This window comes from Spirosoma horti, from assembly GCF_054776595.1.
In genome coordinates this window covers 1-230,686 of sequence record NZ_BAAHBQ010000009.1, presented here as the reverse complement: position 1 = coordinate 230,686, position 230,686 = coordinate 1, and the positions used below count along the sequence as shown (strand labels likewise).

Below are 230,686 nucleotides of genomic sequence, written 5' to 3'. Positions count from 1 at the left end.
GGGCAAAACGTCGCTTATTCGAATCATCAATCAAATTACAGCACCCGATTCGGGTGAGGTAATCCTGGCTGGTGAGCGATTGAATCCCAGCCATATCAAGCGAATTGGCTACCTGCCAGAGGAACGGGGCCTTTACAAGAAAATGAAGGTTGGCGAACAACTCCTCTACCTGGCCCAGCTGAAAGGTCTGACGGAAAAGCAGGCCATGGAAAAGTTGAAAATCTGGTTTGTGAAGTTCGATATCAAAACCTGGTGGTCCAAAAATGTCGAGGATCTTTCCAAAGGGATGCAGCAAAAGGTGCAATTTGTGGCAACCGTCATGCACGAGCCCGACCTGATTATTCTGGATGAGCCCTTCTCGGGTTTTGACCCAATCAATGCGAACCTGATTAAAGACGAAATTCTGGAATTGCGCGATAAAGGTAAAACGATCATTTTTTCGACGCACCGTATGGAATCCGTTGAGGAATTGTGTGATAATATCGCCCTGATCAACCGGTCCCATAAGGTGCTCGACGGACCGAAGCGGGCGATCAAAGAGCAATTTAAAACCCATACCTATCACGTTGAATACCAGGGTGAACTGGAGACTTTACCCACTGCCTTTGATGTGCTTAAGACGCAGGCAACCGATGATGGATTTATGCGGGCCGACATCCGGATTCCACCCGATGCTGCCGTTAATGACCTTATTCGTTACCTCCTCGATCGGGTGGCCGTTCGGGCGTTCGGCGAGAATATACCCAGCATGAACGATATTTTTATTCAGGCCGTAGGCGAAGTGCCAACGACCTAGTAGTGGTACCTGAATTTTGTCTTAATCAAGCTACATCTTTGCGCCGACCCAATTGGCCGGTCTACCAGAATGAATACAATTTTCCTCATTATCAAGCGCGAGTACATGGTTCGGGTGCGCAAAAAGTCGTTCATTATTATGACGATTTTGGGCCCATTGCTGATTTTTGGCTTCTATGCCCTTATTGGCTGGGCAGCGGTCAGTTCGATCAACCAGAAAAAAATTGCGGTCGTCGATGAAAGCGGCCGTTTTATCAATCAATTCAAAAATGACGACGAAACCGTCTACGCCTATCCAAAGCAATCGCTGGCAGAGGCTAAGAAAACGTTTGTCAAGCAAGGGTATAATGCCTTGGTGTTTATCCCCAAAAATGTAATTGAGCAACCCAAAACGGTACAGATTTTCTCGGAAAAAAGTGTAAGCCTGTCGTTGCAAAGCAATATTGAGCGAGCCATTTCCAAGGAAATTGAAACCATCAAATTAGAGCAGGCGGGCATTACCCAGAAGGTAATTCAGGACGCAAAAGTGAACGTTGACGCACAAACCATCAGCCTGAATGACGGGGGCGAAAAGAGTAACAATGGCATTGCAACGACCATTATCAGTGGATTTTGTGCGTTGTTGATCTACATCTCCGTCTTGATTTACGGAACCCAGGTCATGCGCGGGGTGATGGAAGAAAAAACCAACCGCATTGTGGAGGTCATTATCTCGTCCGTAAAACCTTTTCAGTTGATGCTGGGCAAAATTATCGGTGTTGCCCTGGTTGGCTTGACTCAGTTTATGCTCTGGATTGTACTGACTGTTGGCCTGATGACGCTTGGTTCCCAACTGATCGGTCAAAAAGAAACAGCGCAATCGGCGGTAACGACCCGTATGAATGGGATGCCGGGCGGACAGGAAGTACAAAGTAAAATGGCAACGGCCAAAAATCCGGTTGCAGATGTGATGGCGGCCATTGGAACTCTTAATATTCCCCTGATTGTCGGCTGTTTTCTATTCTATTTTCTGGGCGGCTATTTGCTGTATAGTGCTCTGTTTGGTGCGGTTGGCGCGGCCGTCGATAACGAGACCGAAACCCAGCAATTTATGTTTCCCATCATGATGCCTATCATTGCTGCTATTGCCTTCGCCCAGATTGCCGTACGGGATCCCGATGGACCGCTGGCCTTCTGGACGTCCATGATTCCGTTTACATCGCCCGTGGTGATGATGGTCCGTATACCGTTTGGTGTACCCGTTTGGGAACTGGCCTTATCCATGGTGTTACTAGTGCTGGGCTTCGTTGGTACCACCTGGTTAGCGGCCCGGATCTACCGCGTCGGTATTCTGATGTATGGTAAAAAAGTATCGTTCCGCGAACTCTCGAAATGGGTGTTTTATAAAGGTTAGGTCTGTTTACGGTTTGTGGTTGGCTGACGCGCCAGTTGCTTTCGCGCCCGCCAACCACAAACCATAAACGTATACCACAAACCGGATACTAAAACCCGATATCTAGCACTAACGGCTGCACCAACCATTGGCCAGTCGTTACGTTATAAATTGTCCGGAAACCAGCCTCGAGCGGGGTGCGTACCCGCAGGGCATTGAACACAAAGGACACGTCGAGGCCGGTTGTCTGGAACGTATGCCGCTGCGTTTCGTATCCGCGTAACCGGCCATTCGTATCCCGCAGTTCGACAAGCGATTGCCCATTGGTAGCGTCATAAAATCCACCGGCTTTGATGCGTTGCACATACAGCCACCGGCCAAATGACCAATGCGTATCAGCTATAGGAAGTCGGTATTCGATACTACCCGCCCTGATTTTATCATCACTGACGTATAACTGCCCGCGGGGAAAAAACACAATTGAACTAAACTGATAGTTGCCCCGTACCTGCTCCTGATACCCCGCCCGGAACCGCAGAGAATGGTGTTTGGCCAATCCCGGGAAAAATGCAGTGGCTTGGACGCCCCACTGTTCAGCGGTTAGTTGGCCACCAAACGGAGTAGTTCGGTAAGTGGCCGAAAGCGTTTGGCCCCAGCGGGGCGCAACATCGCGTTTACTCTGGCGAAGCAGGCGCGAATAGCTAAACCCATAGGTAAGCGCATTCAGCGATCCCGCTGCTCCAACCTCCGTGATGTACCGATAAGGCAGATCATAACCCGTTACGTGCAGATAATTGTAGTAAGCCGACAGGCTAAGGTTCTGGCTGTATTTGGAGTTGGTTAGCTGGAAAGGTAATCGAACGCCCGCCGTCAACTGGTTATACTGCCAGCGGTCGGTACGAAAGCTATCGGCGGGCGCTACCCGGTCAATGTACAGGGATGTACTGCGCGAACCGCGCTGGAAACTAACGTCGATGATCGGATAAAGCCCCTGATAACTCAGTAAGGCAAAGGCGTTACCGGCCCGTTCCGACTGGTTGTAATTGTAACCAACGCTAATTTGCGTTGTACTCAGTAAATCCTGCGAACTCAACCCTACTGCCAGCGCCTGCCCCGTACTACTGAACACGGGCCCCCAGCTGTAAATATTGACGGAGTTGGCCACACGCCTAAATCGTGTAGGTTTGTAGTTGGCCTTGCCCGATAGGGAGTCTGTAAGTGCCAGACGACCCTGTGCCGCACCCGGCTCCAGTTTACTGAGTGGCCCAAAATAGCGGACAGCCTGCTCCCGCACTGGTTCCATAACGGGTTTCCAACGGGCAGGTTCCAGTGGCATGTCATCAATGCGGTAGCCCGTTGCCGAAAAATCTTCGAAAGTAAGGCGCGACCCCGATGGCGACACAGCCGCGTGGTAGGCGGCCAGTGGGCGCGAGGTAACCTGGAACACCTGGCCGGATCGGGTATCTAACGCATAAATATTGTCGATACCTGATCGGGGCGAGTTATAGAACACATACTTGCCCCAGGGCTGCGGGTGGCTGATGTTTTCGTTGGCTCGTGGCAGCAAATCCGTTCGAACGCCAGATTCGCTGTCAATACGTTGAATCGTTTTCTGGCCATTTTTCAGGGCTACTGCCACAATGGTTTTGTTATCCTGCCAGCGCGGGTGCTGATAAAACTCGTTGTCGGGGTTGGGGATGGCTTTTTGAATCTTGCCCGTTTTTGCATCCAGAACAAGCAACCTGATTTTGTAGCGGTCCGTATTTTCGACCACTACTAGCCGGCTGTTATCGGGGGAGAGCGCGGCCACCGTGTAGCGGGCGCGGTGCGTCAGGCGGGTAAGTTTCCCCGATTTTAAGTCTAGTATGCGAATGTTCGAATAAATACGCTGTCCCCAGCGGGGATCATAGCCAAACTCAATCCAGCAGGCTTTGGTGGCCGAGGCAGAAAGCATGTCCGGATCATTGGGAAATCCCTGCACAAAAACCGTTTTTTCGCGTCCCTGTTTATCCAGAATAACTAATCGGGGCGTATCGCCAAGGCCACTCTTCACCGCCAATACGGTCGAATCCGTTAAAAATTGAGGGTGTTGATAATTGGTAAAAACGGGTCGTTTGGAGTCCTGCTTTTCGGCCTTAACGGGAAACGTAGTGGCTGGTGTAATGGTCAGAGCGGCCTGTTGTTTCTGCCAGGTTTCGGTAAGATCATCCATCGTTTTTTGGTAAAGATCCTCCGTTCGTAACTTGGTTTCATCCTTAATGCTAGCCGAGAACGCAAACGGCCAGGGGAACCGACGGTAGTTTCGATTCAGGATGCGGCTCCAGACATCAGGGCCATACGTCCGTTTGAGGTACGTTGTCAGGAAATAGCCCAGCACGTAATGATTGGGCACGTTGTCGCGGTAGGAGCCCCCCACGGCTTTCTGGTAATCGAAGCGTTTTTTAGTTGATTCCAGTAAGTTTGCTCGCATGCCCAGGTCGAAATTGGGTATTCGGCCACGGCCGCTGTTGCTCAGCAGCGTTTCATTACTGACGGCATCGCCTTCGGCAAACCAGTCGGGAACGGTTAGCAGGGGGAGCCCCAGTCCCGTATTACCCAGAAAGGTATAAAGCACGCGGCCGTATCCCTGAAGGGCTTTGTCATTTTGGACGACGTGCCGGTATTCATGAACGGCCAGTAGATCAAGCCAGTCAAGCGTACCCATCAAGCCGGGATCCTGGGGAGCCACGGCAAAAAACTCCGACCGGCGTGGATACAGCGTAACGAAGCCATTGCTGTTTGTTGTCTGATTCTGAAGGAGTACGGAAATTCGGCGGGGCTGTTTCTGTAGGGATGCGCTGGCTGGCTCATACAAACTTTCCAGCCGTTTGGCCGTCCGCTGCGCCGTAGAATCGAAACCCGTTGGGTAAAGCACCCGGAAATGCGGAGTCGACAGGCGATACCAGCGCAAACTGGCCGGGTTCTGACTAAGAATAGGAAGTGTTTGGGCGGTAGCCAGATGACCAGCTAGCAGAAGCAGCGTGCGAAAGAAGTGTCGTTGTAACATGCGAATTCAAGGTACAAGGTTTTAACGAAAAAACGCCCCACATCGTCAATGCAGGGCGTAATCGTGCGATCCGCGTTACCTTATAGATACTTCACTACAAAATGGATCAGTTTCTTTACCTTCTCCGTATAAGGCGGATAAATGAATTTCATGGTGCCGAACTCGCGCTGCATGACACCCCGCTGGTTGGAAAACTCCTGAAAGCTGAAAAATCCGTTCGATTTACCCAGGCCGCTGTTGTTGACCCCACCAAAAGGTAATTCGACATTGCCGAACTGGAGCAGCGTGTCGTTGACGACGGTGTCACCCGCCGAACTCCGATCCAGAATATACTGAATGGATTTTTGCTTGCGGCTATGGATGTACAGGGCCAGTGGTTTTTCGCGCTGGTTAACGATGCGGAGCGCGTCGTCCAGCTCGGTAAAGGTGAGCACCGGGAGAACGGGGCCGAAAATCTCGTCCTGCATGATCTGCATCTCATCGGTCACGTCTTCCAGTATGGTTGGCTCAATGAAATTTTCATGGGCGTTCATCTGCCCGCCGTAGGTTATGGTGGCTCCTTTGCCGACGGCATCGTTCACCAGCTCCCGAATCCGGTCAAAATGGTGATTGTTAACAATTCGGGCGTAACTATCTGAGGCTTCAACCGGCTTGCCATCAGGGCTGTACATGCTCGCTAAGGTATGGCGCAGTGCCTGAATGAAGGCCTGACGGATCGAGTGATGAACCAGTACATAATCGGGGGCAATGCAGGTTTGCCCGTTGTTCAGACATTTTCCCCACGCGATCTGTCCGGCAGCCTGGTTTATGTCGGCCGACTCGTCGACAATGGCGGGCGACTTGCCGCCTAACTCCAGCGTGACGGATGCCAGGTGTTTGGCGGCTGCCGTCATCACGACCCGCCCAACGGCCGGACTGCCCGTGAAGAATACATGGTTGAACGGGAGTTCGAGTAAGGCTTTCGAAACATCGGCATCTCCTTCAAACACAGCGGCTTCCTGAATAGGAAATAGCTCGGCAATCATCTTCCTGATCAGCCCGGCCGTATGGGGCGTCAGTTCCGACGGTTTCAGGACAGCCACATTGCCTGCGGCAATTGCCGACACCAATGGACGGATACTCAGCACGAACGGGTAATTCCAGGGAGCAATTATAAGCACATTACCTTTGGGCTCGTGGATCAGATGACTTTTGGTGCCAATCAGCGCGAGCGGAGTTGGCAACCGCTGTGGTTTCATCCAGCTGTTCAGGTGTCGTATGGTGTGTTTAATCTCGGCATGGAGCGCCATCAGTTCGCCCAGGACAACTTCGGCGGATGGCTTTCGAAAGTCATCGTACAGGGCTTGTTCAATACTGCTCTGGTGGACGTTGATCCAGGTCTGAATCCGTCGGATGCGTTCAATACGTTGCCCAGCCGTGGTCAACGCCATGTGGCGAGCATGCTGGCGTTGAGTAGCAAACACCGATTGTAGCTCATTGTGCAGGCTGGTTTCGGAAAGGAGGGGAGTCATACACTTGTTGATACGTGATTCTGTAAGTTTTGATTTGCTCAACGACTAACCCGAACGATAAGTAGCCTGGCTGCCTGGTAGGTTACCTTTGAGGTAGTTTCATCCCAGAGATTGCACTAAAAATACAAAAAAGCAGTCGAATCAATGGGTATTGGCATTTAAAACACGAAACGTTATCTTAGCTGAAACTTTAGCAAACCCTTATTCTGGATGACGCTCGTCAGTGACAACATCCGCTATCTGCGCAAACTGAATGGTCTGACGCAAGAGCAGTTTTCTCGTAAAATAAATATAAAGCGTTCGTTATTAGGTGCCTATGAAGAAGGCCGTGCCAATCCGAACGGGCAAAATATTCAGGCTATTGCCAAAGCGTTTAACACGACGGTTGAACTGCTGACGCGGCAGGATCTGCGCAAACTTCGCGAAACGCCGAATCTAAGCATTCCGCTCGGCCAGCCTGCCAAAGCGGCAGACTCCCGGTTGAACACAATCCGGACGGATGGGAAGGTTGATCCCGACGAGGATGACCCCTTTCAGCACCCCGATTTTCCGGATATTTTTGCCCAGCCCAGCCCTCCGGTTCCTGAGCCGCAACCTCTTTCATCCGTACTGAACAAGTATTACCGCACACAGGATGAAAATCGACCGGCCCCTGTTCCCCCGGTTATTTTGCCCCCCGTCCGACCAAACCAGGGACAAACAGAGCGGTCACAGCCGGTAGCGTTTAAGTCAGAACAACCTGTACAGGAGCGAAATCAGGCATCCCTGGATGAATTGTTCAAACCGCAGCCGGAACCACGAGCTACACCTCCAGCGCCTAAGCCGTCGGTAAGTTACCCGGCTGACTCGATGGCGTTTAACAATGTATATGAGGGCCCTGCCAGCTCAACCCGGCCACATGCCTCGGCTCAACCCATTGCCCCAACGATTCCGGTCGTGATGCAGCGCCAGTTTGCTGACTATTGTCAGCGCTATCAGCAGGCCGACTTTCTGCACCACCTACCGGCCATGCACCTGCCCACATTGCCCGAAGGCCATTACCGGGCGTTTGAAGCGGGTGATGACTTTGTTTTTCCGAAGGCATTGTTGGTGGGCAAGTTTATTCGAAACTGGTTCGACATTGCCGACGGCAAGCTCTATGTTCTGCTTATTCAACCCCAGCGTTCCGACGGATCAGGAGCTGGTATCGTTTGCCGACGGGTTTATAATCAGGTGAAAGTAAAAGGAACCCTGCTGTTAACTGCCGACCGTGCCGATATTCAAAATCGGGAAGTTGTGTTGAAAGATGTGCAGGAGGTGTGGGAGATCGCTGCATTCGTTAGTCAGCAACTGCCTCCTCCTGCGCCAAATACAGACCGCCTGAAGCAATTAGTTGATGAACTACGCTTTGAGGTCGAACGAATTTGACATGTCTTGCTCAGGTCCGTTCCCTCACTAGTTTGCCCATTTGCTTAAATGGATAATCTAAGTCATTGACAACTGGTTAGGAAAGGGTAAATTAGATTATTGTTTTGAGTACAGGAAAGCGCTGGTCAATGAATCCGCGTTTGAGTCGTTCAAAATAGGTTTGATTTATGAGATTTTTCCTTCCTCTTTTAACTTGGGGGCTCTGGGGGCAGGTATTTTCCTGAAACCACAGCCCCCTACCGTTTTTAGCATGTCGATATAGGCTACTTTTGCCCCAATTATGCGTTATTTTCTTCAATTGGCATACAAAGGCACTGCTTACCACGGCTGGCAACGGCAACCAAATGGCTTGAGTGTTCAGGAAGTACTCGAAACAGCACTTAGCACTATATTACGGCAACCTATTGCCATTGTGGGTAGTGGGCGAACCGATGCGGGCGTGCACGCGGGTGAACAATTTGCTCATTTCGAATTTGACAACAGTCTGCCCACCAACCTGTTGAGGTCAATAAATAGCCTGATTCCACCGGATATTGCGGTGTATGACTGCTTCCCCGTTCGTTTTGATGATCATGCCCGGTTTACCGCCATATCCCGGTATTATCAGTATACAATCTGCCGCCGAAAAGACCCGTTTCGCGACGAGCTTGTCTATGTGTTTACCCTCCCCCTGGCCGTTGAGCGCATGAACGAAGCGGCTAATCGACTGTTGTATCATCTGGATTTTGAAAGCTTTAGTAAAGTCAAAACAGATGTCCTGACATTTAACTGCCAGATAGAACGAGCCGAATGGGAGCAGCACACCACCGGTGATTTGATCTTTCATATTAAAGCCAATCGGTTTCTGCACGGTATGGTTCGGGCAATCGTTGGCACCTTGCTGGCCGTTGGACAGGGGCGCTTGAGCGTAGACGATTTCGATCAGATTATTCTGGCGCGTGATCGACGGAAGGCCGGGCGAGCCGCCCCGGCTCAGGGGCTTTCCCTGGTCGAGGTCGGTTATCCCGTCGAGGTGTTTGCCGAACGAATAAGCGAAAGAGCGAATGAGTGAAAGAGCGCCTGTGCATCATTTTTACTTTTTCGCTTGGCTTCGTGTGGCTTTCACTCTTTCACTCTTTATTTCGTACCTTCAAGTAAAAAAGGAATTTTGTTAAGAATCGGAACGATCATATTAGCCGCTGGCGACTCGTCACGAATGGGGGGCGAACCCAAGCAGTTAATCAGCTATAAAGGCCAGTCGCTTTTACGACGGGTAACAGAAAGTGCACTGGCGCTACAACGTGGGCCCGTGGTTGTTGTTTTAGGGGCTAACCGGGCTCAGATCGTACCTGAACTCAGCGGGTTACCCATCACGCTGGTCGACAATGCAAGCTGGCCAACCGGTCAGGCATCGTCGCTGAAGACAGGGCTGGCCGCCCTGTACATCATCAATAAGGACATTGACGCCGTTCTCGTGCTGCATACCGATCAACCGCTGGTATCGCTCGGCTTGTTGCAGCACATGGTTGACGTGCAAAACGAAGAAGGTAAAGGCATCGTGGCCTGTCGCTATGATACGCAGATTAGTGTACCGGCGCTGTTTCACCGTAATTACATCAACGAGCTCCTCCAACTGGAAGGCGATAAGGGCGTTAAATGGGTGATTGTCCGGCATCGGAGCGACTGTTCGGAAGTGCCGTTCGAAGCCGGAGCCATTGACCTGGATTCCAGACGGGATCTGGACCTGTTTCAACAGGTAATCACACATACCCTGTAGAAGCCGATGATCCGAATCTGTTAATAAGTCCATGCAAAAACTAGCCACTGCCAGCGAGCTTCAAACACGCCTTCGAACCGTTCTTGATCTCGTTGAACGGGAGTTCGCTACGCTAACCGAGGAGCAGCTTCGATGGAAACCCGCGCCCGACCGATGGAGTATCGTTGAGTGTTTGCAACACCTCAATCTGGCCGAGCGGTTCTATATTCATAATATTCAGCACAAGGTGGATGCGCTGGGGCTGATACAGACAACTCCCGTCGACCAGCTTCTGGTGAGTGATCTGGTGGGCAAAGCCATGTTGGTGGCGGTTGATCCACAAGCCAGGTTAAAGCTGCCAGCACCGGGTGTAATTTATCCGAGAAAAGCGGCTGATCTACTACCTGATGATGTAGTTCGGCAATTTGTGGACCTGCAAACCTTATTGAGCACCCAGTTGACTAAAGCGGTTTATCTGGACTGGAATCGGGAGAAAGTGATGTCGCTTTTTGGGAACTGGCTCAAACTCCGGCTGGGTGATGCGTTCAGGATGCTGGTTGCTCATACCGAGCGGCATATAAAGCAGGCCATGCGGGTAAAAGCAGAAATGGATACTTTTGTGGCTTAGTATAACTCTAAACTCATAGATTTTCGCTTCTGAACCCTATTATTGCAATGGTTCGGAACCGAAAAGCTAAATGACTGGTGTTGATGAAAAATTATATTGTTCAGGATTCCTGGAATATTGTTGAAGAAGGGTTTCACCGTGACTTTAATGAAATTACCGAAAGTGTCATGTCACTGGGTAATGGCCGACTTGGTCAGCGCGGGAATTTTGAAGAGAAATTTACGGGAAAAACCTTACAGGGTAACTACGTTGCCGGTGTCTATTACCCCGATAAAACCAGGGTAGGGTGGTGGAAAAACGGCTATCCTGAATACTTCGCCAAAGTGCTGAATGCGGCCAACTGGATTGGTATCGACATTGATATTGAATATGAATCGCTCGATTTGAACCACTGCGAGGTACGGGATTTCAAACGGGTGCTGAATATGCAGGAAGGTTATCTGGAACGTTCATTTGTTGCCATTCTGAAGAGTGGCCGCGAAATCCAGGTAAATGCCAAACGGTTTTGCTCCATCGTTGACGACGAAGCCGGAGCCATTCGCTATGCCATCAAACCGCTGAATTTTGAGGCTAAAATAACCATCACCCCGTACATCAACGGCGATATCCGCAACCGCGACGCCAATTATGATGAAACGTTCTGGGATGAAGTGCGGAAAGAAACCGGTTATGGCGAAGCATATATCGAGCTTCGAACGCGCAAAACGGGCTTTCACGTCGCCAGCGGTATGTGCGTCGAGATTGAGCAGGATGGTGTAAAAGTCGATTACCAGTCGCAGCCCATCAAGTACGAGAAATATGTGGCCAACCGCATCACGCTCGATTGCCGGAAAGGCCAGGAAACGGTCGTGTATAAATATGCCGTGAACCTCTCATCGTTGAATTACGATTCGGACACGATCATTAAGGATGCCCATCAGTACATTCAGCGAATTACCCGAAAAGGGTACGAAAAAATGCTGTTTGAGCAGAAACAGGCTTGGGCCGATAAATGGAAAACGAACGACATAATCATCGAAGGGGATATTGCCGCTCAGCAGGGCATCCGGTTCAATATTTTTCAGCTCAATCAGACCTATACCGGTGAAGATGAGCGATTGAATATCGGGCCGAAAGGCTTTACAGGGGAGAAATACGGCGGATCGACCTATTGGGATACCGAAGCCTACTGCTTGCCCTTCTACCTCGCCACGGCCGACCAGAAAGTGGCGAAAAATCTGCTTGTTTACCGGTACAAACAACTCGGGAAAGCCATTGAAAATGCGCAGAAACTCGGTTTCCGGGCTGGTGCCGCACTCTATCCGATGGTGACCATGACGGGCGAAGAGTGCCATAACGAATGGGAAATCACGTTTGAGGAAATCCACCGGAACGGCGCCATTGCCTACGCCATTTATGACTACGTCCGCTATACTGGCGACGAACGGTATCTGGTCGACTACGGGCTGGAAGTACTCATTGCCATTAGCCGCTTCTGGAGCCAGCGGGTCAACTACTCAAAAGCCAAAGATCAATACGTGATGCTGGGCGTGACGGGCCCGAATGAGTACGAAAACAACGTCAACAACAACTGGTACACCAACTACATTGCGGCCTGGACACTCCGGTACACCACCGAAGCCGTTGCGAAAGTGAAGGCGATCGACCCGTCGGCCTACGCGGAGCTGATTGACCGGATTCACTTCCGCGAAGAGAAAGAATTAGCCACCGCCCGGCAGATCGTGGAGAAAATGTACTTGCCGAAGGATGACGCCTTAGGCGTTTTTCTGCAACAGGAAGGCTTCCTGGATAAAGATCTGATGCCCGTTTCGGATATCCCCAAAGGGCAACGGCCGATCAACCAGAACTGGTCGTGGGATCGGATTCTGCGGTCGTGTTTCATCAAGCAGGCCGACGTATTGCAGGGGCTATACTTCTTTGAGGATGAGTTCGATACCGAGACGCTGAAGCGAAATTTTGACTTTTATGAGCCGATGACCGTTCATGAATCATCGCTCTCGCCCTGTGTGCACTCCATTCAGGCATCGAAACTGGGCCTGAAAGAAAAAGCTTATGAAATGTACCTGCGTACGGCCCGGCTGGACCTGGATGATTACAACAACGACACTGAAGACGGTTGCCATATCACGAGCATGGCAGGAACGTGGCTGGCAGTTGTGAAAGGGTTTGGCGGCTTTCGGATCGAAAGCGGGAAAGGCACCGAGTCCCGGGTTATTCTCAATCCGTATTGCCCGGACAACTGGCAATCCCTGTCCTTTAAGATTCGTTTCCGGAGTGTGTTGTTACAGGTAACGACCACTCAGCAGGACGTAACGGTGCATAATTTCTCGGGAGAACCCCTTACCATTCAACTGCTCGGCAAAGAGGTGACGGTGAAGGCTGAGAGCCACAAAACCGTGAGCACGAAGGTTTTGGCCTAATTCATTCGTTGATTTATAACGCTATTTCGTAGAATGAGTGGTAAACGCGTCCGGTTTGAGGCCGACCAAATACAAGCGAAGTGCTTTTGTGTTTGGTCGGCCTTCTGGTTGCTGTCGGGTTGCTTTTTTTTGCTGGCCTGTCAATCGACTGAACAGCAGAAAGCCACAGCACCAGGGGTAATAACGCCTGCGTTTTACCACTGGAAATCGACCTTTTCGCCCACGCGCCCGGAACTGGAAACACTGAAAGCGCTAAACGTTCAGAAACTGTATATCCATTTTTTCGACGTCGATTGGGATGCCCGAACGCATCGGCCGGTACCGAAAGCGTTTGTGCGCTTCCGGCAAAAGCCCGTTGGCAACGTGGTGCCGGTGATCTTTATTACGAATCGGACGCTGCTGAACCTGTCGCCGACCGGGATCGCTGAACTGGCCACTCATATTAAACAGGCTGTTACACAAATCAGCCAGCAGAACAGGATTCGCTTTGGTGAAGTACAGGTCGACTGCGACTGGAGTCCCCGAACCCGCGACCGGTATTTTCGGTTGCTCTCGCTGCTGACTAAACAGTTTTCCTGCCCACTCTCGGCAACCATCCGCCTGCATCAAATCAAATACACTGACCAAACGGGTATTCCGCCCGTATCGCGCGGGATGCTGATGCTCTATAACGTGGCGGACTGGAAACGGGCCGACACGCGTAACTCCATTTATGATGCTGACGTAGCGAATCAATACCTGTCTTTTTTGCCTACCTATCCACTGCCGCTGGATGTTGTGTTGCCGCTATTTCGCTGGACGGTTGTGTACCGGCACAATCGTTTTCTGACCTTTCTGAATAACGTTGATCGTAAAGCGCTGGTCAACAGTTCATTTCTGGCTCCACAAGCCGATAGCATGCGGTTTATGGCCACGCGGGACACCGTCGCGCTGGGATTATCCGTGCAACGGGGTGACCTGTTTCGGGCAGAGGCTGTTCCGGCTGAAACACTGGTGAATGAAAAAAAACGATTACTGCGTCAGATTCAGAACCAACGGATTACATTTGCTTTGTACCACCTCGATTCAACGGCACTAGCTGCTTATTCTCTTGAAACGCTTCAAACACTTCTTGGCAATGGGTCGCTTCCGTAGGCCTGCCTTCATGCTTTTTGTGCTAATTGGCTTTGCCTGTGGCCCCTCGTTCGATCCAAACGAGTTTATGAGTTTTTTCATGCCCGAAGCGGGCAATGCTCAGCCGGAAGACAGTCGCTATATCTTTACCCCGCAGTTTTATAATAATGCAGAAATCGCTGAGCAGTACGGGGAAAATCCGGTGCCCGTCGTTGATGAAAATATAGAAGCCTGGGTAAATTATACCGGTAATAAGGTGCCGGATACGTTGGTGAGCCGGGCACTATATGACGAAGAAAGCTCCGCCGTTCGGGTACTAACCTCAAGTTTAGATCGAAACAACCCTGAAGCCGTTGCTTATTTGAGTTTTGCCTGGGCGGCCGATAATGGGCAGGGCAGCCCCTGGAACCCAAACGCTTCCCAGGCCGATAGCGCACAGCTACCACAAGAACTTGATGAGGCCAAAAAGCGCTATCAGATAACAAAAGACCCTTTCCTGAAAGAACGGTATGCCTTTCAGGCAGTGAAGCTTGCCAGCGAAATGGGTAAGCCTAACCAGGCGCAGCAACTCTATGATCAATTGGTTAGTCCATTGCCAAAAAAGACCTTTATCAGCGATTGGGCTCTGTGTCGTCGGGCGGGGGCCAGCCTGGCCGTGGGCGATACGGCAAAGGCTATTTATGAATTTGCGCAGGTATTCGACCGGTGCCCGTCGCGCCGTAAAGCTGCCGAAACGAGCCTCCGGAAATATGGTATCCAGTTTCGGGAAAAGGCCCTGGACTATGCCAGAACGGATGAAGAACGGGCGGCTGTGTATGCGCTCTGTGCCATTCAGCCGGGCATTCCGCTCGGCGGAACCGATGCGCTGACCATGCTGAAAGAAGTTGTTCGGCTGACACCCAAAAATCCCCTGATCGAGCTGATTATGGCGCGGGAAATCAATCGGAATGAGTACTATTTTTTCATGACCGACGAGGAGTATACACGCAACAACATGAGTCAAACACCCGATTCGCTGGGGTTTGCCAACCGGAAAAGCCAGGCGCCCTCGTATTTTGATCAACTGCGTTCGTTTGCACTCGAATCGGCCAACAATAAAGCACTGGCGGACCCGGCATTCTGGTACACGGCGGCCGCGTATCTAGACTATCTCGGGAAAGATTACGTGGCGGCTCAAACGCATCTTGACCAGGCGGCTCTGTTGCCCCCAACCAATAAAGCGTTGACAACGCAGATTGCCGTACAGCGGATGCTCCTCTTATCGGCTCAAACCGAAACTATTACGCCCGAAACCGAAAAGCAGCTGATTGGCTATCTGGAAGCGTTCGACAGCACTGGAAATTTCCGAATTAATAACGCCTACATTACGGTCTGTAAGCAGTTTGCCGCCAAGTACACGTATCAGGAAGCGCCTAAAAGTGGCTGGTTGTCGAGTTGTAGCCGTTCCAAAACGCAGCCGGTGAATGGCAACGACCAGGCTAAATCCTATCTGTTTACCATTCTGACAACCCAACCTGGCACTGGTACCTATTTTGCGAGCACAACTGAGCCTCACGCCATCGAGGATACGGTTTCATCGGCCACTATTCGGGAAACAATTCGGTTTATCAGTCAGCCAAATCAAACTGACTTTGACAAACGATTGATCATGTTATCGGCTTTGACCCCTGACCAACTGACCTTGTTGCTGGGCCGTCGGCTGATGATGGAGCACCACTATGCTGAAGCGGCCGATGCGTTCGGCAAGGTAAATTCCAAGCTGTGGCAGACTGAACCCTTCACGCTCTACTTTAACACCAACCCATTCGCTGTTAAAATGCCACGAGTCGTGGCAGCCGATCAAGCAGGGGCGGCCAAAACCACATCGACGTCGACCGAAGTGAACTTCCCGGCAGAGCAGCAGGCAAATACGTACACACCCGTTCAGTTTGCCCGGCATATGGCTGATTTAGAGACGCAAGCCAAATCCGCTACGGGTGATCAGGCGGCTGAACTTTATTATCAACTGGGGTGCGGGGCCTGGAATCTGAGCTGGTATGGTAATGCCTGGCTGCTCGTAAAGTCGTACTGGAGTGCGGGAGAACCGCCCGTATATGATGTGCCGACCGACCCGGTTGCCAAACAAAAACGCTTCGATGAGCTGATGAACACGGATTATTATACGACATCGCACGCCAGAGGGTATTTTGAACAGTCGGCAAAAGCGGCCAAAACCATTGCCCTTGCCGACCGATCTGCGTACATGGCCGCCCGTTGTGAAGACCATGCGTTTGCTGTGCAGCGCTCGATCGAGCAGATCAGGAACGGGTATGTATATGAGGAAGATTCTACGTTTGTAAAAAATATGCTGGCATTGCGTAAAACGAAGTATGCCAGCGCCTATACCAAATTTTTCAAAAATCACCGACGAAGCTTATTCGATAAAGAAATGATTCGTGAATGCGCCATGTACAAAGATTTTTTGACGTTTGGTGAGGAGAACGAGAAGTGACGAAACCGTGTAGATTCTCTCCTTAGATAAAAACAATCTAATTCAGCTCTGTTTTCCTGTACATAAACAGGCTAGTTTACAACCTTATACCTGACCTACACATGGCCACTAAACCAAACGCCGGAGGGAATTTTAACTGGGTAGCTCCCGTCTATGACACCCTGGCGTTCCTGGTTTTTGGCCATAAATTACAGCGGGCGCAGGTGGTTTTTCTGGATCGAATACCCGTTGGAGCTTCGGTCCTGCTGGTAGGTGGGGGGACGGGCTGGTTATTGGAACAACTTCTGAAGCGTAGCCGTACCCAACGCATTGTGTACCTCGAAACATCAAGCGCCATGGTGGCCCGCGCCAGTCGGCGGATGATCCGGAAATCATTAGTAGGGTCCGTCGATTTTCGGGTCGGCGACCATACCGCCCTATTGCCTGATGAGTCGTTCGACGTACTTATCACGCCCTTTGTTCTGGACCTATTCACCGAAACGACCCTGAAAAGCCAGATTATCCCGCCCTTGCTGAATGCACTCAACCCCGCCGGGTTGTGGCTGGTAACTGATTTCGTTCATCCTTCTGTCTGGTGGCAGCAAGCACTTTTGTGGGTGATGATCCGCTTTTTTCGGCTAACGGCTGGTATTGAAGCTAGTCGACTGGTGAACTGGCAGCAATGTCTGCTTGCTATGAATTTGTCACTACAGGGGCGAAAACGTCAGGTTGGCGGCATGGTGTCGGCAGAAGTATGGGAGCGCTTAAGCCCACAAAGCCAGCGTTAGAGATCCCGAAAGAGCTTTCCCAATGCCCGGTAATTACTGATCTCATACCATTCTTCAGTACCCAGATTTAGCCATTGACCGTCGCGCTTGGGGCGTTTTAACTGCGCATCATCCGGATCATAATCGTATTTGTAGACCTGGCTCATCACGTGCTGTAAGGTTGGCCAGGCGAGTGTTTTTGTTTGTTCACGGCGGTTTTCAACCGTTGTTAGTTTGACGGTACGTTCGGCGAAAGAAGCGGTCAGCCGGAGTTCCATATCTTCTTTTGGGTCGCTGAGATTCAGATAGGTTAGCTCAAAAGGTCGCTCGCGTCCCATCGCTTCATACGTTGCCTGAATCAACTCCTGCATTAGGTATTGCCAGTCGTCGGGGTTTTCGGGCTTTCCGTGGTTTTTTTTGCTGCCATCCGTTTCGATGGTAATGCTCCAGAAGTCATCATCTTCATCCAGCTCATCCTCATCCAATGGCTGTAAGCGGGTTTTACGCACCAAAGCCGCCAGCGATTCCCACCAGGCTCGGGGTAGCCGCCCGGCCCACGCATAGTCGTCATCACGCGTGTAACCTTCCGCGATCAACTCGTCATCGTCGATATCTTCGCGGCCTGGGTAGGTGATGGCAAGGTCGACCTGAATGGCGTTGGCGGCTACGGTTGTAATGGATAGCGTATAAAAATACGAATACGGTGCAGGCAGCGACCGGGCCGTCTGGTAACGAATCTGAAGACTTTTGAATGACATAACGTGTCGGTTAACAAGTGCGCAAAGTTAACCTATTTGCGCTATCGTCGCGTTCTGATCCACTTTACCCGTGGGTGTTTCGGCAAATTGGGTAACGGTAATGTGTTCTTTCGGTACAGCATACGGTCCAAGTGATTCCCGAATGGCATGCTGTAGGCGTTGCCATTGTTCATCGGTAATTGGATCACGCTCGCTGATTACCACAACTCGTTGGCCCAATCGCTCATCGGGCAGGCCCGCCACAAACAGGCGGGGAGTCGGCTTGTCGAGGGCAGTCTTATCCGTAGCCAGCACCGATTGAATCAGCAACTCGACTTGTTCGGGCTGCACCTTCACGCCCCCACTATTGATCACCCGGTCGGCCCGGCCAAGCAACCTGAATTGAGTGCTTTTGCCGTTGGAATCAACTAGCAGATCCACTACATCGTTGGTCTGAATACGCTCAAAATTTGTAGCGGCTGACGTGATATGAAGGCACCCGCGCGTATCGGTGCCCAACTCGACACCCATCAGGGCCGTAAATACGTCGCCCGCATCGGGTCCGTTAAGTCGCCGGAGGGCAATGTGCGAAACGGTTTCGGTCATGCCATAGGTGGCATAAATGGGCGCGTTAATTTCTTGCAATGCCTGCTCTAAAGTCAGGCTTGTAGCGGCTCCACCTACCAGAATAGCCTTCAACCGGTTAAGGATAGCCACTTGTTGAGCCCGACTTTCAGGTTCGGGATTGGCTAGTATTGTCTGTAACTGAAGCGGGACCAGGGCTGTAAAGGCAAACGTGGCCGTCGCTGGATCGATGTCGGTCAGGGGATTGCTGGCCGGTTCAATGATCGTCATGGGTAACCCTAATTCCAGGCCCCGAACGAGCATCATAATGCCAGCTACGTAGCGGACATTGAGGCAGACGAGAGCCTGATCGCCAGCCCGTAAACCAAGGGTTTGACCCGTCAGATGGGCACTAGCTTTCATCTGCGCCCGCGTGAGCTGAATGGGTTTCGGGGTTCCGGTCGAGCCGGAGGTGAAGAGTGTAAACTGCTGTTGGTTCGCCAGCCAGGCCCGACAAAAAGCCAGCGCTTCTTCCTCATAAGGCGTTTGCGGACTCGGCCAGGTGTCAGGATAATCAGGATTAACGAGCATTGGTTAATGATGTACTAAGCCAATGAATGACCTTTTTTATAGCTCATTCATCAATTAATTGTGCACCCGTATCGTACCCGCAGCAAGGTTTGGTTCAACCGTGTACTGGGTGAGGGGCAAGGTTGCCGGACCAACGATCACTTTACCCGTAGTGTCAAAGCGGGACAAATGCAGGGGGCAGTAAAATTGATTTTCAACAGATTTGTAAGTCAACTCTGTGCCCTGGTGGGTGCAGTTGGCCGATACGGCAACATACTGGCCATCTTTCGTTTGGGCGACAATGACACCATTGCTTGTCACATACCCACCTTTAACCAGGAGGTTGGCATTTAATTTATCGTCCAGATGAAGTGTAAAATCAACTTTCTTATTGGGATCAGGCGTAGGATCGGGATCTCCCATGCCAGCGCAGCCCGCCATACAGCGCGACAACAGAATCGCGCCAATGCTGGTGCCGACAAGGCGAAAAAATTCGTGGCGTGGCATTAACGCATGATCCATTGGGTGAAGGGTGGTTTCCATACCGGTTTTAGCGTACTTTTGTGGCGTTTCGCCTTTTTGACGGTGTAAATATGCGTTATTTTTTGTCATTCAACGACAGCAAACAAATACGTTTGCAGGGCTGTTACCCAATCAACAATTATGGAAGAAGCAAAAGTATTCGTCAATCCCATTTCGCCGGATAAAGTTGCCGAAGCGCCGGGTTTGCTGGCGTATGCCCACACGGCCGGTGGCGCGGTCATTCGACCCGAAGACAAGGGGAAAATTACAGGTCGGGCCGTGGCCGCCATGCGCGAGCAAACGGATATGCAACTGAGCCAGTTATATAAACAGATGCAGTTGCTGGCCGAACAGGCGACGGCGATTCGGCACCGGGTCGAGGTGTCAGAACGGATCTATTCCGCTCAGATGAGTTTTGAACCCGTTGTGGGACATACCTATTATTTCTATCAACGCAAAAACGGCACCGATCTGTTATCCATGATCGGCCCCACAGAATGGGGACGCAAGTTCCCCTTCGAACGGTGTCTGGCTACGGTTCGAATGATGGCCGATCATACATGGGATGTGCAGTACCACGAAGTTTCCTTTAATGAGTAAAAGAGCGGAAGAATGAATGAAAAAGTCGCTCATTCACCGCTACGGCGGACCGTTCTTTCGCTCTTTCGCACTTTCACTCTTTATTTATGCAAAGCAACTATCCCTGGGAAACGATAAAAGAATACCAGGAAATCCTGTTCAGCTACTACGAGGGTATAGCTAAAATCAGTATCAACCGGCCGCACAAGCGCAATGCCTTTACGCCCCTCACAGTCACCGAAATGTCGGAAGCGATGGAACTGGCCCGGCAGGACGAACGGGTGGGTGTCATCATCCTGACCGGCGAAGGTGGAGAAGCCTTTTGCTCAGGGGGCGACCAGTCCGTTCGTGGGCACGGTGGCTACGTTGGCCAGGACAAAGTGCCCCGTTTGAATGTGCTGGATCTGCAAATGCAGATTCGACGTATACCAAAGCCGGTAGTCGCGATGGTGGCTGGTTATGCTATCGGAGGTGGCCACGTACTGCACGTGGTTTGTGACCTGAGTATAGCCGCTGAAAACGCCCGTTTCGGGCAGACGGGCCCAAAAGTGGGTTCGTTCGATGGCGGGTTTGGTGCGTCGTACCTGGCGCGGGTTGTCGGTCAGAAAAAAGCCCGCGAAATCTGGTTCCTCTGCGACCAGTACGACGCCAAGGAAGCCCTGGATATGGGTTTAGTAAATAAAGTCGTACCCCTCGACGAACTGGAAGAAGTGACGATTTCGTGGTGCCGAAAGATGCTCGAAAAAAGTCCGCTGGCCCTGCGGATGCTCAAAGCGTCTTTCAACGCGGAGCTGGACGGACAGGCGGGTATTCAGCAACTTGCGGGCGATGCGACCCTGCTCTATTATCTTTCCGAAGAAGCGAAGGAAGGCAAAGACGCCTTCCTGGAAAAACGGAAACCGGACTTCAGTAAATTTCCGAAGTTTCCGTAAGGGAATTGCCCCTAACCCCTGAAGAGGATTGGGGAAAAGCAGACGTAGACGTATAACAAAAAATGTCCGGTATCCCAGCCGGACATTTTTTGTTATAAGAGATTGGTCGGCTCCATGTATCAACCCGTGAATTAGTCGGTTATTCGTACTGGGTATTTATGGAATAGGGTGTATTTTGCCTGGATAAGGAGAAACGTAGAAAAATCAGTAGTTTTACCCTAGCTCGTTCATCCTCAACTCCATACAACCTATGCCAACATCTCGCCGAACCTTTTTTCGCCAATCCGGAGCCGCCCTGGCCGGGGCGCTTACTTTGCCTGCCTTCCTGCCCGACACCCACGCCCGTCCGCTCGAAACTGCCGATATGGGGTTGAAATCTGCTGCCGAATGGGCGCAGGAAGAAGACTTCTGGGCCTGGGTGAAGTCGGAGTATACGGTATCGCCAACCCTACTGAACCTCAACAACGGCGGGGTATGCCCACAACCAAAAGTGGTGCAGGATGCGCACATTCGGTTCTACCAATACGCCAATGAAGCCCCGTCCTATTACATGTGGCGGATTTTGGATCAAGGGCGCGAAACCCTGCGCGAGAAACTTGCCGATCTGGCCGGTTGCTCGGCCGAAGAAATCGCCATCAACCGAAATGCCACCGAAGGCCTGAATACGGTAATTTTCGGCTTAACGATGAAAGCGGGCGACGAGGTGGTATTGACGAAGCAGGATTATCCGAACATGCTCAACGCCTGGAAACAGCGGGAGAAACGGGATGGCGTGAAACTGGTTTACCTGAATCTGGATTTACCCAGTGAAAACGAGGATGCCCTTGTGGAGCAGTTTGTAAAAGCCTTTACACCCCGAACCAAGGTGGTACATATCACGCACATCGTCAACTGGGTAGGGCAGGTGCTTCCCGTTCGGAAAATTGCCGACGAAGCGCACAAACGCGGCATCGAGGTGATTGCCGATGGGGCACACTCCTTCGCGTTATTCGACTTTAAAATTCCTGACCTGGGTGCCGATTATTACGCCACCAGCCTCCATAAGTGGCTTTGTGCGCCCTTTGGCAGTGGGATGTTATACATTCGCCAGAACAAGATCCGCAATGTCTGGGCGTTGCTTTCGAATACCGAACCCGATGGCCCCGACATTCGCAAGTTCGAGAGCCTTGGAACGCGTTCCTTTGCTTCGGAGATGGCTATCGGCACTGCCATTGACTTTCACAACAGCATCGGCACGGCTCGAAAATTTGCCCGTGCGCATTACCTCAAAAATTACTGGATGGAGCGGGTTCGGGAGTTGCCGGGGGTGAAAATCCATACATCGCTGAAACCCGAATATGCCGGAGCCGTCGCCCTGTTCTCCATTGACGGGATGAAATCCGGGGAGGTAGAGAGCCAGTTGCTGGGCAAGTATAAAATTCACACCTCACCCATCGACTGGGAAAACATTCACGGCGTTCGGGTAACGCCCCATGTGTATCATACACCCAAAGACCTCGACCGACTCGTGACGGCGATCACCGCCATTGCCGAAAAGCAGGTTGTGGCCGGGAAACAGAAAAAAAGCTGAGGCTTTCTTGAGTTTACACCCATGTCTTCCATGCTTATGAGAGTGATTTTCAAGTGATCCTTATTCGTGGTGTCAGTTTTAAGAAACTGACACGATAGGTTTCTGGATCGCCAGCCCGGTCAAAACCTATCGGATAGCCGGTCAGCTGAACGAGGTTTTTAAGAATCGCACCGCATCCGCGGACGGTCGGCGACCCGGCTGACAACACAAACAACCGAGACAAAAAACGCTGGCCCCAGTAGAGCCAGCGTTTTGAAAACACTATCCACACCAATATATGCCGAACTTGCCTAGGCATACATGAATAAAGATCAGTACGTGAAAGTCCGGATGATTGTGGCAGAACGGCCAGACTGTAAATTAATCCACCAAACAGGTCAGCAATCTGGGTGAGTTTGCAAGAAGGTGAATAGTATTTGGCCCGAAACTACTTTAAAGGTTGTGTACATCTTCAGGAGGAATCAGCAAGTATGGATCAGGTAAAATGGGGTATCATCGGTTGTGGCGACGTAACCGAATTGAAAAGTGGGCAGGCCTTCAATAAAGTGCCAAATTCATCGCTGGTGGCCGTCATGCGGAGAGATGGCGACAAGGCCGCCGATTATGCCAGACGACACCACGTGTCAACCTGGTACGACGATGCGGAAGCGCTCATCCATGACCCTGAAGTGAATGCAATTTACGTGGCTACTCCCCCGGATAGTCACGCTGATTATGCCATTCGGGCGATGCGGGCCGGAAAGCCCGTGTATGTCGAGAAGCCTATGGCGCTGAATTCGGCTGAGTGCGAAGCGATGAATCAGGTAAGTCGCGAAACGGGCGTACCCCTTTTTGTTGCTTTTTACCGACGGGCACTTCCTTATTTCCTGAAGGTTAAGGAACTGATCGACCAGAAGGTTATCGGCGATATTCGGTATGTTCATGTGCAGTTGAACTGGCAGCCGAAAGACGGTGAGCTGAGCGAACAGCCTCAACTCGGCTGGCGTGTATCTCCCGAAATATCGGGCGGTGGCCATTTCCACGACCTGGCTTCGCACCAATTCGATTTTCTCGAATTTGCCCTTGGCCCGATCAAAACCGCTAGTGGCATCGCCCGGAATCAGGCTGGACTATATGCGGCCGATGATATTGTTGTCGCCAATTTTGAATTCGAGTCAGGTGTATTGGGAATGGGCAGCTGGTGTTTTACGGTCAATAAGGAACAGCGTCTTGAACAGACCCAACTCATTGGGGCAAAAGGGACGATTACGTTTTCTTTTTTTGAGAATTTCGTCATTACCGTAAAGACGGAAACGGGCTCCGAGACTTACACAGTTTCGTTTCCGGAACATGTCCAGCAACCACTCATTGGCCTCATTGTCAACGAACTAATGGGGGAAGGCAAAAGCCCGAGCACGGGAGAAACCGGCGCAAATTCCAGTCGGTTACTGGATTGGATAACCGCCCGATAAATCTACAGAATCATCCGCCGACCAAACGCCCAATACCAGTAGCCGAGTGCACCTAACCACGTCATTACCAGCCAGATTACGACGGATAAACCAAACATGATGGCTAGTAAACCGACGATGAAGCTGGCCAACACACCCGACAACCAGCGTTCGGGCAGAACGGCATACCCATACGCCAGACTGTGCAGAAGAAGAAGGCCACCCCAGCCCGTTAGCCAGAGCCAGATAATATAATCGAACGGAACAGCAGCGGGGTAATTTCGGGCTAGAATCAGTAATTCGGGTAGCCAAAGTAACCCATACATGAGTGTATACCGAACGAAACGCTGCCACCAGGCTAGTGGAAGGTTCTGGAGGAAAAGCAGATACTGCCGCTCAAACGCGCTCACCTGGCCACCCACCTGCGAGTGCCCCAATACGGCCAGTAAAAGACCGATAAGCAGTAGCCGCTGGTCGTAATCATCGGTCGGGTACAGGCGGCAAATGCCAGCGAGCAATAGCCCGGAAAACGCTTTCGTCAGCAGCAACGAGAGTGGCTCGTGTCGGAGCCAGTACGTTGGGAAAAAAAGCTCATAAGGCAGCTTTATCGTCAAATATGGTAAGTGGAGGGCATTTGGGTTTGGGTGGCGCAGTCGATAATCGGCCATGGCGGCCCCCGTTCCGATCAGGGCTACGTTGACCAGTAAAATAGCCGCAAACGAATCCCATTGCTTATACTGAATAGCCAGCTGGAGCATCCAACTGGCATACCCAAGAACTGGCGCCAGCAACGCCGTTTGGACAACAAGCCACAGGAACCAGCGCGTTAAGGCAGGAAGGAGCCAGAAGGTTTGCAGAAAAAGGTGTTCCGGATCCGTTAATGTCTGCCTGACAAAGGCAACGGTTTTTAGAAGATATAAGCCCCAGACGCCGAAGATAATCGCCAGAAAAAACGGCGAGCCAAGCGCGGCCATAATGAGGGCCTTGTGCTCGACAGCGCTCAAAAAACCGAAGGCCAGTAGAATCAACACCAAAAACGTGCCTGCGTTTCTGAGGTAGAACATACGAACAAAAATCTTGTTTAGAACGGCCAGCATTGTGGATTAAATTGCCTGTGAAATGATCCCGTTGCCAACTTGCCAGGTGCCCGTTAAAGATAGTCCTGTGAGACTAATGTCCTGGTGGGAGGTGAGTAGAAACGAAACGTTCTGTTCGGAGCGAAGTTGCCGGATGTAGGCAAACAGTTTTTCGGCTGTGGCAACATCCAGCGTCGTCAGGGGTTCGTCGAGGAGCACCAGGCAAGGTGTTCCCAGAAACGCCAGCAACAGCGATAATTTCTTGAGCATACCGCTCGAAAACTGACCCGTTGGCTGCGTCCAGAAAGCATCGACCCCCAGCGTTTTCGCCAGCCGGTCGATCTGTCCGGCGGGTGCTTTTTTGGATTTCCCAACGAAACCAACCAGATCCCGTGCCGTCAGAAAAGAAGGAAAGAGCGGATCCGCTTCGGCATAGTTCACCCGCAATCGATAAGCTACCGGATCGCGGTTGATCTCGAACTGATCTTTCAGTAAAATTTTCCCGGAAAAGGGTAAAAGACCCGCTACGGTCCGGAAAAAGGTCGTTTTCCCGGATCCGTTTCCACCACGAAAATAATGGATGCCAGGCGGCAAATGAAGTTCGGGTACGGTCAGGACCGTATGACCGTTGTAGGCTTTGGTGAGACTGGAGACGGTGAGCAAGGTTTGAATGATGAGTTATAAATGATGAGTTATAATTCATCATTCAAAATGGAATTACCATTTTACGCTGAGTCGAACGCCCCCAATGCCGTTTCGGGCTGGTGCTGCGTTGTAGTAGCGATTGCCCACGGCGTTCAGGTCGTAGCCTAACGAGTAGGTTCTATTCAGCAGATTGTCGCCACTGGCGTACACATCAAGTACCCAGCTTTTGCCCAGTGCATGCCGAAAACCCAGCGTAGCCTGTAGCAATTGTGTCGGGTCAGACTGGACGGTGTTGGCATCGTTCAGGGGAAATTGGTTCAGAAACTGATAGGTCACATGCCCGTAAAAGCCAGCTTTGGTCTCCGCGTCAATGCCCGTTACATTGGTGGTTGGCGCAACGCCCGGCACTTTGTTGTTCGAGAGGTCGGCGCTGCCCTGCTGATAATCCCGGAAGCGATAGTTGGTAAGCGTCAGGCTATTCCACAGACGAAGCAACCGAAACAGACCCGATGGAGAAGAAAAAGAAGCGGGTGACAGGAAATCATAACTCAACTGCGCTTCCAGGCCACGCTGGTCGGTACGACCCGCATTGACAAAGAATTCGGCCCCTGCAGCATCAGACCGGCGAACAATGGTTTCGCGCAGTTGAAATTGATAAACCGCCACATCAAATCGAAGCCGACTGCTGAAGGCCGACCCCCGCAAACCTACTTCATAACTCGTGCCCCGTTCGGGGTTGAGCGTTGTGTTGAAGCCCCCCGCCGATGGGCGAACCTCCTGGCTGGAAGGAGCCGAATAGCCCGTACTGATGCTCACAAAGGCAGAAACATTCTGGCCGAAGGTTCGAAGCAAGGCTACCCGGGGCAGCCAGACGGGGGAGAAATCCCGGGCAAGCAGCGTGGCTGGCAAGGCACCCACCGCTCGGGTTGGAAACCGGGTGAAGCCATACCGAACATCATTGCGACTCAGGCCCGCCGTTAGTCGAAAGTGCGCAGGTAACTCACTTTCCGTTTGCAGAAAGACCGTTGACTGTCGGGCTGTGAGCTCCTCGTCGGTCTGAATGGTGTCCGCGATGCCGCGTCTGTTCCCAAAGTTGCGGTCTACCGTAAAGTTCCGCAGGTATTCAGCGCCCACCGTAACCACCGTCGGAATGGAACTACTGGCTAGTCGAATCTGGGTAACCGTCCGGCCACCGAGGCCCTGATCGGCCCGTTTCTCATAATTGGTGATGAATGGATTCGCGAAGTCGGTCGTAGAACCATAAATAACGGTTGTATTCTGAATCCGGTCGTTCCAGCGGTATTCATGCGAAAAGCCCAGGTAGCCCACTTTCTGGTAGATGCCTGCTTGCTGATCGGCGCTGCCGGGTAAGGTGGCCGTGGCCGGACGGGAGGCTCGTGGGTTGGCCCGGAACTGGGCTTCGTTGAGGCCACCGGGGGTTTGATAGTGGAGATCCGAATACAGAGCCAGCACTGAAATTGTCCGTTTGGGACTGACGGCAAATGAACCGATCAAACTCAGATTATCCCGCACAACAGCACTCTGATCCCGATAGCCATCAGATTGTAAATGATTATAGGTGAGGGATATGGCTGAGTTATTTTTGCCGGTCTGTACTGAAATACCATTGCCATACAGGCCATAACTACCGCCCAGGGCCGATACTTCGACACTACTCTTGTTGGCCGGAACGCCTAGTCCGCTAAACAGAATCGTACCGCCGGTGCCGGCCCCATACAAGCTGCCCGATGGGCCTTTTATGACTTCAATGCGCCCCAATGCCCGCACGTCCAAGGCATTGAGTGGGGTATTGCCACCGGCATCAGTCAGAGGAAGTTCATTCCAGTAGGTTTTGATGTTTCGCACGCCAAACGGGGAGCGAATCGCGCTGCCCCGAATGGCCAGCCGATAGCTACCCGGCGAGCGCTCATCCGCCCGGACCCCCGGCAACGTATTCAGGGCGGGCACCAACGTAGGTGTACCAAAGCGTTGATTCAAATCCCGGCGGGTAAGGAGCCCCACCGATGCGGGCGTTTCCAGCAATCGCCGGTTGGTCGCGTATCCGCGCACCACAACTTCATTGAGCTGGAGCGTATCCTCAAGGGAAGACGCGGGCGTTTGGGCAAAAAGAGGTGCCTGGGAAAAAACGTAAAAAAGGAAAACGGTCAGTAGTAAACGATTGAGCATAATACCAAGAAAGAGTCGTACAAAAGTACAACCTAACTCGTATGAAATAAGCGAATTTCCAGGCATCCGTCTAGTTTAATACCTCCCGTTCAAGACGAAATTTTTTCTGGCGCGTGTCTTTCCTTACTATGTATTTATGCGTAATGTGTTACCTAAAGTACTTCTTTCGTCCAAGAACTTAAGTTAAGATCGAACTTGACTTGCTACTTGTAACTACATGAAAAAGTATTTGGCTGAACTAATCGGCACCTTTTCTCTCGTATTCCTGGGCTGCGGAGCCGCTGTTGTTTCTGGTATTTCGTCGACAGGACCGGCAGGCATTGGTCTGGCAGGAATTTCCTTCGCGTTTGGCCTATCCGTTGTTGTGATGGCTTATTCCATTGGTCCTATTTCAGGTTGTCATATCAATCCGGCAATAACTGTTTCCATGCTGGTCGCTGGCAAGATAAAAGCGGATGATGCCGTTGGCTATATCATTGCCCAGTTCTTGGGTGCTACGCTGGCTTCCGCTGTATTGTATCTCGTCCAAAGTGGGGCTCCTGCTTTTGTCATGGGCGACTGGGCATTAGGGGCCAATGGCTGGGGACAAGGCTATCTGGGCAACTACAACATGATATCCGCTTTCATAACGGAAACCGTCATGACGTTCCTTTTCTTACTCGTTATTTTCCACACAACGTCTAAATGGGGAAACGGTACAATGGCTGGTCTGGCCATTGGCCTGACGCTGGTACTCATTCACCTGGTGGCTATTCCAATAACGGGGACATCGGTTAATCCGGCCCGTAGTTTTGGCCCTGCTATCTTCGCTGGTGGCAAAGCATTACAACAATTGTGGTTATTTATGGTAGCGCCCATGGTGGGCGGAATTCTGGCTGCCTTAACCTGGAAAGGTGTATTTGAAGATGCCGTTCGGGTTAGTAAATAGGGTAAACTATTGTCTTTATGGGCTTGATCTGACTTTCTTGGCCTTAAATGCAGGATTAAAATCCCCGGACCCGTTTTCTTGTCGGCAAAACTTAAGCCAATAGAAAAACGGGTCCGGGGGCTTTTTACAACTCATCTATACAAGTCATGATGTAGGTTCCCACTGGCTTACTTTGGTAATTTTACCCGATACAGCCGAAATGGATAGGCGACCTTATCGTCCCCGTTATTATACCGTTTCGTGCGTTGGATTTGAGCGGCCGTCACATACAGATATCCATCGGCGCTGATGCCAAAGCTATCGGGCCAGAGCAGGCGATCATCCTGTACTAAGGTTTTTAGCTCTTTGTCTGGCGTAAAGTACCGGATGGCTTTGTGGGGTGAGTCCGTTAAATAAACGTTGCCTGCTTTATCGGCAATCATGCCGTGTGAAACCCCCGTTTCGCCCATCACCTCCACGTGAGATGCGCATTGAGCGGGTGTTAAAGCCGGGTCAACCAGGTAGTTTGTCGCGATGCGGAAAAGCTTCGTTTGGGTGATTGGCCGAAAATACAGGAAATTGAAATCGTGCGTGAGGGCGATGCCGTTCACGTTGCTTCGAAACGGATTCCCGTTCAGATCACGCACCTCTTTTCCTTCTATGGTCAAGACAAAAGCCGGGTCTGCCCGGGTTGACTTATCGTTTTCGAGAACCGTTCGACTTTTCCCCGTTTTTAGATCAAGCACCACGATAGCTGCCCGGCCAGGATCGGATAAATACGCCATTTGCCGACGGGTATCAATCTGAACATCGTTCAGCCCGGTGCGCTCACGGGGCAAGTCCTCGAAGCGGTAAATTTTCTCAACCTGATTGGTTGATAGATTGATCTTAAGCAGCTTAATGCCTTCGGGGAGGGCGCGCTTACCGGCGGGGCTAGCGGGGTCGAGTACCCACAGTGCATTGGTGTTATCGACGAATAACGCTTGCACATTAATGAATCGGTTTTGCGGATTTAACGAATCCCATTTATTCCATTCCGCGTTTGGATAAGGGCGTCGCTGGTCATTAGCTGTGGTCTGGAGACTGATTTCGGCCAGACCATAATCGTAATTTTCCGGGTTTTTGGGGAACGTTACAAAAAGACGAGTCGGGCTGCCGGGCGTTGGTTGAGAAACACCCAGGCCGATGGGCTGGTGTTTACCAAACTCAACGACCGTTTCCAACCGGGAAGACTGATTCGATTGCGCCTTACTCACGAACTGGTTTACGAGAAAAACGGAAAGCAAAAAGGTGTATTTCATGCCAGAGCATTGGTTTGGTCGTGTATGAAAATGTAACGGTCATTCTGAGTGAAGGTTTCAACTCAGGACTGTTGGCAACGGACTGCTGTATGCTCCGGTGCATTGATTGATTTAATTATAGGCTGGACGTTTCAGGGAAATAGACCTCCGTACGAACCAGCGGACACCATTAACGTGTTCCTAACAGACAAGGAGGATTGGACGCACTAGGGTGTTTTTTTTGCTCCTTTTTCGTTATATTTGTTTCAAATCAAGCGGTTTGCTGGCCCGGATGTTAAGGTCAGCGGTTTTTCACCTTCACTAGCTGTTACCTTGACATTTCAGGAATTTAATCTTCACGACGACCTGCTGGCCGGAGTGGATGCCATGAATTACTTAAAGGCCACCCCCATTCAGGAGATGGCTATTCCAAAAATTCTGGAAGGGCGCGACCTGATTGCCAGCGCGCAAACGGGCACCGGTAAAACGGCGGCTTACCTTATTCCACTTCTCGACCGAATTTCCCATACCGAACACGACCATACCAGCACACTCATTCTGGTACCTACCCGCGAACTGGCCAAACAGATCGACGAGCAGGTAGAAGGGTTCGGCTATTTTGTGCAGGCCAATAGTATTGCCATTTATGGTGGCGGGAAAGGCGACGATTGGGACAAGCAGCGCAAAGCGCTCGAAACGGGAGCCGATATAATCATCGCTACCCCCGGCCGACTAATTGCCCATATGCAGCTTGGCTATGTCAAGTTCGACAAAATTGATTATTTGGTGCTGGATGAAGCCGATAAAATGCTCGACATGGGTTTTTCTGACGATATTATGAACATCGTTGAGAAAATTCCGGCCAAGCGGCAGACGCTTCTTTTCTCGGCCACTATGCCTAATAAAATTCGGGAGTTCTCGAAGAAAATCCTGACAGATCCTGAAGAAATCAGACTGGCCGTATCCAAACCGGCCGCTGGTATCGACCAGCAGTTTTACCTGGCATTTGATAATCAGAAATTACCATTACTGGCTCACCTGATCAAGAATAGTACAAAGCCGGTGCAGAGCATGGTATTGTTTACTTCCCGCAAGTCGGAGGTGAACAGTATCGTTCGGGCATTGAGTAAGCTCGGCTACGATTCCAGAGGCATCAGTTCGGATCTGGAACAGGATGACCGGGAAGTTGTTCTGCGGGATTTCAAAAATAAAGTGTTCCCCATTCTGGTCGCTACCGATGTACTGTCGCGGGGTATCGATATTGATAACCTGACGCACGTGGTTAATTATGACATTCCACGCGACGCCGAAGATTATGTCCACCGGATTGGCCGTACGGCACGGGCTGCCACGACTGGAACGGCCATTACCTTCATTAGTGACCAGGACCAGAACCGCATTGTCAACATCGAAAAACTCATTGAGCGGGAAGTTGATAAACTGTCAATCACCGAAGAACTAGGGATGGGCAAATCGCCCGCGTTCGATCCCAAACGATTCAGCGGACTTCGTGGAAAGGGGGGCGCAGGCCGGGGCGGACGTGATACTAAAAAACGCGGAAATGGCCGCCCAGGAGAGGGCCGCCCAGGGGAGGGCCGCTCAGGAGAGGGCCGCCGTGAAGACAATCGGAATGGCGCTGCCAGAAACGAAGGCCAACCCCGACCGGAAAAAGTCGTCGATTCATCCGCAAGACCCGTTAAAGAGTCAGCGGATGCAGTCTCCCAGCCGCTCAATGCGGATGGACAGCTTGCCGATAAGCCCAAGCGCCGTAAAAAACGTCGGCGCGGGCCGAAAGAAGAAGGCCGGGCTACCGGTGATGGTACTGGTCAGCCGAGGCAAAAAGCTGCTCCTTTACCAATGAGTGAGGACAAATAAAGACCGATAACGTAGCAGGGAGATTTACTTCCTGCTATTTTTTGTTCATGTAACTAGGATTGCATTGGAACGGGGGCGTACCCGACATCATTCCATCCGAAGCCAATTTCCCAGATGGACGCGTTTGTTGGGGCCGTTCAATCAAAAACTAAACCCGTAGCATCGGGCGAAGAAGGCTGGAAAGACATGAAACTGATAGGAGCCATCCTGCAAGCAGCCGAAACGGGGCGAAAAATCCCGCTCAGTTGGGGTAATTAGGGGTTTTATGCCCAATACTCCTTTCTCTTGGCACCCCAGTGCGCTCGAAAAGGCTATATGCACGATCAAGTATGTAAAAGTGACATGAGGAACATATTGGTATAAGGGTAGTTAGTATATTAAAACCATCTAATTGAACCTTTTAACAAGTTAAAATCATGGGCAATCTTCTGTATACCATTGCGGTCGTTTTGATTATCATCTGGCTACTTGGCTTTTTAGGTTTCAACAGTTTTGGCCTGGGCGGCATTATCCACGTTCTTCTGGTAATCGCGGTCATAATGATCATACTCCGGTTGATTCAGGGTAGAAGCGTATAAGGCATCTTAGTCAATAGCATACAAAAAAACCAGCTCCTTATGAGCTGGTTTTTTGTTTTTAGGCCTTCACCTAACGATATGGCGGTTGTAGGCTTAATAATTCGGATTTCTGGTAGCAACCCCGGACGTAGATGGGTTCAACACGGCTTCATCGGCCGGTACATCCCAGTAATCCATAAAGTTATAGTTGATCGTAACGTTCTTGTTGACTACACCAGCCGCTGTTACAACGGTATTGCCATAGCTTCCACCACCAGCGGCTATATCATACGTCCAGCCCCACCGCCGACTGTCATAGTACGCTAAACCTCTGCCGAACAGGGAAACCCGTCTTTCTTTGGTCAATTCGGTCAGTGCTTTTGGCAAGGTCAGGCCTGTACCGGCAACAGCTGGCACGCCAGCTCCCTGGTACGCTCTTACTGCATCGACGAGGGTCAGCCCGGCTTCGATATTATTTAGACGCATATTCGCTTCGGCCAGTATTAGGGCGTTCTCTTCATAGCTGCTTGCAATATAGAGTTCGTAGGCGCCAACCGTTTTTGTTCCATACACATATACACCAGATGCCCCATTGCCACCATCGATTATATTATACCGTGTCGTATAGATATAATTATTCTTATACGTGTTTGCCGTATTGAAATTGTTGGTGAACCGTTTGTCGCCCGCATTGAAATTCTGGATAAACCGTTCGCTGATTTTAAAGGTAGTACCGCTATTCACACCCGTCGTTAAGGCAGCAACCGTTCCGCCAGTGGCTGTGAAGAACGGATTAGAGGGTGGAGTCCTGCCCGTAAATACATAATCCGTTTGCTTCACTCCGTTTGTCGCGAGTGTTAAGACACTGTTCCAGTCTGCGGCAGTCATCGCCGTTGTTGACGACTTGCTTATGGTAGCGTTAGGGTTACCATTCACAAAGGGAGCCAGTTTATTGGCCAGAATATTACGGGCCAGCATGGTGTTGATGTTCCGCTTCCACATATCTATCGTCAGGGCATCCGTTGCCGTTCCGCCACGTCCTACCCGGTTAAACGCTGGGATCAACTGCGTTATAACAGCCTGATAATCGGTGGCGCTGGTGATGGCGCCCAACGTAGTGGCCGCCATATTGAAGTAGACGTTAGACTGGTCAATAATTTTGTCATGCAGGACATAGGCACTGTTTGTACTGCCTGCCTTGTCATTGATAAGACCCGAATAATACATAGACCCAATGGACGCGTAGGCATAGCCTTTCCACCAGTAGCACCAGGCTTTTAGCGTATTCGCTCTGGAGGCAGCATCTCCCGATAATTTAATGCCATCAATGAGGCTTAGTGCCGTGTTGCAGCCATTATTGAGTGCATACATGTTTAACCATTGATAATACAAGGGGTTATTGCCGGCTCCGGTTGCAGCCCGACTGTTATAGGCTCGGATTATGCTGACCTGAGGAGACGTATTGACTTCCTTCGTGCCATCGTCGAGGATAATGTAATCCGGCTGACCAATGGTGGTAACCTGATTGTTCGATGCGTCGGCGCCCACCATGTCGCCCATAAGTTCGCTGTAGCCCCAGGGCAACGAAAAATAGCTATCACCCAACCAGCTATCGCCGTTTGCAAAGCCATTTACGTAGACAGCCCCCTGGGCAAAGTTGATCAGGCCGGCTTCCGTATTGACGTTGGCTGTTACGGTGGGCGCGTTGGGGTTACCAACGTCCAGTTGTTCCTTGCAGGAAACCGCTCCCAGTAAGATAACCGTTAAACCAAGGGTAGAAAGAAATGTATAGTTAGGTAGAAATCTCATGTTCTGTGACAGTTAAAAATTAAAATCCGATGTTCAATCCAACCTGATACGACTTTGTATTCGGCAATGTGCTGTGGTCCACTCCCCGGTCGAAGGAAGAGTTAGACGAACCGGAACTGATTTCAGGATCATAGCCGGTATACTTCGTGAAAGTCAGAAGATTTCGTCCGGTAAACACTAACTGGCATTTGTTGACATACGGTATTTTAACAACTTTGGCTACATCGAAAGCGAGCGAAATATTGCGTAACCGTACAAACGAAGCGTCTTCCAGGAAGAAATCTTTGGTTGCGTTGTTGCCAGCTCCGCGCAAGCTGCCCCACAGGTTGTAATACGCACTGGACCAATAAGCGGGGAATGCGCCCGTTTTGCCGTCAATAGTCACCTGCTTGCTAAAATCACCACTGATTCCATCCCGATACATCCACTCTTTCGTCTGGTTATACAGGTGGCTACCATATACCCAGTCGAACTGGAAGTTGAAGGTTAGGAAGTCTTTAAACGTGAAGCCGTTAATGAATGACGCGTTGAACTTCGGATTCGGGTTGGCTAACGGATAGGTTTCATCCGTAAACTGCATCTGGTAAGTTGATTTATCCACAACACGCCCATCGACGATGGTGTAGTTCCCACGGTTGGCTTCCGTGATGTAGGGCGTTTTACCATCCTGACGCAAAAAGTCCAGACTCGTGAGGGCCTTGTAGCCGTAGAGTTGTCCAATTGGCTGCCCGGGGGTTAACACCAGCGCTGTGCTACCCGCATTTGACAATAAAATAATATCGGCGCCCCCGGCAATGGCATCAATCTTAGAAAGCTGATGGCCGAAGTTCGTCGTGAAATCCCATTTCAAATTTTTGGTGCTGTAAACCGGTAACGTTAACGAGAACTGAACCCCGTTCGACGACATATTGATGGCGTTGGTCAACTGACCCGTTGAGCCAAGCGAAGGCGGTACACTAACCGTGTAAATGACATTTTCACTCTTGCGTTTCCAGTAGGTGAACGATCCCGAAATTGAGTTCAGCCAGGTGCGATTCGAATTGCCACCGATGGTGAAGTCCGTTCCAACCTCGAATTCTTTGGAAACCTCCACCTGTAGGTTTGGATTGTTGCTGGTGGCGGGTATTGAATAGGATAAGCCCGAACCCAGATTCTGCTGGTTCAAAACAGGATACCGGTCGAACGCACCTGGCTGGATACCTGCTTCACCGTAGGCAGCCCGGAGTTTGAAGTACGATAAGGTATTGGCCAGTGGGCTATTTTTGAAGAAAGACAGTGGCGCAATATGACCATCAAAGTGCGGGAACGTGAAGGGTGTAGAGCCCGATCCGAAGGCTGAAGACCAGTCTGTCCGGAATCCTGCTGTAACCCCGCCATAATCACCGAAATCAACTTTCTGGTTAATCAAATACCCATACGTGACGAAGGGGCGAACGTAATCGAGGGCTACCGCCTGCGACGAACTAGACGAGATATTGAACGGTGGCGCTGTGCCTAGACCTAAGCCATACGTATCATATTCGGTGTATTTGTTCTTCCGATAATCGAACGAAATTTGTGTACTGGTCTGTACCGGAAACTTGATATGAAAGTCATCCTGAAAATCAGTCCGTATATAGGCCGTTGCCAGAAAATTCTGAAAGGTGGTATTATACTGCCAGTTGTCTATCTCACCATTGTTATTTGGTGCGAAGTTGTTCCCCGTATAGGGATTGAACGTGGTAGAAAACGTCTCGTAGAAGTTCGAATTAGCGTTCTGTGACTGATTATAGTACGTCCATCGGGCATTCTCGTTTCGGTAGTTGATGCCGTATTTGGCATCCAGTTCCACAAATTTATTGACCTTATAATTCGCATTGAAATTCTGAATAACGTCGACCTTGTTATCCAGACCGTCTGTGTATTGCAGATTATAATAGGGGTTACTGGCGTTAACGCTCAAAAAATCAGCGTACTGAATACGGGGATACGTACCATCGGGCAGCTTTGCTGTCAGGTCGAAGAAGGGAGACGTGTTTAGAAAACCATAGACCGAGCCAATATTTCCTAACGAATTGCCTTGTCCATAATAGAATCCACCCGCAGCTCCCAATCCTGGCTTTAGTGTGTTTTTCGTGTAAACGAGTTGGGTCGTGGACCGAATCGTAAAACCTTTAAACAGTTCGGTGCCAAAATTGGCCGATAGGTTGCTCCGATCGATATAACCGTTTTTTAAAATTGGCGTCACGTTATGGTTATTGGCAACCGAAATGTTAAAATCGCTTTTTTCAGAAGCTCCGGAGATGTTAATGGTATTATTGACCGTCGTACCCGTTTGGAATACCTGCTTGAAATGGTCGTAATATTTCAGGTTACCACTATACGGTTTGTTGGCATCGTTGCGGATGTCCTGAATGGCGTAGCGCGTTGCACCACCATATTGATACGATATACCCGAAATTGACCCAACATCATCAATAGCGAGTATATTTCCTTTGCTGTCGACAATGTTGTTGTTGGCATCGGTCAGATAAGGATGCAGCTCTGCTTTGTGAACATTTCCGGTATTCAGAAACTGATTGGACGAATAACTCGTAGAGAGATTAACGGCGATACTGCCTTTCTTCCCTTTTTTGGTAAATACCTGAATAACGCCATTAGCTCCCTGGGCACCGTAGATAGAAGCAGAAGCGGCTCCCTGTACAACTTCAATTCTGTCTACATTGCTGAGATCCAGTGAGTTTATATCCGTTGCAGCCACCTGAACACCGTCTACCATGATGAGTGGTTTAGTACCGCCCTGTACGGTGTTGATGCCTCGAAGCAATATGTTTACCGGGTCGCCGGGATTACCACTGACGGACGAAATCTGAGCCCCGGGTATTTTACCGATCAAGGCCTGATCGATAGAAGCCGTGGGGGTTTGCGGCAGGTTTTTACCTGACACGCTCTCAACCGAGATCCCTAGTTTAGCTTTACTGGTCGCTACTCCGCTCCCCGTTACGACGACCTCAGTCAATAAACGAGAATCGGAAACCATGCTGATATTGATCTCCGACTGGTTACCGATGGCAATTTCCTGGGTCGCAACGCCCACGAAACTGAATACTAAAGCAGTTCCTTTTGTGGACGGAACGGAAATGTCGAAAATACCACCGGCATCGGTACTGGTGCCTTTAGTTGTGCCTTTTATAACAACCGAAACACCCGGCAGGGGCGACCCATCTTCAGCAGAGGTGACTTTTCCGATTATCCGCCGATCCTGCGCAAAGGCAGTCATGCTGAGTGCGCATAGGAACAGCATGCTCAGGCATATAAATTTTCTCATAAGACTGTTTTTGTTAGGTTAGAAGAAATACGAATTTTATAAAACTACGCAATGATAAAATAATAAAAAATTAGTTGGACATGCTCATAATATCAAATGCTTATTCTGTAATTCTTTGTAATAACAATATAATATTTCGAAATAGAAAAATTATATTTTATTCTTATGTATATAATTAATCTATTTTTAATAATTATTTAAAAACAATTGACAAGTGAGTATTTATCGGTTAAATAAGTTAAAATATGAGTAAATACAAATAAGTATAAATACTCTTTCAAATTCTGTTAGTAGTATATGTTAATCCATGTATGTACTTGGGGAGCCGAACAATAAATTTTTTGCTATTTTTTTATAAAATCAAAATTAATAGTAGTAAAGTCGGTTGAATCGCCGAATATTCACTAAATACATGGTAGGGCTGAACGGCCGATTAGGGAATGCATCAGCGCATATGGTAGCTGGGGAATACACCGAAAACTCGCCTTAACGAGAAGAGAACTCAAGCCTTTTCGTAGGCATTGAGGGTATACTTTACCCTAAGGAACAGGGTAAGGCCGAATTCCGGCGAGGACTCATCCCGACATCAGGTTAAAAAACTTCGCCGAGGTTAAAAAATAAGCCTTTGGATCCGTCGAAGCCGAATCCATAATCAATGGATAGGTTCGTGCGGGACACCTTGTTCATTTTGATGCGCAGGCCAGTACCGATGGCCGGAACCACTTTTTCAAACTTCCCATTGGGCTGTTCGGTAACAGTCTGGGCATTGGCAAAAACAACCCCGCCCAGCAAGCGGTCGGCAGTAAGGTGAAAGCGGTATTCGGTTTCAGCATACAGCAGATTTTTACCTCGAAAACGTCCCTGAATAAACCCTCGTCCCACATTGCCGGTATTATCCCAGCCCGTACTGGGCAAATCTAAAAAGGGTGGATCTCCGCTCAAGGTGAGCGCATTGTAGGACCAGAAGGCGAGAATATTATCGGATCTGCCCGGTAGATGGACGTACTTACGGGCTTCGATCAATGCAGACTGATAGGTATTGTCGCTCCCCAGGGCGCTCATGTTGGCCCGAAAAGCAGCACTTACCAACAAACCTCCTGAAGGGTTAATCGCGTTTTTTCGGTTGTCATACACGACTTGTACGATGGGGCCTGAGGAGACCGATCGACCGTCAATACCATTCGAATACCGCGAAATGCGCGTTACTTCCCGCCGACTGTTGTAACTATCTATGTTCCAGTGGAGGTCCAGGTGGTATCCCAGGCCACCATAGAAATTAGACGCTAACCGACGGAGCAAACTCTGGTAAAACCGGAAGTAAGCGTAATCCATATTGATGACCCGGTCGGTGGACGTGTACATGCCAAGCCCATACGTGGCTTGTGGGTAATGCATCAATCGCCAGTCGTTTGTCCACAGATAGCGGTTATTCTGACTCCAGATCGACGAGGTTGTGGTCAGAATAATCTGGTGATTCTGGGTGTAGGAGAGCTGACCGGTTATCGATGACACGTTGGCATTGGCCATCCGAAAGGGAGTATTTATCAGAACAGCCGCCAGGGCGCGGGTTTGCAGGGTATAGCCAATCTGAGGAATCACCAAAACGAACCGTTTGCCCTCCCGCAGCGACGAGGAGTCATGCGGGGTAATGGGCAATCTCGGAAACCAGCGGCTTGCGAGATCCGCAATGTCTTGCTGGTGAGGAGTTTGCCTGCCGACAGGCTTGTCTGTCAGAATTGCTGACGTATCGGCCAACTGCAGGTGGGCCGCCAGACCATTTATGGCCAATACACTTACGAGCAGGAAACCCACAAACAAGCGGGGAAGGAGTTTCATACGGAAAGTCGTAAATAGAGCATAAATGGGAATACAAACAGTATGTCGACCAGCTAAAAAGGAGCTTGCAGTTTACTTAATAAACAAACGGAAAAGATGACACGACCTTGTACGAATAAACCGGTAGTCATCAAGCTTGTTCACTTATAATTTGTCATAATACGAGAATACGGCTAACAGGCCCGCTCTGGATTTCAGGTCTGGCTTTTCGGCCTTCAGAAAGCGCTCAATTTGCTCTTTTTTGTCGGCCATTAGCTCAAAAATGGCTTTTTTGCCTGGCGAAAACCGGATAGCCTGTTTACCACGGGCGACAAACCAATCCTGTTTTTTCATCAGTTCATCATCCTTAGTGCCCGTATTTAGAGCAACATTATAATTAGCCCGGCGAATGTAGACTGATGGGTGCAGTAGCAAATCAAGTTTACCCGTCGCCAACTGCTCGAAAAAACCGGTAAGGGCCTGGGCATCGCCCTGATATTCATGGACATTTATGTATCGGCTAACTGTCCCGAACGGATTATTCATGTCGACATACCGAACGGCTGTTGCCTTTACAGCCTTAATATTTTTCTCCCCCGCCCGAACTTCAACTTCATTGGCTGATAAATCCAGACGCACGGGCACACCCGCCAGCGAGTCGGCGGTTAACGAGACGCCCAGTTTATTGTAGAACTTTACATTGCCTGCCTGCCAGGTCGTATCGAGGTATGGACTGCCAAGGAGCTGACCGGCCGGGCCTTTGATGGAAAACAGGGTAGCGTTGTTTGTAGCACTAAGGTTGGTGAAGTTGATGCGATCACGCGTGGTTTGCGTCATGTATTCGGTTTGGGCCTGCGGGAAGGCAACGCTCGGCAGGAGACTACAGACGAGAAAGAAGAAAAAACGCATAAATGAATCGTATAGAGCTCCGTTAACGGTATTAGCTAATTTTTTGGCTAAAATAACCTATTTACCTGATTTGGTAGGTCAAAATCTTCTTTGGGAAAAAGACAGAATGGCCCATTACTTTCCGTATTTTTGAGGCTTAGTCCCAATCATCAACCAATCAATCAAGTTCATGACAAAACATTTCCTGACAGCGCTGTTGGCGGCTGGTCTGGCTTATTCCTCTGTGGCTCAGACTACGTTTCCGCGAAATGGTGTTTATGATGAGCGTCCGGGGCTCTATGCCTTCACCAATGCCACCATCATTGTCGACCCACAAACGACACTTCAAAACGCAACATTGCTCATTCGGGATGGACGCATCGAAGCTGTCGGGACATCCGTTAGCGTACCTGCCGGAACCGTCGTAACCGACTTAAAAGGAAAACGGATTTACCCCGGCCTGGTCGATATTGATTCAGATTACGGCATGCCTGAGCTAACGCGCGGGGCTGGCGGTGGCCGGGGCGGGGTGCCTCAGTATGAGTCGAACAAAAAAGGAGCCTACTACTGGAATCAGGCCATACAACCCGAAAACGATGCCAGCATCCTGTTTAAAGCCGATACCAAAAAGGCCGATGAACTGCGAAAGTTAGGCTTCGGGGCGGTGCTGACCCACCCACACGATGGCATTGCGCGCGGCACGGGGGCACTCGTGATTCTGGCCGATGATCGTGAAAATACGCTGGTGCTCAAACCGAATGCCACAGCGCACTATTCCTTCAGCAAAGGTACGTCGAGTCAGCAGTACCCAAACTCGATGATGGGCATTGTGGCATTGCTGCGTCAGGCTATGTATGATGCCGACTGGTATAAACGGGCAGGCCATAAAGAGCAGGCGAACATGTCGCTCGACGCATTGAGCCGGAACCAGGGCTTACCCGCCATTTTTGAGGCTAATGATAAACTGGGTATTCTGCGGGCCGATAAAATCGGGGATGAGTTTGGCGTTCAGTACATTATCCGTAGTTCGGGGGATGAATACCAGCGGCTCGATGACGTAAAAGCAACCGGTGCTTCGCTGATTGTTCCCTTAAATTACCCACAGCCGTACGATGTTGAAGATGCCTGGGACGCCGATAACGTAGCCCTGGCCGAACTGAAGCATTGGGAAATGGCCCCCCTGAATGCGGGCCGGGTGGCCGGAGCCAATATTCCGTTTGCCTTAACTACGGCAGGACTGAAAAACAAAGCCGATTTTTGGGCTAACCTTCGGAAAGCGATCGAAAACGGGCTTACCGAACAAAAAGCACTCGAAGCGCTAACGACGGTTCCGGCCCGGCTGATTCGCGCCGACGACCAGATCGGTAGCCTGAAAAAAGGCCATATCGCCAACTTCATTATCACGTCGGGCAACCTGTTCAGTGCCGATAATGTCATCTATGAAAACTGGATGCGGGGCAAACAATACATCGTCAACAACAAAGATGCGGCTGACCTGCGCGGCATCTGGAACCTGACGGTTACTACACCGGATGGTGCCGCACAAAGGAACCTGAAACTGAACATTACGGGGAAAGCGGACAAGCCCGAGTATCAGATTACCGCTGATACACTGAAACTAAATCCCAAAGTAGCCGTATCGGGTGACCTGATCTCGATTCAGGTTCAACAGGATAAGAAAAAGCCGGGTACGACTCGTCTAACGGGGTATCGTACATCGCCAACCACGTTAACTGGAGATGGGCAAACACCGGATGGTAAAGCGATAACCTGGTCGGCAGTTCGTTCGGGCAGTGCGCCGGTGTCCACGTCGGCCGTGTCCACGTCGGCCGTATCTGCGTCGGCAACGAATACGGCGGTGACTTCGGCAACGGCGGTTGGCACGGTGATTTATCCATTTGTCGGCATGGGCAACGCGCAGAAACCGAAAGCCGAAACCATGCTCATTCGCAATGCAACCGTCTGGACCAACGAGAAAGATGGCGTTCTGGCGAATACCGATGTGTTGGTGACGGGGGGTAAAATCAGTAAGGTTGGAAAAAACCTGCCTGTTCCGGCCGATATCAGAGTGATCGACGGTACGGGCAAGCACCTCACCAACGGCATCATCGATGAACACTCGCACATTGCCTTGCTGTCGATCAACGAAGGTGGTCAGTCGAGTTCGGCGGAGGTTCGGATGGCGGACGTCATCAACCCGGACGATATAAATATCTATCGTCAACTGGCCGGGGGCGTTACCTCCTCGCAGTTGTTGCATGGATCGGCCAATGCCATTGGCGGACAGTCGGCCATTGTCAAATTAAAATGGGGCGAATCGGCCGATGGGATGCTCATTAAAGGGGCCGACGGATTTATCAAGTTCGCGCTGGGCGAAAACGTAAAACAGTCCAACTATCCGAACCCGAACGTATTGACCCGTTTTCCACAATCGCGGATGGGCGTGGAGCAGGTTTATGTCGACCACTTCACCCGGGCGAAGGAATACGCTAAAGGCTGGGCAGCCTACACTAAGCTGAGTGCAAAGGAAAAAGCTGCGGCTACTGCGCCACGTCGGGATATCGAACTCGATGCACTGGCTGAAATCCTGGCCAACAAGCGCTTCATTACCTGTCACTCCTACGTGCAGTCGGAAATCAACATGTTGCTGAAGGTCGCCGACTCGCTAGGTTTTAAAGTCAACACCTTTACGCACATTCTGGAAGGTTACAAACTGGCCGATAAAATGGCAAAACATGGCGCGGGTGGTTCCTCTTTCGCCGACTGGTGGGCGTATAAAATGGAAGTACACGATGCTATTCCCTACAATGCAGCGCTGATGCACCGGCAGGGTGTAACGGTATCCATCAACTCCGACGACGCCGAGATGGCCCGTCGCCTGAACCAGGAAGCCGCCAAAACGATCGAGTACGGCGGGATGACTGAAGAGGACGCCTGGAAAATGGTGACCCTGAATCCGGCTAAACTTCTTCACCTGGATAGTAAACTGGGAAGTGTTCGGGCTGGAAAAGATGCTGACCTGGTGTTGTGGAATGCGAATCCGCTGGCAATTTACGCCCGCCCTGAATACACGATCATCGACGGGGCCATTTACTTCAGTCTGAAAGACGAAGACCAAAAGCGTGATCTTATGCAGGCCGAACGCGCCCGGCTGATTCAAAAGATGCTGACAGCTAAGGCGAGTGGGGCATCAACGACGCGCCCTCAGCCAAAACGCGCCCGTATGTGGCATTGCGAAGATATTGAAGGCGTTATGGCCGAGGGACAAGAAGGGAAATAGGTTTGAAGTTTGTGGTTTACGGTTTGTGGTTGGCTGACGCGCCCTTGACTTATGCGTCAGCCCACCGGATACTACAAACCACAAATCACAAACTACAAACCAAAAACTAACTAAACATGAAAAAACTGCTAATATCCATATGTACACTGGCCTCGCTGATGAGCTATGGCCAGAATCCCGCGCCCGCAAAGCCACAAACGAAGACCATTGCCCTGATGGGCGGTACGGTTCATGTGGGCACCGGGCAAGTCATTCCGAATGGCATCGTTCTGTTTACCAATGGCATCATTACGAATGTTGTCGACGGAACACTGGTGAAACTGAACCTGACCGATGTGGAGGTAATCGATGTGTCGGGGAAGCACGTTTATCCGGGTATCATCTCCCCCGCAGCAACGGTCGGTTTGCAGGAAACAGGGTCCGTCCGGGCTACCGTCGACAAGCAGGAAATAGGCATTCTGAATCCAAACATCCGGTCGCTGATTGCCTATAACACCGACTCCGAAATTATCCCCACGATTCGGAACAACGGTGTTCTGCTCACCCAGGCGATGCCCCAGGGCGGCACCATATCGGGCAGTTCGAGTGTGATGATGGCCGATGGCTGGAACTGGGAGGATGCGGCCCTGAAAAAGGATGACGGGCTCTGGCTCAACTGGCCCACCTATTTCTCAAATGAGTTCAATTTCGAGGATTTCACTACTATCGTTAAGAAAAACGAAAAGCGTGGACCGGCTATTGATGCCCTGCAGGCGACCTTTGCCGATGCAAAAGCCTACGCGGCTGCGCCGACACCTGCAACAATGAACCTGAAGTTAGAGGCCATGCGTGGGTTGTTTTCGGGTAAGCAAAATTTATACATCCGCGCCGATTACGGAAAAGACATCATCGAAGCCGTCACGTTCGCCAAAGCGATGGGCGTGCCGAAGGTTGTGATTGTCGGGGGCGAAGAGTCGAATCGGGTGCTTACGTTCCTAAAAGAAAATAACGTGCCCGTGATTTTGAGTGCCTTGCACCGCCTGCCCAACCGGGAAGATGAAGACGTGGACTTACCGTATCGGATGCCCGGTATTTTGCACAAGGCAGGTATTCTGGTTAGTTTGAGCTATGCCGATGAGTGGTGGCGTACGCGTAACCTGCCCTTCCTGGCCGGAACAGCCGCGGGTTTTGGTGTTACGGATCGCGAAGAAGCCCTGAAGATGGTTACCTCGAACACCGCAAAAATCCTGGGCATCGATAACCTCGTTGGCACCCTTGAAAAAGGAAAACAAGCAACCCTGTTCGTATCGGCAGGTGATGCACTGGATATGCGAACCAACGTAATCGAGCAGGTATTTATGCAGGGCCGAAAGGTAAATCTGGATGACCGCCACAAGCGCCTGTACAAAACGTATAAGGATAAATACGAGCAGAAATAAGGTAGGATACTTCACCTGATTCAGGTAAGGGGACTGGTAGCGTTACAGAGCAGAGGCCCGCTTATAAGCGGGCCTCTTTTGGTATCAGGTAGCTGATAAAGTGGTGAGGAGTAGCTTTCTCTTCGCTCGCTGATTCAACTGGTTCAAGCTGGCTATTTGCGAAATTAATCTGGGGTGATTCAGGTTATGGTCAGCCTGGCTACCAGTACTTAACTGCTCAAGTTCCTGAAGCAGTGTATCCATGGCAGTCTGCATAGCGCTGACCAGGGTCGCCATCTGCTCTCGCGAACACTGACCGATATAGCTGCTTCGGGAAGATTCAGATCCATTGGAAATCGCATTTTGCTTCAGGCAGTTTCTTACTTTTTTGAAATTTATAAATAAATCGAATGCTGCTTCTGTCCAGGCAGCCAAAGCATCTGTATAAGTGGTCTTATCTGCGGAATGTCGATTACCTTCCAGGGATGAACCATCCATGCGTATTGATATCTAGTGTTTTATGGGAAAATTACTTACAATTTTTCTAAATAGGTTACTCGCGGGTAGACTTATTGAAAATATTTTTAAAGTAATAGATACCCTATTGTAACTGGAAGACAAAGGAAAAGCCTACTTCGCAACGCCGGTTATCTGCTCCAGTTCGGTTAAGGCCAGCCGATAGGCCATCTGCGCCGAATACAAATCAACTTCTGCTTTCGTCAACGCGGCCTGCGTTTCCAATACGTCTCGCTTCAGAACCAGGCCCGCTGCCAGCCGGTCATTTTTAAGTTTTAGCTCATCCCGGCGGTACTGGGCCGCCTGGCCGGCAATGGGTACCAGCGACTGGGCCTGCCGGGCTTTTCTGTAGGCTTTCTCTACTTCGATCCGTACGTGTTCGCCAGTGTATTGCCGGTTCTCATCGGCTTGCTTCTGCTGCGAAAGTCGCTGGTTCAACGTTGACCGGCGCCGACCAAAATCGACGATATTGTAGCTGAGCTGTAGCCCCAGAAAGTAATTGCTTTGGGGTAAGTCGGAAATGACATTCTGGAACAGATACCCGCCCAAAGCCCCCACATTGGGAATGTAATCTTTGCGGGCTGCCTGAACGCCAAGGGCCGCTTTCTGGCTGGTCTGGTCGGCCTGACGCACATCGAAATTGCCGGATTTAGCTCCCTCCAGATAAACGTCCAGCGAACGAAGCGCCGGTAATGAATCATTCACCGGACTGATGGTCAGGCCTGTACCCGAGGGTAGTCCAAGTAACTCATTCAGATCGGCCGTGTAGTCTTCAATCTGGTTACTGGCCTGAAGAAACTGTTGTTGCTGATTTGCCAGGTCTGCCTGCAACCCAACTTTGTTGACCGGGTCTGTTTTACCCGCCAGCAAGGCGCTTTCCACATCATATAGTTTGGCTTGCGTCAGATCGATCGTTGTCTGAATCTGTTGTTGTTGCTTCTGGGCAATCAACAAGCCGTAATACAGCTTCTCGACTCCCTGCCGAACCAGCAACTCGGCCTGACTGACCTGCGTTTGGGCCAGTTCAACATCGGTTTGGGCTACTTTAACGCCGTCCTTAATCTTGCTTAGCTGACTGATCGGCTGATAGGCCAGCACATTACCCAGAAAGAGGTTGTGCTTGGCTCTGAACAAGGTAAGATCCTGTTGCGGCAGGGGAATGGGCGTCGTACCTGGTAACACACCAATTGACCCACGCGGCAGGGTCAAATCCCGTGTGACGCCATTGTAGGCGTACATCCCGTTGGCCACAATCAACGGATACAGCCGACTGCGGGCTTCGGTGATTTTATACCTGGACTCGTCTACTTTATAGCGCGCTATTTTGAGTCGTCGGTTTTGTTCGATGGCCTGTCGCTGCGCCAGCGCCAGGGTTAACGGCTGGCTGGTCTGGGCCGCCAGGGATTGACTAATCAACCCCAGCAGAAGGGTCATTTTTAGGTAGTTAGGCATTGTTGAGCTAGCTAGGAAGCCTGGTAGGCAATGGCTTCTTCTTTGGGTTTGACGGATAGAACAAACAGGACGGGTATGACCAGCAGGGCCATCAGCATGGAAAAGATAACGCCCACCGCCAGTACGCTCGCCAGCGGACTCCACATCGGTGAGCCGGACAGAATCATGGGGACTACGCCAATGGCCGCGGCCATGGTGGTCAGGAAAATAGGCCGCAGTCGACGTTTACCCGCTTCGATGGCCGCCGTTCGAATGTCCATGCCTTTCCGGATCAGTTCGTTGGCATAATCCACAAGAATGATGGCGTTGCGTACCACAATTCCCGACAGGCTGATGAGGCCCATAAAGGCGGTGAACCCAAACGGATTTCCCGTGAGAATCAGGCCTAGCAAAGCCCCGAACAAACTCAGCGGAATGGATGCCATCACTACCAGCGACTCTTTCAGATTGCGAAACTGAAACAGCAGGATCAGGAAAATAAGGACCAGGCTGATGCCCAGCGCGCCTACCATCTGACTAAAGGTAGCTTTTCGGTTTTCGTCTTCCCCGCCATATTGAATGCTGTAACCTACGGGTAGTTGAATGTTGGCAATCTGCGGCTGAATGGCTTTCAGCACTTCAGAAGGCAGGGTGTTTCGGTCCGTTTCACTCTGCACGGTCAGGGTTCGAACGCCGTTCCGGTGCATGATCCGGCCGGTTTGCCATTCGGGGCGCAGGGTAGCAATTTGCCGGAGCGGGACACTATTTCCCGTAACCGGAGAGTTGATATAGGTATTTCCCAGATCGGTGAAATTCCGGCGGTTTTCTTCATCCAGTTGCAGGACCAGATTAACGGGTTGGTCGCCTTCGTACAGTACCGAAATGGGCGCTCCTGAAAATCCAGTGTAAATGCTGGTCGCTACGCCGGAGGTGGTAAAGCCCAGTCGGTTCGCTTCATCTTTCAGATCGATGCCCACGCCATAATAGTCTTCTTTAAAATCCGTACGTACGAGGGTACTGCCTGGCGCTTTTCGAACGATAGCCTGAATTTGGCTGCCAATGCGTTTGAGCTCACGAAGATCATTGCCAATAATACGCACTTCAACCGGCGCAATAGTCAATGCGCCCTGTTGCATCAGCCGAACGCGGGGTGTACCATCCGGAATCAGAGCCGCGACTTTATTGGTTAGTTCTTCGGCCAGGGCTTCGGTTTGTTCGTCGGTATGCGTATTGATCAGCAACTGGCCGTAATTGGTCACGGGCGGTTCGGGCGAGAAGTTGTAATAGAAACGAGGGGCGCTGGTACCAATAAAGGAGGCATAGTTTTCGACCCGATTGTCTTTTTTGATCAGGTTTTCCAGTTTGGCAACGGCTTCCTTCGTCCTGTCCAGTCTGGTGCCAGTGGGCATCCAGACTTCGACCACAAACTGGTTGCGCTCGGCCGCCGGGAAGAATTTCTGCCGAATTCCTTTAAACAATAACCCCGATGCGGCAATGGAGACCACGGCCAACATGAGCGTGGCCGCTCGGTGGTCGATGCACCAGCCAATGGCGCTGTCGTAGCCATCCTGCATGTAGTCCAGGAGCGATTTCTTTTTCGGTTTTGCCCGTTGGTTGCCGGTGTCGATAAGCTGGTGTAAACCTTTCTTAATGAAGGTGTAGCACAAAAACGGGGTCAGGAGCATCGCCACGATAAACGAAGACGCCAGCGCAATGGAAACTGTAATGGGCAACGAGAAGATGAACTCCCCAACAGAACCCGTCAGAATAATCATCGGCAGAAAAGATGCGATGATCGTCGCCGTCGCGGTCAGCACCGGCACCACTAAATCAGAGGCACTTCGCCAGGCGGCTGTCCAGCGTTCGACGCCCTCGTCCAGTAGTTCGACGTAGTTGTCGGCAATGACAATTGCATCATCGACGACCATGCCCAGAACCACGATCAACGCGGCCAGCGAAACCTGGTGCAACTCGATGCCGAACGTATGCAGTAGAGCAAACGTAACGGCTACAGTTACCGGAATGGCCATGGCCGCCACGGCCGCGATGCGGAAGGGCAGCAGGATAATGGTCACGATAACAACCGAAACAATAGCCAGAAAAAACTCCCGGATAAAGTCGCTGACGCTGTGCTGAACGACCTGCGGCTGATTGACAACGGTGGTCAACTTAATGGAGCTGGGCAGATTGCGCTGGATTTCGGCCAGCTTGGCCGCCACCTGGTCGCCAAACTGAACGATGTTGTTCCCTTCCTGCATCTCCACTGACAGCATCAACGCCCGTTGGCCATTCACGCTGATCGTTGAGGTTGGTTCGGCGTATTCACGTTTGATAGCCGCCACATCACCCAGTCGAATGACCGATCCGGTTGGCGTGGTCCCAATGACCTGGTTGGCTACTTCCTGTTCCGTATTGTAGTATCCCTGGGCATATAACGGCACCTGCGATTGCTCGGTCTTAACATTGCCCGTTGCCTTGATGGCGTTCTGGGCCTGCAACACCTGAACGACCTGCGTCCATTTGATCCCATATTGTGCTAGCTGCTGTGAGCTGGCCGTAATGGTAATCTGTTCTTTCTGTTCGCCATAGCGCCGGATTTTGGAAACCGCTTTATTGGTCCGTAAACCGTCTTCAATCCGTTTGAGGTAATCGCTCAGTTCGGTGTACGAAAGCTGATCTGATTCGACGCCAATGAGCAGGGCCACCGTATCGCCAAAATCGGTATTGAGAATGGGCCCCTGTACACCCTGGGGTAAATCCAGCACTTTGGCCTGGTTAAGATCATGCCGGAGTTTCGACCAGAAAATGTCTGGATTTTTAACGTTCTCCTCCAGTTCAACATTAATCACTACGGCCCCGTCGCGGGTCGTCGAATAGGTTTTTTCCTTACGGACTTCGGCGTAGCCAAACAGGTATTGTTCGATCTTGCGGGTCACCTGATCTTCCACCTGCGCGGAATTGGCACCGGGAAAGAAAGCCACGACCAGGCCAGTCCGGATCGTGATTTTAGGATCTTCCCGGCGGGGCATGGTCAGCAGGGAATAGATACCCACCGCCACTGCCAGAAAGACCACACTAAGGGTGACCTGCGGGTAGCGTAACGAGCTTTTAATAGGGTTCATTGGGCGGGTTGGTTAAATTGGATCGATGCACCATCCTGTACTTTTTGCTGCCCGCCGGTAATGACCAGATCCGTCGCGTTCAGGCCGGACGTGATCTCGACATCGCTGGCGAAGACTTGTCCAACGGTTACCTTTCGTTTGAAGGCTTGTTTCTTCTGGTCGTCTGCCACATACACATACGTTGAGCCGTCGTCGTCCCGCAGCACGACATTACCCGGCAGAACCAGCGCTTTTTTCGTTTGTGTAGCTACCATCCGGGCATCGGCAATCATGCCCGGCCGAATCTGCAAAGTTGGATTGGGTACGTCGATCTTGACCGAATAGGCTCTGGATGCGGGGTCGGCAACGGCACCAATGAGCGAAATTTTGCCGGTATAAGATTGACTAAGCGCAGGAATAGTTACTTGGGCGGCTTGTCCCAGCCGTAATTGGCCCACTTCTGATTCAGGAACGGACACCCGAATTTTAATGGGCTGGATATCGGCAATCTGAAACAGCGGTTGGCCCTGCGGAATAATCTCGCCGGGGTTGGCTCCTTTGCGGGCCACAATGCCGGAAATGGGGGAGTAAAGCTTCGTTTCCCGCAAGTTTTTTGCCGCCAGTTGCTGGCGGGCTTTTACCTCCTCAAGGCCAGTCACCACTTTTTCGTAATCGCTGGGCGTAAGGCTCCCCCGATCTTTAAGAATGGTAAGCCGGTTGTATTCATCCTGAACACGAGCCACATTGGCGTTGGCAATGGTTACGCCCAACTGGTAATCGGTGGGTTCGATGGACGCGATCAACTGCCCGGCCCGGATCGTTTGTCCTTCCTGAATAGTAACCCGGTCCAATTTTCCCGCAACCATAAAGCCCAGATTGACCGTCGTTTCGGCTTCGGTCGAGCCGCTTAGCACCAGTTGACCACCTTCCCGTGCGTTCTGAACCCGACTAACCACAACGGGAATAGCGGTAGGGGTTTCGACCGGACCGGAGTCAGGATTTTGTTTTTTGTCGGAGTTTGGCTGGCAGGCTATCGAGCTGGTAACCAACACACAGGCAACGAAAAATTGAGTATAATCACTATTCATAAGACTAACTGGTTGGTAAGTGCGAATTACTACTTAAAAGTCATGTTGTTAGGTACTTTGTTTAGTTTCGCCTGATTATTTAATCTAAGAGCAATCAGAAATTGCAAATATTACACTTTTTTTGTATTTTCAGTTTCCTTTGTCAAAAATATGGAAACGATTAAGAATAGAACGCGCCAGCGAATTTTAGAAGCGGCCCAGTCGCTGTTTATGCGATACGGGTATAGTCGCGTAGTTGTCGATGATATCGTTCGGGAGCTGGCCGTCAGCAAAAAGACGATTTACAACCACTTCAGTGGGAAGTCGGCTATTCTGATGGCTTGCATCGAGTACTTCGCCGAGTCCTATCAGAGGAAAGCAGCGGCCATTTTGCAGAATACTGATTTGCCCATACGGGAAAAACTGACAGCTTATCTGGAATTTATTGGACTGAGTTTCTCCAGTTTTAGTCAGGACTTCTGGATTGACATAAAGCGGGCTGAGCCCGAAGCCTGGGTGTACATAAATACCTTTAAGCGAGAAATCTCATTAAAGGACTTCGGGCAATTGATGGACGAGGGCGTTCAGGCCGGGTATCTGCACAATGATTCATCTCGCCATATGGGTATTCTGATGCTGATTGCTACGATGCAGCAATTAACAGACCCCGATTATCTAAGCCAATTTCCGGCGGAGATTATGGCGGCCGTTCCTCAGGATACCACCAAACGAGTCGAGCAGATTGTGACTATTTTACTCAGAGGATTACTAACTGTGAAGGAATCGTAAGGTGGGCAAACGGGTCGCGATAAATTCGTTTTAACGAAACATTAATCGGGGGTTTATACCTAATCAGGGCTCTTATTTGTTGTTTGTATAGTTGATAGTAAGGTCCGATAACTACCAAAAGCCAACGCTTTTTGCAGCTGTCGAACCCCACCACTGACTACCCGTTTAGTGTCAATACGAACAAATAAAATCTCGGTTAAAGAGAGTTCATTATGAAAACGTTCATCCAAAGTATCCTGGCCAAAGCTCTGTTGCTTTCCATTGGCCTATCGGTCGCAGGATGGCAACCCACTATTGCCCAAAGCACCAATTTCGGGCAGCAGCCCGTACAGAATACCGATCAGTCTCTGGCTTCTACCATCGCTCCCTATCGCGACAATGTTCGCCAGTCGGTCTTACTGGCCAGCGGACAGCCGCAGGTTTTAAGCAGTCTCGCTCAACAGCGGGCATCCAGTCAACAGGCGTTTAGTCAGTTGATTCAATCCTACAGACAGACCAAGCAAGGCTGGTTTTATGACGTGTCTCGTTATCCCGACATACTGCATACACTGGCTACCCTGCCCGCTGGCTCTAGCGAAGCGCAGGTGAAAGAACTGGCAAAAAGCCTGCCCGCCGATACGCAGGAGTCAGCCTGGAAACTCTATCGTCACCACCACGACGATTTAGTGCAGGTCGACAACCTGAACGAGCAGGCCCAGCAAGCCTTCGAAAAGATAATCAGTCCGTTGGACGGCCCCACTCAACAGGCATTTCGTCAGTTGATCGATATGCCTGACGTATTGACCCAACTGACCGATCAACCCGACAAGACGACTGAATTAGCCAGTGCCTACCAGGCAAATCCGGACGAAGTAACGCAGAACCTGACGGCTATGCACGATAGCCTCACCGCTCAGAATCAGCGGGAAGTGGCCGACTATCAGGCTCAGTTGAATCAGGATCCACAGGCGCGGCAGGAGTTGCAGCAGGCTGGTCAGGCCTATGCACAGGCAAATGGGTATAAAACGGGTATCAACCCGAATCCCGCCTGGCCGAACAACACCAACTACTATATGAATCCGTATCCTTACTGGTTTGGCTATCCATACTGGTACACAACGGCCATGTGGTATCCATCGGCCTGGTGGATGGGCACCGGATTCTACTACGGACTGGGCGGCAATATGATGGTTTTTGGGTTACCCTCTTTTGGCTTCTCAAACTGGTTCTTTGGGGGCGGCTATTACGCCTATCCGCATCTTTACGGCCGTTTTAATCGATATTATAGTAATTATGCCGGTTTCAATCGCCGGTTTACCCCGGCCAGTGCGGGCTTCATGACGGCTGCTCACCGAGCCTTTGGCCCGAGAACCGGATTCTCGTCACCCCGTGGCAACTGGGTCACCAATGCTCGTCCATTCAGCCAGTCGAATGGCCGCTTTGGCGGTGCTCGAATTTCGGCCCCATCAACTAATTTCGGCGGTTCACGCATTCAAAGCTGGGGTGGGGGTGGTATGCGCTCATTCGGTGGCGGTGGGTTTAGCGGTGGCGGATTTCATGGTGATGGTTTCCACGGTGGCGGTCGCCGATAAATAGATCAATTAATAATAAAAAGGCTGCCAATGTGATTTGGCAGCCTTTTTTTATCGTTCCAGTTTGAAGCCCTGGTCGACTCGGACCCGGTCGGGGCGGTTAGCCACATCCCAGCCGGTCAGGTAGATCCATTTCGCAATGCGGGTCACTTTTTCTGTATTGATGCGGTCCGGTTCATCTTTCGGCGTGTGGTAATCGGGATGCAGCAAGGTGGTGAAGGCAATGGCCGGTACGTTGGCACGGGCGTAGGGGAGGTGGTCCGAGCGGAAATACCAGCCTTCCGGATGCTCAGGTTTATCCCATAGTGTATCGAGTTTGAAATGGGCGTCGGACTGGTTGACAGCCAGCGCGGCATTGACCAGGTCTGTCGAGTTCTTGTGCGGAGACTGCTGCCCCAGAATGGCCGCGCTGTCGGGCGCATTCCGGCCAATCATTTCGGCGTTCAGCACCGCAACAATGGACCCTTTGGGTACGGTTGGGTGATCGACAAAATAGCGCGAGCCCAGCAGGCCACGCTCTTCGGCCCCGTGAAAAACAATCAGCGCTGACCGTTTGCCGGGTTTCTGAGCGAAGGCCCGTCCGATGGCCATCGTGGCCACGCAGCCACTGGCATTATCATCCGCTCCGTTCCAGATCGAGTCACCCGCGACGGCCCGCCGAACCCCATCGTGATCCTGGTGGGTACTAAACAATACGTACTCATTTTTTAGTTTTGGGTCCGTCCCCGGCACCTTCGCCACAATGTTTACGGATGGGTAGTTGAAGCTTTCCACGTTTACAACGTTCGTAAACTGCTGGCCTGGCTGTTTGATCCACTCCAGCGCGCTGGCGGGCAACCAGACCGTTGGTGCCTGCGAAAAAACACGGGTATTGGCTCCACCGGGCAGATCATAGCGACCGCGTTCCAGCCCCGTCGTCCAGCGCTCAAAATAAGACTGAGCAGGCGTGTCGGATACCCAAACAACGGCCAGGGCACCGGCTTTTACCAGTTCAGCCGCCCGGCGGGTCATGGTGCCGAATAGAAAACGTCGGTAGCTCAGTTCGGGCGGGCCCGTTCCCGAAAATTCGAGGGCAACGGCTTTGCCTTTTATATCCACGTTCGCCATATCCTCGGGCGTACCTTTGCCCACAAAAACGAGGGGGGCGTCGACCGAAGCAATGGCCGGTGCCAGAATGAACGCATCCTGACCGTGGACGAGTTGATGACTACCGATGTTCAGGCGGCTGGTTTCGGTGATTCGAGTGCGCTGTATGTGGAAAAACTGGAAGAACGTTCCGTCATCGCCAGCAGGTTGCAGGCCCATGGCCCGGAGCTGGTCCGCAATCCAGACAGATGCTTTGAGCTCGTCGAGCGAGCCGCCTTCGCGTCCACGGAAATGGTCGCCCGCCAGCGCAAATAAATCTCGTTTAATGTCACTTTCCTTGATCGCCGATACCGCATTGGGTGTTTTAGCCGCACTGCTCTTCGACTGGGCCTGGCTGGTCGTTAAGCCCCAAAAAAGAGTGAATGCCGTAATCAGGAATCGAATGTTTCTGAAGTTTAAATAGATCATTGTTTCGTTATATACTGATAATTGGGTTTTAACAAATCTACGGACAGTCACCCTAATTTTACGTCTCCTGACCAATTGGTTTTTGTAAATTGCTGACACATTATTCGTCCTTCCTGCGAAATAAACCGTCGATATGAAACAGCCTTACCTTATTTTATGCCTACTCTTGGCATGTTTTGCCAAACAACCTCTTTCGGCTCAATCCAAAAAGATCACGACAGACCCCGTCGCCCAATACGATGCCTATGTACAACAGGCCGTGCGGGACTGGAAAGTGCCGGGTTTGACGGTCACTGTCGTTAAAGACGGTAAAGTCCTTTTAAAGAAGGGGTATGGTATTCGGGTGTTGCCGGGAACGGGTTCGGGCAAGTCCGAAGCCGTTGACACCCAAACGCTCTTTGCGATGGCCTCAACGACCAAAGCCATGACGGCGGCCTGCCTGGGCATGATGGTCGATGAAGGAAAGCTTCACTGGGATGATCCCGTTACTAATTACCTGCCCGATTTTCAGCTATATGACCCTGCTGTGACCCGCGAGTTGCGCGTTCGGGATTTATTGATCCATAATACCGGCGTGGGAAACGCTGATGTACTCTGGGCGGCCATGACCATACCCTCCGACGAAATTCTACACCGGATGCGCCTGGTTAAACCGTCCTATTCATTCCGTTCGGGCTTTATCTACCAGAATATTATGTATCTGGCTGCGGGTAAAGTGCTGGAGAAAGTGAGTGGCCTGCCGTGGCACGTGTTTATTCGCACGCGACTTTTTGAGCCTCTGGGCATGAGCCGGACAAAGGCCTTGTTTGGCGACATAACCGATGCAAACCGCGCTAAGCCGCACGTGGCCCTAAACGATACGGTTCGGGCGGTAAATAGCCTGAAAGAAGAAGGGCTGGTGGATGCTGTCGGACCGGCCGGTTCTGTTTGGACATGCCCCGATGACGTGGTGGCCTGGATGCAGTGCATGCTCGATAGTGGCCGGTACCGTAACGGCGGGTCACAGGTGAAAACGCTCCTGAAACCCGCCACCTGGGTCGAGTTATTTAAACCACAAACGCTGGTTACGGATGCCGAATTCTACCCAACGCAGGTACTGACAAAACCCGTTTGGAAGACCTACGGACTTGGCTGGTTTCAGCAGGATTACCGCGGTCATCGCATCAATTTTCATACCGGTAGCCTGACCGGAATGGTGGCCATTCATGGGCAACTGCCGGATCAGAAACTGGCCGTATACGTGCAGGGAAATCTCGATCATGCCGAACTGCGCCATGCGTTGATGCTTCGGGCGTTCGATGTGTTTGCCCTGGGGCTGTCGAATGATTGGAGTGCGGATTTGCAGAAATTATACGGTGGCATTAGGCAAAAGGCTAAGCTGGCGGAACGACGGGTGGATAGCACGCGGGTGATGAATACCAAGCCGTCACTACCCTTAACAGCGTATGTTGGCACCTACACCGACCCCCTGTATGGTAAAGCGGATGTGACATTGCGCGATGGTAAGCTGTATTTTTCCCTCAATAACGTCATGACCGGCTACCTGGACCACTGGCACTACGACACCTTTCGCCTTACGTACGATCAGTTCTGGAATGGAAAAGATCCCGTAAGTTTTATCCTGGACGCGAAGGGCAAAGTCGCCAAACTCAATGACTCGGGACTTGAACTTACTAAAGTGCCGGTTAATCCAGGGAAAGGGTTGCAGGGTGGTAAATGACCAGAAGTTCCTATTTGTACCCATACGTTGATTTAACCGCCAACTAATCAATCTATACATGTTTGTGAAAACCTTCCTCTTACTTGCCATTATCAGTACAATTTCTGCCAGTGCACAAACGACTCAGCAGCGTGTTCGCCACTATCGGCAAGCGCGGGAAACGGCGCTGATGGATGAATACCGGGCGTTCCTGGCCATTCCCAACGTGTCGTCCGATTCGGTCAATATTCGCAGAAATGCAGCGTTCATCCTGCAAATGATGAAGAATCGGGGCCTTACCGGAATGCTTCTCGACGGTCCGACGCCCGGAACTACCCCCGCCGTATTCGGTGAAGTTCGGGTGCCCGGCGCTGAAAAGACCATCGTGTTTTATGCCCATTACGATGGGCAACCGGTCAATCCGAAGCAGTGGGCTGATGGGTTGCAGCCGTTCGTTCCCGTATTCATTACGGCTCCCATCGAGCAGGGCGGTAAAGTTGTTACTACCTATAAATCAGGTGATTCAATCGACCCGAGCTGGCGGCTGGCGGGTCGGGGCAGTGCCGATGATAAGGCCGGTGTCATGACCATTCTCAACGCTTATGATGCCCTGGTGAAAAGTAACATTCCGCTTACGGCCAACCTGAAGTTTTTCTTTGAAGGGGAGGAAGAAATTGGCTCTACGCACCTGGGTGAAATTTTTGATAAACACCGCGATAAGCTGGCCAGCGATCTCTGGATCATTGCCGATGGTCCACGCCATGTATCGGGAAAACCGGTTGTGCAATTTGGCGTACGGGGCGACGTCAACATGCACCTGACGGTATACGGCCCCAAACGACCCTTACACAGCGGTAATTACGGAAACTGGGCACCCAATCCGGCCATGCGGCTGGTAAAACTGCTGGCCAGTATGAAAGACGATACGGATCGGGTCGTTATCAAGGGATTTTATGACGATGTGGTGCCGCTCACGGCCAGCGAAAAAAAGGCGATGGCCAGCGTGCCCAATATGGAAGCGGCTCTGAAAAAAGAACTGGGTATTGCCCGGCCCGATGGTAATGGCACCTCGTTCGTTGAGTTACTCATGCGCCCGACGCTGAACATAAACGGTCTGCAAAGTGCCAACGTTGGGGCGATGGCCGGAAACATCATCCCGACCAAAGCCGAAGCTGTTCTGGACTTACGGCTCGTGCGGGGCAATGAGGTGACCCGGCAGGTTGGGCGGGTAATGGATCACATTCGTGCTCAGGGATACCAGATTCTCGACCATGAACCTACCGATGCTGAACGGCAGCAGTACCCCAAACTGATCAGGATTACCCAGGGGACGGGCTACAACGCTCAGCGTACGCCCATGGATTTGCCCATTGCCCAGGAGGTTATCAAGGCTGTGCAGACCACCAGCGCTGAACCGATTGTCTTATCACCCTCGTCGGGAGGGAGTTTGCCGCTCTATCTATTCGAAAAAGTGCTCAAAGCCAATGTTGTGTCTGTGCCGGTTGTCAATTACGATAACAACCAGCATGCCGAGAATGAGAATGTAAAGGTTCAGTATTTATGGGATGGCATTGACATCATGGCGGCCGTGATGCTGATCAGGTAAATGGTGTAAGCAGGATTCTTGAGTGTGTCGGCAGATGTGAGTAACCGACGGTGCCGACACATCAGGTAGTCGTTTCAACTTTCTTTAACTTTTTTTTTCTTGATCTGAACCATTTAAGCTTAATTAAATGTATATACATCAAATACGATTACACGCAATTTAAACTATAAGCACATGCAAGCACAACCCGCAACCGCAACCACCTGGGCTATTGACCCGATGCACTCTGAAATTCAGTTCAAAGTGAAACACCTTGTTATCTCGACCGTAACGGGTTCGTTTGGCCAGTATGAAGGTCAGGTAGAATCAGTTGGTGATGATTTCTCGGATGCTAAAGTTTCGTTCTCGGCTGACATTTCCAGCATCAATACAGGACAGGAGCAACGGGATGGTCACCTGAAATCAGTTGAATTCTTTGATGCTGAGCAGTTTCCGAAACTGACGTTCGTGTCGACGGCCATGACAAAAACGGGTGACGATACCTATAACCTGACAGGCGATCTGACGATTCATGGTGTTACGAAACCAGTAACCCTGAAAGTAGAACATGGTGGCCAGATGCAGGATTTTTATGGTCAAACCAAAGCCGGTTTCGAAGCAACGGGCACGATCAAACGGAAAGAGTTTGGATTGACCTGGGACGGAGTTACCGAAGCGGGTGGTGTTGTTGTGAGCGACGACGTTAAACTGGTGCTGAATATTCAGCTGACAAAACAGGCTTAATGGATAGATTTTAATAAAAAAACCGGTACAAACTGATCTGCTCAGTTTGTACCGGTTTTTTTTATACCACCTGCTACCGTACCAGAACCAGCCTGCCCCGTATGACGGGCTTTTCAGGTACCGTATGCAACGTATAAGCGTACACACCCATGGGTAGTGAAGTCCCGTTCAGCGTACCATCGAATGGGTTTGTGTAGCCTTTACCTGATGAGTAAATGACTTCGCCCCATCGGTTGTAAATAGTCAGGACGGCGTCGGGAAAGGCTTCGACGCCGGGTAATTCCAGTACGTCATTTACACCATCGCCATTGGGCGAAAACGCATCGGGTACCCATACCATGGCAAATACGGTAATATGAATGGTGTCTTTAGCCTCACAGCCAGTACTGTTTTTTACAGCGAGCATATACGTGATGTCATCCGAAATGTTGGTGATGGTTGGATTTGCGGTACCGGGATTGTCCAGATAAGTCGATGACACCCACTGAAACTGATTCGGGTTGCCCGTGTACACGGGGTTGAGCGAAAACGTATTCCCCCGATAAGTCGTCATGGAGTCTGCCAACTGGATGGTAGGGATGGACGCTACGATTGCCAGGCGGGTAGCGACGGTGCCTGCGCATTCGGGAGAAGCTTTAACAGTGTAGGTCACGGGATGATCACCAACACCAGCCTGCTTTGGGCTGAATACATTCCCGCTTACCCCGGCTCCTGAAAATTCGCCCCCTGCCGGGCTACCCGTTAGCGTATGAACGGGCACATTGGTGCCACAAACGCCCGGAATTGAATCGAGGGTCACAACAACGGGCGCAATCTGGATAATAGTCACCGGGCTGGATGTGCCATCACAGCCGTATAAATCGGTGGCTTTCACGATATACGTACCTGCCGATTTGGCTACCAGCTTTGATTCGCTGCCCCCAACCGGGACGCCATCTTTTTGCCAACTGTATAGTAGTCCACCACTGCTGAGCAGGGGCAGGGAATCCTGTGGACAGATTCGGTCGAAGCCCGAACTTGATTTAATCTCGGCCAGTACCGCAGGCGACCGGTCAAGAACGGCCGTATCGGTGCGGGCCTGGCAACCCAGGGTGGGGTAGGTCAACACGGCCCAGTAGTTGCCCGGCTGCGTGGCCTGCAGGGAGTCGGTTGTGTTGCCCGTTAGTGCCTGATTGTCTTTATACCACTGGTATGTAACGCTGGGAAGCCGGGTTGCCTTCAGGTTGATCGTGCCCGTTGTAGCGCACAGATGCCCGCTGGCCGAAACGGTTGCCGTACTGCCAATGACATCGACCAGTAGCGTTTCTGAATTGCCTACTTTGCTGCATGAAGTTTTCAGGGAGACAATGACAGCGTATTGACCCGATGTTTTTACCGATAACGACGGGCCGGTGGCTCCGGGAATGTTAACGTCGTTTCGACGCCACTGGTAATTCCAGTTATCATTCACACTGGCCATCAGGACTGCGGAGTCCCCTTCGCAAAGAATGGTTATGGGTTGTTTGGGCCGGTTTTTAATCTGCACGGCGGGATCGGGCGTAGTGGTTGGCGGACAGTCGACAACGAGTAGCTGAAAATCACGCCTTACTTCACCAATTTTTACCCCATTGCGGTATTCTTCTATTTTTACCGCAAATACATACAGTCCTAGCTTCGTTGCCGTGACCGAAAGCTCACCTGTCTGGGGGTTTACTTTCAGGGTGGGGCTACCGGGTATCGCATTGTTGGCATCAAAGCCCGAAAGCCAGCTCACATCTGGGTAGGGCGCTGAGGACACCGCATTCGGCGTAGTATTGTTTTGCCCCGAAATAGCTTTTTGGTTGAGGGGTGTCACCATAGAATACCTCAGTTCATCCCCGTCCGGGTCAGTACCACCGAATGGAAAGGTGAATGGATCACCGATGCATACGTACTCGCCGTTTATTGAGCCAAAATGGGGTGATGAATTAGTGAATAACTGGTTATTCTGCAACAGGGCTGGAAACTCAAGGTAAAATGTATAGCCCGTTTGAATTGGATTGACGATGTTGTTTATTCCCCCGTTTCGATTCCGGGTCTGGTAGGACACATAATATCCTTTACTGTCGTTATATGTGTCGGGGGCAAGCTGGATATCGGCCTCGAAGGTGGCGACGAGGAATTTGAGGTTTCGCTGTTCTGCGCAATACCCATTGGCATAGATAATTGGCTGCCGCTGGCCGGTTTCACGGGTACTGAATCGCATCATCAATACATCATCGCGTTTTCGGAAAATACCCAGCATGCCACCACTCTGCCGATCAGCCTGGGGACTACTTTCCAGATACTGGGTAACAATGATGCGAAAATGGCCGGGAACGTCCCCAACGGCCCGCATCTCCATCTGCCCGCCAACCTGGTGGGTCGCTTTGACGCTGAGCGGTAACCCCAGAAAAAGTAACCAGGCTAGAAGCCGAAAGGTAAACATGCGCATAAACAATCCGTCTTGAATCTCCCGTTCATTCTTCTGATGCGACTATGTTGGTAGAATTGGTATACTACTGGGATTGTGAATGTTACTAAAGTTCAGCTTTAAGCCGACATGATTTAACTATTTTAACTTATAGAAAAGGAAAGTTAATCCTAAATATACGCATACTTGTGCCGATTTAAGATGAACCAATGGAGTAAGAAATGAAATTGTTTACAGACAAGCCTACGTTACCCATTGAGGAAATTGACTTACCTGTAAGTGACTGACCCAATTTATTTTAGCTTGGCCAGTAAGGTCAGGCTATTGGCCACCATCCCCGTCGTTCGGGTATAATGCCCGTACCGTACTTCAACGCTTTGCCAGTGCCCGATGCCAAATAGTCCGCCGGGTGGTGCCAGGCGAATGCCCGTACCGATAAACTGGCTGTTGAAACCCGAAATATCATAATCACTGGTGTAGTATGGGTCGGTCGAACGATGTTCGCCGTAGGGCGAAAAATACCGAACGGCTGTTTGATGGCTGAATCGGTAAAAGGGACTAACGGATACAAAGGAGGTCAGTTTAATGGGCGTTTCCAGGTTGACCGTATGCGCCTGCATGCCCCAATCGTCGATATAATAACGGTAAAACGTTCGTATCACAATTCGGTCACCCATAAAATAATGCAACCGTAGCCCAAGGGGCAGCTTCAATCGACGACCGGGGAGCCGCTCGACCGTTTCGGCACCATCCTGAAAATAAATACGATGAAAGGGCGTGCTCAGTAAGCCCTGCTGAAAGGCCGGCTCAACGGTGAACAGAACCTGGAGTCGCTTGTTGATGACCTGCGATAAAGACAGGCTAACGTTATAGGAATTACGGGGCTTGTAGTCGACCGGGTCGGTGTCGCCGTGGGCACCGGAGCCGTAGCCTTCCGGCCGGAGCTCGGCCGGGAGAATGACTTTCCAGGTGTCGAAAAAAGCGCCCGCTTTCAGGCTTACTTCCCGATTGTTATCGGCAGAGGATTTGGCAAAGCTAAGGTTAACGCCGTACGATTTGTAGTCGTACTCCGTTGAATACGACAGCGCAACACCATGGGTCGTGCGCCGATCGTTGTCATGAACGCTCCAGGATACCGACGGGTAAATATGGGTATCGCTCCGCGAAGCCGACGAAACTGTCAACGGATCAATTTTATCCGACGAAGCCGATGTGTAATGGTCGATGTTAAGGTCAAACGTCAGGCTATGCTGCCGATTTTTAGCGTCAGTGCTTTTAAGAACGAGGTCGATGGATTGAGCAACGTCCGTTAAGTATTCTGTGCCAATCCCGCCCGTCACGGCTGACCTGTCGCCATCCTGCTGATAGTAACTCGATACAAGGTTTATCTCATCCAGTTTAAGTTTACGGGGTTCATACGGTGGCTTGTCGAGCGATTGAGTATAACCGGCCCGCATTAAACTAAGCAATAACCCAACGGATAGGCAAATTTTCTTCATACGTATAAGGGCTTAGTTGCAGCCGCAGCCTCCACCGCTTTTGCCCCCGTTCGCACCGGCAGCGCCTTCCCGATAGAGGTAGAAATTCTGCTCGAATTTTTCTGATTTACGAGCCGACAATTCCATTTCGGCATCATTGATCCGGCTTTTTTGATACTCTTTTACGGTCGTACAACCGGATAGCCCAAGTAGAGCCAGGCAAACGAACGACACTATTTTTAGGCTTTGTAAGATCATGGGAGCAATGTCAATGTATGCAGTCAGGCTACCGCCTGTGTTTTGATTCGAATATTCGTTGATGTATGAAGCATGTCGGTATCGTCGATAATGATGCAGGCTATGTGCTTCATCTGATTGATAAGATCCAGCCCCACCCGGACGCCCATAACCATAACGGGCGTTGCCAGCGCATCGGCCAGCTCGGCGTTGGGCGCAATGATGGTTACACTTTTCAGCCCCGATACGGGATAGCCGGTTTTAGGATCAATCGTGTGCCCATAGCGTCGGCCGTTAATGAGGGCGTACTTCGCATAACTGCCGGAAGTCGCCACCGCCATATTGCTGATAGCCAAGTAAGAAAACGCCTGGTGATTGGCCAGGTTGGGGTCGGCAATACCAATCGTCCAGGCCTTGCCCGTAGGCTGCGTACCCCAGGTGGTCAGATCACCAGCCGCGTTTACAATACCACTCTCAACGCCACTTTCGCGAAGTACGCGTTTGGCCTGTTCAGCCGCGTAGCCTTTTCCGATGCCGCCAAAGCCAATGCGCATGCCTTTTTCTCTTAAAAAAACGGTCTGTTGGTCGGCATCCAGCACTACGTTTCGGTAATTAATGAGCTGCACCATACGCCGGGCGGTTTTAGGGTCGGGGAGGGTAGTCATCGTTGTATCGAAATTCCAGAGCCGCTTATCCAGAGAGCCATAGGTGATATCGAAAGCGCCCTGGGTCAGGGTCGATAAACGAAGGGATCGCTCAATGAGCGCAAACACTTCCTGGTCGACCTGAACGGGTCGTATGCCCGCGTTGGCGTTGATCTGGTTTGTTTGGCTATCCTGGCTATACGTTGTCAGCAGTCGCTCGATACGGTTAATCTCGGCCACCGCTGCATCGAGACGCTGGTTAGCCCAGCCGGGATCGGGACTGACAACACTTAGCTCGAAGCGGTTGCCCATGAGCCGTTGTACCCGTTTATGAATGAGCGGGGGGACTGTCATTTTGGGGATGAAATAACGGATTGGATCGCGTCAAGAAAAGAGGACACCGTTAAGGATTGTGGGTAGCCTTCCCACTCTTTCAGCACCTTGCCATTCGCGTCGAGCAATACCGTAAATGGAAATTTGCCCTGTTTATTGTAGGTTTCTGCCAATGACTCGTTATGAGCCGTTTGTTTGGCGTCAAGCTGGTTCTTCGACAGCCGGGGAAAGTCGGCCCGCAACAGAATCAGGCGTTCATCAGCGAAAGCTGAAAACTCAGCGGATTCAAAGATCGTCTTCTTGAGCTTAATACAGGGGCCGCACCAGTCGGATCCGGAAAAATTAAGGAGAATAAATTTATGAGACTGGGCCGCTTCGACTTTAGCCTGATCAAAATTAAGTTGCCAGGTTGGGGGTATACTGAATAGATACACCAGGAGCGATAGCAGGATGACTTTCATGCGATTTTCAGATTTTCTTGCCAGAGAGTGGGTTAATTAACTATAAACAACCAGTGTTTTGCCGTCGGTTGCGACCTTATAGACGGTAAGGCCCCGACTGCCAAAGCTATTTTTGCCTTTGCCGGTCAAATCGAACCGGGCGCCGTGCTGTGTGCAGTAGAACTCCGTTTTATTAAAGATAATGGCTTTTTTTGGCTCATGGCTACAGGTTTGGGTGACGGCCACATAAACCCCCGTGCTGACCTGGGCGACCACGATACCGCTCTGCGCCAGATATCCACCTACCGTTTTTAGGCTCGTTGCTGCCGAACTGCCGAGGTCAATCGTTAGCAGTCTATTTGTGATGGTGCTCAGATCCGTGCTTCCCGCCGAAGTTGTGCTTGCCGGGGTTGTTGCCGTGCCCGATGCGGGTGATGTCGACGTAGTTGTCGAGGGAGTCGTAACGGTCGTGCTCTGGGTTCCTGGAATCGTCAACGCGTTAACGACAGTGTCCTCATCCCGGACACAGGATGTAAGGGCAGCCATCAGGGCTGCACCGGTAAAACCCATCGATTTCAGAAAATCGTAGCGAGTCATAAAAAGTAGACTGAAAGTAGGCGGCTGTTCGTCATTGGCCCATACGTTGGGGGCGGCTAAAACGTGGCAACTAGCTAGGGTTTTGGTATTTTTTTTGCTTGTGTAAAATTACTTACCTCGTTTTCCTAAAAGTAAGGTCGTGAACGTTACATTATGTCCTTACTTTTGGCGGTGTTAAAGGCGAGGCTAGCTCACTAGCGCATAACTTACGGGTTGAGCCCTGTGCTTACCAATAAGTAAATAATGTTGCCAGATTACTAACAAAGATCAATTATTGCAGTACCCGCTCACTTACTCTGTTTCATGATCCTCTTTATTACTACCAAAGACAGTAAAAACCAACTTAGGAGCTTCTCCTGCTGGTTGACCAAGCTAGAAATTGCCTTTGATGTTTTAAGCCTTATCTCTTCGGGCGAGCAACTGGTCAACATTGAACTTATTGACAACGATAAACGCATTCAACTGCCAGCGCACGTTTTTAAGGGAGCCCCGTTTTCAACATCCATTCTTCAGTTGCAACGGGATTGGCAACTGATTTTAAGCGAGCCAGTTAATTAATTCACCGATTAGCGCTATAAACCGAGCGCTCGCACAGAACGAAAGGTCTTAAGGAGCAGGTATAGTACAGGCGTAGAATGCGTGCGCCATACGGCTGGCAACGGCTGATCATGCCCAATCGATTCCCTTCTTAAGAAGGCTCAGGGTTTGTTCCTCCGGGCTGCCGGCTTCCGTTCGAAAGTCATAGATCCAGTTGGCCTGTGGCGGCATACTCATCAAAATAGATTCTGTACGGCCGTTGGTCTCCAGTCCGAATTTGGTTCCTCTATCCCAGACCAGATTAAATTCGACGTACCGGCCCCGGCGTAACAATTGCCAGTTTTTTTCGCGTTCTCCAAAGGGGAGCTGCCGGTTCTGGTGCATAAAATGCGTATAAATAGGCGCAAATGCGTTGCCTACCGCTTGCACAAAAGCGAACAACCGCGCCTTATGAGAAGCATCCGAAGGTTTCAGGTAGTCGAAGAAAATGCCCCCTATGCCACGCGTTTCCTGCCGGTGAGGTATATAAAAATAATCGTCGGCCCAGGGCTTGAACTTCGCGTAATAATCAGGATCATGCTGGTCGCAAACCTGTTTCAGGGACTGATGAAACCAGCGCGCATCGTCCTGATTCAGGTAGTGAGGGGTTAAATCAATTCCGCCACCAAACCAGTTATGCCCGGTACTCATTTCAAAATAACGCACATTCATGTGAATGATCGGCATGCCGGGGTTGTGGGGGTGCAGCACAATGGAGACGCCGGTTGCGTAAAACTCAGCGGGCTCTGTCAGGTTTAACGTGCGCAGGGTAGCCTCCGTTGCCTCGCCATGTACGGCGGAAAATCCAACGCCCCCTTTTTCGATAACGCCCCCGTTTGTTAGCAAGCGCGACCGCCCACCGCCCCCACCGGGCCGATGCCAGTCATCTTCCCGAAACGTTGCTCCTCCGTCGGCCAATTCCAGGTCCTGGCAAATACGATCCTGAAGTTCTCTGAAAAATGTGGTGATTGTCTCTTTTGTAACGGTCGGTTCCTGCATCATCATGGCTGCAAAGATACAACACGATCACTCCGCTAGTTTAAGCGCATACCGAACGGGCAGCGGTTTATCGATTAAAATCAGCAGGCCACGTTCGGCCAACTGGCGAAGTAGTTTGCTGGCCCGATACGCCGATATGTTAATGAGTTTGGCAAACTTATCGGCCGTAATGTGGTCATTTTTGCGAAGGTACTGAATCAGGGTCCGCGCCATAGGTGATTTAAGTAGTTCACGATCAGCCATTTCTGGCGTAATAATGAGTTTGCTGGTTGGCATGGACTTGTCTTTTGCCCGAACATAAATTGTTCGTTTTCCCGCTTCATCGACCACATAATGGGGTTTCTCGGTACTTTCAGGGATAGTAACAATCAGGACCAGACGACCATCTGGCGCTAATGTTTCGTAACTGATAGAGAGTGCGGGTTCAATCAAACGGTCGGTGGCTTCTTCCAGTTTATCCATCTCCCGGAATTCAGAGGATACCCCCACAATTTTACCTGGGTCGCTCACCCCAATCAACAACGTGCCCCCTGATGTGTTCGCAAAGGCGGCCAACGTACGGGCTATTCGATAAGTAGACGAAAGTGAACGTTTAAATTCGAGCCGGGTGTGTTCGCCCTGGCCAATTAAATCATCAAGCTGATTTCGGGTCATATCAAAAAAACGACACGCTAAGGTCTTTATTCCGATCAAAAACGACCGTCGCTTTACTAGTACTCAGTTTGCTATCGTGGGGTTGATCTGCATCCACCAAACATACGACGGCTCCTATGAGGTAAGATAGTATTTCTGTAACAAATAGGCTACTCTAAAATAGATCAAATTGAATGTCATCTACTATAGTGTAAAATCAACCCTGAACCAAAAGCCGAATGTCATACGTATTGGATAAATGAGTTGGATGGTCTAGTACAAAACAGGGGCCGGAGTATACTCCGGCCCCTGTTTTGTATTGCCAATAGTTTATTGGACTGTAATATAGGCTTTGCTACTTATTCCGCATCAGGATTTTGTTTCTTCCGTCCACGGGGTTTACCGGTATATTCCGGTTTTGGACTTTCATTCGCCAATTTCAGTTCGAAACCGGTTATGCCTTCTTCATAATCAAAGGGTTTCACGGTAAAGCTGTATTTGGTTTCAGCAAAATCAATGCCGCCTTTCTGCAGAATAAAAGGTAATGAGATTCCGTAGCTTTTAGCTCCCTGAGTGAGTTCGAAGGTCTGGTCCTGTTCTTCGTCACTGGGAATCAAATATAACGATTTGATTTTTCGCTTTCCTTCCTGGGTGCCTACTTTAAACCGATTGTTATTTGGGTCAAATCCTAATTGAGAAATCGATTTCGCCGGGAATACTAATTTACCCGTAGACGAAATGTAGCCTGTTACAGGAGCTGCCTTAGCGACACTTTTTTCGCTTTTTTTCGTTGATTCGCTGTTCTCGTTCGGAGAAAAGAATCGTATTTGTTTAGCTTTCATTGACAGTATATGAATTGTTTCCTAAAATAGACGAGCAAATATAGCAAGTCTTACTTCTAAAAAAGAAAAACTACCTAATAACAACTAACAAAAAAAATCTATTAGGTTGAAAAATTGATATGTTATATGGCTTTTAGTTGCTTTTCGATACTGCCTAATTAACAGATCAAAAGTCGTATGAGTGGGTTGTGAGGTTAAGATATAAAGTAAACTATAGTCAATTATTTTCTTTCAAATTTGGTGCCTTAGTTAGTCAGTAGCCTGTATATTAGGTTGATAGGATTTTAAAAAAGCGCCTTTTTATAAATTAATACGAACAAATTTTTGAAAGCTAATAAGCTAACTAAATTGATTATACCTATTTATAGTTACTACTGACTATAAATCTTTTTTGAAAAATAAATTATCAGTAAACATACTTCCTTAGCGGAGCCTGCGACTTATAATCAATTAGCGAAGTTTGAGAATCTGAGCCCGGTCAAGTATGCTTTATCAGAAAACCCGGTACTGAATAGTAGTCAGGAGATGAATTTATGGGTAAGCGAAAAACAGCAATAATGACAATCCTATGCCAATAATAAAACGAGCGGTCAAGCCTAGTATCGCTTGGTTTTCGTCTGGAAAAATAGCTCAGCATGCCCTTTCTCAACCCCTATTTATCCCTTTCATACAGCTCACCTAAGCAAAATGTAAGTCAAGCGGAAGGCATCGTTCAGGGGTGCTGGTAGCCCCTGGATACGAATCGGATGGGAGCAGCGCCCGACAGGTGTGTTCTTCAGTTGCTCCGGTAAAGACATGCTTTCAAACCTTCACTTAATGGGATAGCTAAGGCTATTACCATCAGGCTTTTCGGGCTTGCCGGAGAGGGAAGCCTGCACGTGGTTAAGCAGATAATTGGCTTAAACGATTTAGTATAATCTGATGCGAAATCTGGGCCTTAATCAGCCACACCTGATTCCGGTTAATCATGGATTCATACTGGCTGATGACCCGGGATTTTATCGGGCCTGCCGAGAAGTTTTTTTGCGTGCGCCCAAGAAGATGTTCAAGGCAGCTAATCAACTTTTGATAACTCGCAATCTTCGTTTCAAATTGCCTGGCCCGCTGTTGAATCAATTGAATAAGCAGTGTTTCCTGTAAAGACGTTGACACAGCAGGCTCGTTCAACAACGCCTGCCATTCTTTTTCAAGCTCCTGCATAGCTTCAAGGAAAGGCTCACCATCAAAAATAGCAAGAGGAAGCTCCGTTCGTTTGCCTTCATCAACAATGTAAGCCTGCAATAATGTGCTGCCTTTCGCAACTATATCACTCAGAAACTCAAAAGCCACCTCCAGTTTATCAAGTTGACAGGAAAATTTTCTGGTTTGGACATTCTGATCTCTGGCGGTCAGGAAAAGTACCATAAACAAGTATGATTAGTCCCGGTTATTTAATGTTATCTTAACCAATCTCAACGGGAGTTGGCTGAAAATAGCTGGTAAATGTAATATAGTGGTGCTTATCCTCTTTGAGAGAATGGAGTAAAGTTCAGGAATACACGAGAACAAATGGGGAGGCACAGCAGGAGCGCCAGCCAAGATAGGAGTGCTGTCCTCAGGCTAGGCCCTTAGGGCAACGTCTCTAATTCATTTTCTTCAGGGGGAGTACGGTTGCGCCAGAACCAATAAAATGGCAGTCCTGTGGCGATCAAACCCAGGCCTGTCAGGGCTTCGCGGGGTTGATTAATCAGCGTCATGAGTACCAATAGGGCACAGCAGCTGAGGAAAAATAAAGGAACGAGTGGATAACCGATTACGCGGTAGGGGCGTATTAAATCGGGTTGTGTACGGCGAAGGAGCATGACGCCGAGGGCTGTTGCTCCATAAAAAATGAAGGAAGCAAACACGAGCATATCTGTGAGCTGGTCAAAGCTTCCGGACCAAACCAGTACGATAGCCCAGCTTCCTTGTAGCAGGATCGCTCTGGAAGGCGTCTTGTAGCGGGGATGAATCACGGCGGCTGCTTTAAAAAACAGGCCATCACGAGCCATCGCATAAAAAACACGAGCGGGCATCAGTATCGATGCGTTGGTTGAATTGGAGGTCGTGACGAGGATCAATAAGGAAATAAACAGGGCGCCTGCCCAACCAGCCGCCTGCCGCACAACTTCCACGGCCGCAATTTTATCGGGTGTGCTGGCTAGTTGGGCCAGCGTGTCGATGGGAAGCACATACAGGTAGACCGCATTTAATAAAACGTAGATCGTAATAACAATGCTGGTACCTATACCGAGGGCGATGGGCAGGTTGCGCTGCGGATTTTTTATTTCTTCACCAATATAACCAATTTGATTCCAGCCATCATACCCCCAGAATGCCCCCAACGAGGCAACCACCAGCGAGCCAAGCAGGTTTCCATGGGCATTAGGTACATGCACCCGGACCGATTCAGTCAAATGGCTCAAGCTGCCCATTGACGCTCGGAAACCAAGTACCGCAATGACCAGTACGGCTACAAACGTCAGGTAAATGAGGAATCGGCTGAGGCCTTCGGCAAACGACACGCCCCGGTAATTGACCAGACTCAAAAAGAGAATCAGTGACGTAGCAATACCTTTTACGACTAATTCGGCCGGGGCGCCCTGCGAACCCGTTAAGGTGATCAACGATTGACCAAAAATATGGGCCAGAGCCGCAATGGTAGCCGTCCGCATAACCGTAAACGCGCCCCACCCATACAAAAAAGCAAACAGGCGGCCGTAAATTTTCTTAAAATAAAGGTACTCTCCGCCCGATTGAGGAAACATGCCCGCCATTTCGGCATAAGTCAGGGCACCGGCTAGACTTACGACGCCTGCCATGACCCAACAGGCCAAAACCAGTAGGGGAGATCCTAGCTCAGCTGCCATAGGGGCTACCTTTTTGAAAACCCCTGAGCCGACAATGCCGCTAACAACCAATAAGATTGCCGAGCGTAGGTCAAGAGAACGGGCGAGTTTGGCCATATTGAGTGGTTGACTTATTCAGGTGAATAAACTATAAAGGTATCCAGATACGCAAGTAAAGCGGGTAAAAAGGGGGTCATGCTCTTGTAATGAAGCAGTTGGGCTGGTGTCGTACGGAATACGTTTGCCAGACGGCAGGCTGCGTCATGTCGTTCCGCTACTTCGCTGGCCAGCAGGTTCTGATAGGTATGAATGCCAAACAAAATGGCTCCTGACCTGGGTAAGCGCGTAAGCGTTTGACGTTCAATACGGATGTAAGCTTGTTGGCCGATGGTTTCGGGGGTAAGCGCAGGAAGCCGGTCCATGAGGAGGGCGTTGAGTGCGGGAGCATGGCGGCTGGTCATGTCCAACTGGTTCGTTAGTTTAACGCTCCAGTTCGCTCGCCAAACCGGACGGCCTACGGATAGTCGTTCCATAAATTTAGTGGCGGCCATCAGCATCGGCTCGACAATAGGCACAACAGGCGCGTGAATTTGCCAGAAGGGTAGGCCTATTTTTTCGTCCAGACACCAGTCATTCGCGAAGCATAACTGACCGGCTACCAGCCTGGCCTCCTTACCCGACAAGACGGTTAAATCTTCCTGTACTTGCCGCCCCACCCAATCGAGCGGAGCCAGCGGGAGTGTCGACGAATCCCCAAAGAGGAAGGATATGTCTTCATTCAACAAATGGTTCTGCCAATGCCACTCGTCGTTTCTTTTTTGGAGTGAGAATTGGCCGGGTGCGAACCGAACCAAGTTCGATAAAACAGTCTCCAGAACCTCCCACTGGGCAGACTCATACCCAGGCAAGGCCTGAAAGTAATAATCTGGCCACTCGGTTAGTAACTCCCGTTTCAGGGCAACTTCAGCTCGATAAAGCTCGTCTACCTCAATAAGCCGGTCGTTTTCGGCCAGAGGAACCGTGCCCATCTTGTCGTTAAACTGCTGGCCAAAAGGGAAGTAAGGGAGCATGCTGTTTCCGTTAACTGGATTGGGCGCGTTTTCTACCCTACACCGAATTTGACAAATTTATCTCGTTTCTGGTGAGCCCCAGCCCGGCCTGGTTGGTTGGGCGCATGAGACCATCCTCCAGAACGAAACCGCCCGACACAACGTCTTCGGCTAAGTCCAGGCTACCGTCTAGGTCCAGGTAACGGGTAGTTTGGCAGGCAAAAGCAGCATGTAGGGCAGCTGCGATGCTGACCCGACTTTCGTCATTACAGCCCCAAAATAAGGATATACCCGCTGATTGCGCAATGGTTGCTATATCGAAGGCGGCACGAATGCCCCCGCACTTCATTAATTTTATGTTGAAAATGCCAAATGGTTGTGGCTGATGCGACAGCGTCAGGGCCATTGCTGCATCTTTCAGCGATTCATCAGCGGCTAACCGACGGCGGGTTTTATTGGATAAGGCCACCAGATCGGACTCACGACCAACGGGTAAGGGTTGCTCGACAAGTTCCACTTCCGCCGAACGGGTGCCTGCCAGAAAGCGGTCCAGATCAGCGATGGTGTAGCCCTGATTAGCATCGACGCGAAGGGTCATTTTGCTGCCATAAATTTCCCGTAGAGTTACAATCCGCTCAACATCTTCATCGACATCGAGGCCTGTTTTTACTTTCAGAACCCGGAATCCCTGTTTGGCATACTCGGCGGCTTCGATCAGGGTGTCGGCCACGTTCATGATGCCGATGGTTACGGAGGTGGGCAATGACCGGTGTTTCTGACCATAAAACTGGACAAGGGGAACCCCCAAATATAAACCAAAGGCGTCGTGTAGCGCAATGTCCAGCGCAGCCAGCGTGCCGGGAGCATTCGGGAACTGCTGTCGGACTTCGTCAATCAGGGAGTTAAACAGCCGGATATCACGACCGACCAGGCCCATTATCCACTCACTTTGCAGATTCAGCAATGTCTGCTCCGGCGATTCACCCACCACGTCCGGGTCGGGATTGGCCGCCCCGAGACCAACCAGACCGTTGGCCAGTTCGATCTCCAGAAAAACATTCTCTACCTCCGACGTTGTCTGGTAGGCAATGGTATAAGGCTTGGTCAGGGCCAGGTTCCGGCGATAAGCGCGGATGGCATTAATGCGCATGAGCCGTCGTGGTAAGGGACTGAATAATGGGTAAAATAGGGAGTACGCCTTCTTCCAGTGGCAACAAAATCGGAATGCCAAGCTGCTCGGCATAGTGTTTCTGGAAAGCAAACGCTTCGTCGCGGCTACATCCTTCGGTGTTGAGCGCCAGCGAAATTACGGAGGAACCGTAACACCGGATCAACTCGATCTCGGATTCGACGGATGGGATGCGGCCCCAGGCTGGAATATGGTCATAATAGGTTCGCTTGGGGGCATGCACCAGCACCACATGCCGGGCATTTCCCGACACCAGAAACTCCGATCCGCAGGGCCCACTGGGGTTACGGAGGGCAGCCTGGCCTTCAATGAGGAGCACATCGGCACCGGTTTCCCGCCAGCACGAGACTAAGGCATGTTCCAGTTCGCCGGAAACGAAATCATTCAGGGTCGAATCGAAGATGAAACCGTGTTTGACGCCCTGTAGCCAGCCGGTTTGCCCGGTATAAATCATCTGAGCATTGAGGTTATGGCGGCTGCACGCTTCCTGTATCAGGCGGGCCGTGGTCCGTTTGCCCAGTGCACAGTCGGTGCCCATAATGGCGATAATAGGCGATGTGATCTGGTTAATCTCACCTGTCCAGAAGTGAAGTTCGTGGCGCTGTTTGGGGCGTCGGACGTCGATCAGCTGACCTCCATATTGATGCGCCAGAGCGACCAGGTCGGGCTTGTCGTTTAAGAATTCATGTAGCCCGTTCACCACCGACAGTCCCTTTTCAAGGCATTGCCTAATGTCATCGAGCATGTTGGGCGGTAGAATACCGCCGTTCGTGGCCACCGCCACAATGGCGTACGAAACCTGATCCAGCGTTGACAGGGCTTCTTGTACGGAGGAAAAAATGGGAATGCCCCTGGCGTGCCCATCGAGCACCGTACCGGCGTCTTGCCCAGCCGTCGGTGCGTCAACCACACCGCTAATGGTGTACCGGGTGGTGCTCCGAATCAGACCATGAGCGGTTTTGGCATCGTTGGTGGCCAATAAGCCATCGGTTAGCAGAATTGCATGCGCACTCATCAGATAATTATGCTTATGTTCTTGCCAAAACTATATTTTAATTCTTATAATTATGAATTATTGGGAATAAAAGAAAGTAATTTAAGCTATTGTAGAAGATTATTCTTTTTGATCGTTTATTTTCTGTATGAAAAAGAAAAACATTCGCCAAGGTTATGCTCGATGACACGGATTTTCGATTACTAGCTTTAGTACAGCGCGATGCAAAACGGACAATTAAACAACTGGCTGAAGAGCTTGGCATGACAACGACGCCCATCTTTGAGCGTATAAAGCGAATGGAGCGCGATGGCGTCATTGAGGCTTATGTAGCCATAGTGAATCAGACGAAAGTTGGGCGTCCGTTGGTTGTTTTCTGCAACGTGTCTATGCCAGATTATACGCCGGACAACATTGCTGAATTTGAAAATCATGTTCGCCAGATGCCCGATGTACTGGAAGCCTATCATCTGGCGGGCACCATCGATTACCAGTTGAAAGTTGTTATGAGCGACATTCAGGAGTACGCCCATTTTCTGCAACAAATGGCCAGGTTGCCCATGATCCGGGTCTACAGCAGCTCCATCGCTCTCTACGCCGTAAAACAGTCGACGATATTACCCGTGCCCACCAAAAATACAGCATCATCATGAAACCTGTTTTTCGTTTCTGTTTCGTTCTTTTTCTGACTGGCCCGTTAAGGGCTCAGCCAGCCAGCCAGCCGTTGGCCATCCGCCTGAAAACGCTGGATTCCGTTCTGACACGACTTCATGAGCAGGCTATGTTCAACGGTGTTGTGCTGGTAGCCGAGAAGGGGGCTGTCCGGTATAAAAAAGCATTTGGTACGGCAAACAGTGCCGCCAACGAACCGCTGACGACTGGCTCGTCATTCAATCTGGCTTCAATCTCCAAACAGTTTGTCGCCCTGATGATCATGCAATTGCAGGAGCAGGGTAAACTTCGCTACGATGAACAGGTACGGGTTTATTTGCCCGATTTTCCCTACGACACCATCACCGTCCGGCATTTACTGACGCACACATCGGGCCTGCCCGAATACTTCGATCTGGCCCAGCAGTATACGGGGCCACTGGATACGCTGACCAATGCGGGTATGTTACAGTTGTTCAGGGAGCATAAACCTCCGCTCGCGTTTCGGCCCGGCGCGCGCTGGCAGTATTGCAACACGGGTTATGTCGTGCTGGGGTCGCTCATCAGTGCCTTGTCGGGTATGCGGGTAGAACAGTTTTTTGATCAGCAGATCGCCAAGCCGCTCAAGCTGAAAAACACATACGTGTATTACCTCAATAGCCTTACCAAGCCCCGTAACCGGGTGTATGGCTTTCAGCGGGAGAATGGCAAAAATCAGCTCAATGACCTGATTCGGGTGGATGGGGTTTTTGGCGACGGCAATATTTATTCGTCCGTGGACGACTTACTGGTTTGGGAACAGGCCCTCAAAACGGGCAGGCTGGTGAAAACCAGTACGTATCAGGAGGCTATCACGCCCGTTACGTTAAATGACCAGCACACGTATCCGTATGGTTTTGGCTGGTTTATTGAGAATGGGGGCAGCATACTGGCGCATACCGGCAGTTGGGTAGGCTTTCTGAATGTGATTGTGCGCTATGCAGATAGCCAGCGGACGTTGATTGTCCTGAGTAACGGTAGTGATGGCTCGGCTCGTCGGATCGCCCGTGAGGTACTGGAAGGGAAGCCGTTCACCGTTCCCCAAACGAGCCTGGTCACCAATAGCCGACTCATCGACGGTACGGGTGTGGCGGCCCGTAAAGCGGCTGTGCGGCTACGGGACAATCGTATCTGGGAAATTGGCGAACTGACTCCTTTTCCCAACGAGCCGGTAACAGATGCCCTCGGGTTGACATTGGCACCAGGCTTTATTGATAGCCACAGCCATCATGTGTCGGGTTTGAGTGCCAATCCGGACGCGCTAGCGCTTGTCAGTCAGGGTGTTACCACCATTGTGTCCGGGCAGGATGGCGGGAGCTATTCCATGGATACACTGGCGGCTCAACTGAGCCGTCAGCTGGTGGCGGTCAATATAGCGACCTATACGGGTCAGGCAACGCTACGGCAGCAGGTGATGGGCGTTAACGGGCTATATAGAACCGCGAAACCCACCGAAATTGCCCGCATGAAAGGCCTGCTTCGGGCAGAGTTAGGGAAAGGTTCGCTGGGGTTATCGACAGGTCTGGAATATGAAAGTGCGTTCTTTTCAAGCCGCGACGAGGTAATCCAACTGGCGCAGGTGGCGGCCGATTCGGGTGGACGTTACATGAGCCATATTCGCAGTGAAGACATCGGGCTGGATGATGCCGTCGATGAGATTACTCAGATTGGACGCATCACGAAGATGCCCGTTCAGATTTCACACCTCAAAATTGCGCTCCGTGATAAATGGGGGCAGTCGGCTCGTTTGCTGGCTCAGCTAGAGCAGGCCCGCGCCGAGGGCGTGAACATTACCGCCGACTGTTACCCGTATGACTACTGGATGTCGACGTTACGGGTGCTCTTTCCAAAACGGGATTATACGAACGCAACCAGCGCTGACTTTGCCGTCAATCAGCTTTTTGATCCCCGGCAGTCGGTGTTGGTACGGTTTGCTGCCAACCCGGCCTATGCGGGCAAAACGGTTGATGAGGTGGCAGGGCTGCGCCGGGAAAAACCGGCCCAGACGCTGATGGGTCTGGTGGCCGAAGCCGCAGCGTTTTCGAATAAAAATCCGGATGCTGAAGGCGTTGAAGGCGTCATGGGAAAGTCGATGTACGAGCCCGATGTGGTTAATTTTCTGGTCTGGCCGCACACCAATATCTGTTCCGATGGCGCTACCGATGGCCATCCGCGCGGCTATGGTGCCTTTACGCGGGTATTGGGCCGCTATGTTCGCGATCAGAAGGCGATGCCGCTGGAAACAGCCATTCAGAAAATGACCAGCCTGACCGCCGAGAACCTTGGGCTCAAAAATCGAGGATTGGTGGCTCCGGGCTATTATGCTGATCTGGTCTTGTTTAACCCCGATACGGTACAGGACAAAGCCCGCATTGGCGACAATAAAGCTCTGTCAACGGGAATCGAAGCCGTTTGGGTGGCGGGTCAACTGGTTTATAAGGATCAAAAAGCAACGGGCGCACATCCTGGCGTACTGATTCGGCGAAAATGACTAGCTAAAACTCAGGTATGAATAGCTTAAAGTATACTGAATTACCTTTTTTGTCATGCTCACGAAGCCGGGCGGCCGGTGCCGAAGCATGACAAAAAACAACCTAACGTATTTTCTCAGGTCTACTTGGTTATTTTTGTAGAAAAATGGGTTTTTGGGCTGGCTTAGCTAACCACAAACTACAAACCACAAATCAGTTTTGATCCCTGCCGTAGACGCCTTGCTTAAGGACATCCGTAATAAACGGATTGCACCTGTTTACCTCATTCATGGCGATGAGCCGTATTACCTCGACCGGATTGCCGAGGAACTGGAAAAAGTGGCCGTGCCCGTTGCCGAGCGAGGTTTCAATCAATTCGTTCTCTTTGGAAAAGATACCGATGCCGGGGCTGTTCTCAACTACGCCCGACGCTATCCTTTTATGGCCGAACGCCAGCTGGTACTGGTGAAAGAAGCCCAGCAGATGAACGGCATCAACGATAAATCGACGCAGACTTTATTTGAAGATTATGCCCTGAATCCGCTTCCCAGTACCATACTCATGCTATGTTACGTCCGAGAAGATGGTAAGCCCGCCCTCGATGAGCGAAAAGCGTGGGTAAAAGCGTTTGGTGCGAAAGGAAAGCTCCTGGGTGTTAAGAAGTTATACGATAACAAAATCCCGGATTGGGTAGGGGAGTATTGCCGCGAACAGGGAACGAAAGTGAGCCCGAAAGCCTGCCAGTTGCTGGCCGACCACATCGGTAACGACCTAAAACGGCTGGCCAGTGAAATCGACAAAATCCTGATCAACCTGCATGTGGGTGAAGAGATTTCTGCGGCAACGGTCGAGCGATTGGTCGGTATCAGTAAGGAATACAACGTATTTGAACTTCAGAAAGCCCTTGTTCAGCGCGATGTTGTGAAGGCGAATCAAATTGTCGACTATTTCGGCCGGAATCCAAAAGACAACCCGCTGGTCGTTATTCTGGCGCAGTTATTCGGTTACTTTAGTAAGGTTATTTTAGTGCAGGCCTCTAAAGACCAAACCGACAAGGGACTGGCTCCGTTATTGGGCGTCAACCCGTTTTTTGTGAAAGATTACCTCACGGCTGCCCGCACGTTTCCACTGCCCAAAGTAGCCAGTATTATCAACGCCATCCGCCGGGCCGACGCCCGTAGCAAAGGCATCGATGCCCCAACCATGAACGAAAGCGATATTTTGCGGGAATTAGTGTTTGATGTCCTGCATTAGGAATTGGTTATTCGTTCTTGACAAAGCGGATCCATCTTCCCGGAGTAACTGGTTGATGGGAGCATCGTTCACAAATTTCCTATAAATCAACGTGTTGCATTTTCAGGCGGGCGGCAAACAAACAGGGATCCTTTTCTCAAAATCACTGGCATGCCGGGTAGGAGAAGGGATGGCCGACGTGGAGTCGATCTGAGCGTTCAGGCTGCCGTTGGCGAAGATACTGACGAGAAGCAGTAAGCAAATTTTCATTTTTTAAGGTACAGGAATACACCGTATACGACAAAGTTAGGGCCTGTCATACAGTATGCATAACAGGCCCTGGTATAAAAAAACGATATCGACTCGGGTTATACTTCAGACGACGGCAGTTTCCATGGAGTGGTGATTAGCCGAGCGGCTTTGTAATTCCTCATTATCTTCTGAAAGATGGAGCACGACTCGTCCGTTTATCTTGCCCGCCGTCATATCTGTGAGTACCTGATTGATATTTTCCAGCCGGTCGCTGTGATAATGAACCTTCACTTTCCCTTCAGCGGCAAAGGCCAGACTCTCGACCAGATCCTGCCGGGTGCCCACAATAGACCCTCGAACGGTTTTTCTGGTTAAGACAAGATCGAAGATGTTCAGGTCGAAATCACCCGGTGGCAATCCCACCAGGGCTATCGTGCCATGCCGACGCAGCATGCCGACGCCCTGCGCAAAAGCGGAGCGGGATACCGCCGTGACCAGTACGCCATGTGCCCCTTTTATCCGTTGCTGGATCGCGAGAACGGGATCTTCATTGGCTGCATTAATCAGTAACTCGGCCCCAACGGTTTTCGCCAGTTCTAATTTGTCATCCTGAATATCAACAGCGGCCACGCGCATTCCCATGGCTTTAGCGTATTGTACGGCCAAATGCCCTAAGCCTCCAATTCCTGAAATAACGACCCACTGGCCAGGTTTGACTTCAGTTTCTTTCAGGCCCTTATAGACGGTAACCCCTGCGCAAAGAATAGGAGCGGCTTCGGCAAACGAAAGCGAATCGGGTAAGTGGCCCACATAATTGGGGTCAGCCAGTACATAGTCGGCATAGCTTCCCTGCACGGAATAGCCCGTGTTCTGCTGGCTTTCACAGAGGGTTTCCCAACCGGTATGGCAATGCTCGCAATGTCCACAGGCGCTATACAGCCAGGGAACGCCTACCCGATCGCCGATTTTCACCTGCGTCACACCCTCGCCGATGGCCACTACGGTACCCACGCCCTCGTGTCCGGGAATTAAGGGCAGGGTTGCCTTAACCGGCCAGTCGCCATTGATGGCATGCAGGTCGGTATGGCAGACTCCACAGGCCGCCACCTTTACTAAAATCCGACCCGGTGTAACGGCCGGAACGGGCACTTCTTCAATTTGGAGGGGTTGCCCATAAGCACGGGCAACAGCTGCTCTCATTGTAGTTGGTATCATAGCTTGATTGGAAAGAAAAGTAAGATATTGGCCTACATCAGACAATCGCCAGGAGCGGAATATCCGTTAGGCGGGCAGTTCGTTCGGTTTCGCCGTCGACAAATAAGGTTCGTAGCCAGTTATGGGGTTGAGGGAACATCATGATCAAATCCGCTTTATTGGTATGGGCAAAAATTAGCAGACTTTTATAAATCTCCTTACCCGGCAGGATTGTCAGCGTATGAGGTACCTGAACCAACAAGTGCCGGATGTGCTCGGCTTTATGGTGAACTATGGGGTCGTTCGGTTTGGCATGGATGCATAAAACATTGATCACGCAATCCAGCTGGCGCGCAAACCCAATGGCGGCATCCAGTACAACCGCGTCGGGGGGCGTGTCGAGATCGATGCCCAGCACGACGTTACGGATAACGGCATAGTTGGCAGAAGGGGGAATAAGCAGCAGGGGAACATTGGTTTGGGCGACCATTTCAGTGGCCACACTTCCCATTAACTGAGCACTTTGCGGAGCTGTACCCACCGTCGACATAATCAGCAGATCCGCTTTTACATCCTGCGTAACCTCGCGAATAGACGGCATCGCATACCCTTCTTTCGTCATGCATTGAATGGGCACGTCAGTTCCATACTGTTCGTGTAATAGGTGGGCCAGGTGTTTCAGCCTCTTCTGGCTGTCCTCATACATAGCGCGGGCACTAAGCGGAAAATTGCCGCCCGTTTCAGCTGGATTCGCTGGCCAGAAATGAAACGCATTGACTAAAATCAACTGTGCTTGTTGGGCACGCGCCAACTGCATCGCGAAATGGGTGGCCCGATTTGCATTGGGTGAAAAATCAGTGGCAGCAACGATGGTTTTCATGGTTCAAAGAGGTTGATTAACATTCGTTTATAGACAATGCAAAAGGAAATAGGCGAGAAGCCGGACGCATCAAACGGTTTGCGAAAACAACCGTTCGGTACGTTGGCTACGGATGAGATGGCGATCAAAGGCCATGCAGATATTTCGTAAAAATGGATGTCCTGCGGGTCGAACCCGCAGGCTCGTTTCATCGTAATCAAGCAGACCGTCCAGGTGAAACTCGTCGAGTTTCTGGCGCAAGGCATCCCATTCAGCATCGGTCCAGTCGGCCACAGCCCAACGGGTCTTAAATCGGCACATGATGTCCAGAATCAGTCTGCGTATTCTTGTGTCTTCTTCGGTCAACGAATGGCCTCGCAGGATGGGGAGTTTGTTCAGTAAGACGCGCTGTTGATACGAATCAATGTCTTTCTCGTTCTGCATAAAGGCTGTCCCTACGTCGCTGATCGCCGACACACCCAGGCCCAATAATACGTCGGTTTGGGTGGTTGTGTACCCCATGAAGTTTCGGTGTAATCTGCCGGACTCCATGGCCTTATACAGCGGATCGTGCGGCAGGGCAAAATGGTCCATACCGATCTCGGTATAGCCACCCGCCTGCAACAAATCACGACCCAGTTCATAGAGTTCGCGTTTGGCATCGCCGGTTGGCAGGTCTTCATCCCGGAAGCCGCGCTGACCATTTCCCTTGATCCAGGGGACGTGGGCGTAAGAGTAAAACGAAATCCGGTCAGGACGTAGCGTTAGGGTTTTGGCAATGGTCTTTTGGATCGACTCGGGTCGCTGAAAAGGCAACCCAAAGACCAGATCGTGGCTAATGGACGTATACCCGATAGCCCGCGCCTGATCGGTAACGCGCTTAACGTTGGCAAATGGCTGGTGACGGTGAATGGCAAGCTGTACGGCGGGGTCATAATCCTGAACCCCGAAGCTGACCCGCCGAAAGCCGAAGTTATATAACGTTTGCAGGTGTTCTCTTGTCGTGTTATTCGGGTGTCCTTCCCAGCCAAAATCAGGCTCGTCCGTCGGGTCGGCCCACTGAAAAAGGCCGGTCAATAAGCGCCGAAGCTGCTCGGGCGAAAAAAAGCTGGGCGTTCCACCACCCAAGTGTAGTTCCGCAATGCGGGGGCGTTCCGATCCGGCGCTCCGGGAGAACCAGTCGCAATACATAGCATACTCGGCCAGCAGCGTATCGATATACGGTTTCTCGACGCCGTGATTTCGGGTGATGCGTTTGTTGCAACCACAAAACGTACAGAGACTCTCGCAGTAAGGCAGGTGAATATATAAACTGATGCCGCTCGCGTAGTTGCTTTCGGCAAACGCAGTTGTCAGGTGCTGCTGCCAGTCGTTGTTTGTAAAAGCGTCCGTATTCCAGAACGGTACGGTCGGATAGCTGGTGTAGCGGGGTCCGGCTACGTTGTATTTAGCAATCAGCGAAGTAGTCATGAGCACAACCTGACCCGCTTGACATTGGCATCAGGTTGCTCAAAGGTCACGTTCTGCATTGGGTTCGCCACCAACCAGAATCAGGCAACGGCCTGATTTATATCAGCCATTGTCCCGTTGGGTAATGCCAATTTTGAGGAAAATACTGGCGACTATGACCACCGCTCAGCCGACAAAAGCCATCTGCTATCACTGCGGCAGTAACTGCCCCACCGATGCAAAACCTATTTTTTTTGACGATAAGCCATTTTGCTGCTCGGGTTGCCAGACGGTATACCAGGTCTTGAATGAACATCAGCTTTGCCAGTATTACGACCTGAATTCATCACCGGGCACATCCATGCCGGGCACATCCATGCCGGGCACATCCATGCCGGGCACATCCATGCTGGGCACATCCGAACGGGACCGAACGGCTCAACTCGATCACCTGGCCTTTCTGGATAATCCAGACGTTGCGGGACAACTGATTGACTTTCAAAATGACACCGTAGCGCACGTCACATTTTATGTACCTGCCATTCACTGTTCATCCTGTTTGTGGCTGCTGGAACACCTCTACCGAATCGAGCCTGGCGTAGAGCAAACCCGTGTCGATTTTCTGAAAAAGCAGGTACATCTGGTGTTCAATCCAGCCCGGATCTCGTTGCGTCAGGTCGCCGAACTGCTCACCTCGCTGGGCTACGAGCCGCTCATCAGCCTCAACGACGTCGTGAAGCAGCAGCAGAAACCGACGTACCGCCCGCTGCTATACCGGCTGGCCGTAGCAGGATTCTGCGCGGGGAACATCATGCTTTTCAGCTTTCCCGAATACCTTGGTTTAGATGATCCATCGTTCAAACAGGTGTTCGGTCTGCTCAACCTGCTGCTGGCTACGCCCGTCGTGTTTTATTCAGGGTCGGGCTATTTCGAATCGGTCTGGAAAAGCCTGCGACGGGGCATTATCAACATTGATTTTCCAATTTTGCTGGGCATTCTGGTCGCCTATTTTCGGGGTACTTACGAAGTGCTGGTTTTAGGTGGGGCGGGTTATTATGACTCGGTCAGCGGCCTGATCTTCTTCTTGTTATGTGGCAAATGGTTTCAGGAGCGCACTTACGATTTCCTTTCTTTCGAGCGGGATTATAAGTCCTATTTTCCACTTGCTGTCCAGCGGCTAACGGGCGAATCCGAAACGCCGATACCGGTAGCCGATCTGCACAAAGGTGACCGTATCCGCGTTCGTCATGGCGATTTGATTCCGGCCGATGGGCTGCTGTATCGGGGCGATGGTCTACTCGATTATTCGTTCGTAACGGGCGAGTCGGAGCCGGAACGTAAGGAGCCGGGCGCGCTTCTGTACGCGGGCGGGCGGCAGATGGGCGGCAGCATCGACCTTGAAATCGTACGGGATGTATCACAAAGCTATCTGACCCAACTCTGGAATAATGATGCATTCAGGAAAGACCAGTCGAGCCAGGCGCGCACGTTTGCCGATGCCGTCGGTACTTATTTCACCCTGTCTGTTCTGACACTGGCTACGCTGATTGGCACGTACTGGTACGCATGGGCGGGTCAGCCGACTACGGCGGTAAATGCATTTACCGCCGTACTGATTGTGGCCTGCCCTTGCGTGCTGTCGCTGTCGTACCCCGTGGCGCTGGGACACGGCCTGCGGTTACTGAGCAAACGGGGTTTTTACCTCAAAAATACGAACGTCATTGAACAGCTTACCCGCTGTGATACGGTCGTTTTCGACAAAACAGGTACGTTGACAACACCAGCCTCGAAGTCGGTAACGGAATGCTTCGAGCAGCCCCTATCCATTCTTGACCGGGCCATGATCCGGACTGTAGTTAGTCAATCGTCGCACCCGCTGAGCCGCCGGCTAAGCCAGTATTTAGCCGATGGGTCTCCCATGCTCGTCGAGAATTTTACGGAACTGCCCGGTCAGGGTGTGATTGGTTTGGTCGATGACTGCGTCGTGAAAATTGGTCGGGCGAGTTTTGTTGGCGTTTCTTACGAACCGATCGACTCGTCGGTTCACGTGCGAATTGGCGGAGTTTACCGGGGGTACTTTCTAGTTGTCAGCCAGTTACGGAATGGGCTGGGTGACATGCTGACGAGCTTGCGAAAACAGGGCAAGCAACTATATCTGCTGTCGGGCGATACGAACGCCACCCGCGCCGATTTGCAACCCTGGTTCGCTACCGATGCGATGACGTTCAATTGTCAGCCGGAAGACAAGCTTGATTTTATTCGGGCGTTGCAGCAGACCGGGCGGAAGGTCCTTATGATTGGCGATGGACTGAACGATGCCGGTGCGCTGAAACAGGCTGATGTTGGCCTTGCCGTTACCGACGATACGCTCCAGTTCACGCCCGCCAGCGATGCTATTCTGGAGAGCCGCTCCCTGCGGGACTTACCCTACTTCCTGCAATACAGCCGGTTTGCCATGCGACTCATCCGGTTCAGTTTCGGGGTGTCGCTGCTGTATAACCTGGTCGGATTGTCGTTTGCTGCGACGGGGCATCTCTCTCCGATCGTAGCTGCGGTGCTCATGCCATTGAGTTCGGCTACAATGGTTTTTATTGCAACGGTTGGTATGCGTATAAAGGGTTGATCGATAGTTGATTAGGGAATTTATTTTTTAAAACGGAAATGCCGGTCATCTTCGTTGTAGCTGACGGCCGCGACCCGAGTCCACCGTCAGCTACCCTAATGACCGGAAAGTAGATGCTGGATACTTGGCCTGGTTCCAGCAGAAAATGCATCGGTAGCCGCAGAAACAACCAGGATCAGCTACCTGACGGAACTCAGCCAACGCCCTGACGAAGCTCATTCATATCCCACCAGATTCCCCGCACTTTTGGCCTATCAAACGCCAACGGCAATGTCTATACTCTTTTTTATGATCGGAATCAGCCTGGTGATGGCACTCGGATTTCTGGGCGCTTTCATCTGGTCGATGCGCACCGGACAGCAGGATGACCTTTACACACCCTCGCTCCGCATGCTGCTCGATGACCGCCCGCCCGATGAATTGCCCAACCAAGGAATACCTGCTGAATCAAGCCATCGTACCTCTCCGAAAACTTCTACTACTGCTATATGAACGTTAGCACGAACCAACCGCCTATTATCATCTCGCCCGACCGGGCGTCTATCGGGCAACCGCCACCGGGCCAGCGACCCGTTATCGATCGATTCGCTTACAACAATACCACCGTTCGTAATTTTGCGGTGGCCACCATCATTTGGGGGATCATCGGGATGCTCGTCGGGGTAATTGCGGCCACGCAGTTGTTTGCACCATCGGCCAACCTCGGTAACCAATACACGACGTTCGGGCGTATACGGCCTCTGCACACCAACGCGGTGATTTTCGCCTTCGTGGGCAATGCCATTTTTATGGGCGTCTATTATTCGCTACAACGGTTATGCAAAGCCCGGATGTTTTCGGACCTGCTCAGTAAAATTCACTTCTGGGGCTGGCAGCTAATTATCCTCTCGGCGGTGGCTACCCTGCCACTTGGGCTAACAACCTCGAAAGAATACGCCGAACTCGAATGGCCGATCGACATTGCCATTACGTTGATCTGGGTGGTGTTCGGTATCAACATGTTTGGTACGATCATCAAGCGTCGGGAGCGTCATTTATACGTAGCGATCTGGTTCTACATTGCTACGTTCGTTACCATTGCGGTGCTGCACATCATCAATTCGATGGCCATTCCCGTTACGTTCCTGAAAAGTTACTCGCTTTACGCCGGGGTTCAGGATGCGCTGGTGCAGTGGTGGTATGGCCACAATGCGGTGGCTTTTTTCCTGACAACGCCGTACCTGGGCATGATGTATTACTTCCTGCCCAAAATGGCCAATCGGCCCGTGTACTCCTATAAACTATCGATACTGCACTTCTGGGCACTGATATTCCTGTATATCTGGGCTGGTCCGCACCATCTACTGTATAGCTCGCTGCCCGACTGGGCGCAGTCGCTGGGGGTTGTGTTCTCCGTTATGCTCATTGCGCCGTCCTGGGGTGGAATGATCAACGGGTTGCTGACGCTGCGGGGCGCCTGGGATAAAGTGCGCGAAGATGCCATCCTGAAATTCATGGTTGTGGGCCTGACTGCCTATGGTATGGCGACGTTCGAAGGGCCGCTACTATCACTCAAAAACGTTAACGCCATTGCCCACTTTACTGACTGGATCGTGGCTCACGTTCACGTAGGCGCATTGGGCTGGAACGGATTTCTTACGTTCGCCATGTTATATTGGCTCATTCCTAAAATGTACCATACACCCCTGTTCTCGAAGAAGTTGCTGAATACGCACTTCTGGATGGGTACGTTAGGTATTCTGTTCTATGCCGTGCCGATGTACATTTCCGGCTTTACGCAGGGGATGATGTGGAAGGAGTTCACCCCCGAAGGTATGCTACGGTACAGTAACTTCCTGGAAACCACGCTGCAATTATTGCCCATGCACCGGATGCGGGCCATCGGTGGCGTGTTCTACCTGATCGGCGCTATTCTGATGGGATACAACCTCTTCAAAACGATGGCTGCCGGAACATTGATTGCCAACGAACCCGCCGAAGCGCCCGCCTTGTCCAAAGCCTACGTGCCGACAGGTAGTGATACGTACTGGCACCGTTGGTTCGAGCGCAAACCCATCCCGCTACTGGTCGGTTCATTGGTTGTCATTTTAATCGGTTCGCTGATCGAGCTGGTGCCGACATTCATGGTGAAGAGCAACGTACCGACCATTTCGGCGGTGCAGCCTTACACCGCCCTTGAAGTTGAAGGCCGCGATCTCTATATCCGGGAAGGGTGTGTAAACTGCCACAGCCAGATGGTGCGGCCCTTCCGCTCCGAAACGGAGCGCTATGGCGAGTACTCGAAAGCGGGCGAGTTCGTTTATGATCACCCATTTTTGTGGGGTAGCAAACGGACCGGCCCTGATCTTCACCGCGAAGGGGGCAAATACCCAAACTCCTGGCATTATCACCACATGCAGGACCCCACTTCGATGTCGCCCGGCTCAATTATGCCGGCTTATCCCTGGCTGCGGGAACAAAAACTGGACGTATCCAATACGGCCGATAAGCTGAAAGCTCTTCGAAAAGTGGGTGTTCCCTATGAGGACGTAGCCATCGAGTATGCCAATGAAGACTTGCAAAAACAGGCGGGCAGCATAAGCAGTCAATTGGCCAAAGACGGTATCAAAGTCCAGTCCGACCGCGAAATCGTAGCCCTCATCGCCTACCTGCAACGACTGGGTACGGATATTAAGAAAATGGAAACGGTACAAAATTGAATGATGAATGATGAATTATAAATGATGGCCTGGACACTATTCATCAGTTATAATTCATCATTTATAATCCATTAGTCAACATCTCTTAAAAGTCATGTTCAAGCAATTTATTTCCAAAATTCCGGGTGCAGACCTCTACATGGTGAGTTCGTTTCTAACCTTCTTCATCTTTTTTGTACTGGTTGGCCTGTATTTATGGCTGGTCGATAAAAACCACATGGGCCAGATGAGCCGCCTGCCGCTCGATGATTCCTCCACCGATTAACCTACGCCGTCTCTCATGAATCTGCTTTTTATTTTTTTATCTAGTGATCCTGCCAAATCCATCTGGGCGATTGAATCGGGTGAGGAACTAGCGTTGCTTTTACTGGTGACACTGCTGCTGGTCGGTATGATCGTGGTGGCGTTCGTGGCAGTGTACCTGATGCTCATTCTGCGAAAAATCCTTGGGCAGGAACCCGTGACTAAACCCATCGACTCCCGTTCGTTCTGGCAACGAATGGCTGGCCTGCACGCACTTAGTCAGGAGAAAGACCTGACACTGGAACACGCTTATGATGGAATCCAGGAACTCGACAACCCAACACCACCCTGGTTTATGGGCTTGTTTTATAGCACCATTGTGTTCGGAGTCATTTATCTGTTCGTGTTCCATGTGTTCAACGTAGGCGATCTGCAAACCGCCGAATACACCCAGGAAGTGGCAATGGCCGACCAGCAGCGGGAAATCTACATTAAAAAAGTAGCCGGGTCGATCAATGAAAACACAGTCGCCATCATGAAAGAGCCTAAGGCACTTGAGGCCGGAAAGGCTGTATTTCTGCAAAGCTGCGTTGCCTGCCACGGACAGCAGGGGCAGGGTAGCGTGGGGCCTAACCTGACGGATGAGTACTGGCTGCATGGGGGTACGATAAAAGCGGTTTTTCACACCATTACCGAAGGGGTTCCCGAAAAGGGTATGATGTCCTGGAAAAAACAACTTAATCCGTTGCAGGTGCAACAGGTAGCCAGTTATATTCTGTCGCTGCAAGGGTCCAAACCCGCTGATGCCAAAGCTCCGCAGGGAACCAAAGAAATACCGAACGTTCCGGCGCAAACAGAAAAGGTAGCCGTCCGATAAGGCGAAAAAATATGAATACCGAACTCAACGTAACGATACCAGATGATGACTATTTTCGGTCGCACCTGCCGAACCAGAACGAAAACGGCGGTCGGCGGTGGGTGTACCCACGCGCTACGTCGGGGCGGTTTACAAAATGGCGCACCGTGGTTGCGGTTGGGCTGCTTGTGGCGTTGTTTGCCGGACCATTCATTTGGGTAGACGGGCATCCCCTGTTTCTGTTCAACGTACTGGAACGCCGGTTTATCTTTTTCGGCGTCACCTTCTGGCCACAGGATTTTTACTTGGTCGCCATCGGGCTGATTACATTCATTGTCTTTATTACGTTGTTTACGGTGGTTTTCGGCCGGGTGTTTTGTGGCTGGGCCTGTCCGCAAACGATCTTTATGGAAATGGTTTTTCGTAAAGTCGAAAGCTGGATCGAAGGTGATTACAAGGCCCGAAAACGACTCGACGACTCGCCGTGGACAACCGAAAAAATTCTGAAAAAGACGGCGAAGCATGGCGTGTTTTTCCTGATCTCATTTGCCATCAGCAATACATTTCTGGCGTACATCATTGGGCGGGATCAGTGGCTGACCTTAATCACAGATAACCCTGCCCAACACCTGGGGGGGCTGACAGCCATACTGGTCTTCACCGGCGTTTTCTACGGCGTGTTCGCCTACCTGCGCGAAATTGTCTGCACGACGATTTGCCCCTATGGGCGATTACAAAGCGTTCTGCTGGATAAAAATTCGCTCATCGTTGCTTACGACTACATTCGGGGCGAACCGCGCGGGAAAAGGGTGAAGAAAGATGAGTTGAATGTGAAGAATAGCCCTACTCTGCCGTCTTCACTAGTGACCAGTCACTCGCCAAAGGGTGATTGTGTGGATTGCAAACTTTGCGTGCACGTTTGCCCGACGGGCATCGATATACGGAACGGAACCCAGATGGAGTGCATCAATTGTACGGCCTGCATGGATGCCTGCGATGAGGTGATGACCAAGATCGACCGGCCAGTAGGCCTGATTCGGATGGATTCGCAGCAGGGCATCGAGACCCGAAAACCCTTCCGATTTACGAAACGAATTCTGGCCTATACGGGTGTGCTGGTCGTGCTGCTGGCGGTGCTAGGCTACCTGCTCATCAGTCGTCCGGCACTCGACGTAACGATCCTGCGGGCTCCGGGGCAACTGTTTCAGCGCGAAGCCAACGGGCAGGTCGCAAACCTGTATTCGGTGGAGGTGATCAATAAAACCTACCGGGCTTTGCCTGTCCGTTTCCGACTCAACCGCCCCGATGCTACGTTGCGATTTGTGCAACCGCTCAGCCAGACCAAACCCGGCGAGCTGACCAAAACCATGTTTTTTATCACCCTGCCCGAAAAAGCCATTCAAGCCGACAAAACCAGCTTGATAATCGACGTATTGACGGGCGATACCGTCGTCGATCAGGTCGAAACGAGCTTTTTAGGGCCTGTAAACCCATAACGTAGTATGAACTGGGGAAAATCAATTGTGCTCGTGTTTATTCTGTTTGCCGGATTCATCGGCACCATGGTCTTTTTGATGACTCGCCAGCATGTCGATCTGGTGCGCGACGATTATTACCAGGACGAAATCACCTACCAGCAACACATCGACCGGCTGGCCCGCACCGCCCGTCTGCTTCAGGCACCTACGCTACAAATTGATCCTGTCCGGCAAGAACTTGACCTGCGTATGCCCGATGGGTGGCAACAAGGAACGCTGGTGTTCTACCGCCCGTCCAACCGTCAGCAGGACCAACGTATTACCCTTAAACCGGGGCAGCACAGTGTCTCAACCGCAATGTTGGCTAAAGGACTTTGGCATGCCCAGCTCAACTGGTCGGCGGGGGGGCTGACCTATTTTCGTGAGCAAACCTTTACCAAATTATGAGTCTCGTCTGGATCGTTGCCGCGCTGACAACGGGGCTTATTGGCAGTCTGCATTGTGTGGGCATGTGCGGACCGCTGGCGATGGCCTTACCCATCGGCCGATTGCCGGTCGGGAAGCGCTGGCTGGCGATCGGCTTGTATCATCTGGCTCGCCTGACCGCCTATGCCGGGTTGGGCGTAGCCATTGGTAGTGTGGGGCAGGGGTTGTTGCTGATTGGCTTGCAACGGCCCCTCTCGATTGGTGCTGGGTTATTTTTACTCATTTGGGTACTGTTGATTCGGGGTCGGTTTGGTGGCTTAACCGCAATAAATTCTGTACGTTGGGTTGTAGGGCCGATGTCCCGGTTTTTACAGCAACCTGCTGTACAATCCTTTGGTGCGCTGGGCTTTCTGAACGGCCTGTTGCCCTGTGGCTTTGTCTACGTCGCTTTGGCGGGAGCTGTCGTTACAGGAAGTGCCCTGCATAGTGGGTTATACATGCTGCTGTTCGGGATGGGTACCGTCCCGGCGTTGTTGGCCGTTCGGCTTGTTCCAACGCTGTTTCCGGTGAAGTCACGTCGGCGGTTTGTGAAACTGATGCCCCTGTTTACGGTCGTAATAGGCCTTTTGCTCGTGCTTCGCGGAGTCTATCAACCCCCGCATACGGGCCGATCGGATCAACCCATTCCCCTTTGTCACGGAACAACACGGGTGCTAAAATAAAGATCAACAAACGGCATGAATTGGATCGTGCCCGCTGGTATCTACCAGGTGAATATTGACAATAATCAGGTTGGGAGCTAAGCGGGCTCATCTGTCCAGACAGATGAGCCCGCTATTTTTGAACCCTCATGTAAAGCCAGACGATAGCCATGAAAACGGCCTTTTATTCCACAGACTGTTCAGTTGATTCTGCTCTGGCCCTGCGCCGGTGGCTGGTTATGAATGCAGACGAAGCGATTTGCCTGACGATAGTCCACCCGTACGACATTGCAGCAGGAACTCCGCTCGGCAAGGAAGCTTGTCGGGCCGCCAGACAGCAGGCGAAAGCGCGGCTGGACCTCTGGCTGGAGATGCTCACCCAATCGTGGGAGGGCGAACTTAGGCCCGAAACGCTGCTATCTTCGCCCGAACTGGCCATAACGATGCATTTGTTGCTGCGTTCGTACGACTATCTGTTGCTTGATGAACAGGTCATTTCTGAAACGATCCTCCAGCAGACGAAGGTAAAGGTATGTCGGTTGAGAGATCATGAACGCTCCCTGTCGACCATCTAGGTAATGACAATTGCCACCGGTAGGGACCAGTAAAAGCATACACCTTTCTACCCGCCGACAGGTAACGGGTCGGTGCGCACACAAGACTCCTGGGGAAGCGAATACAGCTTTTCGTAATATTCGGTGGCCATCCGCTCAGAATCGAAATAGGGCAGAATATCACCCATACTTGCTTTAAGCATACCGAGCCATTGGTCCGGCTTTTCGTAATACATCGGCAAAATGATTGTTTCCAGCAACGTGAATAGATTATCTGCATCGAAGGCGTCCTGCTCGTGAGCAGGCCAGGTTAGATCCGCTTCAGGCAGCACGAAACTGTTGATGCCATTCCGGGCGAATTCGGGGATCCAGCCGTCATTGGTCGAACAATTGATGGCTCCGTTCATGGCCGCTGTCATGCCGCTGGTGCCGGAGGCTTCGCGGGTGAGCCTTGGTGTATTTAACCATAGGTCAGCGCCCTGCTTCAGAAGTGTTGATAGATGCAACTCATACCCGACCAGTACCGAACAGTTCGTATACTGGCTGGCCAGGTGAACCAGCCGGTCGAACGTACCAATGCTGGCATAATCATACGGATAAGGCTTCCCGGCCCAGATGAGCTGTACGGGGTAACGCGGGTTAGTCAGCAGCCGATCCAATCGGGCGGGATCTGAAAGCAATAAATCAGCGCGCTTGTAGCCCGCAAATCGACGTGCCCAAACAATGGTAAATACAGTGTTCGTATAGAGGTCACCTGTCTGATTGGCTACTTCATCAAACAGGGCATCTTTATATTTTTTCTTGCTGTCTAGCAGCGTTGCATCATCATGGCTGGCCACGGCCATGTCCAGTAGGGGACTGCCCCAGAACGCTTTGTTCTGAGCGTTGGTAATAGACATGAGCGGACTGATATCCGTATAACCTTGCCAAAGTTGCTCACAAACCTGCCGATGTCGTTTTGAAACGGCATTAGCCCGGCCTGCCAGTCGCAAAGCACCTAGCGCCCAGTTGAACAGATCATCGTTGATTCCTGTAATTCTCCGAACCTCTTCCAGCGGCAGGTAATCAAAAAAGCCCATCCGGTCCAGTAACCGACTATCTGTACGTGGATTTCCGGCTTCTTCCGGCGTATGGGTAGTAAACACGAGTCGTTGCCGAACGGCCTCGACACGTTGTAACTGGTGATATAAATAAAAGGCCAGCGGCAGGGGGTGGCTTTCATTCATGTGATAGACGTCTGGCGTAAGTTGTAAGCGTTCCAGAAGTTTGGCCCCGCCAATACCTAGTAAAATACTCGACGCAATTCGGGTTTCTGGATTGGCATCGTAGAGTTTATGGCAAATCGTTTGCGCCAAATAGTCATTCTCGGGCAGGTCGGTCGATAAGAAGTAGGTTGGGGACGTACCGAAGACGGTAGGGGGTAGATAATACGCCGTTACCCATACGGGCGCATGGTTAATCTGAATCTGAAATTTTATATTCGTCGGCTCAAGAAAGCTGTATTGTTTTTCCATGAACAGAACATCCATCGTCTGGTCGGCCTTTCGAACCTGATCGTAATAGCCGTATTTCCACAGAATACCCACCGCAACGATGGGTTGTTGCAGCCTATACGCACTGCGCATATGGGAGCCTGCCAGAAAACCCAGCCCACCCGAGTACGTTTTAAGCGGCTGAACATAAGCAAACTCCATCGAGAAATAAGCAACTTTACAGGTAGGGGTTAGATACTCTGAATTATACATAAAGTCTACATTATCAGGTGTATAGAATTAAATAAACAATGCCGAAGGTCAAGTGTAATTGCCAGGTCAAAGTGAAGAAAGTTAACGGGTGGGTAAGTTGCTCGTTTAGATGGCCAAATGACCTTTTCTACTTGTCAGTCAATGGGCAGCAGGATGCGTCCTGGCCTGCGTACCTTGCGGTTGGGTTTCGGGTTTTGCTGTTGGTAGAGTTTATAAAAAGCCAGCGCAAAGAGCAGCGGGGAGGGGAACGCCGAACCAAATCCGAGGGGAGCGATGGCGACGCAGAAAACCAGTCCGCCCAGACAACCCATCCGAAACCAGTCGCCTTGCATAAACATGGAGGCCGCAATCAACAACTGACCCAGACCGATACTAAATACAATAGGCGTCGTGAAGCTGTCGAACAGACCGAGGATAAATCGGCGGTAAGTCGGGATGGCATAATCGGCATAGCTCTGATAGACCCAGGGCGTTTCGAGCGCGTTTCGGATATTAACAAACGCGGCCACACTAAAAAGAAGAAAGAACAGTACCCGGGTTGTAGCCGGCCAGCGATAGGTGCCGATCAGTTGCATAACCGCGAAAATGTTCACAACCACGTAAGCGATAGTCAGAATCGTATCCAGTGTTTCCATGATTGTTTTAACGGTTTAACGTTGTTTAAGCCTTTATACCGGTCAAAGCTACACCTGGCAAAGTCAGAACATCCGGAGCCGGGTCAGGAGTGAAGTTGATATAAATCAGGGCCCTACGCAGTAATCGTCAGGGTAAGAGTGGGCAAAAGCGAAGTTCTTTGTTCTACTCATTTAAACCTACCTGCGTATGAACACGATTGTTGTCCCAACCGATTTGAGTTCTGAAACGGATGCTGCGCTCTCGGTGGCCGTTGATCTTGCCAGAACGTATGGATCTACTATTCTTCTCCTGCATTCGGTAGTTTATCCCTTGCCTATGCCTGCTTACGCGGAAGCCACAACCGTAACGGTGAACCAAACGATAGCAGACTACCAGGAAATTGAACGAGAGGCTCAAACCAAACTGGAGCAGTTTGCCGCTGAAAGTAAGTACGAAGGCGTGACCATCATCCCAACGTTACTGACGAACGGCCAGGGGCTGATTCACAATGTAACGGATCGGTCTGCCGACCTGATTGTGATGAGTTCGGAGGGAGCGTCTGGTCTGGAAGAATGGCTAATCGGATCGAATGCCGAAAGCATTGTTCGGCATGCGCACTGCCCCGTACTCGTTATAAAGAAACCCATTGCCCATTTCTGCCCCAAAAACATTGTTTATGCAATCGACATAGATGACCGTCTGAAAGCCATTCAGCCTTATCCATTTCAAATGGGCGAACCGGATCGGCACACGTTTCTGTACGTACTGACGCCTACCGATAGCCGAGTCCCGGAGGGTATCCAGGACTGGGTCAATGAGTTTGCTGCTGGTAAAGGCATTCCTGAGTTCACCTGTACGATACGTCAGGCCAGAGATGTGCCGGATGGTATCATCAGCTATGCGGATGAAGTAGATGCGGATTTGATTGTATTATTCACCCATGGCTATAAAGGAATACGGCACTTTTTGTCAGGCAGTGTTGCAGAAGATGTGCTGAATCACACCACGAAGCCCGTTCTAGTTATGCATATGTAAGCGCTTGTCGAGTTGACCAAAGCTTAAAAGTAGCTGGCGATCCATACACGGGCAGGGTAAGGTAGCCAGCTACCCTAACAGGAGGGTGGGAGTACGCCCGGCAAAGGCTAAATAGATTCAAGGCTCTGTCGGATGAATAAAGCACGGCCTGTTGTAGTCGATATCTGTAACTTTTCATTGGTAGATATACCCGTCCCTCCATTGGCTCGGTGTACCATCTCCCTTGTATTGGCTTGTCTACCAGAGCGAATGATGGCCAGGGTGAACCTCGGGAATGGGGTGTAGGTCAGTGGGGCGCTGATAGCCACGGCCCGTTTTGCTGCTGATCCGAATCCGATACACAACGGGGTACACAACTTTATGCCCAATTGGCGCGTCAACATCCGGATAGCCAAATCGTTCGTCGGCAAAGATCGGGATTTTGCGTTGCTTAAGGAAGAAAAGAGCATCGTCCCGGTCATCACCCATCAATTCTTCGTAAACGCCCTCAATAACTACGCTTCGCCAACTATCCAGACCGATTGTCTCGTCGATTTCAAAGGCTACGGTCGGATTTTTATGCAACAGTTGCGTTTTGGTGCCCTGACGGGTCAAACCATAAATAAAATGACCATCGTAATAATACATCACCGGTTCAATCAGAATCCGATTTTCGGCAGCACAGCTAATCCTGCCGAAATATTGATTGGTCAGCATAGTCTCGATTACTTCGGAGGTTAGTTCGCTCAACATGACGTTAGGTAGCGGGCTGTTTTACGTGGAACCGCTACGTTAAAAGTAGTCACCTGGCAGGCCGTAATGAATGCGGCTGCTCAGTTAACCAGATGATTTTCGACAGGAGAAGGAACGGTTCCGTTGAGAAAAGGCAGACGTACTTATTTGTTGGCTGAATAAAGTCCATCTATTTTTTCCATTTTATGAAATCTACCCGCCGAGGGAGACGAGTAGGTTTAGGGAGACAAATTGTGTTTACTTGACTTCCCTAGCGCGTAAGGCTGTTTCAGCGCTTTTTCTCTTCCACCATTTGTACGCTTCTATCCAAAACGTACCCGTAGAAGCCGCCAGCACACACTGACCCAGTTGAACGCTGGTTAACGACGAAAAATGCATAAAGGAGCGAATACCTGGAATGAATAAAGTGGCGGCTAGGATACCTAGTGTAATGCCCTGGAGGAGCCTGAGCGCTGGATTGGGCCTTCTCATCGTACGTAAAAACGATTCTCGGCTGGATCGGCTCACCAGCGTCAACCCAATATTACTCATGACCAGACTCGAAAACGTCATCGTTCGTACCACTTCGATTGACTGCCCCTGTTGCATGCCCAGGTAATAGATTGAGAGCGTAGCGAGGGCAACGACGACCCCCTGACTAACACTCATGCCTAATTCAGTTGCGGTCAAAAAAGTGGTGTGTAGCGGGCGGGGTGGCTGGTGCATCAATCCCTTTTCGGCGGGTTCCTGCTCAAAAGCGATCGAGCAGGTCGGTCCCAAGATTAGCTCCAGCAGAATGACATGAATGGGGCTCAACAGGTTGGCATAGCGCCAGTTGATGATCAGGGGTAACGTAACAACCAGAATGACCGGTATATGGATGGAAACGATATACGCTACTGCCTTTTTAAGGTTCTGGTAAATGCGACGCCCGAGCGCAATGGCCTCGACCATACTGGCCAGATTATCCGTTGACAGAATAAGCGATGCCGCTTGTTTAGCCAGTTCAGTGCCACGTCGGCCCATGGCCACGCCAATATGCGCGGCTTTTAAGGCAGGCCCGTCATTAACACCATCGCCCGTCATGGCTACCACCTCCCCGTTGGCTTTGAGAGCCTGTACGACCCTCAGTTTGGCTTCGGGCAACATACGGGCAAAGACGTGAATCGGGCCTACTTGCTTTCGAAGATTTTCATCGGATAAGCCCATGACCTGCACGCCGGTCAACATCGGATAAGCCCATGACCTGCACGCCGGTCAACACCTGATGATCATCCGTCAGGCGGACCTGCCGGGCAATGGATAAGGCAGTTTCAGGCGAGTCGCCCGTAATGAGTTTGACGGCAATGCCCGCCTGTTTAAACTGGTCGATAACCCAGCTGGCGTTCGGTTTCGGCGGATTCTCGAAGGCAATCAGCCCTTTAAACGACCAAATAAAATCATCCTGTTCGGCTGGATACGCAGCACTGGCCCACTCGCACCCGGCTACGCCCAATACCCGGAAGCCTTGGGCCGCTAACTGGCTCGCTTGCTGGAGAATAGTGGCTGCTTCGGGCTGGGTTAATCGGCAAACCCGAATGATTCGTTCAACGGCTCCTTTGCCCGCAACCTGTACAATTCCTGTATTTGGATCATACACGTGCGTCATCATGGGTGGCGTTCCCGATAATGGATACTCGTGTACCATCGGGCGCTGGTAGGGAACGTTGGGTGAACAATGCGTTCGATAAGCCGTCAGAATCGCTTTTTCCATCGAATCATAGGGGTCGGGTTCACTGGCCCATCGGGCATAGGCCAGGACGTCCCAAGCAGCCACCGAAATGACCGACGACAGAGGCTCGGTACGTTGCTCAGAACCGATGTAGAGCTGGCTCAGCGTCATGCCTTCCTGGGTGATCGTTCCGGTTTTGTCGACACAGATAACGGAGGCCGACCCTAAACTTTCAACGGTTTGTGGTTGCTTGGTCAGCACGCCGAATTTCGCCATTCGGGCCGCCCCGAGCGCCATGAAACTACTGAATGCCACCGGAATTTCTTCAGGCAGAATCGTCATGGCCATGGTCAGGCCAAACAGCAGGGACGTAATCCAATCCCCTGAATGCGCGAAGTTAATGGCCCAAACCAGCAAAAAAGCCCCTAGTCCGATCAAGGCCATCCGATTCACAAACTGGTGAATCTGTTGTTGCAAGGGTGTTTTTTCGTACGTAATGGTCTGAAGCGAACGGCCCAGTTTACCGATTTCGGTGTTAACACCAACCGCATTGATCCGAATGAAAATACGGCCTGACGTCAGCACCGTTCCCCCGAAACAAGGCGTACTGGTCTCCGTTTTGGGCACGGGAACCGATTCACCCGTCAGCATGGCTTCATCGACTAAACAATCGTTTGCCTGAAGCAGCAACCCGTCAGCCGGTATGGTTTGACCTTCCGTTAGCAACACAATATCGCCGACAACCAACTGCTCGCTGGGTAAAGTAATCAAATGGGTATTCCGTAGCACTTGAACAGTGGGTTGGGTCAACTGCCGAAGCGCCTGCAAGGCCCGGTCGCTACGTAGCGATTCAAACACCGAAAGGCCCGCGACCAGCAACATCGCTATGCCCAAAACGATCCCCTCGTGCCACTGTCCCAGAAAGCTATAGATGGTGCAGGCTCCAGCCAGCAAGCCAAACATGGGCTCTGTAACAATGTCTTTAAAAAGACGCCAGTTGGTTGACTGATCTGGCAGGATGTTGGTGCCGTAGCGCGCCCTTGATTCGTTAACCTCGGCGGGTGTCAAACCCGTCAGGCTGGCGGGGGCTATAAGCTCAGATCGAGTCATGTGTAGAGTGAGAATTTGATGCCCATAAAGTTGCAACAATCTGATTTTAAGAATCCTGACTTCCGTCGTTATCTGCTATGATCTAACTTAGGCTGGGTATGGCGTTCTGGGCTGGGCCACTGATAAAACTCATTCGAAGGCCTAAGGCTGGTCAGTTTAGACGGACTGGCGGAATGGCAAATTTGTCATCAGCTAACGCCCGAATTAACTGGCCTACTAGATCGATTCCGATGAACCAGACAACTGAAATCTCAACGACTGTGCCGACGTATCAGCGACTCGCTAATGTGCATCGCTACTGGCAGGCTACCAATTACCTCGGAGCCGCCCAACTTTATCTGCGCGACAATGTATTGCTGGAACGCCCGCTGAAAAAAAGCGACATCAAGCCCCGCTTACTCGGTCACTGGGGCACCCAGCCGGGCCTGAATATGATCTATGCCCACCTGAATCGACTCATTCAGGATACAGATGCCAACGTACTACTGGTGGTGGGTCCTGGTCACGGGGCACCCGCTATTCTGGCGAATCTATATCTGGAAGGCACCCTGGGCGAATACGATCCGCAGTATAAACCAGGAATCGACGGCATGTCTCAACTGATCCGCCAGTTTTCGTGGCCCTATGGACTGCCGAGTCATCTGGTTCCCGGTACACCCGGCCAGATTCAGGAAGGCGGGGAGCTCGGTTACTGCCTGTCGCATGCGTTCGGGGCCGCCCTGGATAATCCGGACCTGATCGTGGCCTGTGTAGTGGGCGATGGCGAAGCTGAAACCGGACCACTGGCCGCTGCCTGGCATTCCACTAAATACCTGAATCCGGCTACGTCGGGGGCGGTATTGCCGATTCTACACGTCAACGGCTACAAACTCTCGGGCCCAACTATTTTTGGCCGCATGAGTCATGATGAGCTGACGAATCTGTTTACAGGCTATGGCTATCAGGTACGCATCGTGGGCGGCAGTGATCCCATGCAGGTTCATGCGGCTATGTGGCAGGCGATGAACTGGGCGTATGAAGAAATTCGGACCATTCAGCGGAACGCAAGCGCAGGGTTGCTGACGGGCGTGCCGGCCTGGCCAATGTTGATTCTGCAAACTCCCAAAGGCTGGACCTGCCCGCTGACCGTTGACGGTCTGGCCATTGAGAATACGTCGCATGCACACCAATTGCCTGTTGCTGATCCGGCCGGAAAACCCACGCAGCTGGCTACCCTGGAAACCTGGCTCCGCAGTTATCGCCCACAGGATTTATTTGATGGAATGGGGCGGCCATTCAGGAATGTCGTCAGCGATTGCCCAACTGACTCCCGACGCATAGGAATGAACCCCCACGCCAATGGGGGGCAGTTGCTGATACCTCTTGAACTCCCGGATTATACCCGTTATGCGGTGAATGTACCGTCGCCCGGCGAATCCACGCGGGGCACTGTGTCCGTCGAAGGAACGCATACGTTGGCGCGTTATCTACGGGATGTGTTTTGCCTCAACGAAACGACTCAAAACTTTCGCATCGTTTGCCCTGATGAGACAACGTCGAACCGGATGACGCCCCTCTTCGAGGCAACGCAGCGGGCCTGGATGGGGCCAATGGTGGAAACGGATGAATTTTTGTCTCCCGACGGCCGGGTGATGGAAATTCTAAGTGAGCACACCTGCGAAGGGTGGCTGGAAGGGTATCTACTCACGGGTCGGCACGGCTTGTTCAGTTGTTACGAAGCATTTATTCCACTGGTCGATTCGATGCTGAACCAGTATGCCAAGTGGCTGAAGGTAAGCAAAGAAACCCCCTGGCGTAAACCGCTGGCCTCACTCAACTACCTGCTCACTTCGCACGTCTGGCGGCAGGACCACAATGGCTATACGCACCAGGTACCCAGTTTTATCAATTCGGTAGTAGCCAAAAAAAGCTCGGTTGCCCGGGTGTATCTGCCCCCGGATGCCAATTGCCTGCTGTCGGTAACTGATCACTGTTTAAGAAGTCGCGACTATATTAACCTGATTGTGGCTTCCAAAGCCTGTCAGGCGCAGTGGTTGTCTATCGAAGAAGCCCGTGAACATTGCAGTCGGGGTATGTCGATCTGGGAGTGGGCGGGCAATGCCGGAAGTGAGCAGCCCGATGTCGTCCTGGCGTGCGCGGGCGACGTACCCACCAACGAGGTGGTAGCGGCTGCGGCTATTCTGAAAGAATATCTCCCGTCACTTCGGGTTCGTGTGGTAAACGTAGTGGATTTACTGACCATCATGTCGCCCGAGGATCACCCACACGGTTTTCCGGAAGCGTCATTCGTTCAGCTTTTTACGGCCGACCAACCCGTACTTTTCGCCTTTCACGGATACCCTATGCTGATTCACGAATTGCTGCACCACCGGACAAATCCGAACCGATTCCACGTTCGGGGCTATATGGAAGAAGGGCGTACCACCACGCCGTTTGACATGCTCGTGCTGAACAACATGAGTCGTTACCAACTGGTGATGGCTACGCTGAAGCATATAAATAAACGCCCTGGCGTTCAGTCGCTGACCCAATGGTGTCAAAACAAACTTGCTGAGCATCAGGTCTATATCCGGCGAGAAGGGCAGGACATGCCGGAGGTGAGAAGTTGAGCCCAGACGATCAACCAGGTAAAATCGGGTGGATTCTTACCAAAAGCCAAGATCAGTATAAGTCACGAGGTATGTCTTCAGTCGGCATGGACCATTTATCGCTCTCTTCCACAACACCCGAACAACTGTATGGTGCGCTTCACTCATCGCCAGACGGACTAACTGCCACAGACGCGACTGAACGTATTCGGGCCCAGCGCAAACAATTGCATACCGAAAGCCGCTTCCGTCGTGAGTTGGCCTTGCTGGTCCGTCAGTTTACCAGTCCGCTGGTACTGCTCCTGGTAGTGGCAGTTGTTTTGTCGGCCATACTGGGCGAAACGTCCGATATGCTTATTATTTTGGTGATCCTGCTGGCAACCGGTTTTCTGGGGTTCTGGCAGGAGCTGAATGCCGGACGAGCCATCGAAAAGCTACGGTCGATGATTGCCATGAAACATACCGTGCTTCGCGATGGGAAAGAACAGCAGCTACATACGGATGAAGTCGTTCCGGGCGACGTGGTGGTTTTCGATGCGGGCGATAGTATTCCCGCCGATTGCCGGATTTTGGAAAGCAACGAACTACACGTCGACGAAAGCTCATTGACCGGCGAGTCTTATCCGGTTGAAAAGATGGCCGGAATCATTCCTGATGCGACCCCTTTGCATCAGAAAACCAACTGCCTGTGGCAGGGGACCAACGTGATCAGCGTTTCTGCCCGGGCGATGGCGGTACATACCAGTAACCAGACGCTGTTTAGTCAACTGGCGCACAGCCTGACGCAAACTCAGGAAACAGCTTTTGAAAAAGGTATCAAACACTTTGGTTATTTTCTGTTGCGGATAACCATCTCGCTGTCGTTGATTATCCTGGCGGCAAACCTCTATTTCAAAAAGCCATTTTTCGACTCCGTTCTTTTTTCGCTGGCTCTTGCCATCGGCATGGCTCCTGAGCTATTGCCCGCCATCATGACCTTCGCAATGTCGGCGGGGGCTAACCGGATGCTGGCCAAAAAAGTAATTGTCAAAAAGCTATCCTCGATTTTCAACTTAGGCGAAGTAACGATCCTGTGTACCGATAAAACCGGAACGATTACGGAAGGCACCGCTACGGTGAATGATATGGTCAACTGGTTGGGGAAAACGGATGAACGAACCAGGCTATACGCTTACTTAAACGCTACATTTCAGCAAGGCTTTACCAATCCCGTCGACCAGGCGATTGCCTCCTTACACTTGCCGATCGATGACTACCGGAAACTGGACGAAGTTCCCTACGATTTCATTCGGAAGCGGCTCAGCATTGCCGTACAAACCGGTGATCAGCGATATTTTATCACAAAAGGCGCGCTACCTAATGTATTGGATGTGTGCAGCCAGGTCGAATCGCAGCCCGGTCAGCCAGAGCCGTTTAGTGAATCCATTAAGGAAGCAATTGAAAATCGGTTCGCTACCTACTGTCAGGCTGGATACCGGGTGCTCGGCCTCGCTTATAAACCGATGACTACTGCTAAGATTAGCCGGGTCGACGAGACCCAAATGACATTCCTGGGCTTTATTCTGCTGGAAGACCCCCTAAAAGAAAGCGCCCTAGGCTCCCTTAACCAACTCCGCCAGTTGCAGGTAGCTGTAAAAATCATTACGGGCGACAACCGATTTGCCGCTTTGCATACCGCCCAGGCCATTGTCAGGACAACCCCCGTTATGCTTACTGGCGACGACCTGGATCAATTGACCCCGGAAGCCTTAGCGGTCAAGGCATGCCAAACGGATGTATTTGCCGAAATCGAACCGCATCAGAAAGAACGTATTATCAATGCCCTGCAACACACAGGGGCGACGGTTGCCTATATCGGCGATGGTATCAACGATGTGGTCGCCATTCATGCCGCCGATGTAGGCATATCGACCAGTAATGCTGTCGACGTAGCGCAGGAAGCCGCCGATTTTGTACTGCTGGAAAAAGACCTCTCGGTACTGGCCGCTGGCATTCTGGAAGGCCGTAAGTCCTTCGCCAACTCGATGAAGTATATTTTTATTACCACGGGCGCTACGTTCGGGAATATGTTTAGTGTGGCGGGGGCTTCCCTGGTGCTGTCGTTTCTGCCGATGCTTCCCAAGCAAATTTTGCTCACCAATCTGATTACGGATCTGCCTTTTCTAACCATTGCTTCCGATGAAGTCGACGATGACCAGTTGACCAGGCCGCAGAAATGGAATATGCGTCAGATTCGTAATTTCATGATTGTGTTTGGTTTGCATAGCTCGCTGTTTGATTTTATTACGTTTTATACCCTCTTCCAGTATTTTCATCTGTCGGGTTCACCCTTTCAAACCGGCTGGTTTATCGAGTCATCGATTACCGAACTGCTCATACTGTTCATCATCCGCACCCGACATCCATTTATCAAAAGCAGGCCCGGAAAATGGTTGGTGATAACGGGTGTACTCGCTTTATTGATAACCATTTATCTGCCGATTTCTCCGCTAGCGGCTTTATTAGGGTTTTCCATCGCCCATACTCAACAAGCGGTGGCTCTTAGCCTGATTCTGCTCGCTTACGTGGTAACGGCTGATTGGCTGAAAGTTCTATTTTTTCGATTTAATAAAACATGGCCAAAAGCGCCACCTATACGATCAGAAAATACGGTTTCACCTCACAAGGTTCGTGTCGCCATGCCATGAACAGCGTATTGGGCATCTGAACTCGGGCATGGTCAAATTCGGGAGTTCACTCATCGATTGTAGTAGCGGCAAAAGGGCCTCCAAAAAATCAAAATAGGTATTGTCGATCCCTGAGCGACGGTGGCAGGTGGAAGCGACGGTTGGCTGGATTGGTTTGTCATTCGACTGGTTTTAGATACCGTTTACAAAGCCAATTTCCACAAGCCATACACATCCCGATAGACCTGAATGGCCCCGGCCTCATCCAGGTCCAATACGTTGTAGGTGACGAGTACGGGTATGGCCCTAGGCAGACTGAGTGTTTTGGGCGTGGCGTTCTTTGGGCAACTCGTCAGGTAAGTCTGGCTGAACCGGCTGTAACCCAGAAGCAGATTCGCCAGTTCGACGGGTTTCTCCACTCGGATACAGCCGTGGCTTAAGAACCGGTTTTCGCTGGTAAAGGCCAATCGCACGTTCGTATCGTGCAGATACACATCATAGGGACTAGTCACGTTGAACTTCAAGACACCCAATGCATTGCCACAGCCCGTCGATTGCCGCAGCCGGTATGGAAACGATTTGGCCGAAACGGACCAATCGACGGTTTTTGGATCGATTACCGTACCCGTTGAATTCAGAACCTGTATGTTCAGGGCTTCAAGGGTCTGCACAGGATTTTTTCGAATTTTAGGCAGTAGTTCGTTCACCGCAATGGAGCGCGGTACATTCCAGTAAGGGTACATTACCAGGCTGGGAATAAGGGCCGTAAAACGCGGAGTCGGGGTGCTGTTCTTTCCAACGACGACCCGGCTCCAGAGCAGCGTATTTCCCCGCTGGTCAATGACTCGAAGCGTTGCCGAAGGAATGTTGACGATGACCCGTTTATCACCGGCAAAGCGGTTTAGCCAGCGGTAAGTATTGAGCGTTTCCTGCACCTGCTCCATCGTTAGGGAATCGGTCATGTAATCGTCAATCAAACAGCGCAGGCAATAGTCTTTTAACTGACGATAACTCCGATCGTGCGATTCGAGCGAATCCAGGAGCGGACACCAATTCATACCGGCCATAAACTGACTCGTCAGCCGGTTGATTCGTACGGTATCCATATGTTCCGGTACGCCCTGATAGCCTGTCCGTTGGGGCACTCGTCCATAGACAATCTGAGTGAAGTAGCGCTTGAGGCAAACCGGGTCGGGGTTTTCGCAAAGGCTGTCTATGCCGATCGCAGTGGCGTAGGTGCGAAGTCGTGACCAATCATCAGGCAGTTGGGCATTTGCCAATAAGGGTGCCATGAACAGGCTGATAATCAGGTAGCGTAACATAGGAGTCGGATGGCTAGATGAAGAAGAGGGCTACCACAAAGGTGCAGGTCGACCGAGTGGGTATGGGTGATACCGTTCAGGCTTCGGTCTGAAATCTGTCAACGCTCCGGCTGATGGAGGTCATCGACAGGACGTTTTCCTTCCGTCACATTTGTCGGGTTATTAACCTTCTTTCTTTTACCAACATGACATTCGATTCCAGTGCACATCTTCTCTCTTTCGTTCTACCCATGTCGTTCAAAAAGGGAGATTTAACGTTCTTTTCTCCGAAAACGGGCGTAGACGTTCACATACCCATCAGGCCCGGCGGGCGGCCCCGCCAGGTGGTCTCCACAGATCAGTTGGACAAAGGGGTCTGGCGGGCACTGCTTCACTGGTCGGACGGCCGACAGCAGTATCAGGATGAGAAACAGATTATTGTCATTTAAGTCGCCAGACCCCTGAATAGCATGCGAAGAAGTAATGGGGTCAGCTACGATGACTTTAGCGTGACCCATCGGCTCCGGTTCCTACTCTACCTGCTTTGAATCGGTTTGCAATAAACTAAAGCTCTGTTGGGCAATCTCAAGCTCTTCGTTCGTCGGTATGACGAGGATCTTGACGGGTGATTCGACCGAATTGATTTCCCGGATGCCGGGTGAAATGGCCACGTTTTTGTCCGGGTCAAGGTGAATTCCTAAATAGTCCAGTTGCTGGCAAATCCGCGCCCGCACAACCGAATCGTTCTCGCCTACACCGGCCGTAAAAATCAGCGCATCGAGTCCATTCAATACGGCGGTATAGGCCCCGATGTACTTCTTGACCCGGTAGGCATACAACTCGGTCGCTAGTTCGGCCATTGCATCACCTTCGTCCCGTAAGTTACGCACATCCCGCATGTCACTAAACCCCGTGAAACCCGCCATCCCTGACTGTTTGTTGAGTATCGTATTGACCCGATCAGGACTGTAGCCGTGCTCGATCAAATAAAAAATGACCGCCGGATCAATATCGCCCGAACGGGTCCCCATTACCAGGCCAGCCAGTGGGCTGAACCCCATGCTGGTATCCAGTGACTTTCCATTTTGAACAGCCGTAATGCTGCACCCATTGCCTAAGTGAACGCTGATGAGCTTCGCATCTGGTTTGCCCAGCCAGGCAGCTGCTTTCTCACTGACATACTTGTGGGATGTTCCATGAAAGCCATACACCCGAATGCCTTCTTCCCGGTAGAGCGACTCCGGAATGGCATATCGAAAGGCGTATTCCGGCATGCTCTGGTGAAAGGCGGTATCGAAGACGGCAACCTGCTCGGCTTTGGGGAAGGTCTGTTCCGCGATTTCAATACATACATAGTTGATCGTATGCAGGGGGGCCAGTGGGAAATAGGATTTGATTTTCTCTTTGACCGACGGGGTAATGCGGGTAGCCCGGGTAAAGTTTTCTCCGCCATGCACCACCCGGTGGCCAACGGCCATAATCTCGTCCGGATGCTGAATAACGCCAACGTTCGCATCCGAAAGCAGGGCTACCAGCTCCGCAAAACCCTGGGCATGTGTGGCAATCGGTTCGTGCCGCTCGATGACCGGACTACTCGGTTGACTCACTACGTTGTGGCGAATAAAGGACTGATCCGTCCCAATGCGTTCAATCAGCCCCGTGCAGAGGGGCTCAATGGCGGGCATGTTGAAAAGCTGATACTTTAATGAACTACTTCCCGCATTAATAATGAGAATGTGCATAATGGCTGGTAGCGTGGCCGCTACGAATTTTGTTGACATTGAATGGCGGTGATGACGACGGTATTAAATACGTCGTCGACTGTACAGCCCCGACTCAGGTCATTGATGGGTTTATTCAGTCCCTGGAGCATGGGGCCGATGGCCAATGCCCCCGTTTCGCGCTGCACGGCCTTGTATGTATTGTTTCCCGTGTTCAGATCCGGGAAGATCAGCACGCTGGCTCGACCTGCAACCGTCGAATCGGGCAGTTTCTGGTGGCCCACCAGTGGGTCGACTGCGGCATCGTACTGGATGGGTCCCTCCACATTCAAGTCTGGCCTTTTCTGGCGAACGATCGCCGTTGCCCGCCGGACTTTGTCCACATCTTCGCCTTCGCCCGAACTGCCCGACGAATAGGACAGCATGGCGATGCGGGGCTCGATGCCGAAGCGAGCACTCGTGTCGGCCGAAGAAATGGCAATGTCGGCTAGCTGGTCGGCTGTTGGGTTGGGATTGACGGCGCAGTCGCCGAAGACAGAAACCCGGTCGGGCAGGCACATGAAAAAGACGGAGGAAACCAGCGAAACGCCCGGCTTGGTTTTAATGAACTGCAGGGCCGGCCGGATGGTATGCTGGGTCGTATGTACCGCTCCGGAAACCATACCGTCGGCATGTCCTTTGTAGACCATCATGGTGCCAAAATAGGACACGTCAAGCATCAGATCCTGCGCCATGTCGATGGTCACATTTTTGGTTTTTCGCAGTTCGTAAAGTGTTTCGACGTAAGAAGCATAGAGGGGCGACGTGGCCGGATTGATGATGGTCAGGGTAGTCATATCCACCGGAAGGCCCAACCGCTTGAGGGACGCCATGATTTCCGTTTCGTCGCCCAGCAAGGTGATCGTGACCACATTCTGAGCCAGGAGCCTAACGGCTGCGGTCAGGATGCGATCGTCGTTGCCTTCGGGAAGCACAATATGCTTTTTCTGGCTCTTGGCTGTCTTCACCAACTGATACTGAAACATGTGTGGTGTAATACCCTCGGCGTGGAACGTGACAATCCGGTCGTCGAGGGCCTTCATGTCCATATGGGCCTCGAACAGGTTCAGGGCCAGCTCGATTTTGGGCTTGTTATCGGCCGTAATGCGGGAATGGATCGCGCCGATGGCTGTAGTCGTCCCAAAGGTGCCCTGACTGACGGTCAGAATAGGGAGCACCGTCTGGAGTCCTGAAATGAGCCGGGTTACAGGCTCATCCGGTACCGTATCGGCCGTGAGTACAATGCCCGCCACTTTCGGATAGTTCGTTGACAGATTTGCCTGCAAGGCCCCGATGATGATGTCGCCCCGATCGCCCGGGGTGACGATCAGTACGTTCTCCTTGATATAATTCAGGAAATTAGGCAGCATCATCGCGCCGGTGACAAAGTTGTCTACCGGGTTGGTAAGCAGACTTTCGCCCAACAGGACTTTGGCCCCCAGGGCATCCCTGATTTCTTTCATCGTCGGGCTTTGCAACTGTTTTTCCCACGGAATAACCGTGAGCAGGCTATCGGCCGGTAGCTGCATGCGAAGTAGTTCCTGGACGTCGGCAACCTGATCAGGCTTCACCCGGTTGGCCACCAGGCCTAGCACCTGTACTTCCCGGCTGACAAATCCTTGCAGGGCACTCTGTGCGGAACTGACGATTTGGGCCGTGGATTTTTGGTCACCACTGATGACGATCAGTACCGGAGCTCCGAGGTTTTTGGCAATGGCGGCATTCGACTCAAATTCAAAGGCGATGCCTTCGCCCAGAAAATCGCTGCCGTCGATTACGGTAAAATCACAGCTGTCTTCTATGATTTTATATTTGCTGATGATGGTATTGAGCATGTCGCCCCGCCCGGCCGATTCCATGCGTTGCAAAGCCTCCTGCCGGGTGAAAGCGTAAGTGTCTTCATAGGCGATGGGCAGGGCAAAGTAGTCCAGAATGGTTTCGATATGGATTTCTTTCTGACCCGTCGGTTGTTCGGTAATAATGGGTTTGAAATACCCCACCTTTTTGGTTTTCCCCAGTAACCAATTCACCAGGCCAAGGGCTACTAAGGATTTACCGGTATAAGGCTCTACTGACGCGATGTAAATGGCTTTCGTCATACGATACGTGGCTTGTTAATGGGTCAATACGAGTCAATCAACATCCGTTGTTTAGACCCCATGAATCAACCTAGTAATGTATAGAGTAAGCTCAAAAGTTCGATTTATGTTTGTCGAGTGCTCTTTACGTAAAATCTTCCTGTTCTCGTTGTCGTACATGCCATACCGAGTAGCTGGCATGGTAGCGGACCACTGGATAAACGAACGACCAGCCGTGTGTCCCGATCATCATTTCCTGTAAGCCGCTCCTGACGGGGCCACTCGGAAGCGAGCCACTACAACCGCGGATTCGCCAACTGGAAACCGCCTGTTAAAACTTGAAAAAAGCCCACCGGGGCCATCCGGTGAGCTTTGCCTGTCCCGGCGGGAACAGCTTTTTCAGCATATGTCTATTTCGCTGTTCCGTTGATCTGATAAACGAGTGCAACGAGCACTAGGAGCAGGGCAATAAAGCTCAAGGCTATGGATAACGAAAAATGGTAGGCGATAAAGCCTAGCAAAGCTGGCCCGGCCAATAGACCCGTGTAGCCGATCGTTGTAATAGCCGGTATACTTACCGTTGGTGAAATACCGGCTAATCGACCAGCCTCGCTGAAGAATATAGGCACGATATTGGCTACCCCCAGCCCCAATAGTACAAAACCAACTAAACTACCCCATACCCAAGGACTTAGTATCGCTATCAACAAACCGACTGCCCCCACTAAACTGCCACCAACGACAACCGTTTTACTTGTCAGGCGTACCACTAGTTTATCCCCCATCAGCCGCATTGTCGCCATGGCAATCGAGAAGGCCGCGTAACCGGCTCCGGCAAGTTCTACGTTAATTCCTTTGATATCGCGCAGAAAGATAGCACTCCAGTCGAGAATGGATCCTTCTGCCAGAAAAACAGCAAAGCACATTAGCCCCAGGAAAAGTACACGGCCGTGCAACCAGTCGTAGGTTTTCCTGCCTTCTGCTGGTTGCTCAGTTGTAGTCGAAAACCTGGCCATTACCTGTCGTTCAACAGCAGCAGAAAATAAGTGTTTGTACTGGACTAGGGTAATACTTACCATTAGTAAGGAAATCGTACTAACCGCGTACATAGGGTCGAGGCCCAGCTTAATCAAAAAGCCTAAGCCCAGCGAACCGAACAGACCACCTATACTGAAGAGGCCATGTAGGGAGGACATAATTGGTTTTCCATACAGGTTCTGTACTTGCAGTCCGTGGGCGTTCATGGCTACGTCAATAGCACCAATGGCTGAACCGAATACAAACAGTGTTATGCCCATGGCTATCGTGGAGGTAAGGAGCAACAGCAGCGGCAGGGTAAGCGCCATTAGTAGGGCAGCACAGGCCATGACAAGCCGACTACCCAAACGGCTTACCAGCCAACCCGAGGTTGGCATCATAAGCATAGATCCAGCCCCTAAGAGGAGCAATAACAAACCCAGGTTGGCATCATTTAAGGTTAACCGATCTTTTGCAAAAGGAACCATGGGTGCCCAACTAGCCATACCCAAGCCGCAGACAAGAAATAGTAACTGAGTAGCCAGGCGAGCTCTTAATACGTCTTCGGTTGGCTTAACTTGGTTCGCAGTCATAGTACGGGCAGATCGTGCTTTTTCAAAAGGTTGAAGAGTCGTAAATGCGTTTACTACTCTATGACGTCGCAAGAAATGGGAATCTAAGCGAATTCTCCGCTCCTGAACCAGCTTACTGAGCCGCGGTTCTCCTGGAGACTCGTTGACTACAGGCGATTATCTTCTTGTCCACGCATTTGTCTACGCCCGGAAATAGGGCGTGGTTCGCGATAATAGTACCTGTGAGAACACTCGACTTTCGCTTACTAGTTTCTTTATTAGGTAGTATCCGCTCTTTTGTTTATTATTGCAACCTCGTTGCATAAATGAAGTTGTGCTTTCAGGCGTGTTGACGGCACTAGGGCGAATGAATAACGTAAAGAAAATAGGTATTTTGATCGGGTTGCTAGTCATAACGGCTTCGTGGAGTCTGGCTCAGTCAGACTCCTGTGTGGCAAGGCTGCAAGGGCAGATTTCGGGTCAGGATACGCAACAGCCATTGATAGGCGCAACTGTTTATGTTCGTGAGTTAAAAACAGGCACTGTCGCCGATTCGGTTGGCAATTTTAAGCTTAATCGCCTTTGTGCGGGAAGCTACACGATTGACGTCCAGTTTGTTGGCTATAAGACAAGCACGGTGTCCGTTCAGGTTGGGCGAGACTCCGTTGTAACAATAAAACCTGTACAACTTGCCTCTGATAACCAAACGTTGCAGGAAGTTTTCGTGACTGAGCACCGGTCTGAAGCCCAGCAGTTACTCCAAACGCAGGTTAGTTTATCCGGAGCAGCCCTCGATCAGACGAGGGGTCAATCGCTGGGCGAAAGCTTAAAAGCACTAGCCGGGTTGTATTCCATCCAGACAGGCCCCAGTATTTCCAAACCGGTCATTCACGGGTTATACAGCAACCGGATCATTATACTTAACAATGGCATTCGGCAGGAAGATCAGCAATGGGGAACGGAGCACGCGCCCCAGGTCGATCAGTTTCTGGCCTCCCGGCTGACCGTCATAAAGGGCGCAGCCAGTATTCGGTATGGATCCGATGCGATTGGGGGCGTTATTCTGGTGGAACCCAAAGCAATGCCCACACGGCCCGGCATCAGTGGTGAACTAAACCTGGTAGGAGCGACCAACGGGGGCATGGGCGTTGTATCCGGCATGATGGAAGGCGCGTTCGATAAGAAACAAACGGGGCTGAGCTGGCGCCTGCAGGGAACGCTCAAACGGTCGGGTTACGTTAAAACGCCCAAGTATTATCTGGAAAATACCAGCTATCACGAGAACAACTTCTCGGGCGATCTCCACTACGACCATAAGAATATCGGAGTAGAACTGTTTTATAGTCAATTCGATACGGAAATAGGGTTGTTTACGGGGGCTCAGGTGGGTAGTCTGGCTGATTTATATGCCGCCATCAGCCGTCCGGAGCCATTGTCGCAACCTGGTTTCTCGTACGCTCTCAACCGGCCTTACCAGGCTGTACAGCACGATTTATTGAAAGCGCGCGGCCATCTTCATCTCAACGGGGGGGGCACGCTGACGGCAACGTTTGCCCGTCAGCAGAATACACGTCGGGAGTATGATTTCATTTCGTTCAGTGGCATACGAACGCCCGAATTATACCTCAAACTGGTTACCCATACCTTGGATCTTGTTTGGGAGCATGCACCCATTAAAATACAAGCCCGTGGCCATCGCGATGCCGGACAGTGGTCGGGGAGTGTCGGGTTTAATGGCATCACGCAGGGCAACGTTCGGGAGTACCTGTTTCTGATCCCAAATTTCCGCAATTATGGCGCTGGCCTGTTCGCTATCGAACGCTATGCCGTGGGCAGGCTGACGCTGGAGGCTGGCCTTCGGTATGATTATCGCTGGCTCCGGGCCTATTTTCTGGATGAAGTCACGAAGCGTACCTATTTTGAAACACATACCTGGCAAAATGCCAATGGCTCGCTGGGGGCGGCCTATCAGCTTCGCCCGGATCTAACCCTCACGGCAAACGTCAGCACCGCCTGGCGTGCCCCCAACGTGGCTGATCTGTATTCGAATGGCCTGCACCAGAGCGCAGTTGCCTACGAGCAGGGTAACCCAGATCTACAGCCTGAACAGGCGTATAACAGCAACCTCGTGCTGGCCTACGCGGGCAAACGGCTGAGTGGAGAGATCGGTGTATATAACAACCGGATCGATAATTACATCTACCTGAAACCCGATTCGGTGCCCGTTATCCGGCAGCGGGGTGCGTTTCCGTCCTATACCTATGCGCAGGTTCGGGCAACGTTTCGTGGTGTCGATGCGTCGATTACCTACAAGCTGACGAATCAACTCACTGTCACGAGCAAAAACTCACTCCTGTTTGCCTACAACCAGACGGATCATGATTACCTCGTATTTATTCCCGCCAATCGGTCGGATGATGCCATCCGATATGACTGGGCGAAACGGGGGAAACTAACCAGCCTATATGTTTCGGTGAGTGGGCTGTACGTTTCCCGGCAGAATCGGGCACCCGCCGTGACGAGTCGGCAGGAAAACGGGGCCGTCATTTTTACGGGCGATTTTGCTCCTCCACCGCCAGCTTACTTTCTGCTGGGAGCCGAAGCGGGTTTTCAGACGCAACTGGGTAAACAGCCCATCAGCGTCATCCTAAGTGGGACCAATCTGGCCAATACGGCTTACCGGGATTACCTGAATCGCTTTCGCTATTTCGCCGATGAGCCTGGCCGTAACCTGATACTCAAAGTTAAACTACCACTTTTTGCCAAAAATCTGGCTCAGTAATAGAGCGTGCAAACGCCAGTGGTGAGACACGACAATAAACACAATAATAACAACCTGTACAGTTTAAACTCAATAAGCATGAATAACCCAGCAAAATCGGTTCTATCGCTCGCGTTCGTTGTCCTATTGGCCGGAGCCTGCAAAAACGACGAACAAAACGTAGCTCCGACCGACGATAATGAAGCCATCACGACGGCCACATTAACGCTTACGAACAAGGCCGTGCCCACCGATATAGTAACGGCTACCATCGAAAATCTGAACACAAGCGCTGATTTTAGTAAAGCAACCCTGAACCTGAAAGCCAACACAACCTATACGGGGGCTATTTCGCTGCTGGATAAAACAAAAACGCCCACACTCGATGCGACGGAGGAGATCAGAGAAAAGCTCAACGAACACCTGTTCGTGTACACGCCCAGTACCGGACTGGCGCTGACCATCACATTGACGGATAAAGATACGAATCCTGCCCCTGGTCCTTACCCGGTTGGGTTGACCACCGAAATGAAAACGGGCGCTGCCGGATCGGGTAAACTGAAGGTTGTTTTACGCCATCAGCCAAACGTAAAAAATGGCACTGCAACGCCTGGCTCATCTGACCTGGATACGGATTTCAATGTGGTGATTCAATAGGGTGAAAATTGATTTCTTTTCTGTAAAAAACGCCCTGACTTGATGTAAGTCAGGGCGTTTGCATTGATTTGTTAGGGATAGGAGTACTCGTACATGCCTGGTTTAACAGGAGACGGCATGCGCTTAGGGGCTTAAAACGCAAAAAACCCGCTTTAGGTGCGGGTTGGATTAACTGGTGCCAGTGAAAAAAAATGTAGCGGGGAGCAGGATCGAACTGCCGACCTTAGGGTTATGAATCCTACGCTCTAACCATCTGAGCTACCCCGCCGTTTCGTTTCACAAAAGTAGGGAAAAATAGACGCGAAGCAAAAAAAGTCGTTGACTTTCGCAAAAAAATTCGTTTACCTTTGCCAAGCCCCCCTTGATCAGGCGAAGATATTATGGAGAAATTTAAGTTTATTGCCGAATACGAACTTCGGGCATCTCCCAAAATGCTGTTCCCTTATATTAGTACAGCATCCGGCTTATCGCAGTGGTTTGCCAGTAAGGTAAATACGATGCCTGAACAACGATATGACTTTCAATGGGACAACGAAAGCCATATCGCCAGACAGGTATCCATGCGCCAGAACAAGGGGGTCCGGTTTGAATTCCTGGAAACGGCAGAAAACGGCTCCGACAATAACTATGTTGACTTTCGGGTCGATCAGAGCGAACTGACCCAATCAACCTTTCTGCGTATCACCGATTATTCGGCAACTACGGACGAAGAGGAACTGCAAGATCTCTGGGATGGCCTGATGTATAAGCTTAAAGAAATCGTAGGAAGTTAAAATTAGTTAAGGGAGCGGCATAAATGAACTATGAAAGACCCAAAATACGTACTATATATGGTGTAGTATATGTAAACCAGATCCTGCTCTGTATCTGTACATTCGGGTCCGCCTGCGCGGCATAGTAGAATGAAAAAAATAGATAAGTTAGTACTCGGCTCATTTTGGGGGCCGTTTTTTTTGACACTCGGCGTCGTCATCTTCATCTTTCTGATGAGACTGCTGATGTTTTACATCGACGAGTTCGTCTCCAAAGACCTCGATCTGGCCACCTTCGGCCGTCTGCTTTTCTACTTTGCCTTGTTGACTATTCCAACCGCGTTGCCGTTGGCCGTTCTCCTGTCATCGTTAATGACGTTTGGGAATCTGGGCGAATTTTTTGAACTGACAGCCCTCAAAAGTGCGGGAATCTCACTCACTCGGGCTATGCGGCCCTTACTTATTGTTGCTACGTTTATCAGTGCGTTCTCGTTCTGGTTCAATAATTCAGTAGCGCCCTGGGCCAACCTGAAAGGATACAGTCTGCTCTATGATATAAAAACGGCCAAAGCCACGCTAAACTTAAAGGAAGGTATTTTCTACAACGATTTGCCGGGCTACAGCATTAAGGTTGACCATAAAGTAAAAGCAGGAAAAAATAGTACTACCGGCGATCTGCTCAAAGGGCTGGTTATTTACAAACACCCCATGAGCGGTGTGGAATCGGGTAATCGCGAAATTATCCTGGCCGACTCAGGGCGGATGTACACCGATAAAGATCGGACATACCTCGTTTTTCAGCTCTTCAATGGCAATGATTACCAGGAATATTCTGATAATAGTATCAGTTATGCCAGCAATGGATCGGCAGCCCAGGGGGCGCAGTTCATGCGAAATGGGTTCAAGGACTATCGGCTGGTGATTAGTCTGGAGTCGTTTGGGATCAAGCGTACTGACGAAAATCAGTTTGAGTACCACGAGTACATGAAAGATCTCAAGCAGTTATCGGCGTTGACGGACTCCCTGCGGAGAGATTATAACAACACAAGTCTTAATGTCGCGGGTACCTCCCGCCAGTATTATACCTATCAGTTTAAGGCCGATGCTATACTGAAACAGAAAAAGGTAACCGAAGGGAAATGGGTGGACTCCCTGCTTCGGAAACAAACTGTAGTAACGCCTGACCTGGCCCAAATGGCGCTGAATCAGGCGCAGAATATTTTATCATACTCCACATCGAACGTGACGTACCTGACCGAAAAGGAAAAGAACGTATGGCGGTATGAGTTAGAAAGTCACCATAAGTTCACGCAGGCGGTATCGGTCTTTGTCATGTTTCTGATTGGTGCGTCGATGGGAGCGATCATTAAAAAGGGAGGGTTCGGCCTGCCCGTGCTGATTGCCATCGTGTTCTTTATCTTTCTCTATATATTGACCATCGCGGGTGATAAGTATGCAAAGGACGGTTTAGTTTGGGTACCCATTGGTGCCTGGATGGCAAATATTGTGCTGTTCCCACTTGGTCTGTTGCTGATGCAGCGCGCCCGGCATGACTCTCGACTATTCGATAAAGACGTCTACCTGATTGCCTGGGAGAAGTTTAAAAACCAGACGTGGCTGAAGAATAGTTTCTTAAATCGTAAGGTAGCAAGCTAATACTTGGCAAGTAGTGCACACAGGCGTACTGGTTTCACGTTAAGCAATGAGCAATTGTCAACGTATACGTATTAACTTGCCACTTTTTTTCCTATCTTTGCACCCGAATTCATTATTTTCAACTTAATTAGCTGTCTGAAGATGTATCTAACGACCGAAAAGAAACAGGAGATCTTCTCCACCTCGGGTTATGCCAAAAGCACTACTGACACCGGGTCGGCCGAATCCCAGATCGCGCTTTTTACCTATCGGATCAGTCATTTGACTGCTCACCTGAAAGTTCACAAGCACGATTACGGCACTCAACTGGGTTTGTTAAAATTAGTTGGTAAGCGTCGGCGTTTGCTGAACTATCTCCTCAAAAAGGACATCACGCGGTACCGGGCTATCCTGGTCGCCCTGGGACTCCGGAAGTAATTTGGGACAACCCACAAAAAGGGAATCTGCTCAACAGTAGATTCCCTCATTTTTGTTGTTTCTATTAGTAGCGATTGCACTTAAGTACAAGTAAAAAAGGTTAGCTGGGCAGGCTGCCGAGCGGTTTAAAGCTGTAAGAGGACGTATTCAAAATCTGTTGTATGTTTGAAATCACCACGCAATCCGTTGCGCTGCCCGACGGGCGGGAAATTACCATCGAAACCGGAAAACTGGCCCGTCAGGCCGACGGAGCGGCTGTTGTACGGTTAGGCGACACGATGCTGTTAGCCACCGTTGTATCAAGTAAAGACGCTAAAGAAGGCGTTGACTTTCTTCCCTTATCTGTTGATTATCAAGAAAAATTTGCGTCGGCTGGCCGGATTCCGGGTAGCTTCCAACGGCGTGAAGGTCGCCTGGGTGATCACGAAATTTTGATTAGTCGTTTAGTTGACCGTGCACTGCGGCCAATATTTCCTGATAATTACCATGCCGACACGCAGGTGATGATCACGCTGATTTCGGCCGATCCCGAAGTTCAGCCTGATGCCCTGGCTGCCCTGGCGGCTTCTTCAGCGCTGGCGGTATCCAATATTCCCTTTAACGGGCCGATCTCTGAAGTACGCGTGGCGAAAATCGACGGTCAGTACAAGATCAATCCGAAGACTTCTGAACTGGAACGGGCTACCATCGACTTGATCGTTGCCGCTACAGCTAAAGATATTTGTATGGTGGAAGGCGAAATGGACGAATGTTCAGAAGCCGAAGTGGTGGAAGCCCTGAAAGTGGCGCACGAAGCCATCAAAGTACAGTGCCAGGCTCAGAAAGAGCTGGAAGCGAAGGTCGGTAAAACCGAAAAGCGCGAGTACAATCACGAAACCCATGACGAAGAACTTCGTGCCGCTGTTCGTGCCGCTACCTACGACAAAATTTATGCTGTTGCCCAACAGCAGAACCCAAGCAAAAAGGGTCGCTCGGATGGTTTCAGAGCCGTTCGTGATGAGTATTTAGCGTCGTTTCCGGAAGGAGCAGAGGTTAATGTGGGCCTGATCAAAACCTATTTCCATGATTTGGAATGGGAAGCATCCCGCCGGTTAGTACTCGACGAGCGCACGCGTCTGGATGGTCGTAAACTGGACCAGATTCGTCAAATCTCCGCCGAAACCGGTTATCTGCCTGGTCCTCACGGCTCCGCTCTCTTCACACGGGGCGAAACGCAGTCACTGACGACCGTGACGCTCGGTACAAAAACGGATGAGCAGATTGTGGACCAAACCATGTATCAGGGGTACAGTAAATTCCTGTTACACTATAACTTCCCCGGTTTTTCAACGGGTGAAGTAAAACCGAACCGGGGCGCTGGCCGCCGTGAAATTGGTCATGGCAATCTGGCTCACCGGTCGTTGAAAAAGGTATTACCACCAGCCGAAGAAAATCCGTATACGATTCGTATCGTTTCCGATATTCTGGAGTCGAACGGTTCGTCGTCGATGGCTACCGTCTGTGCCGGAACAATGGCCCTGATGGATGCCGGTATCAAAATCAAAGCACCGGTAGCGGGTATCGCGATGGGCTTGATTTCGGATGGCGACAAGTATGCCGTTCTGTCTGATATTCTCGGCGACGAAGATCACCTCGGTGATATGGACTTCAAGGTTACGGGTACCGAAAAGGGTATCGTGGCTTGTCAGATGGACCTGAAGGTTGATGGCTTGTCGTATGAAGTGCTGGCGCAGGCACTGGAGCAGGCTCGTGTGGGCCGGTTGCATATCCTGGGTGAAATGAAGAAGGGCATTGCCGATGTTCGTTCGGATCTGAAACCACATGCTCCCCGCGCGATGGTCATCAAAATCGATACCAACCAAATCGGTGCCGTTATCGGACCCGGTGGCAAAGTCGTTCAGGATATCCAGAAAGATTCTGGTGCCGTCGTCAATATCGATGAACACGATAATGCAGGTTGGGTCAGCATTTTTGCCACCAGCAAAGAGAGCATGGACAAAGCCGTGTCTCGTGTGAAAGGAATCGTAGCCGTGCCGGAAGTTGGCGAAACCTACGTTGGTAAAGTAAAAACGATTCAGCCCTTTGGTGCTTTCGTCGAATTCATGCCGGGCAAAGACGGACTTTTGCACATTTCCGAGATTAAGTGGGAGCGTCTGGAGACCATGGACGGGGTCTTACAAGTAGGAGAGGAAGTAACAGTGAAGTTGATCGACGTTGATAAAAAGACAGGAAAGTACCGTTTATCGCGTAAAGTTTTGCTGCCAAAGCCAGAGAACAAAAATGCGTAAGTCATTGTTACTTTTTTGTGTAATGCAACGTCAAACGATAGCGTTATATAGTCACTCCACCGGGGACAACGGATTATGAGACAGCTAAAAATTTCAAAACAGATAACCAACCGCGAGAGCCAGTCGTTAGACAAGTACTTGCAGGAAATTGGTAAAGTGGACTTGCTTACCCCTGACGAGGAGGTAACGTTGGCCCAGAAAATACGGGAAGGTGACCAATTGTCGCTGGAGCGATTAACGAAAGCCAACCTGCGCTTCGTGGTGTCGGTTGCCAAGCAATATCAGAATCAGGGCCTTTCTTTAGGCGACCTGATCAACGAAGGAAACCTAGGTCTGATCAAAGCAGCCCAACGGTTTGATGAAACACGTGGATTTAAATTTATCTCGTACGCCGTTTGGTGGATTCGTCAGTCTATTCTTCAGGCGTTAGCTGAACAGTCCCGGATCGTGCGGCTACCCCTCAACCGAGTTGGCTCGCTGAACAAGATCTCGAAGACGTTCTCTGACCTTGAGCAGAAATTTGAACGGGAACCATCGCCGGAAGAACTGGCGGCTGTCCTCGAAATTTCGGCAGCTGAAGTTGTTGATACCCTGAAGATTTCAGGTCGTCACGTGTCGATGGATGCTCCGTTTGTGCAGGGTGAAGAAAACAGCCTGCTCGATGTACTGGAAAACGATGGCGAAGACAAACCAGACTCTGGGTTGATCAATGATTCGCTGCGTAAAGAAGTACAACGGGCGTTGTCGACATTAACGCAACGGGAAGCCGACGTGATCACGCTCTACTTTGGTCTGAATGGCGAACATGCCATGACGCTCGAAGAGATCGGTGAGAAATTTAACCTGACCCGCGAACGGGTACGGCAAATAAAAGAAAAAGCCATTCGTCGGCTGCGCCACACCTCACGGTCGAAAGCGCTGAAGACGTATTTGGGTTAAAATTCCTGTTTGTATGTGTGCAGAACGGTTCCTTCGAAAGAGGGAGCCGTTTTTGTTTAGAAGCTCTTTCGGAATTAACTACGTATACCTGAGCAACAGCCAATAAAGTTTCAACGGTTTAAGCGCACTAGCTACCTATCAGCAAAGAAGGACAGCCAATCTTGGCTGTCCTTCTTTGCTATCATAAAGATAGTTAAATCCTAATTCTTATAAAGCCAGGCGGATGAACCAGCTAGTTCGCTGACCGCAGCCATGTTGGCAACCGCTTCCTCACGGTCTGCTGAACCCGCAGCAGCAACTTTATATCTGGATACTTTCTGACCGCGATCGGGCATAATGACAAAAGCGTCGGCATAACCTGCTTTCCGCAACTGTCGTTTCAGACGAAGCGCGTTTCGCTTGCTAAGAAAAACGCCGGCAATGACTGTATAATAAGGCGTTGTACGAACCGCCTTAACCGCAACGGCTAATTCAGGCTTGGCTGCTTCTGAAGCTGGCTTAACAGCAGGCGTAGGTTCAAGTTTTACTTCACTTACGTCAGGTGTTGTTGTTGGTTCGGTTGGCACTGGACTAGAAGCTGCTGATGTTCCAGCCGGTGTAGCTACCGGTTGTTCGTCAACGGCAACGGGGGTTGGATCAGATACCGAAACAGGTTTTGGTGCATCGCTATCCGCTTTGGTGCGCTCGAAATAGGAGGCAGAGGTGCGGAAGAGATTAGCTGGGTCGAGGCTACTTTGAAAAGGTTGCCCCGGATTGATAACCGAAAAATAACTGAATACTCCGAGTGAGCCAATTAGGAGCGCGGCTGCCGCCACCCGCCAGTAAGGACGTGCCGGGCGATAGGGCGTCAGCGTGGTGTCTTCATCCCGGACCAACACAGGACCGAGGGCCGTAACGGGAACCGCATCTAGAACAGACTCAAGTTTTGGCTGACGATCAACCAGTTGGGCCGACAAGGCGCTCATACCATAGGCCTCACCAAAGAAATTATGTCGAAGGCTGGGGTCGAACTGTAAACGGCCTTCTTCATTGTGTGTAAACGTGCCAATACCGTCAATCTCGAACCGACCGTCTGCGCTGACCTGCTGGCGTAACTCGTTGACGAACTGGCTAATGTACTTCTGGGCACCCTCGCGCGTGACCGGTTCATGAAGCATAATATAATTGGCCAGGATACCATCGTCGAACCGAAGCGCTTCGTTGAACGCAACCCGTTTGCGGGGGGGTAGGTATAAGCCGCTGGTTTCTGTAAAGGCTGCCGGTTGGTAATGTGTGAGGAAAGCCCCCAATTCGGGAACAACCACACAGTCATACTGATACAGCAACTTTTTGAGATAATCTTTAACAGCAGCCATAGTGTGCGTCGGTGGAGAGTTTAGAACGAATAACTGATTCCTCCAAGAAAGTTAAGCCCTTGCGTTTGATAATACAAATAGCGCTGGTAATTCTGACCGAAGATATTATTTAACGAGACAAACGCAGAGATCTGTTTACCTAAGAAATAGTCAATTTTTATGTTGGCGTCATAGATCGGTTTAAGGGTATAGACGACGCCAGACGTGAAATTCTTGTTCTTAATCCCCTGATAAAAGTACAAATCAGCGGTGACAAATAATTTTTTATTCAGGGTGTACGAGTTACTCCAGGTTGCCGCTACCTGCGGACGTCCCCAGGCTTGCTCGAGCCGGTCGAGGCTATAGTTAAAGTAATCCGCTTTTAGTGACGAGCGGAACTTGTCTTTCTGAGCATAGGCTAACTGGCCTGAGATGGTCAGCACGTTGGCGCTGCCCCCATCGTAAAGAACGGAGAATTTCGTGGTGTCGGTAGTGCTGTTGTTGAAGGTCGAGAAATTCCGGTAACGCGCATAAGATGCTTTTCCCTCATAAGAAAACCCGCCACCAATGTTTCCTTTCGAACCGCCGTAAATATCCCACGACTTAACAGTGTTAACCAGTAAAACTTGTGAACCAAGCCACTTATTTTCACCCAGTAACGAGCGTAATGTATTACGGTTGATATCGCCATCAACACCGGCAAAAATGTGGATATTCGCGACGGGCGCCACATCGATGTCAACGACCGGAAAGGCTCTCGTGTCGTTGATACTTTGTCGCTGATCCGTTTGGTTAACGGCATTGATACCCGCCGTAATGGTGAACAGGGACGAGGTATACTTGAACGCGGGCTTTACCCGAAACAGGTTCCGGTTATCGACAATAGACCCGTCGGAGCGTTGGGTTACGTATGCATCGGCGGCTACAAGGGCGAAGACGTTGTCCGTGATTCCGATCGACGCATTCAAATTGGTGCCCCAGTCCGTTTCAGACGCATTGAAACGGTCGCTTAACGAGGTAATTCCCGTGCGGAGTGAATAATCGATTGCGTTTTCTGACTTGGCATTTTCAATGCCGAGCTTAAAGTTTACCGTATTCAGCCGCTGTTTGATCAAATCCGGATTGAAGGAGGGTTGGGCGGCATATTCGCGGCTGTAGCCGTAGAAATTGTAGGTGTTCCGATCGAACCCGAGGTCTGCCTGGAGTTTGAATGCGTCAGCTAGATACTTGCCCGTAACTCGAACGCGTGTGTCGCTCTGGGCTGAATTCTTTCCATCAACCGGGCCAATAGCCGACGATAAATGTCGAACTGATCCTTCCAGCGCCAGGTTCGACAGATTGTTGATCCCAAAGAAACCTTCGCCCAGGAAAGAGCTGTAGTTCCCGGCTCCTAGCTTTACGTAATTGTTATACGCCTGGGTTTCGTCGGGTTGAGTGGTAGAGGGGGCCAGAACGCCGGGCGTAATTTTCGGGTCGCCGATGGTTAACTTTCGGTCCTCGAATTCATACGTTAGTTTCCGCTGTTCGGCCGATTGCTTAACGGATGGAATCTTATTAAAAATTCGGTTGGCAGGCGGCAAGTCTATTTTCCGACTTTTTTCAACCGTAATTTCCTGATTATCTACTTCGCCTTCTTTTACGGGGCGCGTCGGTTTCGTCTGCTGTGCCACAAGCACCGTAGACCAGGAAAGCAGGGTAAGGGTAAGTAGGGGACGTACGATCATAGTGAATGTACGATGCATGTTGAATGCTGAATGATAAATGATTGGTAAATGGCTTCTATCTAGCTGTTACGTATCATGCCTCAGTCAGCATTCAGCGTGCATCATTAATTTTTTGACTCCAGCGCTGCCAGCTTTTCTTTGGCTTCGGCAACGATGGTCTGGTCGGATGAGTTTTCGATGATTGAGTTTAGAACCGCTTTGGCCTGGGCAGGTTCATCCAGCGCGACATTGTTATCGGAAACCAGGATAAAGGCTTTCCCTTTCCAGTATTCAAAATCGCTGAACTGCTCGTTGAATTTCAGCAACGTGGCAACCGACTCTTTGTATTTCTTCTGCCGGTACAGGATCTCGCCCAGATAGTATTGCGCTTCGGCGCCACTGACGTCTTTGGCGAGGGCAATGGTTTTCTCAAAGTCCGCCTGTGCTGTTTTGTAATCATTCTTGGCCAGTGCTACTTTACCCAGCATCAACTGAGCTCGGTTCTGTGCACCCGCCACGACGTTTCCAACGGCCACAACCTCGCGGGCAATAGCCGCTGCCGAGTCGAGTTTTGGATACACGAAGTAGGTGTCCATCAAGCCTAACTGAGCCGTAACCTGTTCCGCCTTGCTGTTGGCGCGGCTCTGGATGATCTGGTAGTTGCGAATGGCGCGGGGATAATTCTTCTGTTTTGCTTCCAGATCGGCCGCTCGGGTGGCTGCCCGAACCAGAAAGTCCGATTTATTGTCGGCAACCACTAAGTTATAATAGCGGAGGGCATTCGCGATATCATCGGTCTGGCGGTACGATTCGGCCAGGTAATACCGGGCTTCGTTGGTGCCGGGACTGGCCGGGTATTCCTGCATAAACGCCAGAAAGGACTGAATGGCCTGTTGGTATTTACCCGTCGAATAGATGTTCTTGGCGTTATCGAACTGAACCCGCTCCACATCCGTACTCCCTGGATTCCCCTTCTTGTACTGGCCCAGTACCTGCGAAAACTCTTCGGGTCGACCGGCATCATTCAGCGTATTTTGGATACCCAGCAGGGCACTTTGTGCCTGATCTGAGTCGCCGTAGTTATCCAGAATGCGTTTGTAATCGGCTACGGCCGGGTCATACTGTTGCAGGTTACCGTAGGCGATGGCCCGCTTCAACAGGGCGGCCGGAACGAGTGAACTATTGGGCTTATCCTGAATGAGCTTCGTAAATCCCTGAATGGCAACCTGATAGGAGCCTTTCTCGAAATCGACGTTGGCTTTCTGAAATAACGATTCATCGACAAACCGTGAATTTGGATATTGCCGTTGCACCTGGTCGAACTGAGCTTTCGCTTCTGCATCGCGGCCGACATAGCTCAAAATGACCGCTTTCTGATACGAGGCATAATCTTTATCCGAAGCATTCTGTGCAATGGCCTGATCATACGAGCGGAGTGCGTTCTCGTATTGTTTGGTAGCAAAATAGCTATCGGCAAGGCGAATGGTGGCATCCTGTAGCTGAGCCGACCCGTCGGACCGCGACCCGTCGGCGGTGGCGCCTTTACTCACGAAGTCGCGGAAGTAAGGCAGTGCCCGGGCGTAATCTTTCTTGTTATAATACGCGTAGCCTAGACCGTACAGACTCTTCGTCGAATAATCGCCAGCGCCCGATTTGATGCTGGCGTACAAAGGAATCGCCGTATCATACTGTTTCCCGGCTGAGTAGGCTTCCGCTTTCCAGAACTGAGCTGCCTGCTGCAACTCGGTATTGACCGGAAACTTTAACGATTTATCCAGGTTGGCAACGGCCTGTTGGTAGCGTTCGGCATTGAAATCATTGACACCCTGATTGAAGGTCAGGCGCTGGTAGGTCGCGTTGATTTTGGGCGTCCGTCGTTTCAAGCCTTCGATGTAAGCAATGGCTGCCGGGTAATTATTGGACGCGTAGTAGGCTTCGCCAACTAACTCATTGGCTTCATTCTCAAATTTGCTGTCGGGGTATTGCTTCAGAAAAGCGGTTAGCTCCTTCACCGCATCGGCGCCATTATTCTGATCCAGTTGCAGTTTGGCGTGGTTAAAGCGGGCTTCCTCCTGAATTTCCCGATTGAACGATAACCGACCCGCCTGATCGAAAGCGTTCAGCGCGTAGGTTGGATTCTGGGTTTGCAGATAACTAACGCCAAGCGTATAAGCGGCATACTGGGCAGTCGTGTCTTTGCCACCCGCCAGTGTTTTTAGTTGGGTGATGGCGTCATTATAAGCTCCCGTACGGAACAGGGACTGGCCGTACCGAAACTTAACCGCGCCCGGCGCTTTGGCCCCCGTGGCGTTGATGTACTGTTTGTAGTACGGAATTGCCCGGGCAAACTGGTTCTGCTGATAAAAGACTTCGGCTGTAAACAGGGCAACTTCGTTCATACCCGCTCCGTTGTTGCGTTTGAGCAGCGGTTCGGTGTACGTCAAAAGATCATCGAATCGACGTTGCCGATAAAGCGCCTGGGCAATCCAGTTGGGAACCTGATTTTGGTAAATAGGGTCGTTCTCGACCCGACGGAAGTCGGCTACTGCTTCGTTGTAATTGCGGTTGCGGAAATTGATAACCCCCGCATAGTAAGAAGCCGCTGGGGCATTTGGCGAACCTGGATCAAGCTTGACTTCATTGAGCAGAGGCAACGCTTTCTTCAAGTCCTGCGTGTTATAGTAGGAAAGGGCCAGTTGATATTTATAGTTGGTTTGCTGCGTCGCACTGCCACCCTGCGCCACCGCTTTTTCCAGGAAATCGATGGCTTTCGGGTAATCCTGTCGCGTGTAATAGTAGGTGCCCAAATCGCCGTAAAGTTGGCCTGCTTTGGGGTGCTGGCTATGGTTTTTGACGAAGCGGTCCACGAGCAGTTCAGCGCCTGGCTCGTCGATGTACAGACTGGTTAGGGCGATGTAATATTCGGCCTCTACTAAATTTTGATCGCCGGTGTTGAGCAGCGATTGGGAACCGTCGCCCCGGCGCGGTTCGAGGTATTGCCGAAATTCATATCGGGCAGCGGCATAGTTGGCTTTCTCAAAAAGTTCAAGGCCATTTCGGTAGTGGTAATCCGGTTCAGCATAACTCTGGGTTCGCTGGGCCAAGGCTGACAGGCTGACGAACAACCCAACGGTTAGGCAGACTAGCCACCGGCTACTGTTGATGCGGAGCGAATGGTATTGACCCGATTGGGCGGTTGAATAGGGCATAGAAAAAATGTAAGTTCAAAGTGTCAGGTGTCAGGTACTTCCGATCAGGCGTAGCGATGTCAGGTTTACTGAACCGTGACACAACAACCCGCCGAAACTTTGAACCTGAGACTACCATTTAAGACGATTGCGTCGTAGTTTCGCCGATAATTGACAAATATCACGTCTAATCTGGACAAAAAACGAAGGTATTCCTGTTTCCGTATGAAAAAAAACGCCCGGCTTCTGTATTTACTTACTGTCTGGACATTTTTTATTCCATTTTCATCAACTGCTGGTCTTAAACGCAACGACGAGGAAAATCCACCGGCGGTCTCGCCTGGAGTAACGTATGTGCTCTCAATGCCCGAGCCACAAACGCACTATTTCGAAGTGGAAATGCAATTGAAAAATGTGGCAGCCGCCACCAATGCGAAGAAAAATGGCTATCTGGATATTAAAATGCCCGTTTGGACACCGGGTTCTTACCTGATTCGCGAATATGCCAAAAATGTGGAAGCCTTCACGGCCTCAGCCGGTGGGAAGCCCGTCGTCAGTGAAAAAGTCCGAAAGAATGCCTGGCGCGTGTATACGGACGAAGACAATCTGACCATTCGTTACCGGGTATATGCCAATGAACTGACCGTTCGGACGAGTTTTTTGGACGCCGACCACGGCTATGTGACGCCCGCCGGTATGTTCATGTACCACGATGCGTTAAAAAAAATACCCCTCCAGGTGGTCGTACAGCCGTATAAAACCTGGAAAAATGTTGCTACCGGCCTTGAGCCAGTCAACGGCCAAAACTATACCTACGAAGCGGCTGATTTCGACCTGTTGGTCGATTCGCCCATCGAGATTGGTAATCACCATACCTTTACGTTTACCGCTTCCAATATTCCGCATACTGTGGCTATGTTTGGCGATGTGGACTACAACGAACAACGCTTAGCGGCTGATTATAAGCGTGTATGCGAAGCGGCTGCTACGGTTGTGGGCGAGCACCCCTGCAAACATTATACGTTCATCGTACACCACATTCCACCGGGTGGGGGTGGGCTTGAACACCTGAATTCGACAACCCTCGAAACGACCCGCAACGCCTACGCCACCGAAGCCAACTACAAACGGTTTCTGTCGCTGGTAGCCCACGAATATTTCCACCTCTGGAACGTCAAGCGTATTCGGCCGGTAGCGCTGGGGCCGTTCGATTATGAGAATGAGAACTACACGCACATGCTCTGGCTGTCAGAAGGTTGTACGTCTTTTTATCAGGAATATATTCTACGCCGGGCGGGTTTTCATACGCCAGAGGCTTACCTGAATCTGGTGGCCAGCAGCATTACCGATATTGAGAACCAGCCCGGCACGCGGGTGCAGTCGGCGGCAGAATCGAGTTGGGATGCCTGGATCAAAGGGTATCGCCCCAACGAAAACTCGGCCAACTCGACCATTTCCTATTATAGCAAAGGGAGTGTACTGGGAACGCTGTTAAATCTGGCGATTCTGTCTGGCAGCAACGGCGAACGGAACATGGACGATTTGTTACGGCTCCTGTATGCGGAATACTACAAAAAACAGAAACGCGGCTTCACGGACGAGGAGTTTCGGAAGGCGGCAGAGCAGGTGGCGGGTCGCAAACTGGACGACTTCTTTGCCGTTGGCGTGAACACCGCCGACCCCATAAATTATAACGCCTATTTTGAGCCCGTGGGCATGAAGCTGGTCAACATAGCCGCAAGACAGCAGGACGGATTTTTAGGAGCCGCTACGACAGCGGCCAATGGGAAATCGACAATTGCCAGCGTTCGGCGCGGGTCGGCAGCGTATACCGATGGCCTCAATGTCGGCGACGAAATTATTTCGATTGACGGCCTGCGGGTAGGGGACGATCTGCTGCGTCAGGTTAGCGGTCGGCGCGTAGGCGACAGGATCAACATACTGGTGAACCGGGCGGGTCTACTTCGCGAGATTCCGGTGACCCTGACCCAGAATCCGCTGGTGAGCTATCGGCTGGAGCCCGTAGACAACCAGACGGCTGCGCAAAAAGCGTTATATGCCAAGTGGCTTTATATTAAATAGACGAGGGTAAAAACGAAACAAGTCCGGTAGATTATCGGGCTTGTTTCGTTTTTGACTTATTGAGCTTTTGCCTCACCGGCTTAGAACCCGGTACAAGGCATATGTATATCAATTGCACCGGCTTAGAACCCGGTGAAGCAAATGTCCTGAACTAGATGTCTCCAGTACTCGAAAACAGAATCCCGCGATGACTCAGCCACAAATCGTACCCATTCCATCGGCTCGGCCCCTTAGTATGGTCAACCGGGTGGACTCCATTGATATACTGCGGGCCTTAACGATGATCCTGATGATATTCGTCAATGATCTTTGGTCGTTAACGAATATTCCGGCCTGGCTGGAACACGTACCCGGTGGGGTCGATGGAATTGGGCTGGCTGACGTGGTGTTTCCGGCTTTTCTGTTCATCGTTGGCATGTCGCTCCCGTTTGCCATCAACGCCCGTCGTCAGAAAGGCGATTCCGACAGCGTTCTGGTTGGGCATGTGCTCATGCGGACGGTAGCACTGCTGGTCATGGGCGTTTTTCTGGTCAACGGTGAATCCATCGACGAAACAGCTACCGCATTACCACGGCTCGTCTGGAATGTTCTGGCTTGTGGCTGTTTTATTTTACTCTGGAATGCGTATCCCAGAACCGCACATAAGTGGGCAGTTATGGGGGCTAAACTTGTCGCCATATCGCTATTGGTTACGCTAGCGATAGTGTACCGAGGGGAGAATGGCAGCCGGTTTGCTCCGCACTGGTGGGGTATTCTGGGCCTTATTGGCTGGTCATATCTGGGTGCCGCTTTGGTCACGGTTTTTGCCCGCAATCGCCTGGTGATTTTAGGGGCCGCCTGGGTTGGTTTTGCTTTATTGAGTATGCTGGATGCTGCCCATGTATTGCCCGACGCCATCACGATCATTCCCAGCGCTATCAGCGGGGGAACACTCGTGGGCCTGACCATGGGGGGCGTCGTGATCTCAACGCTGTTTCAACAGTACCGGCAACAGGGAGACAACAAGCGGATGGCGATTATTTTTATCGGGATATCCATTATACTGATCGCGCTTTCCGTTTATACGCGGACGTTCTGGGGCCTAAGCAAGCTGGCTGCTACGCCCGCCTGGTTATTTCTGTGCAGCGCGTTCACCATTCTGGCGTTTACGGCGATCTACTGGCTGGTCGACGTCAATGGCAAAGCCCGTTGGTTTAACCAAATCAAACCAGCTGGCACCGATACACTTCTGTGTTACCTGATTCCGTATTTCGCCTACGCCTTTACCACCTTACTGAATTTGCATTTGCCCGATGCCTTGCTAGCAGGTGGTGTGGGTCTTCTGAAGTCCATTTTTTTTGCCCTGGTATGCGTATGGATAACCGGTCGGTTGAATAAGGTCGGAATTCGTCTCAAACTGTAGGGCGGTGTCGAATGGCGCGTCGTAAACGCCCATAAAGGCCCGAACTGACGGCGGGTCAACGGATGGCCGTCGGGAAACGATTTGCCGATAGGTCTGGTCAAGACTACACGAAACCGGCCGATAAAGTAGCCTCTATGAAGGCCCGGTGAGCCGTTTTCTTACCAGATGATGGTTAAAGTGTAAGTAGACGTCTGCTCCCCAGCCTATTTTCGCCGGGCCTGATACGTGCGCAAGGTTTGTTCCCGAATGAACTCATGGCGGCCAATCCGTTCGCTTGTCAGTCGGCTTTGATCCAGATAGCTTTTTAACCGACCAACGGTTATATGCAATTCCTGGGCCGCTTCGGCAATCGTGTAAAACAAGGCCCCTTCGATTGATTTAGGCATAACTCATCGAGTTTATGACTTCTCCCTGCCCGATATAAGACAGTACTCTATTAAGGTCTTGTTGACGAAGATTGTTCTACGGAACGACTCCGGCTGCTATATCCCTATTCGTACGAACCAACAAAGTTCGGCTGAGCGGGTTTATAGGTGGAATACACCTGGCGAAAGATAATTTATGGCAGTAATTGGGGAATTGATTAAAAAAGCGATTGATGTATATGGCTTTGTGTCCGCAGAGTCTGATCCGGCAAAGGCACAGCGAGAAGTACTACAGAATCTGCTGACGAAGGCCAGATTAACCGCCTTCGGCAAAAAACACAACTTCAACGACTTGCTCAACAGTACGGATAGTATTGCCGCCTTCCAGCAGGAAGTCCCTATTCATGACTACGATAAACTGTACACCGACTGGTGGCACTACCTGCTGGAAGGTCATCAGAATGTGACCTGGCCGGGCGGGCAGCGTTATTTTGCCCTCAGCAGTGGCACCACCAGCACGAGTAAATCCATTCCGGTCACGGACGACATGATTGATTCGATCCGTAAATCGGGCATCCAGCAGGTAATGAGCCTAAAAAACTTCGATCTGCCGTCCGACTTCTTCGAGAAGCAGATCATGATGCTGGGCAGCAGTGTAAACCTTATTGAAAAGGATGATCACCAGGAAGGCGAAATCAGCGGCATCAGTGCGGCCAACATTCCCGCCTGGTTCAGAGGCTATTATAAACCGGGGATTGAGATTGCTTCGATGACCGACTGGGATCAGAAAGTACACCAGATTGCCAAAGAAGCTCCTTCGTGGGATATTGGTAGTTTAAGTGGAATTCCGTCCTGGATCGAAATGATGCTGAAAGAGGTCATTTCGTATAACCGGCTTCAAACCATTCATGACATCTGGCCGAACCTGCAGGTATATACCTCGGGAGGTGTCGCATTTGAACCGTACCGCAAAAGCCTCGAAGCGTTGATGGCCAGGCCACTAACCTACATTGACACCTATCTGACCTCGGAAGGATACCTGGCTACTCAGAAACGGCCCGACACATCGTCGATGGCGCTGATTCACGATAATGGTATCTTCTTCGAATTTGTCCCGTTTCTGGATGAGAACATGGACGAGGAGGGACGGGTGAAACAGGACGCCACGGTTTATTCGCTGGAGCAGGCGGAGGAAAATGTCGATTATGTGCTGCTGATTTCGACGGTGTCGGGCACCTGGCGATACATGATTGGCGACACGGTAATGATTACCGATAAGAAACGGGCCGAAATAAAAATCACCGGTCGAACCAAGCATTTCCTGAATGTGGTGGGTGAGCAACTGTCCGTTCACCAGATGAACAAGGCCATGCAGGCCATGCAGAAACGCTTCGATGTGGAGATTAAAGAATTTGTGGTATCGGCAATCCGCCGAAATGGCGAGTACATCAATAAATGGTTTATCGGCGCCAATAAACTGGTCGATAATCAGGAAATGGCTGATTCTCTGGACAACGAACTACGGGAAACGAACAAGAATTACAATGTCGCCCGGACGAAGTCATTAAAAGGGGTGGAAGCGGAAGTCGTTCCTGTCGAGCATTTTTACCGTTGGAGCGAAGAACATAAAAAACTGGGTGGTCAGGTCAAAATCCCCCGAGTAATGAAAGAGGAAGATTTCCTGGTGTTTGAGCAGTATATGAGCGGGCTGGCTTCGTGAAACGTAAGTAAATGACGTTAATAATGGCTTTTGGGGGCAGTAACCGAAGTTGGATTTTTGTCATCCCGACGTCAGGAGGGATGACAGAAATCCAACCGTGTTTCACAAAGCCTTCTTTTGCGCTTCCAGCTTTTGCTCTTCTAACGTTCTCACCTGTTCGGTGATCTCTTCGGGCGACACATAGAGCCGGGCAATCTTGTCTTTATAGGCCTGCGGGAGCTCGGCATGATCGAGAATGAACCGTTTTGTCTCAATCAGGTAACTGCCCAAGCCATGCGTCACCGCGTAGTTATCGGCAATGCGTTCCACCTTTTTTACGTACTCCGCTGAGAAAACATAGCCAAGTCCAAAGCCGACCATGTCGAGATTTGTCCGGCTTTCGTAGTCCATAATATGACCCAGCTCATGACCGATCCAGCCAATCATAATGGCATCGGGGAGCTGGTGAATCGGGATGGCCGTGTGCGTCAGCTTGAATAGCGCACTGATATTTATGCGGTAGGCCCGTGCTTTCCGGCTGGCGAGCAGGCTACTGAAAACGGGTTGGGCCTGCATGACCGATGACTTGATCGCTTGCTTAAAGACAAAGTGAATTTTGGTGTCAGCCAGCTCCGGATAAAACGACAAGGCCGTCAGCACATTCTTCTCGATAAGTGCCGGTATCGTTTTATTCGTTCGAAACCGGGAAAGTTCGGGCGTGATGTCACTCGTTTGCGAATTGATTACGGATGTCAGCATAAGCAGAGAAAGAAAATAGATCATAGCCTGTCTAGTTTCTTAACGCGCTGGCCAGCCATTGGTTTTGGCATTCAGCTAACTTTAAATTACAGTTTTTAGCGGCAGCAGGTGGGACAAACCCATGTATCGGTTTGGCGACGTTTCATTCGCAGCGAATGTGAACACAACTGATTATTTAGCTGCGCCGGACAAGGGTACGAACTGAGCCGAGAGGTTAGGCTGTTTCATGTCGGTATCGAACGGAAACATAGGCCGTTTAATGCGCTTGTAGGGTAACCGGGCCAGATCCTGGTTAACTCCGCCGGGTGTAAGCGCCATGATCCAGTCGGACTGCATGGCATACAGTTCAGGTTCCAGATAGCCAATTTTTACAACGACAATGTCCGATTTTCGCGGACTAAGGTTCAGGCGGGTAAAATCGATTTCTTTGTGATATGGCTTTCGCTTTTGGGTCACGATGACGTGTACGCTCCCAACTTTCACCACAACTTCGACCTCAGCATCTTTGTCGCCTTTAACAATTGACTCGACGGTTCCTTTCAGTTTGACCGGTGGGGCAAATCGGGCATCGACACGCCCCCCCGCTACCCCTTCGACTGATCCGCCAACGCCAGCCGCTATTGCCTTTTTAACCAACTCAGGATCTGGAATGGAGGCATAAATCAACGATGGACCATCGGCCCGCTGAAACTCCGGACGAGCCAGAATCTGCGTAAGCGTCCAGGTCACATCGCCTGCGCCACCGGCGGTTGGGTTATCGCCCGTATCGCTGATAAAAAAGGGATGCTTTTTACTGGCCAGTGCATTCGCCAGGCATTTTTCCAGTGTGCCGGTGGGGGCCACAAAGCCAAACTCGTTTCTAACAGTCCAGAAGTCGAGGGCCAGTTTTTCCGCGGCCTGCGCCACTTTTGCTTTATCATCGCCCGTCACCATCACCACGGCATGATTCCGGGGTTCATCCGCCCAGGCGTAGCCAATCCAGATGGCCGCGTCGATAATGCCATTGTCATGAACGGCAATAGGTTCTACTTTAGCATAAAGGCTTTTTCCCGGCTCGATACGCGTACTGGTTTTCTCGCCGGGTAACAAAATCGGTACGGGAATCCAGGCTTTATAGGCTGGTTTGCCTTTTCCGTTTTTAAGGCGTTCCAGCAGGTTGACGACCGCCCGTTCCTTGGTTTGCATGGCATCTTCATGCGGAGCCATGCGGTAGCAGGTGATTAAATCGGAATGCTGGGCCAACCGCCACGACACATTGCCGTGCAGATCCATGGAGGTAGAAACGAGCGTCTTATAACCAATTACCTGCCTGATTCGGGTAATGAAATCGCCTTCCGGATCGTCCAGACCGACCACGCTCATGGCGCCATGTATGTCGAAATACAGGCCATCATAAGGACCGTATTTCTTGAGCGAATCCAGCGTTTTGTTAACCAGCGACTCATACGCTGCCCGGGTTACGGCGCCCCCGGGAAGCGATTTGCCCACGATGGCCGGGAGCCAGATGGCCTGTTTCCGAAGGGGAGAGACGGGCATCATGAACGGATAGGCATTGAACACTTCGGGGCCATAGCGGGCGTGAAACGCTTCTTCCTGCGTTACGGCTGGCGAAAACGTACTGGACTCGATACCAAGCCCGGCAATGGCTATTCGGGGTAAGTTTGTTGATTTAGTCGTTGCGGTTGTTGTCGATTGCGCCAATCCATAGCTGACACTGAGCAGGCAGGCCGCCAGTCCCCAAAGAAGTTGTTTCATGCCCACAAGTTAAATCATTCGATAGAGTCGGCAAGCATTATTGCCCAAAAAGCCCATCTATTAGATTAATTCTATAAATTCGAATGAAGAAATGGAGTACCATGAGAATTCTGATTATTGAAGATGAGGTCAAAACGGTTCAAAGTATTAAACAAGGGCTTGAGGAACACCAGTGGGATGTTGATGTAGCCTATGATGGAACGATGGGGTTTCAACTGGCTACCCGGTCGCCCTACGCCCTGATCATAACGGATATAATTCTGCCCGGCATGAATGGCCTTGAGCTTTGCCAGAAGCTGCGGGAAGCCAATATATCGACACCGATTTTAATGCTCACGGCCTTGGGCACGACCGAAGATAAAGTCGTAGGGCTGGATGCGGGAGCGGACGATTACCTCATCAAACCGTTTGAATTTCGCGAACTGATGGCGCGGGTCAGGGCGCTGACCCGCCGGAATAACAGTGTCGGGCAATCCGCTAACCTGCTTAAAATAGCTGATTTAGAGCTAAATCCAGACACCAAGCAAGTGGTGCGGGCTGGAAAAGAAATTACCCTGACGGCTAAAGAGTTTCAACTGCTCGAATACTTCCTGCGCCATCAGGGACGGGTCATTTCCAAGGTTGAACTGGCCGAAAGGTTGTGGGATCTGACGTTCGACACCGGTACCAACGTGATCGAGGTGTACATAAATTTCCTGCGGAAGAAGATAGACAAAGACTTCGATCCCAAACTGTTGCATACGCAGATTGGCATGGGATATGTCGTAAAGGTATTGTCATAATGATAAACATCCGGACCCGGCTCACCTACCAATTTGTCTTTCTCGTCACCCTGGTCCTGCTGTTTTTCTCGCTTGGGGTTTATTTTTTCAGCAAACTTTATCTCGAAAAACGCTTCTATAAGCGACTTCAGGACCGGGCTATCACGACAACGACGCTCTTGTTCGATTTACGGCAGACCGACAGCACCGTATTGCGACTCATCGACGCAGCCGACAAAGAGCCGCTGCTCAATGAGAACATCTCGGTCTATAATGAAAAAACGAAACAGGTCCTGTTCTCTACGAACCCAGCTGATGCCCGGTTTCACGAACAATTTATCCCGCAACTGGATTCAACCGCCCAGACCTGGTATCAGCATAAGAATGAATACCAGATCGTAGCCATACACCTGGCTGGCGGGGGCGGGGGTAACTGGGTGATCGTGAGTGGGATCGACCAGGCGGGTAGGGAAGCGCTGGATGATCTGAAAAAGATTCTGGTTGTTATGATTCTGATTGCCATCCTGTTACTTGGTATCTCGGGCTGGCTTTTTGCCGGCCGGGCCCTGGCCCCCATGTCAGGCATTATTCAGCAGGTCAATGCCATTTTCCCGGCCAATGTGCAAAAGCGGGTAGAGCATCCCAATCGGTCAGACGAAATTGGGGGGCTGGTCACTACCTTCAATCAGTTGCTCGACCGCATCGAACAGGCCCTGAACACGCAGAAAATGTTCATTGCCAACGTGTCCCATGAGTTGAAAAACCCGCTCACCAAGATCAATTCGCAGATTGATGTGGCCCTCATTCAAAAACGCAGTCCGGAGGTGTACGAGCGAACGCTTCAATCCCTTCAGGAAGATGCCCGCACACTGACGCAGCTCACCAACGCCCTGCTGGAACTGGCCAATACATCGGTTCAGGCAGGTAGCCTGTCGGTAGAGCCGGTGCGGATGGATGAACTGCTGTGGGAAACGAAAGCACAATTGCAGAAATGGCAGGAAGAGTATCAGATACATCTCAATTTTGCCGATTTTCCCGATGATGAAGAGGACCTGATCACGCAAGGTAACCGGCCTTCTCTCCAGGTGTTACTCATGAATCTGATGGATAATGCCTGTAAATTCTCGCCGACAAAAACAGCTACTGTGACTTTCCGGTCTAAACGAGGCAGTATAACAATCGCTGTCTTTAACGAAGGGACACCCATCCGGGAAGCCGATTTGCCGCATATCTTTCAGCCGTTCTTTCGGAGTGACTCTACCGCGCAATCGAGCAAAGGGCATGGCGTTGGGCTGGCCGTTGTGGCCCAGGTTACCCAACTTCATAAAGGTCAAATTGCCGTGCGTTCTACAGCCGAAGGCACCACATTAACGCTGACACTTTCCAGTATCGCCCCATTTTAAGGTAAATTTAAGGTTAGCTTAAGGCGTGCTTAAGTTCGATGTCGTTGCTTTGTAACACATCGACTAACTGGATAATGGAAGCAGAAGCAGAGGTAGCGAATGAGAAGCAGGGTGTGCTCAACATAACCATTGGCGCTCTTCTAGGCGTTTTGGCGTTGCTGGCCTATTTGTTCCTTGGTTCTCGGAATGAAACGCTGGAAATTCAGAAGCTGCTGACGACAAAAGTGGAGCAATTTGCCTCCACACAAATTAAGCTTGATTCTATCTCAACCGTACTGGATGCTAAAATTGTCGAGGTCCGTCAGCTTGGCGGCAGCGTTACGGAACTGGAACGGATCAAACGGCAGTTAACGACCGACAAGAAGCGGCTCAAATACGACCTGAGCTTCTCCATGCAGCAGTATAGCCTGAAAATCAGGGATTATAAGAATTTTCTGGCGCGAAATGAAGCGGATATTCAGTCACTCAAGGCTGAAAACGGCTCATTGCTTAGCCAGACACGAGCGCTCGAAGAGGAAAAAGAAAGTATCCTGAGCGAGAATACGGGCTTAAAATATGAACGGGCTGCTTTAACCAAAGCGGTCGTGGACTATTCGCTCAAGAATGCCGATCTCACAAACAAAGTGACACTTGCATCAGCCCTGAAAGCCATTAACGTAGAGGTTATGGCGGTTGCCGAAAATGGGAAAGAGCGCCGGGGCGGTACCTACAAAGCATCGCGCATTGACCGGTTGAAGATCGACTTTATGATACTGGCCAATTCATTGGCGTCAACCACTAGTAAAGATGTCTATGTACGGATACTGGATCCGAACGGAGCGGTTGTCAGCGAGAGCGGCATTGGTGGCGTCATGCTTTTTGACGGCCATGAACTTGGCTACAGCACGCGTCAGACAGTGCCATTTGAGGGTGATGATCAGCGGGTAGCCATTCTTTTTCGTAGGGATACGCCTTATAAACCCGGCCTATACACGGTAGAATTGTATACGGAAGGCTTCCGGATCGGCGATGGTCGTTTCATGGTGAAGTAAATTGGGCTGCCCGGCAGCCTGTGTAAGTTATCTCAACGTTCACGCAATGCCAACGCATAAGAAAATCATAAACCATCTATCAGTTGCCTTACAGCCTTTGCTGGAGCCGCTGAACAATGAGCGAAGAGTGTTCGTCGGTAAATACCAGCGTTTCCCGCTGGCCTACACCACGCTCAGTTATCTTTTTGTGTCGATGGCGTTCTGCTACTACCCAATCGTCAATCACTGGTTGTCCGGCTTTATCATGATGAGCTTACCGCTAGCCATCCCCTGCGGGTTGGCTGCCTGCATTTACCTGTTCTATAAGCAACAGAAAATGGTGGCCACTGCGGGTATAATCTGGGTTTTGTTCTCGTTTGTGGTGGTGAAAAGGCTGGTGGGCCGCCAGGATGGGGACAGCGATCTGAGCCACGCGCAAACGCTGAATGTCTTGAGTTTCAACAGTGAAACATTTCCGGCAACGGGTAAAAACGGAATCGATCCGTCCCTGCTCAAGGCCGATATTGCCTGTTTTCAGGAGTATTCGCCAAATGCTCAACTTGAGGATCACTACACTGATAAGCTTCAAAAACTAACCTGCTTTGATAAAGACCGGGAAATAGGGCTGGCCTTATTTTCCAAGTATCCGATCGTGAACCAGTACAGCCGCATCTGGAATCGCGCTAAGGCGCCCAATATCAATGGGTTTCTGTGTGCCGATATCGCGTATGGCACTGATACCATTCGAGTTGTCAATGTACATTTGTGGTCGATGGGCGTGCGTACCGACCAGGCAATTGAGGCCCTTAAAACGGGTCATCTGGGCCGTTTTTCGCTCGAATTACTCGATACATTTCGGCGCATGAAAGAGGGATTTGCGAACCGAAACGAACAGCTTCAGGAAGTTGAATCCTATGTAGCGGGTAGTCGGTATCCGGTTATTATTTGTGGTGATTTTAACGAAACGCCCATTAGCTACTCCTACGGAAAGCTTAGCCAGAACTTTAAAAATGCTTTTGAAGAGGCTGGACAGGGGCTGGGTTTTACCCTTAACCGCCACCCGTATTGTGTGCGCATAGATCAACAGTTTTTTAGCGCCGACTGGCACATTAAAACCTGTCAGACACTGTCAGGTGTTTCCTTCTCCGACCACTTTCCGGTATTGGCGCAATACGTACTCAAAAAGTCACTGAAAGTGCCCACCGATGTTCTGGCACAGCACCAGCCGAACCGCCCTGCAGCCAATTGAACGTGATGGTGTTTCGTCGACAGTCCGTGTCTTCACGGCTCGCTCGTACATCATCAACAGCCTATCCATCAGCACGGTAAGCCGTGGGTTATTAAACATTTCGTCGACGTATTTTGCATTCTCTGTAAATATTGCTGAGCTTGAGGCTACACAAGTTGGGGCAACGTATAAGCTGTAGAAGGTATGGATGCGGACGTAATTATTGTCGGTGCCGGGTTGGCTGGCTTAGTGGCAGCTGCTGAACTGGCCGACGCCGGGAAAAAAGTGCTCATCGTTGATCAGGAACCCGAACAGAACATGGGCGGGCAGGCTTTCTGGTCATTTGGCGGGCTTTTTCTGGTTAATTCACCCGAACAACGGCGTTTGCGTATCCGTGATTCCTATGAGCTAGCCCTGGAAGACTGGATGGGCTCGGCGAATTTTGACCGACCTGAAGATTACTGGCCCCGCAAGTGGGCCGAAGCGTATGTGGATTTTGCCGCTGGCGAAAAGCGCGACTGGTTGCGTCAGCAGGGCATAAAACTATTCCCCGTTGTGGGTTGGGCCGAACGGGGTGGTTATGGCGCTGTCGGACACGGCAATTCGGTGCCCCGCTTTCACGTCACCTGGGGAACGGGTCCTGCCGTTGTTGCCCCCTTTGAACGGCGTGTCCGGCAGGCCGTTCAAAAAGGCCTGATCACCCTTCGATTCCGGTATCGGGTAAATGGCCTCATGCAGACAAATGGCACAGTCGATGGTGTGCAGGGAGAAATTCTCGAATCAAGTCAGGCAAACCGCGGTGAAAAAAGCTCGCGTGTTGTCGTTGGCGATTTCACGCTTCGGGCACAGGCTGTTATCATTACATCGGGTGGTATGGGCGGCAATCATGATCTGGTTCGGCAGAACTGGCCCGAGCGATTGGGAAAAGCCCCCCAGCACATGCTGTCCGGCGTACCCGATCATGTGGATGGCTGGATGCTGGCCATTACCCGCCAGGCCGGGGGCAACCTGATCAATTCGGACCGGATGTGGCACTATACCGAAGGAATCAAAAACTGGAACCCCATTTGGCCCCAGCATGGTATTCGTATTTTGCCGGGACCATCTTCGCTGTGGTTCGATGCCCGAGGCAAACGGTTACCCGTACCGCTATTTCCCGGATTTGACACCCTGGGTACGTTGAAACACATCCGCCAAACGGGTTATGATTACACCTGGTTTGTGTTGACCCAAAAAATTATCCGTCATGAATTCGCCTTATCGGGTTCGGAGCAGAACCCGGATCTGACCGGAAAGAGCTGGCAGCAAACACTGAAGCGTGCCTGGGGGAAAGGCGCACCCGACCCGGTAGAAGCGTTCAAGCGTGAAGGCGAAGACTTTATCGTTCGGAATAATTTAGCCGATCTGGTTACCGGCATGAATGAACTGACGGGAGACGGCCTGATCGAGCTGGCCTCCCTCGAACGCGAAATTGTAGCCCGCGACCACCAACTCAACAATCCTTTTAGTAAGGATATGCAGATCACGGCCATTCGGGCCGCCCGGCAATATCTGGGCGACAAGCTGATCCGCACGGCCAAACCACACAAACTCCTGGATCCGGCTATGGGGCCACTGATTGCCGTCCGGCTGCACATCATCACACGAAAGAGCTTGGGCGGTCTGCAAACGAACCTGTCAGGACAGGTTCTGAATGACGCAGGCCATCCAATTGCGGGCTTATATGCTGCGGGTGAGGTGGCAGGATTTGGGGGAGGAGGCATGCATGGCTACCGGGCACTGGAAGGAACCTTCCTGGGCGGATGCCTATTCTCCGGGCGAACCGCCGGCCGGGTAATCTCAGCCAACTTGTAAAAATTCGCAGCTCATGTAATCAGGTAGTAGTAAGTTTTTTTTCCTAAGAAGAGCCGATTCAAGTTAAATCTGAAACGACTTTTCTCAGGAAAAAAGGTAAAAAACGCCCTGAAACGAACGTGTATCAGGCGTTTTTTTCTTCGGCCAGCAGTTTTTCGGCCAGTTGAGTCAAGCCGATGGTGGCGGGTTCGGCAATGAAGGTGACATTGTCTTTTTTGTGCATATCGGGAATGTTGGGATCCACCACATAAACGGGAACCCCATCCCGAACTACATAGACGAGTCCGGCCGCCGGATAAACGTTTAACGAAGTACCCACAACAATAAAAATGTCTGCCTGATCAGCAATGTCCAGCGCGATGTCCATCATCGGAACTGCTTCGCCAAACCACACGATATGAGGCCTCAATGGCGACCCTTTGTCGCAAATATCCCCCTCTTTTATTTCCCAGCCCTCAATGTCGTAAATCAGCGATTCGTCAACCGATGAGCGTGATTTAAACAGCTCGCCATGCAGGTGAACAACGGTTGAGGAACCTGCTTTCTCATGCAGGTTATCGACGTTCTGCGTAATGATGGTCACGTCGAATTTGTCTTCCAGCTTGACGAGCGCCAGGTGGCCCGCATTCGGTTGAACGCTCAGGGCCTGTCTGCGTCGCTGGTTATAAAAATCCTGTACCAAAGCAGGATTACGTTTCCAGGCTTCGGGCGTGGCCACATCCTCGATACGATGATTTTCCCAAAGGCCGTCCGACGCCCGAAAAGTTGGAATGCCGCTCTCGGCACTGATCCCGGCACCGGAAAGAACGACGATTTTTTTTCGTGTATTCATGAAAGCTAAGATACGATTTACTTCCTAACGCGGTGATGCCTAGCCCCGGACGTCATCTGTAAGCGCTAGTGATTTAGAGCTCGGGCCTGGCGTAAAGGCGTATGTGTGTGGTTGTTGAGAAAGCCCCTGCGTAAGAGGGCAAAAAAGAAAAACCCGAAACGAGCTCGCTCCGGGTTTTTCTTTTTTACTTCTTCGTCGTTGCCTTTTTTGCGGATGCTGCCGGTTTCTTGGTAGCCGTTGCCGTCGTTTTTGCCGGTGCTTTGGCTTTCGCGGGTGCTTTGGTTGCCGCCGATTTTTTTGCCGGTGCCTTGGCGGCTGCCGGATCATCGCCAGCCAGTTTCAGGCAATCCTCCAGCGTCAGCGTAGCGGGATCAACATCTTTGGGAATCTTGACATTACGCTTACCAACGGCCAGATAGGGCCCATATTGGCCATTGACAACTTTGACGGCCGGGTTCTCCGGAAACTCTTTGATGTATTTGTTGGCTTCCACAACGCGCTTGGCCTGGATCAGTTCGATGGCCCGCTCGAGTGTCAGACCCGCCAATGATTCGTTACGGGGCAGCGACACGTATTTGTCTTCAAACTTGACATAAGGGCCGAAGCGGCCTTTGCCCGTGCTCACCATCTTGCCTTCAAATTCGCCGAGGGCTTCGCTAACGGCTTCGGCGCGCTTCTGCTGAATGAGTTCAATGGTCCGGTTGGCGTCAATCGTGTACGGATCGTCTTCCCGGGTCAGCGACACGTATTTGTCATCGTGCTTCACATACGGACCAAACTTGCCGATAGCGATGACCATGGGTTTATCTTCGAAGAAGCCTACCTCCCGGGGGAGCGTAAAGAGGTTCAGGGCGTCGTCGAGTGAAATGGTTTCGATCAACTGGCCGTCACGCAGGTTGGCATAACGGGGCTTTTCGTCGTCGCTTGCTTCGCCGATCTGAACATAGGCACCATATTTACCCAGCCGTGCCGAAACGGGTTTTCCACTGGCCGGATCAGCTCCCAGTACCCGTTCGCCCGTTTTGAACGAGACCCCCGACGAACCCTGGATTTCTTCAATGTTCTTGTGAAAATCGCCGTAAAATCCCTGCAACATCGTTTGCCAGTTCATGCGGCCATCCGCAATCTCATCGAAGTCTTTTTCGACCGTAGCCGTAAACTTATAATCGACAATGTCGGGGAAGTATTCGAGCAGGAAATCACTGACGACAACGCCCGTATTGGTCGGGAATAGCTTGGCTTTTTCGGAACCGTAGGTCTCTTTGCCGCTGGTTTCGCTGATCTGATCCCGCTGGAGGGTGTACTCGATGTACTTACGTTCCAGGCCGGGTTTATCCTGCTTGGTCACGTAGCCTCGGTTAATGATGGTCGAAATGGTTGGCGCATAGGTCGACGGCCGGCCGATGCCCATTTCTTCGAGTTTCTTCACCAGCGAAGCTTCGGCGTAGCGTGGCTGCGGACGCGTGAATTTTTCCGTCGCTTTCATCTGGCCCAGATTCAGCGTTTGTCCGATGGTGAGCGGAGGGAGCATGCCCTTGGCATCTTCGTCGTCCTCATCATCTTTTGATTCGAGGTACACGCGTAGAAAACCGTCGAACTTGATCACCTCACCCTGAGCAACCAGTTCATTTGGGAAACTCCGGCTTTCGGGTTTCGGGGTGTCAACGAAGGGGCTGTCGTCTACATTCGTCTGGACAGTAGCCGTTGTCCCATTGGCAAAGCGAATGCCAATCGTGACGGTCGTCCGTTCGAGTTGGGCATCAGCCATTTGTGAGGCAATGGCGCGTTTCCAGATCAGTTCGTATAACCGCTTCTGATCACGGTCGCCACCGGCATTCCGGTCATTGAAGTTTGTCGGGCGAATGGCTTCGTGGGCTTCCTGCGCCGATTCGTTCTTGGTCTTGAACTGCCGTGTTTGAATATATTTTTCGCCAAATTCCGAACCGATCTCCGCTACGGCCTTCTCGATGGCTTCCTGCGAGAGGTTGGTCGAGTCGGTACGCATGTACGAAATTTTACCGGCTTCGTACAGGTTCTGGGCAATCCGCATGGTTCGATCCACGGAATAGCTCAGCTTTCGCGACGATTCCTGCTGGAGGGTCGATGTTGTAAAGGGCGGAGCCGGGGTTTTCTTGGCGGGGCGGGTTTCCAGGTTTTTGATGGTGAAGGTAGCGCCAACGCAGGCTTCGAGAAAGCCACGGGCTTCACCGGCAGTGGCAAAGTTTTTGGCCAGCTCGGCATTCAGCACTTTATTGCCATCGACAATGAACTGGGCCGTAACCTTAAAGGATGACTTTGCGGAGTGTTTGTCGATTTCGCGTTCCCGTTCAACGACCAGTCGCAACGCAACTGATTGTACCCGACCCGCTGATAAACCGGTGCTGCCGCCTTTGATCTTACGCCAAAGTACGGGCGAGAGTTCATAGCCAACCAGGCGGTCCAGCACACGCCGGGCCTGCTGGGCATTCACCAGATCGACATCAATCGTACGGGGCGACTTGATAGCGTTCAGGATCGCGTTCTTGGTGATTTCACGGAACACAATGCGTTTTGTATTGTCGCGCAACCCAAGCGCTTCTTTCAGGTGCCAGGAAATAGCTTCTCCTTCGCGGTCATCATCCGTAGCCAGCCACACTTCATCCGCTGACTTGGCCAGTGTTTTTAATTCACTAACAAGTTTCTTTTTATCGGGCGAAATTTCATAAGACGGTTTAAAACCATTCGTTACATCAACGGCCAGCCCATCTTTGGGCAGATCGCGTACGTGACCGAAACTGGACTTTACCGTAAAGTCTTTTCCAAGATAGCCTTCAATGGTTTTCGCCTTCGCCGGCGACTCCACTATGACTAAGTTTTTCGACATAATCGATATTTAGATTGAAACTGTCTCCGCTACCTTTTACCACGAATCGAGCCAAATATAGACGCAAAAGCACAGACTTGTACAAGACAAGCTATCTACGACGAAACAAAAGTGGAGGATTGCGGGATTGCCGGAGCGGTTATGTATACGTAACAACACATACTGAGTTACAGTTCGGAGTTTGCTGGTAAAAGTCTTATATATAAGCCAATAAAGCCTGTTTTTTGGCATTTCTGGAGCTACTTCTAGGGGGCCGTAAAGACTTTACCGGGCACGGAATGACTATGGATATTTTTTTAGCTTTCCACATTATTAAGCCGATTGTCGCTTAGCTGCTGGAAGCTGTTTGGGGTTTATGGATGCTTGTAGCCCGGGGGTTTGCTTGCCTTCGGTAGCCAAAAGAAAACAGCTCTACCCGTTCAGGTAGAGCTGTCGACTCATTTACGTCAGGTAAGACGTACTGTTTAACGGACTTGAACCGTACCGCCGATTTCCCCGCTCGGGTAGGATGCCGTACGGAAATTGATCCGATACAAACCTCTTGACAGGCTATCGGCGCGGCTTTGTGTCAACGTAACCGTGCCTGATACTGGCGAAGCTGAAACTGTGCCCGTTCCGGTGCCACTTCCTGGTGAAGTACTCGTCCCGCTTCCAGGCGTAGTGCTTGTTCCACTGCCAGGTGTGGTACTTGTTCCACTTCCTGGATCGGTGGTGGTTCCACTGCCAGGCGTAGTACTTGTACCACTACCGGGTATAGTGCTTGTCCCGCTTCCGGGTGTAGTCGTCGTGCCACTGCCGGGTGTCGTGCTGGTTCCGCTTCCTGGCGTGGTGCTTGTTCCACTTCCTGGACCGGTTGTTGTTGAGGGAAACGACCCCGCCAATAAGACACTGTTGCTGTAGTTCGAAGAACCCGTTGTCGTTGAGGTCGATGTTGTTACTGGATCGAGGGTAATTGCGGTTGGCGTGATGCCCGAATACGTAACCGTGTAACTTAACACACTGGACCCCGTGCTTATACCCGTTCCGGTGCCTGTTCCAGTCCCCGTGCCAGTTCCCTGATTCAGGGTGCCTGCGAACGTGCCAGTGCCTGTTGACGTTGTAGCCGAGCCTCCAGTATTGTTGAGGGTGGCTATAAACTGAGTCGGGTTGAGTGTTGTCGTGGTTGTCGGATTGTCGTCGTCTTTACAGGCGTACCCCAACATGCCCACCACAAGGACTGTAGATGCGATTAATGCTCTTCTCATAACGTTTCTGGATTAATTAAACGGTCTGTGATTCATCAAATAAAGTATAGCTTGAATTCGCTGTCCTAACCTTACCCATGAATCTTCGTTTGCGTCCACCCTTAGGTTATGAGGAAATGGCCTCGTCGGATGAAAAACTGTCTGTCCGGTTGATCGCTGCATGACGATCGTGGAGCAGCGCAAAGGGATGATTACGTCAATTGGAACGAGTTTCAGCGACGTGGACTGCCGTTGAATAACCATTAATAAAATGATGAATTCCTACAGATTGCTAGTTGTAGCATCATTCATCATCTACACGTACGGCACTCCCGCGCTCGGCTTTATCTCTCTGAAATAAGCCCTAAATAACCTGCGCTTAACACTGTTAACCTATTGTATAAGAAGGCTATAGCCTTAATGCAGTCTTCTTAGGTATTTCGTTCGGAAATACCCGAATGAATCTAGTAGGGCGCTGATATACGGTATGCCAAAGTCACGTTAATGTATCTAGCCCACAGATAGCGCTTTCTCCTCTTTTTGGCTTCATCGCTACATTTTGAAAAAAAAATTTGGCTGGGCTTAAAGTAAAAGGCCAGGCTTTACCGTCATCCTTATCAAAGGCCCAAACAAAGAAACGAAAGTACTGAAAAAATAACACGTTCGAACGTTAACGCCAGTCCTGGCCGACTGTTTCAATAAACGGAGCTTTTACAAACCATTAAACGTAAAAACAACATGAACATCATTTGGAGAGTAGCTGGCTTAGCGCTGGTAGCCGGGTTGATCCTATTTCTAGTATCGCTCCTAGTAAAAGTATTGCTGGTTGCGCTGGGCGTAGCGTTAGTCGTTCGGGTAGTAGGCACCCGGTTGATGGGTGGCCGGGCATTCGGCCGATTTGACCGCAATGACTGGCAGTCGTCACAGATCATTTCCATCGATAATCCGACGTATCGCTCGCCCATGAGCACCGGAAGCTTTGAACGGATTATTCCAATCAATTAAGACACGTAAAATCATAATAGCACAATCAGTAAACACAAGACTAAAACAAACAGAATCATGTATAACAAAGAAGCATATCAGGCAGGGAACAATCAGGCTGGCAATAAAGGTGGTTGCGGATCAATGGGTCGCGGTCGATTTGGCGGCCCCTGGGGTCGGGGTAAATTCGGCGGTTTCTGGGGTGGGCCAGCGTTTGGCCGTCATGGGGGAGGCTTGCACCAGGCACCCGTTAACATCGAAGAGAATGAGACAAGCTATATGATCTCTCTGTTCGCAGCGGGTTTGGTCAAAGAGAACGTGAAGCTGTCTGTAAAAGACGATGTACTGACGATTTCTTATCAGGGTACTGAATCTGCCGACAATGCTGAGCATGTTACTTCGGGTAACTATACGTACCAGGAGTACCGAAACCGTTCGTTTGAACGCTCGTTCCGGCTCAATGACAAAGTCCTGACAGAAAGTATCTCGGCTAGCTACGCCGATGGTATCCTTAAGGTGACGTTGCCCAAAAATCCGGAAACAAACAAGCCCGCACAAACGATCACGGTAGCCTAAACGAGTGACTTTGGGCCCCTATAAACTAGTTAGTATGACCAGTTGATGGGGGCACACCTAGTGAAAAGACCTTCTGACAGTAGCTCAACCAGTTGAGCTACTGTCAGAAGGTCTTTTATGTATAGACGCATATTGGTTAGTTCGGCAAGGAAATGTGTGATAAACGGACTAACAGACCAGTACCTTACTTACGGTCTATTTTGGAAACGAAAACCAATACATGAGGTTGCTCTTCTATGTTTATAACGACTGAACCGACCGTAGCTATTTGTCTATGCCTGGTTACGATGTTCTTTTGGGGTTCCTGGGCCAATGCGCAAAAGTTTGTTACAAAGTCAGCTCCGCTTTACGTCTTTTACCGGGACTATGTCTATGGTATCCTGTTTAGCGCACTTATTGTGGCGTTTACGGTTGGAAGCTTTGGTAGTCAGGGACGCTCCGTGCTGGCTGATATTCAGCAAGCCGAATTACGCGCGATTCTGATCGCTCTGGCGGGTGGCATTGTATTCAACATCGGAAATATGCTGCTTACGGTCGGCATTAGTATGGCCGGTATTTCGATTGCCATGCCCGTAGGAACCGGCTTATCGCTGGCCATTGGACTGGTGGTCAACTACCTGGCCGACCCTAAGGGTAGCGTGGCCTTGCTGGCCATTGGCGGTATATGTGTGCTGGTCGCGATGGTATTCAGTGCGCTGGCCTATCAGACCAAACAAGCGCAGGCCGATGAAGAGCAGTCGTCCGGTAATAACCGAGGCATCTGGATTGCACTTGCCGGGGGGCTGGTAGCGGGTTTTTTCTTTCGACTCACGTCCGAGGCCCTGATTACAGATTTGACGAAGCCGGAAACGGGACTGCTGACGCCTTACAGTGGCGTGTTATTTTTTGCTATTGGCCTCAATATCAGCAATCCGCTTGTCGAACGTCTGGTTCGGCGATTTATTCTGACGGATGAGGACGGACAAAAAAACTATACACAAACTCCCCTTAAAGAGCATCTGGTTGGGCTGGGAGGTGGACTAATCTGGGGGCTGGGTATGGCAACCTTGCTGGTTGGTTCCAAGCAGGCCGGTGATGCGGTGTCGTATGGGCTCAGCCAGGGAGCCACCATTGTGTCGGTACTTTGGGGCTTGTTTGCCTGGCACGAGTTTAAGGACGCACCGAAGAAAGCAAATCGATACCTCTGGCTGATGGGTATTGCCTATGTAGCCGGGTTGGTCTTAATCGTTCTGGCCCGGTCCTGAGAGGCAGCTGTGCTGTCAGATACTTCCATCTGACAGCACAGCGAAACAGGCTATTGTTTTTTGACCTCGCCCCGAATCTCACCGGCCTTATACGCTGTTGTATGCAGGTTGGCGTAATATTGACCAGCTAGCAGACTGTCTACCTGTCCCTGGCGAAGGGCAGCTGTCGTGGCGCTGATTGGTGAGGTCAAGCTTGGGAAAGGAATGTCAACCGGGCCCGTGCCATCGGCTGCCGTGATCTTGTGTAAATGGCCACCCGTTGGTGTGAGTCCCTGATACGTAACAGTGTAACTTAGAACACGCGTCGTTGTGTTCAGATTACCAACGAAGGTTCCTGTCGCCGTGGATGTCGTTGAGGTAGGCTTTTCGCCGGAACCGGTTAGGGTAGCGCCGAGCCGGGTCGTTGTTGACGCAATGGTCGGGTTTTCATCGTTGCCACAGGACGAAATGGCCAGGCTAAGACCTAACAGAGCGACAATGGAGAGGAGACTGTTTTTTGTGTTCATACGGAATGGAGTCTGGGCGGCAAAACGGTTGCGCCAGTGATGGGGTTGGATAATCAATTAACGTGATTTTAATCGCCAAGATAAGTTTATTCTCTATTTCTTTCTACCCGGATACATAGAATCAGCCTTATTTAGGTTGTTTCTACCTTAGTTTATCCTTGTTTACAATCCATTCTGGGGAATATTTCCAAAACGAGTCAGAATCTTCTAATTTTGACCCCATAACCGGAATCCATTTTCTGAATTCGTTGGTTGTTTCTAAGAGAGTATACCTTTCAGTAATCTGTTTTTTTATTCCTACTTGCTATGGCTTTTGATTTAGACATGATTCAGCGCGTTTACGCTAACCTCGGCAAACGCGTCGAAGCCGCCCGGCAGGCAGTCGGCAAACCGCTGACCTTGTCGGAGAAAATTTTGTATAGTCACCTCTTCAACGGTGAAACAACCCAGGCATTCGAGCGGGGTAAAGCGTATGTCGATTTTGCGCCCGACCGTGTGGCCATGCAGGACGCTACCGCCCAAATGGCCCTGCTGCAGTTTATGCAGGCCGGTCGGCCAAAAGTGGCTGTCCCATCTACTGTTCACTGCGACCACCTGATTCAGGCCGAAGTAGGGGCCGTGAAGGATTTGGATATAGCCAAAAACAAAAACAAAGAAGTATATGACTTCCTGGCGTCCGTTTCGGATAAATACGGCATCGGTTTCTGGAAACCAGGCGGAGGGATCATTCACCAGGTCGTTCTGGAAAACTACGCTTTTCCGGGCGGTATGATGATCGGTACCGACTCCCACACGCCCATGGCGGGTGGTCTGGGCATGATCGCGATCGGTGTGGGTGGTGCCGACGCCTGCGACGTGATGGCGGGCCTGGCCTGGGAGTTGAAAATGCCGAAACTGATTGGGGTTAAACTTACCGGTAAACTGAGTGGCTGGTCGTCGGCGAAAGACGTCATCCTGCGCGTAGCGGGTATCCTGACCGTAAAAGGCGGAACAGGTTGCATCGTTGAGTATTTCGGCGAAGGTGCCGAAACCTTGTCGGCTGCCGGTAAAGGAACCATCTGTAACATGGGTGCTGAAATTGGCGCGACAACATCGATCTTCGGTTACGATGATAAAATGGGCGATTACCTCCGGGCAACCAACCGGGGTGACATTGCCGATGCTGCACAGGCCGTCAAAGCCGATCTGCGGGCCGATGAAGAAGTATACGCCGATCCTGCTTCGTATTACGATCAACTGATCGAGATCAACCTGACGGAACTGGAACCCCATATCAACGGACCCTTCACGCCCGATCTGGCGTGGCCACTGTCTAACTTCGCTAAAGCGGTAAAAGAAAATAACTGGCCGGCTAAACTGGAAGTTGGCCTGATCGGTTCCTGCACCAACTCCAGCTACGAAGACATGACCCGTTCGGCGTCGGTAGCGGCTCAGGCAACGGCTAAGCATTTGAAAACCAAAGCTGAATTCACCGTTACGCCCGGTTCTGAACTGGTGCGGTTTACGGCGGAACGCGATGGCCTGCTGGATACGTTCGAAGAGATTGGTGGCGTTGTGCTGGCCAATGCCTGTGGACCCTGCATTGGGCAGTGGGCACGTCACATGGACGACCCAACCCGCAAAAACTCGATCATTACCTCGTTCAACCGGAACTTCGCCAAGCGGAATGATGGCAACGCCAGCACACACGCGTTTGTGGCTTCGCCCGAAATCGTGACCGCTTTTGCCATTGCTGGTGACCTGACGTTCAACCCAATGACCGATACGCTGACCAATGAAAACGGCGAGCAGGTGAAACTGGATGAACCACAGGGCATCGAGCAGCCGGTGAAAGGCTATGCCGTCGATGACGCCGGGTATCAGGCGCCTGCCGAAGATGGTTCGGGTGTTCAGGTACTGGTTAGCCCGACCTCAGACCGCTTGCAACTGCTGGCTCCGTTTGCTCCCTGGGAAGGAACCGACCTGAAAGGGTTGAAACTGCTCATCAAAGCAAAAGGCAAGTGTACGACCGACCATATTTCGATGGCGGGTCCGTGGTTGAAATACCGTGGTCACCTGGACAATATCTCCAACAACATGCTGATCGGCGCGGTGAACTTCTACAACGAGAAGACCAACAGTGTTAAAAATCAGCTAACCGGCGAGTATGGTGAAGTGCCGGCCGTTCAGCGGGCCTACAAAGCTGCGGGCATCGGGTCGATCGTGGTGGGTGATGAAAACTATGGCGAAGGCTCCTCCCGCGAACATGCCGCCATGGAACCCCGTTTCCTGGGCGTTCGGGCCATTCTGGTTCGGTCGTTTGCCCGGATTCACGAAACCAACCTGAAAAAGCAAGGTATGCTGGCTTTGACATTTTCCAATCCTGCCGACTACGACAAGATTCAGGAAGACGACGTGATCGACATTGATGGCCTGACCGAGTTCGCACCGGGTCGTCCGCTCGAAATCGTACTGCATCATGCCGATGGCACAACGGATGAATTCCCTGTCAATCATACCTACAATGAAGGTCAGATCGAATGGTTCAAAGCGGGTGCCGCCCTGAACATTATCCGGATGAAGCAAAATGCGTAAGCAGAAATAAATATATTTCATCAAAAGCAGCCCGGCCTTGGTCGGGCTGCTTTTTTATGTGTCTTATGATGAATGGTGCTGAATAATGGCGCGAGGCTCCAGCCTCGTGCCTACTATGACCCGGTCTCTGGCCGGAATACATAAATATTCATCTGTTTTCTATTTAGTTGCTCCGGCCAGAGGCCGGGTCATAGCGGGCACGAGGCTGGAGCCTCGCGCCATCAATAAAACCGCTCATAGACCCGCTCTTTAATGAGCTGACTTTGCGCGCTGAATGTCGCCTGATCAGGGATAGGTGGTATTGACATCAGGTGCATGGGTATGGACGGATTTCCTGCCTGATAGGGAGGCTGGGCATAGCTGAACGCATTTAGCGAAAAGTCCTGTCGTTCATAAAACTGGATACGCCGTTGGCTAAGAGCATCTTGTGGTAATTCGACTTCAAGAATAATATATGGGCTTTCCAGTCGCCGTAGCTCGCTGATCGCCCGCTGGCCATGCTGCTTTCCCCGTTGTGCCGGGTCCACGGCAATATGTTCGACAAAGAGCATCTCAGGCCAGTGCCAGTAAACCATAAACCCAACAAGATGGTCCGCTTCGACCAATCCGCACAGGTGCATATCCGCGCAGGGGAGGAGCTGGCAAAGGGCCTCGAACTGGCGCCGTTCATCCATCGGGAATGAGGTTTCATACCAGATTTGTATCTGCGTCAGGTATGGATGACCTATTGGGACAGAGAATAAAGTCATGACGATCGATTAGCGTTAATGAGTCGGGCCACAGCCTTTAATAACGATCAGGCGAGATGTGTGCATACCCGGGTGTCTTCACAGGCATTGGAAAGTCAAACCGGTAAATAAACACTGAATGTGGCTCCCTGCCCAGGTTTGCTGGTGCCGGTTATGGCTCCGCCATGATTCACAACGACCTTCTCACAGATGGCCAGCCCAATGCCCGTACCGGCAAATTCACTTCGGCCGTGCAACCGTTGGAAAACCTGAAAAATGCGATCCAGGTATTTTTCGTCGAAGCCAATGCCATTATCCACGACCTGAATGCGATGATACGTCAGGGCCGTTCGAATGGGTCTGACACCCGCTGGCAACTGGTCCGCCCCGATCATGTCGGCCTGCACCTGAATCACGGGCGTCAAATCCGGCTGCCGAAACTTGAGGGAGTTACTCAATAGGTTACTGAATAACTGGCTTAATTGCAGCGCATCGCCAATCACCGTTGGCAAGGGCTCCACGAGCACCTTCGAACGGGTTTCTTCGATGACCAAGTCCAGGTCAGACAAGACAGTCTGTACGATCTGGTTCAAGGAGACGGGTTCACCGGTTTCGCGCTGGGTCGAAATGCGCGAAAAATTCAACAGATCACGAATCAGCACCGACATGCGGCTGGCTGCTGATTGCATCCGCTCCAGGTACACCAGTTCTTCGCCCAGGCGATCTCCGTAGCTTGTCTTTAACAGATCCCCAAATTGCTGAATTTTGCGCAGAGGCTCCTGTAAATCGTGGGAGGCTACGTAGGCAAACCGTTGCAGGTTTTCGTTGGAGCGGAGAAGCAGTTGGTTCGATTCGGTCAGTTCCTCATTCGTTGCGGTCAATTCTTCGCTGCTGGCCAGCAGTTCTTCGTTTGTGGCTTCCAGCTCTTCTGTCCGTTCCTGTACCTGCCGTTCCAGTTCTTGCCGTAGGCGCCGTTGCTCCGTAACGTCCTGGGCCGTGCCGCTTAGCTTATAGATTTCCCCCTGATCGTTGACAAAGGCACGCCCCTGAATATGAAGCACCCGATCCCGACCTGTTTCGTTGGGGTCTACGGCGTATTCAATGTCATAAAGTCCATCGGAACCCGGGGCGATGGCATGCGCAATGGCTGCCTGAACGCGTGGCCGATCTTCCTGCCGCACGGGCCGGTAAGCGCGTTCGGGAGTGATGACCTCATCGGTCCCGATGCCAAACCACCCGCGTAGGCGTTCCGAATAGTCAAGGATACGTGTTTTTAAGTCAATTTGCCAGGTGCCCAGTTCGGCCAGTTCAATGGCGTCACGCAGGGTTGTCTCGGTTTCTTCGACCTGCTGTTTCGCCAGTGCCAGGTCGGTTATATCGGCACCCGTATTCATGACGCCATACACATTGCCGCTGGCATCGTAAAGCGGAGTAAAGCTGTAATTGAAGAAATACGTCTTCAGTTTGCCATCTACGACCAAATCCACCCGTTGATTTTTGGCATGAAACGGAATGCCAGTCCTATACACGCCATCCAGTTGATCAAAAATTTCCTGATTTTCCAGTTCTGGGAGTATATCGGCATACCGCTTGCCAATGACATCATTGCCCTTGCCCCAGATGTCCAGAATCGATTGGTTGGCCAATTGAATCTGCATCTCCCGGCCCACATAGGCGGCAATAGGGAAGGGTGCACTTTCCACCAGACTACGGATTTGAGCTTCGCTTGCTTCAACCTTCTTGCGGGCATTCACCTGTTCCGTAATATCGTTGGCAACGACAATAACACCGGTGATGGTGCCATCGGCTTCGCGGAGAGCCTGGTACACAAAGTTGAAATAAACCGTTTCCAGCTTCCCGTTCCGAAGGAGGGGGGTATATAATTCATTGGCAAAGAACGGCTCTCCGGTGGCCAGTACCTGCGCCAGTATTTCTTCGAATCCCTGCCCACTTGCCTCCGGCAGGGCCGTAAACAGGGGCTTGTTCAGCACCTCGTCGGCCCGCCGGCCCCACAAGTCAAGGTGCGCGTCATTTGCCAGTTCAATAATGTGGTCGGGCCCCCTAAAGATGGCCGTGGCTATGGGAGCCACATCGATCAGATTACGAAACCGGGCTTCGCTTTCGCGTAGCGCTTGTTCGATCCGGCGCTGCTCGGTCAGGTTCGTATGAACGCCAACCCACTCCTTAACGGCATTATCGGCACCAACTAAAGGGATGGCCCGAACGGAGAAAATGCCCCAGGTACCGTCTTTGAGCCGTAACCGGTGTTCGAAGGAGAAGGGCTGCTGGTTCTGAACGGCAATCGCCCAGGCATCAAGCGTGGGTTGGACGTCGTCCGGGTGAATGGCGGCTGACCAGCCGTATCCCTGGTACGCTTCATACGGTTGTCCGGTGAGTTCAGCCCAGCCGGGCTGCTCGCCTTTCATCTCACCATCGGCATTGTTGGTCCAAACGATACCCTGGACGGCGTCAATCGCCATCTGGAAGCGCTGTTCACTTTCTTTTAAGGACTGCTCGGCTTTCTTCTGACCGGTCACGTCCTGGCAAAGCACCATAACGCCGGTAATTCGGCCATCCTGCTCGCGATACGGTTGGTAGACGAGGTTCAGAAAGCCGTCTTTCCTACTCCCATCGACGTAAACAAAGTACGGCTGGCCGTAAAGATAAAGCGGTTCTCCACTGATACGGACTCCGTCTATAATGGGTCGAAAAGCAGCTTCTGCTTCGGGAATGATGGTAAATAGGGGTTTGCCGATCAACTCATCGCAGCTACGGTCGATGAGTTGGGCGTAGGCTGCGTTCACGACATCCACCACCATGTTGTCGCCACTGAGCACAATGATTCCGACCGATGCTTCGCGAACCAGGTTCTGAAAGCGCTGTTCCGATGTCTGGAGCCTGTTCAGCGTTCGGATGCGTTCCGTTGTCTCCGTGCAGGTGACCAGCACCCCACCAACCTGCCCATCATCGCCATAGGCAGGGCTGTAGCTGAAGGTCCAGTAAACGTCTTCCAGCCGACCGTTTCGGTGAATGGGCAAGAGCTGATCCTCGAACCAGGCAGGCTCCCCCGTTGTCGTGACCTGCTCAATCAGCGGCCCGATAAAGTCCCAGATTTCGGGCCATACGGCCTGTGCGCTCTTGCCCAGGGCCGGGTGCTTGCCGTTGATACCCAGACTGGGTCGGTAAGCGTCATTGTAGAAACAGGTCAGCTCCTTTCCCCAAAACAGAAACATGGGGAAAGCCGAATGCAGCACAATGCCCACCGTTGTCCGCAGGCTTAACGGCCAGGTAGCAGGCGGCCCCAGCGGAGTCGTTTGCCAATTAAAGGTGCGCGTTAAATGCCCCATCTCGCCACCACCAGCCAGGAAAGGATATTGATCCGCGGAGTTTTTTGTTTCCAAGGTAAAAAGGTCGTAACGAGTCCAGATGACGTGAAGGATCTTGTTGGGTTGGCTAACAACGTCCGCTTTTCGGACAGGCAAAGCGGACGTCTACTTAATCCAGGTTAGTAAAGATTTGAAAGAAGGCCGATGCTGATGAGGACGGCACAGAGGTTCTTAATCAATGGATACGTCACGATTCAGGTTGTTTAAACGAAAATTAGTAGTTGTATCGATCAAATAGCTGCCCCAGCGTACGTATATTCGTTTAGTCATGTTTAGAAGCGACCGTGCGGATAGGCGCCTTGTCAGACGGTAGGGTTCATCCGATCGAAGGCTGCGCGTAGCTCATCGGGCGACGCCTTGGTCATGGCCTCGCTGAACCCAAAGGTTAATTCGGTTTTGCCTTGTTTCAACTGGTCAAAAATAGCGTCGATAAAGGCGCTCACTGGTGGCGCCTGGTCGTGCAAACCCTTGCCACCCAGATCGGTATTGAGCGCGGGCGGAATTAGTTCGATTACTTTGATGCCTCTCGGCTTCACCAACGCCCGTAACGAGAGGGTGAATGAGTGAAAGAACGCTTTGGTCGCCGAATAAACGGGCACTCTGGTCAAGGGAACGAAGGCTAATCCCGACGTGACATTAATGATTGACGTAAGGGAGGGGAGCTTGATAAACAGGGAGGCCAGATGAAGTGGAGCCTCGATATTGATCCGGATTTCTTCGTTGGCCCGCTCAAAAAAGTCGTCGTCGGCAACGGACATCCATTGCTGGATACCGGCGTTGTTCACCAGCACGGTCAGGTCGCTGTGTTCTTGCTGAATCCACTGATAAAGTGCCTGCCGTTCGTCAGCGACAGCTAAATCACACATGCGGGTAATGACGGACGGAAATTTAGCGACCACTTCGTTCAGCGCAGCTTCCCGGCGGCCACAGATGATAACGGTATTATTCTCCCGAATGAACCGTTCGGTGAGCCCCAGGCCAATGCCCGATGCGCCCCCGGTAATCAGAATTTTGTTATTCGAGCTATTCATACGTTTGAGTTTCTTCCTGATTCAGGACAGCATCCACTGAGCGCAAAAATAAAGAAATATGGATTTCTCCGGTCTTTTGGCCGATGGGCGCCTAAAAAAAGACCGTAAAATCACGTTGCCTGAATTTTTTCTGACGGTTGGATAAATCGGGTAGATCAGGCGGGGAATAAAGCCGCTTGTTCACCGCAAGGCTTCTATGGCCGTTTTCATGGCCGCAAACTGGCGTTTCTTCTGGAGAACGGTGGGTGGCGCTACCCGCTCCCGACAGTCAAAAATGCCGCAGCGTTCGCAAGCTTGGTTCACGATCCGAAAAGACACCTCACTGGCTGGATTCTGGTTGATACCTGGTGAGGCCGGGAGGAAGTTCATTTTACTTTTCAGGGCGTCATTCACTGCGAAACACATCGACACGCTGATGTTCTGGTGGCCAACGGCCTGAAACGGATGGGCTACCGAAATAATCAGGTACTGCTGGCCCGAGTCAGCATATTCGGAAATCTGAGCCCGGCAGAGCGTATCATTAAACCCTTTGTTCTGCTGCAGGAACTGCAATTCCTGCAAAATTGTCCAGGCGATCCAGCGTCGGCAGAAATGCTCGTCGACCATACCTCTGGGACCCTGCTGCCGCGATAAATGCATTTCTTTGGTCAACTGGAAGGTACTCTGGCCGGGCGTGTGATTGAACCGATAGAAAAACAGCTGATCGATGCCAAAGGCACTGGGCAACACATTACTCAATCGGTAAAAGAACTGTTCGGGGGTCGCACTAAACTCCTCGATGAGCTTCAGGAAGTCATCGTTGCTCCAGGTGGTTCGGGCAAACAGATCGGTCAATTTCGCAACCAGAGCCGCCCGCCGAATCAGGATGGCGCCGGCAAAATAAGACGCTTTGTAGTTGTTCAGAATTTGCTCGAAGGACTCCGCTTCGACCCATGAATAGCTATAAGGCCGGTTCTTGAGGGCCATAAATTGAAACCCCACTTCCCGCGACAGGATGAACGAGCGCTGTTCAGCCGTTAAGCCCGCATTGAGGTGGAGGGTATGTTGTTCGGGCCGATACACCGACCGCAGCGATACCAGTTCCGGTTGGGTCAGGGGATCAAAATACTCAATACGAATGGCGTACCGGGTTTTGAGCAGGTTGATTAGTAAGGCTTCGGTAACGGGCTGGTCGGCCGTGGGCGCGAATTCGGCCAGAAACCGATCTGCGTCGGCCTCGATATCCGGAAAATAATTGTCGTGCATTTCCTGATACGACCGCAGCATGGTCAGGTATAGCCGCTCGACGCTCATGTTGTAACTGAGGGCAATGTCCATGAACGTCCGAATCATGGCACTGACTTTGGCGGGGGCTTCGGCCAGTAATTCGAGCAGGTCGGATGGGTCGATGCCGAACAGTTCGAGCGGAATTTCGGTCAGGAATTTGGAGCGGAGCAGATCCGAAATAGGTTCCAGCTTCTTGCTCAGCTTCAGTGAAACAAGCGTATCGTAATCGACCTGCATGGCGTTGGCCAGCGCCGAAATTTTATCCGCTTTTGGGTATTTGCGGCCCTTCTCGATCTCGGTAACGTATGAAATCGACAAGCCTGACTGCTGGGCCAGTTCACTCACCGAAAGACCTTTGTCAAGTCTTAGCTGGCGAAGTTTCAAGCCAAACAACAGGCGGATATGATCAGCAGGTAAATTCAATGGGTCGGGAGGTAATTAGTGAGACGCATCAACCAGAAGCGGACTGAGATTCCAGGACCGGGTCGGGTCGTAATGTAGCTGTCCCTTGTCGACAACCAGTGGGCTATCCACATTATTGTGATACAGTTGACCCGTGCCCAGTCCTTGTGGCAGCAGGTGTTTAAACTGTGCCGTGTACTGCGCAATGGCATTCAGCCCGATATTCGATTCCAGGGCCGACGTAAGCCACCAGCCAATATTGAGCCGCCCGGCCAGCTCGATCCATTCGTCGCAGTGGCGTAACCCACCCAGCAGGGTTGGTTTTAGAATAATGTACTGGGGCTGGATTTTTTTCAGCAGGCGGAATTTATGCACATACTCCATCTGGCCGATCAATTCTTCATCCAGGGCGATGGGCAGCGGTGAATGAAGGCAGAGATCCGCCATCAGATCGGGTTGCCCGGCCCGGATCGGTTGCTCGATCGAATGCAGATCGAAAGCGGCCAGTCGTTCGAGCTTCGCCATGGCATCGGCAGGCTGAAAAGCCCCGTTGGCATCGACCCGAAGGGTAATCTGATCGGCCGGAAAGCGGCTGCGGATCATGGCCAGTAAATCACACTCCTGTTCGAAATCGATCGCGCCTATTTTAAGCTTAATCGTCGTGTAACCCGCCTGGAGTTTCTCGTCGATCTGCTGGCGCATGAACGACTGGTTCCCCATCCAGACGAGTCCATTGATGGGGAGCGAACGCTGGCCCTCACTGAAATCAGACGTCCGGATCAGGCGGTTGCCGCCCGATAAAAAATCGAGCATGGCGGTCTCAAAGCCAAAGATAATGCTTGGAAAAGCCGGGCTGATCAACTGATTGAGAATGATCGGGATGTTCCAGCTGAACAGCTGAAGGTCCATTTCCGTGAACTCGGCACAGTATTGGTCGAGCTTTTCCTCAAAGTCGGGCCGGTCATCAAAACTCAGTCCTTTGAGGGGGCCACACTCCCCGTAGCCAATGATCGCCGGGTTCTCATCATCACAAATCCGGATAATGTAAGACGTTTTTTCCGTCAGGGTGCCGCGTGACGTACCCGCTTCGAAGCGAAAATGCAACGTGTATTTCAGGTAGTCGGCTTTTAAACTCATTGTACTAAACGGTGAGGACGGGATTTCCCAGTCCTAAAAGTACTAATTTTGACTGCTCAAGCTGGCAATATTACGAAATTATTAATGAAGCGTTTAGTGGGTAAATGGCTACTCTTGCCATTTAGTGGGGTATACGGTTTGCTGATGTCTGTACGTAATTGGCTATTTAACAGCCATTTATTAGCTGCATATCGCCCATCTGTTTACACAATCAGTGTGGGGAATTTGACCGTTGGCGGTACAGGAAAAACACCCATGATCGAATTTTTGATTAAACGGTCTGTTTCGCAACAGCCCAATCGACAGGGGGCGACGGCTACCCTGAGCCGGGGGTATGGCCGCCAAACGACCGGGTTCCGACTGGCCAGTGCGACGGATACAGCCGCGACGATTGGGGATGAACCCCTCCAGCTTTACCGTAAATTTTCGCCTGCCATCCGGGTGTATGTTGGTGAGCGTAGAGCGGAGGCCATTCAATCCATTATGGCGCTTCAGCCAGCGACAGAACAGGTTTTGCTGGACGATGCCTACCAGCACCGGGCGGTGCAGCCTCACCTGAATATCCTGTTAATGGATTACAATCGACCGTTTTATAGCGATTACCCATTTCCGGCGGGGCGTCTGCGCGAAGGGCGGACCGGAGCCCGGCGGGCTGATGCGATTGTGGTGACCAAATGTCCCACCGATTTATTTTCGACGGAACAGCAGCGGATTGCGGCAAAAATACGTCCGTATGCCCGGCCTGACGTGCCGATTTTTTTTGCCGGTCTACACTACGGTCAGCCCGTTTCCTTCGCGACCAGGCAGGCGGTATCCGGTATCAACGACGTTGTGCTGGTGTCGGGCTTGGCCAATGCCAGTCCGCTGGAACAGTACGTCCGGCAAACGTACCGGCTGGTTCGCCACCTGTCTTTTTCCGACCACCACGCCTATAGCCGGTCGGAACTCGACAGCCTGCTGGCTACCTTGCCGACCCAAACGCCCTTGCTGACAACCGAGAAAGACTGGGTAAAACTCGACGCTTTGCTGACCGATCAGGAACGAGCAACGTTGCCGTTGTACTACCTGCCGGTTGCGGTGCAGTTTCTGCCCGGACACGAGGCCTGTTTTAGTCAGCTTTTAGACCAGTCTCGCCTTAAAAATCCTTAACTGAACCAGTCAAACGAGTGGGTGTCCGCCGTTTTGATGTACTTTTGACCTGATGAAGCGGAGTTTAGTTGCCCTGGTTATTAGTTTAAGTGTATCGCTCACCGCCTGGGCGCAGCAATTTCCGGGTAGTACGGGGAATACGCCCGGTGGTTTCGGGGGGCGGCAGGCCATGCCTACCTCGACAACTGGTACAAACGGGATCGATGATTCGACGAAGGTCATTTATGGGCCTAAATCTACCCGGTATGTTCTGGAAGACGACATCTTCAACAACCGCCGGAAACTGTATACCCTCGATACGACGATGGACGACGTGCATCGGTTCACGTATGTGCAGCGGAGTAAAAATATGTACCAGGATTTAGGCGAACTGGGCACGGCCATGCGGCCGGTTTTTCTGCAGGTGCCCCAGCAACTGGGTGCGCAATCGGGCTATTACGTCTTCTCCCCCTATGCCTACCAGAATCAGGACGTCAAGTATTTCGATACGAAGTCGCCTTTTACCGATATGTACATTGCGCTGGGGGGCAACAACCAGAACATCCTGCGGTTCGATATGGCCCAGAATATTTCGCCCCGCTGGAACGTAGGCTTTGATATACAGCGATTTACGGCTCAAAAGCAATTCGGAACGAGTGGTAACAACGATCCGTATAAGTTACTGGCTCAGAACTGGGGCGTACAGCTTCATACCAACTACCGCTCGAAAAACGACAAATACACGCTGCTGGCTAATTTCATCAACATGAACCACAGCGTCGATGAGCAGGGGGGCGTTTTGCCGGGGCAGACCGCGGGTGGTGAGCTCATTCCGTACAATTACACCGGTGATTCCCGCCTGCGAAGTGGCACCACCTCGACCCAGGGGCCACACGGCTGGGAACGACGCAACAATGGACACGTCTATCACCAGTATGTGCTGGCTAATGGATTTCAGCTCTACCATCGACTTGATTACCAAATTCAAACCAATTTTTACCAGGACGATACCCTGCAATTAAATCAATCGATAACGCCCCTGGGCAGCACAAAACCGCTGAAATTCTACCCCACTGTTCTGGGAGATAGCTCCCGGTTGGAGCAACATGCCCGATTCCGGCTGTTTGAAAATCAGTTCGGTATCAAAGGGATTGCGCAATATAAAGGGGCTTCCTTTAATTACCGGGCGTATCTGCGCGTTCGAAACTACAAACAAACATCGCTCTATAATACCTCGCGGACCAACTACAATGAGTACGGAACCACCCGGACCGAGACTTTCGTGGGCGGTTGGCTGGGGTACTACTTCCCGGACAGTCTGTCGCGATTGACGGCGGAAACGGAACTGGGAGCGGGCGGGAGTTACCGGATTCAGGGGCAGGTCGAAAGCAAATTTCTGACGGCGGGCGGCTCCTACCTGAACGTCGAGCCCACGCTCTTGCAGGAGCGCTTTCAAAGCAAAGTATACATCTGGCCCGATGCTGTGCGCGGGCTGGCACCGTTGTCCAAGCGCAATTATCTGTATGCCTACGGGAAGTTGAACATACGCATCAAAAACCTGCGGCTGGAACCCAGCCTGGATTATTACCTGGTTAAAAACTACGTCTATTTCGATACGGCCGGGTATGTGCAGCAGGAAAAATCGCCCATCAGTATTATTAGGCCGGGACTGGGCTACCACTTTCAGATCGGGAAGTTTCTGATATCCGGTCAGGCGTATTATACCGCCAAGGAAGGTCCGGACGTTATTCGTATGCCACCGTTCTTTATAAATACCCGCATCCAGTATGAGTTTCTGTATGCGAAAGTTCTCTACATCCAGACGGGGGTCGATCTGCATTACAAGTCCCGGTATTATGCCGATGCCTACATGCCCCTCACCCAGCAGTATCATCTTCAGGATCGACAGCAGGTAGAAGGATACGTCCTGGCCGACCTGTATGCCAACCTGCGGATCAACCGGACCCGGCTGTTTATTAAACTCACCCATGCGAACCAGGGGCTGATCACACCCGGTTATTTCGTTGCCCCCGACTACCTGCAAATGCGACGGGGCTTCGCTTTTGGGGTCGACTGGTATTTATTTGATTGATTTGCCCTGAAAACAGGTATGTAAACGCTCTTTCCTGCTTATTCCCTGTAGAGGGTAGTTTTTAAAATTTTTTGCTTATTACTCAAACGTTGGGTTATTTACCCGACTAATCAATTAATCCTTACTTATTGCATGGATCCATTTCAGATTCAAAAAGCGCCAGTTCAATATGACGTAGCCATCGTTGGCTCAGGAGCTGGGGGCGGTATGGCGGCCTACACACTGGCAAAAGCTGGTGCCAAAGTTGTTTTACTGGAAGCAGGCGGCTATTTTGATCCGGCCGATCCGAAATACATAACCCAACTGAAATGGCCCTGGGAGTCGCCACGTCGGGGCGCTGGTACCACCCGGGCTTTTGGCGATTTCGATGCGGCCTGGGGAGGCTGGGATATCGAGGGAGAGCCTTATACAAACGTGAAAGGGTCTGATTTTCAGTGGTTCCGCTCCCGGATGTTGGGCGGTCGTACCAACCACTGGGGCCGGATTTCCCTGCGGTTTGCTCCCGATGATTTCCGGCGCAAAAGCATGACCGGCGTTGGGGAAGACTGGCCGATCGGCTACGATGACATCAAACCTTTTTACGACCGGATCGACCGGATGATCGGCGTTTTCGGTTCTGTCGAGAACATGCCGTCTGAACCCGATGGCATCTTTCTGCCTGCGCCCAAACCGCGTTTGCATGAACTCATGATTCGGAAAGGCGCGCGCAGTATCGGGATTCCCGTTATTCCGTCGCGGTTGTCTATCCTGACCAAACCCGTCAACAACGAACGGGGTTCCTGTTTTTACTGTAGCCAGTGCGGCCGTGGCTGCCAGGCCTATGCCGACTTCTCGTCGTCGTCGGTTCTGGTGAAGCCCGCCATGAAAACGGGTAACGTGACCCTCATCAACGGGGCCATGGTCCGCGAAGTGCTCACCGATCCGGGAACCGGCCTGGCCACGGGCGTTAGCTACGTGGATACGCAAACCTTACAGGAGGTTACGGTCAAGGCAAAAACGGTCATACTGGCCGCCAGCGCGGGCGAAACGGCGCGGTTGCTACTCAATTCGAAATCGAGCCGTTTTTCGACGGGGCTGGCCAATTCCAGCAACGTGGTCGGTAAATACATCAATGACTCCACGGGGGCCAGCCGTTCGGCGTTCATTCCGGCATTGATGGATCGCAAACGCTACAATGAAGACGGCGTGGGCGGTATGCACGTGTTTACGCCCTGGTGGCTCGACAACAAGAAACTGGATTTCCCCCGCGGCTACCACATTGAGTACTGGGGTGGTATGGGGATGCCCGCCTACGGATTTGGCTGGGGTATCGAAGCCATGAACGGGATGATTCCCGGCCGGGATGGTAAAATGAAGCCGGGTGGCGGCTATGGCGCGAGTCTGAAAGATGATTACCGTCGGTTCTACGGCGCCTACGTCGGTATGGCTGGCCGGGGCGAACCCGTTCCGCTCGAAAGCAACTATTGCGAAATCGATCCGAACGTCGTCGATAAATACGGCATTCCGGTGTTGCGTTTCAACTACAAATGGTCGGACTACGAAGTGAAACAGGCCAAGCACATGCAGGAAACCTTCGAAGAGATCATTCATTCGATGGGTGGGATTGCGCTGGGCGATAAACCCAACGCGTCGAACAACTACGGGCTGGCAGCTCCGGGGCAGATCATCCACGAGGTGGGAACGGCCCGGATGGGGAACGACCCGAAAACATCGGTACTGAATAAATACCAGCAGGCACACGATGTGAAAAACCTGTTTGTGGTCGATGCGGCTCCGTTCCCGTCGCAGGGCGACAAAAACGTAACCTGGACCATTCTGGCCAGTTCCATGCGCACCAGTGAATACCTGATTGATCAGGTTAAGCAGAAGAATATATAAGGTTTGTGAACCACGAACTACAAACGTTTAACCAAGACGACATATGAAACGCAGAGATTCCTTAAAAGCCCTCTCGCTCGCTGGTTTTGGCATGGCTGTCAATCCGGTTGAAGCCGCAGTTCCCGCACCACCCGATGTCAAGCCCCTGAAAATACCCGGTGGCCGGCAGAAGTTCGAGGCCGAGCGCGACGCCAAACTGAATGCCGAAAAATTCTTTACGCCCCACGAACTGCAAACCGTAACGGTGCTGTCAGACATTATTCTGCCCGCCGACGAGCGGTCGGGGAGTGCCTCCCAGGCGGGTGTGCCGGCCTTCATCGAGTTTATGATGAAAGACCAGCCCAAGAATCAGACACCTATGCGTGGGGGAATTCGCTGGCTGGACAACACCTGCACCAAGCGATATGGTAAATCATTCGTTCTGTGTACGAAAGCGCAGCAGATCGACATGGTTGAACAAATCGCGTATCCCGCCAAAGCCAAACCCGATATGACGCAGGGCGCATCCTTCTTCAGCTTCATGCGGAATATGGTATCCACGGGCTTTTTTACCAGCCAAATGGGTATTAAAGACCTGGGGTATGTGGGCAACGTACCTAACCAGTGGGATGGTGTACCGGCCGATGTACTGAAACAGTATGGACTCGCCTACGAAGAGCGAGAACTGACGCAGGGAAAATAAGGAACGCATTTGTTTAGTTAAAAAGCCCCGGTTGATTCAACCGGGGCTTTTTAACTAACGGTATGATGACCAATCGATTACCGGGTACCGGTCAATTTTTCCCTTTATTTTTCGCTCATTCCGCCTTTTTTCTCGTACTTTTACATCCCGTAACGACCTAATTTGGTTTTAATCATGGCAGCTACGGGACCCAAATCCGCGAAATATATTTTTGTTACCGGCGGAGTAACTTCATCACTTGGCAAGGGCATTATCGCTTCTTCCTTAGCCAAACTACTTCAGGCTCGGGGCCTTACGGTAACGATTCAAAAATTCGATCCGTACATCAATATCGACCCCGGTACCCTCAATCCATACGAACATGGCGAGTGCTATGTAACCGACGATGGGGCCGAAACGGACCTTGACCTTGGCCATTACGAACGGTTTTTGAACCGCCCTACCTCGCAGGCCAACAACATTACCACAGGTCGCATTTATAACAACGTGATCACCCGCGAACGACGGGGCGATTTCCTGGGCAAAACCGTACAGGTCGTTCCTCACATCACGGACGAAATCAAACGCAATATCAGGCTGCTGGGCGAAACGGGTGATTATGACATTGTGATCACTGAAATCGGCGGCTGCGTGGGTGATATCGAATCGCTTCCTTTTGTCGAAGCGGTTCGGCAATTGAAGTTTGAACTGGGCGAAAAAGATACGCTGGTTATTCACCTGACGCTGGTACCGTATCTGCGGTCGGCGGGCGAACTGAAAACCAAACCGACACAGCACTCCGTCCGGATGCTGCTCGAAAATGGCGTTCAGCCCGATATCATTGCCTGCCGTACGGAGCACCCATTACCGCAGGATATTCGCCGGAAAATTGCGCAATTCTGTAACGTTCAGGTGAGTTCCGTTATCGAAGCCCTCGATGCCGAAACGATTTATGATGTACCGCTGCTCATGCAAAAAGAGCGGCTCGACCAGCGGGCGCTTTATGTACTCGATCTCTACAACGACAAAGATGCTGATCTGGATGCCTGGAAAGCCTTTTTAGGCCGGCTCAAGAATCCGGGGGATACCGTAAAAATTGGTCTGGTAGGCAAGTATGTCGAACTACACGATGCCTACAAATCCATCGCCGAGTCGTTTATCCACGCGGGAGCGGCCAACGAGTGCAAAGTACAATTGGAGTGGATTCAGTCGGAAACGCTGGTCGACGAACACCACTGTGCCGAGGTACTCAGTGAACTGGACGGTGTGCTGGTTGCGCCGGGCTTTGGCGAACGGGGTATCGAAGGTAAGATCAATGCGGTCCGTTTCGTGCGGGAGCGGGGCATCCCATTCCTGGGGATTTGCCTGGGTATGCAGATGGCCGTTATCGAATACGCCCGGAACGTAATGGGCATTCAGGATGCCCACTCGACGGAGATGGAGCCGCATACGCCCAACCCCGTCATCAGCATGATGGAAGCGCAAAAAAGTGTGACCGACAAAGGCGGTACCATGCGTTTGGGCGCGTATGCCTGTAAGCTCAAGCGCGATTCGATGGCGCATCACATTTACGGTAAAACCCAGATCAGCGAACGCCACCGCCATCGTTATGAGTTCAACAACGACTACCTCGATGCCTTCGAAAAAGCCGGCTTACGGCCAACGGGGATTAATCCGGATACCGGACTGGTCGAGATTGTTGAATTAAAAGGGCATCCCTGGTATGTGGGTGTTCAGTTTCACCCCGAGCTAAAAAGCACCGTCATGAACCCGCATCCCCTGTTTGTGCAGTTCGTGAAGGCCGCTTTGACCTTTAGCCAGCAAAAGCGCACGGCCCAATCTACATCCGATCAATCGACCTTCCATGTAGAAACCGCCGAGGTGGTTGATTAACCGGGTAGATTGGCGTAATTTTGCAGGAAATTCAGTTTGACGTTTGTGGTTCGTCGTTTGAGGTTGTCCATCCGGATAACAAACTACGAACTGCAAACTACGAACTACAAACTATAGAAATGGATCGTAATCAAATTATTGGCATTGTCCTGATTCTGGCGATGCTGGTTGGCTACCAGTTACTGGTACCAAAACCTGTGCCCGACGCGGCCCGTCAAGGGAAACAGACTGCCACACAAACACAGCCGACTAAACCAACCACCGCTTCCTCCACTACAGCCGGCATCAACAAAGGTGATTCGGCCGACCAGTCAATCGACTCAGCCGCCGTTAAAGCACAGTTTGGCGATTTTGCCGCCCTGGCTACGGGCCAGGCCCGCGATATTGTTATCGAGAATAAGGATATCAAACTCACCTTCAGCACACGGGGTGGCCGGGTAAAAGAAGTTGTTCTGAAGGATTACAAAACCTTCGATCAGAAACCGCTGGTCCTCATCGATGAAAACAGCAGCCAGACGGTTCTTAACCTGCCGACCAGCCGGGGAGCCGTCGATCTGCACAAATTGTATTACCAGACAACCACCCAAAGCGGAATGGTGAGTGGCCAGCCACAGCAGATCGTGTTTCGGGCCGAAGTGGCTCCGGGCCAGTCGGTGGAGCAGGTCTATACCATTCCCACTACAGGCTATGTGCTGGATTATGACCTGAAACTAAATGGACTGAACAATACCGTTACCAACGGGAATATTCAGTTCTTCTGGGAGGACAAAATGCGGCAGTACGAGAACGACTTGTCGAATAACCGCAAAGCCGCCACCATCAATTACCTGACGGCCGACGAAAGTTTCGAGAAACTGGCCGAGGGTGAAAGCAGTCAGGAGGTCACCGCCGAAGAGCCCGTGCAATGGTTTACCATCAAGCACAAGTATTTTCTGTCGGGCTTCGTGGCGAAGAACACCGCTTTCCCGAAGGCCAGCTTTAAAACCCTGGTTGATCCGGCCGACAGCAGTGTGGTCAAGACGGCCATTGCCGATGTAACGCTGCCTATCGCCGATGTCAAAGCTGGAAAAGGGCAGTACAAGTTTTTCTATGGCCCGAACGATTTTCAATTACTGGGCAAGGTAGCTCCGGAGTTCGATCAGAACGTTTACCTGGGGTATTCCATCCTGAAGCCGATCAACAAATACTTTTTTGTACCGGTGTTCAACTTCATGGGGCAGTTTATTACCAACTACGGGTTGCTGATCATTGCGCTGGTGGTGTTCGTGAAACTGATTCTAACACCGTTAACTTATAAGTCATACATCAGTATGGCGAAGATGCGGGTGTTACAGCCGGAGTTGAATGAGATGAAGGAGCGGGTTGGCGATGATATGGCCAAGCAGCAATCGGAGCAAATGAAGCTGTATCAGGAAGTGGGCGTCAGTCCGCTGAGCGGTTGCGTACCGGTATTGGCAACAATGCCGATTCTGTTCGCGCTGTTCATGCTCTTCCCGAACCTAATCGAGCTGCGTCAGAAATCCTTCCTGTGGGCCAGTGACTTGTCGACCTATGATGCGTTCATCAAATTTCCGGCCATCCCGTTCATTGGCAGTCACCTCAGTTTGTTTACGGTGCTGATGACGATGTCGTCGATTGCCTACGCGTATTACAATAACCAGACGACCCCAACCCAGCCGGGCCCGGTAAACATGAAAGCGATGAGTTACGTATTCCCGCTTATGTTCATGTTCGTCCTGAACTCGTATCCCGCTGGTCTGACGTTTTATTATTTTGTCTCGAACGTTGTCACCATTGCGCAGCAGTTGCTCATTCGCCGGTTTGTCGACGAAGATAAAATTAAGGCCGTACTGGACGAGAACCGACGGAAAAACGCGGCTGGTGAAGGCAAAAAGCCCGGTGGTTTCCAGGCACTTCTGCAAAAACAACTGGCCGCTGCCGAAGAAGCACGTAAACAGGCTGACGAAGCCCAACGCAGAGCAAAATCAAAAAACAAGTAAGTATACCGGCCTGCCAGGGTGATGAAGCGTAAAAACAGGTTTAGGTATGTTTCGTACGGTTGTCTTTGGCCAGTCTTTATTCGCAAAAGCAACGCGTTAGCGTTGCTTTTGTGTAGTAACCCTACTCATTATGCATGACACATTTCATTGGTTTCGACAGGTAGCACTACTCTTCGTTGGGTTGGTGAGCTGGCAGCTTGCCCCGGCACAGGTCGCTCCCGATGTACAAAGACGTTATTCATCCGCCGTAAAACTGGTACAGGCCGGTGATTATACCCGTGCTAAAGCAGAACTCAACGTGCTGATTCAGCAGCGTGGGGTTTTAGCCCCTTATGCCAGTTATTATTATGCCCTTGCGGCCTATCGGCAGAAAGAGTACAACCAGTCCCGGCTCATGCTCAAACAGCTCATGGAGCTGTTTCCAGACTGGCGAAAAATGGACGATGCCAGTTATCTTTTTGCCGCCAACTGCCTGGAAATGGGCCAGTATGAAGATGCGCTGACCACGCTCCAGACGATTACTGATCCGTCGCTGCGGCCTTACAGCGCCAAACTGGAACAAAATTTTATTCCCCGATTAACGGACCTTACCCGAATCAAGCAGTTGAACAGGTCCTTTCCGAATGACCGGGTGATAGGGTTGCATTTAATTGATCTAATTCAGCGGACGGCCAGTGATAAGGACGATCTGGAATTGTCGGATCGGTTAACCAACCGGTTTGGCGTTCCTCCTGCACAGGCCACAGCGCCTGCTGCTGGCAATGCTCCCGCATCAGGCACTCGTCCGACCACGGCAGGAACACAACCGGGCAGAAATTCGCGACCTAAGGGCTATTACAATGTGGCGGTTATGTTTCCGTTTCGGGTCGACGAGTTCAACAGTGATAAGCGACTGCGGTCGAGCCAGTATGTGTATGATCTCTACAATGGAATAAAACTGGCCAAAGCTAAACTGCAGGAGGAAGGAATTACGGTCAACCTGTTTGCCTACGACCTCGACAATGATGCCAATAAAGCGCTTGAACTGGTCAATAGCCCCGCTTTTGCCCAGACCGATCTGATCATTGGTCCCTTGTATGCGGAGCCCAATCGGATTGCTTCTGCGTATGCCAACCAGAACAATATTCTGCTTCTGAATCCAATTGCGACCAGTAGTGAACTGGTCGCCAATCAGCCTATGTCTTTCCTGGCGCAACCCTCCATCAGTCAGCAGGCCCAGAAAGTTGCCGAACAGGTTCGTAACCTCAACGGCCTTCGCCGGGCAGCGATCTATTTTGGGGCGAGCCGTAAAGATTCCTTATTGGCTAGCGCCTATCAGGCAGAACTGACGCAACAAAATATTAAAATAGTCGATTTTCGAAAACTGAGCGGTAGCGCCCAGGCGATGGCCGATGCCATGCAGCTTGCCGGGACAGCTGCTTCTACGCGTCCCGCCAGTGGGACGGCTCAACAAGCGGGTATACCGCTGGGTCATGTCTTTTTTGCCAGCAGCAACGATGATGATGGTCCCCGGATGCTTGAAGCATTAAGTCGCCGGAAGGTGAGTGGTCCTTTGATCGCCACAGCCTCGGCCTTCGACTTCTATAAAAATCCGATGTCAACCTTCACCCGTCGGGAGTTGTATTTGCTGTATCCCGATTTTATGGATCCGGCACGAGAGCCCGTCAATCTATTTCAGGAAGAATACATCGCCAAACGCAATACGATTCCCTCCGTTTTTGCGAGTGAAGGGTATGACATGATGCTCTTTTTTGGGCGTCAGCTGGCAAAAAACGGGCTTCAGTCGCGAAATCGAAGCAATTTGCGCTCCGATACGGATGACTACCTGTTATCCGGGTTTGATTATACACAAAGCAATGACAATCAAATCGTTCCCATCGTAAAGTATGAGGATGGACGGTTTATAAAAATTAATGATTGAGTCATTCAGTCAGTCTTTCAAAAGATGACAACGAGCGAACAACTATTTGAAAAAGCGAAGACCCTGATTCCCGGTGGGGTTAACTCACCCGTTCGGGCGTTTCGGGCTGTGGGCGGATCCCCCCTCTTTATCAAGTCGGCCAAAGGGCCTTATCTGTTTGATGAGGATGGTCGGCAATACATCGAACTGATCAACTCCTGGGGCCCAATGATTTTGGGTCATGCCTTTGAACCGGTTGAAAAAGCCGTTCGCGATGCCATTCAGGACTCGTTCTCCTTTGGGGCACCTACCAGGAAGGAAGTGGAAATGGCAGAGCTAATTGTTGCTATGGTTCCATCGGTTGAGAAAGTCCGGATGGTCAACTCGGGTACCGAAGCGACCATGGCCGCCATTCGGGTGGCGCGCGGGTTCACGGGTCGCGACAAGATCATCAAGTTTGAAGGCTGCTACCACGGTCATGGGGATTCGTTTCTGATTGCCGCTGGGAGTGGCGCCATGACGATGGGTATTCCCGATAGTCCCGGGGTGACCAAAGCGACCGCTGCCGATACTCTCACCGCGCCATATAACGATCTGGCTTCGGTTGAAGCCTTGCTGGACAGAAACCATAACCAGGTAGCGGCCATTATTCTGGAACCGGTGGTCGGAAACATGGGGTGTGTGCTGCCCGAACCGGGTTTTCTGCAGGGCCTTCGTGATCTCTGCGATAAACATGGTGTTGTCTTTATTTTCGATGAGGTCATGACCGGTTTCCGGCTGGCCAAAGGGGGCGCTCAGGAACGGTTCGGAATTACGCCTGACCTGACGACCATGGGAAAAATCATTGGTGGTGGCATGCCCGTTGGTGCCTATGGCGGCCGGGCTGACATCATGAACATGGTCGCTCCGGCCGGACCCGTCTACCAGGCCGGTACTTTATCGGGGAATCCGATTGCCATGTCGGCGGGATTAGCCATGTTGCATCACCTGAACGATCACCCGGAGGTATACACGCGGCTGGAGGAAATCGGACAAACCCTCACTGATGGGTTCCGGGCTGGTTTACAGAAGGCAGGATTACCCTATACGATCAATCACATCGGGTCCATGTTTACGCTGTTCATGACGGAGCGATCGGTAACTAACTTTACCGAAGCCAAATCCTGCGACATTCCGAAGTTTGGCCGCTATTTCCACGCCATGCTGGAGCGGGGCATCTACCTGGCTCCCTCGCAGTTTGAGAGTCTGTTCCTATCCGTTGCCCTGACCGATGACCTGGTCGCCCAGATCATTCAGGCTAATGAAGAAAGCCTTCTGGTCATGATGAAGGATGAATGATACAGGATGAACAGGCTATCATTCATCCTTCACCCTTCATCCTTCATCCTTCATTTACCGTGTTTTTCTCGATCATCATTCCCGTTTTCAACCGCCCCGATGAGCTCCGCGAGTTGCTGATAAGTCTGACAAAACAGACATATCAGCAATTTGAAGTACTGGTGATTGAAGACGGATCGGTTGACAAAGCGGATGGCGTGGTGAGTGACTTTTCGGATCAGCTCGATATCCGCTATTTTTTTAAGGAAAATTCAGGGCAGGGGTTCACCCGTAATTATGGGTTCGAGCGGGCCCGGGGCGATTATTTTGTCATCTTTGATTCCGATGCGCTTGTTCCCCCGCACTATTTTTCTGTCGTTTCCCAACGGCTTGCCGGGGAACCCGGGTCGGCACGGCCAACGCTTGATGCTTACGGTGGCCCTGATGCGGCTCATCCTGATTTTACGCCCATTCAGAAAGCGATCAGCTATTCTATGACATCCCCCTTTACGACCGGTGGAATTCGGGGTAGTAAAAAGAATCTGGGCGGGACCTATCATCCCCGTAGTTTTAATATGGGCTTGTCTCGAACCGTATGGGAAACCATTGGCGGGTATAAGCTGAGCCGGATGGGGGAGGATATTGAATTTGCCATTCGGATCATCGAAAACGGCTTCCGTACAGGCCTGATTCCAGACGCTTTCATTTACCACAAACGACGGACCAATTTCAGCCAGTTCTATCGCCAGACACGGTTTTTCGGTCGGGCCCGCATCAATATATCGCGGTATTACCCGGCTGAACTCAAGCTGGTTCATGCATTTCCCGCTTTATTTACGCTCTTTGTTTATTCCGTACCGATCTGGGCGTTCATTAGTCCTGTCCTGTTTGGGGCAGCGGTGGGCATTCTGATAATTATCTCGCTGCTCATTCTGATCGACGCCACCCGAAAAGAGAAAAGCCTGCAGGTTGGTCTGTTCAGTGTCATCGCTGCGTTTGTGCAGTTGATCGGTTATGGAACAGGCTTTCTGACAGAAGGTTGGAAGCGGTTCAGAGAGCCCAGCGGATTTCGGGAAACCGGAGCCTCTATTGATTATCCGGCCTAATGCCAACGGATGTTACGTAAAAAGTGAAGAATGTTAACGAAATTCGCTGCCGTAACGTTATCCACCTGAATCCCCGCGATACCTATAGCGTATGTCGAAACTTACTAAACCACCTGGTCAACGATTAGTGAAACGCATGAGTACCCGAACAAAGGGGCTGATTGTGGCTCCGCTGGGTTTGCTTTTGTGTAGTGTCGGCTTGTGTGTATTTAGTGAAGCGGCTCAGGCAAAGCACCTGGATGCCCCATTTCGGCAGTGGTTTCTCTGGGGGGTGTACAGCCTGATTCTTTTTAATGGGGGCCTGTTGCTTTTTGGTCAGGCCGTTCGGTATCGGGCCCAGCTGGATTATCGTCGGTTTGTTCGTCGTGAACTCAAGAAGCGGGATCGAGAATGGGCTCGCCTGCGCCCAAAACGAAAAGCCTCACCAGGTAAGGGTGAGGCTAAATAATCGTAGCTGGACGTCGGCGCGATTAAGCGGCTTTCTTTTCGGCAAACGACGCTTTGATGGCTTCTACATCGACATTCTTGATGGTTGGCTTACGCAGCAATTGTTTGATGGCATTGGTCTTGTTATTGGCAATAGCCCGGTTGCGACGAGCCTTCCGCTTCAGTTCTGTTACTCCCATGATTGTATCTTTTTAACGTGTCAGTTCAAAATCAGAGCGCAAAAATACGATTTTTTTGGACAGAACGGTAAATGTGCCTCGTTTTTTATCCTGTTAATGCCTTCATTTTCCTCTATATACGCTGTGAAGAACATGCTTTTGGCATGAACTGGACAAAATCAGCAACTTCCTGCTCATACTGTACGCCTGTTCTTTAATTTTGCGGTATGCAAAAACCCACTTTGCCGAAAGGCACCCGTGATTTTGGCCCGGAGCAGATGAGCAAACGGCTGTTTATATTCAATACCATTCGGGAAACCTTCAAACGCTTTGGCTTTCAGCCCCTTGAAACGCCATCTATGGAGAATCTGTCGACGCTGACGGGTAAATATGGGGATGAAGGGGACCAGCTTCTGTTCAAAATTCTTAATTCCGGCGATTTTGCCGCCCCTGTAACAGAACTTGATCTGGCTGCGGGTTCTAAAAAGTTAACCCCGAAAATTGCGGAGAAAGGCCTCCGATATGACCTGACCGTACCGTTCGCCCGCTATGTGGTCATGAATCGGAATGCGCTCACAATGCCCTTCAAACGCTACCAGATGCAACCCGTCTGGCGCGCTGACCGGCCACAAAAAGGCCGTTATCGGGAGTTTTACCAATGTGATGCCGACGTCGTTGGTACGGATTCGCTCCTGTGCGAAGCGGAGATCGTGCTGATGATCCATGAGGTGTTTCAGAACCTGAACATTCAGGATTTTACGGTAAAAATTAACAATCGCAAAATTCTGGCGGGCATTGCCGAAGTCATTGGCGTACCCGGTCAGGAGGGGACGTTGAGCGTGGCGATTGATAAGCTGGATAAAATTGGCAAAGAGAAGGTGTTGGACGAACTACGGGAGCGAGGCTTTTCCAACGAGACGGCGACTAATCTAGAGCCACTTTTTTCCTTTACTACCCTCGATTTAACGCAGGTAATGGCGCAGTTGAAAACCTGGCTGGCGACCTCGGAACTTGCTCAGAAAGGAATTACGGAGCTTGAAGAAACGCTATTGCTGGTTAGTCAATATGGCCTACCGGACGCTCATATCGAGTTTGATCCGACTCTGGCACGTGGCCTCTCGTACTATACGGGGGCAATCTTCGAAGTGAAGGCCAATGGCGTCAGTATTGGCAGCGTTAGCGGGGGAGGGCGCTATGATAACCTGACCGGTGCCTTTGGGATGCCGGGCCTGTCGGGGGTAGGCATTTCATTTGGTGTGGATCGAATTTATGACGTCATGGATGAACTGAGCCTGTTTCCGCCTGCGGCCGGTCAGGGTACCCAGGTACTCGTCATCCCGTTCGATGCCGACGCACGTTCGGTCGCCTTACCCTTGCTACGGCAACTCCGGACGGCCAATGTTGCCGCCGAGCTGTATCCCGATCTGACGAAAGTGAAGAAGATGCTCGACTATGCGAATGCCAAAGCCATTCCATTTGTGGTGCTGATCGGCTCAGAAGAGGTGCAAACCGGTCTCTTGTCGCTCAAGAATATGGTTACCGGCGAACAACGGAAAATTACGCCAGCGGAGTTGGTACAACAGGTAGGCTGAGCCGTTGCGTTTTTCCGTGGGCCGTATCCTCTCCGGCACGGTGCTGTAGGCAGCCAATGTTTGTAGAAAAATAGATCATTTTTTCTCTTTCTGATCGCGTAGCGATCCAACTAACTACCCGTTGGATCGCTACGCGACCGAAACAAGATGTATACATACGCTAGCTTTCCTTACGCCCATTCATACAGATGGGTAGGCCGTTTTAGACAAGCTCCTTCAGAACGTTTGCACGAACCGGTCCAGCGCGTCAAATCCATTGGGTCGTTTTAGTTGGTTGATCGCGGCAACCTGAGCAATGCGTAGGGCTTGCTGAAAATGCGTTTGCAGGTAGGAGCCCGTTAACAGTTGAATGGGTAGTGGAAAATGTTTGAGCAGTTCGACCGGTGCCAGTAAAGGCCTGATCGGCTCACTTTTTCTGCGCGAGTTTTGCGGGTAAAGCAGTGTAATGCTCCGGATAGGAACCGGGCTTCTGGGGAAAGTAGCCAAGGGTTGGTTAACCAGGAACTTGGTGGCACCTTCAAAGGACGGTTCGAGGGTCGATTCGTCAAAGGCGAGGCCATCGACGGTATTCTTCCAGATCTTGTACTGGCCGAAAGCCGGAACAACAAACGGGTTGTTATCGATGAGCTTGATGGCGACCAGGTCATCGGTCAATACCGTATGGCCAGCTTTTCCAAAGGCCGCTGCGGTGGTCGACTTCCCCGCGCCGGGTATGCCTAAAAATACGGCGGCTTCCTGGTTAACCCGAACAGCGCTACCATGCAGCAGAAAAAGTCCCCGTTGGTATAAAATCAGGCCGATGACTTCACTGAGCAGAAAGAGCCGTAAGGTGCCTTCATCAGCTCCTTCGTTCTGGTAGGTAATATGATTCCCGTGGGCCACCTCAAAGCGGCCAATGCCTGGCCAGTTCAAGAGAATACTCGTCGGAGTCAGGCCCAGCCTGGCGCGTACGCCCCGGCGCTGGATGCGGGTAGGGCGATTGGCTCGTTGGGGAAGGAGGCCCTCTTTTATGAAAATGTCGGTCTCGTTGGTCGATTCCTGTAAAACGCCGGTAAAATCGATACTCGTTTCGAGGGTTAAGCCAAAGGCCAGGTATTTTCTCATTCGGTAAGTAATCGCAAGAGTAACGCCCTCAAAAGTAGAAAAAATATGAGCCGTTACCGCCGATTCATAACCGTCAGCGTTGATTGACCTTTTTCTTTGGTGTTGCTCCCTGACTCGCGGCCTTCTCGTTCGGCATCTTTTTGGGTTGGCTTTTTGCCGAGCCATTTGACCCGTCCGGCGATTTCGTTCTGTTCTTAGCACCGATTGGCGGCACATACATATAGGCCCGGGAGGCTCCTTCGTCGGCGATGGTCATGCTGGACGCACTGGTTTCGGCCGCGCGCTTCCCTTCGGTTAGATATCCTGATCCGGTCGAGGCTGTTGACCCGCCACTGCGTCCGCCGGTGGTCGATTGGGCCTGGCCCGATACCGCAAGGCTCATTGCCAGAACGAGAGTCGTTGTTGTGATGATCGTTTTCATGGGTTGACCGCTGAATTGTCTGTTGACGCTGTTAATAAAAAAGCCCCGGCTATGAGGTTCAGTCATAACAGGGGCGTTTCTGGTTTGTTTACGAATTAGTCGATCTTTTTATCAATGGCATTGATACTTTCCATGTGCTTTTGCAGCGTAGGCAGGGTTTTGGCCGCAAAGCTTTTCACCGCTGGGTTCGCTTTGTCATCGTCGGCTGTCTTCTTGAACAAGTCGATATCTTCTTTGTGATCATCGACCATCATGCTTACATATTTCTTGTCGAACTCAGCACCCGATAATTTGGCCATTTCGTTCACGTGCTTTTGCTCATCTTCACCCAGGGTGGTTGGGAGAGTGATATTTTGCGTAGCAGCTATGGTTTTGAGTTCCTCGTTGGCTTTCGAGTGATCGGCAACCATCATCGCTCCGAACTCTTTTACATCTTTACTCTGGCCTTTTTCCTGCGCCAGCCGACCCAGTTCTACTTCCAGCATACCCCCATTGGCGGCTTTCACCGCAAACTCATTGGTATCTTCCGGCTGGCCCGTGCCGGCATCCTCCTTGGCCTCATTGGCATTTTCTGCGTGTTCAACGCTGTCATCGCTTTCTTTTTTCTTGTCGCTGCAAGCCTGGAAACTCAGGGTGCTGATGGCGAGGAGTAGTAGCAAACTTACTTTTTTCATAACGTGCTTTCTGTTTAGTGAACCTGTAATAAGAACCATATTTGACCCATTAGGTTTTGAACGAGTCGAGGAACCGGAATTTTTGGACAAAATTCTGTGTTTGTTAGACAAATTTCCTATGTTTGCGTCATGATTTTATCCGATCGTATATCACTCGTTTTTCTGGCACTAAAAGGCGTCCCGGCTACCCGTTTCTTCGAAATCGCCGACCTGACTGGCTATAAACGGGAGCATCTGGCCGAGGTATTCGATACGTCGCTCAAGACGTTTCAGCGGTACGAGCGTGAGCAGAAATCCCTGAATCCCCAGGACAGTGAAAAGGTGCTTAAAATAATGGCCCTCTTCCAGACAGGCGAGTCCGTGTTTGGTACGGCTGATTCGTTTCGGCGCTGGATGGATAAACCCGCTTATGGGCTGGGCAACCAGATTCCGTTCGACCTGTTGCATACGTCCGGCGGGATTGACTTAGTGATGGATGAACTTACCCGGATCGAATACGGGGACCTGGCCTAATGCTCGTTTATCGAATTACGAAAGCCGCTTATGCCGACCGGCTGGTTGCGTCGGGGGGAGCTGCCCGTTGGAACAGTCGTGGCCAGTTCGTCATCTATACCGCTGCCACGCGGGCACTCGCCTGCCTGGAGAACGTGGTGCACCGGGGGAGCGAAGGCCTGTCGAGCACGTTTCGGGTAATGGTCATCGACATACCCGATACCTTGCGCATCGAAACCGTTGACCCCCAAACGCTGCCCATGGACTGGGTTGATTATCAGCAGTACAAGAGTTGTCAGCCAATAGGAGGGGAGTGGCTGAGCAGTTATCGCTCTGCCGTCTTGCGGGTCCCGTCAGCCATTATTCCCAACGAATGGAATTACCTCTTAAATCCTGCCCATCCCGATTTCTCCGGCATTCGGTTGGTGCAGACAGAGCCCTTTATTTTTGATCCCAGGATTAAAGAATAAGTTGGTATATGGGTTTCGGTGTACGAAGAACCGGCTCCGGAATGCGCTCCGGAATAGCCTGAATGGCAACCCATAAATGTCTTGTGTTTTAGTTGAAATAGAATTGTATTTCATTTAGATGATGTTAGCGCCTGGATTTATCATTTCTTACCCGGAGGAGAGACGTTTCCTGGGCTCATTTACCCCCACTGGGCGCGATTTTAAGGGATTATTTCTCTTTTCTCCTGAAAATTTTGTATATTTGTCTATAGAGCGGTTTATGCGCAGTGTGTAAGCCGGAATAGTAATTTTCTGCGAAACTCCTTTGTCACATGGCGGACGAAACTCCCGACCTCGAAACTCCCAGTAATATCATTCCCATCAATATTGAAGACGAAATGCGGGGTGCGTACATTGATTATTCCATGTCCGTTATCATCTCGCGTGCGTTGCCCGATGTTCGTGACGGCCTGAAGCCTGTTCACCGCCGGGTCTTGTTTGGTATGGCAGAATTGGGGGTGAACTATAATAAGCCTCATAAAAAATCGGCCCGTATCGTTGGGGAGGTACTGGGTAAATATCACCCACACGGTGATTCATCGGTCTACGACACCATGGTTCGTATGGCGCAGGATTGGTCGCTGCGGTATCCACTCGTGGATGGGCAGGGCAACTTCGGCTCCATCGACGGCGATTCACCGGCGGCTATGCGGTACACCGAAGCTCGTCTGAAACGCATCGCCGATGAACTACTGACCGATATATACAAAGAGACGGTTGACTTTCAGGGAAACTTCGATGATTCCCTGCTGGAGCCTACCGTCATGCCGGCCAAGTTACCGAACTTACTGTTAAACGGTTCGTCGGGTATTGCCGTCGGGATGGCCACGAACATGGCTCCCCATAACCTGACCGAAGTCGTCGACGGAATTCTGGCGTATCTGGAAAACTACGATATTACGATCGAGGAACTGATGCAGTTCGTCAAGGCGCCGGACTTCCCGACGGGCGCGACGATCTACGGCATGGAAGGGGTTAAGTCGGCCTTTCTGACGGGTCGCGGGCGCGTGGTGATGCGGGCTCATGCGACGATCGAAGAAAATCGGGGCAAGACCCAGATCATCGTCACGGATGTGCCGTACATGGTCAACAAAGCCGTCATGCTCGAAAAAACGGCGGAGCTCATCAACGATAAGAAAATTGAGGGCATCACGGCTTTCCGGGACGAATCGGATCGGGATGGGCTACGGGTCGTCTATGATCTCCGGAAAGACGCCATTCCGAACGTCGTTCTGAACAATCTTTACAAGCATACCGCGCTGCAGTCATCGTTTAGTATCAACAACGTCGCTCTGGTCAAAGGGCGTCCGATGATGCTGAACCTGAAAGATATGATGAAGTATTATGTCGAGCACCGGTTCGAGGTAATTACCCGTCGTACGCAGTATGAGTTGCGTGAAGCTGAAAAACGGGCGCATATCCTGGAGGGGCTGTTGATTGCGCTGGATAACATCGACGCCGTAATTAATTTGATTCGTTCGTCGCGTGATCCGGAAGTAGCCCGAACCGGCCTCATGTCGCAGTTTAGTCTGAGCGATCTTCAGGCCAAAGCCATTCTGGAAATGCGTTTACAGCGTCTGACCGGACTGGAGCGGGACAAACTACAGGCTGAGTACGATGAGCTGATGAAAGAAATTGCTGACCTGAAAGAGATTCTGGCCAGTGAAGAACGCAAACGTCAGGTCATCCGGGAAGAACTCACCGATATTCGTGCCCGCTACGGCGACGAACGCCGGACCGAGATCAACGCGCTTGGGGATGGCAACATCAGTGACCTGTCGCTGATTGCCGACGAGGACATGGTGATTACCATTTCGCACGAAGGCTATATCAAGCGGACCCCCACCACCGAATACCGGTCGCAGGGGCGGGGAGGAGTAGGGGCCAAAGCGGCTGCCTCGAAAGAGGAAGACTTTACGGAGCACCTGTTCACGGCGACCATGCACAACACCCTGCTGGCCTTTACGCAGAAAGGGCGTCTATACTGGTTGCCTGTTTATGAGCTTCCCGAAGGTTCCCGCCTGTCAAAAGGTCGGCCGCTCGCTAATTTTATTAATATTGAGTCGGACGATAAAGTTCGGGCGGTCATCAACGTGACGGACCTGAAAAACGAGGACTACATCAATAATAATTACATTGTGATGTGTACCCGGAAAGGGACCATCAAGAAAACCATGCTGGAAGCTTACTCCCGTCCCCGTCAGAACGGCATCATTGCTATTACCATCGATGAGGATGATCAGTTGCTCGGCGTTTGTATGACCAATGGCGATAATGACATTGTCATCGCGTCCAGCGCGGGTAAAGCCGTTCGTTTCCACGAAAGCCGGGTTCGGCCTATGGGACGTACTGCGGCCGGTGTACGGGGTATTTCCCTGGATGAGGAAGACACCACCGATCATGTGATTGGCATGGTCTGTATCTCGTCGGCCGATGCGCAATTGCTGGTTGTATCGCAGAATGGCTATGGAAAACGCTCCGATATCGATGGGTACCGGATCACCAACCGGGGGGCCAAAGGGGTCGGTACGCTCAAAGTAACCGAGAAAGTGGGTCGGCTGGTGGCAGTGCTGGATGTAGCGGATAACGATGACCTGATGATCATCAATAAGTCGGGCATTGCCATCCGGACGCCGGTCGATGCGATCAGCGTTATTGGCCGCAACACCCAGGGCGTCCGGCTCATCAAGCTAAATGATGGGGACGAAATCTCATCGGTAACTAAAATTAAACGGGAAGAAGGAGAGGAGCTCATCGCGGCTGAACCCGAGCCCATTGTTGCCGAGTAGTACGTTCATTCTGTAAGTTGAGCCGCCCGAACTGATTAATCAATCAGTCGGGCGGCTCAAACATTTTAAGGTGGGTCATGCTTATACAGTCAGATTCCGTAATTTCGTTTCTTAATAAGAAAACACAACCCCAGTTTACACATGAAACAAGTTTTTGTAATTCTCGCTGCATGTCTCCTGACAACGGGAGTATATGCTCAGGCACAGCAAGGCAATACGGCGGCTGATCTTGCCATGGAAACCTCAAAGAAGGAAAAGGAGAAAAGCGATAAGGATATTACCGATGCCAAAGCGGCTGCCAAGGCCAGTACCTGGATGGATCGGGCCAAGATTTATGAAAATATTGCGTCCAGTGGATTTATGAAAATAGATTCTGCGGCAGCAACGGTCGCTTATGATTCCTTCAAGAAAGTCATTGAATTGGACAAGGACAAAAAAGGGGGACCGGGCAAACTGGCCAAAGAAGCCGAAGAGGCTCTGAAGGCACCCGTCATGGCAACGGCGTTCATGCAGCAGGGCGTGGCCAAGTTTCAGTCTAAAAACTACGCTGATGCGATGAAGGCAATGTCGATCGCGGGAGACATCAACCCCAAGGATACCCTGGCGCCCCTGTACACGGCTATTGCGGCTCAACAGATCAAAGATAACGCCACTGCGAAGACCCAGCTGGAGAAGTACATCGCTGGTGGGGGGAAGGATGCGGCCATCTACGGTTCGTTAGCCATGTTGTACCGCGGTGATAATGAGATTGACAAGGCGCTGGCTGCCCTGGACAAAGGCATTGCTCTGGCTCCAGCGAACAAGGATCTGGCTAATGAAAAGATCAACATCATGCTCTCGTCGAACCGGATGGATGAAGCCATTAGCGGGATGAAGGCGATGGTTGAGAAAGATCCTAACAATGTACAGAACCTGGTCAACCTGTCGATTGTCTATAACAACATTGCCCATAAAGGTGATGAGGAAATGCGGAAGCTGGAAGGAGATTCCAAGAAAGGTGGCAATACGGCTAAGCAACTGGCGGATGGCAAAAGCATCATTGATGCGTATAATAGTGAGATTGCCCGGTTGTCGGCCAGCATTAAAAAAACACCCAAGCCGGAGTTGAAGCGCCAACTGGCCGATGTTCAGAAACGGCTGGCTGAACAAAAAGTAGAAGTTGCCAAGTTAGAAGCCGATGCTAAAGCGGCTGCTGCCGGTGCGGCTGGTGCTACGGATAGCGCCAAACGGTTAGCTGAACTCAAGGAAGCACAAAAGCAAAGCCTGACCCAGGAGAAGATGTACCTGGACAAAGCCCTGGCTATTGATCCCAATAACTATGATGCCAACTTCAACACGGCCGTTTTTCTCTTCAATGAAGCGGTTGAAATGAAACGTGGTGTCGACCGGATGGACATGGCTGAGTATAACAAGAATGGCAAAGAACTGGACGGAAAGGTTTGCGGTAAATTCAAGCAGTCGCTGCCGTACTTTACCAAAGCTAAGTCGATTAAAGATGAAGCTGATGTAAATGAAAACCTGACGAACCTGCAGAATATTCTGAAGCAGTACGAAGAGAAGAAGATCGTTTGCATCGAGAGTAAATAACAAATAGGGGCAGTAGCTACGGGTGCTGTCCCTATTTAATAAAAACTTTACTTAACATAATATAAATTATATAACAAATTAATCCGGGTAATCCACAGAGTTATTCACAACGTATCCACGTGGAACACTAAAGCATTGCTTTACAAGGAGTTAGGTAATTATTCGCCTAAAATAGGGCTTAGAAGGCCCAAAAGCGGTGTTTTTAGGTAGAAAGCAGTCCTGATCAATGTGAATTTGTAAAGATTACCCGTAGATAAACTCGGCCTTAGGGACATAAAAACAGACATCAACTTTCGCTAGAAGGATTCCTGTATACCGTGATGGGAATTCTTATTGACGAGCGACCGATTAGCAACCGCTGACTCAAATGAGTATCTACCATGAAACGGATTTGACTAGATTACAAACGCATACTAATCAACTTACGCAGGTTAATGAAACGATCTATACTCCTCATACCATTAAGCTTTGTCTTGCCACGGTTGGCTAAGGCGCAAACGGGCGATGAGAAAGTAATGAAGGCTCTAGTAGCCGGTTTTCGACACGGCCTTTAAGGCACACGATACCAAAGTTTCTGCGGCTACAGTTGCTGAGGATGCCGACTTTACCAATTGGGTCGGTCAGTCGGCACATGGACGCGCCTATATTGAGCCGGTTTATGTATCAGTCCTTACGATAATCTATAAAAATGGCACTCAGAAAATAAAGGATAGCCAGGTTCGCTTTATCCGGCCCGATGTGGCATCTGTCGATATTCGGGCCGATGCAACAGGTGGTAAACCCCCCGATGGCAAAGACGTTCCCCAGCAAGTTATGTCAAATAGGAATTCGCCTAGGGTAAATCCAGACTCTCCTACTTGGACGTTACAGGGTATACAATTCAGCAAAGGCCACTCGTCCAAAGCTTCACAATCAGTGCGGACCGCTCGTTCATCAGCTAACCAAATTTGGTACATATGGCCGCGAGGCCAGTTCGTGATGGAAGAAATGAAAGCCAACCAATTACCTAGCAAACTGTGCAGATAGTGTGCTGGCTGTTCCTGCGCTAATCCTGCATCCCTTAAACAATCGTTTCCCGGGTTAGCTAATAGTTGGTCAAGACAGGTGAAGGATGTTATCCCTACCAGGTACGTGTACGTCCTACCTGGGTTTAATTCCTTACTAGGTAGAAGGCATATATTCTTTGAACGAGCCATCTGTATAAAAGATCAGAATGCGCTCTACCTTTTTATCGATGTTAGCAATGGGGTTCGTTGGTTCTACTGGGCCAGGCAGTGTATCAACGGGTATCTGTTCGGGCATGTGGACTGGGGGAATCTCATTCCGCTGACTACGGATACCAGGCGACTGGCTTGAATAAGAAGCAGAGGAAGATGGCTGTACTGAGCTAAAGCGATCTGTTCGCTCGATAACAGGTCGTGGTTGATTCCGATTACCATAGCCCGATGAAGTGGATTGATTGACCTGCTGGCTTTCTTCCTCCATAATCCATTCGTAGCCAAGCTCAGGAAATCGACGTATAATTTTTTGAATAATATCGAAGCTTGGGCGATTACGTCCGGATAAGATATGGGATATACTGGATCGTTGTACACCAATCTCATCAGCGAAATAAGACGGAGTTAAATTCTTATCCAGCAGGATCTGTTTAATTTTGTCATTTATATTTATCATACACGTTATAATAGGATTGGGTTTACTAGTACAAATATAAATGTAATGTGGTTTGTTTATGTAAATTTACAAAATAAAATAGCCACACTATTGGGTGTGGCTATGTAAACTTTACAATTGTATTTTATGATATTGATAATGGTTAATTATACAGATGTATATTCAACTGATCAGTTAAACGGAAACGCTGTTTTCTCGAAGCGCATCGTTGAGTGACGTTTTAAGATCAGTTGATTCTTTCCGCTGGCCAATAATTATAGCGCAGGGAACATGAAACTCGCCGGCGGGGAATTGTTTAGCATAACTACCGGGAATCACAACGGAGTTAGCAGGAACGAACCCTTTATACTCGACAGGTTTAGCACCCGTTACGTCAATAATTTTTGATGATCCTGTAATGGTAACCCCGGCACCTAATACAGCCCGCTTACCAATGTGGGCTCCCTCAACGACAATGCAGCGTGAACCAATAAAAGCGCCATCTTCTATTATAACGGGAGCCGCCTGGGGTGGTTCAAGAACTCCGCCTATTCCGACGCCCCCACTCAGGTGAACATCTTTACCAATCTGAGCACAGCTCCCAACGGTGGCCCAAGTGTCAACCATGGTCCGTTCGTCAACATAGGCTCCTATGTTGACATAGGAAGGCATTAAAATAACACCCGGTGCCTGATAGGAACCAAATCGCGCAACGGCTGGCGGAACGGCTCTGACTTTGGCTTCTGCAAAATTAGTCTTTAGTGGGATCTTATCATTGAAGGTAAAGATGCCTACTTCTTCAGCTTTCATTTGCTGACTGACAAAATAAAGCAGGATCGCTTTTTTTACCCATTCATTTACCGTCCAGCTATCAGATTCGCTAACGGGCGGGGTGGCTACCCGGAGCTCTCCCCTATCTAATTGATTTATTACGTCTCTAATCAGTTTGATGGATTCTGGTTGGGAAAGCAATTCCCGATTAGTCCAAATTTCGTCAATTCTCTCGTTCATTTAATTAAAGTAAAAGTTCACACATGGCTATATAACTAATTGAATATAAGCCGATTAATTTTGTCGACCAAATTTTATATTGTTATATAACGATATTATAAACAGGTGGTATTTCCTTTTTTCAAAGGTAACACCAAGACATGTATAGTTGAAATATAACGGCTCAAATAATTTAAAACTCAAAAAGATTGATCTGATAACTCCCGCCAATACTAGTATAAGAATAGCTCAACTGGTCGAGAGCATCGGGTCTGTGTATATCTGGTTTGACACCTGATCCGATTACTGTGCGCTTATATCTGATCACTTTGATGTTATTATGTAACAAACTCTGGTTAGGGTATAAAGACGAGTCTCATTTGCTAGCGTCCTTAGATAGTAACCCTGGCTTGCTCTTACCTAAAGAGAGGAAGAGCTGAAGGATCTTCTGTTGTACTAATCACTCTCTATCCGGTCACTGTCGAAAAAGTGCTTTTGATACCTGGCCCTATTCCTTTCCATTACCTAAAAAAGCTTATAATAGATTCTGCAAAAATTGGGCCGATATAAAATCCGAATAACGAAAGTCATGCATCCATCTAAATAAGCTTACTTATATTAGGTGAGCTAGTATTTCTGCTGCTATACACAAGGAACTTTCTTATGGATGCTAGCCGGCCTTTACTTGTGCCAGGCCCTGGCTGAGAAGTAATTCCACACTTGGTGTGGTATTATCTCTATACAGGGATAATTAGTGTGTTGTATCGAATTGCAGAGATTAGGATTGAATAGATACTGTCACTAGTCACTACATGCTAAAATTATAAATAAGAGTCCGTATAAAGATATATATATATAGCGCTACTGCTAATCATTCTCAAGATTAATCCCTGTTCTAAACAGCATAGGATTTACTTGTTGAATGCGGTTAATGCACTATCGTACGGAGGATTTTATAATAACCCCACTCCTATTAGCAAAAAAAAGTACTTTTTAGTAATATAGGTGAATTAGTAAGATTTTAGCATAAATAATAGCAAATACTAAATAATATTAGCATAAAATACTAAAAAAGCTAATTATATTTAGCAAAATACTAGTTTTATACTAAAATATTTGCCTTATAATACTAAATACTAAACCCCTACCCTATTTGCTAAATATAGCTACTAATTAGATATATCTGCAAAAGGCTATTTTATCTGTTATATTTGACCCCGAAAACAAACCAATTTTCTCTGTACATGGAAAAAATACGCGTTGCAATTAACGGCTTTGGCCGTATTGGGCGGTTATCGTTCAGAAGACTACTTGAAAAAGAAAACATTGAAATCGTTGCTATCAACGACCTAACCGATAATGCGACACTGGCGCATTTATTAAAGTATGATTCCGTTCACGGGAAATTCACGGGCACAGTAACATCAGACAGTGATAGTTTAACCGTAAATGGTGTACGTATCAACGCTTACGCCGAACGCGATCCCAAACAGCTTCCCTGGAGTGACTTAAAGGTAGATGTAGTTCTGGAATCAACCGGACGTTTCGTAGACGAAGCCGGTGCAGGAATGCACTTACAGGCTGGTGCTAAGAAAGTAGTTATCTCTGCTCCTGCTAAAGGCAATATTCCTACGGTAGTTCTGGGCGTAAATGATGACACGCTGACGGGTTCAGAAACGATTATTTCGAACGCGTCTTGCACAACAAACTGCCTCGCCCCAATGGCGAAAGTATTAGATGATGTTTTTGGTATCGAGAAAGGATACATGACAACCATCCACGCTTATACGGCTGATCAGAATCTGCAGGATGCTCCTCACTCGGATCTACGCCGGGCACGGGCAGCTGCGCTGTCAATTGTCCCGACCTCTACCGGTGCCGCTAAAGCAGTAGGTCTTGTTTTACCTCAGTTAAAAGGTAAACTGGACGGTAACGCGATGCGCGTACCGACACCAGATGGATCATTAACGGATCTGACGGTGGTCCTGAAGCGCGAAGCCTCTATCCAAGAGATTAATGATGCCATTAAACAAGCGTCTGAAACAACCTTGAAAGGAATTCTGGAGTACAACACCGACGAAATCGTCTCGATTGACATCGTGGGCAACCCTCACTCCTGCATTTTCGATTCAAAATTGACAGCGGCCAATGGAACATTGGTGAAAGTTGTTGGCTGGTACGATAACGAATTCGGCTACTCAAGCCGGGTTGCTGACTTAATAGCCAAGTTATTTTAATAATGTAAACTACGGTTAATGGAAATTGTAAATTAACATAGTTCAACAATAACCATTGACATAAGTTAATTACATAAGTGAATATACAAATGGGTGTGATTAAGTTAAATCACACCCATTTTACATTGTAAATAGTTAATTGTAAATCCTTTGTCGAAAAAGAGCTGTTCATATTTCGTTTTAATTCCCAAATGTATATCGTTCAATGGGGAGTTATATAGATCAGTTGTGTATTGTAAATCGGCAACCCGAGCTTGTTTGACCTGATCAAGACTATAGGCAAATAACTCAGGACTATCTGTCTTTAAATGCAGGGTGCCCCCCGCCACCAATAACCGCTGGTAGGTCGATAAAAAACGAGGATGGGTCAGCCTGTGCTTCTCCTGCTTGGGGCGTGGCTGCGGATCTGGAAATGTGATCCAGATTTCATTGACTTCCCCAGCTCTAAAAAACTCCGTCAGGAAATTAATATCCGTTCGTAGAAACGCTACATTCCGTAGCCCCAACGTTTGGGCGGCCCTGGACCCACGAGCGATCCGATCTCCTTTAATATCGACTCCGATGAAATTTACCTCCGGAAAAGCCTGGGCTAACCCAACCGTGTATTCTCCCTTCCCACAGGCCAATTCGAGCACAATAGGGTTCGTATTGTTAAAATAATCTGTTCGCCAGTTTCCGCGAATGGTTTTGTAAAGGGGTTTACCAACTTCAATAACATTTGCGCTTTCTGCATTTTGCAGAAAGCGATGCGTTTTTCTACGTGTCACGGTGGTTATAAATTAGTTAATTCGGCAATGGTATAGTTGCTACCGGTTATCAGGATTAAATCATCAGCCGCCGAATCCCGTATTGCCGCCGACAGGGCTGTATTGACATCGGAATAAACGGCCCCCATCCGACCCACCAGAGCAGCTTCTGCCTGTAGAACAGGAGCGGGTAAGGAACGGGGTGTCTGGGCCTGACAAAAGTAATAAGCAGCCGTTTTCGGAAGTACATCCAGAATATGACCCCGGTCTTTGTCGGCTACCAGACCGATAACAATGCGTAGACGGGCATACGGCAGAGACTGAATGGTCTGGAATAACGCGTCCAGACCCGGCCGATTATGTGCCGTATCGGCAATCACGCGTGGATGATCCTGTACTGTCTGGAAACGGCCTTTAAGACCGGTTAACGAGGTGACGGCCCCTAGCCCAGCCTGCTCGGCGGTCAATGAAACCGGAAACTGGGGTTGCAGTACCTCGACAGTGGCCAGTACCGCCGGAAGATTTTTCATTTGATACGCCCCTAATAAATCGAGGGTAAGGGAAAAGACCGGCCCGTTGTCTCGCGAAACCCGGAGGTGCCGTATGCCCTCCACAATCCCATCGTCCTGTATCGTATATTGTTGATCAGCGAAGGCAATGGGCGCCTGTAGGGATTCGGCTACCGACTGGAATACCGCCTTGGTTTCCGGATGCGTCTCGCCGATGAGTACCGGAACGCCCGGCTTGATGATGCCCGCTTTTTCCCCGGCGATCTGCGGGAGGGTATCGCCCAGTATATCGGTATGGTCATAACCGATGTTCGTGATGACAGAGGCTACGGGAGTAATGACATTTGTTGAATCGAGCCGACCGCCCAGACCTACTTCAATCAGCGCAATATCGACCGCTTCCCGCGCAAAGTAAGCGAAGGCCATCGCCACGGTCACTTCGAAGAAAGACGGTTCGATTCGCTCGATCGTTCCCTGTTGCTCCTCAACGAAACGGGCGACCTCCTCTTCCGGAATGGGCTGGCCATTGAGCCGGATACGCTCGGTGAACGAACGAAGGTGGGGCGATGTGTACAAGCCAACCCGATACCCGGCCGATTGGTAAATAGCGGCCAGCATATGAGACGTGCTGCCTTTCCCATTGGTACCGGCAACGTGAATACTGGTAAACTGATCCTGGGGATTCCCCAGCGCTTCACACAATAAAAGGGTATTGCCCAGACCGGGTTTAATGGCTTTAGCCCCGATCCGGTGAAAAACTGGGAGCCGACTGTACAGATAGTCGATTGCTTCCGCGTACTGCATTAATCTTTGGACTTAATGATAAAGGTAATTGTACCGGTGGCCGTGGGCGGAGTCGCCCCTCCTTTCGGACGTAGCCGCAGCCGCTGCACCGCTTTGCGGTATACTTCAGCAACGGAGGGGCTTACAGTACTTTGCAATTGCTGAATCCGGGTGATATCGCCCCCATCGTCAACGGTAATCTTAAACACGATCTTTCCCGTCTCGTCTGAGTCGTCGTTTATGCTGGGGCGACTCGCCATCGACCAGCCCGACACATCAAAAGCAACCCCGGATGATGACCCGCCCGGGGTTCCGTAGAACTCCTTGGCATTGATTTTACCATTGGGATTCCCTTTGTCGCCAACCCCACTGGCGTCATCGCCGTTGTTATTCCCGCCCGTACCCGCGGCTTTACCGACGGTGCCATTCGACCCACCCCCACCCGATGATTTCTTGAAAAGAGCGTCGTTGTTAACGGTTTCTACTTTTTTAGGCGGTGCGGGGGGAGCCGGGCGTTCAACGGGGGCCGTTGCTTTGGGGGATTCAACCCGTTTGGGCTCAGGCCGTTCGGGCGTCGTAACGGGGCTTTCGGCTTTACTGGCAATGAGTGGTTTCTCCGTTGCCGTTTTAGCCGGTTTAGCCTCCTCCACTTTGGGCGACGGGGTAACCCGGGTCTTTTCGAGCCGGGGAGTCGTGTTTACTTTGGGGTTAGGGCGCTTGTCGGCCGCTTTCACATCGACCGGATTGGGCGAATCCGACGCTTTGTTATACGTCTGAATACGGCCACTCCCCCGGGCATCGGTACCAAAGTTCACTTCGACAAATTGAATGGGGGGCGGATTCGGAACCGAATGAGAAAGGTTGACCAGGAACAGCAGGGCCACCAGGAGGACATTGATGAGGAGGGCGCCGACAAAGGACTTTACCCTGATTTCATCCTCATTTTCAAAGGTGATACGGTTCATGAGGGGATGGTTTTTCGTTAATAACGCTGGAACTGGCGGCTTCGTTTATTACTGGATCGATACAGAACGTCTGCAGGTCGGCAAAGTAACAGAAAATTCAGGAGAGAAGAGAGGTTGTTGGCCCGTTGATCGGCCGTGATAACCCGATACTGATCGACTGGTTAGCCGGTAGCCGAATGGGAAACGTGTACATTTCTGATCACGAAATGGGAGAACGTCAGGTTGAGGTGTATCTTTGATTTGCGGAGAGCGCAGAGCCGTTTTCTCCCATAATCCTTCCTTAAACACATAATCGGTACTGTATGAATGATGTATACGAGTTTTTTCAACGACTCACGGACGTAAGCGACTGGCCTCCCCGTTGGCTATGTGGTCGGTGGACAGACTTTCACGGCTGGCTTTATCTCCTGTCGGACTTAACCATCTGGTTAGCCTACATGGCTATCCCCCTCATCCTGATTCGGTTTCTGCTTGTTAAGAAGGGGGTGCCCCTTTCCGGTGTTTTTGTGCTGTTCGGGGCGTTCATTTTACTGTGTGGACTTACGCATTTGCTGGACGCCGTTATGTTCTGGTGGCCAGCTTACCGCATCAATGCCCTCATCCGTTTTTTGACGGCGGGGGTATCGATTGCCACGGTACTCGCCCTGATCCGGTATTTCGATGAAGCAATTGGGTTGCGGACCTCCGGGGAATATGACCGGGAGCTCTCCTTTCGGCAACAAGCCATGCAGGAGTTATCCAGATCGAATGAAGAATTACAGCAATTTGCCTATATAGCTTCCCACGACTTACAATCCCCCCTGAAAACGATCGTCAATTACTTGTCGTTACTGGAAATCAAGCACCAGCAACAACTCGATCCCGAAGCCCTTAAACTGATCAATGGGTCGACCGCTGCCGCCGAACGAATGCGGATCCTGATTAATGATCTGCTGGATTTTTCCCGCATAGGAACGGAAATCGACTTTGACCAGGTGGACCTCAACGAGTTATTGGCGGAGATCGTAGAAGATCAGCTAACGGAGATCCGGTCGACAGGTGCTACCGTCGACATCGGGCCGCTGCCGACCATCAGGGCCCATCGAACGGACCTCAAACAGGTCTTTCAGAATCTACTGACCAATGGGTTGAAATACAGACGTGCCGATGTGACCCCGGTCATTCGGATCAGGGCGGTCGATGAGGGCAATCAATTTCGGTTTACCATACAGGATAATGGCATTGGGATTGATGCCAAATACTACGGTCGGATCTTCCAGATTTTTCAGCGGCTACACGGACGAAATGAATACCCGGGCACGGGCATTGGCCTGGCCACCTGCAAAAAAGTGGTCGATATTTACGGCGGGCAGATTGGCCTCGATAGTACGGTTGGCGTCGGTACAACTTTTTTTGTCGTTATCCCCAAAGTTATTAAAACAAGTCAGCAGTATGCCCAGGCCCATTCACTGTATCCTGCTCATTGACGATGACCCGGATGATAACTTCTTTCATCAACTGGCCATTGAAGAGTCCAATCTGTGCGATCAGGTTCGGGTAGTGACCAGTGGAACCCAGGCGTTGACGTACTTACAGGAAACCAGCCATCCGGATTACATTAAACCGGATATCCTATTTGTCGATGTTAATATGCCCGGTATGAATGGCTTCGAGTTTTTAGCCGACTACAGCCAGCTCGATGCTCCGTTAAAGGGACGGGTGGTTGTGGTGATGCTCACCACCTCGATCAGTTCCCTGGATAAACAACGGACAAATTTATTACCCGGCATAAACTTATTCCGGCCAAAACCCCTCACCATCGCCTTACTCAATGAATTGGTTTCTACCTATTTTTCATAAAAAGGCCAGTCAACAGGTTCTTAGCAATTTGTGAACAAAAGACTGTCACGTCCCCTATGCCCGTTCTTCAACCCATTGTCAACCTGGCCGACCTTCTTTATCGAAAAGGAATTACCGATGTTGTTATTTCCCCAGGCTCGCGCTCCGCTCCGCTCACCCTGGCCGTGGCGCGTCATCCGCATCTTCGAACCCGGGTAATGGCCGATGAACGGTCCGCCTGCTTTGTCGCCCTGGGGATGGCGCTTCAAAGCCGACGAACGGTAGCCGTCATCTGTACGTCAGGAAGTGCTGTCTATAACCTGGCCCCGGCGGTGGCCGAGGCCTTCTTCGGGCAGGTGCCCCTCCTGCTGCTCACCGCCGACCGCCCCCATGAATGGCTTCACCAGCAGGATGGGCAAACCATCGACCAGGCCGGTCTGTTCGGTTCGCACGTGAAGCGCAGTTACGATCTTCCCGCCGACTATGCCCACCCGGATGCCCGCTGGTTCATCGAGCGCTCGGTCAATGAAGCCATCAACTTAAGTCAATTGTACCCGACCGGGCCGGTTCACATCAATGTACCCCTGCGGGAGCCGTTCTACCCCGGCCCCGACGAACCATTTTTGGCCCAACCCGTTCGGATCATCGACACCTGCCCGGCAACGCTTACCCTGTCGGCCGACACCTGGCGCGGGTTGATGACGGACTGGGAACAGAGTGAACGGACCCTCCTGGCGGTTGGTCAGATTCCATACGATCCCGCTCTGCTGGCTGTTCTCCGGAAATTGAGTGATGAGATGGGCATTCCGGTGGTGGGAGAGATCGTCAGTCAGGTTGCCCGGAACGATGTGTTCATCACCCGGTCCGATACCTTTCTGTCTGGGCTGGATGAACAGACCGGGCAGTCGCTCCGCCCAACGTTACTCCTCACGATTGGCAACTCATTTCTAACCCGAAACCTGAAAACGTTTCTTCGTCAGTTTCCGGCGCACAGGCACTGGCACATCCAGCCCACCACTGACCGGATCAATGATTCGCTGCAGAGCCTGACGAAACTGATCCCCGCCGAACCGCTGTCTTTCCTGGAGAAACTGTATGCCGACCTGGACTATCAGCGATTTTTACAGGGCGATGAAGACGAAGAGACCCAGGCATTCCTCCAGCGATGGCAAACCATTGATCGGCAGGCAAGCCGACTTGTTAACAAAACGTGGCTATCGGCCTCTGGCCAGCTTACCGATTGGTTGGCCGTACAGGTTACGCTGGAACACCTGCCGGCACAGTCCCTGCTTCACCTGGCCAACAGCATGCCCGTACGATATGCCAACCTCTGCGGACTGGCCGAGGAAAAACAGATACCGGTGTCGGCCAACCGGGGAGTCAGTGGGATTGACGGCTGCTTGAGTACCGCCGTCGGCGCTGCCCTGATGACCGATAAACTCGTTACCCTGCTGATTGGCGATGTCGCGTTTTTTTATGACCGCAATGCCCTCTGGTCGGCACCGGTGCCGCCTAACCTGCGTATCGTCCTATTAAACAATGACAGCGGGCACATTTTCCGGATCATCGACGGGCCGGGCCGCCAGCCCGAGCTAGAAACCTATTTTGAAACCCCGCATGGGTATACGGCCAAAAATACGGCCGATGATGCGAAACTCGTCTATACCAAATGTGACTCGCTCGAAACGCTGACCGCCCTCCTCCCCGATTTCTTCCAGCCCGGCCCCTCGGCCAGACTCCTTGAAATCACAACGGATAAACGGGCCAATCAGGAACAGTTCGCGGCCTATAAAACACAGCTACTAACGCTACACTAATAGCAACAGACAAAAACTAAACCTGTAGTTATAGTTAATCAATTCCCTGTTGAGCGTTATTTTCGGGTACGCTCAACGTAGCTGCCTATCGACAGTGTAAAGCCCGTTCGCGCTTTGCCTGTTCATCACCCGCTGATTCGCCCCGGCGCCAGGCATCACAAGCTTCGGCCGGGTGGCCGAGCGACTGTTCAGTCGTCCCGATGTAATAATAAAGCTGGTCGACCGAAGCATCTAATTTCTCAGCCTGCCGAAAGGCCGCCAGTGCCGGAGCCGCCTGCTTTTGGCGGAGGTAGTACAATCCCAGGGTCCGGTGGGCCCAGGCATTCTGGTTGTCCCGCTGCAGGGATTCCTCTACCAGGGGCAACGCTTCGGCCGGTCGGTTGAGCATGAGCAACAGATACGCTTTGTTGTTGAGGTAGTAGGGTTGACGGGGTTGCACCGCCAGCGCCCGGTCGACAAACGCCAGGGCTTCAGTGAAATTACCGACATGGGCCAGGAGCAGACTCTGGTTGTTGAGGGCCGCATCCTGTTTGGGGTTCAGCGCCAGCGCCCGCTTGATATCCTGGCTTGCCGACGCATAATCTTTCTGACTATAAGACAAAGCTCCCCGGTTGGTTAATGCCTCCACATTAGCGGGGTTCAGTTGCAGCGCTCTGTCGTAGGCCACCTGCGCCTGCGCGGGATTATTGAGCCGGACGTAGGCATCGGCCAGACGAGTCTGGTAAAAGGTCGAATCCCGGTACTGCTTCTCGATATGCTGCAAATCCGTTACACTCCCGGCGGCATCCCCCGTTTCCAGCAACACCTCGGCCCGGTTGAAGTAAGCCGTTCCAAAATCTGGATCGATCTGGATCGCGCGGGTATAATCGGCCAGGGCCCCCTCCCGATCATCGTCCCTGAATTTGGCTAACCCCCGGTTGTTGTAGGCATCGGCAAAATCCGACTTTTTTGAGATGGCTTCTGAATAAAATCGGATAGCGTCTTTATATTCGCGTTTTTGGAGCTGCACATTCCCTTTCAGGAAAAACTGAGCTGCTTCATCGGTTGCATCGTTTTTACAGGATGAATTGATCGATAAACCAACCAGACCAACGATCAGCCAGACAACCATTCGGGCACACCGATCCGTTACCGTTGTGTACCTACCCCACCAAGTCCCAAAAAAAGCATCACTTATCATTCTTACCTTATCGTTGTTATCATGCGTTTTGTTCAGGAGATTCCGCACCCTCATTTCCGCATTGGCTTGTACGCCTGGAATGGCAAATATATCGTCAAAATCGAAGCCGGTCCCTATGAGCAGACCTATAAGATCAGCGAAATGGACATTACCGATCCCGAATCCGTGCCGAACTGGCTCGACGAGCCCTTTCTGAACCGGGTAGCGAAGCGGTTTCAGGAGATGGCCCTCGACTGGCAGGAAGCCGGCGAACGACATGACATAGATGTCTGAGCCCTTGTGGATACCGCTTTCGCCCATATCCATCCCCAACTAACTGAAATCCCGCCGTCTGTCAAGGGCTACATCACCGCCGAAGGGCAGCCCGGCGCAGGCGCTACGTTCCCCATGCGCTTGCCGACGCATCGATAAATTACCTCTACCCGGTGATAGGGTCGGTTAGGGTTGCCCCCGATTGACCTGGCGAACAAAAAAGGGGCGGATAAAGATGAACGTCAGTATCCAGAAAACAAGCGCCCCCAACCCGTTTTGGTAGTCGGGCCCGTAGTCGATTGACATAAAATCATTGACCGACGGATCATAATAGGCCATCAGCGTCGCAGGGGGCTTTATGGTTTCGAAGTCCCGCTCACTGATGGGGATAACGCGTTCCTGCTGCTGGTATCGGATGGTGGCCTGGTAGTCATACCAGGGTGTACTGGAGATTAAATGACGCCTGCTGGACTGACGGCGTTGAGCAATCCGATCCGTGTCCAGCACCTGTACGCGTATGGGCTGACCGGCGGTTTTCAGGTGCTGATAATAGCGGACGTACTGCCAGCCATCATAGGTAAAAAAAACAGCCGCCAACCCCAGGGCCCCGACGAACACGACCCGGGCCAGTTCCGATAAATAGGGAATGGGAAGGATTGACTGGATGACTCCGCAGGTCAGAAAAAACGAGGCAATCGTCAACAAAATACACAGGCCCAACAGCCGATTCAGCTTACTGAACGCCCGCACCGTTGACCAGTCGATCAGGCGGGATTGACGGGTCGACTGGTCAAACTGAAGGCTACTCCCGGGCCCCGGTTGCCGAAGCGCATCATAGTCGGGATGGTACAACAACGACACCCGGTCGCCTGCGCTCACATAGGAACTATCCATGACATACCGGGTCATGTAGGCCTTCCCCCGGTACGAAAGCGTTAAATAGGCACTGCGACTCAACATATCCTGCCATGACCGCTGGTTGTGGTCGGCCTGGCTGACCCGCAGGGAGATCAACTGCCCTTCCGTGTCAAACGCCTGCTGGATGCGGGCATCCCGGTACTGCCCCCAGACCAGCCACGTACAAACGACCAGAATCAACGCAACGACCAGCGACACCAGGAAACTATAAACACGCCCTACGGTAGAAATGACTTGTTGGACCATGCGAGACAGCCTGCCCGAAAGCGGCCTTTTTTACTAAATGTACAGGATTAGGAAATCAGCGCGACCGATCCGTTCGTAAACGGTACGAACGAATCCTATAATCGCTCTACCAGCCCGTTAAGGAACCCTGTCCTATAACAACGGGTTATGGTGGATAACGATAAGTTGGGTGAATTGCGAACAAAACAGGGCTAAAAACGCTTATACTTGCACAAGAAACAGGACGCCGGGGCTTACCGGCGTTTCGTTTTACTGAATTAGTTGATTAAATCTATAGACAATATACCTTACTCATGGCTATTCAACTGACCGACAATGTTAGCCCGGCCGCCCGGCGTGATATTCTGGATCTGGAGCAGAAAATCAGTTCCTTTCGCGTGGGCGACATAGCCGATGAGGCCTTTCGTAAGTTCCGGCTTACTCGGGGCGTATACGGCCAGCGGCAACCGGGGGTTCAGATGATTCGCATCAAGCTGCCTCATGGCCGGATTACGGCGGATCAGTTGGTGCGCATTGCCGACCTGTCGGACAAATACGCAACGGGTAATCTCCACGCCACCACCCGGCAGGATATCCAGTTGCACTTCGTCAAACTGGCCGATTCTCCCCAGCTCTGGGCTGAACTTGAAGACGCGGGCATTACCCTGAAAGAAGCCTGTGGCAACACCGTTCGTAACGTGACGGGATCGGCCCGGGCGGGCATCGACCCGCTGGAACCGTTCGATATTACTCCCCACGCGTACTATATCTTCGACTATTTCCTGCGCAACCCTATTTGTCAGGATATGGGTCGCAAATTCAAGATCTCCCTCTCCTCCAGCGAAACCGATTCGGCGTATGGCTACATGCACGATGTGGGCCTGGTGGCGCGGATCCAGGATGGAAAACGGGGCTTTAAAGTAATGCTGGGCGGTGGCCTGGGCGCTCAGCCCTTTTCGGCACAGACCGCGTTCGAGTTTCTGGAAGAAGACAGGGTGATTCCTTTCATTGAAGGGGTCATTCGGGTATTCGATCGCTATGGCGAACGCCAGAAACGCCACAAGGCCCGGATGAAGTACCTGCTCAATGATATTGGGCTGGACGAACTGCTGAGCCGGGTCGAGGCCGAAACCCCCGCCTTAAAGACTAAAACGTTTTCGATAAACGGATTACCGGATTCAGTAGGTGTGCAGTACCCGGATCGACCCGATGCAGCTAACTACCAACCAAACACGGGTCAAGCGCAGACCGAAAACCCAACATTCACGACCTGGTTCAAAACCAACGTTTTCGAACAGAAGCAACCCGGCTGGTATGCCGTGCAATTGCGGGTACTACTGGGCGATATGCACTCGGATACGGCCCGGGCGCTGGCCGCTATTGTGAAGCAGTATGCTGCCGACGACATCCGGGTAACAGTCAACCAGGGATACTTGCTGCGGTTTATCCGCCCCGAAGATCTGCCCGCGGTTTATGCCGCGCTGGACGCGCTGGGGCTGGCCAATCCGGGTTTCGACACGACCGCCGACATTACGACCTGCCCCGGGACGGATACCTGTAACCTCGCCATTTCGAGCAGCTACGGCATTACCCGGGCGCTGGAAAGTATGATGCACGACGAGTTCCCCGATCTGGTTTTCAACGACGACATCAAGATCAAGATTTCAGGTTGTATGAACGGTTGCGGCCAGCACTCGGTCGCCAACATTGGTTACCACGGCTCTTCCCTGAAAAACGGAGCTTATGTGCTGCCGGCGTTACAGGTATTGCTGGGCGGTGGCTTCAACGGCAAAGGCGAAGGACTGATTGCCGACAAAGTCATTAAGATTCCGGCCAAACGTGGTCCTGATTCACTGCGGTATTTACTCCGCGATTTCGAGGCCAATGCCTTCGATGGCGAGTACTACAGCGATTATTACGCACGGCAGGGGAAAAACTATTTTTACCAGTTGCTGAAACCCCTCGCCGATCTGAAGACCCTCGTGGACAGCGATTACATCGACTGGGACCATACCGAGCAGTATGTAACGGAAGTGGGCGTGGGCGAATGCGCCAGTGTGCTGATCGATCTGGTCGCCACGACGTTAACCGAAGCCACCGAAAAACTAGGCTGGGCTCGGGAAGCGCTGGCCGAAAGCCGGTGGGCCGATGCCCTCTATCATACCTACAACGTGTTCATTACCGGTGCCCGGGCTGCGCTGATGAGTCGCGATATACCCACCAATACCCAGCACGGGATTGTGAGTGATTTCGACAAAACCTTTGCGGCACAACCGGATTTCCACCAGGCAGAAGGCGACTTCAAATCCCTGGTGTTCAGCATAAACAAGGAAGAACCATCCGCGGGGTTTGCCACCCGGTTTCTGGCGCAGGGCGAGGCTTTCCTCCAAGCCGTACAGGCTTTCCGAGAAAAGCAGATCGAGCAGGAAGGCGCCCCCGAACTGCAGGAGCTGACCCAGGCGCAGGATAGTTAAAAAGTGATTGACTGCCTGAATGATTGATTGACTACCATCCGGTGATCTCAATCAATCATTCAGGCAGTCAACAACTCAATCATTCAAAAATGAAACTCACTCTCGTAGGCGCGGGGCCAGGCGACCCGGATTTGATCACGGTAAAGGGAATCAAGGCGTTGCAGCAGGCCGATGTGGTCATGTATGACGCCCTGGTTCATCCGGACCTGCTCGACTATTGCCGTCCCGATACCCTGAAGGTGTATGTGGGAAAACGGCGGGGTGCCTATTCCTGCATGCAGGAAGACATCAACCCGCTGATTGTGCATTATGCGCAGCAGTATGGTCACGTTGTCCGGCTGAAAGGCGGTGACTCGTTTGTGTTCGGCCGGGGGTTCGAAGAGATCGAATTCGCCCGTCAGCACGGCATCGAAACCCAGGTCGTACCGGGTTTGTCGAGTAGTTATGCCGTTCCAGCCTCGGCCAATATCCCCCTAACTACCCGGGGTGTTTCGGAAAGTTTCTGGGTGGTAACGGGAACGACCAAAGCGGGGCAACTCTCCGCCGACCTCCACCTGGCCGCCCAGTCCACGGCAACCGTTGTCATTCTGATGGGAATGCATAAACTGGCGGACATCATGGCCGTTTTTGCCGCTTGCGGAAAAGCTGAAACGCCGGTTGCCATCATTCAGCATGGAACGTTGCCCAACCAGCAACAGGTCGTTGGCCGTGTTCAGGATATTCGTGATCGGGTCGCTGAAGCGGGTATTGACAACCCGGCGATCATTGTCATTGGCGAAGTTGCTGGACTTACATTGGCGGATGTTCAGTTGGTTACCCAGGCCAATGACGTTGTTAATTTAGATTGACGGTAGCGTATTGATCCTTTCTCATTAAAAGACCCTTCCTGAAAGAGCTAGATGACTGGTTCTTTCAGGAAGGGTCTTTTAATGGCATCCGGCAACGATCAGACCGACTTGCCTATTCATCCTACCCGGGCCTTATTCAACAAACCAGCTGTTTCCTACATACCCCGTACCGGATGGGGCTGGTATAGTTCTTCCAGAGAATGGATCTCCTCATCGGACAGTTTCACGGATAAAGCAGCCACGGCGTCTTCGATATGTCCCGGTTTACTGGCGCCAATGATCGGTGCCGTGATGACCGGTTTGCTCAGCATCCAGGCCAGAGCCACCTGCGCATTGGGAATACCACGCTGCCGGGCAACGTCGGATACGCGATCGGCGATGGCAAAATCAGCTTCGCTGTACAATGATTTACCAAACGTGTCGGTGCGGGCCCGTTCGGTTTCGTTCCGCTCATGGCTACGTCCGCCAGTCAGCAGACCACGCGCCAGGGGCGACCAGGGAATTACGGCAATCTTCTGGTCGGCGCAGAAGGGCAACATTTCCCGCTCCTCTTCCCGATACACCAGATTGTAGTGGGGCTGCATGGATACAAAACGGGTCCAGCCCCGGAGGTCGGCCGTGTATTGGGCCTTGGCAAACTGCCAGCTATACATGGACGAAGCCCCAATGTACCGGGCTTTCCCCGCTTTCACCACATCGTGCAGGGCTTCCATGGTTTCCTCGATGGGACTGTTGTTATCCCAGCGGTGAATCTGGTAGAGATCCACATAATCGGTACCCAGTCGCGTAAGGCTGGCGTCGATGGCACGCATAATGTGCTTGCGCGACAGGCCCTTGTCATTGGGTCCGGGGCCCATGGGGTTAAATACCTTGGTGGCCAGGACAACCTCATCGCGCCGGGCAAAGTCACGCAGCGCCCGGCCCACTACTTCTTCGCTCATCCCGCCAGAATACACATCGGCGGTATCGAAAAAGTTGATGCCCAGTTCCAGCGCTTTCTGAATAAACGGGCGGCTTTGTTCTTCATCCAGCGCCCAGGGCCAGCGCTCAGTGGGTATTCCATAGGTCATTGTCCCCAGACAAATGGGGGAAACCAGCATACCGGTATTTCCAAATCGAGTGTATTCCATAGGGTTTTACGCTTTTCTTGACGACATCGATGTATTTCTATGATCCTGTAAGGGTGCCATCCTGCTATCAAGGATATACTATCTACCCTGCTGGCAGGCCTTTTGTTATAATCCGCATTGGCAAGGTTTGATTTTTTGAGGCTGGGATTATCAGGCAGCTTAAAAGCCGAAACGGTGTAAAAAAAGCAGATTATCGGCCAATCAATACATAACAGGTTGTTTATCTGCTTCTTGTTATTTTACTTTGTAATTCAAAGTACTTTAAATAAAAGCTATCTACGATATCATCAGAATGGCCTAGGCCCATGACGAAGGTAGCAAAACGACCAACACCTATTTGTACCCTTACTTTAAACATACCATGCAGGCAGAGATCAGGAACAACCTGGGCAATCCCGGACAGCTCGAACAATTGTACCGGAATAATAGGATAGAGTTCAAAAGAGCGTTTAATCTTATATATGCAGACATTCAAGAAAATATATCTGCTCAAATCTGGCATGAACGGCTCAATTTTGAGAAAGAGGTTATTTCCTGGGGGTCAGGCAGGGAATTGATGGTTGTGATTGCGCTTTCGTTCCTGGCTGGGTTACTTGCTAAATTCCCCAATTTTTTCGGCATTAACCCGGAGTACTTCTATTCCCGAACTATCGCTTTCATCGTTTTCCCATTCCTGACGGCCTATTTTTCATGGAAGCAGAAACTTCCCCTAAAAACAGTGGCAATCAGTTCGTTCGTCATGGTAGCCTCGGCGCTCTACATGAACATTTTGCCTGACAATGACAAAAGCGATACCTTGAAGCTAGCCTGCCTTCACCTACCCTTATTCTTATGGACTATGCTGGGTTTTACGTATGCAGGAGGCAATCTGCAAAACGACCAGGGTCGATTGGATTTCCTCAGATACAATGGCGACCTGGTTGTGATGACCACGCTTATCCTGATTGCCGGGGGCGGCCTAACCGGGATTACGCTGGGGCTTTTTGGGCTTATTGATCTCAAGATAGAGAAATTCTATTTTCAGCACATTGCCATTTGGGGTCTGGCGGCTGCCCCAATTGTAGGCACCTATCTGGTTCAGTCAAATCCGCAATTGGTAAACAGGGTCTCTCCGGTAATTGCCAACGTGTTTACGCCCCTGGTTTTTGTAACCCTGGTCATTTATCTGGTAGCGGTTATTTACACCGGTAAGGATCCATACAGCAATAGAGAGTTTCTGTTGCTCTTTAATTTATTACTGATCGGGGTGATGGCCATCATCTTATTTTCCATTGCCGGAACCGCGCAGAACACCGGAAGTCGACTCAATACGCTGATGCTGTGCGGCCTGTCAATTGTGACAATCCTCCTGAATGGGATCGCCCTTTCAGCCATTTTATTCCGAATCTCCGAATGGGGCCTTACCCCAAACAAGCTTGCGATTTTAGGCGGCAACCTGCTTATTCTGACTCATCTCCTGCTTATTACGTATCGACTGATCCGAACAGTAAACGATCGCCATGAACTAGAGCGGGTAGAACGTAGCCTGCCGGCCTTTTTGCCCATTTATGGGTTGTGGGCAAGTGTGGTTACCTTTTTGTTTCCGGTTCTGTTTGGTTTCAAGTGAGTAGGCAATCCAGGTACTATAAAAAAAGCCCCTGCCGTTTCCGGCAGGGGCTTTTACACAATCATATGAATCAAAAAAATCCGGTAAATCCCGCCGGGCCGCCGAAGCGGTTTTACTTCACTTCTTCGTACGGTACATCCGAGACATTATCGCCCGTTGGCTGTCCCTGTCCGTTGGCGGCACCATTGCTGCCGTCTCCACCGAAATCGGCGCCATCGGCTGGGTTAGCCCCGGCTCCGTTAGTGGCACTGTACATTTCGGTCGATGCCGTTGCCCAGGCTGCGTTCAGCCCTTCCAGCGCACTGTCGATACCGGCTGCGTCGCGGGCACCGTGGGCCGTACGGAGCGTGGTCAGCGCTGCTTCGATGGCCGACTTGTTGCCTTCCGACAATTTGTCGCCGTATTCTTTCAGTTGCTTCTCGGTTTGGAAGATCATCGAGTCAGCTGCATTGACTTTCTCAACCGTTTCGCGTTCGGCTTTATCGGCCGCTTCGTTGGCTTTCGCTTCTTCGCGCATCCGGTTGATTTCAGCGTCGGTCAATCCGCTCGATGCTTCGATCCGGATTTTCTGCTCTTTGCCGGTGCCTTTATCTTTGGCCGTTACGTGCAGGATACCGTTGGCGTCCACGTCGAAGGTTACTTCGATCTGAGGCACACCCCGTGGTGCTGGTGGAATATCTGACAGGATAAACCGGCCTAACTGACGGTTTTGAGCTGCCATGGGGCGCTCACCCTGCAGGATGTTGATCTCAACGCTGGGCTGGTTGTCCGAGGCCGTCGAGTATACTTCCACTTTCTTGCTTGGAATCGTGGTGTTGGCATCCACCATTTTGGTAAATACACCACCCATCGTTTCGATACCGAGGGAAAGCGGGATAACGTCGAGCAGGAGAACGTCTTTCACCTCACCCGTCAACACACCGCCCTGAATAGCTGCGCCAATGGCTACGGCTTCGTCGGGATTAACGGCTTTGGATGGCTTCTTACCAAACAGTTTCTCTACTTCGTCCTGTACTTTTGGAATCCGGGTTGACCCACCTACCAGAATGACTTCGTCGATCTGACTGGCCGACAGACCAGCGTTTTTCAACGCCCGGCGGCAGGGTTCCAGACTGCGCTGAATCAGCGAATCAGCTAATTGCTCGAATTTCGCCCGGCTCAGCGTCCGGACAAGGTGTTTTGGAATACCGTTTACCGGCATGATATACGGCAGGTTGATTTCCGTTGAGTTGGAGCTCGACAGTTCAACTTTTGCCTTTTCAGCGGCTTCTTTCAGGCGTTGCAGGGCCATTGGGTCCTGCCGCAGATCGATGGCTTCATCTTTCTTGAATTCATCGGCGAGCCAGTCGATGATGACCTGGTCAAAATCGTCCCCACCCAGGTGTGTATCCCCGTCGGTCGATTTCACTTCAAATACACCATCACCCAGTTCCAGGATCGAAATATCGAATGTACCCCCACCCAGGTCGAATACGGCAATTTTCTGATCCTGATTGGTTTTATCCAACCCGTAAGCCAAAGCGGCTGCGGTTGGCTCGTTGATGATCCGTTTTACATCCAAACCAGCAATAGCGCCGGCTTCTTTGGTTGCCTGACGTTCTGCATCGTTAAAGTAAGCTGGTACCGTAATAACGGCTTCCGTCACCGTTTGTCCGAGGTAATCTTCGGCGGTCTGCTTCATTTTCTGCAAGATCAGAGCCGATAATTCCTGTGGCGTATATTGGCGGTCACCGATGCGAACGCGGGGCGTACTATTCGGGCCATTTTCAACGTCGTAAGCGACGTTTTTAATTTCATTCGTTACCTCACTATAGCGTTTACCCATAAAGCGCTTAATGGAGGAAATCGTATTTTTCGGGTTCGTGATGGCCTGACGTTTAGCGGGTGCGCCTACTTTGCGTTCGCCGTTGCCGTTATCCATAAATGCGACTACCGAGGGGGTGGTCCGTGCTCCTTCTGAGTTGGGGATCACGACCGGCTCGTTGCCTTCCATCACGGCCACGCACGAGTTCGTGGTGCCTAAGTCAATACCAATGATTTTTCCCATAATTGGATTTAGTTTCTTTTAATGCTGTGGTTGTAAACTGACAGACATAACCTTTCTATCAATACAAATGCCAGCCCGGGAAAATGTTTAAATTGCTGTCAGATTGTCATAATAATCCACTTTTATGGGCCATTATGACGTTTATTGAGCAACCCGTTTAAAATGTTGGCAGAGTTTTGCAGCCCATCAGGCCCCTAGCTAGTCAAAATGCTTATCAATCATGGCGTTCCTTAAAGCAATTCATCAACTTGTTGCCTTCTTACTGGAGATGGCGATGCTCATTTCGCTGGGTATGTGGGGGTTTCAGGGGGGCAGATCGATCGGGCTAAAGTACCTGATGGGCCTGGGTCTTCCGCTCCTGGCAGCTGGCTTGTGGGGCGTGCTGGCCGCTCCCCGATCGGCGCATCGGCTGGGACTCCCTTATCGGCTCCTGTTCAGCCTTGCCCTTTTTGGCCTGGCAGCAGCTTTACTTGACAAACTCGGCTACACCAGACTGGCCTTTGTTTTTGCTGGTGTGGCGCTCATCAGTGCGCTGCTGGAGTTGGTTTTCGACGAAGCAGCATAAGCGCAAAGCTGTTGCCGGAAGGCAACAGCAACCTGACAGGACTTGTCAAACATAAAAAAGGCAGCCCATAGGGACTGCCTTCTTCATTAAACATCGTTTCCGTTTATTTTCCTCCGAACAGGCCACCCAGCATACCGCCCAAGCCACCGCCATTACCGGCACCACCGCCTTGCTGACCGGCAACGCGCATCAGGTCGTTCATATCGAGTTTGCCATCGGCCATTGCCGACCCGGCCATGCCCATCCAGTCGATGCCCTGCTTACCGGTAGCCGCGCCCATAATTACGTTGCCATCAACGCTGGAGTCATTAGGATCGTTGGCTTTATGCATCAGTTTGCTCAACACCATGGGTACCACGGCAGTAGCTATAGACATCGCTACCTGGGGCGAAATACCCAGTTTGCTCATGAGATCCTGCTGCACATTCTGCTGAACGCCCTGTGTTACTGGATGATCATTAACGTTTCCCTGGCCCGTTAGCATGACAAGCAGGCCACCCAAACCGCCACCCTGAGCCTGTTGACCCAAGCCGCTCATGATGCTGCCAGCAACGGTCTGCATGACACTGTCGTTTTGGCTATTGGGAATAGCGGGATTGTTGATCACGGCCTGACCTGATTGCTGCTGCACCAGATTCATTAAGGTTTCTAGCATGATTTTATTTGTTTAATACTGGTTAACGAGAATAGGTGATTGGGTACGCGCCCTAAAATTAGACCGCCCTGGCCATATACTTTACCCCGAATCGGTTAATTTTAGGGTGAATCTACTTCCCCCTATGACGAACCAAAACCCGAAAAGTAGCGATGAGGTTTTAAAAAACATCTCCTTTAGCGATCAGGTCGGTCCTTTACTTCCCGATTTACTGTACCCAAGTGAATCGGATGAGCCCATTGAACCGGTAGCCTGTTACCTAAAGCAGCATGACCCGCTCACCGTTAGCCAGATCAAGGACTGGTTAATGCTACCGCCCGCTGTTTATGTTGACGAACAACCCGAAGCCGATTTTTGGGAGCCGGTTACTACAGACCAGGATTGGTATGGCGACGAGGAAAAAGCCCGGACAGCCAGGTTCCAGCAACTGAAAGAAATAGTTGAAAAAACATTGACCGTCCGTCAGGTATTCCGCGTCGGCGAATCAGAGATGGATGTTTATCTACTGGGCCGTCAGGATGATGGCGAACGAGCGGGAATCAAAACGAGAAGTATTCAGACGTAGCAAAAAGCGGGGAGACAATAACGGGCAGCCAACGTATGTCAGTCATGCCTGTTACTGCCTCCCCGCTTCGGGTAATAAGGAGCCTGTTTACTTTACTTGTCCAACAACGGCAGCAAATGCTTCCGGGTGGTTCATGGCCAGATCGGCCAATACTTTACGGTTGAGTTCGATGCCCGATTTATTAAGGGCACCCATGAAGACCGAGTATGACATACCGTGCAGCCGTGCACCCGCATTGATCCGCTGAATCCAGAGACCCCGGAAATCGCGTTTCTTGGCACGACGGTCGCGGTACGAATAGCCCAGACCTTTTTCGACGGCGTTCTTGGCAACCGTCCAAACATTTTTACGCCGACCAAAGTACCCTTTGGCAAGCTTCATTACTTTCTTCCTACGCGCCCGTGAGGCTACGTGATTGACGGAACGTGGCATTTTATGTGACTTGTTTTTTGACGATCGGCGGAAAGAATCGGGTAGAATAATAAGTGAAGCGTGTAGACTAGACGACTATTCTTCAATCATAATTCTTCATTCTTCATTCTCTTCAATGCCGGGCATCGGGTGAAACTTAAACCAGACGCAACTGCGTCTTTTTTTGGCCTAAACGTTTAGCAACGCTTTGATGCGACGCTCGTCAGGACCATCAACCAGCGTAGCATGAACTAAATTACGCTTCTGCTTGGTCGTTTTTTTCGTCAGAATATGACTGTGGAAGGCATGCTTCCGCTTGATTTTTCCAGTGCCCGTCAGCTTGAAACGCTTCTTGGCGGCTGAATTGGTTTTTACTTTTGGCATTATAGTAAACCGCTTTGTATGGAAAATTAAGTAAACAGGCCGCAAAGATACAAAAAAAAGCAATACTGACCTGCCTGACACCAAAAGACCTGCCCAAATTAATCGGAGCAGGTCTTTGTATATCAGGTTATTTGTTCAGCAGCAAGCGCTGCCGGCTGACAAATCCGTTATTTTTTAGGGACGACGACTTTAGGAGACAGAAACATACTCATCCGCTTGCCTTCAAGCTTTGGTTCAGCCTCCACCTTGCCATAATCTTCCAGACCTTTTGAAAACCGCTCCAGTAATTGAAAGCCGCGGTCTTTGAAGACGATGGCCCGACCAACGAATTGAACATAGGCCTTCACCTTTGCCCCTTCTTTGAGAAAGTTAATCGCGTGCTTCAGCTTGAACTCGAAGTCATGATCATCCGTATTTGGGCCGAAACGTATTTCTTTGATCACAACTTTCGTTGCATTCGCCTTGATCTCTTTTTGCTTTTTCTTCTGTTCGTATTTGAACTTTGAGTAGTCTACGATACGACAGACGGGCGGCACAGCATTGGGAGACACCTCAACCAGATCGAGGTTTTGCGCTTTGGCCAGAGCCTGCGCCTTGTTAATATCGTAGATGCCCTGTTCTACATTCTCGCCGACCACACGCACTTCGCGAGCCAGGATACGCTCATTAACTTTGTAGGGTTCTTCAACCACGCGACGGGGTGGTCTCCGCTGGGGTAATGCCATAAATTGTGTTTAGTGTGCTATTTTACTCGTTCTGAAAACGTACTGTATCGTAAAAAGTTCGGGAATCTATTGAAAATACTCGTCCGGTGCAAGTTTATGTTGGTTTGTGGTTTACAGTTTGTTGTTTATGGTTGGCTGATGCATGAGTTGCTTTCTCCAACCACAAACCACAAACCGTAAACCACCTTACACCTTCACTTCGGCCTGGAATGTCCGGATGAACTCCTCAACGGACATGCTGCCCAGATCGCCCTGGCCTTTTCGCCGGACGGACACTGCGCCCTCGGCGGCTTCTTTTTCGCCAACGACCAGCATGTAAGGGACTTTGTTTACTTCGGCATCCCGTATTTTGCGGCCAATTTTCTCATCGCGCAAATCCACGAAGCCCCGAATGTCATTTTCCTGCAAGGTGAAGAACAGCTCGTTGGCATAGTCTTCGTATTTTTCGGAAATGGGCAGAATCGCAATTTGCTCGGGCGATAGCCAGAGCGGGAAGTTGCCCCCCGAATTTTCGATCAGAATGGCAATGAATCGCTCCATCGACCCAAACGGAGCCCGGTGAATCATCACGGGCCGGTGTTTCTGGTTGTCGGCGCCAATGTATTCCAGTTCGAACCGGTTTGGCAGGTTATAATCTACCTGAATGGTTCCCAACTGCCATTTCCGGCCAAGGGCGTCGCGCACCATAAAGTCGAGCTTAGGCCCGTAAAAGGCCGCTTCGCCCAGCTCGGTAACCGTTGGCAGCCCTTTTTCGGCGGCCGCTTCAATAATGGCCGACTCGGCTTTTTCCCACAGATCGTCGGAGCCAATGTATTTCGTTTTATTTTCAGGATCCCGCAGGGAAATCTGGGCGCTGTAATCCGAGAAACCAAGCGTGTTAAACACGTACAGCACCAGATCAATCACCTTCATAAATTCTTCCTTCACCTGATCGGGGCGGCAGAAGATGTGGGCATCATCCTGCGTAAACCCACGCACCCGCGTCAGCCCGTGCAACTCACCCGACTGCTCATACCGGTAAACCGTTCCGAATTCGGCCAGCCGCAGGGGCAGATCCCGGTAGGAACGGGGTTTGGTTTTGTAAATTTCGCAGTGGTGCGGGCAGTTCATGGGCTTCAGCAGGAACTCCTCGTTCGGATCGGGGGTCTTGATCGGCTGAAACGAATCTTCTCCGTACTTTTCCCAGTGACCCGATGTCACATACAGTTGCTTGCTCCCGATGTGGGGCGTAACCACGGGTGAATACCCCGCCCGAACCTGGGCTTTGCGGAGGAAATTTTCCAGCCGTTCCCGTAATACGGTTCCTTTCGGCAACCACAGCGGCAGCCCCGCTCCCACTTTCTCCGAAAACGCGAATAGCTCCAGTTCTTTACCCAGTTTGCGGTGATCGCGCTTTTTGGCTTCTTCCAGCAGGAACAGGTAATCGTCGAGTTCTTTCTGTTTGGGATAGGTAACGGCGTAGATACGCGTTAACTGCTTGTTTTTTTCGTTGCCGCGCCAATAAGCACCGGCCACATTCATGAGTTTAGCGGCTTTGATAAAACCGGTGTTCGGAATGTGTGGTCCCCGGCAGAGGTCGGTAAAATCACCCTGGCTATAAAACGTAATGGTTCCATCGGCCAGCCCTTCGAGCAGATCTAGCTTGTAGGGATCGCCTTTTTCCTCAAAATAAGCAACAGCATCCGCTTTGCTCATGGGTTTACGGATATATTGCTGTTTCTGGCGAGCCAGCTCGAGCATCTTATCTTCTACCTTCTTGAAATCTTCCTGCGAAAAGGGTTGCCCGCCGAGGTCAACGTCATAGTAGAAACCCGTTTCGATGGCTGGGCCGATGCCAAATTTCACACCTGGATACAGGGCTTCGAGGGCTTCGGCCAGTAAGTGCGCCGACGAATGCCAGAAGGTTGCTTTCCCTTCGGGATCGTTCCAGGTCAGCAGCTGTACATTGGCATCTTCGTCAATGGGTCGTGTGGCGTCCTGCACCACGCCATTCACTTTGGCAGCCAGCACGTTACGCGCCAGACCTTCACTGATTTTCGTGGCAATATCCAGCCCGGTACTTCCTTTGGGATATTCCCGAACGCTCCCGTCGGGCAGCGTCACGCGGATTTGTTCGTCCTGCGCAATCATACGTTAACTAAGTTAATTAGTGGTACCCGCGACTTACCTACAACTGTAAGCCACTTACTTTAATGTATGATATACAATGGTGGCAGTTATATCATACATCAATTGATCGGTTTTACGGTTCGTTTGAGCGAATCGTCGGCATTCGTCGTTACTCTTGCTTTGGGCTGGATGGTCATGATACGAACACGGGTTGTATCGATCACCGTTCTGCTTCTCGCCTGAGCAATTGGTTTTGCCGCCGTATCCGGCAAAAATAAGGAGTTATATGAATTTTGTGCGTATTGTCTTCGTTGCGAACGCCATAAACCCGCAGCCGCCTGCTGATCGGTGGAGTTTTGCTGACTGGCTTTTGTGTAAGCCGCAATAGCTAAGTCATATTGTCCCATTTGTTCGTAGCAGTAACCAATGTACGTATCAATACGCGGAAACTGCGGCCTTAGTTGCTGTACACGCTTATAATTACCCAGTGCTTCGTAATAGTTCCGGTAGGTCTGGTTGATGAGTCCCACCTGGAAATAGGCCTGGTAATAGCCTGGCTGTATCGTCATCGTTTGTCGATAATACGTTAGTGCACTATCGAGTTGACCGACCGAATGATAGATCAATCCCCGGCCATAATAGAGCCGGGCATTGTTGGGAAAATAGCGTAGTGCCTGCTGGTTGTAGGCCAGTGCCGCATTCTGATCGCCTAGGGTTCTGTACACCGACGCTAGCTGATTATACGTTTCCAGATACCTGGGCTTCAACCGAAGCGACTGCTGATAGAGCGTGATCGCCTGGGCGGTATCCCCCTGCCGGGCGGCCATCAACCCGTTAAAAAAGTAAGCCTCTCCATCATAGGGAGCCATTTGCAGGGCTTTGGCGACGTAGAGTTTCGCTTTATCGAACTGGTTTTGCTGCTGTAGCAGATCGCCCTGTAACGTGTATAACTCGGGCGTGTCGACACCCAATATTTCCGCTCGCTGAGCGTTTTGCAACGCTTTGGCCGGTTGCTGTAAGGCCCGTAAAATCTGGGCACGCGTCAGGTAGTACGAACCGGCGTTGTCATTTCGGCTGATAGCCTCATCAATATCCGCCAGAGCTTCGTTCATCCGCCCCATGGCCAGTAAAATAGCGGCTCGCTTGGCATAGGCCGACGCAGGCGACGATTGGTTGATGGCTACCGTTAGCGCTCGTAAGGCCCCCTCCACCCGGCTGCTATCGCCCGGCTTAGGGAAATCGGGTATATGGGCCGTCTGTCGGTCGTCGCCCCCGCAAGACAGTAAAACAAGCGAAAGAGCTATACAAAGAGTGAAAGAGCGAAAGAAAGAAAGAGTTAAGGAAGAAAAAGAGCGAAAGGATAAATGAGCGAACGAGCGCATTTCGGAGGGGCCGAAACGCTCGTTCACTCGTTCACTCGTTCGCTCTATAATACTCTTCATGACGAAAATCGGTAAAACACGCCCAAAGGTAGCCGTTTTTGATGGCTGTCGGCCATATATAACTCCCCCCATTCCGGGTTGGGTACGGTACCGAAGATCTGCCCCATCAGGTTGTCCAGAATGAGCGACGAAAACCCTAATGAGTAGAGGTTGATGATAAAAAAGAAGTCCGTACGATCCAGCAGATCGGCACAGGATTTAAGCAGGTCGTTCAGGTGTTCCTCCAGCACCCACTTCTCCCCATCGGGGCCACGGCCGTAGGCCGGCGGATCAAGTATGATGCCATTGTAGCGATTGCCCCGCCGAACTTCCCGCCGAACAAACTTGACGGCATCTTCAACCACCCAGCGAATGTTATCCAGTTCGCTATAGTCCATATTTTCCCGGGCCCAACTGATCACGGGCTTTACGGCATCAACGTGGGTAACATCGGCACCCGCCTGGCGAGCCGCCAGCGAAGCCCCTCCCGTATAAGCAAACAGGTTGAGCACCTTAGGTCGGGGAACGTTGGCAGAAAGAGCCGTTACGCGGTCGTGAATGTATTGCCAGTTATTGGCCTGTTCCGGAAAAATCCCCACGTGTTTAAAGGTGGTCAGCGCCAGTTTGAATTTCAGCCGCAAGCCGCCCTGGTTGAAGGAAACATACCAGGGATCACGCATAGTGGTCGACGTCTGCCAGTCACCCCGCTCGGGTGACTGGCGGTCGCGCCGAAACGTGGCGTGGGCCAGCCGCTCCCAGTCGGTATCCGACAGTGATTTATCCCAAATGGCCTGGGGCTCAGGGCGGGACAGTACGAACTCGCCAAATCGTTCGAGTTTCTGAAAATTACCCGAATCGATCAATTCGTAGTCTGCCCAGGGTTCGGGCGTAATCAGTTGAATAGCTGTCATATTATTTTTTTAGTGACGAATTCAACGTGAAGAATAGTCTGAAAAAACTATGCTTCATTCGGCATTCATCACGCTTCATACATCCTTTAGCAGTCATCACTACGGTTCTGTCCCAGGTGCAGGATCAGTTCGAATTCGTCGACGCGGATGGGCATGACGGATAAGCGGGATTGTTTGATGAGGCTAATGTTGGCCAGCAACGGTTCGGCTTTAATTTGTGCCAGCGTAACGGGGCGGTTCAGGGCCATGACCGGTTCCAGCTCGATGGCGACCCAGCGGGCATCGTCGGGTATGGTTGGATCAGGATAATGCTCCCGCACGACAGACGCCAGGCCTACCACACTGGGCTTGGTCACGCTATGGTAAAACAAAACCTGATCACCCAGTTGCATGGCTTTCAGGTTGTTGCGGGCCTGGTAATTGCGCACGCCATCCCACACGGCGCGACCTTGTTCAAGAAAAGTAGTCCACCCGTATGTTTCGGGTTCCGATTTAACGAGCCAGTAATTCAAAGAGTGAATGAGTGAAAGAGCGTATGAATGCACGAGTGACTGAGTGCTGGCGTACTCACGTTCGCTCGTTCACTCAGTCACTCTTTATCAATAATAATCGTCGTGTTCGCTGCTGCTGCCGAAAGGGGAACCGTATTCGTCGACGTCATCGTCTTCGTAGCGGGAGCTGTTTCCTTTCTGCCCCAGGGCCTTTTGCATAATCATGATCTGACCCGTATGGTACATGTCGTGGTTGATAATCCCATGCAGCATATCATAATACGTATAGTCACGACCGGGCACAATATCTTCCAGGAACTCGTCGTCGTCGCGTTTGTCGAGTTCATTAATAAGTTCTTCCTGACTCAGGCTCAACTCCATTTCAAGGGCTTCCCACTCAAAATCATCAATTTTATCGGGCAGGGCACCAAAATTTTTGCCTGGAGTTACAATATCAAACAGTTCATCACCCTGCATCTTTTTAACGCAGAAGATCCGCCAGCTGGTCATGTGAAAAACCAGTTCGGCAATGCTGTGCGTGTTCGGAGAAATCCGGCGCCCAGCCATATCCGGGGTTACACCTCTCAATACATCAACGACCGATGGACCATGCCAGGCTTCTTCACCTTCATAGGTCGTATTTAGTAAATCAATGATGCGGATGAGTTCATCGTTAGGGATCATAAGTAATTGGGTAGTAGCCTTTACAACTCAATAAGGGCGTAACGTATACGCCCGATACAAGTCAGCAACGTAAGTCTTTTTGGGTAAACAAGCGGTCTAAAACGTTCATTTAATTTCGTCAGGCAACAAAGGTTCTCGGTACTACCGACGTCCGATTGCAAACGCTGAACGAAACAACAAAGGTAAGGTAATATCTCAGGGCTTCCGAAAACCAGGAACCACTTTTTATTTCACAACAAGCGTTAGACGCCTTCCATTCGCGTAAAACGGAAAATAGACTGGCATGTTTTATGTAATGAGCAAACTACTAAACCTCCACCAATTTATACGTGACCAACCAACAAGCACACGGTCGGAAGGATTAAAGCAAGTTTATGGTAAACCCCCACCTTGTCCGTCTACTGGTCATCTACCTGGCCGCTGTCTCCAACTGCCTGGGGCAGACGCTCAAGCCAGTTCGGTACGGTACCGAACTGGGCAGTTATTTTGCCACCTCCGGTGAAACCCCCTTCTGGTTACGAGCCAATCAATATGGCATTGTTCCCCGCGAAGCTGCACTAATGACCCTGCGCCACGCGATGCGGGTCGACTACCATGATACACCCAAAACAAAACTCGACAGTTTGCGGGCGGTCAATCGGCGGGTCGATTGGGGCTGGGGAGCGGAGGCCGTATTGAATGCAGGCTATAACGTCAAGCTGCTGATTCCGGAAGCCTATGTCAAAGTAAAGTTTGGTAAAGGGCTGGAAGTCTGGGCGGGGCGCCGTCGGGAAATTATCGGCCTGGTCGATTCAACGCTTACCTCGGGCTCCTACGCCTGGTCGGGCAACACCCTGCCTATGCTGAAAATTCAGCTCGCTATTCCGGACTATCTACCCAGAAACAGCCTGTTTGGGTTTAAAGGGTTTTATGCACACGGCTGGTTTGAAGAAGATCGGTTCATTAAAAACATACTATTACACCAGAAAGCGCTATACGGCCGATTTGGTAAACCACACTGGCGGCTCAAATTGTATGGCGGCATCAATCACCAGGTTATGTGGGGCGGCAATACGGAACGACTCCCTGGCTCGGTTATCAAAAATAATCAGTTGCCCAACCGGTTCAGTGACTACATCGACGTTATTACGGCCAGCTCGCTTGGGAATCGAACCGATCTCGACACCAATCGGATTAGCTCGTTTGACCGCGAAAACCGCATCGGGAATCATCTGGGCACGGTCGACCTGGGGTTTGAGTATACTGGGCGACGTTTTTCCGTTTTTGCGTATCGACAGAGCATTTATGAAGATGGATCGCTTTTTTACCTGATCAACATCAGCGACGGTTTAAATGGTCTGCGCATCCGTAACCGACGGCCCCTCAATCCAAATGGCGTTCAGATCCAATCGATTCTCTTCGAATACCTGAATACCGAGAGCCAGGGCGGGGCTTTATTTCTGGAAAAAGCCTCCCAACGAGGCCGTGACAACTATTTCAACCATTCACAGTACCAGGATGGCTGGTCGCGGTTTGGCCTGACGATGGGAACGCCCTTCATTACGCCCTCCACCGATAGTCAAAGCAACTTACCCAAATACGGGTTCACCAACAACAATCGGGTCTCGGTTATGCACATTGGCCTTTCGGGGCAGGCCTATGATTTTTTACGCTTCCAATTGAAAGCGTCATATAGCGAAAACCTGGGCACCTATGAAGTTCCTTTCGGCCATAGCGTACGTCAGTTTTCGTCAGCGCTCAGCCTGTCAGCTCCCCTACCCATTTTGAACGGTATAACAGCAAATGCAGCCATTGCCACCGACATTGGCGACCTTTATGCCAATAGCGTTGGCTTCTATGTCGGCATTCGTAAGGAAGGCCAAAGCCGAAAATGAGAACAATACCCAGTCAACCGAACTCGCGGTTTGTGTAGATTACGCCAATAAGTGCGGGATATACCCGGTCAATTATTGGACGTACTCGCTTTACCGGCGGGTGCCAAAATCCGTTACCCAGTAGGCTTTATAGGTGCTGGTAGCGCTGTAGCCGTAGCCCACGCCTACGTTCTTGAAGTTTGCACTCATGATGTTGGCACAATGCCCGGGCGACTTGAGCCAGCCATCGACAACCGCCCGCGTCGTGGTGTAGCCAGCTGCAATGTTTTCGCCAGCCGCCCGCCACACATACCCCTCGCGGGTCATACGGTCCCAGGGCTGTGAACCGTCGCGACCGGTATGACTGAAGTAATTGTAGGTCGCCAGATCTACCGCAAATTTATCCGACGCAGCATTGAGTTGCGCATCGAGCGTCAGCGCCGGAACAGCGGGATAAACGGTCGTTCCACATTGACACGGTTTCGATCGGGCCTGATTTATGTAGGTGAGCACCTCCTGCTGTTGGGTAGACGTTGCCAGGGCGGCCCGGGCACCTGCCAGATTTGGCGTTGTGGCGCTTGTGGCGGCTCCTGCTTCTTTGTAAACGGACGACGAAACCGGTGCGGGCGTCTGGGTAGTTTCCTGATCTGACTGACAGGAGGCCATCGCTCCCAATAAGGCGGCTAAGCCTACTAAGTACGTAAGTTTCATAAAGGGAATTCGGACTTGATTTGTTGATTAAACGGTATCCTATCCTTGCTTATTGTAAACTTTACGCCAATTTATTCCATTTTTATTAACCCTTTCGAGTAAACAGAAACAAACAACGACGACTGATCGGTCCTAACAAACGAACGTATTTTTACCTATGGCAACCAGCCATAGGGCCTACGCAGACTGTGAACCAGATTGAACCGAAAAAAGAGTCAGGAATTGCGCTTGCGTTCCCAATTTCCCTTTTCGGGCTGGGGGCGAATCAGGTACACGTCGAGCAACGCATACGGGCGGGCGAGGTATTCCCGGATCAGGGTACGAAGTGAGTAGCCATCAGGTACGTCCTGAGCAGCAAAGGCAATCGCTTCCATGCCTTCGTGATTACCAATATAGAGGGCGCGGGCGTTGTGGAAATTCTGCGAGATAATGGTGATTTTTTCCTGATTGAATACGTCTTTACACCGAACAACCGAATCGAACGTTCGATACCCGGCATAGTCGAGGGTCATGACTGAAGCCGGAACGCCTAATTTGACCAGGGCGCGTTGCATGTCTACCGGCTCATTGTAGTATTCCGAGTCGTTATTGCCACTTAGAATCAGGTACTTTACCTTGCCTTCTTTCCAAAGCCGGGCCGTCGCTTCCATTCGGTAGCGAAAAAATAAATTTTCTTTCCCCGTTCGAACAAACTTACTGGTACCAAGAACAAGGCCAACATCATTGGCCGGTAGCTCGTGTATATTAAAATAAATTTGATTGCGTGTATTGTACACCACCCACCAGTTACTCACCAACACAATCGTTGCGCCCGAAAAAATCACAACAATTGTCAGTTTAATGACCCACTTGACCACGCGAATACCGACCGCTTCACGCGGTTGGCCATTGCTATAATCGGTAGCCAGGGTCGTGTTCATTTAATCAACGATTAAAATGCGGATTCTCAATCAATCCAATCACATTACCAAATGGGTCTACTAGGCTGGCAACAAGAATATCGTCGCCTACGTTCTGGACTGGGGCATGCATCTGCGCCCCAATCGCCAGAAAATGCTGCACCGAACCGTCCAGGCTGGCAACACCCCAATACGTGAGTGTGCTGCCAGCAACGAGTTGCGTGTTCGGATCCAGGCCCAATTCGTAGCCGCCAACGCTGAAGCCTACATAATACGGCTCGTCAAAATACGGGTCAATACCCAATGCTTTTATATACCACGCTTTCGCCTGAGCCAGGTCAGGAGCAGCGTAAATCACTGTTCGAAGGCCTAAAAGTTTCGTATTTACCATATTCGTTAGCAAAATGGCACACCACTGGATTCGTTCGTCTGCAGATCAGGAAAACAAGCCTAACTGCACCGATTCTTTTTCCTCGGGTTCCGTTGGAACCAGCGCCACAGGCTCAACAACGGGCGCTGGTTTAGCGGATTCTTTCACAATCTTCGGCGGCAATAATTTAACTTCTTTTACCTTGGCAAAGGGCAGTTTATTTCCCAGTGCCTTCCAGCCACGTACATCGATAAACCCTTCCGGCTCCAGCACCATCGACTCAAACGGGCCGCGATCTTTTACCTGGTGAACAATCTCGATGCGCGGGTACCGGTCATTGGTGATAACCAGGCTCTTCGAGCCTTTTACATCGCCAATAAAGCTGAATTTCTTATCCAGCGATGTCGTTTCGACTTTAAACCGCTTCACGTACCAGGCTTTCTGGTTGGCTTCGTAGTAAACGGCCGACAGCACCGTTTCAGGGTCAAACTTCTGCAGCAGAGCCACATCGTTTGGTTCATACCGATTGGTCAGGTCAAAACTCGTCAATTCATACTGTCCATCTTTGTACACGACCAGGATGCTGTCTTTCGCATCGAAGTTACCCAGCAACCGTCCCCGTTCGTCGCGGTTAAGCCGCCCAAGGTGCTCATCGTACCAGATATCGACCCCACCGAGGGTCGACACGCCCCCCGATTTCTGGGTAATTTTCCGAACCGGGTATTTGGTCAGAATATTTCCCTGCGCCGACCGGTTCTTGATACCGACTGACGCAAAGTCATAGTCGAACTGTTTTATTTTTGCCGTACACTGGGCCGTCAGGTTAATCGTAATGACCTCGGCTTCGCCATTGTCGTTGGCGCTGAAATAGGTCATCTTCGATTTCGGATTTCCCATGGTCAGGTCATATTCCCGGTCGCGGGTAACGCCCGTAACGGGGAACCGTTTCGCCATGGATATGCCCGACTTACCGTCTAAATAAACCAGGTTATAAATCTTACGCTCGTCGTTCTTCTTAAACACCGAAACGTGTACAATATCCTTGCCGACAAATACTTTTTCTGCAATTTTCACCACCATGCACTTGCCATCACGCCGGAAAACGATGATGTCGTCAATGTCGGAACAATCGCTCACGTACTCGTCCTTTTTGAGCCCGTAGCCAATGAATCCGCCTTCCCGATCGACGTACAGTTTCTGGTTGGCAGCGGCCACTACGCTGGCGGCAATCGTATTGAACGCCCGGATCTCCGTTTTACGCTCACGACCTTTGCCGTACTTCTTCTGCAAATCCTTGTAATAGGCAATGGCAAAACGGGTAATATTGGCTAGGTTATCCTCCGTTTCGGCCAACTCCTGCTCCAGCCGGCGCATCAGCTCCTCGGCCTTGAACCCGTCATATTTCGAAATCCGCTTGATTTTTATCTCCGTCAGGCGAATGATGTCGTCTTCGGTTATCGTGCGGTAAAACAGCTTTTTATGGGGTTTGAGGGCTTTATCGATGGTGGCGATAACATCCTCAAACGTTTCGCACTCTTCAATTTTCCGGTAAATCCGGTTCTCGATAAATATCTTTTCGAGCGAACTGTACAACAATCGCTCCATCAACTCACTACGCCGGATCTCCAGTTCGCGTTGCAACAACTGAACCGTTTGGTGGGTGTTGACGCGCAGAATGTCCGTTACGCTCACGAAATGCGGCTTATCACCGATAATGACGCAGGCATTGGGCGAAATGGAGACTTCGCAGTCCGTGAAGGCATACAGGGCGTCGATAGACACATCCGGGGAAACGCCCGGCTGTAGATGCACCAGAATCTCGACGTCTTTGGCGGTATTGTCGACCACGGCCGCTGTGGTTCGGTTGGGTGCCTTGATGCGGATTTTCCCCAGCTCGGCCGCCTTCACGATGGAATCGATCAATTGTGGAGTTGTTACGCCAAACGGCACATCGCGGATGGCGAGCGTTTTCTTATCGACCTCCTCGATCTTGGCCCGAACCCGAACCTTACCGCCCCGGTGTCCGTCGTTGTAGTTGCTGACGTCGATGTGTCCACCCGTCTGAAAGTCGGGAAAGAGCGATACGGGCTTATCCTTCAAAATATTGATGGAAGCCTCGATCAGTTCATTGAAATTATGGGGCAGAATTTTGGTCGACAACCCAACGGCGATGCCCTCTACACCCTGCGCCAGCAAGAGTGGAAACTTAACGGGTAAGGTAATGGGCTCCCGTTTGCGGCCATCATACGACAACTGCCATTCGGTGGTTTTGTCGTTGTAGATAGCATCCTGTGCAAACTTGGACAGCCGCACCTCGATATAGCGGGGGGCAGCGGCTCCATCGCCCGTCCGGACGTCGCCCCAGCTCCCCTGTGTGTCGAACAGGAGTTCTTTTTGACCAATATTGACCAACGCTTCCCCAATGGAGGCATCGCCATGCGGGTGAAACTGCATGGTTTGCCCGATCACGTTGGCTACTTTGTTGAAGCGACCGTCATCCATTTCTTTCAGGGCATGCAGAATCCGGCGCTGAACGGGTTTCAGCCCATCCTCTACCGCTGGCACGGCCCGTTCGAGAATAACGTAGGAAGCGTAATCCAGAAAGTAATTTTCATACAAGCCCGCCACCACCGTCTGGTCGTGCAGGACTTCTTTAGCTGGGGTATCTGTTGGCTCGTCGTCCGGTTCGAGGGCGCTGGTCAGCTCGGCTCCATCATCAGGTAACCCTGCTTCAGGCTGCTGGCTATCGTCGTCTAGCGGCTGTTCATTTTCTTCGTTTATCATTGACGTGTTTCAAGAACTATTCCAGTGGATAAGTACACAGTGTTAACGAACTTATGTCATCTCATTCGGCTCCTTAAATATACAAAGAAAACTTGAAAAATGGGCATTCTGACCGTTAAAAGGCAATTCAAGTCTGAAAATTTCACGAAAATCTAATAGCCTCTCCCCAGTTCGACGGCATTCTCCAGCGGCTGTCCCGCCCGGAATCGGGCCAGGTTACGCAGGAACTGATCGACCTTGCCTCCATCTTCGTCGGGCTGCCCGCCCCCCGTGTGCTGGGTCAGCAGAACATTCGGCAACCCCCACAGTGGACTATCGGCAGGCAGTGGCTCCTGGGCCGTTACATCGAGTACGGCAGCCCCCAGCTGACCCGATTGTAACGCACGAATCAGGGCAGGCTCATCGGTTGTCGTACCGCGTCCGACGTTGGCATACAGGCTCCCCGGTTTCATGGCCGCAATCACCTCCGCCGACACAAAGCCCGTAGCGGTTCCAGGCAGGCAGTTGACAACAATATCCGTTTGGGGTAGTATAGCGATGAGTTCCTCAGCCGAGTGCAGATCGGCCTGCGGGTCGGTGCGGGCCAGCATCTTCGTTGTACAGCCAAACCCGCTCATCATCTGCCGAACAGCCTGCCCAATCGTACCCGTCCCGAGAATAACTACCTGTTTTTGCCAAAGCAGGTTTGTCCGGGCGCGAATGGGTGCGCCAACCCAGTGCGATTTGCTTTGCAAGAGAGTCAGTTCGGGAATAGCCCGGTACACCGCCAGAATACCAGCCAGCATGGTTTCGGCACAGGGACGGGCGAAATAATCGCCCATGTTGGCAATGGAAGCCTGAACCCGAATGGTTTTAAATCCATCGAAGCCCGCTGAATCCAGTTGCCAGAAGGCCATTTTAGGAGCCCTATCGCCAAACCACGCAACCGGCGGGTTCCCCAGCACAAAATCTGCCGATTGGAAAGCGGCCTGCTGATCGGCCTCGGGTAAATCGTGCCGAAAAACGACGGTTACATCGGCTGGAATGTTTTCCTGTAAGCTGGTTTTAAGCGCATCGCTGAGCGCAGGGTTGACGAAGAGTTGCATGAAATAAGTACGAAATTTTTACGAATTTGGTTGCCTGTATACCGTAGTGGTGTAGCCTGGCGGACCCGAGGTTGAACTGCCGCACCACCACGTTGTACAGGCAACACCTTACTTCACCCCTTTCAACTGACCAAGCAACCAGCTGGTCATTTTCTCGGTTTGTTCGGGATACGTCCAGTGACCGGTATCCTGAGTAATATCAAGCGTTTTAGAACCCGGAATCAGGTTATAAGCCGCATACATGGACGTTGGCGGGCAGGTTTCATCATTGAACCCCCAGGAATAATACCCAGGAACGTTCACCTGCCTTGCAAAGTTAACCACGTCATAATAGCCCGTTGTTTTAATGCGGTCGGGTTTAATGTTGTAGGCCAGGTCATTGCCCGTAAACAGATGGGGCCAGCCGCCCGCCCGGCCATGCAGATAACCAGTTACGTCGCACAGGGCCGGGTAATAGGCGCCAACCCATTTTATTCTGGAATCCAGACCTGCCGTAACGATACTGAGCGCTCCGCCCTGGCTTCCGCCCGTAACGGCCATATTCTGCCCATCGTACTGGGGCATGCCGGCCAGGAAATCCACCGCCCGAACACAACCCAGATACACCCGTTTGTAATAATACCGATCCCGATCGTCCAGATTAGCGGCCGGATAACCAGCGAGCGCTCCCCGGCTAAGGTTTTCATAAACCACAGGCTCCATCGTTACCGGAACCCCATGAATGCCCACTTCCAGGGTGATGAACCCCTTGTCGGCTTCCGTAATCATGCCGTAGTAGGGACGAACTCCCGCGCCGGGCACCCGCAGAATGGCGGGATATTTTCCTTCCTTTTTGGGGACGCATAAAATCCCGTAGAACCGGGAGTTGTTGATGTTCTGCAGGTTGAGCTGATAGACATTCGTCAATTCGGTGCAGCGCTCGGGCAACAATATCATGCGGGCATCCATAGGCACTTTCGCCAGATCGGCCTTCGCGTTGTCCCAGAATGCCTTAAAATCATCCGGATTGGCAACGGTCGGCTTGATGCTCTGCGGATCGAACCCGGCGGTTGTCAGGCCCCGGTATTCTTTTCCATCCACTTCAGCCGTTGCAATACACCGCAGGAACCCTGCCGTTTTCATCGTGCCAGCATCCAGCGCCAGGGTTCCATCCTTCAGCGTAACGGTTTCTTTTCGGGTGGGCGTCATCTTCTCCGGCCCGATTTCATAGCGGAGTCTGGCTCCTTTCAGCAGCACATTACTTCGGTAAACCGAGATCGTAAATTTGACCGCTTCACCAGGCTTATACAGCCAGTCGGCATGATCGGGGGTGACAATGACTTTAACGAGCCGTTCGACCGGCTGAGCCAGCGCGTTGGTGACCCAGATCAGCAGCAGGCTGGGTACTAGTAGTTTTTTCATGGATTGTAGAGCAACATTTTGTTCTATAATCCAGACAAAGCACCTTTTACCGGGTTTATAACCAAACAGATTTTACGCAACCCGCATCGGACTTTGCTGCCCCCGACGAGTGGGCTGCAAGTTGACAATGCACCGAACGAGCAAAGTCAGCGGAAACACCACATCAAAGCCCCCTGGTATTGTTGACAGAAACATGCCGAAAACAGCCAGAATGGCCGTAATGGTGAAATAGAGCGTCCGACGCCGGGCGGTGGCCGTTGACCCCGTTGCCCAGTAAATCAAGGGTAAGTGCAGCGGCATCAGGTAAAGCAGGGTCGGGTTCCAGCCCGTCACGCCATCATCGCGCATGATCCAGAGCAGGAGCAGAAACCAGCCCATAAACCCGCAAATCCCGAACAGGAGCCGGTCGAGCCAGCGATCAACTTTGCCCGCCACCAAATAACGCCGGATCGTAAAGAGAGCAATGACAACGCCCAGAATACCAAACACAACATTTGGGTCAACCAGCAAAGGCACCTGTTGGCGGAACGTCTTCTGGGCCGAAAATAGCGTCTGCTCGCCCCGAACCAGGGGTATCCACTGCCCATTTGCCTGCCGTACGGTTGCCCGGGCCAGTTGATCGTGTACCTGATCGGGCAAATACATAGCCTTCCAGCCATCGGTCTGCTCGTCGGCGGGACGGCCAATGGCCAGGTTCATGCCTAACTGGTACCAGGGTTGCTCATTCAGGTAATCGTTCATCCAATCGCGGTACGATTTCCCCGTCATGCGCGAACGCGAGGGTATCAGCAGACTATCGCCACAGGCATCGGCAATCATATCGCGGGGACGGGTCGCGCAGTTATCGTAGTAGAATTTATAGCGGTATGTCCGGTTTTCGGGTAAGTAATTCGTTTCCAGCGCCGTAAACAGCCGTTGCCGCTGCGTGGGCGACAGATTCAGGTACTGTTCCCGAATGCTCCGGTTCGTCTGCTGGTAATAGTACATGACCTGATACAGATTATGTACCGTCACAAAATAAGGCAGGGTACCCCGTAAAAATTTCAGGATAAATGAATCGGCGTTGTAATCGAATCCACCATAACTATAATCCCGATCAAGGCCCAGCACCGGGTCAACGAACCGAATTTCGGTATGCCCAAACGCCGAAGAGATGTCGTCAGTCCCCGGCCCATAAGTAATCAGGCTGACCTGTGCCGATGGCGAAAGGGTCTGGCTGAATGATGACTGATGACTGATGAAGGATGCATATAGGACCAGCAACAGGCTATAGAGCCATTTTCGGCCCCGTGTCCCGTGTCGATTCTCCCCAAAACCCTGCCCGCTAGTCCTCATCTTCGTCGGCATCGTCCGCGTCGTTATCATATACTCGTTTGGCCTTGCCGCGACTTGGTTCTTTTCCCTGTACGCAAATGACAATTTCACCTTTTATCGTTTTATGAGCAAAATAAGCAATTAGTTCGGACAAAGGACCGCGTTGATTTTCCTCAAATAGTTTGGTCAGCTCACGCGAAACGCTGGCAGGTCGTTCCGGGCCGAAGACCTCCGTAAACTGCTGAAGGGTTTTGAGCAGTCGATGGGGCGACTCATAAAACACCATGGTTCGCTCCTCCCCGGCCAGTTCGGACAGCCGGGTCTGCCGCCCTTTCTTGTGCGGAAGGAATCCTTCGAATGTAAATCGGTCATTAGGCAATCCCGAATTGACCAACGCGGGCACAAACGCCGTTGGGCCCGGCAGGCACTCGACCGGAATGTCGTTTTTGATGCACTCACGGACCAGCAGAAAGCCAGGATCGGAGATGCCGGGCGTACCCGCGTCCGACACCAGCGCCAGCGTTTTGCCTTCTTTCAGCTGATTCACCAACCGTTGCACGGTCTGATGTTCATTGAAAATATGGTAGCTGTGGAGGGGTTTGCTGATGGATAGATGCCGCAATAACACACCCGATGTCCGGGTATCTTCGGCCAGAATGGAATCGACACCTTGCAGGACTTTAATGGCCCGGAGTGTTATATCGTCAAGATTACCGATGGGAGTCGGCACGAGGTACAATTTCATGCCGCAAGATAGTTTACAGATTTCAGTTTACGGTCTGTAGCGGTCCGTCGCTACGGCTGTCGGCCTGCATCGGCGGACCGCAGAAGCCGCATTGCAGCAACTAGATCAGTACACCTCAACCGATTAGTTTATCAATGGCAGCGGCCAGCGTATGATCTTTTTGGGTTACGGTATTACCCGCATCATGGGTCGATAAGTTGATCGTCACCTGATTATACACGTTCGACCACCAGGGATGGTGATTCATTTTCTCCGCCACAAGCGCCACCCGGGTCATAAAGGCAAACGCTTCACTAAAATCGGCAAACTGAAAATCACGGGTGAGTTTATTATCCTGCTCCTGCCACATATAAGTTGGTCGTTGATGGTTCTATAGCTAGATAACGCCTACAGCATTGGCATATGTTAAGTCCAGAAATCGCTGTGCAAGGCTGATTATAGGCGCTATATAGGATTTCTGACGGTATCTACACTCTTTTAAACAAAAAACTTTTATAAATGTGCATTTTTTATGTTCAATTAAAAACCAAAATAATTCTATATACGTATATAGTAGCAGGTATAGTTTTATGGGTGATTTATACAAATGCCGGGCGAATTTGCCCGGCATTTGTATTTATAAACGAACGGGGAAGTTTACCCTTAACCGATCTATCCGACCGCATTCCAGAACATACGCGTGACAAAACAGATAAGTCCACAAATGTTTTTGTGGTCGTGGCCTCAGCTTGTTACCGTTTCCCACCTGTACACATTCCAGGCGTGCTTCTTTAACCACTTGGACACCCCTAAAAAAAGAAGTCCGCAAATAAATTTGCGGACTTCTAATGCAGAGAGATCATGACCGTGAATGGGCTTCGCTTAGTGCATGAACTGAGAGTCTTTCCCTGCCGTATGCTGGATGTGGGGCAACCCCCAAAGAAAGCCATCATCACTGCGCCAAGCTTTGGACGGTTGATCCCAGACCTGAAGACAATTACAGAGGCTTTGACCACCTATCTGGGGAAGGCCAGTGAAAAGCTTAGAAAACAGGACTCAATGTGATTACGTTACCTCATCCCACAGCTAGTATTACCGAGCTTGTTCAATACGCCGAAACGGCCCTGAAGTCTATTTTTCAGTTTGGGTATGCTTATCAGGAAGTAGGCGTCATCCTTTCGGGTTTCGTTCCAAGCGACTACAGGCAAAAGGAAATTTTCACTGATAGCCCCGATGAGCGCCTGATTATGCTTTCTTCTGTTATGGACCGGCTCAATCAGCGGCATGGGCGGGGAACGATTCAACTGGCCAATCAGAGCTTTAGCCCTGACTAGGAGCATAACCGTAAGTTTCTTTCTCCCTGCTACACGACCAAGTGGAGTGAAATTCTCAATGTTCGCTAAGGATAGTTAATTAGCAGGAATGCTTATCTCCCAGCCACGTTCGAAAATGAAGTATTTTATGATTGATCGTGCGGTAAAAATGCCTTTCACAGCCTACTTGTCAAGAAACATGACCATTTTTCGACCTAGTCTATTTGACTAGGTTACACCAAAAATTGTACATTTACCGGCTAGGTTAACATAATGCCACTTACATAACAGAAATGGAAAATCAGATTCTGTTTATTGAGAAACAATACTTTCGCCAATTTCTGGTCATTGGCTTACTAGCATTTGTCAACTTATTTTTCGCGGTTGGCTTTATTCAGCAAATTGTCTTAGGCTATCCTTTTGGGACTAAATCCGCTCCCGATACCGTTTTAATTTTATTTCTCATCGGGACTTGGCTATTGACCTATTTCATGTTAAAGGCTAATCTAACGACGACAATCAGCAGCGAGGGAGTTTCTTATCAATTTAGCCCCTTTCAGCGAAAGCCTAAATTGATTGCTTGGCATGAAATGAAAACCTGTTATATCAGAAAGTATAGTCCTCTAAAAGAATATGGGGGGTGGGGTTATCGAAACTATCCTAAAAATAGTGCTTATACAACTTCAGGCATTGAGGGTATTCAGCTGGTGCTTAAAAGTGGCGATTTCATTTTGATAGGTACAAATAAGAGTGCTCAGGCTCGAGCAGTTATCAATTCAATCTATGAGGTTACGAATTAACCTTTTTCCAAGAAATCTGTTTTTCAAAGATTAGCTTGAATTCTAACGTTACTCCCTTTACATAATCCTAGTTATACAACGGGTCTAGGATAAGTACAAACTTGCTGTGAATTGGTATATTGCACTTTATCAATATCTCAATTTTGCTTCAGCCAATTGACAGCTTGCTTAACTTTTTCATCTTGCCGAATATTGTTGAAGGAGTCATAACTTGTAACAGATATATCGGGTTTAAAAGCGTTTTTATAAATTATACCTCGTCTATCTCTTCCATATGATGTGGAGAGTAAAATTTGGGTAGCTTCATTGACTGGGAAACCTTCAATACCAGTAACAAAGCCTGCTGTTTCTGTACCTACCAAAACCGTTTTAGGTCTCCCTCTAAAAGCAATAAGAAGAAATTCGGCTGAGCTTCCTGTTGGAGGACTTATTATAAATGCTACTGGAATTGTCTGACCATTGATAGCACATTTTGGCTTTATACTCGCTAGTATAGTGGTATCAAAAGAGAAATTACTTTCGGTTAAAAACCACCGCTCACTTTTCTGGGATTGGAATGAGCCAATTTGTCCTTTCTCCAAAAGCTGCTGAACGCCTAAAATCATTGGGTACATAGCTCCCCCACCGTTCAACCGTAAATCAATGACTAATCCCTTTACGTTTCTTTGTAGTAAATTACATAGACTATCGTTTAGCTCTTGAGCTTTACGGTCAGAACCGATTTTACCTGAAAACTGCATTCCCGGAATTCGCAAATACCCTATATTATTTTCCAATAGTTCGATCTTAAGCCCTGCTCCTTTTTTCCACTCATTCATTATTGAATCCGATACAACTGGTTCATGATATCGCCACCGAAATGTGCTGTCTTTGTAATAAAAAGCACCGTGGTAATCATCGACCATTCTATAAAGATCTCGTATAACAGGTCCCAATTGATAAGGGCTTGTCACTAACTTAGCTTGATTGAGTGCTCGTTTTTTTGCCTTTTTCCAGTTAACTAATTTAGCATTAACCGAATGCTGCTTCATAATATCGATAGTAGTATTGATTATAAATTGAACTTCTTTGGATTGGCCATTAGCTACCCCGCTGAACGAAATAAATAGAACACAAGTAAGTAACTTTAGTATATTCTGCATAGCATACTAGACTGTTGTATAAATGGCATTATTTTAAGTAAGAGACATCTATTGATTAATTGAGCGAATAAATGCGTTGCTGATCGAAAAAAACTGAGTAGGGTCATTCAGCCAAGGATCATGACCTGCCTCCTCAATGGTATGCCATTCAACCACAGGAAACAACTTAGCGTAGTGATCGGCCCAATCCCAGTGAGCTGTGCGAGTTCCATTAAAGAGTAGTATGGGCACCGAGACTTGTCTTAAACAGTCGGAGGCAGGTGCGGACCGGCTGCTGGTGCGGGTTTCACTTTGAGGACTACCTCTAAAATATTCCAACTCTTTAGCAATTTGTATGGTACCCTGCTTCAAGTTGCCTTTCTCAGTTAGTTCACGAATAATGCGTGATTCATAGATGTTTCCCTTAACAGATTTAGGATGACTCAAGAGATGAAATGGCTTATAGAGTTCATCTTTCCCTTCCCAAGGATAAACGCCGGTCAAAATCAGGCCCTGTACGTCTTTAGGATAACAGTAGGCGTATAAAATAGCTAATGTACTCCCCCAAGATGAACCAGCTATAATGACTTTCTGCTGGTTAGCCAATGCTTGAATGAGTTGTTTTAAATCAGCTACATGGTCTTGCCAACGGTACGAACTGGCCGTATCGCTTTTACCAACTCCCCGTTGGTCATAATAAATGACAGTAGCTTGCTGAGTGAGACTATCAAATTCGGGTCGTAGGTACTTATGTTGAACAGCAGGTCCCCCATGTAGGACAATAACAATCGGTTTTAAATGACCAATTTTCCAATAAGCAATCTTAGGGTTCTGACTGACAAAACCATCTTGTGCCCAGCTAGAAATTGTTAAACAAGCGAGGAGTATGAAGACTGTTAATGTTTTCATTTCACAGGTTTCTCATTTGTTGTGTAATCAAACTTTATGTTAACCCCGAAGCTGTTTTTGGCGGTCCTTTACTCGTAGTAGGCGGGCTCAATCTACAGAAATTCCATTAACATAATATTGGCTATCCTTCTTCCCTTTCCAAGTTATAATCCGGCCTGTTCTCCTTGCTCATACAGGTTGATTGACCTTAGAATAATTCATTAAAATAAGATTTTTTATGCAATTACACTAAGAAAAGTGCAAAAGTAATCCTTTGTCTAGTTCTCCCTGAACGCTCCTAAAAATGACACATTGAATCGTCTTCATAAGGTCAAGTAACGGATTTTGTACGGACCGGCAAAGTGACCCTATAATCAGTACATCCGTGACTTTAGAACTGATAACCCTGGGGCCTCCTTGCAGGAGGCTATTGGCTATTGGAAGGTAAAACAGAATAAACTAGGCAATAATGTACGTCGTCAACCGAAAGTGGACAGATGCGGGTGAAAAGAGATGAGACGGTTTTAACCGCTTTGTACTCGCTGAAAAATATGACTTTTCCGTCGTTTGAGCATCGATAACTGCTTAGTTTTTTGC

Annotated in this window: 182 protein-coding genes, 1 tRNA gene and 1 pseudogene (1 of these 184 cut by a window edge); 90 read left to right on the top strand and 94 right to left on the bottom strand. The window is 50.9% G+C overall.

The window, feature by feature from the left end:
* Both ACYVAM_RS26410 and ACYVAM_RS26405 read left to right on the top strand, forming a co-directional pair.
* On the top strand, window positions 1-796 hold the 3' portion of the coding sequence (locus tag ACYVAM_RS26410; protein ID WP_461072726.1) for an ABC transporter ATP-binding protein. Its footprint begins 119 nt before the window's first position; 796 of the gene's 915 nt are visible here — the last part of the coding sequence; the start codon falls outside the window, past its left edge; the stop codon is at window positions 794-796.
* Window positions 797-865: 69 nt separating this feature from the next.
* Window positions 866-2,188, top strand: coding sequence for an ABC transporter permease (locus tag ACYVAM_RS26405; RefSeq protein ID WP_461072724.1), 1,323 nt, complete (start codon window positions 866-868; stop codon window positions 2,186-2,188).
* A gap of 88 nt (window positions 2,189-2,276) precedes the next feature.
* On the opposite strand, the gene ACYVAM_RS26400 is transcribed toward ACYVAM_RS26405, so the two are convergent.
* Together ACYVAM_RS26400 and ACYVAM_RS26395 are read right to left on the bottom strand one after the other, a co-directional pair.
* The gene (locus tag ACYVAM_RS26400; RefSeq protein WP_461072722.1) at window positions 2,277-5,213 is read right to left on the bottom strand and encodes a hypothetical protein; all 2,937 of its coding nucleotides are present in this window, start codon (window positions 5,211-5,213) and stop codon (window positions 2,277-2,279) included.
* Between the two features lie 80 nt (window positions 5,214-5,293).
* Window positions 5,294-6,724 (bottom strand): aldehyde dehydrogenase family protein, encoded by a 1,431-nt coding sequence (locus ACYVAM_RS26395; protein WP_461072720.1) that lies wholly within the window; start codon window positions 6,722-6,724, stop codon window positions 5,294-5,296.
* 210 nt (window positions 6,725-6,934) lie between these two features.
* On the opposite strand from ACYVAM_RS26395, the gene ACYVAM_RS26390 reads away from it, so the two are divergent.
* The 8 genes from ACYVAM_RS26390 (at window position 6,935) to ACYVAM_RS26355 (ending at window position 17,285) form a co-directional block, all read left to right on the top strand.
* Entirely contained in the window at window positions 6,935-8,131 is a 1,197-nt protein-coding gene (locus ACYVAM_RS26390; RefSeq protein ID WP_461072718.1) for a helix-turn-helix domain-containing protein, read from the top strand.
* 280 nt (window positions 8,132-8,411) lie between these two features.
* Complete coding sequence (gene truA / locus ACYVAM_RS26385; RefSeq protein ID WP_461072716.1) at window positions 8,412-9,182, top strand: tRNA pseudouridine(38-40) synthase TruA; 771 nt, start codon at window positions 8,412-8,414, stop codon at window positions 9,180-9,182.
* Between the two features lie 96 nt (window positions 9,183-9,278).
* Window positions 9,279-9,887, top strand: a complete 609-nt coding sequence (locus ACYVAM_RS26380; protein WP_461072714.1) for a nucleotidyltransferase family protein — start codon at window positions 9,279-9,281, stop codon at window positions 9,885-9,887.
* Between the two features lie 31 nt (window positions 9,888-9,918).
* Window positions 9,919-10,494 (top strand): DinB family protein, encoded by a 576-nt coding sequence (locus tag ACYVAM_RS26375; RefSeq protein WP_461072712.1) that lies wholly within the window; start codon window positions 9,919-9,921, stop codon window positions 10,492-10,494.
* 83 nt (window positions 10,495-10,577) lie between these two features.
* On the top strand, window positions 10,578-12,914 hold the full coding sequence (locus ACYVAM_RS26370; protein ID WP_461072710.1) for a glycoside hydrolase family 65 protein: 2,337 nt from the start codon (window positions 10,578-10,580) through the stop codon (window positions 12,912-12,914).
* Between the two features lie 33 nt (window positions 12,915-12,947).
* Window positions 12,948-14,048, top strand: a complete 1,101-nt coding sequence (locus ACYVAM_RS26365; protein WP_461072708.1) for a hypothetical protein — start codon at window positions 12,948-12,950, stop codon at window positions 14,046-14,048.
* 10 nt (window positions 14,049-14,058) lie between these two features.
* Window positions 14,059-16,518, top strand: a complete 2,460-nt coding sequence (locus ACYVAM_RS26360; RefSeq protein WP_461072706.1) for a hypothetical protein — start codon at window positions 14,059-14,061, stop codon at window positions 16,516-16,518.
* A gap of 101 nt (window positions 16,519-16,619) precedes the next feature.
* Window positions 16,620-17,285 carry a class I SAM-dependent methyltransferase gene (locus ACYVAM_RS26355; RefSeq protein ID WP_461072704.1) on the top strand — a complete coding sequence of 222 codons (666 nt, stop codon included), beginning with the start codon at window positions 16,620-16,622 and terminating at the stop codon, window positions 17,283-17,285.
* Here the strand turns inward: ACYVAM_RS26355 and ACYVAM_RS26350 are convergent.
* Genes ACYVAM_RS26350 through ACYVAM_RS26340 form a run of 3 tightly spaced genes read right to left on the bottom strand, consistent with a single transcriptional unit; the run spans window position 17,282 to window position 19,678 of the window.
* Window positions 17,282-18,022: a hypothetical protein gene (locus ACYVAM_RS26350; RefSeq protein WP_461072702.1), complete on the bottom strand. Its 741-nt coding sequence runs from the start codon at window positions 18,020-18,022 to the stop codon at window positions 17,282-17,284. The two genes, ACYVAM_RS26355 and ACYVAM_RS26350, sit on opposite strands and share 4 nt — an antisense overlap.
* Before the next feature lie 27 nt (window positions 18,023-18,049).
* On the bottom strand, window positions 18,050-19,156 hold the full coding sequence (locus ACYVAM_RS26345) for an AMP-binding protein (protein WP_461072701.1): 1,107 nt from the start codon (window positions 19,154-19,156) through the stop codon (window positions 18,050-18,052).
* Between the two features lie 54 nt (window positions 19,157-19,210).
* Complete coding sequence (locus ACYVAM_RS26340) at window positions 19,211-19,678, bottom strand: QcrA and Rieske domain-containing protein (protein WP_461072700.1); 468 nt, start codon at window positions 19,676-19,678, stop codon at window positions 19,211-19,213.
* 120 nt (window positions 19,679-19,798) lie between these two features.
* On the opposite strand from ACYVAM_RS26340, the gene ACYVAM_RS26335 reads away from it, so the two are divergent.
* From ACYVAM_RS26335 to ACYVAM_RS26320, 4 genes are all read left to right on the top strand, one after another.
* Entirely contained in the window at window positions 19,799-20,257 is a 459-nt protein-coding gene (locus ACYVAM_RS26335) for a DUF2452 domain-containing protein (RefSeq protein ID WP_046573875.1), read from the top strand.
* 86 nt (window positions 20,258-20,343) lie between these two features.
* On the top strand, window positions 20,344-21,168 hold the full coding sequence (gene menB, locus ACYVAM_RS26330) for a 1,4-dihydroxy-2-naphthoyl-CoA synthase (protein ID WP_461072698.1): 825 nt from the start codon (window positions 20,344-20,346) through the stop codon (window positions 21,166-21,168).
* Between the two features lie 250 nt (window positions 21,169-21,418).
* Window positions 21,419-22,738, top strand: coding sequence for an aminotransferase class V-fold PLP-dependent enzyme (locus ACYVAM_RS26325; protein ID WP_461072696.1), 1,320 nt, complete (start codon window positions 21,419-21,421; stop codon window positions 22,736-22,738).
* 470 nt (window positions 22,739-23,208) lie between these two features.
* Window positions 23,209-24,189: a Gfo/Idh/MocA family protein gene (locus ACYVAM_RS26320; RefSeq protein ID WP_461072694.1), complete on the top strand. Its 981-nt coding sequence runs from the start codon at window positions 23,209-23,211 to the stop codon at window positions 24,187-24,189.
* A 2-nt stretch (window positions 24,190-24,191) separates the two neighbouring features.
* Here the strand turns inward: ACYVAM_RS26320 and ACYVAM_RS26315 are convergent, their stop codons facing one another.
* The 3 genes from ACYVAM_RS26315 to ACYVAM_RS26305 are packed head-to-tail and all read right to left on the bottom strand — an operon-like array spanning window position 24,192 to window position 28,076.
* Entirely contained in the window at window positions 24,192-25,232 is a 1,041-nt protein-coding gene (locus tag ACYVAM_RS26315; protein WP_461072692.1) for a hypothetical protein, read from the bottom strand.
* A 39-nt stretch (window positions 25,233-25,271) separates the two neighbouring features.
* Window positions 25,272-25,907, bottom strand: coding sequence for an ABC transporter ATP-binding protein (locus ACYVAM_RS26310; RefSeq protein ID WP_461072690.1), 636 nt, complete (start codon window positions 25,905-25,907; stop codon window positions 25,272-25,274).
* 54 nt (window positions 25,908-25,961) lie between these two features.
* Entirely contained in the window at window positions 25,962-28,076 is a 2,115-nt protein-coding gene (locus tag ACYVAM_RS26305) for a TonB-dependent receptor (RefSeq protein WP_461072688.1), read from the bottom strand.
* A 217-nt stretch (window positions 28,077-28,293) separates the two neighbouring features.
* Between ACYVAM_RS26305 and aqpZ the strand changes: the two genes are divergently transcribed.
* Entirely contained in the window at window positions 28,294-29,004 is a 711-nt protein-coding gene (aqpZ, locus tag ACYVAM_RS26300; RefSeq protein ID WP_461072686.1) for an aquaporin Z, read from the top strand.
* 167 nt (window positions 29,005-29,171) lie between these two features.
* Here the strand turns inward: aqpZ and ACYVAM_RS26295 are convergent, their stop codons facing one another.
* Window positions 29,172-30,284: an L-dopachrome tautomerase-related protein gene (locus tag ACYVAM_RS26295; protein ID WP_461072684.1), complete on the bottom strand. Its 1,113-nt coding sequence runs from the start codon at window positions 30,282-30,284 to the stop codon at window positions 29,172-29,174.
* Between the two features lie 366 nt (window positions 30,285-30,650).
* Here ACYVAM_RS26295 and ACYVAM_RS26290 point away from each other — a divergent pair, with 366 nt between their 5' ends.
* The 3 genes from ACYVAM_RS26290 (at window position 30,651) to ACYVAM_RS26280 (ending at window position 32,716) form a co-directional block, all read left to right on the top strand.
* Complete coding sequence (locus ACYVAM_RS26290; RefSeq protein WP_461072929.1) at window positions 30,651-32,138, top strand: DEAD/DEAH box helicase; 1,488 nt, start codon at window positions 30,651-30,653, stop codon at window positions 32,136-32,138.
* Window positions 32,139-32,252: 114 nt separating this feature from the next.
* Complete coding sequence (locus ACYVAM_RS26285; protein ID WP_461072682.1) at window positions 32,253-32,396, top strand: hypothetical protein; 144 nt, start codon at window positions 32,253-32,255, stop codon at window positions 32,394-32,396.
* 158 nt (window positions 32,397-32,554) lie between these two features.
* The gene (locus ACYVAM_RS26280) at window positions 32,555-32,716 is read left to right on the top strand and encodes a lmo0937 family membrane protein (RefSeq protein WP_381501511.1); all 162 of its coding nucleotides are present in this window, start codon (window positions 32,555-32,557) and stop codon (window positions 32,714-32,716) included.
* Between the two features lie 93 nt (window positions 32,717-32,809).
* On the opposite strand, the gene ACYVAM_RS26275 is transcribed toward ACYVAM_RS26280, so the two are convergent.
* From ACYVAM_RS26275 to ACYVAM_RS26260, 4 genes are all read right to left on the bottom strand, one after another.
* Entirely contained in the window at window positions 32,810-34,504 is a 1,695-nt protein-coding gene (locus ACYVAM_RS26275; protein ID WP_461072679.1) for a RagB/SusD family nutrient uptake outer membrane protein, read from the bottom strand.
* A gap of 19 nt (window positions 34,505-34,523) precedes the next feature.
* Window positions 34,524-37,811: a SusC/RagA family TonB-linked outer membrane protein gene (locus ACYVAM_RS26270; protein WP_461072677.1), complete on the bottom strand. Its 3,288-nt coding sequence runs from the start codon at window positions 37,809-37,811 to the stop codon at window positions 34,524-34,526.
* A gap of 591 nt (window positions 37,812-38,402) precedes the next feature.
* A complete protein-coding gene (locus tag ACYVAM_RS26265; RefSeq protein ID WP_461072675.1) occupies window positions 38,403-39,647 on the bottom strand; it encodes a BamA/TamA family outer membrane protein in 1,245 nt (414 codons plus the stop codon).
* Between the two features lie 144 nt (window positions 39,648-39,791).
* Window positions 39,792-40,535, bottom strand: coding sequence for a hypothetical protein (locus ACYVAM_RS26260; protein ID WP_461072673.1), 744 nt, complete (start codon window positions 40,533-40,535; stop codon window positions 39,792-39,794).
* 169 nt (window positions 40,536-40,704) lie between these two features.
* On the opposite strand from ACYVAM_RS26260, the gene ACYVAM_RS26255 reads away from it, so the two are divergent.
* Together ACYVAM_RS26255 and ACYVAM_RS26250 are read left to right on the top strand one after the other, a co-directional pair.
* Complete coding sequence (locus tag ACYVAM_RS26255) at window positions 40,705-43,794, top strand: amidohydrolase family protein (RefSeq protein WP_461072671.1); 3,090 nt, start codon at window positions 40,705-40,707, stop codon at window positions 43,792-43,794.
* A 116-nt stretch (window positions 43,795-43,910) separates the two neighbouring features.
* Window positions 43,911-45,212 (top strand): amidohydrolase family protein, encoded by a 1,302-nt coding sequence (locus tag ACYVAM_RS26250; RefSeq protein ID WP_461072669.1) that lies wholly within the window; start codon window positions 43,911-43,913, stop codon window positions 45,210-45,212.
* An 84-nt stretch (window positions 45,213-45,296) separates the two neighbouring features.
* On the opposite strand, the gene ACYVAM_RS26245 is transcribed toward ACYVAM_RS26250, so the two are convergent.
* The 4 genes from ACYVAM_RS26245 to ACYVAM_RS26230 all read right to left on the bottom strand — a co-directional run bounded on the left by ACYVAM_RS26245 (window position 45,297) and on the right by ACYVAM_RS26230 (window position 51,327).
* On the bottom strand, window positions 45,297-45,689 hold the full coding sequence (locus ACYVAM_RS26245; RefSeq protein WP_461072667.1) for a hypothetical protein: 393 nt from the start codon (window positions 45,687-45,689) through the stop codon (window positions 45,297-45,299).
* Window positions 45,690-45,821: 132 nt separating this feature from the next.
* A complete protein-coding gene (locus ACYVAM_RS26240) occupies window positions 45,822-47,159 on the bottom strand; it encodes a TolC family protein (RefSeq protein WP_461072665.1) in 1,338 nt (445 codons plus the stop codon).
* A gap of 11 nt (window positions 47,160-47,170) precedes the next feature.
* Window positions 47,171-50,260 (bottom strand): efflux RND transporter permease subunit, encoded by a 3,090-nt coding sequence (locus tag ACYVAM_RS26235; RefSeq protein WP_461072663.1) that lies wholly within the window; start codon window positions 50,258-50,260, stop codon window positions 47,171-47,173.
* Window positions 50,257-51,327 (bottom strand): efflux RND transporter periplasmic adaptor subunit, encoded by a 1,071-nt coding sequence (locus ACYVAM_RS26230; protein WP_461072661.1) that lies wholly within the window; start codon window positions 51,325-51,327, stop codon window positions 50,257-50,259. Before ACYVAM_RS26230 ends, ACYVAM_RS26235 begins: the two co-directional genes overlap by 4 nt.
* A gap of 150 nt (window positions 51,328-51,477) precedes the next feature.
* On the opposite strand from ACYVAM_RS26230, the gene ACYVAM_RS26225 reads away from it, so the two are divergent.
* Together ACYVAM_RS26225 and ACYVAM_RS26220 are read left to right on the top strand one after the other, a co-directional pair.
* Window positions 51,478-52,095 carry a TetR/AcrR family transcriptional regulator gene (locus tag ACYVAM_RS26225; RefSeq protein WP_461072659.1) on the top strand — a complete coding sequence of 206 codons (618 nt, stop codon included), beginning with the start codon at window positions 51,478-51,480 and terminating at the stop codon, window positions 52,093-52,095.
* A 212-nt stretch (window positions 52,096-52,307) separates the two neighbouring features.
* Entirely contained in the window at window positions 52,308-53,666 is a 1,359-nt protein-coding gene (locus ACYVAM_RS26220) for a hypothetical protein (RefSeq protein WP_461072657.1), read from the top strand.
* 51 nt (window positions 53,667-53,717) lie between these two features.
* Here ACYVAM_RS26220 and ACYVAM_RS26215 read toward each other — a convergent pair whose 3' ends face one another.
* Entirely contained in the window at window positions 53,718-55,220 is a 1,503-nt protein-coding gene (locus ACYVAM_RS26215; RefSeq protein WP_461072655.1) for a M28 family peptidase, read from the bottom strand.
* Between the two features lie 133 nt (window positions 55,221-55,353).
* Between ACYVAM_RS26215 and ACYVAM_RS26210 the strand changes: the two genes are divergently transcribed.
* From ACYVAM_RS26210 to ACYVAM_RS26200, 3 genes are all read left to right on the top strand, one after another.
* Complete coding sequence (locus tag ACYVAM_RS26210; RefSeq protein WP_461072653.1) at window positions 55,354-56,940, top strand: serine hydrolase; 1,587 nt, start codon at window positions 55,354-55,356, stop codon at window positions 56,938-56,940.
* Between the two features lie 58 nt (window positions 56,941-56,998).
* Entirely contained in the window at window positions 56,999-58,525 is a 1,527-nt protein-coding gene (locus ACYVAM_RS26205) for a M20/M25/M40 family metallo-hydrolase (RefSeq protein ID WP_461072651.1), read from the top strand.
* Window positions 58,526-58,699: 174 nt separating this feature from the next.
* Window positions 58,700-59,248, top strand: a complete 549-nt coding sequence (locus ACYVAM_RS26200) for a YceI family protein (RefSeq protein ID WP_461072649.1) — start codon at window positions 58,700-58,702, stop codon at window positions 59,246-59,248.
* Between the two features lie 73 nt (window positions 59,249-59,321).
* Here the strand turns inward: ACYVAM_RS26200 and ACYVAM_RS26195 are convergent, their stop codons facing one another.
* From ACYVAM_RS26195 to ACYVAM_RS26170, 6 genes are all read right to left on the bottom strand, one after another.
* Window positions 59,322-61,700 (bottom strand): gliding motility-associated C-terminal domain-containing protein, encoded by a 2,379-nt coding sequence (locus ACYVAM_RS26195; RefSeq protein ID WP_461072647.1) that lies wholly within the window; start codon window positions 61,698-61,700, stop codon window positions 59,322-59,324.
* Between the two features lie 272 nt (window positions 61,701-61,972).
* The gene (locus ACYVAM_RS26190) at window positions 61,973-63,178 is read right to left on the bottom strand and encodes a DUF3570 domain-containing protein (protein ID WP_461072645.1); all 1,206 of its coding nucleotides are present in this window, start codon (window positions 63,176-63,178) and stop codon (window positions 61,973-61,975) included.
* A 12-nt stretch (window positions 63,179-63,190) separates the two neighbouring features.
* Entirely contained in the window at window positions 63,191-63,415 is a 225-nt protein-coding gene (locus ACYVAM_RS26185) for a DUF4266 domain-containing protein (protein ID WP_461072643.1), read from the bottom strand.
* Between the two features lie 23 nt (window positions 63,416-63,438).
* Window positions 63,439-64,392 (bottom strand): FAD:protein FMN transferase, encoded by a 954-nt coding sequence (locus ACYVAM_RS26180; protein WP_461072641.1) that lies wholly within the window; start codon window positions 64,390-64,392, stop codon window positions 63,439-63,441.
* Complete coding sequence (locus ACYVAM_RS26175) at window positions 64,389-64,832, bottom strand: thioredoxin family protein (protein ID WP_461072639.1); 444 nt, start codon at window positions 64,830-64,832, stop codon at window positions 64,389-64,391. Before ACYVAM_RS26175 ends, ACYVAM_RS26180 begins: the two co-directional genes overlap by 4 nt.
* Window positions 64,833-64,868: 36 nt before the next feature.
* Window positions 64,869-65,408 (bottom strand): Rieske 2Fe-2S domain-containing protein, encoded by a 540-nt coding sequence (locus tag ACYVAM_RS26170; RefSeq protein WP_461072637.1) that lies wholly within the window; start codon window positions 65,406-65,408, stop codon window positions 64,869-64,871.
* A gap of 303 nt (window positions 65,409-65,711) precedes the next feature.
* Between ACYVAM_RS26170 and ACYVAM_RS26165 the strand changes: the two genes are divergently transcribed.
* On the top strand, window positions 65,712-65,966 hold the full coding sequence (locus ACYVAM_RS26165; RefSeq protein WP_461072635.1) for a hypothetical protein: 255 nt from the start codon (window positions 65,712-65,714) through the stop codon (window positions 65,964-65,966).
* Window positions 65,967-66,074: 108 nt separating this feature from the next.
* Here the strand turns inward: ACYVAM_RS26165 and hemF are convergent, their stop codons facing one another.
* From hemF to ACYVAM_RS26125, 8 genes are all read right to left on the bottom strand, one after another.
* Window positions 66,075-66,986 carry an oxygen-dependent coproporphyrinogen oxidase gene (hemF, locus tag ACYVAM_RS26160; protein WP_461072927.1) on the bottom strand — a complete coding sequence of 304 codons (912 nt, stop codon included), beginning with the start codon at window positions 66,984-66,986 and terminating at the stop codon, window positions 66,075-66,077.
* Between the two features lie 24 nt (window positions 66,987-67,010).
* Window positions 67,011-67,637: an AlbA family DNA-binding domain-containing protein gene (locus ACYVAM_RS26155; protein WP_461072633.1), complete on the bottom strand. Its 627-nt coding sequence runs from the start codon at window positions 67,635-67,637 to the stop codon at window positions 67,011-67,013.
* 338 nt (window positions 67,638-67,975) lie between these two features.
* On the bottom strand, window positions 67,976-68,458 hold the full coding sequence (locus ACYVAM_RS26150; protein WP_461072631.1) for a hypothetical protein: 483 nt from the start codon (window positions 68,456-68,458) through the stop codon (window positions 67,976-67,978).
* Between the two features lie 882 nt (window positions 68,459-69,340).
* Entirely contained in the window at window positions 69,341-69,862 is a 522-nt protein-coding gene (locus ACYVAM_RS26145) for a hypothetical protein (RefSeq protein WP_461072629.1), read from the bottom strand.
* A 203-nt stretch (window positions 69,863-70,065) separates the two neighbouring features.
* Window positions 70,066-71,442, bottom strand: coding sequence for an APC family permease (locus tag ACYVAM_RS26140; protein WP_461072627.1), 1,377 nt, complete (start codon window positions 71,440-71,442; stop codon window positions 70,066-70,068).
* Between the two features lie 14 nt (window positions 71,443-71,456).
* Window positions 71,457-72,395 carry a heme-dependent oxidative N-demethylase family protein gene (locus ACYVAM_RS26135; protein WP_461072625.1) on the bottom strand — a complete coding sequence of 313 codons (939 nt, stop codon included), beginning with the start codon at window positions 72,393-72,395 and terminating at the stop codon, window positions 71,457-71,459.
* Window positions 72,396-72,432: 37 nt separating this feature from the next.
* On the bottom strand, window positions 72,433-73,524 hold the full coding sequence (locus ACYVAM_RS26130) for a dipeptide epimerase (protein WP_461072623.1): 1,092 nt from the start codon (window positions 73,522-73,524) through the stop codon (window positions 72,433-72,435).
* Window positions 73,514-74,578, bottom strand: a complete 1,065-nt coding sequence (locus ACYVAM_RS26125) for a DUF1611 domain-containing protein (RefSeq protein WP_461072621.1) — start codon at window positions 74,576-74,578, stop codon at window positions 73,514-73,516. Before ACYVAM_RS26125 ends, ACYVAM_RS26130 begins: the two co-directional genes overlap by 11 nt.
* Window positions 74,579-74,733: 155 nt before the next feature.
* Between ACYVAM_RS26125 and ACYVAM_RS26120 the strand changes: the two genes are divergently transcribed.
* From ACYVAM_RS26120 to holA, 3 genes are all read left to right on the top strand, one after another.
* Window positions 74,734-75,210, top strand: a complete 477-nt coding sequence (locus ACYVAM_RS26120; protein WP_461072619.1) for an Lrp/AsnC family transcriptional regulator — start codon at window positions 74,734-74,736, stop codon at window positions 75,208-75,210.
* The gene (locus ACYVAM_RS26115) at window positions 75,207-77,738 is read left to right on the top strand and encodes a serine hydrolase (RefSeq protein ID WP_461072617.1); all 2,532 of its coding nucleotides are present in this window, start codon (window positions 75,207-75,209) and stop codon (window positions 77,736-77,738) included. Before ACYVAM_RS26120 ends, ACYVAM_RS26115 begins: the two co-directional genes overlap by 4 nt.
* Before the next feature lie 199 nt (window positions 77,739-77,937).
* Entirely contained in the window at window positions 77,938-78,972 is a 1,035-nt protein-coding gene (holA, locus tag ACYVAM_RS26110) for a DNA polymerase III subunit delta (protein ID WP_461072615.1), read from the top strand.
* 102 nt (window positions 78,973-79,074) lie between these two features.
* Here the strand turns inward: holA and ACYVAM_RS26105 are convergent, their stop codons facing one another.
* The 4 genes from ACYVAM_RS26105 to hemN all read right to left on the bottom strand — a co-directional run bounded on the left by ACYVAM_RS26105 (window position 79,075) and on the right by hemN (window position 82,726).
* A complete protein-coding gene (locus ACYVAM_RS26105) occupies window positions 79,075-79,221 on the bottom strand; it encodes a hypothetical protein (protein ID WP_461072613.1) in 147 nt (48 codons plus the stop codon).
* 105 nt (window positions 79,222-79,326) lie between these two features.
* Window positions 79,327-80,418: an alcohol dehydrogenase AdhP gene (adhP, locus tag ACYVAM_RS26100; RefSeq protein ID WP_461072611.1), complete on the bottom strand. Its 1,092-nt coding sequence runs from the start codon at window positions 80,416-80,418 to the stop codon at window positions 79,327-79,329.
* Between the two features lie 37 nt (window positions 80,419-80,455).
* Window positions 80,456-81,277, bottom strand: coding sequence for a universal stress protein (locus ACYVAM_RS26095; protein ID WP_461072609.1), 822 nt, complete (start codon window positions 81,275-81,277; stop codon window positions 80,456-80,458).
* Window positions 81,278-81,346: 69 nt separating this feature from the next.
* Complete coding sequence (gene hemN, locus ACYVAM_RS26090; protein ID WP_461072607.1) at window positions 81,347-82,726, bottom strand: oxygen-independent coproporphyrinogen III oxidase; 1,380 nt, start codon at window positions 82,724-82,726, stop codon at window positions 81,347-81,349.
* Window positions 82,727-82,880: 154 nt separating this feature from the next.
* On the opposite strand from hemN, the gene ACYVAM_RS26085 reads away from it, so the two are divergent.
* The 9 genes from ACYVAM_RS26085 (at window position 82,881) to ACYVAM_RS26045 (ending at window position 92,306) form a co-directional block, all read left to right on the top strand.
* The gene (locus tag ACYVAM_RS26085) at window positions 82,881-85,328 is read left to right on the top strand and encodes a heavy metal translocating P-type ATPase (RefSeq protein WP_461072605.1); all 2,448 of its coding nucleotides are present in this window, start codon (window positions 82,881-82,883) and stop codon (window positions 85,326-85,328) included.
* Between the two features lie 270 nt (window positions 85,329-85,598).
* Window positions 85,599-85,820, top strand: a complete 222-nt coding sequence (gene ccoS, locus ACYVAM_RS26080; RefSeq protein WP_461072603.1) for a cbb3-type cytochrome oxidase assembly protein CcoS — start codon at window positions 85,599-85,601, stop codon at window positions 85,818-85,820.
* Window positions 85,817-88,027 (top strand): cytochrome-c oxidase, cbb3-type subunit I, encoded by a 2,211-nt coding sequence (ccoN, locus tag ACYVAM_RS26075; protein ID WP_461072601.1) that lies wholly within the window; start codon window positions 85,817-85,819, stop codon window positions 88,025-88,027. The genes ccoS and ccoN overlap by 4 nt, the downstream gene beginning before the upstream one ends.
* 94 nt (window positions 88,028-88,121) lie before the next feature.
* On the top strand, window positions 88,122-88,292 hold the full coding sequence (locus ACYVAM_RS26070; RefSeq protein WP_461072599.1) for a hypothetical protein: 171 nt from the start codon (window positions 88,122-88,124) through the stop codon (window positions 88,290-88,292).
* A 15-nt stretch (window positions 88,293-88,307) separates the two neighbouring features.
* Window positions 88,308-89,147 (top strand): cbb3-type cytochrome c oxidase N-terminal domain-containing protein, encoded by an 840-nt coding sequence (locus ACYVAM_RS26065; protein ID WP_461072598.1) that lies wholly within the window; start codon window positions 88,308-88,310, stop codon window positions 89,145-89,147.
* An 11-nt stretch (window positions 89,148-89,158) separates the two neighbouring features.
* Entirely contained in the window at window positions 89,159-90,622 is a 1,464-nt protein-coding gene (ccoG, locus tag ACYVAM_RS26060; RefSeq protein WP_461072596.1) for a cytochrome c oxidase accessory protein CcoG, read from the top strand.
* 6 nt (window positions 90,623-90,628) lie between these two features.
* Complete coding sequence (locus ACYVAM_RS26055) at window positions 90,629-91,051, top strand: FixH family protein (RefSeq protein WP_461072594.1); 423 nt, start codon at window positions 90,629-90,631, stop codon at window positions 91,049-91,051.
* A complete protein-coding gene (locus tag ACYVAM_RS26050) occupies window positions 91,048-91,752 on the top strand; it encodes a sulfite exporter TauE/SafE family protein (protein WP_461072592.1) in 705 nt (234 codons plus the stop codon). Before ACYVAM_RS26055 ends, ACYVAM_RS26050 begins: the two co-directional genes overlap by 4 nt.
* A gap of 149 nt (window positions 91,753-91,901) precedes the next feature.
* Complete coding sequence (locus tag ACYVAM_RS26045) at window positions 91,902-92,306, top strand: hypothetical protein (protein WP_461072590.1); 405 nt, start codon at window positions 91,902-91,904, stop codon at window positions 92,304-92,306.
* Window positions 92,307-92,353: 47 nt separating this feature from the next.
* Here the strand turns inward: ACYVAM_RS26045 and glgP are convergent, their stop codons facing one another.
* Window positions 92,354-94,030: an alpha-glucan family phosphorylase gene (glgP, locus tag ACYVAM_RS26040; protein WP_461072588.1), complete on the bottom strand. Its 1,677-nt coding sequence runs from the start codon at window positions 94,028-94,030 to the stop codon at window positions 92,354-92,356.
* A 134-nt stretch (window positions 94,031-94,164) separates the two neighbouring features.
* Window positions 94,165-94,665, bottom strand: a complete 501-nt coding sequence (locus ACYVAM_RS26035) for a hypothetical protein (protein WP_461072586.1) — start codon at window positions 94,663-94,665, stop codon at window positions 94,165-94,167.
* Window positions 94,666-94,852: 187 nt separating this feature from the next.
* Between ACYVAM_RS26035 and ACYVAM_RS26030 the strand changes: the two genes are divergently transcribed.
* On the top strand, window positions 94,853-95,680 hold the full coding sequence (locus tag ACYVAM_RS26030; protein ID WP_461072584.1) for a universal stress protein: 828 nt from the start codon (window positions 94,853-94,855) through the stop codon (window positions 95,678-95,680).
* Between the two features lie 237 nt (window positions 95,681-95,917).
* Here ACYVAM_RS26030 and ACYVAM_RS26025 read toward each other — a convergent pair whose 3' ends face one another.
* The 3 genes from ACYVAM_RS26025 to ACYVAM_RS26015 all read right to left on the bottom strand — a co-directional run bounded on the left by ACYVAM_RS26025 (window position 95,918) and on the right by ACYVAM_RS26015 (window position 99,212).
* A complete protein-coding gene (locus ACYVAM_RS26025) occupies window positions 95,918-96,412 on the bottom strand; it encodes a pyridoxamine 5'-phosphate oxidase family protein (RefSeq protein ID WP_461072582.1) in 495 nt (164 codons plus the stop codon).
* Window positions 96,413-96,649: 237 nt separating this feature from the next.
* Window positions 96,650-97,600: an HAD-IC family P-type ATPase gene (locus tag ACYVAM_RS26020; RefSeq protein WP_461072580.1), complete on the bottom strand. Its 951-nt coding sequence runs from the start codon at window positions 97,598-97,600 to the stop codon at window positions 96,650-96,652.
* Window positions 97,584-99,212 carry a cation-translocating P-type ATPase gene (locus ACYVAM_RS26015; RefSeq protein WP_461072578.1) on the bottom strand — a complete coding sequence of 543 codons (1,629 nt, stop codon included), beginning with the start codon at window positions 99,210-99,212 and terminating at the stop codon, window positions 97,584-97,586. The genes ACYVAM_RS26020 and ACYVAM_RS26015 overlap by 17 nt, the downstream gene beginning before the upstream one ends.
* A 230-nt stretch (window positions 99,213-99,442) precedes the next feature.
* On the opposite strand from ACYVAM_RS26015, the gene ACYVAM_RS26010 reads away from it, so the two are divergent.
* Complete coding sequence (locus ACYVAM_RS26010; protein WP_461072576.1) at window positions 99,443-101,821, top strand: phosphoketolase family protein; 2,379 nt, start codon at window positions 99,443-99,445, stop codon at window positions 101,819-101,821.
* 71 nt (window positions 101,822-101,892) lie between these two features.
* Entirely contained in the window at window positions 101,893-104,487 is a 2,595-nt protein-coding gene (gene mgtA / locus ACYVAM_RS26005) for a magnesium-translocating P-type ATPase (protein WP_461072574.1), read from the top strand.
* 182 nt (window positions 104,488-104,669) lie between these two features.
* Here the strand turns inward: mgtA and ACYVAM_RS26000 are convergent, their stop codons facing one another.
* Window positions 104,670-105,788, bottom strand: a complete 1,119-nt coding sequence (locus tag ACYVAM_RS26000) for a L,D-transpeptidase family protein (protein ID WP_461072572.1) — start codon at window positions 105,786-105,788, stop codon at window positions 104,670-104,672.
* A gap of 185 nt (window positions 105,789-105,973) precedes the next feature.
* Here ACYVAM_RS26000 and ACYVAM_RS25995 point away from each other — a divergent pair, with 185 nt between their 5' ends.
* Window positions 105,974-106,216: a hypothetical protein gene (locus ACYVAM_RS25995; RefSeq protein ID WP_461072570.1), complete on the top strand. Its 243-nt coding sequence runs from the start codon at window positions 105,974-105,976 to the stop codon at window positions 106,214-106,216.
* Between the two features lie 81 nt (window positions 106,217-106,297).
* Here ACYVAM_RS25995 and ACYVAM_RS25990 read toward each other — a convergent pair whose 3' ends face one another.
* The 3 genes from ACYVAM_RS25990 to ACYVAM_RS25980 all read right to left on the bottom strand — a co-directional run bounded on the left by ACYVAM_RS25990 (window position 106,298) and on the right by ACYVAM_RS25980 (window position 111,215).
* Window positions 106,298-107,548 carry an acetate/propionate family kinase gene (locus tag ACYVAM_RS25990; RefSeq protein WP_461072568.1) on the bottom strand — a complete coding sequence of 417 codons (1,251 nt, stop codon included), beginning with the start codon at window positions 107,546-107,548 and terminating at the stop codon, window positions 106,298-106,300.
* Window positions 107,530-109,626, bottom strand: coding sequence for a phosphate acetyltransferase (gene pta, locus ACYVAM_RS25985; protein WP_461072566.1), 2,097 nt, complete (start codon window positions 109,624-109,626; stop codon window positions 107,530-107,532). Before pta ends, ACYVAM_RS25990 begins: the two co-directional genes overlap by 19 nt.
* Before the next feature lie 389 nt (window positions 109,627-110,015).
* Complete coding sequence (locus ACYVAM_RS25980) at window positions 110,016-111,215, bottom strand: MFS transporter (RefSeq protein WP_461072564.1); 1,200 nt, start codon at window positions 111,213-111,215, stop codon at window positions 110,016-110,018.
* Between the two features lie 346 nt (window positions 111,216-111,561).
* Here ACYVAM_RS25980 and ACYVAM_RS25975 point away from each other — a divergent pair, with 346 nt between their 5' ends.
* On the top strand, window positions 111,562-113,976 hold the full coding sequence (locus ACYVAM_RS25975; protein WP_461072562.1) for a TonB-dependent receptor: 2,415 nt from the start codon (window positions 111,562-111,564) through the stop codon (window positions 113,974-113,976).
* A gap of 78 nt (window positions 113,977-114,054) precedes the next feature.
* Window positions 114,055-114,612: a hypothetical protein gene (locus ACYVAM_RS25970; protein ID WP_461072560.1), complete on the top strand. Its 558-nt coding sequence runs from the start codon at window positions 114,055-114,057 to the stop codon at window positions 114,610-114,612.
* 194 nt (window positions 114,613-114,806) lie between these two features.
* Here the strand turns inward: ACYVAM_RS25970 and ACYVAM_RS25965 are convergent.
* Window positions 114,807-114,880 (bottom strand) — tRNA-Met (locus ACYVAM_RS25965).
* Window positions 114,881-114,992: 112 nt separating this feature from the next.
* Between ACYVAM_RS25965 and ACYVAM_RS25960 the strand changes: the two genes are divergently transcribed.
* The 5 genes from ACYVAM_RS25960 to ACYVAM_RS25940 all read left to right on the top strand — a co-directional run bounded on the left by ACYVAM_RS25960 (window position 114,993) and on the right by ACYVAM_RS25940 (window position 120,664).
* Entirely contained in the window at window positions 114,993-115,385 is a 393-nt protein-coding gene (locus ACYVAM_RS25960; RefSeq protein ID WP_461072558.1) for an START-like domain-containing protein, read from the top strand.
* 129 nt (window positions 115,386-115,514) lie between these two features.
* Complete coding sequence (locus tag ACYVAM_RS25955) at window positions 115,515-117,020, top strand: LptF/LptG family permease (RefSeq protein WP_461072556.1); 1,506 nt, start codon at window positions 115,515-115,517, stop codon at window positions 117,018-117,020.
* 141 nt (window positions 117,021-117,161) lie between these two features.
* On the top strand, window positions 117,162-117,437 hold the full coding sequence (gene rpsO, locus ACYVAM_RS25950; RefSeq protein ID WP_461072554.1) for a 30S ribosomal protein S15: 276 nt from the start codon (window positions 117,162-117,164) through the stop codon (window positions 117,435-117,437).
* Between the two features lie 161 nt (window positions 117,438-117,598).
* Window positions 117,599-119,725, top strand: a complete 2,127-nt coding sequence (locus tag ACYVAM_RS25945; protein WP_461072552.1) for a polyribonucleotide nucleotidyltransferase — start codon at window positions 117,599-117,601, stop codon at window positions 119,723-119,725.
* A gap of 75 nt (window positions 119,726-119,800) precedes the next feature.
* Complete coding sequence (locus ACYVAM_RS25940) at window positions 119,801-120,664, top strand: sigma-70 family RNA polymerase sigma factor (RefSeq protein ID WP_009282104.1); 864 nt, start codon at window positions 119,801-119,803, stop codon at window positions 120,662-120,664.
* A gap of 200 nt (window positions 120,665-120,864) precedes the next feature.
* Here ACYVAM_RS25940 and ACYVAM_RS25935 read toward each other — a convergent pair whose 3' ends face one another.
* The 3 genes from ACYVAM_RS25935 to ACYVAM_RS25925 form a co-directional block, all read right to left on the bottom strand.
* Window positions 120,865-122,019: an HU domain-containing protein gene (locus tag ACYVAM_RS25935; protein ID WP_461072550.1), complete on the bottom strand. Its 1,155-nt coding sequence runs from the start codon at window positions 122,017-122,019 to the stop codon at window positions 120,865-120,867.
* Between the two features lie 20 nt (window positions 122,020-122,039).
* Window positions 122,040-123,722: a TonB-dependent receptor gene (locus ACYVAM_RS25930; RefSeq protein WP_461072925.1), complete on the bottom strand. Its 1,683-nt coding sequence runs from the start codon at window positions 123,720-123,722 to the stop codon at window positions 122,040-122,042.
* A 104-nt stretch (window positions 123,723-123,826) separates the two neighbouring features.
* Entirely contained in the window at window positions 123,827-126,910 is a 3,084-nt protein-coding gene (locus ACYVAM_RS25925; protein ID WP_461072548.1) for a tetratricopeptide repeat protein, read from the bottom strand.
* A gap of 204 nt (window positions 126,911-127,114) precedes the next feature.
* Here ACYVAM_RS25925 and ACYVAM_RS25920 point away from each other — a divergent pair, with 204 nt between their 5' ends.
* Both ACYVAM_RS25920 and ACYVAM_RS25915 read left to right on the top strand, forming a co-directional pair.
* Complete coding sequence (locus ACYVAM_RS25920) at window positions 127,115-128,971, top strand: M61 family metallopeptidase (RefSeq protein WP_461072546.1); 1,857 nt, start codon at window positions 127,115-127,117, stop codon at window positions 128,969-128,971.
* Window positions 128,972-129,158: 187 nt separating this feature from the next.
* Window positions 129,159-130,373 (top strand): DUF5009 domain-containing protein, encoded by a 1,215-nt coding sequence (locus tag ACYVAM_RS25915; RefSeq protein ID WP_461072544.1) that lies wholly within the window; start codon window positions 129,159-129,161, stop codon window positions 130,371-130,373.
* Window positions 130,374-130,576: 203 nt separating this feature from the next.
* On the opposite strand, the gene ACYVAM_RS25910 is transcribed toward ACYVAM_RS25915, so the two are convergent.
* Window positions 130,577-130,759: a DNA-binding protein gene (locus ACYVAM_RS25910; protein WP_461072542.1), complete on the bottom strand. Its 183-nt coding sequence runs from the start codon at window positions 130,757-130,759 to the stop codon at window positions 130,577-130,579.
* Window positions 130,760-130,934: 175 nt separating this feature from the next.
* Here ACYVAM_RS25910 and ACYVAM_RS25905 point away from each other — a divergent pair, with 175 nt between their 5' ends.
* A complete protein-coding gene (locus ACYVAM_RS25905) occupies window positions 130,935-132,458 on the top strand; it encodes a GH3 family acyl-acid amido synthetase (protein WP_461072540.1) in 1,524 nt (507 codons plus the stop codon).
* A gap of 102 nt (window positions 132,459-132,560) precedes the next feature.
* On the opposite strand, the gene ACYVAM_RS25900 is transcribed toward ACYVAM_RS25905, so the two are convergent.
* Window positions 132,561-133,196, bottom strand: coding sequence for a hypothetical protein (locus ACYVAM_RS25900; protein ID WP_461072538.1), 636 nt, complete (start codon window positions 133,194-133,196; stop codon window positions 132,561-132,563).
* A 171-nt stretch (window positions 133,197-133,367) separates the two neighbouring features.
* Window positions 133,368-134,951, bottom strand: a complete 1,584-nt coding sequence (locus ACYVAM_RS25895) for a M81 family metallopeptidase (RefSeq protein ID WP_461072536.1) — start codon at window positions 134,949-134,951, stop codon at window positions 133,368-133,370.
* A gap of 101 nt (window positions 134,952-135,052) precedes the next feature.
* On the opposite strand from ACYVAM_RS25895, the gene ACYVAM_RS25890 reads away from it, so the two are divergent.
* The 5 genes from ACYVAM_RS25890 to ACYVAM_RS25870 all read left to right on the top strand — a co-directional run bounded on the left by ACYVAM_RS25890 (window position 135,053) and on the right by ACYVAM_RS25870 (window position 141,207).
* Window positions 135,053-135,733, top strand: a complete 681-nt coding sequence (locus ACYVAM_RS25890) for a response regulator transcription factor (RefSeq protein WP_461072923.1) — start codon at window positions 135,053-135,055, stop codon at window positions 135,731-135,733.
* On the top strand, window positions 135,733-137,115 hold the full coding sequence (locus tag ACYVAM_RS25885) for a sensor histidine kinase (RefSeq protein ID WP_461072534.1): 1,383 nt from the start codon (window positions 135,733-135,735) through the stop codon (window positions 137,113-137,115). The genes ACYVAM_RS25890 and ACYVAM_RS25885 overlap by 1 nt, the downstream gene beginning before the upstream one ends.
* 74 nt (window positions 137,116-137,189) lie before the next feature.
* Window positions 137,190-138,146 (top strand): hypothetical protein, encoded by a 957-nt coding sequence (locus tag ACYVAM_RS25880; RefSeq protein ID WP_461072532.1) that lies wholly within the window; start codon window positions 137,190-137,192, stop codon window positions 138,144-138,146.
* A gap of 46 nt (window positions 138,147-138,192) precedes the next feature.
* Complete coding sequence (locus tag ACYVAM_RS25875) at window positions 138,193-139,374, top strand: endonuclease/exonuclease/phosphatase family protein (protein ID WP_461072530.1); 1,182 nt, start codon at window positions 138,193-138,195, stop codon at window positions 139,372-139,374.
* Between the two features lie 183 nt (window positions 139,375-139,557).
* Window positions 139,558-141,207: an FAD-binding dehydrogenase gene (locus tag ACYVAM_RS25870; RefSeq protein WP_461072528.1), complete on the top strand. Its 1,650-nt coding sequence runs from the start codon at window positions 139,558-139,560 to the stop codon at window positions 141,205-141,207.
* Window positions 141,208-141,331: 124 nt separating this feature from the next.
* Here ACYVAM_RS25870 and ACYVAM_RS25865 read toward each other — a convergent pair whose 3' ends face one another.
* The 3 genes from ACYVAM_RS25865 to ACYVAM_RS25855 all read right to left on the bottom strand — a co-directional run bounded on the left by ACYVAM_RS25865 (window position 141,332) and on the right by ACYVAM_RS25855 (window position 146,146).
* Window positions 141,332-142,039, bottom strand: a complete 708-nt coding sequence (locus ACYVAM_RS25865) for an SIR2 family NAD-dependent protein deacylase (RefSeq protein WP_461072526.1) — start codon at window positions 142,037-142,039, stop codon at window positions 141,332-141,334.
* 184 nt (window positions 142,040-142,223) lie between these two features.
* Window positions 142,224-144,902, bottom strand: coding sequence for a type I DNA topoisomerase (gene topA / locus ACYVAM_RS25860; RefSeq protein ID WP_461072524.1), 2,679 nt, complete (start codon window positions 144,900-144,902; stop codon window positions 142,224-142,226).
* A 464-nt stretch (window positions 144,903-145,366) separates the two neighbouring features.
* On the bottom strand, window positions 145,367-146,146 hold the full coding sequence (locus ACYVAM_RS25855) for a hypothetical protein (protein ID WP_461072522.1): 780 nt from the start codon (window positions 146,144-146,146) through the stop codon (window positions 145,367-145,369).
* Window positions 146,147-146,863: 717 nt separating this feature from the next.
* On the opposite strand from ACYVAM_RS25855, the gene ACYVAM_RS25850 reads away from it, so the two are divergent.
* From ACYVAM_RS25850 to ACYVAM_RS25840, 3 genes are all read left to right on the top strand, one after another.
* Window positions 146,864-147,130, top strand: a complete 267-nt coding sequence (locus tag ACYVAM_RS25850) for a hypothetical protein (RefSeq protein WP_461072520.1) — start codon at window positions 146,864-146,866, stop codon at window positions 147,128-147,130.
* Window positions 147,131-147,187: 57 nt separating this feature from the next.
* Window positions 147,188-147,685 carry an Hsp20 family protein gene (locus ACYVAM_RS25845; RefSeq protein ID WP_461072518.1) on the top strand — a complete coding sequence of 166 codons (498 nt, stop codon included), beginning with the start codon at window positions 147,188-147,190 and terminating at the stop codon, window positions 147,683-147,685.
* A gap of 236 nt (window positions 147,686-147,921) precedes the next feature.
* Window positions 147,922-148,929, top strand: coding sequence for a GRP family sugar transporter (locus tag ACYVAM_RS25840; protein WP_461072516.1), 1,008 nt, complete (start codon window positions 147,922-147,924; stop codon window positions 148,927-148,929).
* A gap of 50 nt (window positions 148,930-148,979) precedes the next feature.
* Here ACYVAM_RS25840 and ACYVAM_RS25835 read toward each other — a convergent pair whose 3' ends face one another.
* Complete coding sequence (locus tag ACYVAM_RS25835; RefSeq protein ID WP_461072514.1) at window positions 148,980-149,435, bottom strand: CHRD domain-containing protein; 456 nt, start codon at window positions 149,433-149,435, stop codon at window positions 148,980-148,982.
* A gap of 306 nt (window positions 149,436-149,741) precedes the next feature.
* Between ACYVAM_RS25835 and ACYVAM_RS25830 the strand changes: the two genes are divergently transcribed.
* Window positions 149,742-152,009, top strand: a complete 2,268-nt coding sequence (locus ACYVAM_RS25830) for an aconitate hydratase (protein WP_461072512.1) — start codon at window positions 149,742-149,744, stop codon at window positions 152,007-152,009.
* Window positions 152,010-152,230: 221 nt separating this feature from the next.
* Here the strand turns inward: ACYVAM_RS25830 and ACYVAM_RS25825 are convergent, their stop codons facing one another.
* The 5 genes from ACYVAM_RS25825 to ACYVAM_RS25805 all read right to left on the bottom strand — a co-directional run bounded on the left by ACYVAM_RS25825 (window position 152,231) and on the right by ACYVAM_RS25805 (window position 159,959).
* Window positions 152,231-152,758, bottom strand: a complete 528-nt coding sequence (locus ACYVAM_RS25825) for a GNAT family N-acetyltransferase (RefSeq protein ID WP_461072510.1) — start codon at window positions 152,756-152,758, stop codon at window positions 152,231-152,233.
* 95 nt (window positions 152,759-152,853) lie between these two features.
* Window positions 152,854-156,084 carry a PAS domain-containing protein gene (locus ACYVAM_RS25820; protein ID WP_461072921.1) on the bottom strand — a complete coding sequence of 1,077 codons (3,231 nt, stop codon included), beginning with the start codon at window positions 156,082-156,084 and terminating at the stop codon, window positions 152,854-152,856.
* A gap of 341 nt (window positions 156,085-156,425) precedes the next feature.
* On the bottom strand, window positions 156,426-157,154 hold the full coding sequence (locus tag ACYVAM_RS25815) for an SDR family oxidoreductase (RefSeq protein ID WP_461072508.1): 729 nt from the start codon (window positions 157,152-157,154) through the stop codon (window positions 156,426-156,428).
* A gap of 180 nt (window positions 157,155-157,334) precedes the next feature.
* Window positions 157,335-158,843 carry a helix-turn-helix domain-containing protein gene (locus tag ACYVAM_RS25810; protein ID WP_461072506.1) on the bottom strand — a complete coding sequence of 503 codons (1,509 nt, stop codon included), beginning with the start codon at window positions 158,841-158,843 and terminating at the stop codon, window positions 157,335-157,337.
* A gap of 15 nt (window positions 158,844-158,858) precedes the next feature.
* Window positions 158,859-159,959, bottom strand: coding sequence for an o-succinylbenzoate synthase (locus ACYVAM_RS25805; protein WP_461072504.1), 1,101 nt, complete (start codon window positions 159,957-159,959; stop codon window positions 158,859-158,861).
* A gap of 84 nt (window positions 159,960-160,043) precedes the next feature.
* Between ACYVAM_RS25805 and lpxK the strand changes: the two genes are divergently transcribed.
* The 10 genes from lpxK (at window position 160,044) to ACYVAM_RS25755 (ending at window position 174,382) form a co-directional block, all read left to right on the top strand.
* Window positions 160,044-161,108, top strand: coding sequence for a tetraacyldisaccharide 4'-kinase (gene lpxK, locus ACYVAM_RS25800; RefSeq protein WP_461072502.1), 1,065 nt, complete (start codon window positions 160,044-160,046; stop codon window positions 161,106-161,108).
* Between the two features lie 52 nt (window positions 161,109-161,160).
* A complete protein-coding gene (locus ACYVAM_RS25795) occupies window positions 161,161-163,179 on the top strand; it encodes a putative porin (protein WP_461072500.1) in 2,019 nt (672 codons plus the stop codon).
* A 132-nt stretch (window positions 163,180-163,311) separates the two neighbouring features.
* The gene (locus ACYVAM_RS25790; protein WP_461072498.1) at window positions 163,312-165,057 is read left to right on the top strand and encodes a GMC family oxidoreductase; all 1,746 of its coding nucleotides are present in this window, start codon (window positions 163,312-163,314) and stop codon (window positions 165,055-165,057) included.
* Between the two features lie 43 nt (window positions 165,058-165,100).
* The gene (locus ACYVAM_RS25785) at window positions 165,101-165,739 is read left to right on the top strand and encodes a gluconate 2-dehydrogenase subunit 3 family protein (protein ID WP_461072496.1); all 639 of its coding nucleotides are present in this window, start codon (window positions 165,101-165,103) and stop codon (window positions 165,737-165,739) included.
* 174 nt (window positions 165,740-165,913) lie between these two features.
* Window positions 165,914-167,611 (top strand): CTP synthase, encoded by a 1,698-nt coding sequence (locus tag ACYVAM_RS25780; RefSeq protein ID WP_461072494.1) that lies wholly within the window; start codon window positions 165,914-165,916, stop codon window positions 167,609-167,611.
* A gap of 119 nt (window positions 167,612-167,730) precedes the next feature.
* Entirely contained in the window at window positions 167,731-169,611 is a 1,881-nt protein-coding gene (gene yidC, locus ACYVAM_RS25775) for a membrane protein insertase YidC (protein WP_461072492.1), read from the top strand.
* A gap of 130 nt (window positions 169,612-169,741) precedes the next feature.
* Window positions 169,742-171,532, top strand: a complete 1,791-nt coding sequence (locus ACYVAM_RS25770) for an amino acid ABC transporter substrate-binding protein (protein ID WP_461072490.1) — start codon at window positions 169,742-169,744, stop codon at window positions 171,530-171,532.
* 24 nt (window positions 171,533-171,556) lie between these two features.
* A complete protein-coding gene (hemL, locus tag ACYVAM_RS25765) occupies window positions 171,557-172,849 on the top strand; it encodes a glutamate-1-semialdehyde 2,1-aminomutase (protein ID WP_461072488.1) in 1,293 nt (430 codons plus the stop codon).
* A gap of 59 nt (window positions 172,850-172,908) precedes the next feature.
* A complete protein-coding gene (locus ACYVAM_RS25760) occupies window positions 172,909-173,934 on the top strand; it encodes a glycosyltransferase family 2 protein (RefSeq protein ID WP_461072919.1) in 1,026 nt (341 codons plus the stop codon).
* Between the two features lie 91 nt (window positions 173,935-174,025).
* Window positions 174,026-174,382 (top strand): hypothetical protein, encoded by a 357-nt coding sequence (locus tag ACYVAM_RS25755; protein ID WP_461072486.1) that lies wholly within the window; start codon window positions 174,026-174,028, stop codon window positions 174,380-174,382.
* Between the two features lie 22 nt (window positions 174,383-174,404).
* Here the strand turns inward: ACYVAM_RS25755 and ACYVAM_RS25750 are convergent, their stop codons facing one another.
* The gene (locus tag ACYVAM_RS25750; RefSeq protein ID WP_012926602.1) at window positions 174,405-174,560 is read right to left on the bottom strand and encodes a hypothetical protein; all 156 of its coding nucleotides are present in this window, start codon (window positions 174,558-174,560) and stop codon (window positions 174,405-174,407) included.
* Window positions 174,561-174,766: 206 nt separating this feature from the next.
* On the opposite strand from ACYVAM_RS25750, the gene hisS reads away from it, so the two are divergent.
* Window positions 174,767-176,131 carry a histidine--tRNA ligase gene (gene hisS, locus ACYVAM_RS25745; RefSeq protein ID WP_461072484.1) on the top strand — a complete coding sequence of 455 codons (1,365 nt, stop codon included), beginning with the start codon at window positions 174,767-174,769 and terminating at the stop codon, window positions 176,129-176,131.
* Between the two features lie 216 nt (window positions 176,132-176,347).
* Here hisS and ACYVAM_RS25740 read toward each other — a convergent pair whose 3' ends face one another.
* The 3 genes from ACYVAM_RS25740 to ACYVAM_RS25730 form a co-directional block, all read right to left on the bottom strand.
* On the bottom strand, window positions 176,348-177,235 hold the full coding sequence (locus ACYVAM_RS25740) for a serine kinase (protein WP_461072482.1): 888 nt from the start codon (window positions 177,233-177,235) through the stop codon (window positions 176,348-176,350).
* Between the two features lie 73 nt (window positions 177,236-177,308).
* On the bottom strand, window positions 177,309-177,722 hold the full coding sequence (locus tag ACYVAM_RS25735) for a hypothetical protein (RefSeq protein WP_461072480.1): 414 nt from the start codon (window positions 177,720-177,722) through the stop codon (window positions 177,309-177,311).
* A 29-nt stretch (window positions 177,723-177,751) separates the two neighbouring features.
* Window positions 177,752-178,330, bottom strand: a complete 579-nt coding sequence (locus tag ACYVAM_RS25730) for a DUF4142 domain-containing protein (protein WP_461072478.1) — start codon at window positions 178,328-178,330, stop codon at window positions 177,752-177,754.
* A 129-nt stretch (window positions 178,331-178,459) separates the two neighbouring features.
* Between ACYVAM_RS25730 and parS the strand changes: the two genes are divergently transcribed.
* The 5 genes and pseudogenes from parS to ACYVAM_RS25705 all read left to right on the top strand — a co-directional run.
* Window positions 178,460-178,843: a type II RES/Xre toxin-antitoxin system antitoxin gene (gene parS, locus ACYVAM_RS25725; protein WP_461072476.1), complete on the top strand. Its 384-nt coding sequence runs from the start codon at window positions 178,460-178,462 to the stop codon at window positions 178,841-178,843.
* On the top strand, window positions 178,843-179,292 hold the full coding sequence (locus ACYVAM_RS25720) for an RES family NAD+ phosphorylase (protein WP_461072474.1): 450 nt from the start codon (window positions 178,843-178,845) through the stop codon (window positions 179,290-179,292). The genes parS and ACYVAM_RS25720 overlap by 1 nt, the downstream gene beginning before the upstream one ends.
* 311 nt (window positions 179,293-179,603) lie before the next feature.
* The gene (gyrA, locus tag ACYVAM_RS25715; RefSeq protein WP_461072472.1) at window positions 179,604-182,120 is read left to right on the top strand and encodes a DNA gyrase subunit A; all 2,517 of its coding nucleotides are present in this window, start codon (window positions 179,604-179,606) and stop codon (window positions 182,118-182,120) included.
* Between the two features lie 141 nt (window positions 182,121-182,261).
* Window positions 182,262-183,707: a tetratricopeptide repeat protein gene (locus ACYVAM_RS25710; protein WP_461072470.1), complete on the top strand. Its 1,446-nt coding sequence runs from the start codon at window positions 182,262-182,264 to the stop codon at window positions 183,705-183,707.
* A gap of 555 nt (window positions 183,708-184,262) precedes the next feature.
* Window positions 184,263-184,733, top strand: a pseudogene (locus ACYVAM_RS25705) (SgcJ/EcaC family oxidoreductase); the annotation flags it as partial.
* A 135-nt stretch (window positions 184,734-184,868) separates the two neighbouring features.
* On the opposite strand, the gene ACYVAM_RS25700 reads toward ACYVAM_RS25705, so the two are convergent.
* Together ACYVAM_RS25700 and ACYVAM_RS25695 are read right to left on the bottom strand one after the other, a co-directional pair.
* Window positions 184,869-185,381, bottom strand: coding sequence for a helix-turn-helix transcriptional regulator (locus ACYVAM_RS25700; protein WP_461072468.1), 513 nt, complete (start codon window positions 185,379-185,381; stop codon window positions 184,869-184,871).
* 174 nt (window positions 185,382-185,555) lie between these two features.
* The gene (locus ACYVAM_RS25695) at window positions 185,556-186,371 is read right to left on the bottom strand and encodes a 2,3,4,5-tetrahydropyridine-2,6-dicarboxylate N-succinyltransferase (protein WP_461072466.1); all 816 of its coding nucleotides are present in this window, start codon (window positions 186,369-186,371) and stop codon (window positions 185,556-185,558) included.
* Window positions 186,372-187,594: 1,223 nt separating this feature from the next.
* Here ACYVAM_RS25695 and gap point away from each other — a divergent pair.
* Window positions 187,595-188,587, top strand: a complete 993-nt coding sequence (gene gap, locus ACYVAM_RS25690) for a type I glyceraldehyde-3-phosphate dehydrogenase (protein ID WP_461072464.1) — start codon at window positions 187,595-187,597, stop codon at window positions 188,585-188,587.
* A 104-nt stretch (window positions 188,588-188,691) separates the two neighbouring features.
* On the opposite strand, the gene trmB is transcribed toward gap, so the two are convergent.
* The 3 genes from trmB to ACYVAM_RS25675 are packed head-to-tail and all read right to left on the bottom strand — an operon-like array spanning window position 188,692 to window position 191,590.
* A complete protein-coding gene (trmB, locus tag ACYVAM_RS25685) occupies window positions 188,692-189,354 on the bottom strand; it encodes a tRNA (guanosine(46)-N7)-methyltransferase TrmB (RefSeq protein WP_461072462.1) in 663 nt (220 codons plus the stop codon).
* A gap of 5 nt (window positions 189,355-189,359) precedes the next feature.
* A complete protein-coding gene (locus ACYVAM_RS25680; RefSeq protein ID WP_461072460.1) occupies window positions 189,360-190,646 on the bottom strand; it encodes a bifunctional folylpolyglutamate synthase/dihydrofolate synthase in 1,287 nt (428 codons plus the stop codon).
* A complete protein-coding gene (locus ACYVAM_RS25675; RefSeq protein WP_461072458.1) occupies window positions 190,646-191,590 on the bottom strand; it encodes an energy transducer TonB in 945 nt (314 codons plus the stop codon). Before ACYVAM_RS25675 ends, ACYVAM_RS25680 begins: the two co-directional genes overlap by 1 nt.
* A gap of 302 nt (window positions 191,591-191,892) precedes the next feature.
* Between ACYVAM_RS25675 and ACYVAM_RS25670 the strand changes: the two genes are divergently transcribed.
* Genes ACYVAM_RS25670 through menD form a run of 3 tightly spaced genes read left to right on the top strand, consistent with a single transcriptional unit; the run spans window position 191,893 to window position 195,225 of the window.
* Window positions 191,893-193,056, top strand: coding sequence for a sensor histidine kinase (locus ACYVAM_RS25670; RefSeq protein ID WP_461072456.1), 1,164 nt, complete (start codon window positions 191,893-191,895; stop codon window positions 193,054-193,056).
* Window positions 193,022-193,429 carry a response regulator gene (locus tag ACYVAM_RS25665; protein WP_461072454.1) on the top strand — a complete coding sequence of 136 codons (408 nt, stop codon included), beginning with the start codon at window positions 193,022-193,024 and terminating at the stop codon, window positions 193,427-193,429. Before ACYVAM_RS25670 ends, ACYVAM_RS25665 begins: the two co-directional genes overlap by 35 nt.
* 56 nt (window positions 193,430-193,485) lie before the next feature.
* The gene (gene menD, locus ACYVAM_RS25660) at window positions 193,486-195,225 is read left to right on the top strand and encodes a 2-succinyl-5-enolpyruvyl-6-hydroxy-3-cyclohexene-1-carboxylic-acid synthase (protein WP_461072452.1); all 1,740 of its coding nucleotides are present in this window, start codon (window positions 193,486-193,488) and stop codon (window positions 195,223-195,225) included.
* A gap of 85 nt (window positions 195,226-195,310) precedes the next feature.
* On the opposite strand, the gene ACYVAM_RS25655 is transcribed toward menD, so the two are convergent.
* Window positions 195,311-196,336 (bottom strand): tetratricopeptide repeat protein, encoded by a 1,026-nt coding sequence (locus ACYVAM_RS25655; RefSeq protein ID WP_461072917.1) that lies wholly within the window; start codon window positions 196,334-196,336, stop codon window positions 195,311-195,313.
* Window positions 196,337-196,426: 90 nt separating this feature from the next.
* Between ACYVAM_RS25655 and ACYVAM_RS25650 the strand changes: the two genes are divergently transcribed.
* A complete protein-coding gene (locus tag ACYVAM_RS25650; protein WP_461072450.1) occupies window positions 196,427-196,678 on the top strand; it encodes a hypothetical protein in 252 nt (83 codons plus the stop codon).
* Window positions 196,679-196,843: 165 nt separating this feature from the next.
* Here ACYVAM_RS25650 and ACYVAM_RS25645 read toward each other — a convergent pair whose 3' ends face one another.
* Window positions 196,844-197,821: a hypothetical protein gene (locus tag ACYVAM_RS25645; protein WP_461072448.1), complete on the bottom strand. Its 978-nt coding sequence runs from the start codon at window positions 197,819-197,821 to the stop codon at window positions 196,844-196,846.
* A gap of 293 nt (window positions 197,822-198,114) precedes the next feature.
* Here ACYVAM_RS25645 and ACYVAM_RS25640 point away from each other — a divergent pair, with 293 nt between their 5' ends.
* Window positions 198,115-200,274, top strand: coding sequence for a nitrite reductase (locus ACYVAM_RS25640; protein ID WP_461072446.1), 2,160 nt, complete (start codon window positions 198,115-198,117; stop codon window positions 200,272-200,274).
* Window positions 200,275-200,363: 89 nt separating this feature from the next.
* Window positions 200,364-201,122, top strand: coding sequence for a uroporphyrinogen-III C-methyltransferase (cobA, locus tag ACYVAM_RS25635; protein ID WP_461072444.1), 759 nt, complete (start codon window positions 200,364-200,366; stop codon window positions 201,120-201,122).
* Window positions 201,123-201,277: 155 nt separating this feature from the next.
* Here cobA and ACYVAM_RS25630 read toward each other — a convergent pair whose 3' ends face one another.
* Window positions 201,278-202,252, bottom strand: a complete 975-nt coding sequence (locus ACYVAM_RS25630) for an aldo/keto reductase (RefSeq protein ID WP_461072442.1) — start codon at window positions 202,250-202,252, stop codon at window positions 201,278-201,280.
* A gap of 361 nt (window positions 202,253-202,613) precedes the next feature.
* On the opposite strand from ACYVAM_RS25630, the gene ACYVAM_RS25625 reads away from it, so the two are divergent.
* A complete protein-coding gene (locus ACYVAM_RS25625; protein WP_461072440.1) occupies window positions 202,614-203,858 on the top strand; it encodes a hypothetical protein in 1,245 nt (414 codons plus the stop codon).
* 112 nt (window positions 203,859-203,970) lie between these two features.
* On the opposite strand, the gene dnaK is transcribed toward ACYVAM_RS25625, so the two are convergent.
* Complete coding sequence (gene dnaK / locus ACYVAM_RS25620) at window positions 203,971-205,905, bottom strand: molecular chaperone DnaK (RefSeq protein WP_461072438.1); 1,935 nt, start codon at window positions 205,903-205,905, stop codon at window positions 203,971-203,973.
* Window positions 205,906-206,125: 220 nt separating this feature from the next.
* Here dnaK and ACYVAM_RS25615 point away from each other — a divergent pair, with 220 nt between their 5' ends.
* Window positions 206,126-206,470, top strand: coding sequence for a YrdB family protein (locus tag ACYVAM_RS25615; RefSeq protein ID WP_461072436.1), 345 nt, complete (start codon window positions 206,126-206,128; stop codon window positions 206,468-206,470).
* A 103-nt stretch (window positions 206,471-206,573) separates the two neighbouring features.
* On the opposite strand, the gene ACYVAM_RS25610 is transcribed toward ACYVAM_RS25615, so the two are convergent.
* Window positions 206,574-207,125 (bottom strand): hypothetical protein, encoded by a 552-nt coding sequence (locus ACYVAM_RS25610; RefSeq protein WP_461072434.1) that lies wholly within the window; start codon window positions 207,123-207,125, stop codon window positions 206,574-206,576.
* A gap of 124 nt (window positions 207,126-207,249) precedes the next feature.
* Between ACYVAM_RS25610 and ACYVAM_RS25605 the strand changes: the two genes are divergently transcribed.
* A complete protein-coding gene (locus tag ACYVAM_RS25605) occupies window positions 207,250-207,690 on the top strand; it encodes a nuclease A inhibitor family protein (RefSeq protein ID WP_461072432.1) in 441 nt (146 codons plus the stop codon).
* A gap of 87 nt (window positions 207,691-207,777) precedes the next feature.
* On the opposite strand, the gene rplT is transcribed toward ACYVAM_RS25605, so the two are convergent.
* From rplT to ACYVAM_RS25565, 8 genes are all read right to left on the bottom strand, one after another.
* Entirely contained in the window at window positions 207,778-208,122 is a 345-nt protein-coding gene (gene rplT / locus ACYVAM_RS25600) for a 50S ribosomal protein L20 (protein WP_461072430.1), read from the bottom strand.
* Between the two features lie 168 nt (window positions 208,123-208,290).
* Window positions 208,291-208,485, bottom strand: coding sequence for a 50S ribosomal protein L35 (gene rpmI / locus ACYVAM_RS25595; RefSeq protein WP_461072428.1), 195 nt, complete (start codon window positions 208,483-208,485; stop codon window positions 208,291-208,293).
* Window positions 208,486-208,652: 167 nt separating this feature from the next.
* Complete coding sequence (gene infC / locus ACYVAM_RS25590) at window positions 208,653-209,210, bottom strand: translation initiation factor IF-3 (RefSeq protein ID WP_461072426.1); 558 nt, start codon at window positions 209,208-209,210, stop codon at window positions 208,653-208,655.
* A gap of 186 nt (window positions 209,211-209,396) precedes the next feature.
* A complete protein-coding gene (gene thrS / locus ACYVAM_RS25585; protein WP_461072424.1) occupies window positions 209,397-211,340 on the bottom strand; it encodes a threonine--tRNA ligase in 1,944 nt (647 codons plus the stop codon).
* 98 nt (window positions 211,341-211,438) lie between these two features.
* The gene (locus ACYVAM_RS25580; RefSeq protein WP_461072422.1) at window positions 211,439-212,761 is read right to left on the bottom strand and encodes a tetratricopeptide repeat protein; all 1,323 of its coding nucleotides are present in this window, start codon (window positions 212,759-212,761) and stop codon (window positions 211,439-211,441) included.
* The gene (locus ACYVAM_RS25575) at window positions 212,758-213,651 is read right to left on the bottom strand and encodes a class I SAM-dependent methyltransferase (protein WP_461072420.1); all 894 of its coding nucleotides are present in this window, start codon (window positions 213,649-213,651) and stop codon (window positions 212,758-212,760) included. The genes ACYVAM_RS25580 and ACYVAM_RS25575 overlap by 4 nt, the downstream gene beginning before the upstream one ends.
* An 86-nt stretch (window positions 213,652-213,737) precedes the next feature.
* Entirely contained in the window at window positions 213,738-214,163 is a 426-nt protein-coding gene (locus ACYVAM_RS25570) for an EVE domain-containing protein (protein WP_461072418.1), read from the bottom strand.
* A gap of 87 nt (window positions 214,164-214,250) precedes the next feature.
* On the bottom strand, window positions 214,251-214,826 hold the full coding sequence (locus ACYVAM_RS25565) for a DinB family protein (protein WP_461072416.1): 576 nt from the start codon (window positions 214,824-214,826) through the stop codon (window positions 214,251-214,253).
* 374 nt (window positions 214,827-215,200) lie between these two features.
* Between ACYVAM_RS25565 and ACYVAM_RS25560 the strand changes: the two genes are divergently transcribed.
* Complete coding sequence (locus tag ACYVAM_RS25560; protein WP_461072414.1) at window positions 215,201-216,700, top strand: capsule assembly Wzi family protein; 1,500 nt, start codon at window positions 215,201-215,203, stop codon at window positions 216,698-216,700.
* 90 nt (window positions 216,701-216,790) lie between these two features.
* On the opposite strand, the gene ACYVAM_RS25555 is transcribed toward ACYVAM_RS25560, so the two are convergent.
* From ACYVAM_RS25555 to ACYVAM_RS25515, 9 genes are all read right to left on the bottom strand, one after another.
* Window positions 216,791-217,390: a CAP domain-containing protein gene (locus ACYVAM_RS25555; protein ID WP_461072412.1), complete on the bottom strand. Its 600-nt coding sequence runs from the start codon at window positions 217,388-217,390 to the stop codon at window positions 216,791-216,793.
* Between the two features lie 215 nt (window positions 217,391-217,605).
* Window positions 217,606-218,310 (bottom strand): SanA/YdcF family protein, encoded by a 705-nt coding sequence (locus ACYVAM_RS25550; protein ID WP_461072410.1) that lies wholly within the window; start codon window positions 218,308-218,310, stop codon window positions 217,606-217,608.
* 4 nt (window positions 218,311-218,314) lie between these two features.
* The gene (locus ACYVAM_RS25545; protein WP_461072408.1) at window positions 218,315-218,680 is read right to left on the bottom strand and encodes a VOC family protein; all 366 of its coding nucleotides are present in this window, start codon (window positions 218,678-218,680) and stop codon (window positions 218,315-218,317) included.
* 45 nt (window positions 218,681-218,725) lie between these two features.
* Window positions 218,726-221,443 (bottom strand): DNA gyrase/topoisomerase IV subunit A, encoded by a 2,718-nt coding sequence (locus tag ACYVAM_RS25540; RefSeq protein WP_461072406.1) that lies wholly within the window; start codon window positions 221,441-221,443, stop codon window positions 218,726-218,728.
* A 152-nt stretch (window positions 221,444-221,595) separates the two neighbouring features.
* Window positions 221,596-222,528, bottom strand: a complete 933-nt coding sequence (locus tag ACYVAM_RS25535) for a D-2-hydroxyacid dehydrogenase (protein WP_461072404.1) — start codon at window positions 222,526-222,528, stop codon at window positions 221,596-221,598.
* Between the two features lie 108 nt (window positions 222,529-222,636).
* The gene (locus tag ACYVAM_RS25530) at window positions 222,637-223,929 is read right to left on the bottom strand and encodes an acetylxylan esterase (RefSeq protein WP_461072402.1); all 1,293 of its coding nucleotides are present in this window, start codon (window positions 223,927-223,929) and stop codon (window positions 222,637-222,639) included.
* Between the two features lie 72 nt (window positions 223,930-224,001).
* Window positions 224,002-225,294, bottom strand: a complete 1,293-nt coding sequence (locus ACYVAM_RS25525) for an Lnb N-terminal periplasmic domain-containing protein (protein WP_461072400.1) — start codon at window positions 225,292-225,294, stop codon at window positions 224,002-224,004.
* On the bottom strand, window positions 225,254-225,988 hold the full coding sequence (gene rsmI / locus ACYVAM_RS25520; RefSeq protein ID WP_461072398.1) for a 16S rRNA (cytidine(1402)-2'-O)-methyltransferase: 735 nt from the start codon (window positions 225,986-225,988) through the stop codon (window positions 225,254-225,256). Before rsmI ends, ACYVAM_RS25525 begins: the two co-directional genes overlap by 41 nt.
* Before the next feature lie 115 nt (window positions 225,989-226,103).
* On the bottom strand, window positions 226,104-226,337 hold the full coding sequence (locus ACYVAM_RS25515) for a 4a-hydroxytetrahydrobiopterin dehydratase (protein WP_461072396.1): 234 nt from the start codon (window positions 226,335-226,337) through the stop codon (window positions 226,104-226,106).
* A 691-nt stretch (window positions 226,338-227,028) separates the two neighbouring features.
* Between ACYVAM_RS25515 and ACYVAM_RS25510 the strand changes: the two genes are divergently transcribed.
* Window positions 227,029-227,301, top strand: coding sequence for a DinB/UmuC family translesion DNA polymerase (locus tag ACYVAM_RS25510; RefSeq protein WP_461072394.1), 273 nt, complete (start codon window positions 227,029-227,031; stop codon window positions 227,299-227,301).
* Between the two features lie 272 nt (window positions 227,302-227,573).
* Entirely contained in the window at window positions 227,574-228,080 is a 507-nt protein-coding gene (locus ACYVAM_RS25505) for a hypothetical protein (RefSeq protein WP_461072392.1), read from the top strand.
* A gap of 137 nt (window positions 228,081-228,217) precedes the next feature.
* Here the strand turns inward: ACYVAM_RS25505 and ACYVAM_RS25500 are convergent, their stop codons facing one another.
* On the bottom strand, window positions 228,218-229,222 hold the full coding sequence (locus tag ACYVAM_RS25500; RefSeq protein WP_461072390.1) for a S41 family peptidase: 1,005 nt from the start codon (window positions 229,220-229,222) through the stop codon (window positions 228,218-228,220).
* A 48-nt stretch (window positions 229,223-229,270) separates the two neighbouring features.
* On the bottom strand, window positions 229,271-230,110 hold the full coding sequence (locus tag ACYVAM_RS25495; protein ID WP_461072388.1) for an alpha/beta fold hydrolase: 840 nt from the start codon (window positions 230,108-230,110) through the stop codon (window positions 229,271-229,273).
* Window positions 230,111-230,686 lie beyond the last annotated feature (576 nt).

Bases quoted from the DNA above. Each gene is read 5' to 3' on its own strand.
- ACYVAM_RS26405 (WP_461072724.1), top strand. From the start codon at position 866: ATGAATACAATTTTCCTCATTATCAAGCGCGAGTACATGGTTCGGGTG.
- ACYVAM_RS26400 (WP_461072722.1), bottom strand. From the start codon at position 5,213: ATGTTACAACGACACTTCTTTCGCACGCTGCTTCTGCTAGCTGGTCAT.
- ACYVAM_RS26395 (WP_461072720.1), bottom strand. From the start codon at position 6,724: ATGACTCCCCTCCTTTCCGAAACCAGCCTGCACAATGAGCTACAATCG.
- ACYVAM_RS26390 (WP_461072718.1), top strand. From the start codon at position 6,935: ATGACGCTCGTCAGTGACAACATCCGCTATCTGCGCAAACTGAATGGT.
- truA (WP_461072716.1), top strand. From the start codon at position 8,412: ATGCGTTATTTTCTTCAATTGGCATACAAAGGCACTGCTTACCACGGC.
- ACYVAM_RS26375 (WP_461072712.1), top strand. From the start codon at position 9,919: ATGCAAAAACTAGCCACTGCCAGCGAGCTTCAAACACGCCTTCGAACC.
- ACYVAM_RS26370 (WP_461072710.1), top strand. From the start codon at position 10,578: ATGAAAAATTATATTGTTCAGGATTCCTGGAATATTGTTGAAGAAGGG.
- ACYVAM_RS26365 (WP_461072708.1), top strand. From the start codon at position 12,948: ATGAGTGGTAAACGCGTCCGGTTTGAGGCCGACCAAATACAAGCGAAG.
- ACYVAM_RS26360 (WP_461072706.1), top strand. From the start codon at position 14,059: ATGCTTTTTGTGCTAATTGGCTTTGCCTGTGGCCCCTCGTTCGATCCA.
- ACYVAM_RS26355 (WP_461072704.1), top strand. From the start codon at position 16,620: ATGGCCACTAAACCAAACGCCGGAGGGAATTTTAACTGGGTAGCTCCC.
- ACYVAM_RS26350 (WP_461072702.1), bottom strand. From the start codon at position 18,022: ATGTCATTCAAAAGTCTTCAGATTCGTTACCAGACGGCCCGGTCGCTG.
- ACYVAM_RS26345 (WP_461072701.1), bottom strand. From the start codon at position 19,156: ATGCTCGTTAATCCTGATTATCCTGACACCTGGCCGAGTCCGCAAACG.
- ACYVAM_RS26340 (WP_461072700.1), bottom strand. From the start codon at position 19,678: ATGGAAACCACCCTTCACCCAATGGATCATGCGTTAATGCCACGCCAC.
- ACYVAM_RS26335 (WP_046573875.1), top strand. From the start codon at position 19,799: ATGGAAGAAGCAAAAGTATTCGTCAATCCCATTTCGCCGGATAAAGTT.
- menB (WP_461072698.1), top strand. From the start codon at position 20,344: ATGCAAAGCAACTATCCCTGGGAAACGATAAAAGAATACCAGGAAATC.
- ACYVAM_RS26325 (WP_461072696.1), top strand. From the start codon at position 21,419: ATGCCAACATCTCGCCGAACCTTTTTTCGCCAATCCGGAGCCGCCCTG.
- ACYVAM_RS26320 (WP_461072694.1), top strand. From the start codon at position 23,209: ATGGATCAGGTAAAATGGGGTATCATCGGTTGTGGCGACGTAACCGAA.
- ACYVAM_RS26315 (WP_461072692.1), bottom strand. From the start codon at position 25,232: ATGTTCTACCTCAGAAACGCAGGCACGTTTTTGGTGTTGATTCTACTG.
- ACYVAM_RS26305 (WP_461072688.1), bottom strand. From the start codon at position 28,076: ATGCTCAATCGTTTACTACTGACCGTTTTCCTTTTTTACGTTTTTTCC.
- aqpZ (WP_461072686.1), top strand. From the start codon at position 28,294: ATGAAAAAGTATTTGGCTGAACTAATCGGCACCTTTTCTCTCGTATTC.
- ACYVAM_RS26295 (WP_461072684.1), bottom strand. From the start codon at position 30,284: ATGAAATACACCTTTTTGCTTTCCGTTTTTCTCGTAAACCAGTTCGTG.
- ACYVAM_RS26290 (WP_461072929.1), top strand. From the start codon at position 30,651: ATGAATTACTTAAAGGCCACCCCCATTCAGGAGATGGCTATTCCAAAA.
- ACYVAM_RS26285 (WP_461072682.1), top strand. From the start codon at position 32,253: ATGGACGCGTTTGTTGGGGCCGTTCAATCAAAAACTAAACCCGTAGCA.
- ACYVAM_RS26280 (WP_381501511.1), top strand. From the start codon at position 32,555: ATGGGCAATCTTCTGTATACCATTGCGGTCGTTTTGATTATCATCTGG.
- ACYVAM_RS26275 (WP_461072679.1), bottom strand. From the start codon at position 34,504: ATGAGATTTCTACCTAACTATACATTTCTTTCTACCCTTGGTTTAACG.
- ACYVAM_RS26270 (WP_461072677.1), bottom strand. From the start codon at position 37,811: ATGAGAAAATTTATATGCCTGAGCATGCTGTTCCTATGCGCACTCAGC.
- ACYVAM_RS26265 (WP_461072675.1), bottom strand. From the start codon at position 39,647: ATGAAACTCCTTCCCCGCTTGTTTGTGGGTTTCCTGCTCGTAAGTGTA.
- ACYVAM_RS26260 (WP_461072673.1), bottom strand. From the start codon at position 40,535: ATGCGTTTTTTCTTCTTTCTCGTCTGTAGTCTCCTGCCGAGCGTTGCC.
- ACYVAM_RS26255 (WP_461072671.1), top strand. From the start codon at position 40,705: ATGACAAAACATTTCCTGACAGCGCTGTTGGCGGCTGGTCTGGCTTAT.
- ACYVAM_RS26250 (WP_461072669.1), top strand. From the start codon at position 43,911: ATGAAAAAACTGCTAATATCCATATGTACACTGGCCTCGCTGATGAGC.
- ACYVAM_RS26245 (WP_461072667.1), bottom strand. From the start codon at position 45,689: ATGGATGGTTCATCCCTGGAAGGTAATCGACATTCCGCAGATAAGACC.
- ACYVAM_RS26240 (WP_461072665.1), bottom strand. From the start codon at position 47,159: ATGCCTAACTACCTAAAAATGACCCTTCTGCTGGGGTTGATTAGTCAA.
- ACYVAM_RS26235 (WP_461072663.1), bottom strand. From the start codon at position 50,260: ATGAACCCTATTAAAAGCTCGTTACGCTACCCGCAGGTCACCCTTAGT.
- ACYVAM_RS26230 (WP_461072661.1), bottom strand. From the start codon at position 51,327: ATGAATAGTGATTATACTCAATTTTTCGTTGCCTGTGTGTTGGTTACC.
- ACYVAM_RS26225 (WP_461072659.1), top strand. From the start codon at position 51,478: ATGGAAACGATTAAGAATAGAACGCGCCAGCGAATTTTAGAAGCGGCC.
- ACYVAM_RS26220 (WP_461072657.1), top strand. From the start codon at position 52,308: ATGAAAACGTTCATCCAAAGTATCCTGGCCAAAGCTCTGTTGCTTTCC.
- ACYVAM_RS26215 (WP_461072655.1), bottom strand. From the start codon at position 55,220: ATGATCTATTTAAACTTCAGAAACATTCGATTCCTGATTACGGCATTC.
- ACYVAM_RS26210 (WP_461072653.1), top strand. From the start codon at position 55,354: ATGAAACAGCCTTACCTTATTTTATGCCTACTCTTGGCATGTTTTGCC.
- ACYVAM_RS26205 (WP_461072651.1), top strand. From the start codon at position 56,999: ATGTTTGTGAAAACCTTCCTCTTACTTGCCATTATCAGTACAATTTCT.
- ACYVAM_RS26200 (WP_461072649.1), top strand. From the start codon at position 58,700: ATGCAAGCACAACCCGCAACCGCAACCACCTGGGCTATTGACCCGATG.
- ACYVAM_RS26195 (WP_461072647.1), bottom strand. From the start codon at position 61,700: ATGCGCATGTTTACCTTTCGGCTTCTAGCCTGGTTACTTTTTCTGGGG.
- ACYVAM_RS26190 (WP_461072645.1), bottom strand. From the start codon at position 63,178: ATGAAGAAAATTTGCCTATCCGTTGGGTTATTGCTTAGTTTAATGCGG.
- ACYVAM_RS26185 (WP_461072643.1), bottom strand. From the start codon at position 63,415: ATGATCTTACAAAGCCTAAAAATAGTGTCGTTCGTTTGCCTGGCTCTA.
- ACYVAM_RS26180 (WP_461072641.1), bottom strand. From the start codon at position 64,392: ATGACAGTCCCCCCGCTCATTCATAAACGGGTACAACGGCTCATGGGC.
- ACYVAM_RS26175 (WP_461072639.1), bottom strand. From the start codon at position 64,832: ATGAAAGTCATCCTGCTATCGCTCCTGGTGTATCTATTCAGTATACCC.
- ACYVAM_RS26170 (WP_461072637.1), bottom strand. From the start codon at position 65,408: ATGACTCGCTACGATTTTCTGAAATCGATGGGTTTTACCGGTGCAGCC.
- ACYVAM_RS26165 (WP_461072635.1), top strand. From the start codon at position 65,712: ATGATCCTCTTTATTACTACCAAAGACAGTAAAAACCAACTTAGGAGC.
- hemF (WP_461072927.1), bottom strand. From the start codon at position 66,986: ATGATGCAGGAACCGACCGTTACAAAAGAGACAATCACCACATTTTTC.
- ACYVAM_RS26155 (WP_461072633.1), bottom strand. From the start codon at position 67,637: ATGACCCGAAATCAGCTTGATGATTTAATTGGCCAGGGCGAACACACC.
- ACYVAM_RS26150 (WP_461072631.1), bottom strand. From the start codon at position 68,458: ATGAAAGCTAAACAAATACGATTCTTTTCTCCGAACGAGAACAGCGAA.
- ACYVAM_RS26145 (WP_461072629.1), bottom strand. From the start codon at position 69,862: ATGGTACTTTTCCTGACCGCCAGAGATCAGAATGTCCAAACCAGAAAA.
- ACYVAM_RS26140 (WP_461072627.1), bottom strand. From the start codon at position 71,442: ATGGCCAAACTCGCCCGTTCTCTTGACCTACGCTCGGCAATCTTATTG.
- ACYVAM_RS26135 (WP_461072625.1), bottom strand. From the start codon at position 72,395: ATGCTCCCTTACTTCCCTTTTGGCCAGCAGTTTAACGACAAGATGGGC.
- ACYVAM_RS26130 (WP_461072623.1), bottom strand. From the start codon at position 73,524: ATGCGCATTAATGCCATCCGCGCTTATCGCCGGAACCTGGCCCTGACC.
- ACYVAM_RS26125 (WP_461072621.1), bottom strand. From the start codon at position 74,578: ATGAGTGCGCATGCAATTCTGCTAACCGATGGCTTATTGGCCACCAAC.
- ACYVAM_RS26120 (WP_461072619.1), top strand. From the start codon at position 74,734: ATGCTCGATGACACGGATTTTCGATTACTAGCTTTAGTACAGCGCGAT.
- ACYVAM_RS26115 (WP_461072617.1), top strand. From the start codon at position 75,207: ATGAAACCTGTTTTTCGTTTCTGTTTCGTTCTTTTTCTGACTGGCCCG.
- ACYVAM_RS26105 (WP_461072613.1), bottom strand. From the start codon at position 79,221: ATGAAAATTTGCTTACTGCTTCTCGTCAGTATCTTCGCCAACGGCAGC.
- adhP (WP_461072611.1), bottom strand. From the start codon at position 80,418: ATGATACCAACTACAATGAGAGCAGCTGTTGCCCGTGCTTATGGGCAA.
- ACYVAM_RS26095 (WP_461072609.1), bottom strand. From the start codon at position 81,277: ATGAAAACCATCGTTGCTGCCACTGATTTTTCACCCAATGCAAATCGG.
- hemN (WP_461072607.1), bottom strand. From the start codon at position 82,726: ATGACTACTTCGCTGATTGCTAAATACAACGTAGCCGGACCCCGCTAC.
- ACYVAM_RS26085 (WP_461072605.1), top strand. From the start codon at position 82,881: ATGACCACCGCTCAGCCGACAAAAGCCATCTGCTATCACTGCGGCAGT.
- ccoS (WP_461072603.1), top strand. From the start codon at position 85,599: ATGTCTATACTCTTTTTTATGATCGGAATCAGCCTGGTGATGGCACTC.
- ccoN (WP_461072601.1), top strand. From the start codon at position 85,817: ATGAACGTTAGCACGAACCAACCGCCTATTATCATCTCGCCCGACCGG.
- ACYVAM_RS26070 (WP_461072599.1), top strand. From the start codon at position 88,122: ATGTTCAAGCAATTTATTTCCAAAATTCCGGGTGCAGACCTCTACATG.
- ACYVAM_RS26065 (WP_461072598.1), top strand. From the start codon at position 88,308: ATGAATCTGCTTTTTATTTTTTTATCTAGTGATCCTGCCAAATCCATC.
- ccoG (WP_461072596.1), top strand. From the start codon at position 89,159: ATGAATACCGAACTCAACGTAACGATACCAGATGATGACTATTTTCGG.
- ACYVAM_RS26055 (WP_461072594.1), top strand. From the start codon at position 90,629: ATGAACTGGGGAAAATCAATTGTGCTCGTGTTTATTCTGTTTGCCGGA.
- ACYVAM_RS26050 (WP_461072592.1), top strand. From the start codon at position 91,048: ATGAGTCTCGTCTGGATCGTTGCCGCGCTGACAACGGGGCTTATTGGC.
- ACYVAM_RS26045 (WP_461072590.1), top strand. From the start codon at position 91,902: ATGAAAACGGCCTTTTATTCCACAGACTGTTCAGTTGATTCTGCTCTG.
- glgP (WP_461072588.1), bottom strand. From the start codon at position 94,030: ATGTATAATTCAGAGTATCTAACCCCTACCTGTAAAGTTGCTTATTTC.
- ACYVAM_RS26035 (WP_461072586.1), bottom strand. From the start codon at position 94,665: ATGGAAACACTGGATACGATTCTGACTATCGCTTACGTGGTTGTGAAC.
- ACYVAM_RS26030 (WP_461072584.1), top strand. From the start codon at position 94,853: ATGAACACGATTGTTGTCCCAACCGATTTGAGTTCTGAAACGGATGCT.
- ACYVAM_RS26025 (WP_461072582.1), bottom strand. From the start codon at position 96,412: ATGTTGAGCGAACTAACCTCCGAAGTAATCGAGACTATGCTGACCAAT.
- ACYVAM_RS26020 (WP_461072580.1), bottom strand. From the start codon at position 97,600: ATGGGCTTATCCGATGAAAATCTTCGAAAGCAAGTAGGCCCGATTCAC.
- ACYVAM_RS26015 (WP_461072578.1), bottom strand. From the start codon at position 99,212: ATGACTCGATCTGAGCTTATAGCCCCCGCCAGCCTGACGGGTTTGACA.
- ACYVAM_RS26010 (WP_461072576.1), top strand. From the start codon at position 99,443: ATGAACCAGACAACTGAAATCTCAACGACTGTGCCGACGTATCAGCGA.
- mgtA (WP_461072574.1), top strand. From the start codon at position 101,893: ATGTCTTCAGTCGGCATGGACCATTTATCGCTCTCTTCCACAACACCC.
- ACYVAM_RS26000 (WP_461072572.1), bottom strand. From the start codon at position 105,788: ATGTTACGCTACCTGATTATCAGCCTGTTCATGGCACCCTTATTGGCA.
- ACYVAM_RS25995 (WP_461072570.1), top strand. From the start codon at position 105,974: ATGACATTCGATTCCAGTGCACATCTTCTCTCTTTCGTTCTACCCATG.
- ACYVAM_RS25990 (WP_461072568.1), bottom strand. From the start codon at position 107,548: ATGTCAACAAAATTCGTAGCGGCCACGCTACCAGCCATTATGCACATT.
- pta (WP_461072566.1), bottom strand. From the start codon at position 109,626: ATGACGAAAGCCATTTACATCGCGTCAGTAGAGCCTTATACCGGTAAA.
- ACYVAM_RS25980 (WP_461072564.1), bottom strand. From the start codon at position 111,215: ATGACTGCGAACCAAGTTAAGCCAACCGAAGACGTATTAAGAGCTCGC.
- ACYVAM_RS25975 (WP_461072562.1), top strand. From the start codon at position 111,562: ATGAATAACGTAAAGAAAATAGGTATTTTGATCGGGTTGCTAGTCATA.
- ACYVAM_RS25970 (WP_461072560.1), top strand. From the start codon at position 114,055: ATGAATAACCCAGCAAAATCGGTTCTATCGCTCGCGTTCGTTGTCCTA.
- ACYVAM_RS25960 (WP_461072558.1), top strand. From the start codon at position 114,993: ATGGAGAAATTTAAGTTTATTGCCGAATACGAACTTCGGGCATCTCCC.
- ACYVAM_RS25955 (WP_461072556.1), top strand. From the start codon at position 115,515: ATGAAAAAAATAGATAAGTTAGTACTCGGCTCATTTTGGGGGCCGTTT.
- rpsO (WP_461072554.1), top strand. From the start codon at position 117,162: ATGTATCTAACGACCGAAAAGAAACAGGAGATCTTCTCCACCTCGGGT.
- ACYVAM_RS25945 (WP_461072552.1), top strand. From the start codon at position 117,599: ATGTTTGAAATCACCACGCAATCCGTTGCGCTGCCCGACGGGCGGGAA.
- ACYVAM_RS25940 (WP_009282104.1), top strand. From the start codon at position 119,801: ATGAGACAGCTAAAAATTTCAAAACAGATAACCAACCGCGAGAGCCAG.
- ACYVAM_RS25935 (WP_461072550.1), bottom strand. From the start codon at position 122,019: ATGGCTGCTGTTAAAGATTATCTCAAAAAGTTGCTGTATCAGTATGAC.
- ACYVAM_RS25930 (WP_461072925.1), bottom strand. From the start codon at position 123,722: ATGATCGTACGTCCCCTACTTACCCTTACCCTGCTTTCCTGGTCTACG.
- ACYVAM_RS25925 (WP_461072548.1), bottom strand. From the start codon at position 126,910: ATGCCCTATTCAACCGCCCAATCGGGTCAATACCATTCGCTCCGCATC.
- ACYVAM_RS25920 (WP_461072546.1), top strand. From the start codon at position 127,115: ATGAAAAAAAACGCCCGGCTTCTGTATTTACTTACTGTCTGGACATTT.
- ACYVAM_RS25915 (WP_461072544.1), top strand. From the start codon at position 129,159: ATGACTCAGCCACAAATCGTACCCATTCCATCGGCTCGGCCCCTTAGT.
- ACYVAM_RS25910 (WP_461072542.1), bottom strand. From the start codon at position 130,759: ATGCCTAAATCAATCGAAGGGGCCTTGTTTTACACGATTGCCGAAGCG.
- ACYVAM_RS25905 (WP_461072540.1), top strand. From the start codon at position 130,935: ATGGCAGTAATTGGGGAATTGATTAAAAAAGCGATTGATGTATATGGC.
- ACYVAM_RS25900 (WP_461072538.1), bottom strand. From the start codon at position 133,196: ATGCTGACATCCGTAATCAATTCGCAAACGAGTGACATCACGCCCGAA.
- ACYVAM_RS25895 (WP_461072536.1), bottom strand. From the start codon at position 134,951: ATGAAACAACTTCTTTGGGGACTGGCGGCCTGCCTGCTCAGTGTCAGC.
- ACYVAM_RS25890 (WP_461072923.1), top strand. From the start codon at position 135,053: ATGAGAATTCTGATTATTGAAGATGAGGTCAAAACGGTTCAAAGTATT.
- ACYVAM_RS25885 (WP_461072534.1), top strand. From the start codon at position 135,733: ATGATAAACATCCGGACCCGGCTCACCTACCAATTTGTCTTTCTCGTC.
- ACYVAM_RS25880 (WP_461072532.1), top strand. From the start codon at position 137,190: ATGGAAGCAGAAGCAGAGGTAGCGAATGAGAAGCAGGGTGTGCTCAAC.
- ACYVAM_RS25875 (WP_461072530.1), top strand. From the start codon at position 138,193: ATGCCAACGCATAAGAAAATCATAAACCATCTATCAGTTGCCTTACAG.
- ACYVAM_RS25870 (WP_461072528.1), top strand. From the start codon at position 139,558: ATGGATGCGGACGTAATTATTGTCGGTGCCGGGTTGGCTGGCTTAGTG.
- ACYVAM_RS25865 (WP_461072526.1), bottom strand. From the start codon at position 142,039: ATGAATACACGAAAAAAAATCGTCGTTCTTTCCGGTGCCGGGATCAGT.
- topA (WP_461072524.1), bottom strand. From the start codon at position 144,902: ATGTCGAAAAACTTAGTCATAGTGGAGTCGCCGGCGAAGGCGAAAACC.
- ACYVAM_RS25855 (WP_461072522.1), bottom strand. From the start codon at position 146,146: ATGAGAAGAGCATTAATCGCATCTACAGTCCTTGTGGTGGGCATGTTG.
- ACYVAM_RS25850 (WP_461072520.1), top strand. From the start codon at position 146,864: ATGAACATCATTTGGAGAGTAGCTGGCTTAGCGCTGGTAGCCGGGTTG.
- ACYVAM_RS25845 (WP_461072518.1), top strand. From the start codon at position 147,188: ATGTATAACAAAGAAGCATATCAGGCAGGGAACAATCAGGCTGGCAAT.
- ACYVAM_RS25840 (WP_461072516.1), top strand. From the start codon at position 147,922: ATGTTTATAACGACTGAACCGACCGTAGCTATTTGTCTATGCCTGGTT.
- ACYVAM_RS25835 (WP_461072514.1), bottom strand. From the start codon at position 149,435: ATGAACACAAAAAACAGTCTCCTCTCCATTGTCGCTCTGTTAGGTCTT.
- ACYVAM_RS25830 (WP_461072512.1), top strand. From the start codon at position 149,742: ATGGCTTTTGATTTAGACATGATTCAGCGCGTTTACGCTAACCTCGGC.
- ACYVAM_RS25825 (WP_461072510.1), bottom strand. From the start codon at position 152,758: ATGACTTTATTCTCTGTCCCAATAGGTCATCCATACCTGACGCAGATA.
- ACYVAM_RS25820 (WP_461072921.1), bottom strand. From the start codon at position 156,084: ATGGGGCATTTAACGCGCACCTTTAATTGGCAAACGACTCCGCTGGGG.
- ACYVAM_RS25815 (WP_461072508.1), bottom strand. From the start codon at position 157,154: ATGAATAGCTCGAATAACAAAATTCTGATTACCGGGGGCGCATCGGGC.
- ACYVAM_RS25805 (WP_461072504.1), bottom strand. From the start codon at position 159,959: ATGAGTTTAAAAGCCGACTACCTGAAATACACGTTGCATTTTCGCTTC.
- lpxK (WP_461072502.1), top strand. From the start codon at position 160,044: ATGAAGCGTTTAGTGGGTAAATGGCTACTCTTGCCATTTAGTGGGGTA.
- ACYVAM_RS25795 (WP_461072500.1), top strand. From the start codon at position 161,161: ATGAAGCGGAGTTTAGTTGCCCTGGTTATTAGTTTAAGTGTATCGCTC.
- ACYVAM_RS25790 (WP_461072498.1), top strand. From the start codon at position 163,312: ATGGATCCATTTCAGATTCAAAAAGCGCCAGTTCAATATGACGTAGCC.
- ACYVAM_RS25785 (WP_461072496.1), top strand. From the start codon at position 165,101: ATGAAACGCAGAGATTCCTTAAAAGCCCTCTCGCTCGCTGGTTTTGGC.
- ACYVAM_RS25780 (WP_461072494.1), top strand. From the start codon at position 165,914: ATGGCAGCTACGGGACCCAAATCCGCGAAATATATTTTTGTTACCGGC.
- yidC (WP_461072492.1), top strand. From the start codon at position 167,731: ATGGATCGTAATCAAATTATTGGCATTGTCCTGATTCTGGCGATGCTG.
- ACYVAM_RS25770 (WP_461072490.1), top strand. From the start codon at position 169,742: ATGCATGACACATTTCATTGGTTTCGACAGGTAGCACTACTCTTCGTT.
- hemL (WP_461072488.1), top strand. From the start codon at position 171,557: ATGACAACGAGCGAACAACTATTTGAAAAAGCGAAGACCCTGATTCCC.
- ACYVAM_RS25755 (WP_461072486.1), top strand. From the start codon at position 174,026: ATGTCGAAACTTACTAAACCACCTGGTCAACGATTAGTGAAACGCATG.
- ACYVAM_RS25750 (WP_012926602.1), bottom strand. From the start codon at position 174,560: ATGGGAGTAACAGAACTGAAGCGGAAGGCTCGTCGCAACCGGGCTATT.
- hisS (WP_461072484.1), top strand. From the start codon at position 174,767: ATGCAAAAACCCACTTTGCCGAAAGGCACCCGTGATTTTGGCCCGGAG.
- ACYVAM_RS25740 (WP_461072482.1), bottom strand. From the start codon at position 177,235: ATGAGAAAATACCTGGCCTTTGGCTTAACCCTCGAAACGAGTATCGAT.
- ACYVAM_RS25735 (WP_461072480.1), bottom strand. From the start codon at position 177,722: ATGACTGAACCTCATAGCCGGGGCTTTTTTATTAACAGCGTCAACAGA.
- ACYVAM_RS25730 (WP_461072478.1), bottom strand. From the start codon at position 178,330: ATGAAAAAAGTAAGTTTGCTACTACTCCTCGCCATCAGCACCCTGAGT.
- parS (WP_461072476.1), top strand. From the start codon at position 178,460: ATGATTTTATCCGATCGTATATCACTCGTTTTTCTGGCACTAAAAGGC.
- ACYVAM_RS25720 (WP_461072474.1), top strand. From the start codon at position 178,843: ATGCTCGTTTATCGAATTACGAAAGCCGCTTATGCCGACCGGCTGGTT.
- gyrA (WP_461072472.1), top strand. From the start codon at position 179,604: ATGGCGGACGAAACTCCCGACCTCGAAACTCCCAGTAATATCATTCCC.
- ACYVAM_RS25710 (WP_461072470.1), top strand. From the start codon at position 182,262: ATGAAACAAGTTTTTGTAATTCTCGCTGCATGTCTCCTGACAACGGGA.
- ACYVAM_RS25700 (WP_461072468.1), bottom strand. From the start codon at position 185,381: ATGATAAATATAAATGACAAAATTAAACAGATCCTGCTGGATAAGAAT.
- ACYVAM_RS25695 (WP_461072466.1), bottom strand. From the start codon at position 186,371: ATGAACGAGAGAATTGACGAAATTTGGACTAATCGGGAATTGCTTTCC.
- gap (WP_461072464.1), top strand. From the start codon at position 187,595: ATGGAAAAAATACGCGTTGCAATTAACGGCTTTGGCCGTATTGGGCGG.
- ACYVAM_RS25680 (WP_461072460.1), bottom strand. From the start codon at position 190,646: ATGCAGTACGCGGAAGCAATCGACTATCTGTACAGTCGGCTCCCAGTT.
- ACYVAM_RS25675 (WP_461072458.1), bottom strand. From the start codon at position 191,590: ATGAACCGTATCACCTTTGAAAATGAGGATGAAATCAGGGTAAAGTCC.
- ACYVAM_RS25670 (WP_461072456.1), top strand. From the start codon at position 191,893: ATGAATGATGTATACGAGTTTTTTCAACGACTCACGGACGTAAGCGAC.
- ACYVAM_RS25665 (WP_461072454.1), top strand. From the start codon at position 193,022: ATGCCCAGGCCCATTCACTGTATCCTGCTCATTGACGATGACCCGGAT.
- menD (WP_461072452.1), top strand. From the start codon at position 193,486: ATGCCCGTTCTTCAACCCATTGTCAACCTGGCCGACCTTCTTTATCGA.
- ACYVAM_RS25655 (WP_461072917.1), bottom strand. From the start codon at position 196,336: ATGGTTGTCTGGCTGATCGTTGGTCTGGTTGGTTTATCGATCAATTCA.
- ACYVAM_RS25650 (WP_461072450.1), top strand. From the start codon at position 196,427: ATGCGTTTTGTTCAGGAGATTCCGCACCCTCATTTCCGCATTGGCTTG.
- ACYVAM_RS25645 (WP_461072448.1), bottom strand. From the start codon at position 197,821: ATGGTCCAACAAGTCATTTCTACCGTAGGGCGTGTTTATAGTTTCCTG.
- ACYVAM_RS25640 (WP_461072446.1), top strand. From the start codon at position 198,115: ATGGCTATTCAACTGACCGACAATGTTAGCCCGGCCGCCCGGCGTGAT.
- cobA (WP_461072444.1), top strand. From the start codon at position 200,364: ATGAAACTCACTCTCGTAGGCGCGGGGCCAGGCGACCCGGATTTGATC.
- ACYVAM_RS25630 (WP_461072442.1), bottom strand. From the start codon at position 202,252: ATGGAATACACTCGATTTGGAAATACCGGTATGCTGGTTTCCCCCATT.
- ACYVAM_RS25625 (WP_461072440.1), top strand. From the start codon at position 202,614: ATGCAGGCAGAGATCAGGAACAACCTGGGCAATCCCGGACAGCTCGAA.
- dnaK (WP_461072438.1), bottom strand. From the start codon at position 205,905: ATGGGAAAAATCATTGGTATTGACTTAGGCACCACGAACTCGTGCGTG.
- ACYVAM_RS25615 (WP_461072436.1), top strand. From the start codon at position 206,126: ATGGCGTTCCTTAAAGCAATTCATCAACTTGTTGCCTTCTTACTGGAG.
- ACYVAM_RS25610 (WP_461072434.1), bottom strand. From the start codon at position 207,125: ATGCTAGAAACCTTAATGAATCTGGTGCAGCAGCAATCAGGTCAGGCC.
- ACYVAM_RS25605 (WP_461072432.1), top strand. From the start codon at position 207,250: ATGACGAACCAAAACCCGAAAAGTAGCGATGAGGTTTTAAAAAACATC.
- rplT (WP_461072430.1), bottom strand. From the start codon at position 208,122: ATGCCACGTTCCGTCAATCACGTAGCCTCACGGGCGCGTAGGAAGAAA.
- rpmI (WP_461072428.1), bottom strand. From the start codon at position 208,485: ATGCCAAAAGTAAAAACCAATTCAGCCGCCAAGAAGCGTTTCAAGCTG.
- infC (WP_461072426.1), bottom strand. From the start codon at position 209,210: ATGGCATTACCCCAGCGGAGACCACCCCGTCGCGTGGTTGAAGAACCC.
- thrS (WP_461072424.1), bottom strand. From the start codon at position 211,340: ATGATTGCGCAGGACGAACAAATCCGCGTGACGCTGCCCGACGGGAGC.
- ACYVAM_RS25580 (WP_461072422.1), bottom strand. From the start codon at position 212,761: ATGAAGAGTATTATAGAGCGAACGAGTGAACGAGTGAACGAGCGTTTC.
- ACYVAM_RS25575 (WP_461072420.1), bottom strand. From the start codon at position 213,651: ATGACAGCTATTCAACTGATTACGCCCGAACCCTGGGCAGACTACGAA.
- ACYVAM_RS25565 (WP_461072416.1), bottom strand. From the start codon at position 214,826: ATGATCCCTAACGATGAACTCATCCGCATCATTGATTTACTAAATACG.
- ACYVAM_RS25560 (WP_461072414.1), top strand. From the start codon at position 215,201: ATGGTAAACCCCCACCTTGTCCGTCTACTGGTCATCTACCTGGCCGCT.
- ACYVAM_RS25555 (WP_461072412.1), bottom strand. From the start codon at position 217,390: ATGAAACTTACGTACTTAGTAGGCTTAGCCGCCTTATTGGGAGCGATG.
- ACYVAM_RS25550 (WP_461072410.1), bottom strand. From the start codon at position 218,310: ATGAACACGACCCTGGCTACCGATTATAGCAATGGCCAACCGCGTGAA.
- ACYVAM_RS25545 (WP_461072408.1), bottom strand. From the start codon at position 218,680: ATGGTAAATACGAAACTTTTAGGCCTTCGAACAGTGATTTACGCTGCT.
- ACYVAM_RS25540 (WP_461072406.1), bottom strand. From the start codon at position 221,443: ATGATAAACGAAGAAAATGAACAGCCGCTAGACGACGATAGCCAGCAG.
- ACYVAM_RS25535 (WP_461072404.1), bottom strand. From the start codon at position 222,528: ATGCAACTCTTCGTCAACCCTGCGCTCAGCGATGCGCTTAAAACCAGC.
- ACYVAM_RS25530 (WP_461072402.1), bottom strand. From the start codon at position 223,929: ATGAAAAAACTACTAGTACCCAGCCTGCTGCTGATCTGGGTCACCAAC.
- ACYVAM_RS25525 (WP_461072400.1), bottom strand. From the start codon at position 225,294: ATGATAACGACGCGGACGATGCCGACGAAGATGAGGACTAGCGGGCAG.
- rsmI (WP_461072398.1), bottom strand. From the start codon at position 225,988: ATGAAATTGTACCTCGTGCCGACTCCCATCGGTAATCTTGACGATATA.
- ACYVAM_RS25515 (WP_461072396.1), bottom strand. From the start codon at position 226,337: ATGTGGCAGGAGCAGGATAATAAACTCACCCGTGATTTTCAGTTTGCC.
- ACYVAM_RS25505 (WP_461072392.1), top strand. From the start codon at position 227,574: ATGGAAAATCAGATTCTGTTTATTGAGAAACAATACTTTCGCCAATTT.
- ACYVAM_RS25500 (WP_461072390.1), bottom strand. From the start codon at position 229,222: ATGCAGAATATACTAAAGTTACTTACTTGTGTTCTATTTATTTCGTTC.
- ACYVAM_RS25495 (WP_461072388.1), bottom strand. From the start codon at position 230,110: ATGAAAACATTAACAGTCTTCATACTCCTCGCTTGTTTAACAATTTCT.